Below are 229,744 nucleotides of genomic sequence, written 5' to 3'. Positions count from 1 at the left end.
TGGAAAAAGAATGGCAGAAGCTCAAGCTAGAGAAGAAGCCTGAGCAGCAGCAAGCAAACTAAGAAATCAATGACAAATCGGAAGAAAAGCAGGATTTTTCTTCCGATATTTGATTTCTTTCTGTTTCGCTTTTCCTTATAATGAAAAGGTCAGAAGATAAAGGGATGGTATGAATGAAGCGATTAATTGGTCTAATTTGTATACTCGTAGGTGTCTTTTTAATGATTGGGATGCTTTTCAAAAACGAAAATCTCTTTCATTTGAGTTTCTCCCGTGAAAAACCAGTCACAACGGCTTCAGCAAAAAAAGATGAAATTGATCAATTAGATATTTCTCTTTCTGGATTTCGCGTGAAGGTACAGCCTGAAAATCGTTCCGATATTTCCGTGATGGTCGTAGGTGGAAAAGGGAAAATGTATGCGGAACAAACAGGTAGTACATTTAACGTCCGTGCTGAAAATAAAGGATTCTTGTTTTTCACTTCATTTGAAAAAGGAGAACTCTTAGTTAAAATCCCAACAGATTATCATAAAAATGTGAAGATTACGGGTGGAAGCGGGGTCAGTGAGATCGACGGCGAAGGGAAGCTTTCTCTTGAAGATGTGATCCTCAAATCAACAAGCGGAAACCTTAATGCTGAGAATTTCTCAGCAAACAATGTAGAAATCAAAGCGACATCTGGCAGACTCTCTGCGTCTCACATTGATGCGAAAAATAGCGATATTGGAGCAACCTCAGGCCGTGTCGATATTAAAGATGTCAAAGGCGAAATGCAGCTAGAAATGACGAGTGGTAGATTGACGGCAAGCTTTGATACCATTGAATCACCTGTCTCCTTTCACATGACATCAGGCAGCGCAAAATTTAACCTGCCAGATGAAGGAGATTTTAATGTCCAAGTGAAAAAAACAAGTGGAAGTGTCGACCACACCTATCACTTTGATCAAGCAGATAGTGAAGGACGGGGCTTTACAGGTACGCGGGGAAAAGGGACACATTTAGTCGATATTGAAATGACAAGTGGAAACTTAAAGCTGCGGTAATGAACGAAACAAAGGAAGGAGGCGAGTCAACTGCGTTTTTCAAGGAATCAAATTTTAGGCATCATTGTCGTGATTTTTGGTATTAATCTATTTCTCAAAATTATTGGGATCGGAGCCGATTTGTTTTGGCCTGTGTTTTTTGCGCTTGCGGGTTATTGGCTACACTCAAGATCCAAACGTTGGCTCGGTTCAGTTTCCTATATTTTTGCCGGCTTTCTCTTTTTAAAATTCCTGCTCAATATTACATTTAGCCTCACAGGATATTTATTTGCCGCCTTTTTGATCTATGCCGGCTATCGCTTATTGAAAAACAAACCCGTTTTTGATATCGATAAAAAGGAAGCACCGGAGAACGATAAGCCTTCTCTGAAAGTCAATCTTGAAAAAGAGGGCGAGCAAAAGAAAACAAAGAGCCAGACAAAGCCGCACAAGGAGCATGATTTCTTTATCGGTGAAGTCAGACTGATGAAAAAACCGTTTCAATTAAGTGATTTGACGATTTCTGGTTTTATTGGGGATGTCAAAATCGATTTATCAAAAGCCATTATCGCAGAAGAAGAGAGCACGATCGTGATAAGCGGGCTCATCGGAGATGTGGATATTTTCGTTCCGCAGGATATTGAAGTATGTGTGAGCGCTTCGGCTGCCATTGGTGATATGAAAATTATTGATGAAAAAAGAAGCGGATTCGGCAGTAAAGTGTATGTGATGACCGACAATTATGATGAGAGCAAACGTAAAGTGAAAATCTCCATCTCTTTACTGATCGGAGATGTGGATGTGAGATACTTATGAGGAAACTCCATCTAGGTATCCAGTGGCAATCTATTCGTCTTGGAGTAGGGATCTCGCTTGGTGTTGTCATCATGACGATGCTGCCCATGTTTTTTTATTACCAGCTTGATCCGATGATTCTCCTCTCTACCCGCTGGTTCGGCATCCCGTTTTTTTGTATTTTACTGATCATTAGTCTTGCCATTGGGTTTTCTGCCTCACATGTATTTGGTTATCAGCATAAAAAGCGTCTTGATCAGCTTGTAGAGTCGATTTTAAAGTTTGAAAATGGGAACTTTGCATACAGACTGCCGTCTCTTGGCGACGATGAAATTGGCTTAGCAGCAGACCAATTAAATGAAATGGCAAAACGAGTGGAAGGTCAAGTAGCCTCTTTGCAAAAGCTCTCGAATGAACGGGCTGAATGGCAGGTGCAAATGAAAAAATCGGTCGTCTCAGAAGAACGTCAGCGTCTAGCACGAGAACTGCATGATGCGGTCAGCCAGCAGTTGTTTGCGATTTCAATGATGACCTCTGCAATTCTTGAGGGTATGAAGGAAAAGGATGAAAAGATTTTAAAGCAGATGCGTCTAGTCGAACGAATGGCTGGCGATGCACAGAATGAAATGCGAGCGCTTTTGCTACATCTCAGACCGATCACCCTTGAAGGAAAAGACTTGAAAAAAGGCTTGATTGAACTCCTAAATGAGTTTCAAGCAAAGCAGCCGATTGATATCGATTGGGAAATAGAAGATGATGTTCCGCTGTCAAAAGGGGTAGAGGATCACCTCTTCCGAATCGTACAGGAAGCCCTGTCAAATGTGTTCAGGCATGCAAAGGCGACAAAGGTGACAGTGCGTCTGCTTATTCGAAATCGGCAGGTGCAGCTGAAGATTATCGACAATGGCATCGGCTTTCAAACAGATCATGTGAAGACGGCCTCCTACGGACTGGAATCCATTCGTGAAAGAACAAGTGAAGTAGGCGGTGTCGCAGAGATTATGTCATTTGAAGGAAAAGGAACACAAATTGATGTGAAGGTTCCCATTTTTGATGAAGGAAAAGGAGAGAACGTTCGATGATTCGAGTGCTTTTAATCGACGATCACGAAATGGTGAGAATGGGGCTTGCTGCTTTTTTAGAGGCACAAGCTGATATTGAAGTCATTGGTGAAGCGTCAGATGGACAAAAAGGTGTAGAGCTAGCAGTTGAATTACGGCCAGATGTCATATTAATGGATCTTGTCATGGAAGGCATGGATGGCATCGAAGCAACGAAAAGAATTTGTCAGGAAATTGAAGATGCTCGAATTATCGTTCTGACGAGCTTTATTGATGATGATAAAGTTTATCCAGTGATTGAGGCCGGTGCTTTAAGTTATTTATTAAAAACATCCAAGGCAGGAGAAATTGCAGATGCCATTCGGTCTGCAAGTATCGGCGAACCAAGACTAGAATCTAAAGTAGCTGGAAAGGTGATGAATAAACTTCGTCATTCCTCAAATGGATCAATCCTTCATGATGCATTAACAGCGCGGGAAATGGAAATCTTGAAGCTGATTGCCGATGGGAAATCGAATAAGGTCATCGCTGAGGAACTATTTATTACAATTAAAACAGTGAAGACCCATATTACGAACATTCTTTCTAAACTCGATGTAGAAGACCGGACGCAAGCGGCTGTGTATGCGCATCGTCATAAGCTGATTCAATAAAATAAAAAAACAGCTTTCAAAAGAAAGCTGCTAGAACATGCGTAAATTTAGTCCTTCTGTCCTGTGATTGAACGTTCGGATAGTTGATGGAGCTCAGGAACTGGAAAAGCCTCCTGCTCCTGGGCCGATTTGTCTTCTAGGGCTTTCTTCATCTCGGATAATAGCTTTACGCTCTCCTTTGCCAATGCTGCCTTTTTCTCTTGCAAACCAATGATCTGTGAAAGTCCGACGAATATACCGCCTCCAATCAGAAGGAGCGCAGGGGTTTGTCCATAATAAATCACGATCAAAAATGTGCTCGAAAAGCTGTCGGCTTCAATGAAGAAATCTTCTTTTGATTGCATGAATACAACGACTAACAGGAGTATTCCTAGAATCAAAAATAGAATGCCGGCCGAAAGTAAAGCTCGTTTCATGATTGACACCCTTTTTTTCTTACCATTTTAACATACTCTATAAGGATTGTGTTGCGCCCTTAGTCCCGAAGTCACGGATTTTCACTTTTGCTTTGTAATGAATATCTGATTCACTAAAAATTTCATCCCAATGTTTTGCTTCTTTTCGAAAATCCTTCGGGTAGGCAATACTCGCCTTTTGATAGAACCCGCAAATATCTGCTTTGATCTCATGCTGTAATTCCCCAATGAAATCTTTCACATCACTCTCTAATCGATGTTTGACAACGCCTTCGATTTCTCGGAGATATTTTTCATTAAAAGCATTTTCACATTCATTCCAATCTTCAGACAATCGCCCATCAAGCGTCACTGACACATCAAATTGGTATCTTCCACTGGATGATTTATGGGTTTTGATATGATGCTTCATTTTGAAAATCTCAAAAGAATAGATGCTGTGATCATATTTAAATTCAATGACGCCGCCTTTTCCGTCGCCAGTTAACAAATTGTATGACTGAACCGCTAACGGAGAGATATTGGTGAGAAATCGTCTATTCTTAATAATAGAGGCGCCGTCGAGTATCAATTTTCCTTGATCGACGCTAACTTTCGGAACAGCAAAGGATACATTGTTCTGCATGGCTGAAGAAATATCTCCTAATGAGACCGTTTTGAACATACGAATGGTCGATTTTCTATTCTCTGAAAGATCGTATAAGGTCGAAGAGGCCGGCTGTCCGTCATCATTGATTTTGAGTATGTCTCCAGGTTTCTCAGGTGTGATAAAGACGAGGCTACCTCTTCGCGTTTCGTTGTCTCGAATGAATTGATTAATGACGAGATCGAAATGATTCTCATTGATGAGTTCCTCAGAAAATAAATACACCCTGAGCTGCTGTGCGAAAATGCGGTGGCTTTTCAGTGCCGTAGTGCGAAATATTTGATGTACAGAATCTCCGTTTGTTTCAATGATTTTCGTAGGGTCTTTGACGCTTGCTTCCTGATCAATCTTTTGCGGAACAAGGACTTGCATAGACAGCTTTAATTTATGTCCTTGATCTCCTTTATCTACTGCAAACCCAATTGCCATGTTGAGCTCCTCGATATTTGTGCTATCCCAGCAACCACTTAACAAAACCAGCGTCAAAAGAGCACAAGCTGCCTTCTTTTTCATACTGTTTTCCGCCTCCTTTTGAAAAAAACGATAAAAAATAAGAGAAACGGGAGAATACCGAACAGCAGGAAAAAGAGATTGTTCACATAGGTTAAATAATCTCGCACTGTATCCACATCCTTTGGGAAAATAGCTGCAAAGTAAATCACAATTCCCATTAAAGCGAGGACGACCTTTTTAGGAAACTTCGTTAGTTTAGATACACCGATTGCAGCAAAAAATGTATACCCGACAAAGCTTGTATACAGCTGAACGAGCCAAACGATCAGCAAAAAGGAGTCAATTCGTTCAATAAAAACCCCTTGAATATCAAAGGCTTGAAACAAGGCAATGGTTGGCCAAGTCAAAGTCGCCGTTTCTTTGACAGTCAACGCACCAACCACAAGAATATAAGTGAAAATATAGATAATCGCAGGAATCAAAAAGCCGACGGTTCCATAAGCAAAGGTGTGTTTTTGCGTGTTCATATAAGCAGGCATAAACAGCATCATTTCAATGCCGACAAACGATATGGCTGATGCATTAAAGGAATTGAAGACAGGGGAGAATCCCTCTCCTAAAACGGGTCGAAGGTTATCTAACTTAAATTCTTGCAAGCTAAGTCCGTAAGCGACAAATAAGATGATGAGCGTCACAATCAGAATAAAAGGAAAAAGCCTCGCTAAATCACCAATCCCGCCAATCACAAGATAAAAACCAACCACAATAAAACTGATCATTGTCACCGCTACAGGTGTGTTTTGAAGCAGAAAGAATTTCACCATTTCCGACATCGCTCGAACTTCATAGCTGGCTACTCCTAGAAAATAAATAATAATGAGGAGGTTGGCAAGCGCACCAATCCACTTTCCAAGGCCCTCATTCGTATAATCGTAATATGAGGAGAAGGGGACTTTTTTCATCATGAGGACATTCGCAAAAATAAACACAATGTAAATGACACTCATGAGTAAGAGTGCAATCCAGCCGTCAGGTGTAGCCGCAGCCTGAGCCATTGAACGTGGTAGAATCATCATACTCGCACCTAGTGTTGTATTCGCAATAATGGCACTTGCCTGATAGCTTGATATCGACTCTTTATGATTGACCATCTCGTTCTCCTTTCTGTTGATTTTTTAAGGGCAATCGAATAATGGAATTGTCTTCGTTTTTATAGCTGAACACAAAATCTGGTGAGAAATACGGTGTGCCAAAACTTTTTTGCCGCGTGAGATGAGTAAGGAGGACGAGCATAAACAGCGCAATCCCGTATAAACCAAAGGTCGCCGCAGCAAACATGGACACAAAACGAAGCACACGAAAGGACATGCCCATCCCATATTGAGGAACAGTAAAGGATGCAAGTGCAATGACACTCACGATAATCACCATAATCGAGCTGACAATATGTGCCTGAACGGCAGCCTGTCCAATAACAACGCCGCCAACAAGTCCGATCGTCTGTCCAAGTGGATTTGGCAGCCTTAAGCCAGCTTCCCGCAGCAGTTCAATCGTTATTTCCATGATGAGAGCTTCGACAATGGGTGAAAATGGGACATTTTCCCTTGTGCTCGAGATTGTAATCGCCAAAGTGGTTGGCAAAAGACCTTGATGGAATGACACAAGTGCAATATAAATGGCTGATAAAAATAACGTCAGAAAGATTGAGGTAAACCGCAGCATACGAATGAGTGAGGCAGCGATCCACCTTTCATAATAATCATCAGGTGATTGCATAATTGTCGCGAGCGAAGCAGGTACAACGAGCACAAAAGGTGAATGATCGACAAAGATGGCAACCCGGCCATTATTTAAAGCAGACGCCACTTTATCTGGCCTTTCTGTATTTTGAATTTGTGGAAAAGGAGAGTATACATTATCTTCAATGAGCTCCTCAAGAACACCAGAGTCCTGTATATCATCAATGGTTACTTGCTTGAGCCGCTTTTTGACTTCCTTTAAAACAGGTACTTGTACGATACCGTCGATATACATGATGGTGACTTGGGTGTATTTCTGTAGACCAATCTTCATATCGACGGTTTTGACATCAGGATTTTTCAAGCGCTGTCTTACAAGCGCTAAATTCGTATTTAAATCTTCAATAAAGCCAATTTTGGGTCCTCTTACGACTGTTTCAGAGGTAGCATCCCCTAAACTGCGTTTCTTCGTTCCATTTGTTTCTAATATATAAGCATGCTTAAATCCGTTAATTAGCACTACGCAATGACCTTCAAAAATTGCATCAACCAATTCTTCAGAGGTCTTGACCGAACGAGTGGTCATCATGGATAAATTAGATTCGAGCTTCTCTTTCGTCAGAGACGTATGATCTTGGAGAAGCAGCTTTAAAAAGGTTTGAATCTCCATCTTTTTGTTCATTTCTTTTATGTATAAATAGTAAACAACTTGCCCGTGAGGCAGCGTTTTTTTCTCATGGACCAAATCATCCATTTCCTTTAATTGCGGGAGAATGACGGAGAGATTATCGTATAAGTGCTCTTTCAATGGAGTCTGATTCAAAAGGATCACCCGCCTCAAATAACTTTTTTTTAGCATTACCTGCTTGAAAAAACAATATTCTGTGTTACATTATTTTGTGGTAAAAGAAAGAATGAGGGTTTTGGAGGAAACAAGATGGCACAAATTCGTTTAGCAGGAACAAAAGAGGAGATTGACCGTATTCTACAGTCGTTTGACAAGCATTATGAAGTGACATATACATCAAAAGATTACGGAAAAACGAACCCAAAATACAAATATTCGAAAGATGTCCGCGTTTATATTGAACTAAAATTAAAATAAAGATAAAATTTTAATTGAAAACGCTTAAAGGATTTTGGTTTTTTGTATAGAATAGAGTTGAGTGTATAGAAGCTATGGAGGGATACATAATGACAGAATTTAGAATCGAAAAAGATACAATGGGCGAAATCAAGGTGCCAAAGGACAAGTTCTGGGGTGCACAAACACAACGAAGCAAAGAAAATTTCAAAATCGGTTCTGAGAAAATGCCAAAGGAAGTTGTGAATGCGTTTGCAATTTTGAAACGTAGCACAGCGATTGCCAACGAACGTCTTGGCAACCTTGAGAGCGAAAAAGCAGAAGCAATTGCTACTGTATGTGACGACATCATCAGCGGAAAGTATGACGAGCATTTCCCGCTTGTTGTATGGCAGACAGGTAGTGGAACACAAAGTAACATGAACATGAACGAAGTCGTTGCAAATAGAGCAACTGCTTACTTGAAAGATAAAAATAGTGAGTTCAGTATTCACCCGAATGATGACGTCAACCGCAGCCAAAGCTCAAACGACACATTCCCAACTGCTATGCACGTGGCAGCTGTTTTAGCTGTGTACAAAAAGTTATTACCTGCGATTGATCAATTAAGAGCCACTCTTGATGAGAAAGCAAAAGCCTATCAAGAGATTGTGAAAATCGGTCGTACGCATTTGCAAGACGCAACACCACTGACAGTAGGACAAGAAATTAGCGGCTGGGTGTACATGCTGGACCGTTCAAAAGAAATGATTCTAGAATCAACTGAAAAAATGAGAGAGCTTGCGATTGGCGGAACAGCTGTTGGTACAGGAATTAACGCCCATCCTGAGTTTGGTCAATATGTTGCTGAGGAAATCAGCAAGCTGACAGGTCAAAATTTCAATTCTTCACCAAACAAATTCCATGCGCTAACAAGCCATGATGAAATTACGTATGCACACGGTGCCCTAAAAGCACTTGCAGCTGATTTAATGAAAATTGCCAACGATGTGAGATGGCTAGCAAGTGGTCCTCGCTGCGGTATTGGCGAATTGATCATTCCTGAAAATGAGCCAGGAAGCTCTATTATGCCGGGTAAAGTCAACCCAACTCAAAGTGAAGCTTTAACAATGATTGCAGCACAAATTATGGGGAATGATGCAACGATCGGTTTTGCTGCCAGCCAAGGAAACTTTGAGCTGAACGTATTTAAGCCGGTCATCATCTATAACTTCTTACAATCAGTTGAATTACTTGCTGACGGTATGAATTCATTCCATGACAAGTGTGCAGTTGGAATCGAACCAAACCTAGAAACAATTGAGAAAAACTTGAACAATTCATTGATGCTTGTGACGGCACTTAACCCGCACATCGGATATGAAAATGCAGCGAAAATTGCAAAACTTGCTCATAAAGAAGGTTTAACGTTAAAAGAAGCAGCACTTCAATTAGAGCTGTTAACAGAAGAGCAGTTTGAAGAGTTTGTGAAACCAGAAGAAATGGTGACACCGAAAGCAAAATAAGAAACCAGGGGCGTTTGCCCCTGGTTTTTCCATTGAATGTGATGTGAACAAAAATAAAACCCAAGGAATGCCTTGGGTTTTACAAATGATCCTCTTTCAAAATACGCAAAAGTGATTCAGAGTGGGTCTGAAGAGGTGTGTATAATTTTAATTGATACAGCATGCCTTTCACGATGACTTGTCTAGGTTTCTGTTTGTTTAATTCATTTTCTAAAATGCCGAGTGCTTCAAATAAATCAGGCTCGTCTTTCACTGCATAGTGTGCTTCAGCCTGCTCTCTTAATTCTTTTAGAAGAGATTCTGTCAGCGGGTCGAATGACCTTTCATATATAGGACCAAACCAATTGCTCGCTTGATCTACAGAGATAAGCGGAAGATCATCTCGCTCCATCATACCGCCCATCAAATCATCGATACGGTGAATCATCGTTGCGGCAAGCTCCTCAGCCTCTAGCTGAAAATCATATAAAATCGCAAGCTCGAAATAAACGTGGCTCATGCCCTCAATTGTCAAACAAAGATCAGCGGTATAAGGAATCGCTACATCTCCATATACCTGTTTAATGTTATCAATGTGAAGCTGAACGGTGGCAAGCCGGATTTGTTTTGCGAGCTGCTGCGTTTCTTCATTCATTGGCAGTGCTCGATCGCTTAGCTGCATTTTAATAAAATCCTTTTGCTGCAAAATATTATCGTAGTAGACAGTGAGCTGTTTACGGTAGGCTTCCTTTGGTGTGCCGCCCTCTGTTTGAACCTCATGAATCCGGGTAAATACCTTATCATAATAGTAATGCAAGATTGAAATGAGCAGTGCTTCCTTTGATTTAAAATAAAGATAAAAAGCACCCTTTGACATGTGGCATTCATCCGCAATTTCCTGAACAGACGTTGTATTGTAGCCTTTGCTGGCAAACAATTTCATGCCGGCCTCAATGATCATTTTCTCTTTCTTTTTCAATATGAATGTCATCCTTTCTTACCGAGAGACAAATGTCTTAGGAAACGTGCGCAAAGAGATGTGACTTATCGGTCATAAACGACGAAAGTTTTCAAAAATTAATCAGATTGTAACTTGTTTTTTACAGTGTAATTCTTTATATTATAAAGTAAGGTGACCAACTGGTCAAAATATGTGAAAGGATGATGTTCCATGAGAGAAATCGATGATATGATGAGACGCTTGAAAGCAAAAGGAATTCAAGTAGAAAAAGTCAAAATGCCGAAAGAGACAACCATTGAAAAGAAATGGATGTATCAAGCTGGCAAGAAAATCAAAGCCACATACCGTGATTTCAATGGGTATTCATTCATCTAAAAAAGACTGCGGTCAAAAACCTACAGTCTCTTCTTTGGAACCGTGATCGTATAACATACACCTAGATCATCATTTTCAATAGATATAGACGCTTGATGCATGGAGAGAATTTTTTTGACAATGCTTAATCCGATACCGAATTCACCCTTTTTTCCCTTACTAAAAGGTTCATATAGGTTGGATAGCATATGTTCTTCAATTGGAGGACCGTCATTACGAATGACAATGCGTATTTGATCCTCTTCCTGTTTCATTTGAATGTCAATTTTACTTTTTGCGTAGCGAAGTTGATTTTCTAGTACATTCTCAAATAGTTTGCTCCATTGTTCTGGATCGCCTTCAAGAGCAGCCTCATCATCTAAGTCCACGTTCCACTGCAATTCATTTTTCGACCAACGTATTCGGTCGACCACTTCCAGCATCGTATTACTGAGCAGGAAGGAAGCATGTGCAGGGTGTTGATTTGATAAATAATCAAGCTTTGTTAAGTACAGCAAATCCTTGATTTTCTTCTCAAGCTTTTCCGCTTCACCTTCAATGACTTCCACCGTTTGTTCAAGATCTCCCTTAGGAAAAATACCATCTTTAATCGACTGCGTATAGCCGCGGATGACCATGACAGGTGTCTTTAAGTCATGTGAGATATTTTGCAAAAGAGTCCGTTCTGTTTCATCCTTTTGAATGAGTTTTTGTCTCATTTCTTCAATGGTATGACCAAGCTTTCCGATTTCATCTTGCCGGTCAACGATGACAGGATCGTCCCAGTCCTCTTGTGCAATCCGCTTCACGTGCTTTTCAAACGCAACGATTGGACGGGATAAATAGCGAGCAAGCCAAATCGATGGAATCCAGCTTAATAAAATAACGGTGCTCAAGATAAAGATCAGCTGTTTAAACAGTGTAAAAGACAGGTCGTCTCGATAAGAATCTGGCGCATAAGACAACAGAATATATTGTGTATTGTCTGTTGATACTTTTTTGATGACAAAAAAGATGTGCTGGCCATTCACTTCTTCAGAATAGCGTTTCGTTGCGCTTTTTTGTTTTTTTACAAAGGCTTGGATTTTCTCTATAAAAGCGTGCGGGAAAAATTGCGCCATTTGGTTTAATTCATCTGACGGAATTAGAATGTGCTGCACCGAGCGGTTTTCCGGTGTCGACTTTGGTGAGCCGTCTCGGTTCAACGGGTATTCTGTGAGCACCTGTTGTTCATTTTCGATATTTTTATAAATTTCATTCGTGAAAAAGTTTCGTAACGTATTGGAAAATAGGATGATCAGGACAATCGAGATGGTGAGCAAAATACCAGAGATGACGATCCAAATTTGAAAAGCGAGTGGTTTGTTCTTCATCCTTTTAGCATCCTATAGCCAAATCCATAGATGGTCTCGACCTTTAAGTCGGGCATTTTTTTGCGCAATCGTCTGACAAGGTCATCCACCACACGATCTGTCCCGAAGTAATCGTGTCCCCAAATTTTGACGAGAATATCTTCACGAGAAAAAGCATGTCCTTGATGATGTGTAAATAAAAGCAGCAAGTCAAATTCCTTAGAAGTTAAGTTAATGAGCTGATCTCCTTCATACACCTCTCTTACATCCTCATGAATGACATAGGAGGAGACGGGTGTGACACTTTGCTGCTGCGGAGTATCGCTGTTTTTGTACACAAGCTCAAGCAGCTTTTGTACCCGAATGATCAGCTCGCGCGGAAGAAATGGCTTCGCAATATAATCACTGCTTCCCAGCTCTAACCCAAGGACACGATCGATATCTGCATCGCGTGCTGAAATGAAAATGACCGGTACGTCAGGTGATGCGGCTTTAATTTCTTTAATCAGTGTGTAGCCATCAGTATCAGGCAGCATGATATCTAAAATCCATAGATGCGGCGGCTTGTTCATCGCTTCGCGTGCCGCTTCTCCGGTTAAAAAAGAGGAGACATTCCAATTTTCACTTTCTAAATATTTGGTTAAAAGTTCGTTTAAGTTTTGTTCATCTTCCACTAAATAAATGGTGTACGACAAAGTCTTCCACATCCTCTCAACGTCATTATAACGGGATACAAAGGCGGCATGTCAACAATCACATGCTTTTTTCACAATTTCACATATTCTTCTCATCATTATCCCATAATGTTTGTTTATGATAAGCTCAAGGGAAAAAAGGGCATAGACAAAAGGCAGTTCAATAGGTGCTTTTCACGAATGTGCGCACCTTGCTTTTTTTCTATGAATAAGTATTATATAATTTGACATATTGTCATGTAGTATCTTCAATGATGTTGCCATTAAGAGGACATGAGTCCTATCTACACATATGAATCAAGCAAGTCATGAACATGATGTAAAGGAGTGTAAGCGATGGATTTTCGAAGAGAAGATGAAGAGAAGAAGTTGAATCAACAAGAAGATGTACATCAAGAGAATGAGAAACAAATAGACGAACCTGAAAAAGAAAAGGAACTCGTTTTTCAACCTCTTGAAAACGAAGCTTCTGCCACTCAGGAGAGTGTGACAAACCATTCTCCTCAAATGGGAGATGACCGTGCGTCGAAAAAGGAGAAAAAGCGGAAAGCAGCATGGCTCAGTCCGATCCTTGGAGGAATTATTGGCGGAGGCCTTGTGCTTGGCATTACACCGCTTTTGCCGCAGTCACAGGACACAGCCGCAAATAATCAAACGCAAACAGCGTCAAGTGAACCGGCGACCTCTGAGAATTTCTCAACAAAACAAATCACCAATGCTACGAATGTCTCTGATATGGTAGAAGATTTAGAGCCAACCATTGTGGGTGTCTCAAACTATCAAACTACTCAAAATTCGTTTGGCCTTAGCGGCGATTCAACAGAAGCTGAAGCTGGAACGGGTTCTGGTGTCATCTTTAAAAAAGATGGCAAAAAAGCATACATTATTACGAATAACCACGTAGTCGAGGGTGCCAATAAACTGAAGGTCACACTTTATGACGGAAAAACAAAAGATGCGAAGCTTGTCGGCAGTGACGTGATGACAGATTTAGCTGTTGTAGAAATCAATGGAGATGGCATTGATAAAGTGGCGAGCTTTGGTGATTCTTCTAAACTCCGTGCTGGAGACAAAGTGATCGCAATTGGGAACCCGCTTGGTGCCCAATTCTCTGGTACTGTGACAGAAGGAATTATTAGTGGTCTTGATCGTACAGTTGAAGCGAACACGTCATCTGGTACGGTGGAAATGAATGTACTGCAAACAGATGCAGCGATCAATCCAGGAAACAGCGGTGGACCACTTATCAATACAGATGGTCAAGTCATCGGTATCAACAGCTTGAAAATTAGCGAAAGTGGTGTGGAATCACTCGGCTTTGCGATTCCAAGTAACGATGTCAAACCGATTGTAGATGAGCTGTTGAAAAACGGAAAGGTTGAACGTCCTTACCTTGGCGTACAAATGATTGACCTTGAGCAAGTGCCTGAAACGTATCAAGAAAATACGCTTGGCCTATTTGATAAACAAATCGGCAAAGGGATTTACGTAAAGGATGTATCAAAAGGATCACCTGCACAAAAAGCAGGCTTGAAGTCTGGAGATGTCATCATCAAGTTTAAAGGGAAAAACGTGGCAAATAGCTCTCAGCTAAAAGAAATTTTGTACAAAGAAACAAAAGTTGGCGATAAAACGACAATGACTGTTATTCGTGAAGGGAAAAAAAAGAACTTAGATATTACTCTTGGGCAGTCTGAAACTGAATAAATGAAAAAACAGGTGGACGTTAAAGGTCTACCTGTTTTTTTATGCTTATTTTTTTGAAGAGAGTGTACGTAATATGATTTTTTCCCACATGCTCCAAGGTAAGAGCTGCTTTGCGGTAAATGAAAGTCGCACTCCTTTCCCAATTGGATATCTCAGCTTTTTCAGCCGCTTCTTCTCGGCTAATCGAATCACAAGCTCTGCGACTTCACGCGGGTCCCCGTAGTTTGATTTTTGGGCATTGATATGAGCCATCATCTTTTGATAGAGGTGTATGTATTTTGAGCCTTCTTCTGGTTGTAACATGTGTTCGTTCATAGACGTGTTCCAAATATTCGTTTGGAAAGAGCTTGGTTCGATCAAGGCTGCCTGTATACCGAACGAGGCAAGTTCAATGCGTAAGCTCTCTGTGTAGCCCTCTAAAGCAAACTTGGAGGATACATAAGGAGAAAGTGCGGGCATTCCCATTAATCCGCTGATGCTGCTCATATTGAATATTTTTGCACCATTTGTCATAAACGGAAGGACAGCTTGTGTTACTTCCATGACACCGAAAACATTGACATTAAATTGCTGGCGGAACGTATCAACAGGAACCTCTTCAGCAAAACCGGCATAGGCTGTTCCTGCATTGTTGACAAGCAAGGTAATGGGGGCGGAAGTATGTAGCTTTTTCTGAAATGCTTGAATCGACTGCGTGTCTGTCACATCTAATGCTGCAATATGTATTGCTTCAGATAAAGAGGCTTGCTCGACTTCTTCGGCAAGCTTTTTCGCATTGGCTTCCTGCCTGACACCTGCAATCACTGTATAGCCTTGTTTGGCGAGGCCTATCGTGATGAGCTTGCCAAAGCCGCTATTGGCACCAGTTACAATGGCTGTCCTTTTCATCATCTCGTACCTCCTTTTTGTTTCAATTTACCATAGCCTGATCTTTTATTGAATAACGAAAAGAAGGATGGAGAAGAATAAAAAGCGATGATAAGAAATAGGAGGAAGCACATGATGTGTTGGAAGAAGGCGGGACAAATAGGAGTGCTGCTTTTTATGCTGTCTGGCTGTCAATCGATCGAGCCGCTCCAGCAAACAAAGGAAGCAGAAGCAGAGAGTCTCTCAGCGGTTCAAATGAAGGAACTTCCATTTGAGCATCTCCACCTGCATGTTCAATACGGGCAGAAAAGCGAATTATACGAAGCCACCTATCGTCAGGTAAAAGGCAAAGAAGAAGCACTGATTCGTGATCATATGAACGGTGTCCGCTATGAAGGTGAAGAAGCATTACGCGAGATGAAGATGAAGCTAAATGATATGTCTGTTCCTAGTGCGAAGATCAATGAAACGTATGTAAATGAGCTATTAGCTGCTTTTAATTTAGATGACGATTATCAGCGAATTCAAGTCGATATGAAGCTGGAAGATGGGACCAAACGTACATTCCAAAAGAAGAAGTGAAACGGAACTTTCTCATTTTTTAATTGAAAATGATTTTCAAAATCACTTAAATCTGATACACTAAATTGAGATAAGTGATCTTTTGCGTCTATAAATAGACGATATTTCATACAAAAAATTTGCATGAGAAAAGGAGCGTTTGAGCGGAATGAGTGCCATTTCTACTGAAGGTTTAAGCTTAGGCTACGGAGAAACAATGATCATAGATGAACTAAATGTATCGATCCCTAAGGGTGAAATCACAGTATTTATTGGCAGCAATGGATGCGGTAAATCCACGCTACTTCGCTCTTTGGCCCGTCTCATGAAGCCAATGGGTGGTTCTGTCCTGCTTGAAGGTCATTCCATTGCAAAATTACCAACAAAGGAAGTAGCGAAACAGCTTGCTATTCTTCCGCAAGGACCAGAAGCGCCAGAAGGATTAACCGTGCATCAGCTAGTGAAGCAAGGCAGATATCCTTATCAAAATTGGCTGAAGCAGTGGTCAAAGCAAGACGAGGAAGCAGTGAATCGTGCTTTGAAGTCAACGAAGATGGAAGACCTTGCTGATCGAACGGTCGATTCATTATCAGGTGGACAAAGACAGCGTGCATGGATTGCGATGACGTTAGCGCAGGAGACGGATATCATCTTGTTAGATGAGCCGACGACGTATTTAGACATGACGCATCAAATTGAAATTCTTGACCTTCTGTTTGACTTAAATGAAAAAGAGCAGCGCACGATTGTCATGGTCCTTCATGACCTGAATCTCGCATGTAGATATGCTCATCACCTTGTAGCGATTAAAGACAAGACGATTTATGCAGAAGGAAGACCAGAAACGGTCATTAATTGTGATCTTGTGAAAAATGTCTTTGATATGAACTGCCAAGTGACAACAGATCCTTTATTCGGAACGCCATTATGTATTCCGCATGGCAGAGGACGCTGTATTGTGCAGCAAGCGCAAGCGGAGACATTTCTCGCTGCAAGATAATCGTATGTCAAAAGCCTGACATCTGTTACGTACAGAGTCAGGCTTTTTTCTAAAAAAAGGAGCGGAAGATCAATGGGAAATGAACTAGATGAAAAGCTGGAAGGCTTGCTTGAGAAATATACTGAGCTGCTGCTCGGCGAATCAACAGACGCACTGAAACAAGAGGTGAAACAGTGGATCATCTATTCTCATATTGCAAAAAGTATGCCGCCTCTAGCAAAGCACTTTAATGAAACGTATCCAGAGGCTAAGGATGAAATCAAAGAAATCATTCAGCGGATCAAATTAATGAACGAAGCTCATCGATCCAATCAAGACCGTTAAAAAAACTGCCAGTATAGTGCTGGCAGTTTTTCTTTATGACATCTGTGATGGTCCGTATGGAGATTGATCTGTCAGTGTTTGCTGGAACTTCTGGTGTGCCTGCTGGAGTTTTTGCTCTTCAGCGGCTTCAACAGAATACCAGCCATATCGGAACATGACATCATATAAATGTCTTTGTGTTTTCTGTGTTTCTAGCGCAATTCGCTGAATATCTTGGTAAAGGGATTCATGACTGAATTCGTTGAGCGCTGTGTTGTATCCGCTTGTCATATATTTTTCAGTCGACAAGAGATCTGTGACAAAATCACGATCATTCATGTTTGTTGTCGTGGGAACCGGAGTTTGAGGATTTCCGATTTTTTGTTGGTTTTGTTGTTCCATGTTTTTTCCTCCTATTGCATAAAGCCAGTAGACTGGCCTTGCCCTGAGCTGCCTAAATGCTGAAGAATTTGTGTGTAATGCTGATGGTGCATTTGGCCCACTTGGTTTAATTCTTGTTTCAATGTTTGGTCTTGGCAATGCTCAGCCATAAAGTGAGCCTTTTTCAAAGCGATCAAGTTCCAATTCAGCATATCCTCTAAGTACAAGGAATCCTTTACTGAAATGACTTGCGGGGGCATATTCATTTGCTGATTGTTCAAGGTGTATTCCTCCTTACAATTTTGTTTCCTTACTGATTCTTTTTATATTGCTGATTTTGACTGGTCTTTTTTCCGCCTAGGTCTGCTTCCTGTGATGGACCTGCGTTTCCTTTTACACTTGCAGCACTTACGCCTGCTTTCGATGGATTTTTCTTCAAACGAGACATGTGGACATCACCTCCATTCTTACAATGCCCTCTCCTCTTTAATTCATACGCCGTAAAATAAGGCACATGAGAATGTGTAAAATTTTGAAATCCGCTCTTGAACTGTTTCGGAAAATCTTTTAAGATAAAGAAAGAGGCATTGCTTTTTTTTGCACAAAAAATGAATGACTGTTCATTCAAAATGTTTAGGGGGATATTTATGGGCAAACATATTCGCAAGGCAGCTGTCATTGGTTCAGGTGTCATGGGCTCAGGCATTGCTGCGCATCTAGCCAATATCGGGATACCAGTCACATTGCTAGATATTGTGCCAAACGAACTGACAAAGGAAGAAACGGCAAAAAAGCGAACGCTTGATCACCCTAGTGTTCGGAATAGATTAAGTCAAGAAGCGATGAAAAAATTATTAAAGCAAAAGCCAGCACCTCTTACTTCAGCAAAAAACCTATCATACATCACACCGGGAAATCTCACAGACCACCTTTCCTTATTACATGACGCTGACTGGATTATTGAAGTCGTTACTGAAAAGCTCAGCATCAAAAAGCATGTATTCTCTCTCATCGACGAACACCGCAAAGAAGGCAGTATCGTATCAAGTAATACATCGGGAATTTCGGTTGAAAAAATGGCAGAAGGCCGATCAGAGGATTTTAAACGCCACTTTTTAGGCACACATTTTTTTAACCCAGCTCGTTATTTAAAGCTTTTAGAAATCATTCCTATTCAAGAAACAGATCCAGAAGTACTTCAATTTATGAGAACGTTTGGCGAGGATGTACTTGGGAAAGGCGTCGTTGAAGCGAAAGATACGCCGAATTTTATTGCCAATCGTATTGGTACTTATGGACTCCTTGTTACAGTGCGTGAAATGCTTGAAAACAAATACACCATTGGAGAGGTGGATTCGGTCACAGGACCTCTCATTGGAAGACCGAAAAGTGCGACCTTCCGTACACTTGATGTCGTAGGGCTCGACACGTTTTTCCATGTAGCCCGGAACGTATATGACCAAGTCGAAGGTAAGGAAAAAGATATTTTTCAGCTTCCTGAGTTTATTGAAAGAATGCTTGAAAAAGGATGGATTGGTAGCAAGGCAGGGCAAGGGTTTTATCAAAAAAATGGAAAGGTCATTTTGGAAATTGATCCTGTGACGCTCACATACGGAGAACGAACGAAGCTCAAAGATCCAGGCATTGAGATGGCAAAGCAGCAAAAGGGAACGAAAGCGAAATTGAAAGCGCTTATTTATCAGGATGGGCGTGCAGGCCAATTGCTCTGGAACATGACGGCACCTGTGCTCCTTTATTCAGCTCAGTTAACAGGCGAAATTGCAGATGATATTCAGTCCATCGATAACGCAATGAAATGGGGATTTGGCTGGCAACACGGTCCGTTTGAGCTCTGGGATGCAATTGGTGTGAAAAAAGCAGTCGATCGCATGGAAGCAGAAGGTCACAGCATCCCGCAGTGGGTGCAAGACATGTTGTCAGAAGGACACGACACATTCTATCAAGAGAATGCTGATGGAGAGCGCTCGTTTTATCACAACGGGGCTTATGAACAGGAAAAAGGAAACGAAAAGAATATTTCCTTAGCGAGATTGAAAAAGAAACACGGCGTGATTTTTAAAAATGCTGGTGCGAGCTTGATTGATATCGGTGACGATGTCGCCTTGCTCGAATTTCACTCCAAAAGCAATGCCATTGGACTAGATGTCATTGACATGATCAATCGCGCTGTTGATGAGGTGGAACAGAATTATAGAGGGCTTGTCATCGGAAACCAAGGTAAGAACTTCTGTGTTGGTGCCAACCTTGCGTTGATTTTAATGGAAGCTCAGGACGATAATTTCTTTGAAATTGACTTTGTGATCCGCCGCTTCCAGCAGGCAATGATGAAGGTGAAATATAGCGACCGTCCAGTCGTTGCTGCACCGTTCGGTATGACACTCGGAGGCGGAACAGAGGTTTGTCTGCCGGCCGCAGCTATTCAGGCGTCCAGTGAAGCGTACATGGGTCTTGTCGAAGCGGGAGTTGGGCTGATTCCAGGCGGCGGTGGAAACAAAGAATTATATCTTCGCCATCTGCAAGGGTCAGCTAAGCCGTCAGAGACCGCTATACAAGATGCCACGCTGAAAACATTTGAAACCATTGCAATGGCTAAAGTATCCACTTCGGCAGAGGAAGCGCGGGATATGAACATGCTGCGCGCGAGTGACCGAATCAGTATGAATGGTGATCACCTGATCTATGATGCGAAACAACTTGTGCTCTCTCTTGATGAAGCAGGTTATCGTGCGCCGCTCAAGCAAAAGGTGCCCGTCATGGGAGAAACAGGCTATGCAGCAATGATTTTGGCGGCTGAAAATATGAGATTGTCTGGATACATTTCAGAGCATGACATGACCATTGTTAAAAAATTAGCTCATGTTATTTCCGGCGGAAAACTGCCATTTGGAACAGAGGTAGAGGAGCAATACTTATTAGAGCTTGAAAGAGAAGCATTTTTAAGTCTTGTAGGAGAAGTAAAATCACAAGCACGCATGCAGCACATGCTCGTCAAAGGAAAACCTTTACGTAACTAAGGGGGAGTCAAAATGAGAGAAGCAGTCATTGTCGCTGGCGCAAGAACACCAGTAGGGAAGGCGAAAAAAGGATCGTTAAAACATGTTCGGCCTGATGATATGGGCGCATTGTGTGTAAAAGAAACATTAAAGCGTGCTGGTGATTACGACGGACAGATAGATGATTTGATCATCGGATGTGCGACACCAGAAGCGGAGCAGGGGTTAAATGTGGCTCGGAATATTGGAGCGTTAGCAGGACTTCCGTATACAGTCCCTGCCATCACCATTAACCGCTACTGTTCATCTGGTCTTCAGTCAATCGCTTATGCGGGTGAACGAATCATGCTCGGTCAGGCAGAAACAATCTTAGCCGGTGGAGTCGAATCAATGTCACAAGTACCAATGATGGGTCATTCCATTCGTCCGAATGCTCATTTGGCAGAGCAAGCCCCTGAATACTATATGAGCATGGGCCACACGGCAGAGCAGGTGGCGCAAAAGTATCAGGTCACTCGTCAAGATCAAGACGCCTTTGCGGTAAGAAGTCATCAAAAGGCAGCCAAAGCATTACAGGAAGGGAAATTTACAGATGAAATTGTATCTGTTGATGTAACAGAGCGGCGGGTAGGGGAGCAATTTCAATTAGAAGAACATCAATTCACGTTCTCACAGGATGAAGGCGTAAGAGCGGGGACAACGGAAGAGATTCTATCCACTTTGCGTCCGGCTTTTTCAACAAAAGGCACGGTGACCGCAGGAAACTCTTCACAAACAAGTGACGGCGCTGCGTGTGTGATGATGATGGATCGAGAGAAAGCATCGTCACTTTCCCTTCAGCCGCTCGCCAAATTCAGAGCGTTTGCTGTTGGCGGTGTACCGCCTGAAGTGATGGGGATCGGTCCAATTGAAGCCATTCCACGTGCGCTGAAAATCGCCGGACTTGAGCTGAAGGATATCGGACTGTTTGAATTAAACGAAGCGTTTGCTTCTCAGGCCATTCAAGTCATTCGTCATTTAGGAATTGATGAAGAGAAAGTGAATGTCAATGGCGGGGCAATCGCGCTAGGACATCCGCTCGGCTGTACAGGAACGAAATTGACACTGTCACTCATTCATGAAATGAAACGGCGAAACGAGCAATTTGGCATCGTCACAATGTGTATCGGCGGGGGCATGGGAGCAGCAGGAATTTTTGAATTGATCTAAAGGGGGAAAACAGAATGAAAGCAATGGAAGAGGTAAAAAAGGGTGGAAGCTTCTTAATTGATGAGACGAATTATGAGCATATCTTTACACCAGAGGATTTCACTGATGAGCATCAAATGATTGGAAAGACAACAGAGGATTATATTTTACAAGACGTTGTTCCATATATAGATCAAATTGAAAAGCATGAATTTGAGCATTCTGTCAGGCTTCTCAAAAAGGCTGGAGAGCTTGGGCTGCTAGGAGCTGACGTGCCTGAAGAATTCGGCGGGCTCGGATTAGATAAAATCAGTTCAGCCATTATTACCGAGAAATTCTCCAGAGCAGGGAGCTTCTCACTTTCCTATGGCGCCCATGTCGGCATTGGATCTCTGCCCATCGTACTGTTCGGAAATCAAGCGCAAAAGGAAACATACCTGCCTGGACTCGCTTCTGGAGAAACAATTGCGGCGTACGCCCTAACTGAGCCAGGATCAGGCTCTGACGCTCTTGGAGCAAAGACAACTGCGGTCTTAAATGAAGCCGGAACTCATTATGTGTTGAATGGGGAAAAACAGTGGATCACAAACTCCGCATTTGCCGACGTCTTTGTCGTATATGCGAAGATTGATGGTGAACACTTCTCTGCTTTTATCGTAGAAAAGGATTTTCCTGGTGTCAAAACGGGACCTGAAGAGAAAAAGATGGGTATTAAAGGCTCCTCGACGAGAACGTTAATCCTTGAGGATGCTCAAGTGCCAAAAGAGAATTTACTAGGTGAGGCTGGCAGAGGTCATGTCATTGCCTTTAACATTTTAAATATCGGACGCTACAAGCTGGCTGTCGGGACAGTTGGGGCGTCAAAACGTGTCATTCAATTATCGGCAGAATATGCAAACCAGCGTAAGCAATTCCAAACGCCCATTTCTCGATTTAGCTTAATTGGTGAGAAGGTAGCCAATATGTCGGCAAAGCTCTATGCGATGGAAAGTGCTGTTTACCGCACAGTTGGATTATTTGAACAGCGTATGGGTCTATTAAGTGAAGAAGACCAAAAGGATGGCAAACAAATTGCCCAGTCCATTGCAGAATATGCCATTGAATGCTCTCTTTGTAAAGTGCTTGGCTCTGAAACTTTAGACTATATTGCGGATGAGGGTGTGCAGATTCACGGTGGATATGGATTTATGCAAGAATACGAGGTCGAAAGAGCCTATCGTGACTCCCGGATTAACCGTATTTTTGAAGGAACAAACGAAATCAACCGTCTGCTAGTCCCAGGCACATTTCTGAAGAAAGCGATGAAGGGAGAGCTTCCTCTTCTTCAAAAGGCGCAAACCTTACAGGAAGAGCTCATGATGATGATGCCGGTAGAGCCGGGTGATCAGCCGCTCGATCAAGAAAAATATTTGCTTGCCCATGCGAAAAAGATCGCCTTAATGGTATCTGGAATGGCGGCGATGAAGTATGGAAAAGCGTTAGACAAAGAGCAAGAGATTCTTGTGAACATAGCGGATATCGTCAATGAAATTTTTGCTGCTGAATCGGCGATTCTGCGTACTGAAAAGGCAATCGCTGCATCAGGGCTAGATAAGAATACTCAAAAGCTTGCTTACACACAAATATTCACGCAGGAGGCCTTCTTAAAAATTGAAGCCCATGCAAAAGAATCCTTGATCGCGATGGAAGAAGGAGATGCACTCCGCATGAGTCTGTCAGCTCTTCGCAAACTGACAAGATTCACCCCGATCAATGTCATCGCCAAAAAGCGCGAAGTGGCGAAACGAATCTTTGAAGCAGAGAAATATATCGTATAAGACGGCTGAAATTTGCGGATATCATTCCGCACCTCAGATTGTTGACAAAGGGCTAAAATGATCTTTATTTTAGCCCTTTGTCTTCTTTCCGCACCTTTTTGTAAGCATACATTTAGGTTTTTAAAATATTTTGTGATAAAATGTTGTCACTATTTGCAGGAGGTGAAAATGGTGGCTTTAGATTTTTATGAATACCCATCTTGCGGTACATGTCGAAAAGCAAAAAAATGGCTGGAAGAACACAATAAAGACATCAACAGCATACATATCGTCGAAGAGACGCCTAATAAAGAAACATTAAAAGCCCTTTACGAAAAAAGCGGCTTAGAGTTGAAGAAGTTCTTTAATACAAGTGGACAGAAATACCGAGAGCTACAGCTGAAAGATCAACTTCCTGCAATGTCAGAGGACGAGCAGCTAGAATTACTCGCATCTAATGGAATGCTGATCAAGCGTCCGATTACAACAGACGGTAAACGAGTCACGATTGGATTTAATGAAGATACATTTAAAAGCGTCTGGAAATGATGTAACTTTCATTCAGATTGTGGTATCTTCAATATAGATTGAAAGAAAAGACTGGAGGGGTATTGAATGAGCACACCAAAAGATTTACGTTATTCAGAAGAACATGAATGGGTCAAAGTAGAAGGGGAAAAGGTGCGTATCGGTATTACGCATTTTGCTCAATCTGAGCTAGGCGATATCGTGTTCGTTGAGCTTCCTGAAGTAGGAGACAAAATTACAGCGGACGAGCCTTTCGGAAGTGTAGAATCAGTGAAAACAGTTTCTGAGCTTTACGCACCGATCAACGGTACAATTGTTGAAGTGAACGATGAGCTGGATGACAGCCCTGAATTCGTCAACGACTCTCCATACGAAAAAGCATGGATGATCGTGGTAGAGCCAGCTGATACATCTGAAATTGAGAACTTGATGACTGCTGAGCAATATGAAGAAATGACAAAAGAAGACTAATTCACGTGAAATTGGACACTCTACCTTTATGGGGGGTGTCCAATTTGTCTTTTCAAAAAGAACAGGTGGATATAACAGATCATGTCACTGGACGATTCAAAGAAAGCGGCATGGTGCTGTATCATCAAAATGAAGAGATTGGCACGATGATTAGTGAAAACCAATATGAGTTAAAATCAGGTTATTCCTATGATCAAAATCGTTTTTATCGTCTGACGGATACATTGACCCACGGGACAGAAAAATATGTAGACTGTGATGATGAAAATGGCTGGTGCTAATCACAGATGAGGCTGCAGTGAGCATAAGCTGCAGTCTTTTTAGTGCAAGTGCCCAATCTTTACAACCTTGATGAAAGATTGTAATCTAAGGGAGAACTGAACAACGTCAAAAGGGCCGGGTGATCGTGATGAATGTAGAGGTAGAAAAGGTCATCATAGTAGAAGGTAAAACAGACAAACAAAAGCTAAAAGAAGTCATAAGTGAACCTGTTACCATCATTTGCACCAATGGCACGATCAGTACATCGAAGCTGGATCAGCTCGTAGACGAATTATTGGGGAAAGACGTTTACATATTAGCAGACAGTGACGATGCAGGCGACAAACTGCGGAAGCAATTTCGAAAAGAATTCCCTGAAGCGCTTCATCTTTTTGTCGACAGAACGTACCGTGAAGTGGCCGCTTCACCGTCAGCCCACATTGCATCTATCCTATTAGCTGCAAACATTGATGTTCATTCGAAATATTTATGAGGGTGGACGTATATGAAAGAGATTGAAGAACATGATTTCAAGGAAATAAAGGACGATTTATTTCTTTTATACTTATATACACCGTTTTGCGGGACATGCCAGCTGGCAAAGAAAATGCTCGCTGTCGTAGACACCATGCAGCCGGATGTACCTTTTTACGAAAATAACTTAAACTACTCACCAGGCTTTGCGAAGGCTTTTGAGATCGAAAGCGTTCCTTGCTTTCTACTGTTTAAAAAAGGCGAACTGGTGCAAAAAGGCTATGCCTTTCACTCTGTTCCATATCTTCATGAAATGATTGAAACCGCTAAATAAAGCGGTTTTTTGTCATATTTCAAGCAATTCATCTGAAAATTTGTCGAGTTATTTATAAAGGACAAGGGAATGTTTGTAGAGAAATGTTATGTATAACCAAATGACAGGGAGGTTATACATGTGGAAAAAGTGAAAACCCATGGTAACAAAGGGCAGCGCTTATTGCTAAAACCGCTGCTCTCATCATCATCCTTGAAGATTACATTTGAGGCGGAAACTGACTCTTGTACATTGATTGTGGATGAGCGTGGTGAAGTGAAGAAACTACCTGCAATTGAGTTATCGGATCTTATCTTTTATGGTGAGAGAAAAGAAATACTACAATTATTAGATGGAGATATGTCCTTACAGCAGTTAATTAGCAGGGGACAAGTGAAAGTAAAAGGGTCATTCCGCGCGCTCCTAAGACTAGAGGCGGTGCTCTGGCTGACGAACGGTTTTTTTCGAAAAATGATAACGTAGTCGTTTACTAGGAAATTAGCGATTTACAGCGTTGACATATCTCGGGTAGCATGATATTCTACGTTAGTAAAAACATGAACATCACATAAAACAACATATTTTCTCTTATTAAGAGAGGTGGAGGGACGTGCCCTATGAAACCCGGCAACCGTCAGCATAGCTGAAATTGGTGCCAATTCACTCAAAGCCGCAATGCTTTGAAAGATGAGAGAAAGGCGTATTGAACATAAAAGGCCTTTCTGCTTGCATTGCAGTTAGGTCTTTTTTACTGACCTCAAGCCAGGCGCGGAGCATGGCATCAGGAAGAATAAATAATGTTTGTGATGGCAACCTATAGATTCAGCAAGAAAGCAGGTGAACAGACTGTGATCCATTTACAGAATGTATCAAAAACGTATCATTCAAAAAGCGGAAATGTTGATGCCGTGAAAGACGTCAACTTGGATATTGGTAAAGGTGAAATATTCGGAATTATTGGGTATAGCGGTGCCGGAAAAAGCTCGCTGATTCGCCTATTAAACGGTCTGGAGCTGCCAACAGAAGGAATTGTTGAAGTGGCAGGCAACCGGATCAATGAAGTATCGAATGCGAAACTTCGGAAAGCAAGACAAGAAATCAGCATGATTTTCCAGCACTTTAACCTACTTTGGTCAAGAACAGTGAGACAAAATATTATGTTCCCACTTGAGATCGCAGGTGTACCGACATCGAAACGGAGAGAGCGTGCGAATGAACTGATTAAATTAGTCGGTTTAGAAGGAAAAGAAAATGCGTATCCGTCTCAGCTTAGCGGCGGACAAAAACAGCGTGTGGGGATTGCGAGAGCATTAGCAAATGATCCAAAGGTTCTTCTTTGTGACGAAGCAACGTCAGCGCTTGATCCGCAAACAACGGATTCTATCCTTGATCTTTTAGCAGATATCAATAAACGACTTGGGCTGACGATTGTGCTGATTACACACGAAATGCATGTCATTCGCAAAATTTGTCATCGCGTGGCGGTGATGGAGAATGGACGCATTGTCGAAGAAGGCGAAGTATTACGCGTTTTCAGACAGCCGAAGGAAGAAATGACGAAGCGATTCGTCCAGCAGCTTGCTGAACCAGAGGAAGCGAAAGAAACAATCGAACACGTCTTAGAGCGCGTAAAAGAAGGTCAGGTCGTACGGTTGTCCTTTATTGGTGATTCTGCCGAGCAGCCGCTCATCACTGAAATCATTCGATCCTTCAAGGTCGATGTAAATATCCTTCAAGGGAAGATTTCTCAAACGCAGGAAGGCGCGTTTGGAACACTCTTTATCCATATTAATGGAGAAGAGACTGAGGTAGAAAAAGCCATCGCCTATATCCAAAGCAAACAGGTTGAAATTGAGGTGATGACACATGTTTGAGAAATGGTTTCCGAACGTTGATTTAGAAGTCATTTGGAATGCAACGGGTGAAACGGTTTATATGACACTCATTTCATTGGCGTTTGCCTTTGTGATCGGAATTATTCTTGGACTCCTGCTTTTCCTTACTGGAAAAGGTGGTCTTTGGGAAAATAAACCGATCAATGCTGTCATCGGTGCAGTCGTCAACATTTTCAGATCGATTCCTTTTATCATTTTAATTATTCTTTTATTAGGGTTCACGAAATTCTTAATGCATACAATTCTAGGTCCAAATGCAGCACTGCCTGCCCTTGTCATTGGGTCAGCTCCATTCTATGCACGTCTTGTCGAAATTGCGCTGCGTGAGGTAGACAAAGGAGTCATTGAAGCAGCACGCTCAATGGGAGCGAAAACGTCGACCATCATATTCAAAGTATTGCTGCCAGAATCATTGCCAGCCCTCATTTCAGGTATTACCGTAACAGCGATTGCTTTAATTGGCTCAACTGCGATTGCAGGTGCAATTGGAGCAGGTGGACTTGGTGACCTTGCCTATGTGGAAGGATACCAATCTGGTAATACAGATGTCACACTTTTTGCCACTGTGTTTATTCTCATCATCGTCTTTATTATTCAAATAATCGGTGATTTGATTACAAATAAAATTGATAAACGATAAGGGAGGATTTATTTATGAAGAAATTGATTTTAAGTGCACTATTTCTAGCATTTGCAGGCATTTTGGCTGCATGCGGTTCATCTAATAACGCAAGTGATAGCAAAACCATTACGGTTGCCGCTTCAAAAACACCACATGCCGAAATTCTTGAAGAAGCAAAACCACTTCTAAAAGAAAAAGGCTACGATCTCAAAGTGAAAGTACTTAGTGATTATAAAATGTACAACAAAGCGTTAGCTGAAAAAGAAGTGGATGCAAACTTTTTCCAACATATCCCTTACTTAAATGAAGAAAATAAATCAAACAAAGATTACGACCTAGTGAGTGCAGGTGCGGTTCACCTTGAGCCATTCGGTATCTACTCTAAGAAATACAAATCAGTAAAAGATATTCCAAACGGTGGCACGATCATCATGACAAACAACGTAGCTGAGCAAGGACGTATGCTTGCCCTGCTTCAACATGCTGGTGTCATCAAACTCGATCCAAAGGTTGATACAATCAACGCTACTGTAAAGAACATCAAAGAAAATCCAAAGAACCTAAAGTTCAAAAAAATCGCTCCTGAACTAACAGCGAAAGCTTATGAAAACAGTGAAGGCGATGCTGTGTTTATCAACGTTAACTATGCGATCCAAAATAAATTGAATCCGAAAAACGATTCAATCGAACTTGAGCAAACAAAGAACAACCCATATGCAAACATTGTGGCGGTTCGCAAAGGTGAAGAAAAATCAGATAAGATCAAGACTTTAATGGAAGTTCTTCACTCTGATAAAATCAAAGAATTCATCGATAAAAAATATGACGGTGCTGTACTACCGGTATCTGAATAACGATGTGTTAACCTCGCTTTCGTCAAAGCGAGGTTTCAGCGTGTAGACAAACCCTCGCATTCGGTGTCAGTCCTGCGTGCTGGTGCTCACGAATGTCGGATTCGCTCCGCTCCAGTACTCGTCCTTCCTACACTGCAAAGGTTTTCTATCACGCTGAAAGGAAGACAAAGGTCTAAAATTAAGTTCATTTTAGACCTTTGTCAACAATCTGTAACCTCGCTTTCGTCAAAGCGAGGTTTTTTGTGTATTTTTTCAAATCTCGCTCATAATAAAAATGTACAAATGACCTGAAGGGATGGAATAGAAAATGAATGAACAGCATATGAGCGGATCCATGCAGCAGTCACTGACTGATTATAAAACGGCAATGGGTGAATTTCAGAAGAAAATGCCGGTGTTTGGGAAGAAATTCAATGAATTCACGGAGCAATGTTTTCAGAGCGATTCATTGACGCAAAAGGAAAAACAAATGATTGCCCTTGGCATCAGTATTCATGCACAGGATGAATACTGCATGATTTATCATACAAAGGGAGCGCTCGACCAAGGCGCAACAGAAGAAAATTTGCTAGAGGTTGTCAGCGTAGCAGCGGCATTTGGCGGCGGGGCAGCACTGAGCCAAGGGATTACTGTCGTTCAGCAATGTATTGACGAATTTGGAGGACAGACGCATTAAGGGAAGGATAAGATGGTATTTATCCATCTCAGGGAGTTGAGTCGTTCTCAGCCGATGGTGTGAGAAAATATGCCAGCATAGCGCACTATATCCCTTTTGAGTGAAGCCGCATGACTTTGATACAATGAAGCTACACTCAAAGAAGGGAATGGTTTATTATTTGTTCGGACCATAGTACACTGGGATTGGATTATACCGCCGAGATGGAAAAGGCCATGCATAAGGCTCATGGCATGAGCTATGCAGAGTACGAAAGAGACCATGACTTACGGATGAAAGTGGAATATAAACGAGAGCAGTCCTATCGAGATGAGAAAAGGCAGCTCGCAAAAATGAATATACAAGGCTATTAAATAGCTAAGGGACGGGGAGAACAGTTTCCCGTCCTTTCTTTATGAAAACAGTCTTTTCGACATAAATCCTTTTATCTACCGGCTTTTTTTGTTAGAATTTTGAGAGCATCCTCTCACGCTTATCGTGAATGTGTTGTATTCACTTTTAATTTGTTATAAAATTAGAATGAGAATAAATTGAGAATAATGATTATTTTGGAGGTATCGATATATGACTGCTTCGACATTAACAATTAAGGACTTGCACGTTGAGATTGAAGGGAAAGAAATCTTAAAGGGTGTAAACCTCGAGATAAAAGGTGGAGAATTCCACGCAGTAATGGGGCCAAATGGTACAGGTAAATCAACTTTATCTGCTGCCATTATGGGTCACCCTAAATATGAAGTAACAAAAGGCAGCATTTTGCTTGATGGCGAAGATGTACTTGAAATGGAAGTAGATGAGCGCGCTCAAGCAGGTCTTTTCCTTGCGATGCAATACCCATCTGAAATTAGTGGTGTGACAAATGCGGACTTCCTTCGTTCTGCTATTAACGCTCGCAGAGAAGAAGGCGATGAAATTTCTCTCATGAAATTCATTCGCAAAATGGACGAAAACATGGAGTTCCTTGAAATGGACCCTGACATGGCGCAACGCTACCTAAACGAAGGTTTCTCAGGCGGGGAGAAAAAACGCAATGAAATCCTTCAATTAATGATGATTGAACCAAAAATTGCGATCCTTGACGAAATCGATTCTGGTCTTGATATCGATGCGTTGAAAGTGGTTTCTAAAGGAATTAACAGAATGCGCGGCGAAAGCTTCGGCTGCTTAATGATCACTCACTATCAGCGTCTACTGAACTACATCACACCAGATCACGTTCATGTCATGATGCAAGGACGTATCGTGAAATCTGGCGGACCAGAGCTTGCACAACGTCTAGAAGCAGAAGGCTATGACTGGATTAAAAAAGAGTTAGGAATTGAAGACGAAACTGTTGGTCAAGAAGCGTAAGCGTTAGGAGGATTATTGATGACATTAGAAACGAAATTATCAGTAGATCAAGATTATGTCAAAAGCTTCTCCGAGAAGCATCAGGAACCGGCATGGATGAGTTCCCTTCGCTTACAGGCTCTTGAAAAAGCAGAAGACCTTCCAATGCCAAAGCCTGACAAAACGAATATTTCTAAATGGAATTTAACCAATTTCAAACAGCATACAGTCGAAAGTGCACCATTTGGATCATTAGAAGAGCTTCCTGAAGAAGTGAAATCTCTTATTGATTTAGAGGACACGGATAAGACAGTTTACATTCAGCGTGATCAAACGCCAGCATACTTGTCTCTTTCAACAGAAGCGAAAGACAAAGGCGTGATCTTCACTGATCTTCATACAGCGCTTCGTGAACATGGCGATCTAGTGAAGAAATACTTCATGACTGATGCAGTGAAAGTAGATGAGCATAAACTAACAGCTTTACATGCTGCTTTAGTGAATGGTGGAGCTTTCCTCTATGTACCGAAAAATGTAGAACTTGAAGCGCCAATTCAAGCCGTCTACCTACATGAAAACGACGACACGACTTTGTTCAACCATGTCATCGTTGTAGCAGACGATCATAGTGCAGTGACTTATGTAGAAAACTACATCAGTACAGTAAAACCTGAAGAAGCCATCTTTAATATCGTGTCCGAAGTGTTCACGGGTGCTAATGCTCGCGTCACTTACGGTGCAGTAGATAACCTTTCAGAAGGTGTCACAGTTTATGTGAATAGACGCGGTATGGCAAGTGGCCGTGACAGTAAAATCGAATGGGCGCTTGGCTTAATGAATGATGGAGACGTCGTGTCTGAAAACATCACAAAGCTTATGGGCGACGGGACATTCGGTGATACAAAATCAGTTGTTGTCGGCCGCGGGAATCAAACGGAAAACTTTACAACAAGCATCATCCACTTCGGGAAAAACTCTGAAGGGTATATCTTGAAGCATGGTGTCATGAAGGATCAAGCATCCTCTATCTTTAACGGAATCGGTAAAATCGAGCATGGCGCAACGAAGTCAAATGCTGAGCAGGAATCACGTGTTCTCATGCTGAGTGAGAAAGCACGCGGTGACGCAAACCCAATTCTATTAATTGATGAAGATGACGTAACAGCAGGGCATGCTGCTTCTGTTGGACGTGTCGATCCAATTCAACTGTATTACCTTATGAGCCGTGGGATTTCCAAAGAAGATGCAGAAAGACTTGTGATTTATGGCTTCTTAAATCCAGTCGTCAAAGAACTGCCGATTGAAGGAGTTAAAAAGCAGCTTGTTTCTGTGATTGAAAGGAAAGTAAAATAATGAATATCAAAGACGTTCGTGAGCAATTTCCAATCCTTCATCAGCAAGTGAACGGACATGATTTGGTGTATTTGGACAGTGCAGCGACTTCTCAAAAACCAAGAGTGGTCATTGATGCAATGAATGAGTATTACCGGTCTTACAACTCGAACGTCCACAGGGGTGTTCATACCCTTGGCACAAGAGCAACGGACGCATACGAGGGTGCGAGAGAGAAAGTTCGTGCATTCATCCGTGCTTCATCTGTCCAGGAGATTATTTTTACGAGAGGTACAACAACTGCACTAAACACAGTGGCGATCAGCTATGCTAGAGCAAACCTCAAAGAAGGCGATGAGATTGTCATTACGCACATGGAGCACCATGCGAATATCATCCCTTGGCAGCAAGCAGCAAAAGCAACTGGCGCCACATTGAAATACATTCCGTTACAGGAAGACGGCACGCTATCGCTTGAAGATGTGAAGCAAACGATCACACATCAAACGAAAATCGTCGCTGTCACACATGTTTCAAACGTATTAGGAACCATCAACCCGATTAAAGACATCGCAAAAATTGCCCACGATCACGGTGCTATTCTCGTTGTCGATGGTGCGCAGAGCACCCCGCACATGCAAATTGATGTTCAGGATCTAGATTGTGACTTTTTCGCATTCTCTGGGCATAAAATGTGTGGACCGACTGGCATCGGTGTACTTTACGGGAAGAAGGACCTTTTGAATAATATGGAGCCTGCTGAGTTTGGCGGTGAAATGATCGACTTTGTGGATCTGTATGATTCTACTTGGAAAGAGCTTCCGTGGAAATTTGAAGCGGGTACACCGATTATTGCCGGAGCAGTTGGACTCGGAAAAGCGATTGATTTCTTAAATGACATTGGTATGGAGGAAGTCAGCCGTTACGAGCATCAGCTTGCCACTTATGCGCTTGAACGCTTTAAGGAGCTTGATGGTGCGACTGTTTATGGACCGCAGCACCGAGCTGGGCTTGTGACGTTTAATTTAGATGATGTCCATCCGCATGATGCGTCTACTGTTCTGGATACGGAAGGTGTCGCCATTCGTGCAGGACACCATTGTGCACAGCCGCTCATGAAATGGCTTGGTGTATCAGCGACTGCAAGAGCAAGCTTCTATCTGTATAATACAGAAGAAGAGATTGACAAACTGATTGCAGCGCTCCGTAAGACAAAGGAGTATTTTACGAATGTCTTTTAATGTAAACTTAGACACACTGTACAGACAAGTGATTATGGATCATTATAAAAATCCGAGAAACAAAGGTGTGTTAAACGACAGCATTGTCGTCGATATGAACAACCCAACGTGTGGTGACCGCATTCGTCTCACGATGAAAATCGAAGACGAAAAAGTCACCGATGCGAAATTTGAAGGAGAAGGATGCTCGATTTCGATGGCATCTGCCTCTATGATGACGCAGGCGATTAAAGGGAAAGATATTGAAACAGCTTTGAAAATGTCTCAGATTTTCTCCGATATGATGCTAGGAAAAGAATACGACGATTCCATTGATCTTGGTGACATTGAGGCGCTGCAAGGAGTGGCAAAATTCCCTGCCCGCATTAAATGTGCAACATTATCATGGAAGGCGCTTGAAAAAGGCGCATCTGCCGAAGATAACGGCAAATCATAAGATTGGAGTGAAAATGGATGGCTAAAAAAATGCCAGATGTTGGTGAATATAAATACGGCTTTTCTGATAAAGACGTTTCCATTTTCCGTTCAGAGCGCGGACTAACAAAAGAGATCGTTGAAGAAATTTCTCGTATGAAAGAAGAGCCCGAGTGGATGCTCGACTTCCGTTTGAAATCTCTTGAGCACTTTTACAACATGCCGATGCCACAATGGGGCGGAGATTTAAATGCATTAAACTTTGATGAAATTACGTACTACGTAAAGCCATCAGAGCGTTCTGAGCGTTCTTGGGATGAAGTACCAGAAGAAATCAAACAAACCTTTGATAAGCTTGGGATCCCAGAAGCAGAGCAAAAGTACTTAGCAGGTGTATCTGCTCAGTATGAATCTGAAGTTGTGTATCATAACATGAAGCAAGACCTTGAAGATCTAGGCATTGTGTTTAAAGATACAGACAGCGCATTAAAAGAAAACGAAGACATCTTCCGTGAGCACTGGGCAAAAGTCATTCCTCCGACTGACAACAAATTTGCTGCGCTTAACTCGGCTGTATGGTCTGGTGGTTCATTTATCTACGTACCAAAAGGGGTAAAAGTAGATACTCCACTTCAAGCATACTTCCGTATCAACTCTGAGAACATGGGTCAGTTCGAGCGTACACTGATCATTGTTGATGAAGGCGCACATGTGCATTACGTAGAAGGCTGTACAGCACCAGTTTACACAACAAACTCACTTCACAGTGCGGTTGTTGAAATCATCGTGAAAAAAGGCGGCTACTGCCGTTATACAACGATTCAAAACTGGGCAAACAACGTCTTCAACCTTGTGACGAAACGTACAGTATGTGAAGAAAATGCAACGATGGAATGGATTGATGGAAACATCGGTTCTAAGCTGACAATGAAATACCCAGCCGTCATCCTAAAAGGTGAAGGCGCACGTGGTATGACATTAAGTATTGCCCTAGCAGGTAAAGGTCAGCACCAAGATGCAGGTGCAAAAATGATTCACCTTGCACCAAACACATCTTCAACGATCGTATCGAAATCGATTTCCAAACAAGGTGGTAAAGTCACATACCGCGGAATCGTTCACTTCGGACGTAAAGCAGAGGGTGCACGCTCAAACATCGAGTGTGACACACTCATCATGGATAACAAATCAACATCTGATACGATCCCTTACAATGAAATCTTAAACGACAACATTTCATTAGAGCACGAAGCGAAGGTATCAAAAGTATCAGAAGAGCAGCTATTCTACTTGATGAGCCGCGGAATTTCTGAAGAAGAAGCAACAGAAATGATCGTCATGGGCTTCATCGAGCCATTCACAAAAGAACTACCAATGGAATACGCCGTTGAAATGAACCGTTTGATTAAGTTCGAGATGGAAGGTTCAATCGGCTAATAATAAAAGACCAAAAACGTGATATCAAACGTTTTTGGTCTTTTTGTTTTTGAAAAAATACAACTTACATCCCGCTAGGTGAGTAAAACGCATCTAAGGCTTTAGACAAATCGTCAGCTGCAGATGTCAAGATCGTTTCTTCTTCTAAAATCGCTGTTCCTTGTGCTCGGACAATATGAAATTGTTGAAAGCCCATCAAGTTTTGGAATATTTCTTTTAGGTAGTAATGTGAAAATTCCAGAGGTGTGTATCGATCGTGATTTGTGAAAATTGAGCCGCTTGCTTGAAGCAAAAGTACACGATAATCATCAGTCATCAGACCAACTGAACCACTTTCTGTATATTTAAACGTTTCTCTAGCAATAAAAATATTATCTATATAATCTTTCATACGTGACGTCACATTAAAATTATGAACAGGTGATACAATCACGATTCGATGATGTGCTTTGAATTGAGCCAATAAAGTAGAAGAAGCAGCAGCGATTTTTTCTTCGGTAGCTGTTAATGTTTGTTCAGATGCTTGCTTATCCCAAATACGTAGCAGCTGGTCTTTTTCGATACGAGGAATTTCAGTTTCATGTAAATGTAAAATTGTCGGTTCTTCATGAGGGAATCTTTCTTTAAACTGTTCTAAAAACAATGTTTGCAGTTTGTTTGAATAACTTTCTTGATGAGTGAAATCAGGGTGCGCGTTAATGATTAATGTTTGCATATACATGCTCCTTTTCTTTTGATAAACTGAGTATAAAACATAAAGGTGACAAAACATGTCACCTTTTTTCAGAAGGAAAATCAAATGAAAAAATCTGAACGATTAAACCAAGAGCTTATTTTTTTAAGTGATAAGTACTCATTTCAATTAAAGGATTTAGAAACCGAATTTGGCATTTCGAAACGTACGGCTTTGCGAGATATGGAAGAGCTAGAGTCCATGGGTTTAGCTTTTTATGTTCAACCTGGCAGACATGGAGGATATCGACTGGTGAATCAATCTCCATTAGTTCCTATTTATTTCAATACCGATGAAGTCCAAGCTATTTTTTTCGCTCTTAAAGCTCTAGATCTAGTGTCAGCCACACCATTTAAAAAGTCCTACTCACAAATTCGGCAAAAGCTGTATGCCACAATGTCTGATGAGAGAAAACAAACGATTACGGAGACTTTGGAAGTGATTCATTACTATAATGTCGCACCAGTTAGTGAACAAAATCATTTGGAATTGATTTTACAGGCGATGATGGAAGATCAAATCGTGAAGATGACGTACACTCAATATGAAAATAAAAGGATCAGGCTGCAATTTCTTGAGTTATTTTATCGAAATGGGATTTGGTTCACCAAAGCATATGATGTTCAAAATAAAAAGTGGGGCATCTATAGATGTGACTTTATGAAGGACTTGATCATTGAAGAAGAAGGCAGTGACACCTTTACAAAGGAAGAATTAAAAGCAATGCAGGTGGAGTACGAAAAAACTTATCATGATATCTCATTTAAATGTCGATTAACGGAACAAGGAAAAGAAAAGTTCTTGAAGAATCATTATCCAAATATGAGATTGGAGATCTTTGATGATACTCCTTATATTATGGGAGGTTATAACGAAGAAGAATTATCGTATATGACTCATTATTTGATCACATTTGGGAAACATGTGAAAATTGAATACCCAGATGAATTAAAAGAGAGTTATTTGACACAATTGCAAGAAATGATGGATCAGTATTGAAAGAGAACGGATTGTCTCTGAATCACAAAAAACTCTTCATATTAAAAAAGGCGAATTGTAGCCATTCGCCTTTTTTCTTTACTTCGCCGCATGAAATGTATTTGTTTTCGATTGGTCAGTGACCTTCCCATACGTCAACTGACGCCAAATAAATTCCATCGGTCCATACTTAAACCGTTTTAACCAAAACGTACTGAAAAGCACAAGGAAGACATACACGCCAATAGCCATGAAGAACGTACCAGCCGGCTGAAGATGATCGACAAGCCCCGCTCCATACTTTAGAAATAGCAGAGTTCCAATGATCGAGTGAAGCAAATAACAGGTCAGGGACATCCGTCCGACTTTTGTAAAGACCATCAAAGCACCTCGCAGCTGTGGAACGTGCAGAAACAGCATCGCAAGTGTACTCATATAAAACATACTGCCAGTTAGTCCTCCGTTTTGTTCCAGAGCAGTGGCAATGTTCACCCAGAGTGTATTTTCAAAAGGATTGACCGCTGCTATGATCGTACTGCTTTGAGTAATGAGAAAAGCAATTGTACAGATGATCCAAATGCGATTCCAAATCGCTTTTTTCGCCTCCATGTGTTTGAAAAACGACATTCGATCACCAATCTATGCTAAATAAGTCCGACTGTTGTGGCTGATTAATTCAAAATCAGCAAAGTCCGGTTTGCCTGATGATCCTGAACTGACGATATTGAGCAGCATCGTGAAAAAGGGCATGAGCAATTGAACCACAAAGAGTGCGATCAACTAGTTTAGGCTTCATCAAGCCATTCACAAAAGAACTGCCAATGGAATATACCGTCGTTGATTAAGTTCGAGAAGAAAGGCGTTATTTTATGGTTAAAGCACTATTGAAAAAGATGAACTATTATAGTTCGCCTTATCTCTACTAGTAAAAGAATATAATTTTAATGTAAAATTATTGTTTATCATGTAAAATAAAACTAGTCAGGGAGAAATTCATATGCTTAAAGGACTGGTTTTATATTTTTTCATCAGTCTGGGTCATATAATAACCATTTATGAGGGGACTTTTCATTATGCATGCGAGTATAGCATCTTACATATTTAATAAACAAACAGGCGATATGGAAATGAGAATTAAATGTGATACAACAAGTAACAGCATGACTTTGTTGTGGCAGAAAAGACAAAGTAGTAGAAATCTGAACTTGTACGGTGGGGTGTATTTTCAAAGTGCTATAAACAATGGAATTGCAGAATTTAAAATGAACGTAAATGAAATACTAGACATCTCTACTTTGAATGATAAAGAAATTATTTGGGACTGTTTTTATGTAAATGGAAATGAAAAAGTGGGTATAAGTTTTCCAGAGGTTAATTCTTCATTTGAATATCATTTTTTCGAAAAAAGCCATTTATATAAAATAATACCATTTGTAACAAGAGGTGCTAAAACTCTGGCCTTATTTATGAAAACTGCAGAAATTCAAAGTAGTATTAGTTTTTTAGAAATTCAAAATAATAGAATTAATGGAATCTTAGAAATAGAATCAAATGAAATAGATATTCAACATTTACAAGCATATTTATGCTTACGTAAAAGAAATCATAACTCTTTGACAGAATATACACAAGAAGTCTCTACAAAGCTTATTTATAAAGAAAATAAATATCAAATTAAGGGCGAATTTAAAGAATTTTTTAATAATTTATCAAACCATACATTATGGGATATATTTGTTAAGTTAGAAAATTCCAATAATTCAGTTTATGTGTCAACAATTTGCGAACAAAGCAGTCATATAAAAGTAGATTTTAATGATTTCTTTTATTCTATAAATGTTTTATCAACTCTTTCTCACAATAGAGTGACATTAAGAATTAGCCAAAAAGAAATGGTTTCCTTGGTAGATTCTGTTTTAGAGAGTCAAGATCATTTTTATATTAAGGGGAAATTACCTAAATTAGGAAGTGGGATGACGTACAGTTTAGTTAGTAAACTCCGTGGGGAGGTAGCGGACAGCTTCGAATACTTCAATGAAAATGAAAAGGCAATATCAACGACTGATAATTTAACTTTTGATATTAAAGTTTCAATAGCTGAATTGATTTCAAATTTTAAAGACAGAGATATATGGGATTTGTTTATTAGATATAGACAAGATAATGAGTTATTTTATGATATACCTTTATCATCTAATAATAACCAAAAGCTAAGTTCATCTAATAAAAGAGTTACTTTATTTGTGAATGGTTCACAATCTTATTCAATTTGGGTAAATGTTGATAGAGCGCCGGGAGATAATTTAACAAACGTTGCGGTATTAGGTACTTGTTATAGTCGAAACGCTTTTAATACATCAGATTATTTTAACCCATACTATAAAAAGCTATATAAATGTTCTTATACTCAGTTTCATTCAAATATTATGAGTTTAGTATCTGACCCAGTGGAGTTCAATGAAAGTGAATTCCTTGATTGTGGATTAAAACCTTCTGATATTAAATATATCAGATCAGATTTTGAAAAGGATTTTTTTGAAAATTTAATAGAAAGTAAAGCTGAGTATTTAATAATAGATTTTTATGTTGATGCTTGTAGAGAGGTTATTCAAATTAAGGAGAATGCAAATATCACATTGAATTATTTACTCCCTCGGACGAAATACTTTAAACAAATTAAAAATAAGCATGTAATTTCTCATACAAATAATGAGGAGTATTTTGATTTATGGAAAGAAAATATTAAATTATTTGTAGAAAGACTTCTAGGTATAATGCCTGCAAATAAAATAATTTTGAATAGAGGTCGTCTAACAACAAAATATCTAGATTCAAACAATAAAATCAATTATTTTCCCGATCAAGATATTATAAAAAGGAATAATATATTATGGGATAGAATGGAGCATTATTTACTAAATTTAATACCAAAAATAAAAATAATTGATATGCGTGATACGTCTTTTGTTGGTCATTATAATCATCCATTCGGCAAAAGTTATGCACACTATGAAAGTGGGTATTACAAAGAATTTTTGTCAAAGCTAAATGAGATAGTCTTAATGGATAAAAAATAAACGATTATAACAAAGCAATATTTATCTTTAATATCAACATCAAACAATATTGAAATTTACAACAAAAAACCGATTTCCCTAGGAATGATCGGTTTTTTTCATGAAGTTATTACGTAATAGATTTTGACGTTTTTACTTTATTTTCTTTAGGAATTTGGTTTACCTTCCCATACGTCAGCTGACGCCAAATAAATTCCATCGGTCCATACTTAAACCGTTTTAACCAAAACGTACTGAAAAGCACAAGAAAGACATACACGCCAATAGCCGTGAAGAAAGTACCAGCCGGCTGAAGATGATCGACAAGCCCCGCTCCATATTTAAGAAATAGCAGAGTTCCAATGATCGAGTGAAGCAAATAACAGGTCAGGGACATCCGTCCGACTTTTGTAAAGACCATCAAAGCACCTCGTAGCTGAGGAACGTGTAGAAATAGCATCGCAAGTGTACTCATATAAAACATACTGCCAGTTAGTCCTCCGTTTTGTTCCAGAGCAGTGGCAATGCTCACCCAGAGTGTATTTTCAAAAGGATTGATTGCTACAATGATCGTACTGCTTTGAGTGATGAGAAAAGCGATTGTACAGATGAGCCAAATGCGATTCCAAATCGCTTTTTTCGCCTCCATGTGTTTGAAAAACGCCATTTTCACAAAATACACACCAAGTAAAAACATGAAGAACATAGAATAGACAGTAGAAAAAGAACTTGAAGCCATCGTTATCATATCTGTCCACCGATCACCAATCGATGCTAAATAAGTCAGACTGTTGTGGCTGATTAATTCAAAATCAGCAAAGTCCGGCTTGCCTGATGATCCTGAACTGACGGTATTGAGCAGCATCGTGAAAAAGGGCGTGAGCAATTGAATCACAAAGAGTGCGATCAACCAGTATCCGATGGTTTTGGCTGTGCGTTTGTAAAAGAAAAGCAATAAAAAGCCAGCGACTGCATAATACGCTAAAATATCACCAATCCAAACAAAAGTTAAATGCAGAAGACCAAATCCTAAGAGAATGGTTAATCTGCGGGCAAACAGCTTGTTCGGACTGTCCACCTTCTGAGCAGCTCGATCCATAAAAATCATAAAACCAACGCCGAATAGGAAGGAGAACAACGTAATGAATTTCCCTGAGGCGAACCAATTCACCAAGTTGTGAAAGACATCATTTGCTCCCATATCAAACCCTTTCGCCGAATCCACAATCAAAAAGTAATTCACCAAAATAATACCCATTAAGGCAAATCCCCGTACGATGTCTAAGAAATGAACCCGATCTTTCAAACTCATTGCGTGTGCTACTTTGTTTGCATTCATATCCATGCTCCTTTTCTTGTTATGATAAAAGTCATTCGGATCAATCCATCGATCCTTACAATGAATCAATATACGTCCCAATTCTTAACAATTTATGAAGATCCAATTCTTTGAAAATAAATGTGACAAATTGATGGAGAACGGTCAATTTCATAAACTGTTAAGATTTATACTGTATCTTTTCACATAGCTAGATGATATATAGTAAAGACATAAAAGAAAGTACATCACGTATCATGAGGTGAGAGAGACATGACACATCGAATATTAGTCGTAGAAGATGATCAGGATATTGGAGACCTTTTGCAAGAATCCCTTACACGTGCTGGATATGAGGTGCTGAGAGCGATGAATGGCGAGCAAGCATTGAAGTTTGTGGACGATTCGCTCGATTTGGTGATTTTGGATGTGATGATGCCGGGGCTATCAGGCATCGAAACGTGCCAGCAGATGAGAGCCTCTTCAAATGTCCCAATTCTATTTCTAACAGCCAAATCAAGTACATTCGATAAAACCGAAGGTTTACTTGCCGGCGGGGATGATTATATGACAAAACCTTTTTCACAAGAGGAGTTTCATGCTAGAGTGATTGCACAATTACGCAGGTACACCGTCTATCAGGAAAAGAAGGAACAGGAAGAAACTTTTCTTGTTGGGGGCAAGCTAAGGGTGAGCGAAGAATTTAATGAAGTGTGGAAAGGAAATCAACAAATCAAGCTGTCTGATTTAGAATATCGTATGTTGAAGCTGCTGATGAGCAGGCGAAACAAAATCTTTTCAGCCCAAAATATTTATGAGAGCGTGTGGGGACAGCCTTATTTCTATTGTTCCAACAATACGGTGATGGTGCATATTCGAAAGTTGCGTGCCAAAATTGAGGATGATCCGGCACGTCCTATCTATATCAAAACCGAATGGGGAAGAGGATACCGATTTGGCACATCGTAAATATACGCTAGCTAAAAAGCTGGCATTGCTGATTTTGGCGGCTGCCATTGTGAGCGGTCTTGTTTTTATGACGCTGCAAAAGATCACCAATGAGCTCATTGACGGATACTTGAGTTCGGACGAGTATTATGAGGAGGAGTCAGCTAAATATATTCAAAAATTCAGTCGTTATGTGTCTGAGAATAAGCTGTCTTCAACAGATCGACAAGCGTTTGGTGAGTGGGTGAAAAAAGAGAATTACATTAATTTGACCATCTTCAAGGATGAAGTGCTACAATATGACTCCATCTATTCGGCTGCGGATGAATCGGCGTACGGAAAAGAAAAGGTGACCCAGTACGCCGAGCATCATTCTTATCCGGTTCAGTTTAGCGACGGTGAAGGTCGGGTCATGGTGGATGGTTTCTATTCGTCTCGTTACCACGATCTTGCCTTTACACTCGAGCTGCTCGGAGCAACGCTTATTTTTCTCCTCATTGTTCTTATCGGTATTCGCAAAAGTTTACGCTACTTGCAAACGATTCATCAAGACATTCATATTCTTGAAGGCGGCGAGCTGGACTATGAGATGACAGTGAAAGGGCATGACGAATTAGCGATGATTGCCAAAAGTATTGAGGACCTTCGTAAAGCTTTTTTGGACAAGCTTCAAGCGATCGATGAGCTGCAAGAAGAGAGCCGCAGCTTGGTTACTGAAATGTCACACGATATGAGAACACCGCTGACGTCGCTAATGATGAATTTGGAGTTTGCGAAAAAAGAGGAGGCTGGAGCGGATACCCGTAAAGATCAATATATAGCAAGTGCTTATGAAAAAGCACTGCAATTGAAAAATCTATCTGATAACCTGTTCGCCTATTTTCTACTTGATAAAGAACATGAACCTGAGCTTGAGACAGTTGCAGTCAAAGAGGTTATTTACGATCTCTTATCAGATCAGGTGGCGATTTTGCAGCAAGAGACATTTAAGGTTCATCTTTTAGGAGAGCTGCCAGACAGCTATATCAACGTGAATGTCGAGGAGCTTGGCAGAGTGTTTGATAATCTGATGTCGAACATACTGAAATACGCTGACCCGAAAAAGGACATCAATCTCACATTTTTATCCGACCAAGAAATCTTTGAGATCCATATCAGCAATGCGATAAACGAGACAAATGACACGCAGGAAAGCACTGGACTTGGTGAACGAAGCATAAAACGAATGATGTCCCGTATGCACGGGCAGTTTGAAAGGATGGAAAAGAACGGCGTTTACTACATTGTGCTGCGTTTCTGGCACATTAAAATATAGGTGACAAATGAATAACATGGAATGGAGAGACAATCTAATGAAACGATTCAACAACTTCCAAAAGGTACCCGATCTCTTGCAAGGTCTTCTGAATATTTGTCTATTCTTTCTGGCCATTGCTTTAAGTGTCCTCTTAATTAGTGAGACTTGGTATATTGTCCAATTCGTCTACAAGAATGTTGTCAACAAAGGAGAAAGCTATTATGAAATGCTTGGTGAGCTGCTGATCTTCTTTATGTACTTTGAGTTTATTGCCTTAATTATTAAGTACTTTAAATCAAACTTTCATTTTCCACTTCGCTATTTTATTTATATTGGCATCACAGCCGTCATCCGTTTGATTATCATCGATCATAAAGAGGCTGTATCGACCTTCTGGTGGGCGCTGACCATTTTAGCCATGACCGTTGCCCTATTTATCGCTAGTAAACGACATGCGGTTCAGGAGCATGAAGAAGTGAAGTGAGGGAAGAAGACGAGCGATAACCGTTCGTCTTTTTTCGTGTCTGGACATTGACGAGATGAACACTCAGTCGTTATCTGTCTATTAATGAACGGTTAGGGTCAGAATGACAATTGATTGACATGCATCTAAAAAGTAGAATATGAGTAACAGTAAACAAACAGTTGTTCATTAATGAATAACTGTTTGTTATGGTGAATGATCAGTTGGATAAAAAGGTTTTTTCCTGATGTACATCTTCATATGGTATGCTTTAGAAGCCTTATCTTTCCATCGACATTGGTCATCATGATTCTATGAACAGGGGTCGATCATATGCGAAGCATTCAAAGTTTTTTAGTAGAAAAGCTGCTTGTTTTGACGAAAAAGAAACTCAATGTAAATGATTATCTAGAAGAAAGAAAAAGGGCAAATGAATTACCTTATGAATTGCCTGAAAAAATTAAGAATAAGTACAAAATCACTAAAAATCACTCGTTTCCAGTCGATACGTATATGTTGAAATCAAATGTCCAGCCGGATGACCATCAGGTGTTGTTTATACACGGTGGGGGCTATATTGAACAGCCTTTGACTTGGCATTGGCGTTTTTTAGATCGATTAACGAAGCAATTAAATAGTACGGTGTATGTGCCGGTTTATCCAAAAGCACCGAACTATCAGTATATGGATGCGATCGAGAGTGTCCTTCCTGTGTACCAAGCTCTTTTAGAGAAAGGAACACCTGAAAATATCGTCATCATGGGTGATTCTGCTGGTGGAGGTTTATCGTTAGCTTTTGCTCAATACTTGGCAAAAAAGGGCTTGCCGCAGCCAGGGAATATTATTCTTTTATCACCATGGCTAGATGTTACATTAAGCAACCCAGATATCGCTGCTATGGTTCCAAAAGAACCAATGCTCAATCTAGCCTTATTAATTGAAGCAGGAAAAAGATATGCTGGTGACATGGATGAAACACACCACTTAGTCAGTCCAATCTACGGGGAGATCAAAGCACTGGGACGAATTTCTGTTTTTATAGGCACTCACGAACTCTTCCTTCCAGATGCCCGTAAATTCAAAGAGATAGCAGATAAGCAGGGGGTTCCAATAAACTATATAGAATATCCTAAAATGAATCATGTGTTTCCTGTTTTCCCTATACCAGAAGCAAAAAAAGCGTTAAACCAAATTGTTGCGATTATTGAAAGTAATACCTTCCCTTTGAAAGAATGCAATGAATAAGATATAGGAATGAGGATGACTAGCGCAGCTGGCCATTCTTGTTTCTGTTTGAAGGAGCGAAAAAATTGACAGACACCAAGACCGAACCATTCTCATTTACAAGTATGCAGCAGGCAGCCCCTGTACATATTCCAGAAAGACAATTCATTTCATCACATGATGGTACAAGCCTTGCGTATTATCCATTTTTATCAGAAAAGAAGACGCAGGCCAATGTCATCTTGATTCATGGCGGTGGTGCTCATAGTTTAGCTGGTTACGAGCATATCGCCTATACGCTTCAGCATGATTTTCAAGTGAATACGTTTTTAATCGATTTAAGAGGTCACGGCCATTCAGATGGAAAAAAGGGCGATACACCTTGTGTCACAGATGTGTGGCAAGATATTTCGCAGTTTGTGGATACGGTCAAACAGCAGCATCAAGGAGCTGTTTATCTTTGCGGGCATTCTTCTGGAGCGGGATTACTGCTAAACTACTTATCTTGGCCGAAAAAAAGAGAGGTAGACGGTTACTTTTTTATTGCACCTGAATTTGGTTATCAATCAGACACTGCAAGGCCTGATCAAATTCCTTTTGCGAGCGTTCAAGTATGGAAATTCGTTTTGTCTGCCATGACAAAAGGAAGGCTGATGGGTCATTCTGAAGCCGTACGTTTTCATTATCCAGCATTGGTAGTTGAGCAAGACCCGCTTTTATTGACAGCCATCACCGTCAATCTATCCCTTGCCTTAACACCGTCCGCACCTAAAAAGAAATTTGCTGGGATTGATCAGCCCTATGCGATGTTAGTAGGCAGCGAGGATGAGCTGTATGATATAGAAAAAATTTCTGCCTATCATGAACTGCCACATGAAGAGATCAAGCAACAATCAGTCTATGAAGTGCTGGATGGACATACCCATTTGTCGGTGTTACTCGAAGCGGGAAAACAGATTGGGGATACCATCCAAATGTGGAGTCGTTCTATTTAGTATGAACAACTAGTCAACTCTCTCCCTTTTTCTTAAAATTTTACATTGACACCATCCTTTTCTATGATAAAATCATAGTGTGATAATGAGAATCGTTATCAAATGATATGACTACATATAGAATGGATAGGTGAGGTACATGTTCAAAAAATCTTTTTGGTCGCTATTAGTTGTGCTCTCCATCGTTTTACTTGCAGCTTGTGGCAGCAATAGCAGTGACGGCAAGTCAGGTAATAAAGAGAAAACAAGGACTGTTGAAAGCGCTATCGGTTCAACTGACAATATTAAGGATAAACCAAAGCGTATTGTGACGCTGTACCAAGGAGCAACCGATGCAGCAGTCGCGATGGGCATTAAACCAGTGGGTGTTGTTGAATCATGGCTGGAAGCACCTACGTATAAATATTTAAGAGATGACTTAAAGGATGTCAAAATTGTTGGGCAAGAAACACAGCCAAACTTAGAGGAAATTGAAAAACTGAACCCAGATTTGATCATTGCATCAAAAATCCGCCACGAGCAAATTTTTGATCAGCTGAAAGAAATCGCTCCAACGGTTGCAACAGAAACCGTATTCACATTTAAAGATACAGTGAAATTAATGGGTGATGCTTTAAATCAGCAAGACAAATCAAAAGAATTGCTAACGAAGTGGGATGACCGTGTCGCTGACTTCAAAGAAAAAGCGAAAAAAGATATCAAAAACTGGCCAATGAGTGTGTCTGTGGTGAACTTCCGTGCAGATCATGCTAGAATCTATCAAACTGGATTCGCAGGGTCCATTTTAACAGAGCTAGGCTTTGAAGGACCTAAGAATGTCAAAGATAAAAAGCAAGACATCATAACACTGACAGACAAAGAAAGCATTCCGCAAATGGATGCAGATGTGATCTATTACTTCATGGATGATCAGGATAAAGCGGTTGAAAAGGCTTATAAAGAGTGGACGAGTCATCCTTTATGGAAGCAGCTTGACGCAGTGAAAGCGAAACAAGTGCATAAAGTGGATGAAATCACTTGGAACATGGGTGGCGGTATTATCGCTGCAAACATGATGCTTGATGATATTTATGATCGTCTCGGAATTGATAAATAAGGATAACAGAGGAGAAAATGTGAAAAACCATTTTCTCCTTTTTCCATAACAGATTGAAAGCGGGAATCAGATGAGAAGTTTATTAAAAAAAGATTCGAGCAAGGCGCTGCTTTTTGCTGGATTCGTCGTATTGATGTTGGTCTTTTTTATGCTCAGCATTTCTCTTGGGCAAACCTCGATTTCCCTCAAAGCCACCATCCATGCGTTTCTTCATTTTGATGAATCGGATCCAAACAGAGTCATTGTCATGACATCCAGATTATCAAGAGCTTTAATTGCAACGGTTGTTGGATCAAGTCTAGCCATCTCAGGTGCATTGATGCAGGCATTAACGAGAAATCCGCTTGCAGCGCCAGATTTGTTAGGAATTAATGCAGGTGGACTATTTTTTATCGTCATTTCAATTGTCTTCTTTTCAACAGAGTCATTAACAGGCTATATGTGGACAGCCTTTTTAGGTGCGGCAATTGCAGGGATGCTTGTTTTTCTTTTGGGCTCCATTGGAAGAGATGGATTGACACCGGTCAAAATTGTCCTTGCAGGTGCGGCGATATCTGCACTGTTTGCGTCTTTTACACAAGGTCTTTTGATTGTAAATGAACAATCAATTCAAAGCATTCTGTTCTGGATGGCGGGTTCAGTGTCTGGTAGAAGCATTGATATGCTGCTCCCTGTTTTGCCTTATATTTTAGGTGCGACAGTTGTGGCGCTGCTTCTTGGACGCTCCATCAATGTCCTTTTGTCAGGAGATGATATTGCGAAGGGACTTGGTCAGCGTACGCTGATGCTGAAAATCACGATGGGAGTTCTCGTCGTCTTTTTAGCGGGTGGCTCCGTCGCTGTCGCAGGATCGATTGGATTTGTTGGTTTTCTAGTGCCGCATATTGTGAAAAAGCTTGTCGGACCTGACCACCGCTGGGTACTGCCGTATTGTGCCGTAGTGGGGGCGTCTCTTTTACTTGTCGCAGACCTTGCGGCTCGTTTTTTGATCATGCCGCAGGAAGTACCGATTGGTGTCATGACGGCGGTAGCAGGAGCGCCTCTATTTGTTTATCTCGTGCGCAAGGGGTTGAAGACAGGTGGCTAAAACATATACAGTGCGTTCAAAGGGCGGGCGCATTTCATTTCAATTTTCAAAGCGGACGTTTTTGATTTTACTTTTATTGACGGCCATTGCTTTTGGATTATTTATTCTCAGTCTCTGTATGGGTAGCCGGTTTATTTCGCCTATGGATGTGCTTCTTCATTTAATCGGTCAAGGAGAGGGAAATACCTTTGTGCTCAATACACTGAGAATTCCAAGAACATTGCTGGCTGTCTTAGTGGGGGCCGCGCTTGCGGTATCAGGGCTTATTTTGCAAGGATTAATCCGCAATCCGCTTGCATCGCCTGACATCATTGGGATTACGAGTGGTGCTTCGTTCGGTGCGATTATGTTTATTGTTTTTTGGATGGGCACTGTACCTATTGCGTATCAATCCTTATGGGCGATTGCAGGAGCTTTTGCTGTCTCGTGTCTGATTTATTTGCTTTCATGGAAAAAAGGGGTGAAGCCGATCACACTTGTCCTCATGGGCATCGGGATTTCTGCCATCATGAAGGCGTGTGTGACGTTTACTCTAGTTCTTAGTGATACGATGACGACGACAAAATCATATATTTGGCTGACAGGCAGTTTATATGGTTCTACGATGAAGGACGTCATGTCGATGCTTCCTTGGATCATGATCATTTTACCGATTGTCATGGTGTTATCAAGAACGATGAATGTGAAGGAGCTTGGGGATGATCTTGCAACAGGGCTTGGGGTGAAAGTGCAGGCAAAAAGGCTATTCTTTCTACTGATGAGTGTGACATTGGCAGGGATTGCCGTTGCCTTTGCTGGCGGTATTGAATTTGTTGGACTGATGGCGCCGCATGTTGCACGGATGATCATCGGCCGTTCCTTCATTGCGCTGGTCCCGGCATCTGCGCTTGTTGGGAGTATTCTCGTGATGCTCGCAGATTTAGTCGCTAGAACGGCTTTTCTACCATTAGATGTACCAGCAGGTGTATTCACAGCTGCAATTGGGGCACCGTTCTTTATTTATTTGTTATACCAGCAGAGAAATCGATAAACAAAAGATGGAGGTTTTGATATGAGGCCAGAGTGGGTGGAGAGAGAATTACTTGATTTCGGCGTACACATCACAAATGGACCAATGATATCTGATCGCACACTTGCTGCGCTTTTTTCAGAAGCATCTGTCCTGCGTTTATTAGAAGCTGAAAAAGAAGCGATGCATGCACCCAATCTTGCGGTAGCAGCTTCTATGTTTTCAAAGCGGTATGCCTATTTAGCCGTCAGTTCCTCTTTATATTTGATGACGCTGTATGACGGTGTCTATCAGTTTTCACCAGCAGCATGTGCATTTAGAGAGGATCGGAAAATTGAAATTGATGAGTCATTGTGTTCGTTTGTTCCATTAGAAGGAGATCGGAATGAATGGAGAGAGCAGGTTGTACATGCGCTGTTTACGGAGTGTGTTACACCTCTTTTAGATGTACTGAAGCGCACGTCAAGGCTCCCATATACCATTTTATGGGGAAATATAGCAGTTCGTATCAATTCTCTTTATCGCAGCATGATGCGGGAGGCTGAAGATCCTGCGGTGAAGCAGCGCGTGCGAGAGGACTATCTGTATCTGAAGCAAGCAGCGGGTGATGTATTCGGAGCAAAACAAAATCCATTTCATCACAGCTTAAACTTAGATGACAGTTTACTAGAAACATCCAATCGAAAGACTTGCTGTATGTATTATAAGCTCGAGAAAAAATCGGAGAGTCTCGATTATTGTCTTGTGTGTCCGCTTGATAAAAAGAAAGGCACTGCCTGTTGGGACTGACCCCCGTTTTTGAGACAGGAATCAAAACACCTTTATACAGCCAATTGCCGATAGTTTATCGGTGATTGGTTGTTTAGTTTCGTTTGAATACGAATGTTGTTATAATAATAAATGTATTCTTTGACAGTGCGTTCTACGATGGTGGTCGTAGTACGATCAATCCTGTTAAGATAGAACGTTTCAGACTTTAGTGAGGAATGAAACGATTCGATGGAGGCATTATCAGCGGGCGTCCCTTTACGGGACATGCTCATGGTAATGCCTTTTATATGAACAGCTTTTTGATACTCGTAAGATGTATACACAGAACCTTGATCGCTATGTAACACGCAATTCTCAGGCAGTGCTGGGAGCTGATTAAGTGTGTTTAAGATAAAGTCTGTGTCCTGCTTATCACCAATCGTAAAAGCAATCACTTCTCCATTATATAAATCCAATATACTGGAAAGGTACAATTGTTTCTGTCCATAAGGCAAATACGTGATGTCCGTTACTAATTTTTCAAGAGGGCGATCAGACTGAAAATTCCGATCCAGTATATTACCGGCTACGGCATAAGGCTGCCCATTCTTCTTACGCTTTTTCATTTTAACCCGGCATTGCCACTGGTTTTTCTGCATGATACGTTGAACAGTTTTATGGTTAATACGCATTCTCATTTTTAGTATGGCTGTGATTTTCCGATAACCATATCGATATTTGTGCTTTCGGCACAACGTGCCGACCTGTTTCTCTAGTTGTCTTTTAGAATGAGTCTGAGTCAAATCCTTTTTCCATCTATAATACGAAGTACGTAAGATACCTAAATGGACACAGATGTCCTGTACCGTCATCGTTTTGCACAATTCTTCTACGAGTTTGATTGACGTTTCCTTATCAACTTCCTTTCCAATTCGTTGTACTTTTTTAAAACTTCATTCTGTTGACTCAAATAGCGATTTTCTGCCTGTAGTCTCTCTAATTCAGAAGAGTACTCGGGACCCTTTCCATAGGTATATTGTTTTCCAACAGGTTGTTCGAACCTGTGTGTATCCCCAGCTTTATGCCATCTCACCCATGTCTGAACCTGCGTCTTATTCTTGATATTCAATTTCTGCATGATCTCTTTCATAGGTACGCCTGCCAACCTCATTTCCACAGCCTTCTGTTTGACTTCAACCGGATAACTCACTCTTGTCCCCATAGAAAAAACACCTCCATGTTTTATTTCGGATCACAACGATCCTTTTTCAAACTTGAAGGTGTTTTTTATTTGTCTCATCTTATGGGGTCAGTTCCTGTTCATAGCAGTGCCTTTTTTTTATTCCCAAATCTCACTTGCCCATTCTGGATGATCGATAAAGGGATTGCGGTTGTTCTGATATGTTTGATAAATGATCTCGTTGCGGTTCCGTTCGATTTGATCGACAGGGTCTTGTTTGTGCCACTTGAGAAGTACAGACATTTTACCGTGAAGAGGGGCGCTGCCATTATTCACTTTGTCGTTTAATTCTAAATCAGGAAAGCGGTCCTCACCTTCGTATCTCACCGCCATATAAAAGAGCATTCTTGCCACATCCCCTTTCACCCGGCTATGAGGTTCGAATGAATCGCTATCGTAGAAATTGCCTGGTGCTCCCTTGTATTCATTTCCGCCCATATCAAAATCTAAATTTCCACGAGTGCTATTCGTTTGTACGTCTGTTGCCCGCAGATGATGGAGGTCTGTACCTGGGCCTTGGCTTGTCCCAAAATTTCCGTGTGACTTAGCCCACACATGCTCCCGGTTCCACTGGCCGACATTACCGCCATTTGATTGCTTTGAGCGAGAGACACCGCTATAGAGTAAGAGCACGTTGTTTGGATTTTTTGGATCTTCATCCGTTTTCTTTAAGGCATCCCAAACCTGGCTGTAGGATAGCTGCTTATGATCATCAATAATATCGTGTAAAGCTTTCTTGAGAGCGGGTCCTGATTTGCCATTAGCAGATTGATAATAGGAATCGATTTGACTTGAAGCGGTAGTTTTCGCTTGCTGTGCAGATGTTTCGTTTTGAAGCTGTAACGGGGAAAATGAGATCGTTTGGCTCGGTTCATTCAGAGTCAAGCTTTGAGCATTCGCAGCTTGCGGTAGCGGAGCGGCTAACGTACCGAATATCATGATACCGGCAGCCACAGTTCCAAATAAGGTTCTCTTCATTCGATTTCCTCCTTGATAGGGAATGTATTCTCTTTATTTCTATCATATTGTCAGAAAGAAATAAATGGATTTATCGTAAATTTTATGTAATGAATTCGTAGGAAAAGAGATTGCTATTTTATCAGCATTACGGTATAAGTGGGCATATAGGATGACAGCAAGGGAAAGGATGGATAACGTGAAAGAACTGCAAATACCTTCAAGAACAATTATGACACCAGGACCTGTTGAAGTAGATCCAAGGGTGCTCCGTGTAATGAGTACGCCTATTCTCGGTCAATTTGATCCAGCATTTACACAGATCATGAATGAGACGATGACCTTATTGCGATCCCTTTTCCAAACAGAAAATGAATGGGCTTTTCCGATTGACGGCACATCTCGTTCAGGGCTAGAAGCTGTGCTTGCCAGTGTCATTGAGCCGGGTGATTCGATGCTTGTGCCTGTCTTTGGCCGGTTCGGTCATCTTCTCATTGAAATAGGACAGCGTTATGGGGCTGATGTACATACAATGGAATGTGAATGGGGAACGGTTTTTGACCCTAGTGATATCATTCAGGAAATGAAACAGGTGAGACCTAAAATCGTTGCGATGGTCCATGGTGAAACATCCACAGGACGATTGCAGCCGCTTGAGCAAATTGGTGAAGCGTGCCGAGAACTGGATGCGTTGTTCATAGTAGACGCTGTAGCAACCATTGGCGGGGCCGAGGTGAAAGTGGACGAATGGAAGATTGATGCAGCCATTGGCGGTACGCAGAAGTGCTTGTCGGTTCCATCAGGTATGTCTCCTATCACGTATAATGACCGGGTGGCAGCAGTCGTTGAATCGAGAAAGAAAGTGGAAAAGGGAATTGCAACACAGGATGAATTGCAGGAGCAAATGGATATTTCTCCAATCAAAAGCAATTACTTTGACCTTAGCCAGCTTCAGGATTATTGGAGCCCTAGGCGATTAAATCACCATACAGAAGCGACAACAATGCTCTATGCACTTCGTGAAGGGGTTCGTGTTGTGCTGGAAGAAGGTCTGTCTGAGCGTTTCAAAAGGCATGCATATCACGAGAAAGCCTTGATGAAAGGTCTTGAAGCGATGGGACTTGAATTGTTCGGTGATCCACGTTGTAAAATGCCAGTTGTGACATGTATTGAGATTCCAAGTGATATAGATGGAGAAGCGGTACGTTTCGATCTGCTTAAGCATTTTGGCATTGAAATTGCCAGCTCCTTTGGACCGCTAGCCGGACGTATATGGAGAATTGGCACAATGGGCTATAGCTGCCGAAAAGAAAATGTGCTCTTTGTGTTAGCAGGGCTAGAAGCAATTCTAATCAAACACGGTGCATCCATCCATTGCGGCGCAGGGCTTCAGGCGGCTCTTTCTATCTATGAACAAGGTGAATAATGTCATAAGAATACTCGCTATTTGCGGGTATTTTTTTATTTGGAAAAGAAAACTAAATTTTGAAAAACTAGACTTATAGATAGTGATATCGCTATACTGAAGAAGTTCTGATCATTTTTGTCATCATTTTCATTTATTTAGCAGAAAGAGGTTTTTTGATATGAAGAAAATGGGCAGATTATATATTTTAATGCTCAATATTTTTATTGCCATGCTTGGCTTTGGCCTTATTGTCCCTGTCATGCCAAGTTACATTGAAGCTTTTGGCGCAACAGGAAAAACACTCGGTTTTCTTGTCGCTGCAACAGGTCTCACGCAATTTGCTTTATCACCGGTCGCAGGCGCACTGACCGATCGATTTGGACGTAGAAAATTGATCATTGCTGGGATCGCAGGCTTTACAATTGCCCAGTTTATTTTTGCATTTGCTGATCAGCTTTGGATGCTGTTTGTGTCTCGGTTTTTAGGCGGTGCTGCCGGAGCTTTACTCATGCCAGCCATGTTTGCATACATCGCTGATATCACAAGTGAGAAGGATCGAGGGAAAGGAATGGGGCTATTTAGTGCTGCGATGACGTTAGGCTTTGTCATTGGACCTGGCGTAGGCGGCTATTTGGTGGAGTATGGGATTGCTTTTCCTTTTCTCATCGCAGGTTCCTTTGCCGCTCTTTCTACCCTATTGTCCATCCTGTTCTTACCTGAAACATTAACAAAGGAAAAGCAGGAAGAGGCGCGGCTAAACAAAGACATTCATTTCAACCCGTTTGTACAAATGATGCAAGTTTTAAAGACATCCTACGGTTTTTTGTTTATATTGGCGTTTGTCCTCAATTTTGGCATCATTCACTTTGAATCGATTTTCGGCTTATATGTAGACCAAAAACATGGATTTACACCGAAAGATATTGCGTTTGTGATTACGGTTGCGGGCCTTGCTGGCGTGCTTGTCCAAGGTGCGTTGGTGAATGCCTGTGTGAAACGATTTGGTGAAATGTCCGTCGTACGTTATGCACTGCTAGGTGCGGCTTTGATGCTCATCGTCTGCCGGGTTGCGCCATCCTTTTGGCTGATTTTCGCAGGCTCTATTTTATTTTTGTCGGCGACATCATTTGTTCGTCCAGCCCTCAACACATTGCTGTCGAAAATGGCAGGTAATCAGCAAGGAGTAGCAGGCGGTCTCAATACATCTTTTATGAGCCTTGCCAATATTGTTGGACCGAGTCTTGCGGGGATTTTATTTGATGTGAATATCGAGTTTCCTTTTATGTTCGGTACATTCGTGCTGTGCATAAGCTTCATTGCATCCATCCTGTGGGGGAAAAAAGTCCAGCAGCGTTCTGTGATTTCCTAAAATTCAATTATCAAAAAACCGATCAGCACAGATGGATCGGTTTTTTGATGGTCATGCCCTTTTATATGTCACGACAGGTGATTTTTCTTTATGAAGCGCACGAATCATGGCATCATCTACATGCAAATGCTCTTTCACTAATTGATGAGGAGTTAAGGCCATCCACTGATTCAATGAAATATCTGCAAAGCGATCACTTTTAAACATTTCTAAAAACCAAAGGCTCGTTTGACCGGTATTTTGGATGTAATGTCCCATACCAAAGGGAACATATCCGACATCACCTGCTCTGTAATTAAAGGTGCGGGCAGTGCCCCCGGCTCCAAAGACCGTCATTTTGGCTGTACCGGTTAAATAGTATTGCCACTCATCATTATTAGGGTGCCAGTGCATTTCTCTCATGCCGCCAGGCTTTACTTCAACAAGCGCAGCTGCAATGGTTTTTGAAACAGGGAAGTTTCGTGAATCGACAATACGGACAGTTCCCCCAGAGGTCGTCAGCGGTTTTTGGCGAAGCAGCTGGTACGTAAATGGCGGCTCAATGCTTCCGTATGGATCAGATACCGTTTGGCTTTCTAATGATGCTGGCGGAGAGCCTTGAAACATGTAGCGCTGTTTATTCGGAATATGGTCAAACAGCTTCTCAGGAACGCCAAAATTTTCGGAGAGAATGTGTTTCGGTGTATGGGCAAACCAGTCTGTGATGGTGAACGTATCAAATTCAGAAAAAGCACCATCATCAAAGACTAAAAGAAATTCACACCCGTCCTCAAGTCCTTGAATGGAGTGCGGAATACCTGGGGGGAAATACCATAAATCTCCTTCTGCTACATCAGCGATCATATTTCGCCCTTCTGCATCTACAGAGGTGATGCGGGCTTTCCCTAAAATCATATACGCCCATTCAGCCTGCTTGTGCCAATGAAGCTCTCGCACTCCGCCCCGAGTCAGCCGCATGTTGACACCTGCAATCGTTGTGGAAACAGGTAGCTCTCGCTTCGTAATTTCTCTTGACCAGCCGCCATGATTCAAATGCATATGTGTATCGGAATATGAAAATTTTAAGTTGGGAATGGTTCCGGCATCTGTTTTAGGTGGAACAAGCATATCCGGATTCTCGATATCTCGAAGGACGTCCCGTGGGCCTAGATCGGTTGCACCTGCACCATCCTCTCGAATTGGCTGCGGGATGTGACGCAGCTCATCATCCATTGATTATCCCTCCTTTTGTATCACATTTCTCCTCCAAACTATATGAAGCTTCGGGTGAAAACATTCAATCAGGATGGGGGGAAAGAATCATTTGAATACGTAATGCTAAACGCAGCCTTAATGTGACTTCAGGGTCTTTTAAGCAGATTCGAAGCAACTCTTCACACTTTTCTAATCGATAAATGACCGTGTTGCGATGAATAGACAAACGTTTCGCTGTTTCTGAAATGTGGCAATGCGTTTCTAAATAGACAGATATGGTGTGGAGGAGGTTTTGACCAGCTTCATATAACGGGTGAAGGTGCATCTGGTGAAACGTGACTAAATCCTTTCTTGGAATAAGCTTTAATAAATCTGGCACATCCTTTGCTTGGTAGAACTGAATATATTCGGACTGTGCCGAGAGATGCCCGGCTTGAAGCGCTTCTAATGCTTCACTGTAGCCCTCAGACAGATGGGTGATGCGACAACTAGTCAAGCTCGCGCCAAAGGAAATGGTGTGATTCACTTGTATGCTAACGAGTATCTGCATTTGTTTCAAAAAAGAAAGGAGTTTTTCACTCATCTCTGACCAATTGCCCGTCTCTTCCATTAAGACAATGACCATATCCCCTTTGACGAATAAAAAGGAAGGGAAAGTAGAGTGTGGAAGTGCGCTGTCGAGCAGATCAACGACTTGTTCTATCATCAGTTGCTGCTCTAAAAAATGAGTGTTCTCATGATACGGATCAAGCTGACAGATCATACATAGATAGCTGCTATCTACATTTAATCCAAACGACTTCGCAATGTGTGCATCGTCTTGCTGAGAAGACGATGCACCCTCTATCCATCTGCGAAACCCTTCGTTTCTGGCAAGCTTGGCCGTTTGCTGGGCAGTATATTGCCTCATTCGCGCAATCGAAATATCGTGTATTGCTTGTCCAATGATGACTTGCAGTGTTTCATCAAGCGGAAGAATGAACGATGGGATGACCACATACTCATATGTTTGTTCGTTTAGATCGATCGAAAAAACAGAAAAGGTTTGCTTCGTATCTATTATCGAAAAATAATGGGGTGTCCTGCTTTGGAAAAAGGGGAGAATGCGAATCCAATCAGGGCTCGTGATGATGATGTGCGAGTTGTAGAGAAGACGCCCATGCTGGTTACACAAATAGACAGGCTTGTGAATCCTTTCAGCGATTTTTTGCAATGCTTCAAATTGGTTATCGTCTATGTTCATACCCACTAAGTCTCCTTTATTGAAAACTATAGCTCTTGGTGAAGATGAATCAATAAATGGACAATCACTGTTCATTTCTCTGATATATAGTATGTTATCAGCTCACATCATTTTAGATAGAATGTTGTCAATTAATATGACAAACAAACAGAACTCATGATAAAATCACGCACCATCAGTCATCTTCATTCAGAATTATCGGCAAATATGATATGTTGTAGACAGAAGAATTTCTTTTAGAAAGATGGGTATGACAAGAGAAAAAGGCTTTCATGTGAGGAAGCCGTCTATACATGAAAGTGGCAAGAGGTGAGAAACATGATTTATATCGGATTAACTGGCTGGGGTGACCATGACAGTCTTTATCCGCCGAAAATCGGCAGCGCGCAAAAGCTGTTTCACTATTCGTCTACGTTTCCCATTGTGGAGCTGGATGCCAGCTTTTATGCCGTTCAGCCTGAACGTAATCATGAAAAGTGGATCAAGGATACGCCAAATACCTTTCAATTTGTTGTAAAGGCATATCAAGGGATGACCGGTCATCAGAGAGGCGAAATTCCGTTTGCTTCAAAGGAAGAGATGTTTGACGCATTTATTCTTTCATTGACTCCGCTGATTCGTGAAGGGAAACTAGCCATGGTTCTGTTTCAATTTCCACCATGGTTTGATTGCAAAAAAGAGCACGTCCTCTATTTAAGATGGTGTAAAGAGAAGATGGGTGACATTCCATGTGCCCTCGAATTCCGTAACCGCACATGGTTCTCAGAGGAATTTTATGAGCAGACCTTGTCCTTTATGGAAAAAGAAGGATGGATTCATTCTGTCTGTGATGAGCCGCAAGTAGGAGAAGGCTCCATTCCGCCCGTCATACAAGCTACGCACCGTGATAAAACATTGGTTCGTTTTCACGGGAGAAATAAACAGGGCTGGCTTCACCCAGCAGATCATGAGAATTGGCGAGAAGTGCGATATTTATATTTATATAATGAAGCTGAATTAAAAGAGTGGAAAAAGAATCTCGACATTCTGCATCAGCAATCAAAAGATGTCTATGTCGTGTTTAATAATAACTCCGGCGGAGATGCAGCGGCGAATGGTCAGCAGATGATTGATTTGCTGGATATTACGTATTCGAGCCTTTCTCCGAAGCAGTTAGATTTATTTAGTTAAATGAGAGCTGCGGCTTTCAACCTGAATGAGACGGTTCAGTGACAACTTGAGGGAGAGATCAACATGCTGCAGAAGCTATGGATATATCATACAAACGACTTGCACAGCCACTTTGAGAACTGGCCAAAAATCGCAGCTTATATTGAAGAAAAGCGTCAAGTTCACGATCAGATGCTCTTGTTTGATATTGGTGACCATATGGACAGGGTGAACCTTGTGTCAGAAGCTGATTATGGAAAGGTAAACGTCAAGCTTCTCAATCAACTTGGCTATGACGGAGTCACGATTGGGAATAATGAAGGCATTACGCTGCCTCATGATCAGCTCGATCAATTGTACGAGCATGCACAATTTCCAGTGATCCTGTCTAATTTATTTGAGAAAGGCAAAAGGCCATCGTGGGCAAAGCCTTATCATATGATCCAAATGGAAAATGGACTGAAAATATGTCTCTTAGGTGTGACCATTGCGTATACACCTGTCTATGAAAAGCTAGGCTGGGAGATTACAGATCCGTTTGACAGCATACGGGACATGTTGCAGGAAGTGAAGGGACAAGCGGATGTCATTGTGCTCTTATCCCATCTAGGTATCATCCATGATCGGGAGGTTGCCCGTGATTTTCCTGACATCGATATGATTCTAGGTTCACATACGCATCACTTGTTAGAACAGGGTGAAATGGACAATGGAGTGCTGCTTGCATGCGCTGAAAAGTATGGGCATTATATTGGCTGTGTCGAGCTGACCATTGATACAGCAAGCAAAGAGTTAATCGAGAAAAAAGCAACGGTGCAGTCAGTGGATCAGCTGATCAGTGAATCAGATGAAGCGATCACTACCTTACAACAAGCAGAGAGAAGAGCGAAAGCCCTCATGCAGGAAAAAGTAACAGAGATTGAGTCAAGATTAGAAACGAAGTGGTTTGATGCATCTCCGCTTCCGCAGCTCTTAACAGATGCCATTAAAGATTGGTGCGGAGCAGATATTAGCATGATGAATGCAGGAATGGTGCTGGATTCATTAGAAGCAGGAATTGTGACAAGAGAAGAAGTCCACCGAATCTGCCCACATCCCATTAACCCTATTCGTGTGACGCTTACCGGTCAACAGCTCATCGAAACCGTTCGGCGTGCATGTGAAGAAAAAATGGAACAGCTGCGCATCAAGGGCTTTGGCTTTAGAGGGGAACTGATGGGGAAAATGCTGTATAGCGGCCTCACTTATACAGTAGAAGAAGGCGAAACCAAACGGGTGAAGGATGTTTTTGTGCATGATCAATTGATCAATAAAGATGCTTCCTATACAATTGGCACAGTCGATATGTATACATTAGGCTCTCTATTTCCTCATATTCGTGACCATGAACACATTGAATATTTCATGCCGGAATTTTTACGTGATGTCCTTACTTGGCGTCTGAAGGAAGCCACATGAAATCCGCTTTAGCCTAACAACACTCGCCCTCTTGTCACATAGATTGTGATGAGAGGAGTGAAGGGATTTGGTGAATTTAACACCTATTAATATTGATGGACATTCCTTTACAGCCGTCACCGTCAAACTGCCGAAGACGAATTTTATGGCAGTGACAAATGAACATGGGTATATTATGTGCGGTGCACTGGATGTCGGGCTCTTAAATGAAAAGCTTGCAGATAGAGGCATTATCGCAGGGAGAGCAGTTGGTGTGAGAACGATAGAGCAATTGCTTGATGCCCCTTTAGAATCTGTGACATACGCTGCAGAAGCATTAGGCATTACAGCTGGAACCATTGGAAGAGACGCCTTGTTAAAAATGGTGAAATAAAATGGAGAGATGATTCCTATCCCCCCGCCTGTCTGCATACACTTGTAATGGAGAAGGGGGGATTTTTTATTGAGAATGAACCGCCGCTATCGCCCCTATAAAAAGGGCCCTTTGCCATTTCGATACGTCATGCTGCTTGCGATCTTATTCTTTGTGCTCTCAACCGTCATCAGTCTATTTTTTATTAACCGTTCCATTAAACCAACCCTTATTCATATTGCTGAACTAGAAACAGAGCGTATCGCCAATCATCTGATTCAATATTCCGTCCAAGACTTTGCAGAAGATCAGGAGAATATGAAGGATATGGTGGTCATGAATACAAGTGAGAACGGAAAAGTAACGACCATCGATTTTAATGCGCAAGCAACATCGAAAGCAATGGCTGACCTGTCACGTCATCTTCAAAAAAATTTAGAGGACATTGAAAAGGGGAACTTTCAAAAAGAGGCAAAAGAAGCATTAAAGGATCAAACAGATGGACATGACGGCATTATATATAACATTCCGCTTGGGCAAGCATCCGGAAATGCACTTATCGCTAATCTAGGACCAAAAGTGCCTGTCCGCTTCAGTGTCATTGGTGACCCGCATACGGACGTTGAAAAAAACATTAAGCCTTATGGTATCAATAATGCCTTGATTGATATTAGTGTTCTAATCGAGGTCAAGGTGAGGGTCATCATCCCGTTTGCATCTGAAACAATCGTGGTCAAAAATTCAGTTCCCGTCTCTATTCAAGCCGTTCAAGGAGACGTACCAGATTATTACAATGGGAGCGGAACGAACTCAGGCGCTCCACCGATTGTTCTCCCAGAGAAAAAGGAGAAGAAAGAATAACAGCCCAAGAAATGATTGGGCTGTTTTCTATTTGCGTTTCCGCTCAGCTCTCTCCCATGCCCTTAAATGAGGGTACGGATCAAAAGACCATTCAGTTCTGCCGTTGTCTTTATACATCCCATAGTGAAGATGCGGCGGAAATTTTCCTGCTGTGCCTGGGGGGCCATAACCGGAGCTACCGACAGATCCAATGACCTGTCCAGGTTCAACAATTTGACCTGTTTTGAGTCCTTTTGCAAAGCCATTTAAATGAGCGAAGTAATGATAATGGTTATGAATATCTCGAATACCAATCCGCCAGCCGCCAAAGCGGTTCCAGCCTTTCATTTCAATCACACCATACGATGTCGCACGAACGGGAAGTCCATAATGGGCAAATAAATCTGTACCCTCATGAATTCTTCTGCCTCCAAATCCTCTTGCATCTCCCCATGTACTCCGGTAGCTGTAGTCAGCTCCAACTGGAAGAGGGAAAGCGTGCTTTCCGAGGTCAAGATGACCATAGTGCTGATATAGCTTCATAAAAGATGAAATGATTCCAACGGTTTGATCTCGTCCATAATAGTCCCATAAAGCAATTTTTAATTGATCAATGCTGTTCCCGTAATGAAGCAAGTATTGAGCAAACGTGAATAATACATCCTCATCATCATCGCTGCTTGCTTTTCCATCGCCGTTTCCATCAAGTCCAATTCCATCAAACACTTTAATGCTTAAAGGAGAGGTATCCTGCTTATTCGGGTTTTCAGGACCGATCCACATTTCCCGGGGAATGTAGATGCCAATGACGCCTTTTTGTTTCGGTAAATCTCTTCTGCTTTTTCGAATATTGTGCTCATACTGATCAACCGCAGCAAGTACATACCATGGAACTTGTGTCGTGATGGCGACTTTTTCGTATAGTGCCATTCGCTGCTTTAGTACATCTGGCTGCTTGCCTTCCCCTTGTGCATGAACAGGTAAAGGAAGCATTGAAAGAGCGATTATGATGGCTAAAACCACTTTCACAAACGTCCATCTCCTTTCATTAAGCATCGTCTTCTACCGTTTAGTGTGGTTAGATCACCCTATTTCATAAGAAGAAAATGTTAGTAATTTTCTTCTGATTTTTTTAGGAGGCTTTTGGGTATTTTTGCAGCTCATTCCCTTGTTGTTCAATCTGTACTATGTTAAAGTGTCTAAAGAAAAGGCTTTAGGCCGAAGATTCAATTTTTTGCAGCTTCTTAGCTGCATCCATCGTATATAGCAGGAAGATTTTTGTAGATGCACCTTTAACGAATTCATATGGAGATGATGGAATTGGCAAAGAAGGAAGAGCACGTAAGAAAACCGGACTGGCTTAAAATTAAGCTGAATACGAATGAAAACTATACCGGTTTGAAAAAAATGATGCGGGAAAACAACCTGAATACCGTTTGTGAGGAAGCAAAATGTCCGAATATTCACGAATGCTGGGCAGTGAGAAGAACCGCAACATTTATGATTCTTGGATCTGTTTGTACGCGCGCATGCCGTTTCTGTGCGGTGAAAACTGGACTTCCAACTGAGCTTGACCTGCAAGAGCCAGAACGTGTGGCAGATTCAGTCGCGTTAATGAACTTAAAACATGCTGTGATAACAGCGGTTGCAAGGGATGACCAAAAGGATGGCGGAGCAGGTGTGTTTGCTGAAACTGTTCGTGCCATTAGAAGAAAAAGCCCATTTACGACAATTGAAGTTCTCCCTTCAGATATGGGCGGCAATTACGATAACTTGAAGACGTTAATGGACACACGTCCTGACATTTTAAATCACAATATTGAAACCGTTCGTAGATTAACGCCAAGGGTTCGTGCGCGTGCTACATATGATCGTTCATTAGAATTCTTGCGCCGTGCAAAAGAAATGCAGCCTGACATTCCAACGAAATCAAGCATTATGATTGGACTCGGTGAAACGAAGGAAGAAATCATTGAAGTGATGGATGATCTTCTTGCTAACAACGTCGATATTATGGCGATTGGTCAGTATTTACAGCCTTCGAAAAAACATCTAAAAGTGCAAAAATACTATCATCCGGATGAGTTTGCAGAGCTGAAAGAAATTGCGATGGCAAAAGGCTTTAGCCATTGTGAAGCGGGACCGCTTGTGCGCTCTTCCTACCATGCAGATGAACAAGTAAACGAAGCGTCTAAAAAGCGTCAGGCGCAAGCATAACAAAGAAAACGCCAGAGATCTCTGGCGTTTTTTCTCGTATTAATTTTGGCCGTAAGGGGCGTTTCTTCTCATGGTACGGTCGGAATTCGTCATCCCGTTTGCATCTTCTTTCGTAGAAATATCTCCACCTTGAGGGGAATATTTCATTTGTTGAATGGTTTTCGTTAAGATTTGATCAAAATCACGTGAATTGGTTTGAAGACGTGAAAAATTGGCAATGGATTGAAAGTGCTCTGGATTATCAGAGACGTATACATGATAATAACGAGGGAGAACAGAAACCGCCGTTTTCTTTACTTGATCGGCAGATTCATCCCGGTTTTTGTTTCCTGTTCGATACACAATCAGTGTATCCTCATCTGTCACAAGTGTGGCTGCATCTTTGATGTTTGGCAGTTGCACAGTTAAACTTGTAATGACATGGGCAAGATGCTCGCGATTTAAAGCAGGTGTTCTTTCTTTCTGATCCGTTACTTGCTGGCGCTGATAACGAACATACCCTGCTCTGTTTGTGTCTGCTTCTGGCATGTTGGAATTATTTCCTTCATGACGATCCGACAGTCGGATGGTTTTACTTGAAGAATCTTCATCCACTTGCCGGTTCATACCTGATTGAAAGCCGCACCCGCCTAAAAGCATGCTGAGGAGAATCGCGGCTGTCAGTTGTTTCTTCATAAATGTGACCTCCTTTTTTCTTTAGCTTCGGCTAAATCGGAAAAAACATGCTTTAGCAATTGATGGAGTTCTTCCAATGAATTATCATTAAAGATGGATCGTTTAAAAAGAGGTGAGAAGATGATCGTCATTCAGAATGCTACTTTTGATCTTGTAAGAGACATTAAAGACGGTTTTGATGAAGAAGCGTTTAAAGCAAGGTACTCAGATATCTTAAATAAGTATGATTATATTGTGGGGGACTGGGGCTACAATCAGCTGAGATTGAAGGGGTTCTTTGATGACCAAAACCAAAAGGCCACATTTGATACAAAAATCAGCACACTCGATGAATACATTTATGAATACTGTAATTTTGGCTGTGCCTATTTTGTCTTAAAACGAATCAGAAAATAACGCAAAGGGGAGCGTCATGATGTATTTCGTAGACAGAAAAAAAATTGAAGAGACATTACGTTTTTTCGAGGAGCAATATGAGTTGATGCAGAGCCATCAAACATGGACAAGTCCACTAGAGAAAAAAGCGCTGGAACGAATTGTTCATTTGCTCGTCGAATGTATTCTTGATACGGGAAATGACATGATTGATGGCTTTATTATGCGTGATCCAGGAAGCTATGATGACATCATGGATATTCTTGTTGATGAAAAGGTTGTACCCGAAGAGGAAGGCAGTCAGCTGAAAAAGCTTGTCTCGTGCCGCAAAACACTTGTACAGCAATACCAAGAAGTGGATCATCACGACTTGCTGCAGGTGATTAGCGAGGTTGAGCATGCGCTACAGGTTTTCCCAAACCGCATCCGTACCTACTTAGAGCAGGAGCTTGGCCCAGTATCAGCGTTTAAATAATCCATTGGAGTTGTGAGCATCATGAAATACAAAGGCTACTTAATTGATTTAGACGGAACAATGTATAAAGGAACAGAAAAGATCGAGGAAGCAGGTCAATTTGTTCAAAAGTTAAACGAACTAAATATTCCCTACTTGTTTGTCACGAATAACTCGTCACGCACGCCAAAGCAGGTAGCGGAAAAACTGGTTTCATTCGATATCCCAGCAACTGAAGAACAAGTCTTTACAACAAGTATGGCAACAGCCAATTATATTGCTGAACAAAAGAAAGACGCGTCTGTTTACGTCATCGGTGAAGAAGGAATCAAGCAGGCCATTGAAGAAAAAGGGCTGACATTTGGTCAGGAGGATGCTGATTTCGTTGTGGTTGGAATTGATCGATGCATGACATATGAAAAATTCGCAGTAGGTGCGATTGCTATCCGTCAAGGCGCACAATTTGTCTCAACAAATGGAGACATTGCCATTCCAACAGAAAGAGGGCTTCTGCCAGGTAACGGCTCATTAACATCTGTATTGACCGTCACCACGACAGTCCAGCCAACATTTATCGGAAAGCCAGAATCCATCATCATGGAACAAGCCATGCGGGTGCTCGGGACCGATGTGTCTGAGACGCTCATGGTGGGTGATAACTATGATACGGATATTATGGCAGGAATGAATGCAGGAATGGACACATTGCTTGTTCATACAGGCGTGACAACAAAAGAGCTGCTTCAGAACTATGATAAACAGCCAACCTATGTCATTGATTCATTATCTGAGTGGATTGAACGATTATCATAAAAAAAGAGGACAAGCGTTACGCGCGCGTCCTCTTTTTTGCTTTATTCCACATTTCTCACACTATGTGCCAACCTGCTTGATGCTGCTGCCGCAATGGCGCCGACAATGTCATCTAAAAAGGTGTGGCATTCTCCTGTGGATTTATCGTTGAGTCTCCCGAGAATTCCTGGTTTTTCTTTATCGATATATCCGTAATTCGTAAAGCCGATCGAACCATAAATATTAACGATAGCAAACGATAAAATTTCATCAACACCGTACAGGCTTTCGTCTGTTTCTAGAATAGACTGAAGCGGCTCGGTCAGTTTTTTTTGCTCGGCTAGTACGTCTAGTTCAATGCCTGTTAATATCGCATTTTGGACTTCTCGTTTTGCGATGACACGCTCCACATTGTGGATGCATTCTGTCATGTCTAAGCCAGGATGATATTTTTCCTGTAAAAAGTAGACAAGGTCTGCTATATCTTGAATGGATACGCCTCGTTCTTGTAAACGGCGTCTTGCTGTTTTTTCTACTTCGTTCATCTCGTGATGATGCGGCATATATTCCTCACCCAATCCTCGTAATTTGTCCACAACGTGTAGAAAGCTTCGGATAGTAAATAGTATTCATAAATCCCTCAACCTGCGACTACGATATGATAAGAGATTGATCTTATGAACGCAGGTGAAAACATGAAAGAAACCATTTATCACACATTTGGTATTGATGTGCGTCAACTTATGCCATACGGCAGTTATCAGAGCTTTCAAACGTCGGAGGCTCTCTTTATCATTGTTCCTGTGTCTCATTTGCGAGAAGAAGAACTCACAGAGCTGTTTCATATCAGTCAGTATTTACTGAATGCCGGAGACCCATACGTCGCTGTGTTTGAATTAACAAATGAAGAGAAACCCACCTTTACTCATGGAAAGGAGCTGTATGCTTTATTAAAGGCAGCCCCGCCGATATCAAGCCGCTCGTTTCAACAGGCGTCAGAGCTGGCGACCTTTCATGTCAGGGGAAGAGGATTTCCATATGAGGTGTCTGAAACAAAACGTGTGGGAGCTTGGAAGGAATTATGGGCAAAACGGTTAGATCAGCTTGAAGGTTTTTGGATGCAGCAAATGCACCAAAAACCACTAGAACGGTTTGAAAAAAAATTCATCGAATCCTTTCCGTACTATCTTGGATTAACAGAAAACGCCATTCAATATTTAGTGGATACTGAGCTGGATGATGAACCGAAAGAATGTGACTCAGGCACTGTCTGCCACCAGCGTTTTTCGCGGAGAACATGGCCGCTTGAGCAGCCGCTGCGTTTACCTGTAGATTGGGTCTTTGATCATCCAACTCGGGATATCGCCGAATACTTAAGAGAAACCTTTGTCCAGCATAAGGAAGATTTAATTGAAGAGGGCTTTTCCTTTCTTCAGCAATATGAGCAGGTGACACCACTATCTTCTTTTTCTAAGCGTTTGTTATACAGTCGCTTGTTGTTTCCGCTTCATTATTTTGAAATTGTGGAAGGTTACTATATGTCGGGAGAAACTGAAAAATCATATTATGAAGAACGGCTAGATTACGTCTTAAATGATGCGAATCGCTATGAATACTTTCTAAAGGTCTTTCAAGAAATGAGCGCCATGCGAAGCGGCGGGAGCCTTATTCCACCTGTTGGCTGGATCACAGGTCCACTGATTTGAAGTTTTCGTGAACAGATGAAACGTCTCTTTTCTCTTGAGGCGTTTTTCGTTATGCTTAAAGAAATTAATCAAAGGAGTGTTCTTCTTGACGAAACCTTATGTCTATATCACAAGAAAGCTGGATGAAGCATCACTTACACCACTAAAAGAAGTCGCTCATATCGAGATGTGGCCGAGCGAGGATGAGCCATGTCCACGGGAAGAATTAGAGAAACAAGCAGCGAAAGCGGATGCGCTTCTCACCATGCTGTCAGATCAAGTAGATGAAGCCCTTTTATCAAAGGCTCCACATGTTAAGGTGATCGCAAACCTTGCTGTGGGTTATGACAATATTGATGTTGAAGCGGCTAAAAAGCAAAATATCACCATTTGTCATACGCCTGATGTACTAACAGAATCCACGGCTGATTTAGCCTTTGCCCTTCTGATGGCTTCAGCGAGACGGATTGTCGAGGCGAGTGATTGGGTGAAGGACGGAAATTGGACAGGCTGGGGACCGCTTCTTCTTGCAGGAGCTGATGTTCACCACAAAACCCTCGGAATTGTCGGCATGGGCAGCATCGGAACAGCGCTTGCCAAGCGGGCAGCAGGCTTTGACATGAAGGTGCTGTATCATAACCGGTCAAGAAAGCCGGAGGCAGAAGCGCAGCTCGGCGTGACCTATGCGGCTTTTGAGGACTTGCTCACGCAGTCTGATTTCATCGTCTGCCTGACGCCGTTAACCCCGGAAACGAAAGACATGTTTAATGAAAAGGCATTTGATCTGATGAAGAACTCTGCTTATTTTATAAACGTATCAAGAGGACAAACTGTGGATGAGGATGCTTTATATGAGGCAGTTACGACAGGAAAAATTGCCGGCGCTGGTCTGGATGTATTTAGGGAGGAGCCTGTCAGCCCATCTCATCCGTTAACAACATTACCTAACGTTACGGTTCTCCCTCATATTGGAAGTGCGAGTGTCGAAACGAGAAAAACGATGATGCGTTTATGTGCAGATAATATTGCGCTTGTCCTACAAGGTCAGCAAGCCAAAACTCCGGTTCGCTCATCATATCAGGCTCCCTGAGTTTCGGGAGCTTTTCTGACAAAAATATTTTGAAAATATAGAATCTTGATATAAATAGCTGTTAAGCGGTTTCATTCTAACAATCTCTTATTTTATTACCTTGTCAAAACGAGGATACCCCTTTATAATGTGTGTACATTGAATGTCTGTGTTAGGTTAACAAATGTCCTTTTAGAGAGGACATTTACGGAGAAAGGTGGAATTTCAGGTGAAGGCAATTCGAGTTGGACTATTAGGATTAGGAACAGTGGGAAGTGGTGTCGTCAAGATTATCCAAGATCATCAGGATAAATTAATGCACCAAATCGGCTGTCCGGTATTAATACAAAAAGTGCTTGTGAGCAATCCCGATAAAAAGAGAGATGTGGATGTGGCAAGAGAGGTCTTCACAACTGAAGTATACGATGTGATTAGAGATCCAGAAGTCGACGTCATTATTGAAGTGATGGGCGGCATTGAAGAGACAAAACAATATTTAATAGATGCATTAAATGAGAAAAAGCATGTCATTACCGCCAATAAAGATTTAATGGCACTTTATGGAACAGAGCTTTTACATGTGGCGAAAGAAAATGGCTGTGATCTTTATTATGAAGCAAGTGTTGCCGGAGGAATTCCGATTCTGCGTACTTTGGAGGAAGGATTAGCCTCTGACCGAATTACGAAGATGATGGGAATTGTGAACGGCACAACGAATTTTATTTTAACAAAAATGAACGTCGATAAAAGCGCATATGAAGATGTCTTAAAAGAAGCACAGGATCTTGGCTTTGCAGAATCAGATCCAACAGCTGATGTAGAAGGACTAGATGCAGCAAGGAAAATGGCGATTCTTGCAAGACTCGGATTTTCCATGAATGTGGAATTAGAGGATGTAAAGGTGAGAGGCATCTCTGACGTTTCTGATGAAGATATTAATTTCAGTAAACGATTCGGCTACACAATGAAGCTAATCGGAATTGCCCAGCGAGACGGAGAAAAAGTAGAAGTCAGTGTCCAGCCCACTTTACTTCCTGATCACCATCCGCTTTCATCGGTCAACAATGAATTCAATGCGGTGTATGTCTATGGAAGTGCTGTGGGAGAAACGATGTTTTATGGACCTGGAGCTGGAAGTCTGCCAACGGCAACCGCTGTTGTATCAGACTTAGTCGCAGTCATGAAAAACATGCGCCTTGGCGTGAACGGAAGTGGATTTATTGCACCGCAGTTTGAGAAAAAGATCAAATCACCATCGGAAGTATTTGCTCAGCAATTTTTAAGAATTCATGTGAGAGATCAAGTTGGAGCATTTTCCCGCATTACATCTATTTTTTCTGAAAGAGGTATCAGCTTTGAAAAGATCCTTCAGCTTCCTGTGAAAGGGCATGATGAGCTGGCTGAAATTGTGATTATTACGCACCGGACCTCAGAAGAAGATTTCTCAAATATCCTGCAAAAATTAAACGATCTCGACGTGGTGGTTCAAGTGAAGAGCACGTACCGAGTAGAAGGGAACGGTTTAAGCTGATGAAGTGGAATGGACTTATTGAAGAATTTCAAGAATTCTTACCAGTAAACGAATCAACACCAAAACTAACATTAAATGAAGGGAATACACCGCTGATCCACCTCTCCAAGCTTTCGGAAAAGCTAGGGATTGAGCTTCATGTGAAAACAGAAGGCGTCAATCCAACAGGCTCTTTTAAGGATCGCGGGATGGTCATGGCTGTTGCAAAGGCAAAAGAAGAGGGCAATGATACGGTCATGTGTGCTTCGACAGGGAATACTTCTGCAGCGGCAGCCGCTTATGCAGCCCGTGCTGATATGAAATGTATCGTCATCATTCCAGACGGAAAAATTGCCTTCGGTAAGCTCGCGCAGGCGGTGATGTATGGAGCAGAGATCATTGCGATTGACGGAAACTTTGATGATGCACTGAAAATCGTTCGCAGCATCTGTGAAAAATCGCCGATTGCCCTTGTGAACTCTGTCAATCCATACCGAATTGAAGGACAAAAGACGGCGGCATTTGAAATCTGTGAGCAGCTAGGCTCGGCTCCTGACGTACTGGCGATTCCTGTTGGAAATGCAGGGAATATCACTGCCTACTGGAAAGGCTTCAAGGAATATCATGAGAAAAAAGGAACGGGACTGCCTGTTATGCGCGGCTTTGAAGCAGAAGGCGCAGCAGCGATCGTACGAAACGAAGTGATTGAACAGCCAGAAACAGTGGCAACTGCCATCCGTATCGGAAATCCTGCAAGCTGGAAACAAGCTGTGGCAGCGGCAGATGAATCAAACGGAAAGATTGATGAAGTGACAGACGAAGAAATTCTTCATGCATATCAATTGATTGCTCGTGAAGAAGGCGTGTTTGCAGAGCCAGGCTCATGTGCGTCTATCGCAGGTGTTCTAAAGCAAGTGAAATCCGGAGAGATCAAGCGAGGCAGTAAAGTTGTGGCGGTATTAACAGGCAATGGATTGAAAGATCCAAATACAGCCATTGATATTTCACAAATCAAACCGGTTACACTCGATGCAGATGAAGATCAAATTCTTGAACACTTGGAAAAGGCTCGCGCGTATGAGTAAAGCCTCCATGCTTTTTTCAATCACAGTACCGGGAAGCACTGCCAATTTAGGACCAGGCTTTGATTCAGTTGGAATGGCGCTCAGCCGTTATTTAAAGCTATCGGTCTTTGACCATGATAGTTGGCTGTTTGAAGCAGAATCAGATGTCGTGTCTGGGATTCCACCCGGCACCGACAACCTCATTTATCAAACAGCCAAAAAGGTCGCAGATCACTTTGGAAAAACACTCCCGCCTGTTTATGTCAAAGTGTGGAGTGATATTCCATTGGCACGGGGGCTGGGCAGCAGTGCGGCTGCCATTGTGGCAGCCATTGAGCTAGCCAACCAGCTTCTCGAATTAAATATGACGGATGATCAAAAGCTCTTTTTTGCAAGTGAGGTAGAAGGTCATCCAGATAATGCGGGTGCTTCTTTATTTGGCGGTTTACTGATTGGTCTTCATGAAGAAGACAAGACACATGCCGTCAAAGTGAAACATGTGGATATAGATGTTGTTGTCGTGATTCCTTTTTATGAAGTGCTGACAAAGGATGCCCGTGATGTCCTGCCGGAGGATTTTTCCTATAAACATGCTGTTAGTGCGAGTGCTGTGAGCAATGTGCTTGTTGCCGCCTTAATGACGCAAAACTGGCCGCTTGTTGGAGAAATGATGAATAAGGATTTATTTCATCAGCCTTATCGTACAATGCTCGTTCCAGAGCTGGCGAAGGTAGAGCATGTCGCTTCGCTAAAAGGAGCGTATGGAACGGCATTAAGCGGTGCTGGTCCGACAATCTTAACCTTAATTGAAAAAGGGAAGGGAGAAGGGCTGAAAAAGCAGCTTGCCCAAAACTTCCCACATTGCGAAGTAGATCTGTTGACGGTACCAGTAGAAGGTGTTGTCGTGGAGCATGATCCTGTCAATCAAGTAAAGAACGTGCTATAAAATGCACGTTCTCAGCGTGTAGACAAACCTTCGCATTCGGTGTCAGATCTGTGCTTCGGTGCTCACGAATGTTCAATTCGCTCCGCTCCGATGCTCGTCCTTCCTAGACTGCAAAGGTTTTCTATCACGCTGAAAAGAAGACAAAGGGCTAAAATCAAGATCATTTTAGCCCTTTGTCAACAATCTGAGAACGTGCTGTAAAAATGCACGTTCTTTTTTTATTTTTGTTTTTATAAAATGAAGCAGGGATTATTATTTAGAGGATCGAACTATTTTTTATGCATAAAAGGAGGAGATACATTCATGAAGAAATTGATGACAGCAGAAGATTTAACGAAAATTGTTTCTGTTTCTCATCCGGTTTATTCACCAGATGGAAAAAAGGCGGTTTTTACAAAGGTCACGGTGAATGACAAAAAGGACGATTACAACATCCATTTATGGGTTCGAGATGAAGAGACAGAGGAGCTGTCACAATGGACATTTGAGGAAGGAAAGCATTATCAGCCGGTGTGGTCAAAAGACAGCAGACAGCTCGCGTTTATTTTGCAAAAGCCAAAGGAAGCTCCTCAGCTTGCACTGATTCAGTGCGAGGGAGGCGGTGTACGCACCTTAACGGCGATTCCTTACGGGGTATCTCATCCTGTCTTTTCACTAGATGGAGCTCTCATTTATGCGGCTGTGTCACTGAAACCATCAGAATCTGTTCATGATGAAAAGAAGGAAGAGCGGGATGAGTTCGCTCCTGCGGTATATGATGATTTGACCTATAAAGCAGATGGCAGAGGCTTTTTAGATGGGCGTTTTACGCAGATTATTCTAGTAAATGTTCATTCAGGAGAGATCGAGGCAGTTACGAGCGGACAGCATCATCATGTGAATCACACGCTCTCTCCATGCGGGAAATGGCTTGCCTATATTCAATCAAATCCTCAAAAACCTTACATAAGTGACGTGTGCCTCCGATCATTAGAGGACGGTACGACAAAGAAAATCACACAATCATCAGGCGCTTATTCTACCGTATCTTTTGCTCCTAATGGAGAGAGCCTCGTGTATATCGGACATGAGCGCGAATTTCAAAATGCTACTTTCCCAGCATTATGGCTGTATGATCTGAAGGAGGGAAATGTCGTTCAGTTGTCAGAAATGCTCGATATGTATGTGGGCAACTGTATGGCAGGGGATAGCTTTATGGGAGAAGCCAATCAGCTTCCGCAGTGGACAAAGGATAGCCAGGGGTTTTATGCGCTTGTTTCCGATCAAGGCAGTACAGGGATTTATTATTTCTCCGTTGAAGGCTTAGCCTATCCTGTTCGATTAGAGGCAGAACATATCACAAACTTCAGCCTTCATCCGGATGAATCCAAATTGCTGCTGAGCCGGCTGTCACCCGTTTCTCCAAGTGAGCTGTATGAGATGACATTAGGAGAGGCGGATCTAATGCAAATCACGTTCGAGCATGATGAATTCCTCAAGGAGCATGTCCTATCGGTACCAGAGCCATTTTCGTTTCAGTCTAAAGAAGGTGTCGAGGTGCATGGCTGGTTTATGAAGCCTTCCGAGATGGAAGAGGGGAAGACTTATCCACTTATTTTAGAAATTCATGGCGGACCGCATGCCATGTATGGTTATACGTATTTTCATGAATTTCAAATGCTCGCTGCTGAAGGCTATGCCATCGTGTATATCAATCCTCATGGCAGTCATGGATATGGACAAATGTTTACCAACCGTGTGAGAGGGAGCTATGGTGGCGTTGATTATGAGGATGTCATGCAGGCTGTTGATCATGTGCTGAAAGCCTATGATTTCCTTGATGAAACAAGACTTGGGGTGACAGGCGGCAGCTATGGCGGTTTTATGACCAACTGGATTGTCGGACAGACTGACCGTTTTCGCGCAGCCGTCACACAGCGGTCCATTTCAAACTGGATTAGCTTTTATGGCATCAGTGATATCGGTTATTACTTTACAAGGTGGCAGATCGAAGGCGATATCTATGATTCAGCCGATAAGCTATGGGATCGTTCACCGCTAAAGTATGTGAAACAAGTAAATACGCCGCTTCTTATCCTGCACAGTGACGAAGACTATCGCTGCCCAGTCGATCAAGCAGAACAGCTATTTGTAGCACTGAAGGAGCTTGGGAAAGACACAAGGCTCGTCAAATTCCCGAAGGCATCTCATGATTTATCGAGAAGTGGCCACCCAGGGCAGCGTATTCAAAGACTGACCTTTATCAAGGATTGGTTTAGAGAGAAGTTAAAATAAAAAAAACGACCCAAATTCGGGTCGTTTTTATCTCATATATGAATTAGAAAACCTGTTCAACTTCTACAACGCCAGGCACTTCTTCTAATAATGCACGCTCAATACCGGCTTTCAATGTAATGGTTGAACTTGGGCAGCTGCCGCATGCACCAAGAAGACGTAATTTCACAATGCCATCTTCAATGTCTACAAGCTCACAGTCTCCGCCATCACGTAATAGAAATGGACGAAGTTTGTCCAGTACTTCCTGTACTTGGTCTTTCATTTCGACTTCAGTCATTGGATATAATCGCTCCTTTCACAACATATCACCATTATATTCATCTGGACGATAAAAATCTATTGATTGGTTTCAAAGTTTCCTTCTCATTATAGCACAATCTCATCTTGAAACAAAAAGTGATTTTGACTTTTTTTATACAGAAAATTCAGCTAAAATAAAGAAAGAATAGGGGGCTTGCCAAATGAATCAAACCGTCGATCTTTATGTATATGGAAGAGATGTAATTTGCGCTAGCTGCGTGAATCTGCCTTCTTCAAAAGACACATTTGAGTGGTTAGAAGCAGCGTTAAAACGAAAATATCCGAATCAGCCGTTTCGCATCACATATATTGATATTGAGCACCCACCAGAAAACGAACACCAAAAGGAATTGTCTGAACGAATTCTTGATGATGAATCCTTTTATCCGCTTGTCTTAGTGGAAGATCAAATTGTTGGAGAAGGTAATCCAAAATTAAAAGACATTTATCAAGAAATGGAGAAATACGGTTACACGGAGAGCAGTGATTAAACTGTTCTTTTTTTGAGAAAATAAACAGAACAAACGTTCCTTTTTGGGTTGAAAAAGAACGTTTGTTCGATTATAATGAAATGAAAGGAGCGTGAGCATCATGAATTATTTACTGAAACAATCTCTTCAACAGCAAATACCAATTGAGATGATTTATATGAAGAAAAACGGAGAGTGCACGAAGCGAAAAATCATTGTCCAACGTCAAACGGACCAGCTCATCCAAGCGTATTGTTTATCGAAAAAGACGATGAGAACGTTTCGTAAAGACTGCATCCTTGCCCTTGCTCCGATCAAATTGACCCGTTCATCGGCACATGCCGTTTCATAAAAAAAAGCTCCCTCGACGAGAAGGAGCTTTGAGATCAAATTCACATGATGTTAGCCATTGTGATGCTTATACATCCAAAGAAGTCCGGATTTTAGTAGTCTAGGTACACGACCAACAAGTGGACGATCTGCTACTAAGCCAAAGCCAGCTTTTTTCCCTAAAGATCCTAAGACACCTTTTAGCTTAAACTGAGGATAAGCCTCAGGAAGCGGCTCGTTTTTCCAGCGTTTTTGCAGAGATTGGACAATTTGTTCTGCCTGCGCCTCGGCAAGCTGGGCACTTGGAGCATGCGGAAGACTTGCGCAATCACCCACAACATAGACGTGCTCATCTCCAGGGAGATTGTGATGAGGTGTTAATACGACGCGGCCTTGTGCGTCCTTTTCAACATCCATCTCTCGTATCACTTTACTTGGCTGAATACCTGCTGTCCATACGATGACCTCTGCTTCAATGGCATCATCATGGTTATAAACAACACCTTCTTCAACCTTCGTAATATTCGCACAGTTAATGATCTTTACGTCATTTTCTTCAAACCACTTTTGCACATATAAACTTAATCTTTTTGGGAAGCTTGATAGAATCAGCTCTCCACGGTCGAAAAGAATAATGTTTAAATCAGCACGGCTCTCTCTTAATTCACTGGCTAGCTCTACCCCGCTAAGTCCAGCACCGACGATACCAACCGTTGCACCTGCACTCAAATTGTTTAATTTGTTGTACGTATGTCTTGACTGATCAATGGTTTGAATGCTGTATGTATGCTCTTTCGCACCAGGGACATTATGATACTTGTCCTCACAGCCGAGTCCAATCACCGTGTCGTCATAAGGAATGGGTTCACGGTCGCTAAATAAGATTTGTTTGTTTTCAATATCAATTTTTTCTACTTCCCCATATTGAATATCCAGCTTCGGATGCTCTGGAAATGATACTCGAATGTGGTGATCAGAGATCGTTCCAGCAGCGAGTGCATAATATTCTGTTTTTAAACAGTGGTAAGGATTTCGATCAATTAATGTGATAGTAACATCATCAGGTAATTGATTTGGCAATAAGCGGTGGAGAACCCGCATATTCCCGTAACCTCCGCCGATCAAGACTAAATTTTTCATGACGATTCTCCTTTTCCCCGTAGACATTGAAAAACACTTATACTAAAAAACTTTAAGTTAAAATACCAAATAAAATTATATCGAATTTACTGTGAAACCACAATAATTGTTTCAAAATAACCTACATATTCATTAGTTAGTCCTAAATAGTAAAACATTTTACGAGGAATAGGCGTAACGATACAGGTGAAGCTCATGTTTTGACTAATAGAAGGAATTTCGGTAGGATGGTAAAGCAATGTGAGGTGAAGCAAAGTGTTCCCACTGATCGAATTTTGTGTAAGTAATCTTGCGCAAGGGTCTCAAGAAGCAAAAGAGAAGCTTGATAAAGACCCAAACCTAGACGTTATGGAATACGGCTGTTTAAGCTACTGCGGCAAATGTATGGACTCCCCATTTGCACTCGTGAATGGAGAATTTGTTTCCGGAGAAAATGCAGAGCAGCTAGTCGAGCGTATTTATGCTTTTATAGAGGAAAATGAGATGTTTTAAATGCACCACATGGGTCATGAGGTGCATTTTTTTCATATTTTTGGTTTCCATTTTTAAGGAGAATGAATAGAAAGCGCATCCAATATGTTATGCTAATAAAATATCACCAAAATGAAGCATCACACGAGAGAAAATGAGGCATATGCATAATAAAAGCCCCTTGCCATGGCAGCAAAGAGCTTTTATGTATGAAAAACGGGGGATGATAAGATTGTCTCCTGAATCGACTCCTTTTATACTATAAAGAAACAACATTTTTGGAGGAAGCTCATGACATCATTTCAATTCACGAAAATGCACGGATTAGGAAATAATTATATATACGTCAATCAGATGAAGGAACAGCTTCCAGAAGAGCAGCTATCAGAGATAGCAATCCAGGTTTCTTCTGTTTACACAGGAATCGGTTCAGACGGAATGATCCTTATTTGCTCATCAGATGTTGCACCTGTGAAAATGCGCATTTTCAACAATGATGGATCAGAGGGGAAAAACTGCGGCAACGGTCTGCGCTGCGTCGCAAAATATGTGTATGAGCATCAAATCGTTACAGACACAACGTTCCAGATTGAGACATTGTCAGGACTCGTTGAAGCGACCGTTCATGTGCAGGATGACCACGTTCATTTAGTAACAGTAGATATGGGGAAGCCTCGTTTTGAAAAAGAAGCGATGCCGATGCTTGGTGAACCAGCAAGCACAACGATTAATGAATCGCTTGATTTTGGCACGACGACCTTAAATGGAACGGCTATTTCAATGGGTAATCCTCACATCGTGTTTTATTTAGAGGACATTGAAAAGGCACCGCTGGATACAATTGGGCCAATCATCGAAAAACACGATATGTTCCCAGAAGGCGTCAATGTGGAATTTGTAGAAGTGGTGAGTGAAACAGAGCTGCATTTTCGCGTGTGGGAAAGAGGATCTGGCATTACTCAAGCCTGCGGAACGGGTGCTTGTGCGGCTGCCGTATCCACGATTATGAATGGACAGGCGAAAAAGGAAACAGACATGACGGTTCACTTAGCAGGCGGAGATCTCATCATTCGCTGGAAAGACAATGAGCATGTGCTGATGACAGGACCTGCTGAAACGATTTGTGACGGCACATTTTATCTGTAAACCATTTATTTGAGAAAAGGCACCATCACGTTTATAATTGAAAAGAAACATCCAGTCAAAAGGAGGGATGATCATGAGTACACCAGTAACCATTACAGAAGCTGCTGCACTGCAGATTAAAGATATGATGAAAGAACATGAAGAAGAAAATGCGTTTCTGCGAGTAGGCGTAAAAGGCGGCGGATGCAGCGGTCTTTCATACGGCATGGGCTTTGACCATGAAGTTTCAGAGAAAGACACGCAGTTCGAACAGCAAGGCATTCAGGTCCTTGTCGACTCCGAAAGCCTTGATATCATGAATGGAACCATCATTGATTTCAAACAATCACTAATGGGCGGCGGTTTCACCATTGACAACCCGAACGCAATTGCTTCATGCGGATGCGGTTCTTCTTTCAGAACAGCGACGAATACCGGTACGCCGGAAGAGTGTTAACAACTGATCGTGAATGAAGATAAGCCTTCTTGTTCGTTTGTTTTTTGTAAACAACACGATTGAGGAGGCTTTTTTGATGAAGAAAGCCATAAAAAAAGACACTCATGCAGTGTCTCTTTCTCATATTGCTTCTTCTATTTTCAACAGCTCTTTATCCAAGACATCCACAAGCTCCTGAGTGCTAAACATATAGATCACCACTTCTTTATTGCCATCTTCCACATGAACTTCAATCACCATTTTAATCTTTGCTGGTTTTTCATGGTACACCACTTCAAAAGTGCCCATTTTTTTCGTTTCATTGTTTTGATTCATTTTTTGAACTTTGGAGAGTATCTGTTTGATTTCTTGAACACTCAAACCAGAATCTAAAATTGAAGTGGACACACGCTTTAAAAAAGGTTCTAGTTGATCAATATCCATATTCAATCCTGCTGCGAACTGCGCATAATGTTTGTTATAGTCTTTTGCAAACAGTTCAACTGAGCCACCAATCATCAGTAACAAGATCAAACTGATTATGAAACGTTTTAGCATCTTTCCACCTATCCTTCATTAAGATCTTCTTCCTTTCCTATATCGGTTGATCAGATGAAACCTTCATTCTCACTTCAACTATTTATAAATCGCTCAAATTTGTTACAGCTTGCTCTCACAACTGGCTATTTCCACCCGAAAAGAGTATCATGAGAACCAAACATAAACTGTAGGTAGAAAAGAGGTTGCTGAGGTTTGAGTGAACAAATCAATTGCAGGAACTGTCATGAACTGATTCCGTATCGATCCAAAACGTGTCCAGCTTGCGGGATTGAGAAGCCGCTTCCGAAAAAGGAACGTGTGAAGGATCGGGTGATTTTGGTTGTGGCAGGGATTGTTGTGGTGCTACTTGCTGCAATGGTACTTGGAATGGCGAATGCCTATATTGGGGTTTTTAAATAGACGAAAAAGGAGTTCCGTTTGTGGGAACTCCTTTTTTTGCTTTCGCTTATTTGTTTTCAAATAAGCTTGTGGAATGAAGAGGCTGTACACGGGCTTTCGGGTCCATGTAGGCTTTCGCATTGTTGACAGCCGTTGGTGCTTCACCAAATCCGCTGGCAATCAATTTGACTTTTCCTTCATACGTACAGATGTCTCCTGCCGCATAGAAGCCTTCAATATTTGTTTCCATTGTGGATTTCACGACGATCGAGTTCTTTTCGATTTCAAGGCCCCATTGTTTAATTGGTCCAAGGGAGGAAACAAAGCCGAAGTTGACGATCACGTCATCTACATCAAGCACTTGTTTTTTGTCGCCTTTGACTTCTTCTAGCACAATCTGTTCAATGCGGTCTTCACCAATAAGCTCCGTTGGGACAAATGGCGTCACGACATTGACTTTCGAGTTGTGAAGGTTTTCTACACTGTGCTCATGTGCGCGGAATTTATCTCGGCGGTGAATAATGGAAACCTCTTTTGCGATAGGTTCAAGCATCAGCGCCCAGTCCACTGCAGAGTCTCCGCCGCCAAGAACGGCCACACGTCTCCCGGCAAATTGGTTCAAATCATTAATGAAGTAATGCAGGTTGCTTCCTTCAAATGATTCTGCTGCATCTAGCTCAAGCTTTCTCGGTTGGAATGCACCGTTACCAGCTGTGATGATGATCGTTTTAGAATAATGAATCTCTTGATTTGTTACAAGTTTAAAGATCCCATCTGCCTGCTTTTCAACCGTTTCAACTGCTTGTTCTAAGCAAATGGTTTGATCAAATTTATCCATTTGTTCCTTTAAGTTATCAACTAATTCTTGTGCGCGGATTTTTGGAAAACCAGCCACATCATAAATGTATTTTTCAGGGTAAAGAGCGGATAATTGACCGCCGAGCTGAGGAAGGCTTTCAATGATTTTCACACTTGCCTGTCTCATGCCACCGTAAAACGCAGTAAACAATCCTACTGGGCCGCCCCCGATAACGGTAATGTCATATACCTTAGAATCTTCTTGCATTCCTTTAATCCTCCCAAATGAAAATTGTTATCACTATATCATATCATACCACATATCGTCGTTTGACTTGTTTTGAAAAACTTGTCGTTTTTTGATGCCGTAGCTTTGAAAAAGAGGAAAAAGTGAGAAAGACCGTTTAACATAAGGATTTTCAGTTTAAAGCCTTGAAAATTGGATCAGAACTCGCTATTATTGTTAAGGGAACTAAATATTAATTTTTTATGAATTTTTGTCGGATACGGTCAAATGCTTTCGTTTTATGTAGGTGAAAGTTCAGATTTTCACATACTTATTTTTTGTTTAAATTTCATAAAATGCCGGAAATCGGTTGAGAATAACGATATGTAATTCTTTATCCGTTTTACAGCAAATTTAAAAAAGGTGGATGTGATTCCAGTGAATAAACCGAAAATCGTTGTATTAGGTGCAGGTTATGGCGGATTAATGACTGTAACAAGATTAACAAAACAGCTTGGCACAAATGATGCGGACATTACTCTTGTGAACAAGCATAATTATCATTACGAAACAACATGGTTACATGAAGCAAGTGCAGGTACGCTTCATCATGACCGCTGTCGTTACCAAATCAAAGATGTGATTAACAGTTCCCGTGTCAACTTTGTACAAGCAACAGTTGAAAGCATTAATAAGGAAGAGAAGAAAGTTGTGACATCAGATGGCGAACTTTCTTACGACTACCTTGTTGTTGCGCTTGGTGCTGTTCCTGAAACATTTGGTATTGCAGGACTGAAAGAGTATGCATTCTCAATCTCTAACATCAACTCTGCTCGTCAGCTTCGTGAGCACATTGAACTTCAATTTGCGACGTATAATACGGAAGCTGAAAAACGTACAGAGCGCTTGACAATCGTTGTCGGCGGTGCGGGCTTCACAGGTATTGAGTTCCTTGGTGAGCTTGGAAACCGTGTGCCTGAGCTTTGCAAAGAGTATGATATTGATCAAAAAGACGTACGTATCATCTGTGTAGAAGCTGCACCAACAGCTCTTCCAGGATTCGATCCTGAATTGATCGACTATGCAATGAACTACCTTCAAGGTAAAGGTGTTGAGTTCAAAATTGGTACAGCGATCAAAGAATGTACGCCTGAAGGCATCATTGTTGGAAAAGACGATGATACTGAAGAAATCAAAGCTGAAACTGTTGTTTGGGCTGCTGGTGTACGCGGTAACCCAATCGTTGAAGAAGCTGGATTTGAAAACATGCGCGGCCGCGTAAAAGTTTCTCCAGACCTTCGTGTACCAGAAAATGATGATGTATTCATCATCGGTGACTGTTCATTGATCATCAATGAAGAAATCAACCGTCCATACCCACCAACTGCACAAATCGCAATGCAGCAAGGTGAAACAGTAGCGAAAAACCTTGGAGCACTAGTGAAAGGTGGATCTCTTGAAAACTTTAAGCCAGACATCAAAGGAACAGTTGCTTCTCTTGGTGAACATGACGCTGTAGGTGTTGCGTTTGGTAAGAAACTTCAAGGAACAAAAGCTTCAGCCATGAAGAAAATCATCGACAACCGTTCTTTATTCATGGTTGGCGGACCAGGACTTGTTCTGAAAAAAGGAAAATTCAAGTTCTTCTAAACCGATATAGACAAAAACGTGTATCCTCGTGATGCACGTTTTTTTTTGACAGATTTTCTTACTTGGTGATCGGGAATAAAGTATGGTATGATGAATTATCAGAAAATTTAGATAAGGGAGTGAGCAATATGAACGCACATACAAAAGAAAAAAAGTCCACCTGTCAATATTGTTCGGGGAAAGGATATTTTCAGCTATTGCTCGGCGGATCTGAAACATGTGAGGAATGTAAAGGGACAGGGAAGAAGCTTTAATCTAACTGCTTTTTCCATTGATTGACTTCATCTCTATTTCCAAGTTAAACTAATGATGGGATATTTGGGGGTGGAGATGAAGTGATCAGTTTACCAGTCGTTATTATTTCCGTTATTTTATTTTTCGTGTTATTCTTCGGCATTGGCTTTTTGCTCAATATGCTGCTGAGAATGTCATGGATAATGGCTATTTTATATCCAATTGTATGCCTTTTCATTATCAACAATCAAAAGATGATCGCTTATGTGAGAGAACCGGGCATCGCTTTTTCAGGTATAGGAGACCGCATAGTCTCTCTCGCTGCGGCTGATATTATTATCTTGTTAAGCGGTCTGATTGGTGCAATTGTATCAGGTGTTGTCATTAATGCACTTCGAAAAAGAGGATATCAAATGTTTTAACTCACTTGTAGATAGGCAAGTGGGTTTTTTTTGTTTCTCCTTTGTATAGTTTCCATTTTGTTTGGAAACAAATAGATGGGTAGAGGAGTGACAAATAAAGATGAAAACATGGATGAAACGATTGTTCATGACAGCCCTTTTTATGCTTGCTCTTTTGACAAGCTTTACGGGCATATCTGGAGTTGAAGCAAGTGATGTAGCTGGCTGGGTGAAAGAGGCGGATCCTGGCAAGCAAGTATCTTCTTTTTTCCAACAGCAAAAAAGAGAAACGATGGCACTCAAAAGTGATGAGTTGCGGGCTAATTCTCTCGAAGAAGCGTTTAATTGGAATGATTACCCGAAGCAAAAGGTTGTTGCCACAGGTTATACAGCAGGTGTGGAATCAACAGGTAAAACGAAAGAACACCATGCATATGGCATTACATATTCAGGCGTCAAAGTAAAACGTGATTTATATTCAACTGTGGCGGCGGACCCATCCGTCTTTCCAATTGGAACGGTGCTCTTTATCCCAAACTATGGCTACGGAGTGGTCGCAGATACGGGAAAAGCCATTAAAGGTCATAAGCTTGATTTATACTATGAAACCGTAGATGATGTGTATAGAGAATGGGGCAAAAAAGTGCTCGATGTGTATGTCATCAAGAAGGGCGAAGGAACGTTAACGGAAAAAGACTTGAACGAGCTGAATGAAGCAAAATCAATGCAAGTATTCCGTCAGCAGTTTCAAGCCAATAAAGAATAAAAAAAGCTTTGGACAAGTTTTAGGTCCAAAGCTTTTTTCGCTTCTACATGAAGTAATAGTCTAAGATGAGTGTCAGTAAGATCCCTGTTAAGCCGCCAAAGAAGACTTCAATCGGCTTATGACCAAGAAGCTCTTTCAATTTCTTTTGCTTTTCTTTTTCTTCCGCACTCGGGAAATTCTTTGCTTCAGAAACAAATCGGTTAAAATCTGTTACGAGCTTGTTCAGTACAGTCGCCTGTTCTCCTGCCTGTCTGCGTACACCTGTTGCATCGAACATGGTAATAATCGCAAAGATGGCGGAAATCGCAAAGATCGATGTATTGAGCCCGTGCTCTAAAGCCACTGCTGTTGAGAGTGCTGTTACGGCTGCGGAGTGTGAACTTGGCATTCCGCCTGTGCTTGTAATGAGCGACCAATCTAGTCGTCTAGAAATGATAAATTGAATCGGTACTTTTACAAATTGAGCAAAAAAGATGGCTGCAAGACTGGCAAGCAGCGGAAAATTCGTCAGTACGCTCATGAACAAGAAACATCCTCTCTGTAAGAAAAAATATCGTGCAAAATGATGGACTGTGTATCCTAGTATGATGAAAAAATGATAGCAGATTCAAAAGCTGCCAAGTCCATGTTCAATTATAACATTAAAGAAAGTAGATGTGGAACGAGGAGACGCGGACGGGCTGTCCAAGTTTTCATCGCTTTTTCATGATGCCCTTCCGCGTGTGAAAATATAAATGTTCATCAAGTAAAGACAGACTGGCAATGATCGTATAGACCCGCAAATTTTGATATAATAGAAGTTCCAATGTGAAAAATGGAGTTCATTGAAGGAGCGTGTGATAAATATGTTTTTCTCGACAAATGAATTGCAACATAAAGATACACTGGCGATCGGACTTTTTCAAAAGAGCCAATTATCAGGAAAAGCAAAAGAAATGGATGAATTACTTGAAGGACGAATCACTGAATTATTAAAAGAAGGCGATATTTCATCTAAACGAAATCAGCTTTCGAAGTTTTTCCCATCCCCTGAAACAGGCATCAAACGCATTTATTTTGTCGGCCTTGGGAAGGAATCAGATTACACGTTTGAAGAGGCAAAAGAAGGTTTTGCACATTTATTTAGAAAGCTTCATCAAGATAAAAAGCAAGCGGTTTCGGTTTTACTGGATACGTTTATTGGAAAGGATTTGCCTGCCCAAGATGCAGCCCATGCCCTTTCTGAAAGCTGCCTTTTAGCTACATATGAATTACAAGATTTTAAACATAAAACAAATGAACCGGATCGCTTTATTGAGTTTGTTTATGCAATGACGGATCATGATACGACTGAAATTCAGGCAAGTCTGAAAGTGGGCGAGGTCTACGGACAGTCCGTCAATTCGGCTCGTACCCTCGTGAACATGCCGCCGAATATGCTCACATCCTCTGATCTGGCTTCGTACGCGGCAGAGCTTGCATATAAATACGAATTTGAAATTGAAATTTTAGATAAAGAACAAATGGAAGAGCTCGGAATGGGCGGGATTCTAGCTGTCAATAGAGGCTCAACAGAACCACCAAAGCTCATCGTTCTGAAATATCAAGGCAAGGAAGAATGGACGGACGTGATTGGGCTTGTCGGTAAAGGCATCACATATGATACCGGTGGCTATTCATTAAAGCCAAGAGCCAGTATGATTGGGATGAAAACTGATATGGGCGGCTCAGCGTCTGTTTTAGGTGCCATGGAAATCATCGGTGAACTGCGCCCAGAGCAAAATGTCATTGCTGTCATTGCTTCAACCGATAATATGATCTCAGCTGATGCCATGAAACCGGATGACGTCATTGTGTCGCTTAGCGGTAAAACAATCGAGGTACTGAATACGGATGCAGAGGGTCGTCTTGTTTTAGCAGATGGGGTGACATATGCGAAACAGCACGGTGCCTCTGTTCTTATAGACGTGGCGACATTAACCGGCGGAGTCATTGTGGCACTTGGAAATGAGACAACAGGCGTCATGACGAATAACGATGAACTGTATGCCCAGTTTAAAGAGGCATCAGAAGAATGCGGAGAAATGATTTGGCAGCTGCCAATCACCGAAAAAGATAAAAAGCGCGTACGAAACAGCAAAATGGCGGATCTTAATAACTCACCAGGCCGTGATGGACATGCGATCATGGGAGGAGCATTCATTGGTGAATTCGCTGAGAATACGCCTTGGGTTCACTTGGATATTGCAGGAACAGCCACAACAGAAAAGCCTTCATGCTTTGGGCCAACAGGTGCGACAGGTGTGATGGTACGGTCACTTGCCACCTTTGTGGAAAGATTTGAAGGTAAGAAATAAAGGATGAGGCTCTGCCAACTGGCGGGGCCTTTTTTATGTAGGCCATACGCCATTTGACGAAGAAAATTTTCTATGGTAACATACGTTGGTACTTTAATTATCTACTACATTAGTAAACTAAAGGATTTCGGGGGTTTCATCATGAATGCAGTTGTGATAGCGGTTCTTTTAATGTTGATATTAAGCTTGCTGCGGGTCAATGTGGTTATTGCCCTAGCACTTGGTGCTTTAGCTGGCGGACTTGCAGGTGGATTAGGCCTTGGAGGAACAGTTGAAGCCTTTACGGATGGTCTCGGAGGAAATGCGACAGTGGCGATTAGTTATGCGCTATTAGGGGCATTTGCTGCGGCGCTGACGAAAACAGGTCTTCCAGACGCCATGGTTGAAGGGGCAGTGAAGCTTCTAGGAAAAGAAGGCGACTCAAGAAGAAAAACATTATCAAAAGTACTGATCATTCTTGTGATTTTGATCGTATCTTGTTTTTCACAAAACGTCGTTCCAGTTCACATTGCCTTTATTCCAGTCTTAATTCCGCCATTATTAAAAGTGTTTAACGAGCTTCAAATTGACCGCAGACTGCTAGCGTGTGTCATGACCTTCGGACTCACTGCACCATATATTTTACTTCCAGTCGGTTTTGGACAGATTTTCCACGGAATGCTTCGTGATAACATGAAAGAGGCAGGATTAACTGTACAATTATCAGATGTTCCACTAGCCATGCTTATTCCTGTAGGGGGCATGATGCTCGGACTTCTTATTTCACTTTTCGTGTATCGGAAACCAAGGGTATATGAGGATCGAGATATCACGGACGTAGAAAAATCAGCTTATACGAAAAAGAGTTTATTGCTTGCAGTGCTGGCTATCCTTGTTTCACTTATTGTCCAGCTTTATTTATCTCAAAGCCTTGGTGTGGAAGGTATGATCTTCGGTGCACTGGCAGGCCTTCTTGTTCTGTTTGCCACAGGCATGATGAAACGAGATGAAGCGGATGCGCTAATTACTTCCGGTATGAATATGATGGCATTTATCGGCTTTGTCATGCTTGTAGCGGCTGGGTTTGCCAACGTATTGACGAAAACAGGAGATATTGAACAACTAGTGAAAGCATCTTCTCAGTTCATTGGAAACAATCAAAGCGTAGCGGCCATTTTAATGCTATTAGTTGGTTTACTTGTGACAATGGGGATCGGTTCATCCTTTGCGACGATTCCAATCATTACAACCATTTTTGTTCCGTTATGTATGCACCTAGGATTTAGCCCACTAGCTACCATTGCTATTATTGGTTCAGCTGCGGCTGTTGGGGATGCAGGTTCACCTGCAAGTGACAGTACGCTTGGACCGACATCTGGATTGAATATGGATGGACAGCATCACCACATTTGGGGTACTTGTGTTCCAACCTTCGTATTTTATAATGTTCCGCTTGTCCTATTCGGCTGGCTTGCGGCAATTATTCTTTAACATGAAAGCTTGTAGAGAAAACGTTGTTTTTTCTATAAGCTTTTTTGTGTGATGTTTTTTCATTTATTTACTTTGTGAAGATTGAAAATAATTAGGACTAAAGTATGAATGAAATGAATCTTTCTTTCTCTTTCTTACGTATATATGCTGATAAAAATGAAAAGGGGAAGATGCGAGATGTCATTTTTTAAAAAGCTAGCGGCAAGTGCTGGGATTGGTGCAGCGAAAGTAGATACCATTTTGGAGAAAAACGCCTATTATCCAGGACAAGATGTAAGGGGAACCGTCCATGTAAAGGGCGGGAAAATCTCTCAGGACATTCGCTATATCAATGTCAAGATTCAAACACAGTATGTGATTGTAAAAGATGATGAAGAGCATAGAAAATATGTGAATATCTTTACTTTACGGGTGACGGATTTTTTTACCATCCAGCCTGAAGAAAAACATGAATTTCCGTTTTCATTTATTCTTCCTATCGATACCCCGATGACGATCGGAAAAGTAGAAATTGCAGTAATGACAGACCTTGATATCCAAGGCGGAATTGATAAATCAGACTATGACCGCATTTTCGTTGAAGCACATCCTTGGGTGAGAAATGTACTGGAGGCCACTAGAAATCTTGGCTTCCACCTGAACGAAGCAGACTGTGAGCAAGCCCCTTACTTCCAGCGCCGCCTGCCATTCGTCCAAGAATTCGAGTTCATTCCGACATCAGATGTCTATCGTTATATGCTTGATGAATTAGAGTTGATTTTTCTAATAGATGAAGGCGGCTTAGACATTGTGTTTGAAGTCGACCGCAGAGCAAGAGGCCTCAGAGGGTGGCTTGAGGAGATGTATAACGATGGAGAACAGCTGGTACGCTACCGTTTCAGTCCAGCAGATCTTGAAGATATAGAAGTGCTTGAAGGGATGCTAGAAGGAATCATCGATCAATACGCAGAGTAATGATGAAAAAAGAGCCTAATGCATCAGGCTCTTTTTTTCTATGATCAATGTCTGCCCTTATGATGCAGCTTGTTGTTTTCGAAAGGACGTGGCTTTTGAAACAGAGCGATAAATTTTAGGTGCCAGCATCGCAAGTAATATCGTCAATGCGTAATCTTTCACCATAAACCAGATCATAAAGAACCACGTGGTTTGATAAGAAATCGGAGCATTCAGCCACACATTTAATGCGAAGTACGTATAAGTCGTTCCGATCAGATACATGACGGTCGTACCAGCAATAGCTGCAAGTAAAAAGCGGGCAAAGCCAGGATTTCTTCTTTTTTCTAAGATGAATCCAGCTAGCCAGGCAGCAGGAATATACGATAAGACAAAACCACCGCTTTTGCCTAAAATCACCCCAAAGCCTGCTGAGAACTGTGCGAATACAGGAGCGCCAGCAATTCCAACCAAGGCATACACAATCATCGCTAATGCGCCAAGCCGTCTGCCAAGCAAAAGACCAGCAAGTACGCAAAAAAAAGGCTGCATCGTAAGTGGAATTCCGCCGACCTGTAAAAACGGTACAATGGATGTGATATTCGCTCCAATCGCCATGAGTGCAGCAAACATTCCGACTAATACAAAATCAGCGGTTCTTGTTTTCTGTTGCATGATGTTTCCCCCTGTCTTATCTGTACAAATAGATTAAGGGGATGAGGGTTATTTGTCAACCTGTTTTTTATATTAGTTAACAATAAAACCCGCCCATCAAAAGGGCGGGTCTGTATTAAGCTTCTGTCATAGAAGACGCATCAATCGCTTGATGAACAGGCACATAATCATAGCCAAGATCACGTGCGACTGCTTCATATGTGATATGTCCGTTCATGACATTCACACCTTCTGCAATGGCTTTGTTTTCTTGAATAGCTTTTGCAGCGCCTTTATGAGCAATTTGCAGCGCATATGGAACGGTGACATTTGTTAAAGCAACAGTCGATGTCCGTGGAACGGCTCCAGGCATATTGGCGACAGCATAATGTAAAATACCGTGTTTTTCATAAGTAGGCTGATCATGTGTTGTGATATGATCGATTGTTTCGACAATGCCGCCTTGGTCAATGGCTACGTCTACGATGACGGAACCAGGCTTCATTTGTTTGACCATTTCTTCCGTCACAAGCGTTGGTGCTTTGGCACCTGGGATCAATACAGCACAAATGAGAAGGTCTGCCTCGCTGACTGAATCGGCGATGTTGACAGGGTTAGACATTAACGTTTTCATTTGATGACCAAATTGATCGTCCAGCTGACGTAAGCGTTCTGCGTTTACGTCAATCAGAGTGACATCTGCGCCAAGTCCAATCGCCATTTTTGCTGCGTTTGTTCCAACAACACCGCCGCCTATAATCGTGACCTTTCCTCTTGATACCCCTGGTACGCCTGCGAGCAAGATGCCTTTACCGCCTTTTGGCTTTTCTAAAAATTGTGCACCGATTTGAGCGGCCATTCTACCTGCCACCTCAGACATAGGTGTTAAGAGAGGGAGTGATTTTCCGTCCGTTACTGTTTCATAAGCAATAGCTGTGACGCCTTTTTGTTTTAAAGCTTCAGCCAAGGAGGGCTCTGCCGCAAGATGCAGGTACGTAAATAAGATGAGTCCTTCTCTGAAATATGAATATTCCTCAGGTAATGGTTCTTTTACCTTCATGATCATATCAGAAGACGCCCAAACATCTTTCGCTTGATCAAGAATTTCTGCACCAACAGATACATAATCGTCATCAGTGAATCCGCTTCCAAAACCAGCGTTTGTTTCAATCAAAATCTGATGTCCAGCTGAAAGTAATTGAGAAGCTGCTCCTGGTGTTAATGCCACTCGGTTTTCATTGTTCTTAATCTCTTTCGGAATGCCGATGATCATGTTTATTCCTCCCATGCTTATCTATTCATATTGTATGTCTAGTGTATCCTGAATGTTTAAAAAATGCTTCGGTTGAAATAAAAAATAAAAAAACGCCTCTTTGTGAAATTTCACAAATGGACGTTTTTTAGCTTCATATCAAGGTATATGGTCATTTTCTCATTCATGTTTTTTAAATCGATTTCTGCAATGTCTGTAATACGTTTTAATCTGTAATTCAATGTATTGATGTGGATGTTTAATTGCTTTGCCGCAATATTGGCATTGCTATCACAGTCAATAAACCGTTCAAGGGTTTCAACTAGGTTGGAATGATGCCTCAGGTCGTAATCTTCCAGCTTTGATAAAGAGTAACTGGAGTAAGATGAGCCCCTTCGTTTTTCAGCGAGGACATCTAAATATTGATAAATACCGAGTTCAGAAAAACTGTGCAAACGTTCGGTTTCAACAGGGAATCGCTCCTTTGTTTTTAATACAGCGAGTGCTTCTTTATAAGATGGCTGAATATGAGAGATGTTATCGTAAATTCCACCAATCGCTGCTTGAACGTGATGGATATGATAACGGTCAGACAGTTGCTGCAGCATGCCGCTTGTGAATTGTTTAATGTCCTGCAGCGGGTGCTCTGTTTTTGGTGAGACAAGAATAATGAATTCGTGAAAATCAACAGTCGTTAACAACACTTGGACTTGCTGCGTTGTTTCAAGTAAATAAGATAGCTTTTTTTCTGTGTCATCTGTGAGTTCGTCACGAAGCCGGAAGATGATGATGGCATACGTGTCTGGACATCTGATGCCGAGTCTTAAAAATAGGTCGAGCATCTCATCTTTTTCATGAATATGACCAGTGAGCATCTTCCAAAAAAGTTCCTGATTGCGTTCCTCTGTTTTCGATTTGCGAATTTGTAAGTTAAGTAATTTGTTTTTTACAGCATGTGCTGCCATCTTCAGAAGGTCCATGTCTTCTTCTGAAAAAGGTTGTGTGGATTCAATTGCCCAGATAAAACCGAGTACTTCTTTGTCCTTCCAGATTGAAATGGCAACCCTGCTAGATAAACCCACCTCTGCAATTTGAGGGACACGAAGCGGTTCGTCTGTTTTAAGAAGTGTAGGAATGATGCCGTCCTTCCAAAGCCGATTAATGACTTTTTCCGGTACACGGCGGGAGATAATGGTTGAAGTTCTGGCGGGATCCGTAAAATCATTATGTGTACTATAGGCCAACAATCGATGATGCGTATCTTCTATAGTAATAGGGCAATTGAGCACATCACTAATTTGGTCTGCCACATCCTCTAAACGATCAAGACTATACTTAAATGGATCTGTCTTTTTTTTCATAAAAACCCCTGCTTTTTCGAATATTTCACGTACTTACATTATGAAGAGAAAGCGGTACGTAAATCAATAACAAAATGCCAGAAATTAAAAAAAGAGATCGCTATGAGAAGCGAGCGCATCATGCTGAAAGAAGGCGAAAAAGAAATAGTACAATAATAACGTAGTAATAAATCAATAGGCGGAAAGATTCAGTGATGTGTGTCTACTCTTATTAAGAATATATGACCAAAAAAATGTTAAATACTAGATAAAAAGCGAAAATACAGTAATTCTATAGACTCATTTTGTAAAATAAAAACAGATTTGTTTGACTGTGTATCATTTCTGTTTTTATAATAATAACGTCAAAAAATAAGTGGATTAGCCCATTATATGGCGGCTATGCACGGGAGGTAATGAGGAATATGTCAGGAATTATTCGCGTAACCCCAGAAGAACTAAGAGCGACCGCTAAGCAATATGGTGTTGAAAGTCAAGAAGTGTTAAACCAAGTTGATCGTCTAAATAGAATGATCTCAGATTTAAAAGGTATGTGGGAAGGTGCTTCTAGTGAAGCGTTTGCTGATCAATACGAGCAGTTAAAGCCTTCATTCATCAAAATGTCTGATCTATTAACAGATGTCAGCAATCAGCTTGATCAAACGGCAAATACACTTGAAAGCACTGACCAAGACATCGCCAGCCAAATCCGCGGCTAATCAAAGGGAATTCCTTTCTAAGTGTGAAAAGCAGAAAAAGCGCCGAGTCTGTCAATGGATGCCGGCGCTCTTTCTATTTTGTGAGGTGGAAATTTGTGTATATCGATATTACCATCGACTTAAAAAATTATGATGGCAGTGTGTTTGATTTGAGACTATCAAATTATTTACATATTAAACAAGTCATCCATATCGCCTGGCAGGCAAAACAAATCTCACTTCCTAAGCGAGAAGGCGGCTGGGTGCGAGTAGTCAATAAGAAAGCTGTGTTTTCAGGCGAATATAAGCTGTCAGACTGTGGAATCACCACAGGAGACAGGCTGGAAATACTATGAAAGGACTTTTGTAAATGGCAGATAAAAAGAGTTCCTATTTAGAAGAACAATTAGAAGCAGTGATGAAAAAAAAGGGCGGCACCTACAGCTTCATTTTTCAAAGAGAGACCATTAAACTCTTAGACGGTTTAGAAGCGGCACCGATCAAAGACATCAACCCTTCATTTAAAAAAGAGATTCAATTAACTGAAGATGAGGTTATTATTTCTATTCAACCGCCTCCTGCCTATCAGGAATTTCGTTTCATCCATGCGAAGGATGAAAAAAGCAAATGGATTTTTTCATACCAGCTTGTCGATGCAGTGTGCAAACACGACGTGAAGCGGCTGCATCCTATTGTTTCTCCTGAAAACATTGTTTTTCATCAAGGCTTAGCTCCTGCATTTTTGCATTACGGCGTCAAAGAAAGCATCCCGCCATATGAAACGGATGAGCAACGTTTACTAAAAGAAGTCAAAGCCGTCATTCTTCGAGTGGTGGACCATGAATATCAGTTTCAAGAATATGTGGCTTACAGCGAAACGCTGAAACTATCTGAATTGGCAAAAGAAATCAGCGAAACGCAGTCTCTGGAAGAATTGTCTGCCCTCATTCAGCAAAAGATCGAAGCGATTGAAACGAAAGAGAAAACGTTATTAACCATTCCGAAAAAGAAATGGAAGATCGAACGATATATCGGACTAGGTCTGCTTGTCCTATTAATTCCTGCATTGGTGTACACCATTTATACCTTCTTTTTTGCGATGCCGAAACAAGAAGCGTATGTGGAGGCAAACAAATATTATCTCAACAAACAGTACAGCCAAGTGGTGGATACGTTAGAAAAATATTCAGCCAATCAAATGCCGGTTTCCCTTCAATATGAACTGGCCATTTCGTATGTACAAACAAATCAAGGCAATCTGTTACTCGATCAACATAAAAAAGAAATCACAGATACATACACATTGCAGACTGATCCGCAATATTTTCTTTTCTGGATTCATATTGGACAAGGCAATAGCAAGGAAGCACTTGATATTGCACGTGTCCTTGGAGACGACCGGTACATATTTACGGCACTCGTCGCCTATCGCAATGACATTCAAAACGATGACAGTCTTTCTGCAGAAGAAAAACAAAAACAGCTAGATCCAATTATTAAGGAAATGGCGAAATATGAAGAAAAAGAAACAACGGAGACAAGCACCAATGACTCCTCAGGCGCAAGCCAAACAGATGAAGCTGCTGAACAAAAAGAGCAGTCAAAAGCTGATCAAGAGAAAAAAGAGAAAGAATCTGAAGTGAAAAAGAAAACCTCTCAGACGAAAAAAGATGAGAAAAAATAATTCTTTCGATACAACTGACAGTTGGTGCTGTCCTATGAGGAGGTGGAGCGTTTGAGTCTTCTTTGGGTTTTTTATGAGGAGGATTATCAAACCGTCCGTTTAGACGAGCAGTTCAATCGAGAAGCTGTGATTGGACCTGAAATAGAGCATACGGTGACAATCCCTTCACTTTCGTTTGATGAAGGAGTCATCCGTTTAACTCCCGATGAACCGAATGATGGCTTTTCCATTTATCAGGGTGAAGAGAAGAAAGGCACATTGCTTCCACATGAACCATATAAGCTTGGACCACTGACCCTTATTTTAATGGAAGCACATCATGATCAACACATTTATTACCTAGGAAATAGAGTCGAGCTGTCTTTTTCACGTGAGAAAAAAGATGAGATCGATGTGTGGAAAGAACAAGCGCATCCTATGTTTCAAGATGCGAACCAGTTTACTTTAGAGAAAATCGAAGGAACTTGGTATGTCATGCCTCAGGACGAAACGATTTATGTGAACGGGAAAAAAATTCACGGGCCAGAGCGAATTGATGCCGGGGATGAGTTGTTCTGGAACTTTCTAACGGTGACATTGAAAGATGATGATTTATTGCAGGTGACTGCATATGAACCCTTTCAAACACGTTTGGAAAAAACAGGAGCACCAAGCACAGAAACAAAACAAAAATATCCTTTATATAGACGAACACCCCGTTTAATTTATGATCTGCCAGATGATCGGGTTTCCTTTAGCTTTCCTTCGCAGGAGAGTGAAAATAACAGCAGAGGGCTTTGGCTTGTTGTCCTCCCGCCACTTGTGATGCTTCTTGTGATGGGAATTGTTGCGCTTGTCCAGCCGCGCGGAATCTTTATTGTCGTGTCGATGGCAATGTTTATCATGACATTAATCACATCGTCTGTTCAATACTTTAAAGAGAAATCACAACGCAAAAGACGGGAAGAGAAACGGCAGAGAGTCTATTCTCTTTACTTAGAAAATAAACGAAAAGAGCTGCAAGAGCTCTACGACCGCCAGCAATATATTTTGACATATCATTATCCGTCATTTGAACAAATGAAGTATTTAACGTCAGAAATTAGCGGCCGAATTTGGGAAAAAACACTTGTGAGTGATGATTTCTTGCAGTTGCGTCTTGGGACGGGTGCAGTCCCGTCAAGCTATGAACTATCGATGAGCGGCGGTGACATGGCCAATCGAGACATTGATGATTTAATGGAACAAACGCAGCACATGCAACAGGTTTATCGTGAAGTGAAGGATGTACCCATCACATTTGGTCTTGCCGATGGCCCAACTGGATTGATTGGAAAGCCAGCCATTGTAAAAAAGGAGCTTCATCAACTTGTCGGACAGCTTGCTTTCTCGCACAGCTATCATGATTTAAGATTTGTGTTTATTTTTCATGAGCAAGAGTATGAGAATTGGGAATGGATGAAATGGCTTCCGCATTTCCAGCTACCTCATACATACGGCAAAGGGTTTATTTACAACGAACAAACACGTGATCAGCTGTTGTCCTCGATTTATGAAATTTTACGTGAGCGTGATTTAGAAGAAGAAAAAGAGAAGAAGATCTTTACGCCTCACTTTGTGTTTATCGTGACAAATCATGAGCTCATTGCTGAACATGTGATTTTAGAGTATTTAGAAGGCAGCCGAACGGACCTTGGCATCTCCATTATTTTTGCTGCTGAAACAAAGGAAAGCTTAGCTGAAAATATCTCGACGCTTGTCCGTTATATTAACGAAGAAGAAGGAGATATTCTCATTCAGCACAAAAAAGCCGTCCGAATTCCATTTCAGCTTGATACACATGAGCGCATGGACAATGAGCTGTTTGCCAGAACGCTGAGAACATTAGATCATCAAGTTGGCATGACCAATTCGATTCCTGAAACGGTCTCTTTCCTTGATCTATTTCATGCCAAACAGGTAGAAGAGATCGGCATTCGTGATAAATGGCTCACATCAGAAACGGCCAAATCACTATCTGTACCAATCGGTTATAAAGGGAAAAATGACATTGTGGATCTGAACCTGCACGAAAAAGCACATGGCCCGCATGGTCTGTTGGCGGGAACAACAGGATCGGGGAAAAGTGAATTTTTACAGACGTACATTTTATCGCTCGCTGTACACTTTCATCCGCATGAAGTCGCTTTCCTATTGATTGACTATAAAGGAGGCGGAATGGCGCAGCCGTTCCGAAATATTCCTCATTTACTTGGCACGATCACCAATATTGAAGGCAGTAAGAACTTTAGTGAAAGGGCGCTTGCCTCAATTAAAAGTGAGTTGAAGAAAAGACAACGCTTGTTTGATCAATATCATGTGAATCACATCAATGATTATACGAAGCTCTATAAGGAGAAAAAGGCTGAACAGGCAATGCCTCATTTATTCTTAATCTCTGATGAGTTCGCCGAATTAAAAAGTGAAGAGCCCGACTTTATTAGAGAGCTTGTCAGTGCGGCACGTATCGGCCGAAGCCTCGGGGTTCATCTCATTTTGGCTACCCAAAAACCAGGCGGGGTCATCGATGATCAGATTTGGAGTAACTCCCGCTTTAAGGTCGCACTCAAAGTACAAGATGCGTCAGACAGTAAGGAGATATTGAAAAATAGTGATGCGGCGTCCATTACCGTGACAGGACGCGGCTACTTACAAGTAGGAAACAATGAAATTTATGAATTGTTCCAATCAGCTTGGAGCGGTGCGCCGTATATGGAAGATGGCTACGGATCAGAAGATGATATTGCCATTGTGACAGATACTGGGCTTATTCCGCTTTCAGGAGTTAGTACCGAACCGGCTGTCAAAAAAGAGACAGTGTCGGAGATTTCTGCTGTTGTAGATGAAATTGAACGTATGCAGCAGGAGCTTGGGATTGAGAAGCTCCCAAGTCCATGGCTTCCACCGCTCGAAGAACGGATTCCAAAATCACGTTATGCGTCGAGTGAAGAGCATGTCTTCCATTTTGCGCTTGTCGATGAGCCAGATCAGCAGAGCCAGCATCCACTTTCTTATCAAATGATGGAAGATGGGAACATTGGGATCTTTGGTTCCTCTGGCTACGGAAAATCACTTGCTGCAACAACACTCCTCATGAGCTTTGCGGAGAGATATTCACCAGAAGAATGGCATGCTTATATTTATGACTTCGGAAACGGAACATTGCTTCCATTAGCCAAGCTGCCACACACAGCAGATTATTTCTTAATGGATCAAATGAGAAAGATTCAAAAGTCGATGACGCGTCTGCGGGAAGAGGTTGAATACCGCAAGCGGTTATTCAGGCAGCAAGAAATGAGTCATATCAAAATGTACAACGCTTTAAATGAGAAAAAGCTCCCATTCATTTTCATCGTGATCGATAACTTTGACATAGTCAAAGACGAAATGCATGAACTTGAATCAGAATTTATCCAACTGAGCCGTGATGGACAATCATTAGGAATTTACTTCTTGATTACAGCAACTCGGGTAAACGCAGTCCGTCAATCTCTTATGAACAACTTGAAAACAAAGGTCGTCCATTACTTAATGGATCAAGGAGAGGCGTACTCGATTATTGGCAGACCGAAATTTAGCTTAGAGCCGATTCCAGGGCGAGTCATTATCAACAAAGAAGAGCTTTACTTTGCACAAATGTTCCTGCCAGTTGAAGGAGAGAACGATCTCGAGCTGTTTGAGCATTTGAAACAAGAGATCCAGCTTCTTCATGATCGCTTTGCATCAGCTGAAAAACCAAAACCTGTACCAATGCTTCCTGATAAACTAACCATTTGGGAGCTAGAGAGTCGGTTAGAAGAACAAAAACAGCCGTATGACATTCCAGTCGGACTAGATGAAGAATCTGTTGCACCTGTTTACTTTGACTTGAAGAAGAATAAACATTGCCTCATCATCGGTCAAACGCAGCGAGGAAAAACAAATGTGACAAAACTGATGCTTGATCAGCTATTAGCAGCAAAACCTGAGAAGCTAGCCGTCTTTGATTCGATCGATCGGGGTCTCTCTCATTACGCAAAAGAAGAGAACATTGATTACCTTGAAACAAAGGATGATATCACCGAATGGGCAGAGGAAATAGACCGTTTATTCAAGGGACGTGAAGAGGTGTACGTCGAAGCTGTGCGCCGTGGAGAGACTGATCAGTTGTCGTTTTCTCAAATTGTGCTTGTGATTGATGGCATTACACGTTTTCAGCAGACGATCGATCCGCGTCTTCAAGACCAATTGGCTGATTTCATGAAGTCATATGCACATCTAGGCTTTAGCCTGATCGCATCAGGGAATCATACCGAATTTAGCAAAGGCTATGATGCACTCACAAACGAAATCAAACAAGTTCGTCATGCCATGTTACTCATGAAAAAATCAGAACAAAACATCATACCGCTTCCGTATGCAAGACAAGAACCAGATATTCAGCCAGGTTTCGGATATTTGGTTGAAAACGGGAAAGAGAAGAAAATCCAAGTTCCTTTATGTGCGGTAGAAAGGAAGAGTGTTCAATGACAGAGCAGCAAAAAAGCTCCATCAAAATCATATCGACGATGATATTGATTCTGGTTCTGCCGGTTTTATTTTTCCACCTCATTGGAGATGATCCGGCAAAACAGAAAAAGAATGCCACACGTAATATTGCTGTGGTCAATGAGGATATGGGGGCGAGCGAAAGTGAAAACACCGCTCGTTTCGGACAAGATGTCGTCGCTGCCTTATCAGAGCGTCCAGATTATACATGGACTGTAGTGAACCGGAGTGCGGCGGAAAATGGATTGAAAAGCAGAAAGTATGACGCTGTCCTCTATATTCCGTCTGATTTCTCTAAAAATGTGCTGAGCTATGATAAAGACCATCCTGAGAAGGCATCCATTCAATTTTCCATTCAAGATCAGCTCAATTCAGTCAATAAAGAGAAAGTGCAAAGAGAGCTGGAAAATGCGCAGAAGAAAATGAATGAACAGATGTCGACGTTATATTGGAGTTTTGTATCACAGGAAATCGGCAATGTTAGAGAAGAGTTTGAGCATATTGTCGGCAAAGAAGTTGAATTCCAAAACACGATGTATAACTTCTATAAGCCGAACTCAAACAAACTATCAGATGCGGTTCAGCAACAGAAGAAACAAATAGAAGAATTAAAAAATGCAATGACCGACTCGCAGAAGCAATATAAAGACGGTCTGAGTACGACAGAAGAAGCAAAGAACCAGTTAAAGGATTTTGTAAAAGTAGTCGATCAATACCAGCAGTATCAAGACAAACAAAAGGACCTCTTGATCAAAGCGCAATCGACAAACCAAAAACAAATTCAGCAGGGGCTCAAACAGCTCGCTGATATTCAAAACCAAAATGCCCGCAGCTTCAGTGATCAAATGGGTGGACTCAAAACAGATATCAACGGAGTACAAAGTCAGTTAAACACAACGGACAGCGCCATTCAAACTGTTCAAAAGTCGAGAGAAGACGCTATTCCTAAGCAATCAACGGGATTAACGGAACTTGTAAAGACGTCTCAGGAAGAACTGATTAAAAAGTATGAAGACCGTTACTTAGAAGACTATCGAAATAAAATATCAGCCTTGCAGACAAAGCTATTGGCAAAAAGGCAAGAGTTGATGGACGAGCCTGAGCCTCCAGTTGATTCTGAAGATGACGGGCAATCAGATCAAGATAATGAAACCCCTGAAGAGATTGGAATTAACCTAGATGAAGAAACAAATGAGCTCTCGCAAATTTCAATAGAAATGAACGACCTTGCAGATCAATTAGTAGAACAGGAGACACCGCCTTCTTCTGAAGATGGGGAAGTAGGAGAAAATGATGAAAATCCTGCTCAGCCAGATACCGGCAGCAAGAATTCATCGCAGGATGACCTAAAAGCACTCTCAACTCGCTTAGATGAAGTGAAAAAGAAAATTCAAGAGAAAGCTTCCGCTCATAATGATGAATTAAAAGACAAAGTGAGTCAAATGAGTAAAGAGCTCGAGAAGCTTACGAAAAAAGTAGAAAAGCTTGAAAAGATGTTCCTATGGTTACAAGATCGATATAATGTGATTCCAAATGAAATCAAAAGCCAGGAATCCACTATTTTAAGCAAAGTAAAAGAGCTGAAACGCAGAAACTCACCGATTGGTGGAGCATTTAATGACAATCTTTTTGAGAAAAAATTCGAAACAAAATCAACAAGAACTAAAAAATTAATGGAGTATTCCAATCAACTCTCTCAGCTAGAGCTGATGATCGCAAACGTCTATCAACCATCTAATAACTCTTCTTTATATGACACAAAAGAAGAGAATATCCAGTCCATCCTCTCCATCAAAAAAGAGGAAACGGAAAACTGGGATACGCTCAAAAAACAAATGCTGACGTCAAACGATGATGTGTCTACTTTTATTGATGAGATGCAGAAGTTTTCAGATGGCTATGCAGAATACATTTCGACTCAGCAGGCAAGCATGGAACAGGAATTAAACACAATTTCTGAAAGTGCGGACAATGTTGCGGAGCAAATGGCTGATCAAGGAGATGCAGTGTATACAGCGGACCTTGCAGGCAGTTCAATTGTTGTCAGTGCGCAGGATTCAATTGGTCAAGAAGTGCTTCGACTTTCTGAAAATATGAGTTCGTTAACCGACCGCCAAAAAGGAGTGGCAGATTATACGAATAACATTGAAGAGAGTGTGACAACGGTCCAAGAAAAAGCGGATACGCTGAATGAAAACTGGAGCAAGAATGTTCATTCCACGAAACTTGTTCAGCAAGATTTGAAAGGTATTTTAGGAAACACATTAAGTGATCAAGGCAACAGCAACTATGTGTATAATCACTTAGCCAATCCGCTGAAAATCAGTGGTGATGTACCAGAAGAAAAAACGCAGACTGTACCCCCAGTGGTCATTTTGATCATTGTGATGATCAGTAGTTTGTTAATAGGCTTTTTCAGCTCGTATTATGCGGCCGCTCCGATGCTGGTGAAAGGTGCACTGTTTGGCATCTTAAATCTATTAGTCGGGCTCATGATCAGCTTATTTGGACTAAACATTTACAAGCTTGCAGATGATCAAGCGATTCAGTGGTCCATTTTCACGATTTTACTATTAGTGGCTTGTTCCGCCTTTATTCGCACGGCGTTCCTATTCGGCTCTATTGCCGGATGGATGGCAGCAACGGCGCTTATTTTCTTCTTTGTCGCACCATTAATTGATTTGGTGATGCCGAATTTCCATTTCACCAACCCAGTGACAGACGTGTACTTGTCCATCCAATATGGAAATGGAGATCACTTTGGAATGGGTGTGATAGGATTAATGATTTTAACTGTCCTCTTCATGGTCATCCCGTTTGTGACAAAGCTATGGAAAGATAAAACGGAGGAACGTGATGTGACTCATGAGGCTTAATCTGTTCGTGAAAGGGATGGCACTTGGTGTCATGTCCCTTTTTCTCCTCATTCCTGCTGCTTTCGCTGCTGGTGAAGATACGGATACAAACGTCAAGCCGAATGAATATCAAGAAAAAAAACTTGATATTAACTCAAGTATATTGAGGGATCAAACGAAATACGAACAAAGCAAAAAGACATCAACAGTTAAAACAGACATTCATTTTGCTGAACCGCCTAAAACTCCGGGAGGGTCTCTTTCACCGCAGCTTTTCAGTGATCTAAAAGAGAACCCGCCCAAAACATCAGCTCACATGATGGAAGAGATGAATATCTCTTTTCGTGATGCCGCAGTATCGACACCTTCTGGCGAAGATCAAGAGAAGCAGTCATCTGCACTGCTTCCGATCATCTTTGGTTTCTTCATCGTCTTTGGTATCGTTGTGATGTTTATTCTGATTCCAAAGGTCAATGTGAAGGCTGAAAAGAAATAGCCTGTCTCTTTAAAGGAGGCAGGCTTTTCTTTATGCAGATTGCTTGAAGTCGTACCGTTTCACTACGTAAAATAAGGTTATCAAGGGAGGAGATTGTCATTCGAATTTCAATCGTTACAGGCGGATCAAAAGGATTTGGTCTAGCACTTGTGAACCGGCTGCTTGCGCGCGGAGATCATGTGTACACAGCAGCAAGAAGTGCATCACCGATTTCTCATCCGAAACTTACACATACACAGGTCGATCTGACAGATGAGAAAGCAGCAGCCCAATGGCTTCAAGATTGTCTCGTGCCGCAAACACTGGCAGCAGCTGATGACATCTTATTTGTCAATAATGCAGGCATGGTGACCCCAATCAAGCGTGTGGGGCAAGGCGGACAGGATATGCTTCATCAGCATTATACGTTGAATCTTGTGATTCCTGTTTTGCTGAGTCATGTATTTGTTCAGCAGACTCAATCATTTAATGGAAAGAAAATGATCGTTCACCTTTCTTCTGGAGCGGCGAAAAATCCTTATAAAGGCTGGAGTGCGTATTGCAGCTCAAAGGCAGGGCTTGATATGTTTATGAGGACTTTGCATGAGGAGCAGAAGGACGAGGCATATCCAATTAACACGTTTTCATTTTCCCCAGGCACGATTGATACAGATATGCAGGGAGAGATTCGAAAATCATCAAAACAGGACTTCGAACAGATTGACCGTTTTCAGCAATTATATGAAACAGGCACACTAAAGAGTCCAGATGAAGTCGCATGTATTTTGCTTGATCTTTTAGCGGATGATCCAGCTGGCGGCGTCGTATATGATGCACGTGAGTATGGAAAAAAGCAGTCATAACGACTGCTTTTTTCCGTCTTGTACAAGCAAAACCGGCTGATTTGACATAAGCTAATCTTGAGACTCATAGAAAATATAACAGAACATTTGAGTTTCTTTTCAGAATATGTTAGGATGCTAAAAATATAGATAAGGAGGGGTTTCCATGAGAAAGGTTACATTAATGGATGTTTACACCCATCCAGTTGCTCAAAAATATTTAAATCGTTCAGGAAAAGCCCATGCGATTGCTTGTGCTTATCACGCATTCAAGCTGGCGATGAAGGCTGGAATTAATCCAGATCTGGCTGTGAAAGCAGCGCTCCTACATGACATTGGCCATTATGAATGGTATACAGCCGGCGGAGAATGGGATTACGAGACATATAGACGAAATGATATTCATGCCATTAAAGGTGCAGAGCGGGCACATAAACTACTCATACGGCTCGGCGAGGAACCAAAAGCAGCCAAGGATATTGCTCTTGCCATTCTGCTTCATACAGACTCATATTTGCCAGAGGGTGACCTTCATAAGGACACACTCCAACAAATTGTGAAGAAAGCAGATGAAATGGATGAAGAGCCAGGCGGGCACCATCATTACAGACAAATAGATGAATCACTCGCAATGAAAAAAATTGCCGATTTGGATCAGAAAGTGCAGCAGGCACTTCAGCCCATGAAACGCTCTGTTTAATATGGAATGTCACCATGAATCGTTCCGTGCTGATCGACATACATTGTGCGAATAACGGTACGGTTAAACGCAGATGTCCCTGACGTAGTGAGTCCAGTGTATTGTACCGTGACGGAATAGGCACCTTCTTTTTTCAATTGAATAGCTGATGAACTACTTGTTTTCACTGGATGATCCTTTTGTGCGTCTTTAAAGTAATTGGTTTCCACTGACTTGCTTAACCGTTTAATCAGACCGCTTGAATGGGTCGATGCACCCCCTGACTTCGAAGCAGCTTCTTTAATTTCTTCATTTAATGGTGAATCAAAAGATACAAGCAGCAAATAAGGAGCCATTTTTCCAGAGTTCGATTGAATCGTCCATTTTCCAGGAACGGGTTTATTGATTTTCACATGGTGTGAATATGCGCCTTCATATGGGAAAGAAGCTTCCGATGTCTTAAGATTTGTTAAGACGTCTCCATTTGGGGCTATGATTTCGGGCTGCGTCTCCTGCCTTTCATTTAACCACTGGATCGATAAGCCATTCGTTCCTTCCTCTACATAGAACACTTCTGTTTTATCCTTTTCACTTTCTCCACCTTTCACATAAACATCTGTATTGAGCTCAGCAGAGACGGGCTCTTGTTCCTCTTTATGTTTATTTTCAGCGCTCGAGGCATTTGCCAGCAACTGATGCTGGAACACAGGAAACATACTTGTGCCGTTTTTGATTGAATAGTGATCCCATTTTCCAGTTAAGATATTGTTTGCATATGATAATTTTGTGCTGTTTACCGTGACGGCACCATCATTTGTACCAAAGCTCTTTAAATACATGCCGCCTAAATACAGCGCACCGCCAAATGTACCCCATTCTGAACCAGAGTAGGTGACATATTTATTGGGGAACGCCTCTAGCTGATCGGTTTCACTTCGAAAAGCTGCCATCAGACCAGTTTGCAAAGAATAAAGCGCTTCGCTTTTTTGTCCAAGAATTTGCGCGAGCCAGCCCCCACCCTTGCTATATGCTAGATCCGCAAGCGGTGTCCCGTTATGAGGAGAGCCAAGCGTAATGACCTTTTCCACATAGGGATGGGCTTTGAAATACACCAAGGCGGACTGTGTATCGATCCCTCCTTTACTATGACCAATCACAATGAGTTTTCTACCAAATGCGTCATAGATTTCTTTGAGCTTTTCCGCTAATAGTTTGCCGTTCTTTTTCATGTCCTGATCTGGGTGCAAATCTATGAATGCGCTTTCGTATCCATTCTGAACAGCCTGCTTTGCCATATCGTTTCGATTGGACCAAGTGGAGGAGGAGCTGTTAATACCATGAACAAAAACAAGTGGTGGTTTTGACCCGTCTTTTTGAATGGGCTCTTCTCCTTTATACCACTTTCCTGGCGTCCCTGGGGGATCTCCAATTGTCCCTGCATACACATAACTTGCAGAGGATAGAAAGAGCATGACAGCAACAATACAAATGAGTTTTTTCAAGACAATTCACCTCTTCAAATGATTTAAATTGTTGGCAGCACCAATCTATTATACTTCTAAAAAATGTAAAAACGTACCAATTGTTAAAATATGGTATTAATGTTGTGTGGTTGCCATGAGTGACATTCACATGGGTTCATGCATACGCTGTGGGTAAATACACAAGTAAAGGGGCGGGTAGTATGGCACAACAAGGAAGTCCGCAGCTTGTTTCATTAGTTGATCCATATGTTTATCAAACATTGCAGAAAGTGGTCGGTATGAGATTAATTGTGCAAACAGTGAAAGATACGGTCCGTGGGAAATTGAAGGAAGTCATGCCGGATCATATTGTGATAGAAGCGGGGGCAAAATCAGTTTTTTATGTGCGGATCCAGCAAATCGTGTCGGTGATGCCTGATCACAGTGAAAGAGTGTAACAAGCAGACGCATAGGTGTCTGCTTTTTTTCATGCTTATAGAATGTATATCTGGGGAAAGTGCATGATATACCAATTGTTCTTTTTTTTTCAAAAAATGAGGTTCTAAAAACAAGAAGCAGTTGACAGAAGGTGGGTTGAATAGTAGTTTTTTAATAAGATCAATACGTAACAGGAGGAGCATCTTTGTTAAAATCTAAAGTTCATTTTTGGACATTCCAAATATTACTTGTTTTACTCATTGTGTATGTATCAACAAAGGTTTCGTTTTTATTTCAGCCGATTATTTTATTTGCATCAACGCTGTTTGTCCCCATCTTGCTGGCGGGTATTCTGTTTTTCATCTTTAATCCAATTGTTCGATTTTTGTCCAAGAAAATCCCTAGAACTCTCGCTATCCTGATCATTTATCTCCTGTTCATTGGACTCATCACGTTTATCGTCAATGCTGCTGGGCCGGTGATTATTTCGCAGGTCGGTGGACTTGTCAAAAGCTTCCCTGGTTATGTAACGGACATGCAGAAATTTATCAATGACTTTTCGCATTCTAAAACATTTACTTGGATGATGAGCCAAGATTATGTGTCTGTCTCAAAATTTGAACAGACGGTCGTTTCGACATTAAAGGCATTACCGGAAAACATTGCTTCAAGTATGTCTGCGGTGTTTGGTGTGATTGCGAATATTGCCTTAGCCGTCATCACCGTTCCATTTATTTTATTTTATATGCTGAAAGACGGGCATAAGTTTCCAGACAAGCTCGTTCAGTTTTTACCAATGCCTTACCGCAAGGAAGGGCTGAAAATCTTCAAAGAATTAAACGACACGCTCGCAGCTTACATACAGGGGCAGATTATTGTCTGTTTGTTTGTTGGAGTCGCTTGTTTTATTGGATACTTATTAATTGGTGTGAAATATGCGCTTATTCTCGGTATTATCATTGCGGTGACAAATGTGATTCCATACCTTGGACCATATCTTGGCGCGGCACCTGCTGTACTGATTGCCTTTCTTGATTCGCCTGGAAAAGCAGTAGTGACAGTGATTGTCATTCTTGTTGTGCAGCAAATTGACGGAAATGTCATTTCTCCATTGATCATTGGAAAACGTCTGAACACACATCCTTTGACCATTATCCTGTTATTAATTGGGGCAGGAAGCTTTGGCGGCATCCTTGGCATGATTTTTGCAGTGCCTGTCTATGCGCTGCTCAAAGCGATCACCCTGAATATTGTCAGATTGGTTCAGCTGCGTCAGCGCTCTCGCAAAGAGCAGCACTTAAACGTCTAGGGCAGATGCACAACGCTCCCCTTTTTGCATAAGATGATTGTCATAAGCAGATAGGGGGAGATTCTGATGCCTGCAATCGTTGGACCTATTCATATCGAGTCATTAGGAGGCAATGGTGCAGCTACTTTCGGTGATGTACTGGCCATTGCCCCATTAGCTGTAGACCACTCGACTGGCGGGGCAGGAGCCTTTAATTCAGGTGATTATATGTCTCTTACAAGTGATCCGAATGCGACGATGCTTTGGGATTTCACATTGTTTGGCCAGCCTCAATCATTTAATGCATAGAAAGACAGCTGATGCTCACATATCAGCTGTCTTTTTTTATTTGAGATACACGTATTATTGAGCTAGGCATATGATGTGGATAGAAAAGGTGGTGGAGCAATGCCAGCGATTGTTGGACCTATTCATATAGATCGTGTGTACGGAAATGGGGCGGCACATTTCGGTGATGTTTTTGCCATTTCGCCAAAAAGTGTAGATCACTCCGCCGGTGGTTCAGGTACCTATAATGCAGGGGACCTCGTCCAATTTTTTAGCAGTCCAAACGTCACATTTGTTTGGGATTCAAATCTTATTAGTCAGCAGAAGAGTTTCAATGCGTAGCCATCTTTGAAAGGGAATTCCTTTTCTGAAGCTGTCTTTTTTTATGGTACAATGGATATGGAAGTAAGAAGGAAAAAGAGGTGTGAACAGAGCCAAATGAAAATTAGAAAAGCACACATCACAAGCGGACAACCAAAGACCTACAATGTATATTTACATGAAAATAAAAAAGAATATAAAACGCTTGTTGCCGTACCTGATATTGAATGGAGTATCTCCATTGCGTACGAGGATGAAAAAGAGCAGCTAATCCATACGCTCGAGCATTCCTTAATGGAAAGAGCAGAAACAGACGAAGCCCGTGAACTTGCACTAAAGATTGTGCACTGGGTCACAGAAATGTAAATATAAAACCAGGAGTGAAAACAGCGATGAAAGAAGAATCCGTAGACTTTTATTTGCAGCAAGGGATATTTGGACATGCTGAAACAAAACCCGATGAACGAAGAATGTTTCTCGGTTCATTAAGAGAACGAGCGCTTCTTGCCCTGACAAAGGGACAGGTATCACGAAATAAACCGTATCAAGAGGTCGAACAAGTATTAAAGGCCAACCGCCAGTCCACTGTTCTTTTAAATGGTGAGTTGTCCTATGCTTCTTATTCTCAGTATGTGAAAATGGCTAATGCCGCGGGATGTTCCTTTAAAGTGGTGAATCATCATGAGGCACATTCTCCTTTTGGTCTTGTGATAGAGCTGCCGAATGCGGTCAATCAAGAGCACATCTATATAGAAGATGAGCTGTTTCAAAAGGCTTTTTCTCAAGAATCTGTTGAATAGGTTTCCCTAGTGAAATGAATAAGCTATAATGAGTCAAAAGAGCATATGGGAGAGATGCGGATGGGCAAAGCATTGATTTGTTTTGATTATACAGTTGATTTTGTTGCAGACGATGGAAAATTGACATGCGGAAAGCCTGGACAGGCGATTGAGCCTAAGATCACAGAGATCACTTCTTCGTTTATTGATGAAGGGCACTTTGTCGTCTTTGCAGTCGATCATCATGAGGAGCAAGACCCTTATCATCCAGAGACAAAGTTATTTCCGCCCCATAATATTCGCGGGACGAAGGGAATTGAACTTTATGGCAAACTAAGTTCACTATTTCACACGTCAAAGCATTTAAAACATGTCTACTATATGGAAAAAACAAGATACTCTGCTTTTGCAGGCACTCAATTAGAAATGAAACTGCGCGAGCGTGGCATCACTGAACTTCATTTAGCCGGCGTATGTACCGATATTTGTGTACTTCATACTGCTGTTGATGCGTACAATAAAGGCTTCGAACTTGTGATTCACGAGAATGCTGTAGCGAGTTTTAATGAAGCGGGGCACGAGTGGGCACTTTCTCACTTTGAGCAGTCGCTTGGTGCGAAAGTGGTTAAGTAAGGGAAGGAGAATGGAAGTTGGAGCATCGGTTTATTGACGACAGTTTATCACTACATACAGACCTTTATCAAATTAACATGGCAGAAACGTATTGGAGAGACGGCATTCATGAGAAGAAGGCAGTTTTTGAACTCTTCTTCAGAAAGCTTCCATTTGACAATGGCTTCGCTGTATTTGCTGGTTTAGAGAAAGCGATTGAATATTTATCGGATTTCTCCTTCACCGAAAGTGATCTAGCGTATTTAAAAGACGAACTCGGTTATAAAAGCGATTTCATTGATTATTTAAGCGGGTTATCCTTTACAGGCTCCCTTCATTCTATGCGAGAAGGCGAAATTGTTTTTGCCAATGAGCCAATTATGCGCATTGAGGCAACGCTTGTCGAAGCCCAGCTAATTGAAACCGCCTTGTTAAATATTGTAAACTTCCAGACGCTGATAGCGACAAAGGCAGCTCGGATTAAAGGAATCATTGAAGACGAGACAGCACTAGAATTTGGGACAAGACGTGCACATGAAATGGATGCTGCAATGTGGGGAGCAAGAGCGGCACTTATCGGCGGCTTTCAGGCGACAAGTAATGTTCGTGCTGGGAAGCGCTTCAACATCCCAGTGTCAGGAACACATGCTCACGCACTTGTGCAAGCATATCGCGATGAATATACGGCATTTAAAAAATATGCTGAAACCCATACAGACTGTGTCTTTTTAGTCGATACGTATGATACCGTGAGATCCGGTATTCCGAATGCCATTAAGGTAGCGAAAGAATTCGGAGACAAGATCAACTTTATTGGTGTCAGACTAGATAGTGGTGACCTTGCCTACTTGTCTAAAAAAGCTAGAACGATGCTGGATGAAGCTGGATTCCATGACGCAAAAATCATTGCATCAAGTGATCTTGATGAACATACCATCATGAATTTAAAAGCACAGGGTGCCAAAATTGATGTGTGGGGTGTTGGGACAAAACTGATCACAGCATTTGATCAGCCAGCTCTCGGTGCAGTGTATAAGCTTGTGTCGATTGAAGAGAATGGTCAGATGAATGACACCATCAAAATTTCATCCAACCCAGAGAAAGTGACAACACCAGGACGTAAACGTGTGTACCGCATTATCAATCAATTGAATCATCACTCAGAGGGTGACTACATTGCGCTCGAAGACGAAGATGTTCATAGTGAGGATAAGCTAAAAATGTTCCACCCAGTGCATACATTTATCAGCAAGTTTGTCACAAACTTTGTGGCGAAGGATCTACATGTCCCGATTTTCGAACAAGGAAAACTTGTATATGACAATCCGGATATTCAAACGATTCAAGCCTATGTGCAGGACAGCCTCGGACTTTTCTGGGAGGAATATAAACGAATCAGCAAACCAGAAGAATATCCAGTCGATTTGAGTCAAAAATGCTGGGATAACAAGATGCAGTTTATTCATGACGTGAAAAATAAAATTAAACTAGAGCTTTATGAAAGCTAACGTTGAAGAAAGGAGATCATCAAGTCAGGTGATCTCTTTTTTTTATTTTTTGACCGATTCAAAATGAACCATAAGCACAATCATTTGGTATACTGAAAGCACATCTTGTTTGTCATGGCATAAAGGAGGATTGGAGCAGTTGAGGGTGTTTGTTGCGAGACAGCCTATTTTTAACAGAAAAGAACAAGTCGTATCATACGAGCTGCTTTATAGAGATAGTGAAACCAATACATATAGCGCTGAAGATGGTGACCAAGCGACAACGGACCTCATTATTAACAGTTTTTTAAATATCGGCATCGAAACATTGACAGAAGGCAAAAGATGCTACATTAATTTCACCGAAAGCTTACTTTCGTCTGATCTGCTCACCTATTTTGATCCGCATCAGCTTGTGATCGAGATATTAGAAAATGTCCCGATTACCCCAGCACTTATTATGAGATGTAAGGAATTAAAAAAATGGGGATATACGATTGCACTTGATGACTTTTTTCTAAGCGGATCACATTTCAGTGACAAGTTGCTTGAGGAACTCCTCTATTGCATTGATATTTTAAAAATCGACTTTCTAAAGACCACATCGGAAGAACGTAGAAAAATTCTACACACCTATAAAAAATATCGACTTCGTTTCCTTGCAGAAAAGGTGGAAACGCGAAGAGAATATGAAGAAGCGCTAGAAGCCGGCTTCCATTTGTTTCAAGGGTATTTCTTTAGTGAGCCGCATGTGATATCAGGACGAGCATTATCGACCAGCTTCCATGCGTATCACCAGCTATTAAATGAGCTGAGCAAGGAACAACCGAATATCCAGGTCGTTACCCATTTTATTGAAAGTGACCTTTCGCTATCATACCAATTATTAAAAATGCTCAATTCAGGCGGCATGAGACGCCTATATCAAATCAAAAGTATCCGGCAGGCGATTATTCTGCTTGGTTTTAATGAAATTAGGCGTTGGATCTTTATTCTTTCATTTAAAGAATTGAATGTTCAAGCCAATTCAAGTCAAAAAGAAATTATTAAAATGTCCTTCATTCGGGCGAAAACATGTGAACTGATTGCGAGTCGTACCGAACGAGAGCACCCAGCCTCTTATATGCTGACAGGTATGTTTTCTCTCATTGATACACTTGTCAGGGCAGATATTACAGAACTTGTAAAAGAGCTGCCACTTTCTGATGAAGTGGGCGAGGCACTGCTTGGTTATGAAAATGATTATTCATTTGTGCTAGATGTCGCCAAACGGATTGAACGAAATGAATGGGATCATGAGATGTTAGATGGGAATCTCCCGAAACAAGAAGCCTACGGATGTTATATAGAAGCCATTGAATGGTGTCATAAAATGTTTGAATCGTAAAAGCCGCCCACGCTGAGAGCGGCTTTTTTTGTTATGCCCACTGTAAAAGAAGAAAAAGTCTGCTAGAGGCAAGAGACAAGTAGATCCGAATGCCTTCTGGACTAAAGCGGATGTCGATCCCACTTTTCACACCGATTTGTTTCAGCATTCTGATGACACTTGTCGAATCAGAGCGCTCAGCAGCCTCCATTATCCGTTGTGCAAACGAAAGGGAGCTGGAAATCTGCTGTGTAATAAGTGAAGCATCAGCAACAAGTCGGGCGGATTCCTTTGCGGCTCGCTGAAATGAGTGGGCATCTACTGGAGGAAAAGTCATAGGTGTGCGCGAATGTGCACGGCTCATTGCGGGACCCTGCAAAGCAGGATAAGGAACATAGTAAAACACTTCGTCACCTCTTCTCTCATTGACGTGAAATTGGACGGATATCTGTTCTAAATGTATGTAGAAAATCAGAATAAAGAATCAAAATGATCTTTCTATCTGTATAAATCCAACATAAAAATAGGTACTTTTGCGGTCAATTTCGGTGAATGTCGTCAAAAAATTGCGGTGTCCACAATAGGGTCTGTCGTCTGACCTATAAGACTCAAAACCGAGGTTACAGGAGGGATCGTATGTTCTGTTGTGAGAGAAGCGTGACGAATGATGCCTATTCTTGTCGCAAAAATGACGCAGTTCCTTTGAAATTGAGATAAAAGTATGATTTGAAAAGTCAGAAAATGATGAAAAAAGACCTATTGAATTTTGCGGTATCACGCACACATTTTGTGCATACTTTTCGGTGAAAAAATACTCAATTACATTTACACTGTTATTAACAGATCAAATACTTATGACCCAATCACCATACACAAATACATTGATCTTCCAAAAAAGGAGAGTGGAATCGATGGAAAAGTATGAAATCGAAGAACTTAAACAATTATTATGGAAACTTGAAAACGAAATTAGAGAAACAACGGCTTCTCTTCATAACATTAACAAAAGCATTGATCAGTACGACAAATATGAATATGTGAAAATTTCTTAAAGACTTGATCATCATCAAGTCTTTTTTTTATCCAAATACATACAAAAAAAGGATATATTATTATATAATTGTTAAATAGTGATGTCAGTGGACATTTGCTCATGTCTTTTTAGTAAAATAAAAGGCGGAAGGGTGAGGGACAAGACCGAGTATGCTAAACTATCTAGAGAATACAAAAATCAAGCAGAATATGTCTGATTTTATTCAACATGCAGTCAGGCAGAAGGATTTACAAAAGCTGCTTCTAGAATTTACTGATATAAAGAATGAATTTCCCTTTGGGCAATTAGCTTACAAGCATTATGAGGCATTTGGCGGGCAAGACAAGCAAGCGATTACACAATTGGCAGCAGGGATTGAACTTCTCATCTTATCAGCCGATATATTAGATGATATTGAAGATCAGGATAAAGATTCGTATCCTTGGATGAGGTGTCAGAGCGGAGTTGCGATGAATGCGGCAAATGTTCTTTTTGCATTGAGCTTTGGAGTCTTTTCGAAGCTTGATCATGCAACGGAGCTTATAAACAGTGTATATTCCTATTCCATTCAGTCAATGCAAGGACAGCATTTGGATATGACAGTGGAGCCGGAAAATGAGCAGGATTGTTTAAATATCATGAGATTAAAGGCAGGATCACTGTTTGTGTTACCCTGTATGTTAGGGGTTATCTTGGCAACAGGTTCTTTTGAAAAGAAGGTAGAAGAATATGCTTATTACCTAGGAATGGCGGAACAGCTTGAAAATGACTATCTAGGTCTTTTTAATAAAGATAATATTGACTTTAAAAGAATGCAAACATTACCGCTAGTTTATTTGAAAAATGAGTTTAATCCATCTAGTTCAGACTTGCTCAGTTATTTTCAATCAAAGGATAAGAGCGTCGGCTCTGAAGAATTAAAGGATAAATTAAAGAAATCAGGTGCTCAACAATATGTATTTATTATGAGAAACCTTCTCAGAAATAAGTGTAAAGAAGCGTTCAAGAAACTACATTTAGAGGCTTCAAAAAAGAAAAAACTGATACTCTTTTTAATTGGAGATGGAGAAGATGAAAATTCAGGAATTGGTTAGTTATTTAGTGGAGAATCCTTCAACATTAAATCAAATCGTTAATGGGAACGCATCATTGCTTCACGTTGATCAAGAAACTGCAAGTATAATTGTTGACGGATTCCAGAAAGAAGACGTTATTAAAGCAATCATATGGTCAACTGCTTGAGTAGATAAATATTATGAGAAAGTTATATTCTAAGTTAACAGTTATATTAGTAATCCTTAGCTTCATCTATGTGATTTACATCTCTTATATCAACGTATTTAATATTTTTGTTGGAGCAGCTGTTAAAGAAAATAGTCATGGTCAACTTGAGGTAGTGGATGTCGATAATTTTACAGATAGCTATCTAGCTGGAGTTAGGAAAGGCGATATCATACTTGAAGTAAATGGGAATAAAAAACCAGTTGAAGAAGTTAAAAGAGGTTTTTTAGCTAATGTTAAAAGTTTAGTCGTTGATAGACATGGTGATAAAATTGATTTAGAGAATGTAAGGTTATTGAGTCAAGCGAATCTGTTTATTTATCTAATACCAGTCATTCTTTATTCCATCTGTCTATTTTGTATATTTATGATTTTAAAAATGAATAAAGTAAACCAAAAAAAATCAGCTTATATTTTAGCTTTATTTCTTTTGGCGGTGTCTATAGGTTATGTAAGTTCTGGTGGTTCTGGAAAAGGAGAGGCTATCAGTCGTATTCTTGTAATCGTTACAATGAATAGTGTACCTCCACTATATATGCACTTTATGTATCAATATTTAAAAGAATTAGGAACAGAAATTATTCGTCGTCGAGTTCTTTTTTATTTGTATCTAGTTCCAGTTACTAACGTTTTATTAGTTTTATTCTATAAAAATAAAGCAGGACCAGTAGATCTATTAGCATATGTCAATTTACTTTCATTTTTTGTTCTGGCTTTCCTTTCGATTATTATCACTATAAGGGCTGCTAAAAAATTGAAAGACAATGAAGTCAGCAATGTACTTCGAGCATTTGCACTCATTTTAATCTCATCATTCAGTCCATTCATGCTATTTTTTATCATTCCTTATTTTTTTGGTATATATTTTATTTCACCTTATGTTGTTGCATCGTTTGTTCTTTTAATTCCTTTTTTCCTAGTCTATCAATTTATGTCAAATAAGCTGTATAATGTTGATTTCTTTATGGGGAGGATTAAATACTACGGTTTTTTAGCGATTACACCAACAATACTAGTGGTTGTTGTTTTTGATTTTCTTCAAAAACCGAATGCAAATTTCTATACAGTGAAATTTACAATCATCACGTACATTCTTATGCTCACCGTTTTCTACTTTAAAGAAATTATCGATTTCCGCTTTCGTTTGAAGCGTTTTTCAGAGAAGCATAATTATCAGGATAGTGTATTTAAATTTACACAGCTCATTCGTGAGGCGTCATCACTGCATCAAGTATTGTATCATTTAAAATACACCATCTTAGAAGTACTTGTTGTGAACAAAGCCTTTGTGCTTGAAGTGAAGGCAGATGGACAAATTGTTGAAATTGATGAATCAATAGAAGAAAGCCAGCTATGGAAAGATTATGTGGATCAATTTCAAGATATTTTAGGTGAAGTTGGTAAAATCATCGCGCTTGATAAAGGGTTTATGATGAAAATTGGTGAGCGGGGCGGTCACTCTTTTGTGATTTGCTGTTTATCTAATTTACGGACACCTAAGCTGACCCGAGATGAAATCTCATGGCTAAAAACATTGGCGTTTTACACAAGTGTCAGTTTAGAAAACGTCGTCAAGATCGAAGAACTGATGGAGCATCTTGAGGATTTGAAGCAGCGTGAAGCGAACCCTGCTTGGTTGAAAAAAGTGATGTTTGCGATGGAAGAAAAACAGCGCTCCGATTTAGCGAGGGATCTTCATGATTCCGTGTTGCAGGATTTGATATCGCTAAAAAGACAGTCAGAGATGTTTTTAACGAATTTCCAAAACGATCAATGTCCAACCTCTATTGAACAATCGCTTATTTCTTGGAATGAACAAATGTCTAAAGTGATTCAAACGACGAGAGAAACATGTCATGAACTTCGGCCACAGCTGCTGTACGATTTAGGTTTAGTGAAGGCGATATCGAAGCTGACTTCTCAAATTCAGGAGGAAGCACCATTTCATATTCGGCTGAATACGACACGCTTTGATAAGGAGCTGGACATTGATATTGACTCCCAGCTTAATATTTATCGGATTGTTCAGGAGCTGTTATCCAATGCCTTGAAACATTCTCAAGCCAGCCAAGTGCTCGTGATGCTGATTTGTATTAAAGATCAGGTTGTTCTTCACTATGAGGATGATGGAGTTGGTTTTGATGCAAGGCACCTTGATCAGCACACGATGAGCATGGGTCTCTCTGGAATCAGAGAACGAGTCAAGGCGTTAAATGGGAAGCTTCACATTCATACAGCACCAGAAAAAGGGCTGAAGGTGAAAATTGAAATGGAATTGTAACGTTTTATTAAGGAATAAGACTTGGCATCTGCCAAGTCTTTTATATAAAATGGAAGTGAGTGATTTAAAGGGAGGAAGACATGAAGAAGATATTGGTCATTGATGATCATCCGGCTGTCATGGAAGGGACAAAAAGCATTTTAGAATCAGATCAGCAGCTATCAGTCGATTGTTTAAGTCCTGATGCAGAAGCCGCCTTTTTAAAGACGCATGACTTTTCCATCTATGATGTGATTTTGATGGATTTAAATCTCGGGGATATCAATGGAATGGACATTGCGAAACAAATTCTAGAAACCAACCAACAAGTGAAAATCATCATTTATACAGGGTATGAAGTTGATGATTATTTTGAAGAGGCCATTCGGGCTGGATTGCACGGTGCAATTAGTAAAACAGAGACAAAAGACAAAATTATTGAATACATACACCGCACATTGCAAGGAGAAGTTGTCATTCAGCTATCCTATTTAAAGAAATTAATTTCACAGCAGCAAGAAAAGCCAGAACAGGCGCAGGAGACCGATCACGAGTTGTTAACAGAGCGAGAGTGTCTCATCCTGAGAGAAGTGGAAAAAGGATACACGAACCAAGAGATTGCCGACGTGCTGCATTTGAGCAAACGCTCGATTGAATACAGCTTGACGTCCATCTTTAATAAGCTGAATGTTGGCTCTCGAACCGAAGCGGTGTTAATTGCAAAATCTGAAAGTGTGCTGTAAACGTGTGAAGGGAGAGAACCCTGATGAAAATGAGTGGATCAAATACACTGCTTGAGGCACTGGGGATTGAGATTGTAGAGTGTAATGAGTCTAGGTGCGTAGCGACAATGCCAGTCGACCACAGAACAAAACAGCCTTTTGGACTGCTGCACGGAGGGGCATCTGCTGCTCTAGCAGAAACAGTGGCAAGCATGGGGGCTGCGGCTCATTTAGACTTAACTCAGCAAGTTTGCTCAGGGATTGAAATCAATGCCAATCATTTAAAATCTGTACGTGATGGAGTAGTGACAGCGACGGCTGTTCCTGTACATGTAGGGCGCCGTACAATGGTATTTCAAATTGATATTAAAGATGATCGAGACCGGCACATCTGTACGTCAAGATGCACACTTGCTGTCATTGATCGCATATAAAAAAGCTCCCGGTGCAGCGGAAGCTTTTTTTAGTTGGATTCATTCATAAAAAGAAGCTCCTCACATGTGAGGAGCTTCTTTCGTTTTATAAGTACGAGTCTTCTTTTCGTTTAATCACGAAGTTACGAAAACCGCCATAATCATCTTGTACACTTCGTTTGTCCATCTTGACTCCAGTATTGTAGGCGGCTCTTCCAATCAAGTGTGCACCGACCGGAGCTGTTAAAAAGATAAAGACAATCCCAAGTAGAATCTTCGCAGAAATAATGCCTGCAAGAAACCATTCGTGAAAGAACACCCCAACTAATATGAGGACAACACCAAGTGTCGATGCTTTGGATGCAGCATGCATCCGTGTATAAACATCCGGCAGGCGAAGAACACCAATGGCTGAAATAAGACAAAGGATGGCGCCAAGCAGAATGAAGAAAATGACTATAGCTTTAGCGATGACGATCATTTTCAATCACTTCCCCTTTCTCAAGGAATTTGGAAAAAGCGACAGTGCCGATAAATGCAAGGATACCGAGCAGTAAAATAATTTCAAAGAACGTTGTCGTTTTCAGCAAAATGGAAACGATGGCTGTCATTCCAATTAAATTGATTCCTATCGCATCAAGTGCACTTACACGGTCAGGGATAGAGGGACCTTTGATCACTCGTATAACAAACAGAAGGGTGGATAGGGCAAGAATACCAAGTGAAATTTGTAAGATGATCTCCATTACTTACCACTCACCTCCTGAATCGCTTTTTCAAATGAAACCCGAATATCATGAATGGCTTTTTCTGCATCTTCAATATCCATTGCATGAATGTATAAAATCGACCGATCATCAGAAATATCTATGACTAGCGTACCTGGTGTCAATGTAATCATGTTAGAAAGGATGCTAATTTCCCAATCCGTTTTCAAGTCCGTACGAAAAGCGAAAATACCGGGCTTAATGGTGAGCTTTGGAGACAATACAGTCTTTAATACACTTAAATTGGCAAGAAGCAACTCCCGAATAAATATCAAGACGAGCTTAAAAATTGCATAAAGGGCATAGCCGTAAAAACGCTGAGGGAAAAATCGCCGAAGCATAAAAATGGCGACCATCCCTAGTATAAAGCCTGATACAAAGTCTGCTGCTCTGTATGTATCATTCATAAACATCCAGGTAAAGGCGAGGAGAGCGTTTAATAATATTTGAAAGGCCATGTTCATCTACTCCTTCAGCACAGCTTGAATATATTTTTCTGGTGTTGAGAGCATTTCCGCAGCTTGATTAATATAAGGGGAAATGAATTCTGTCCCTAACCCAATGGCAAGTGACAAGATCACAAGCATTACGCCAGGGTACACCATTCCTTTAATCGACGGTTTCCTTCTTCTCGTATCTTGTTCCTCGCCCCAAAATGCGAGCGTGAAAATCCTCATAATGGAATAAAGGACAAGAAGGCTGGACAGTAAGACAAGGATCGAAAAGGTCATGTAACCAGCAGAAAAGCCGCCTTCTACAATCTTTAACTTTCCAACAAACCCACTCAGAGGTGGGATACCTGCTAGAGATAAAGCCGATATGAAAAACATCCACCCTAGTAAGGGCTGAGATTGAATCAGTCCGCCCATCTTTTTCAAGTGATTTGTGCCAGCATATACAAATAGTGCACCTGCCAGCATAAATAAAGCGCCTTTGATCACCATGTCATGAATGAGATAGTAAATGGCCCCTTGGAGTGAGGCGGGTGTATTGGCTGCAATCCCAAACAAAATGACCCCAACGGCTGTGACAATGTTATAGATCACTATCTTTTGTACATCGGAATAGGCGAGTGAGCCTATCACACCAAATATCACCGTCAGTGCAGCTAGCCACACCATAAGTGTATGGGTGAACCCTGTATCGTGTATAAAAATTAATGTAAAGACTCTGGCAATCGCATATAAGCCAACCTTTGTGAGCAAAGCACCAAATAGAGCGGAAATCGCCGCTGGCGGTGCATGATATGATCCTGGCAGCCAGAAATAAAGCGGGAAGATTCCAGCTTTTAAGCCAAATACAATCATGAACAGAATGGAAATAACAGTGATTAATCCTGTTTGCCCTGATTCAGCAATCTTTACACTTAAATCAGCCATATTCAGTGTACCAGTGACTGCATATAAACAAGCGACACCGACGATAAATAAAGCCGATGAGATGATATTAAATACAATGTATTTGAGCGATTCTCGAAGCTGCGGTTTTGATCCACCCAGCACAATGAGCATGTATGATGCCATTAGCAGCAATTCAAAGAATACAAACAGGTTGAAAATATCGCCTGTTAAGAAGGCACCACTTACGCCAGCTAACAAAAATTGCACGCCAGAGTAATAGAACAGCCGCTCCTTTTCCTTCCCAATCGTTTGAAAGGAGAAAAGAACTGTCACTAGACCGACGACGGAAGCGGTCAGTACAAGGAGCGCAGCGAATTGATCGGCTACAAGGGCAATCCCAAATGGTGCTTTCCAACCTCCTAAATAGAGGGTTTGAATCCCGCTAGTAAAGATGGTTTGGACTAAATACACATTGCAGACAATGGCTGAGAGTGAAGCAAACACACTAAAGCCTCTTGAGAGCATGATGTTCTTATTCATAAAGATCAATAGTGTAGCAGCTAATAATGGTATTAAAATTGGCAGGATCACGAGATTATTCATGCTGATCATTTCCTCTCATTTGATCCATGTCATCTGTTCGCAGCTCTTGGAAGGCACGGAAGGCCATGACAAGTAAAAAGGATGTCACACCAAAAGCAATGACAATGGCTGTTAAAATTAATGCTTGTGGTAATGGGTCTACATAGGATGTGAGCCCCTTAGTTAAAATGGGTGGAGCTCCTTTTTTTAAGCCACCCATTGTTAAAAGAAGCAAATGGACGCCGTGACTTAAAACAGCAGTGCCGACGATGACCCGCAGTAGGCTTTTTGAAAGCATCAAATAGGTCGCCGTCATAAAAATAATACCGACGATAATAGACATTAGAAATTCCATTATTCCTTCTCTCCAATCGTTTGAATAATGGTCATGGTGACACCGACAACAACCAGATAGACACCGATATCAAACAGTACGGCTGTCGCCAGTTCTGTCTTTCCTAAAAACGGCAGTTGGAAATAACCAAATGCATGGGATAGAAAAGGTGCACCGAATAGAAATGATCCCATACCTGTCAGGATTGCGATGAGAAGCCCAGTCCCGGCAACATAGATAAAGTTGAACGGCAGAATGCGTCTAACTGTCTTCAGATCGTAGGCTAAGAGCAGAAGGACGACAGCACTGGCACTCATTAATCCGCCAATAAATCCTCCGCCTGGATTATTATGTCCCGCAAGAAACAGGTGAAGGGAGAAGAGCAGGATGATGAATGCAGTGATTTTGGTTGTGACTTGTAAAAGCATATCATTCGTATCAATTTTTCTCATCGGCGCACTCCTCTCTTCCGTTTTCCTTGTGTCTTTAATAATCCATAAATACCGAGTGCCGCAATCGCCAGCACGGTAATTTCAAACATTGTATCAAAGCCCCTGAAATCAACAAGGATGACATTGACAATATTGTTTCCGCCTGCAAGCTTGTAGCTGTTTTCAATAAAGTAAGACGCAATCGTATCAAGTGACTGATTGCTTGTGGAAGCGAAAGCAAGGCATGTCACAATGACGCCAACACCTACTGATATGATGAGATTGGTCATTTTAAATTTCCTCGTTTTTTGCTTCATGCTCAGTTGTGGCAAGTGGTAGAAGCAAAGTAAAAACAGTGCAACAGAAATTGTTTCAATAATTAACTGGGTGAGGGCAAGATCAGGTGCCCTGAAAATAACAAAAAATAGTGACAGTGTGTAACCCATGACACCTAATCCGATAATGGCTGTTAAGCGAGAACGAGCAAACACAGTCGTGAGGGTTGCTGCTATCATCACTAATGATAGAATGACCTCATACGTGCCGATTGGAGCAGCATTCTCCATATTAAATGAAAAGGCATTCTGATAAAACATCACGCCCCCAAGCACGATAATCATGAACCCAAACACATAGACAAGGTAATCACGAAGGAAACCAGTCATATAGCTGCTTGTTAGACGATAGGAGCCTTTTTCTAAGCCTATGAGTGAACGGTCATATAAGGAGTTAAATGACCATTTTTTCTTGAATATATTATATATCGGACGCCATTTTGACAACGTCAAATATCCAATAATTCCTAAAGCGACAACACCCATTGTCATATAGAGCTCTGGCTGAAAACCGTGCCATGCTTCAATTTTGACAACAAACCGTTTTCCTGGATCAATCGCATCTGGAATAATGGCTGCAATTGCAGGTTCAATGACAGAATAAGCTAGAATATTTGGGAAGAAGAAAAAGGTGACCACAAGTGCAGCAAGGATAATTGGCGGGATGAGCATACCAATCGGTGCTTCATGCGGCTTTTTCTCTAATTGATCTAACTGAAGATTGCCTCTAAATGTTTTAAAGAGAAGCATCATACTGTAAATGAACGTAAAGACACTAGCGAGCCAAGCAATTGCTGGAAAAATAGTGCCCCATGTCGAAATATCTGTAAAGCTGATTTCAGAAATGCGTATCATACTTGTGAAAAACAGCTCTTTACTTAAGAAACCATTAAATGGCGGGAGACCAGCCATTGAAAATGTACCGATTAACGTAATCGTAAAGGTAATCGGCATAATGGTCATTAAACCGCCTAACTTCCGAATGTCCCGAGTGCCGGTTTCGTGATCAATGATACCAGCCGCCATAAAGAGACTGCCTTTAAACGTGGCATGATTAATTAAATGGAAAATCGCAGCGAGAACGGCCGCGCCGAAATAGGCGGGGTCATTTTCATGGATTGCAGCTGCTCCAACACCAAGCATAAGCATAATCATCCCGAGCTGACTAACGGTAGAAAAGGCGAGGATGGCTTTTAAATCGTTTTGACGAACAGCGTGGAATGATCCCCAAAATAACGTCACAAGTCCAACGATGGATATGGTCCAAAACCAAACCTCTGATATAGCAAAGATGGGACTAAAGCGGGCTACAAGGTAGATACCGGCTTTTACCATTGTGGCAGAATGTAAATAACTGCTCACAGGGGTAGGTGCTTCCATTGCATCAGGCAGCCAGATATAAAATGGGAACTGCGCTGATTTTGTAAAGGCACCTAGTAAGATCAGGATCATGGCAGGGATAAAGTAAGGTGATGCCATAATGAGCTGAAGCTGATTAACTGCTTCACGAATACTAAATGAATCAGTAATCAGATAGAGGAGGATAAAACCACCGAGCATAGCCAATCCGCCAAAAACGGTAATCAGCAGTGATTTTGTCGCTCCATAACGTGAGCGATCCCGTTTATACCAATATCCAATAAGTAGAAAAGAAGAGATACTTGTCAGCTCCCAAAACAAGTAAAGAACCACCATATTGTCAGATAGAACGACACCGAGCATAGCGGTCATAAACATTAACAAATACGTATAAAAAGAGCCGAGTTGTTCTTTTTCCTTCGATAAGTAGAAAATACTGTACAAGACGACAAGTGCACCAATACCTGTAATCAATAGCGCAAATAACAAACTAAGACCGTCTACATACACAGTGAAATTCATCCCTAGAGAAGGAATCCACTCTACCTGTGAAAATAACGTTCGTCCATTTGATGTCATCGTCATCATTTGGACAAAATAGCTAAATAATAAAATAGGCAAGATAAGAACAAACCACCCTGTATGTATACGCTTTACGTATTTAAAAAGAAAAGGCACAACAAACGCAAGCAAAAAAGGCGATAGGATGGCGAAGTGAATAAGCTGCAAGAAAATAAACCTCCTTCAATCAATATAAATTCACGTTCTAAAGAACTGGTAAATAAAATTATAGCGTAAATACAGACATAGTGCATTGGTTTGAACTGAATTACAGCAAACTGTATTTGTTTTGAGTTCTTTTGACCACAAAAAATATTTTATCAAAAATTAAACTCAATGTATATTGTTTTGTATTTCGTACATGCTTTTCTTAAAGGAGCTGATTACATGAAACTAAAAGCGGGCATCAGCTTAAGCATATTCTGCACGATTTTAGGAGGAGCATTCTTCATAGAACGAAATGATCAAAAAAGGTGGCAGGCGGAAAGTGAATGGCCGTTGTTTTCAGAACATCTTCTCTATATGACCTATCAAGAAGCACGACAATATCCATTTCAGCCAAGAGAATATATACGCGTAGTTTCTGCTGAAGAATAAATCCTTATAGGAGAAAAGAAATATAAAAAAAGCATGTGCCCATAATAGAGCCCATGCTTTTTATTGTTTGATTAAGTAAACATTCTAAGTAAGATTGTTGCACAGATCACAGTTGCTGCTCCGCCAAGACGTGTAGAAACTTGTGCGAAAGGCATAAGACCCATTCTTCCAGAAGCTGAAAGGATCGCAACGTCACCAGTACCGCCAAGTCCACTGTGACAGCCTGTCACAATCGCAGATTCTACTGGGTACATGTTCATCAATTTCCCAACGAAGTAACCAGAACCTACCATTCCAAGAACGACAGCGATACATACACAAACGAATGGAATAGAAATCACTGTTGCTACATCATCAAGTGGAATGTATAGAATCCCTAGACCGACCATAAGCGGCCATGTAAAGCTTCTTGATACAAACTTGTAAAACTGCTGTGAGCCATCTTGCAAATGCTGAGGCATCACGTTTAAGTATTTGATTAAAGCGGCAAGGACAATCATTAAGATTGGACCTGGAATATGAACAAAGCTTTCTAATAAACCACCAAAAATGAACGTTGTACAAGCAACGAGTACACCAGCACCCATTAACCCAAAATCAACTTTTGGATCCATATCAGGCTGTTCAAAAATTTCATTTGCTTCTTTAGATTTGACAAGACGACCATTCCCGTTTAGTTCAGGACGTTTTTCACCAAGCTTCTTCATTGCGCCAGCACAGATAATGGCAATGACGTTCCCAATGACGGCAGCAGGAATTAATTGAGAAATTAATGACTCTGCTGATACACCAAGAATTTGTGAATAAGCAATAGATAATGGCAAAATCCCTTCTCCAACACCACCAGCGATAATTGGAACAATAATAAAGAAGAACGAATGATGCGGTGTGTAACCAACTAAAAGACCAACAAGAATTCCGGCAGTCACAGCTGCAATTGTTCCTGCAACAAGAGGAACAAACATACGAATAAGGCCTTGTACTAAAACAGTACGTTGCATCCCAAGAATACTACCTACGACAAGAGCAGAAATATAGAAGTAAAGGAAGTTCGACGTTTTCATAAGAGACGTAACCGCTTCCAACGAGTTCGGATTCAGAACATGAAAAAAGACCAGGAACGATGGTACGAATAAAGAAAGAATCGCCGGTCCACCAATATCTTTTAATATCGGAATACGTTGTCCTATATCTCCAAGGAAAATCCCCAAAATCATAATAACAGCGAAACCACCAAGCATATTTGCTGGAATTTTATTAAAATAAGCGGCAGTTAAAATAATCGCTGCAAGTACTAAATACACAGGTAAGTCAATAACACCAATTTTCCAAGACATGATCTTACGGAAAACGCTTTTATTATTGTCAGAATCGTCTGTAATCGATTTCAATTGTTGTGTATTAGCCACATAAACACCCCCAAATGCTATTTGTCTCAATTGTAGAAGATTCTGTGACACTCATCTATTTATTAAACTAAATTAAGTGTAATAAAAGTAAAATAAACAGGAGTTTTTATGTTTTTATCATACAAAAATCCCCTGAAGGTAGTTTATCCTTCAGGGGATTGATCATACATCGTAATTATCGTTTTCCTTTTAAATAAGGTGTCCCAAGTGCTTTCGGTGCATCTGCCCTTCCAATGAAGCCAGTAAGTGCTAAGATGGTCAGCACATATGGTGCAATGAGCATATACACGTTCGGTATATCTTGGAATAGCGGTAGGAGAGAGCCAATAATACTTAAACTTTGAGCAAATCCAAAGAATAAAGCAGCGCCCATTGCGCCGAATGGGTGCCATTTACCGAAGACAAGTGCGGCTAGTGCGATAAATCCTTGTCCAGTAATGGTCGCATGTGAGAAATCAAGTGCGATCGTTGACGCATAAACAGCTCCGCCAAGCCCACCAAACAGTCCACTAATAAAGACGCCGATATAGCGCATCCGGTACACTTTGATTCCCATTGTATCAGCAGCCATTGGATGTTCTCCAACTGCACGAAGACGAAGACCAAATGGCATTTTAAATAAAACAAACCAAGCAACAACCGCAAGCGCTAAAGCGAGTATGGACGTATAATAAACATCTTTAAAGAAAATATCGCCAATAATCGGAATGTCACTTAAAAGGGGAATATCACCTTTATAGAAAGGCTCTGTAATTTTATCTGTTTGAGCTTTCCCATAAATGAGTTTTACGACAAACAGCGTAGCGCCAAGTGCCAGCATGTTAATCGCAACACCACTGACCGTTTGATCTGCACGGAATGTAATGGTCGCAACTGCATGAATCAAAGAGAACAATCCGCCAATTGCCATTCCGACGAGGAGCCCAAGCCACGGGGTCAAGGCACCAAACGTATCAGCAAAAAACAAGTTAAAGATAATACTGGAAAATGCTCCGACGACCATCAAACCTTCAAGACCGATATTCACAACACCTGATCTTTCTGAAAAGACGCCTCCAAGAGCGGTTAAAATAAGTGGTGCAGCATAGACAAGTGTTGCCGGGACGATGATTTCAAGAATTTGCAGAAATCCCACTTATTTTTCCCCCTTTTTCTTCATTTGGTTCATCACAAGACGAATAATATAGCTTGAGGCGACGAAAAGAATAATGATCGCAATGACAATATCAACGACCTCAGTCGGTACGCCAGATTCAAGCGGCATATTTAAAGCACCGACTTTCAATCCACCAAGCAGCAGTGCCGCAAGAACAACACCAACAGCAGTGTTTCCACCTAATAAAGCGACAGCGATTCCGTCAAATCCTACACCGGTAAACGAGCCTTTAATTGAAGCATATTCAAATGTACCAAGACCTTCCATAGCGCCTGCAAGACCTGCAAAAGCACCTGAAATGAGCATCGCATAAATGATATTGCGGCGAACGTTCATACCGGCATAATGGGATGCCTGCTGGTTCATTCCAACAGCCCGCAATTCAAAGCCTTTAGAGGTTTTTTGAATAATGACCCACATCACGACCGCAGCGATAATGGCGACAAAAATACCATTATGCATCCGGGAGAAATCGGTGATTTGTTCAAAGAAACCAGAGCGAAGTGAGGCAGTGGCATCGATTTTTTCTGTTTTATCTTTATTATTCGTTAAGACATTTGAGATCAAATAGTTTGTCACATGAAGGGCAATGTAGTTCATCATGATCGTGACAATCACTTCATGAACATAAAAACGAGCCTTTAAAAACCCGGGAATAAAGCTCCATAATGCACCAGCAGCAGCTGCGGTGATAAGTGCAAGCGGCAGATGGATGTACATAGGTGCATGGACAGTTGTACCGATCCATACAGCAGCTACCCAGCCAATGAGCATTTGACCTTCTACACCGATATTAAAGAGACCTGTCCGAAATGCAAAAGCAACAGCAAGTCCTGATAAAATGTAAGGTGTCACTTGTCTGATGGTTTCTCCCATATAATAGGTTTCACCGAAGACGCCATTCCAAAGGGCGCCATAGCCTTCGATGACACTATAACCGCTTGCCAGCATAATAATGGCCCCAACAAAAAGACCAAGTACGATGGCTATAAGCGGAATGAGCAGATTTGTTAAGCGATTAGACATTTGCTTCTTTCCCCACTTCCTGTTGCGTACTTCCAGCCATTAATAGACCAAGTTCTTGCTCTGTTGTTTCTTTTGGATCAACGATGGCAATAATGCTGCCTTCAAAAATAACTGCAATTTTATCACTGACATTGATAATTTCATCAAGCTCAAATGAGATGAGCAGGACGGCTTTGCCTGTGTCTCTTTGCTCAATGAGGCGCTTATGGACAAATTCAATCGCACCAACATCAAGTCCACGTGTCGGCTGAGCGGCAATTAATAAATCAGGATTGCGGTCAACTTCACGGCCAATAATGGCTTTTTGCTGATTCCCGCCTGATAGGGCGCGCGCCTCTGTATATTCACTCGGTGTTCTGACATCATACTCGGCAATGATCCGCTTTGCCTTTTGGTAAATATTTTTCATATTCATCAAACCGAATTTTGAGTATGGACGCTGATAATACGTTTGTAAGGAAATATTTTCTCCTATTGAAAAATCAAGCACTAGTCCGTGTTTATGACGGTCTTGAGGAATATGTCCAATTCCAGATTCGGTCACCTTACGAGGCGGAAGATTTTGAATGGCTTTCCCGTTTAGCATGATCGTGCCAGATTCTGATTTTTTTAGACCAGTAATCGCCTCAATTAATTCAGATTGACCATTGCCATCGACTCCAGCGATACCGACTATTTCTCCAGCCTTTACTGAGAGATTGAGATGTTTCACCGCTTCAATACCTCGCGCGTCTTTTACCGTAAGATCTTGAATGTGAAGTACTTCCTCAGCAGGAGCGGCTTCTTTTTTGTCTGTCTTAAATGAAACTTCACGACCGACCATGAGGCTTGCAAGCTCATCTTTGTTTGTGCTTTCGACATCAAGTGTGCGAATGCCTTGGCCTTTTCGAATAATGGTGACGCGGTGACAGGCATCCATAATTTCTTTCAGTTTATGCGTAATTAAAATAATGGATTTGCCTTCATTGATTAAGTTTTTCATAATTTGTATGAGTTCTTTAATTTCTTGAGGTGTTAAGACGGCTGTTGGTTCGTCGAAGATCAAAATATCAGCGCCGCGATAAAGTGTTTTTAAAATTTCTGCACGCTGCTGCATACCAACTGAGATGTCAGATACTTTTGCGGCAGGGTCTATTTTTAAGCCATAGCGGTCAGAAAGCTCTTGTACTTGCTGTATGGCTTGTTCTTTGTCGATCTTTCCAAATTTCTTGGGCTCTTTTCCTAAAATGATGTTTTCAGCGACGGTGAAGGTATCGACAAGCATAAAGTGTTGATGCACCATACCGATGCCTAAATCACTTGCATCATTCGGGCTAGAGATGGTCACAGGTTTTCCATGAACCTTGATTTCACCTTTTTCAGGCTGGTAAAGACCGAAAAGCACGTTCATGAGCGTTGATTTTCCAGCGCCGTTTTCACCAAGCAGCGCATGAATTTCGCCCTTTTTTAGCTGCAGCGTAATGTTGTCGTTTGCTACAATGCCAGGGAATTCTTTGCGTATATTCAACATTTCAATGACATAATCCACAGGTTTAACCGCTCCTTTTTTAGGGTGCTGATGAAGATAAAAACTAGCAAAAGAAAAGCTGCAAAACGAGGCTGCAGCTTTTCTTTTACCACCTTTTACGAATAAAGAGGAGGTAAAGGAGAAACAAGGGGATAAGACGCGCTTATCCCGATGCTCAAATTAAGCTTTAAAATCTTTTAGTTCATCACGTGTTGCAGGGATTTTAATTTCACCCTTGATGATTTTTTGTTTCCATTCTTCCACTTTCTTTAATACATCTTTACTAAGGTTTTCCTGAGATGGAGAAATGTCAAGAGCGCCTTCTTTCAGACCGTATGTGATCACTTCGCCGCCAGGGAACTTACCATCTTTTGCTTTCGTTGTTAAGTCTTGTACCGCTGTGTCGACTTTCTTCACCATAGAAGTAAGCGTGACACTTTGTTTTGTTCCAGGTACTTTTCCTTCGTCATACTGGTCTTTATCTACACCGATGACCCAAACTTTACGGTTAGGATCCGCTTTTTTCAGGTTTTTCGCTTCTGTGAAGACACCAGTTCCAGTGCCGCCAGCTGCATGATAGATGATGTCAACGCCAGATTTGTACATGCTTTCAGCTGTTGCTTTCCCGATGTCTGCTTTATCGAATGCACCTGCATATTTCACTTCTACTTTTGCTTTCGGGTTAGCTGCTTCAACGCCTGCACGGAAACCGACTTCGAATTTTCTGACTAATTCAGAATCTACACCGCCAACAAAACCAATTTTGTTTGATTTTGTAGAAAGAGCAGCCGCAACACCCACAAGGAATGATCCTTCGTTTTCGTTGAATACAATGCTAGCTACGTTGTCTTTTTTCACGACTGCATCAACGATAGCAAAGTGGTTTTTCTTACGTTGGTCTGCAATTTCAGATATAGCATCTTCCATTAAGAAACCAATTCCGTAAATCAAATCGAATTTCTCACGAGCAAGAGTGTTTAAGTTTGTTGTATAGTCAGCGTCTGATTTAGATTGTAAGTAATCAAAGCCGTTTTTACCTTTTTTAAGATTGTTGTCTTTTCCAAATGCTTGTAAACCTTCCCAAGCTGATTGGTTAAACGATTTGTCATCGACACCACCGACATCAGTTACCATTGCAACAGTGAATTGATCTTTATCTTTTTTGTTTTCACCGCTGTTTGAGCCAGAGTTGCCGCATGCTCCAAGGATGGTTCCTGCTGCTACGACTAAGGACAATGCTAGTCCAATTTTGCGCTTCTTCAAAACATAACCCCCTATAAAATTTAAAAGTTTCAGAAAAGTCTCGCGAAAAAAGACCGATCTACCTCTTCTCACCCGTCTGAATAGGGTATTTTATCCTGCTTTCAACTGAAATTGATAGATGGCAGGAGAGAAGATGTAAGACATCAGACTTATATCTCGTTGAACTAATCAATCATAATTTATCATTTCCAATCGAATAAATAAATAGAAATTTGTTTTATTTTAAAAAAAATGTTAAAAGGCGAAATTCGATGTCTTTTTATGCGCTGAAATATGATATAATGCCGCTTTTGTGATGTGCTCTACTACAGTGGAACCGTTGATATCAAGGGGTTTGTCACATCGTGTTCCATAAAAAAACATCTGGCCTCTGTACAAGGTCAGATGTGTCAAATTATAGATATTGCTGAATTAAATTCATATTTGTTGTACTGAGTTTATATTGGAAAACAGGACGTCCAATGGTCCCGTATGCCATTTCAACATCAACTACTTCGATGTCCTCAAGGAATTTCAAGTATTTTCTAATGGAGACTTGAGAGATTTCTGTATGATTCGCTAGGTCTTCGGTCGTGAAAGCCTGATGACCGAATGACTGAATACTTGTCCAGATGAGTTTGAGTGTGCTTTTGGTCAGGCCTTTTGGCAGAAGGACTTTTTCCGTCTCTGCTTTTTTATGAAAGAGCTTCGCATCTAAATCATTTTGCGAGATGCTGTTCATCGTTTGGTACAAGGCGTGTTTCCGTTTATATTCTGAGAGTGCCGATTGGAAACGTTCAAACTCAAATGGCTTGATTAAATAATCAACGGCTCCGTTTCGCATCGTTTGTTGGACCACGTCGACTTCATTTGCAGCTGAAATGACAATAACATCAACCGAATGATTTTGCTTGCGAATTTCTGATAATAATGCCAGTCCATTTTGTCCAGGCATATAAATATCGAGTAATACGAGGTGAATGGCTTCTGTTTTTAACATATCCAGTGCCTGCTGAAAAGAGGTGGCGATTCCCTTTAATTCAAAGCCCTCGATTTGGGTCAAGTAGCGTTTGTTCAGCTCCCCAACCATTGGGTCGTCTTCTACTATTAACACATTAATCATGTGAATCCTCCTTTTGTTTATACGGAATGCGGAGACTAAAGGTCGTTCCTTCTCCTTTTTCACTCGTGACAATTAGATGTCCATTCAATTTTTTGATGCTTTGGTCAACGAAGTAGAGACCGAATCCTCTGTCTTGTCCTTTCGTTGAAAAGCCTTGATCGAACATGATGTCTTGTTCTTCTTTTGTGAGACCAACACCCGTGTCTGTAATCTCAATATGAAGCTGCTCCTGAACGTATCGGAATGAGATCGAGATGTTTTTTGTCTCAGTTTGAGAAACCGCATCGAGTGCGTTATTTAACAGGTTGCCAATGACGGTAATGAGATCATGCGTCACTGCTGGGTCCTCTGAATTTGGGACTTGTGTGCTGCATATGACTTCTAAGGTCGCGCCTTGTTCCCTGATATAACTTTGTTTTCCTAGTAAAAATCCTGCTAAAACAGAGTTTTTCACATGGTTGATGATCTCATTTGTTTCCGTCTGCTGATAGATTGCAATATCTTTGATATAAGTGCCAAGGTCATCGTAGTTTTTGAGTTGTACCAATCCTAAAATGACATGAAGCTTGTTCATAAATTCATGCGACTGGGCACGGAGGGCGTTTGCATACATTTTGACTCCGCTTAGCTGCTCAGCCAAGTGTTTGACTTCTGTTTTGTCACGGAAGGTGGCGATTGCCCCGACAATTTCACCTTTTACCGTAATCGGAACTTCGTTAAAGACGAGCTCCAGTCCGTTCATTCTCACGTCGCGGTCAAGCAGCGGCTTGCGTGTATCAATGACTTGCTTTAAGCCGCTTGAAGGGAGGAGAGCCTGAACATCTTGTTCTCTAGGATCAACCATAATGCCCATATTATGAAAGAGTCGTTTCGCTTCAGCATTGGCGAGCTTGATTTTACCGTGCTGATCGACGGCAAGAATCCCTTCTTTTGTTGATTCTAGCATGGCGCTTCGTTCTTTTAATAATGTAGCAATCTCATCTGGCTCTAGTCCAAACATGATTTTCTTCACTTTTCTTGCCACAATGAGTGCTCCGATGATTCCAGAAAGAAGACTGAGCGATGTGACGAAGTAGAGTGGAAGTAAGCTTTGATGAATGATCAAGTCAATTTCCTTTAACGTAATCCCTACTGCCACAGCCCCGAGCTGCTTTCCATCTTGATCATAAACCGGGACAAAAGCACGCATAGATCTGCCAAGTGTTCCAGAAGCCGTACCAATATGTTCTTTACCCTGTAATGCTGGCTCTTCATCACCGCCAGCAAACCGCTTCCCGATCTTCTGCGGATTTGGATGGGTTTTGCGAATTCCATTCATATCCATTACGACTACGAATTCGGTTTTGGTGATTCGCTGAACACTTGTTGTATATTGACGCAGTGCTGAATACGATTGGTTTTCTTTTAATGATTTAGCTGTGATCGGAGCCTCTGCGACCATCTTGGCAGTGGAGAGGGCGATGTCACGTTCCTGCTGATGAATGTTCTTCGCTGTTTCTGACCAGATCGTAAAGAAAGTGATACAAAGAGAGATCAGGACAACAATACAAACAAAAATCGTCAGCCGTGTTTGCAATCTTAAAGTTTTTTTCACGAGTATACCCCTAACGCACGATTTTTTTCGTAATAGTAATACTTTAACGGGAAAATGTAAGTTTGTGAAGGAATGTACGTGCAAAATCACAAATTTGATTTTGCTGTCAGTTTACTTTGAAAGCATCTTGTCAATCTGTTTTAAGTGAGCCATAATAAATGTGAGCTTATGAGAAAGGATCTATTTATGAAAAATACATATTTGACTGGATATTTTCCGCTGATTTCGATTTTACTATTCAGCTCTGCTTTTTCGATTTTCACAGTAGGGATTACGACTGATTTCTTGAATCAAGCAGGTATTTTAAAAGGGATGATGGAATTCTTCTCGGAACAGGGCATCAGACTTGCTCTTTTTGCTGCTTTTGCACTTGTTTATTTTATGATTTTATCTGCCTTGAAACTGATTGCAGATACGGTATTAGAGCTGGCACTACTCTTTTTCGCGAAAGATCCTGAAGGGGAGAACTTAAAGAAAATTCGGATTGCATCCGTTGTTTATTTATTTGCTGGCTTACTTGCATTTCTACTGACGCAGCAGCTGATTCTGCTTGTCGGACTATTTGTCTTAGCAGGTCTTGTCTATTTTATCTGGGTTGTGGTTCGCATTTATCAATCGCTTTCCATGCTGAATTTAATTGGTTTTATGATGTTTATTTTGCTGTTTTGGGCCACGTTTTTAATTGGCATTTTGTACTTATTTATTAAGCTTTATAACAGTGTTATGGCAAGTCTGCCTTCATAAACAGACAAAGAAAGCATCCTCCACGATCGGAGGATGCTTTTTTTTTATGATAGGAACCGTTTTTGTATATCGGGTGTTGGCATCATACAAGATGTTTTTTGACCGAACCATTTGTAGCGATTTTTCGCTATCCGCTCATAAAACCAATCGCGGATAGGGCGCGGAATGGCAAGGAATAAATAACTCCATCTGTAGATCCCTTTTAACTGCCGCATGGCTTTTAAGATGCCTGTCGACTTCGTATAAAGGGTGCCATTTTCAATATAAATAAATGAATTGAATTCATCTAGAGGCAAACCGTTTTCTTTTAAAATGCGCTGTCCTGTCTCTGATTGTAATGAAGCAAACATCATTCGCTCATTTGGATCACGTTTAATCACAAACTGAACAGCGCCGCTGCACACGTTGCAGACACCATCAAATAAAATTAAATGGGGTGGATGTGTTGAATGCATGGCAATCAAACCTCCTGTTTATCTGGCGTATTGCATCGTATTTTTCCAAATACGTAAGTGCGGACTTGAGCTGTAAATAGATTCAACCGTTCCTCTATCTCTTCCAACCCATACACCCATTGTATATTGATCTGTTAGTCCGACAAACCAAATGTCTTTGTAGTCATTGGATGTCCCTGTTTTACCACCGATGTAAGGGGCACTGAAATTCGCTTTTTTCCCTGTCCCGCTTTTTACAACAGAGGCAAGCAATTTACGCATAGTCTCATTTGTCCGCTGAGAATACACTTGCTTCGGTGATTCTTTCCACTTGTAAAGGGTCTTACCATTTAAGTCTGTTACCTTTGTGATTGAATGACTTTGCGTGTAAGCTCCTTGATTACCAAAGACGGTATATGCGTCTGTTATTTCTAGCGGCGAGAAGCCCTTCGTAAATCCACCAAGTGCAGAAGGAAGGCGATAATCATCCGCGACGATATGTTCGAATGAGAATTTCTCTAAGTAGCTAAAGCCTTTTTTGACACCAACTGTATCCAGCATTCGGATCGCAGGAGTATTGTAAGAGTTCTTAAAGGCTGTTTCAAGTGTGACGGTTCCGTATGTTTTGTGACTATAGTTCTGCGGACAGTATCCGCTGCTGCAAAACTTGCCGGCACTGATTTTGCTTGAAGCTGTTGCACCGGTTTGGTCGATATAAGGACCATAGTCTAAAAGCGGCTTAATCGCAGAACCAGGCTGTCTTTGTGCTTGATAGGCGTAGTTGAAATCAAATTTTTTATAGTTCTTTCCGCCAGCAAGTGCGACTATTTGATGCGTTTCATGATTAATGACCGCTGATCCGCCTTCTACACCTTGGTAAGGTAATTGCGCATTAAGCTGATAGACGGCTCGTTGCTGTAAGGAAGGATCAAGTGCCGTATAAATTTTGACACCATCTTGAAGCAGGGCACTAACCTTTTCAGATAATTCTTTTTGAATGGCTTTTTTTGCACCATCTGTTTTCGCTTTCTTCAAGCGTTTTGTAAAGCCTTCCTGATCTGACACAAGATCGGTAAATTCCTCATTGGCATATGTCACATAGTCAGGGTAAAGGTTTTTCTTTTCACTTACGGACAGGCTGATTTTTTGTTTGACGGCTTTTTTGTATTGCTTTTTGGTGATCACACCGTCTTTCTCTAAAATACCAAGTAGTCGTTCTTGGCGCTTCTTTGTGTGTTTGAATTGCTTCAATGGATCATACAGTGTTGGGTTGTTTGGAATCGCAGAGATAAATGCCATCTGTGCAAGCGTTAAAGAACTAAGCGGCTTATCAAAATAGTAATTAGCCGCAGAACCGACACCGTAAACACCATTACTGAAATAAATCGTATTTAAATAGCTTTCGAGTATTTCATCTTTCGAGAATTTCCGCTCTAATTCGTAGGAATAGAGCAGCTCTGTAAACTTTCGGGTGAACGAACGTTCATGGCTTAAATATAAATTACGAGATAATTGCTGTGTGATCGTACTTGCGCCTTGACTGATGCCATGGTTTTTCACATTTGAAGCAAGGGCACGCACAACCCCCATAAAGTCAATGCCTTTATGGTCATAAAAGTTCCGATCCTCTGAGCGGAGGAACAGCTCCTTCACATGATCAGGGATTTTATCATACGTGACGAATACGCGGTTCTCATCGTTTGATACGATCTCGGAGATGAGAGAACCATCCCGATCATACATATAACTGTTTTGGGAAAAATCTATCTTTTCCAGCTTGATTTTTTGATCAAGCACTTCGTTCACAGGCTTCACACTTGCAGCTTCTTCCTTTGATAGATAAAAAGTCAGAGCAAACAATGGAATGAGGGCAGCAAGTAATAACCAACCAATTATTGCACGAAACATGAGGTCACTCACTTTCTTCAATTTTCTAGCCATATCGTACCATTCTTTTGCGAATACGAGAAGGTTATTTTTAGAAAAGAATGGGCTTGAAGTCTAGTGAATAAGGCTTCTACACAAGAAAAAAGAGTATCTGAAGTTGGTTCAGACACTCCTTTCTTTTGCCTTCGACTGTGAGCGAACCGCCCATAAAAATAATGCTCCAAACAGAAAAATTCCGGCGGTGACATAAAAGACAGCTGGAATTCCGTAATGACTCGCGACAATGCCACCAATCACCGGACCGACAACATTCCCAAGAAAACGGAAGCTAACATTGTATCCGAGCACTTCCCCTTGCATAGAGGCAGGCGCTTTGATCCGAATATACGCCGTTGTACATGGGATAATCCCGCCGAGTGCCATCCCGTATAGAAAACGGAAAAGGACTAACATCGCATAGGAATCCGCCATTGCTTGCGGGATGAATAAAATAGAGGAGAGGATCAGAAGGGCGAGCAGCACCTTGTCATGACCAATTCGATCTCCGAGATCTCCCCACTTTCGTGTAAAGAGCAAATTGCCAAGTCCAGTTGCAGAGAACGCAAGACCCGCATAAAATGCGAGATTAACAGGGCCGTGTAAATCATGAATGTATAAAGCCAAAAGAGGCTGAATGCTAAAGTTCCCTACTTGTGTAATAAACGTTAAGAGCATCGTAACGACTAGCAAAGGCTGTTTGAAAATATGAACGAGTACTTCCTTCCGTGAATAAGAAACGCGCTTCGCTTCTTTTGAACGGATGGGCTGTTCTTTCACTCCGAAAATAATCACAATGGCTGACGCATAAATGACAGCCGCTGTGAGGAAAAACGTATAAATAAATCCGACGCTGTCTGCCATGAATCCGCCCATTAATGGGCCAAACAATCCTCCGGCAACATTACTCATCTGCATCGTACCAAGGGTTTTACCCGCAGTTGCCTTTTTCGTCTGTGCAGAGATGAGTGCCATTGAAGTCGAGATAAAGCCTGTGACAAGCCCCATAAAGAGCCTCAGGGCGAATAGTTGATAAACAGTTTGCACAAGCCCCATTAATAGAATACTTGTCGCTATTCCAATCCCGTTAATAAGCAAAATCTTTTTATAGCCATGCCGGTCTCCAATTCGTCCCCAAATCGGAGAAATTAGAAAGGCCGTTAAAAACGTGACGCCAAAGACATAACCGCTCCATCTCTGGACAAATTCATTTGAATAACTGCTATCAAGAGATTCTATGTAAAGTGATAAAAAAGGGACGATCATTGTAATGCTGGCAGATACAAAAAAGTTCACAAACCACATGATGTACAAGTTTTTCTTCCTGTTTGTGATAGAGACCACCTTCTTTAAATATTTCGTGTTCCTTAATAATTATAAAGGAAAATAACCAATCTTTCATCTGATGGATAGGTTGGGCATAGTGAATCTGCATTATTTTCAAGAAAATGAAGTGATTTCAAGGTCCGTCTTAATATAATGGTATGAGAATGAAAAACTGACGAAAAAGTGAGGTGAGAATGGTGGAACAGAAGACGGTGCTTGTGGTCGATTTTGAATTTACGATGCCTGATGGAAAGTATCATCCGCAAAATTTTTTTCCTGAAATTATTGAAGCTGGAGTAGTGAAAGCGGCAAGTGAAACGATCATAGACACGTTCTCTAGCTACGTCAAACCAAAAAAGTTCCCGAAGCTGACGAAGCGATGTAAATCGTTTCTCGGTATTACGCAGCAGGATGTAGAGAGCGGAATTTCCTTTGAGGCGTTTATCGAGAAGCTTGTGTCGCTTGATGGGGGAGAGGACTGTGAGATTATTACATGGGGCAATATGGACATGAAAGTGCTGAAGCAAAACTGTATGCTCAATCATATTGGCTTTCCATTTAAGGGCAAGCTGAGGGACCTTGCCTTTGAATATAAGACCTTTTTTGGTGATCGCACACTGACGGGGCTTCGCAAGGCGGCAAAGGAATACGGCAGCGAAGGAGCTGGTAAGCATCATAAAGCACTTGATGATGCCATGACGACTTATCAGCTGTTTACCCTTTTTGAAAAAGACAGATCCTATGTGGAAAATCCGCAAACAACCAAAATTGGTGAGCTGATCGATTTCTCTCACTTTTTTGATTCGGCTGATTAGCGGGCGTCTTCTGGAAAATAATCTTTTTCGAGAGAAGATAGGCATGCCCTTGATTTTTCTGCCCATTTTGAATCATCTGCATGAAGCGCTTGTTTTAATTTTTCTACAGCTTCTTTTAGTGATACTTGATAATCTGGTATATCGCCATCATAAGGCTTCACCATATGATGAGGGATATTCGTCTGTTCACGATAGGCCAAAGCCCGTCTTTCTTGGAAAAAAGGCACGTCTGCTTCTTTTGGGTGATGCAGGTCGCCTTGAGTGGGATGTGTCAGAACGGCTTTCACTTGAACGAGATAGGCCGATGGTTTTACTGCTGTCACTTCCCCAACGTAAACACCTGTTTTATAAAATCCTTTCACAACTTGTCCAATTTGAATGTCTGTCATGTGAAATTCCTCCATTTCCTTCTCGCAGGAAGGTATTTCATTTCTTTTAGCCAATATAGTGAAGTAAACGAGCAAAAGGGGGGAATGGCGAATGCTGTCGTTCATCGCACTCTTTCTACTGTATTTTCCTGAAGATAAAAGGGAGTACATCCCAGCGGCAATCACCACGGTGATTTTCTTTATGGCTGCATTTATTTGCTTTCGTCTGATCGTTCGTGCGTCTAAGAAGCAGGAGCGAATAGATGAAAAAAAGACAAAAAAAATGGATTGATCATTTTCTTCTTGTATCTTCAGGAAACTTCACGGTAACGGTTGTACCAGACTGCAGCGAGCTTTTGAAACGAATGGTCCCATGATGATTTTCAATGATAGAAAATGTCACGGTCAGTCCAAGTCCTGTCCCTTTATTTTTTAAGGTGTAATAGGGTTCGCCAAGCTTTTTCATTTGGCTTTCTGTCATTCCTACACCGTTATCCACAAAATAAATGCATATTTTATGATTTTCTTTTGAAGCAAAAAGTTCAATTTTCCCTTCGTGTTCTGGGGCTGCTTCAATCGCATTTTTGATTAAATTAATCATGACTTGTTTGATCTTCGTTTCATCACCTTGAATGTATAAGTCTGGTTCAATGGATTGATGAATCGTGACCGATTTGAAATTCGCATAGGATGTCATCAGTGATGCACATTCCTCGAGTAATTTAGATAGGTTGAGAGATTCAATTTGATAATAATTTTGTTTCGCAATGTCAAGATAACTCGTAATAATATCCTGCGCTCTGTCTAACTCTGACAAAACGAGATTTTTATAATCTTTATTGGCAGCCGGCTCTTTTGTATTTTCACTAGAAAAGAGCAATTGAATAAAGCCTCTCACCACTGTCAGTGGATTGCGTACTTCATGGGCAACGCTTGCAGCGAGTTCACTTACAATGGTCAGCTTTTCTGATTGGACGAGCTGTGTTCTCATTTGCGCATTTTCTTTGACGAATTCAATGGAATAGATACTTAGCACGAGAAAGAATATGTAGTAAAGAGTTGAGAAAAACAACTCAAGTAACTTCTGCTGCATGATAAAGGCCGGGCTGTATTCCATTAAGCTGACCGCAAATAGTCCAATGTAAATAAAGAATCCTTTGGATAAACCGATAAGCACTCCATACATCAGCTTTTTCAGCTTCGAATATTGACGCCATTTCCGGTAAAACAGAAATGGGATGAAAAAGTAAATTGGTACGACAATGAGTCCAACCCATAAAAAAGAGCCATACATCACGAATTTGACCATGGAACTTATCAAGATAGCAACGATCCCAGCTGTGTAACCTCCGTATAAAATGGCAAGTACAAGAGGGATAGATTGAAGGCCAGTCTGCAAGTCTAAAATCGAACCAACTGGATACATAATACATAGTGCTGAAGAGATGGATGCGAATACTGTGACGAGCAGTTTATTCGTTTTTGGGAAATGAGCAGGGGTCCGGCTTAGCCATAGTGCATGATATAAAAAAATTGGAAATAGAATAAAAGATACATGGAGCAGAAAATCCTTGAACATTTCCATTTAAATGCTCTCCTCGTAAATAATTGTAATTCCTCTCATTATATCATTTCATGTACAAAGTAGATATGATAAAAGGAGGGTTTTTTTCTTTAAAAAGAACACCCGTGAGGATGTTCTTTCGATCATATAAGTCTTATTCAGATGATGGCGTAAACGCTTGATGAAGGCGTTTCAATCCTTCTTTGACTGTTGAAGCAGGGCAGCCGAGATTCATCCGAATAAAGCCATCTCCCTCGAGTCCATACACGTGACCAAGCTCTAGGATCACTTTGCCCTTTTTGAGCAAATTGCGTTTCAATTCCGCTTGACTGAATTGATAATCCCGAATGTCCATCCATAATAAATAAGAAGCATCTGGTTTCATATAACGCATGTTTGGAAGATGTTCGTCAATATAGTCCATTGCCATTTTCATATTGTTTTCGAGATAAAGAACAAGTGCATCCAGCCACTCATCCCCATGGCGGTATGCTGCTTCCATCGCAGGAATCGCAAATGCATTCAGTTTAGCCAGTCCGTTTCTTTGCATTTCATTGTTAAAAAGGGTTCTTTTTTCTTCATCGGAAATAATAATGGCTGATGCTTGGAGGCCAGCTAAATTAAATGTTTTACTTGGTGCAATGCATGTCACTGTGATATGTGCTATGTCATCAGAAAGACTAGCAAATGGCACATGCGGCTTTCCGTATAGCATTAAATCAGAATGAATCTCATCTGAAACGACTGTAACACCGTGCTTGATACAGAGGTTTCCTACTCGCTTTAATTCTTCTTTAGACCATGCTCTTCCGGACGGATTATGCGGATGACAGAGGAACATGAGCTTCGCTTCTGGTCTGCTTAATTTTTTCTCTAAATCATCAAAATCCATGACATAGCGGTTGTTTTCTATTTTTAAAGGATTGGTTGAGACTGTTCGTCCATTTCGTTCAATCATTTGATAAAAAGGTGTATACACAGGGGACTGTATGACGACTTCGTCACTTGGTTCTGTATAGGCTTGGACTGCAAAACTAAGTGCAGTGACAATTCCAGGTGTGAAGGTGACGGCTTCTGTCTGGATCGACCATCCGTGCCTTCTTTTGAGCCATTCAGCTACTGCCTGCTGCGTATCCTGATCTTGAAAAGCATAGCCAAATACACCGTGATCCAATCGCTTTTTTAATGCATCAAGGACGACCTGCGGCGCTTTAAAATCCATATCTGCTACCCACATTGGCAGCGCATCTGTTGTAAGGAATAAAGACTCTGCTTGATCCCATTTCACTGATTTTGAACCTTTACGTATGATCTGTTCGTCGAAATTCATGAAACCCACCTCTAGCCGTTTTTCAACCATTGTTGGTTGTGCTAAAATAAACATCACAAAATTTATTATAAGCGGTGATACCGATGAAAGATAGTCAAGCTGTAGAAGAGATGATTCAACTTATTAAGGCATGGGACCCTTTTCAATATGGGGAGGACTTTTATGAAACGGAGCCTGCTGACGTCATCAGTGCATTATACGACGCAGAAGACTCTTTATCTTTAGCAAAAGCCATTCAAGCCATTTATCATCACTCATTTGAGCAGCTCCTGCCACTCGAGAGCTGTCAACATATAGCGAATCAGCTTTTCGTCATACGAGACAGCAGCTCCTGCACACGCTAAGACAGACTGAAATGTCCAATTTGATCAGACACAAAGACCGGATTTTCCTCAGGGATGAGGTGCCCGGTTTTTTTTAATGCGTGAAAGGTTGAATGCGGCAGATCCTTGTGCAGTCTTTCGCCAATTTGAATAGGAACGATCCGGTCTTCCTCCCCCCAAATCAGCAGGACAGGTGTCTCCATTTTCTTTAACACATCCGACGCTAAATCGCCTTCCCTGTGCCGAATCAAACGAAAAATACCTCTGAAAATTTGGTCATCTGAAAAAGGCTTTAAATATCCGTCCACCATCTCTTGATCAATAATCGAATGATCATGCACAACAGCGGTTAAATTTTTCATAATACCTTGCTTGAACAACTTTCTTTTTAAATAGAGATAAAAATAAGGAATATATGTGCTGTAAACAAGCGACTTTTTGGACTTATTCATATACCCTGAACTGCATAAAAGAACGGCTTTTTCAAATAGGTCGGGACGCTCAGATGCAGCATATAAAGCAATTTGTCCCCCCATGGAATGCCCCACGAGGATCGCATGCTGAATCTGCAAATAACTAGCTAGTTCAATGATGATCTTTGCCATGTTGCGATAGCTGTAAATAAACGTATTCGACTTCTCGGACTGTCCAAATGGCGGCAGATCGATTGCGATTAAATTGAAGTCTTGTTTCAAAAGCGGGATGAGCTTTCGGTAGCTGAAGGTAGAAGAGAAAAGACCATGAATTAAGATCAATGTTTTCTTCCCCTGATTTGGATAGTGCTCGTAATAGATGTCTAAACCGAATTTACTTTTCATATAAGCTGGCTGAACAATGTCCACAATCATCACTCCGATACTTGATACTCTCTCTGTTAGGTGACTGTATTGTACCCTAAAAAGTGGATTTTAAGCTATGGTTAGCATCTTTTCCCTGCTTAGCATAATGGGAAAAACGTGCTATAATGTTCAGAAGATTTTTTAAAACTAGCTTTTTACAATCTGAGGTGTGAAATCAAATGAAACTAACAGAAAAAGAAACTGAAATATTAGAGATTTTAGATGAAAACAGCCGTGCCGATTTAAATACCATTGCAAAAATGGCAGGCGTGACAACAGAAGAAGCAGAAGCGATTATTCAAAAACTTGAAGATCAAAAAGTCATTATTGATTATTCAACCATGATTGATTGGCGTAAAGTAGATGGTCACGAAGGCGTCACAGCAATGATTGATGTCAAAGTGACACCCAAAAGAGGCGTCGGATTTGATGAAATTGCTGAACGTATTTATCGCTTTCAGGAAGTGGAGTCTGTCTATCTCATGTCAGGCGTTTATGATCTATCTGTTGTGATCCGCGGAAGATCTATGTCTGATATTGCCCGCTTTGTGTCTGAAAAATTATCGACACTTGATTCCGTTGTTTCAACAACTACCCACTTTATTTTGAAAAGATATAAACATGATGGGAAAGTGTTTGAAACAGGAGACGATGACAAAAGAATCGTGGTGTCACCTTAAATGAAAAAGTCTTATTTATCTGAAACGGTACAAAGCATTCAGCCGTCAGGTATTCGGAAATTCTTTGATTTGGCAGCCACAATGGAAGGGGTTATTTCCCTTGGTGTCGGCGAGCCAGATTTCGTGACAGCTTGGAATGTCAGAGAAGCCAGTATTATGTCATTAGAACAAGGACTTACCTCTTATACGGCGAACGCAGGCTTGTTATCTTTGCGAAAAGAATTGAGCGACTATTTATATAAGCGGTTTCACATTGATTACAGTCCTGAAGAAGAACTGATTATCACAGTTGGCGGAAGTCAGGCACTTGATTTGGCATTTCGTGCGATTTTAAACAGCGGCGATGAAGTGATCATTCCAGAGCCTTGTTTCGTAGCATATGGGGCCCTTACGACACTTGCAGGCGGAGTTCCTGTCTATTTAAGTACCTCTGCTGAAAAAGATTTCAAAGCAGACTCTGCGGATCTTCGCACGAATCTGACGCCGAAGACAAAAGCGATTCTGCTTTGCTCACCATCAAATCCAACTGGCTCTGTTTATTCAAAGGAAGAGCTTGAAGATATTGCTCAATTTGCAAAAGAGCATGACCTTCTCGTTATCACAGATGAGATTTACGCAGAGCTGACGTACGATGAAGCTTTTACAAGCGTTGCGGCCATTCAAGATATGAAAGAAAGAACGATCCTGATTTCAGGCTTTTCTAAAGGGTTTGCTATGACAGGCTGGCGCTTAGGATATGTGGCAGCACCACCTGTACTACGCGATGCCATGCTGAAAATACACCAATATTCTATGATGTGTGCGCCTGCTATGGCACAATATGCAGCAGAAGAAGCGTTAAAAAATGGGCTAGAAGATGTAGAAAAAATGAAGAAAAGCTACAGAAGGCGTCGGAATTTGTTTGTCGGCTCTTTGAATGAACTGGGGCTCGCATGTCACCAGCCAAACGGCGCATTTTACGCTTTCCCGTCCATTAAAAGCACGGGCATGACGTCAGAACAATTTGCTGAGGAGCTGCTCCTAAGTGAAAAAGTAGCCGTTGTCCCTGGTAATGTCTTCGGACCGAGTGGTGAAGGTCATATTCGTTGTTCATATGCTTCGTCTCTAGACCATCTTCAGGAATCCCTTTCAAGAATTCAGCGCTTTTTGCAAGAACGACAAGTGAAAGCAGAAGCACCTGTCATTATTAAATAAAAAAAGGCATCAATCCATTTGGACTCATGCCTCTCAAATTAGGGGGGAATACTAGAAAGCATTCTTGTTTTCAGGTATTCCCCCTTTTGAACGGATCTAAACCCAATTAAAAAATATTTTGCGTAAAAGACCGTTCTGTGATATAGTTTTTAATTGCGTATAAACGAATATTAAAACATTTATTTAGGAGTTGTTATCATGGCGACAAAGTTTGAAGTAGGCAGTGTTTACACTGGTAAAGTAACAGGATTACAAGCGTATGGTGCGTTTGTTGCATTAGATGAAGAAACTCAAGGACTTGTGCATATTTCTGAAGTAACACATGGCTTTGTAAAAGACATCAACGAGCACCTTTCAATTGGTGACGAAGTACAAGTAAAAGTTCTTTCTGTTGATGAAAATGCAGGTAAAATCAGCCTTTCTATCCGTGCGACACAAGATGCACCAGAAAGAAAAGAAAGCAAGCCAAAGAAACAAAGACCACAGCAAGTGAAAGAAGAAGCTGCTGCACCACAAGGTTTCAATACACTTAAAGATAAACTTGAAGAGTGGATTGAGCAATCTAACCGTAAAGATCTGATCAAGAAATAAAAAAAGCACCGCTTCAAACGGTGCCTTAGGCTGCCTCGTATAGGCGGCCTTTTTTTATGTCTTTTTGTTTAGCGAACCTCTGGATTCGGCTCGTCGCGGCGAACAGCTTCTTCGCTTGGCTTGAACAACAGACCAAGGTTAACAAGACCTGCAATTCCAACAAGACCATAAATAATACGTGATAATGCAGAGCCTTGTCCGCCAAAGATCGCTGCTACTAAGTCAAATTGAAAAAAGCCGATTAGTCCCCAGTTAATAGCACCGATAATCGTGAGCACGAGGGCAATACGCTGAATAGCACTCATCGTGATTCCTCCTTTCGCTACAGCATCAATACATTTATATTTTGCAGATTTTTAGCCAAACTATGCGTAAGAAAATGGATTAAAGCAAATTACTTTACTTTTGGAATGATTGAGGCGCATAATGTAGCGCGAGGAGGAGATCAAATGGATCGATTTACTTATTGGAACCCAACGAAATTAATGTTTGGAAAGGGAGAAGTTTCAGCCCTTTCAGATGAACTTAAACACTACGGAAAAAACGTATTACTTGTATATGGTGGAGGCAGTATTAAACGAAACGGCCTTTATGACCAAGTTGTCAGCATTCTAAAAGAATCAGGAGCTACAATCACTGAACTTGCTGGTGTTGAGCCAAACCCGCGCTTAACAACGGTAAGAAAAGGGGTTGAGCTTTGCAAGGAGAACAACGTTGACTTTATTTTGGCAGTTGGCGGCGGAAGTGTCATTGATGCTACGAAAGCAATCGCAGCCGGAGCGAAGTACGATGGAGATGCTTGGGATATCGTGACGCGTAAACATGTCCCAATGGAAGCCATTCCGTTCGGTACGGTGTTAACACTTGCTGCAACAGGTTCTGAAATGAACTCTGGGTCAGTGATCACAAACTGGGAAACAAATGAGAAATATGGCTGGGGAAGTCCAGCAGTTTTCCCTAAATTCTCAATTCTTGATCCAGTGAACACTTTCACAGTGCCAAAAAACCATACGATTTATGGCATGGTTGATATGATGTCTCACGTGTTCGAACAATATTTCCATCACACAGAAAATACACCTTACCAAGACCGTATGTGTGAAGGGCTTCTTCGTACAGTCATCGAAACAGCACCGAAGCTGATTGGCGATCTAGAGAACTATGAGCTACGTGAAACGATCTTATTCACTGGAACCATTGCGCTCAATGGTATGCTGTCAATGGGAGCACGTGGTGACTGGGCATCTCACAACATCGAGCATGCGGTATCTGCTGTTTATGATATTCCTCATGCAGGCGGACTTGCGATCTTGTTCCCGAACTGGATGAAGCATGTCATTCAGGAAAACCCAGGCCGCTTTAAACAATTAGCGGTACGCGTATTCGATGTGGACCCTGCGGGCAAAACAGACGAAGAAGTGGGCTTAGAAGGAATCGACAAATTGTCGGCTTTCTGGACAAGTCTTGGCGCACCGAACCGTTTAGCGGACTATGATATCAACGATGAGAAAATTGATTTAATCGCAGATCGTGCAATGGCACGCGGTGAATTTGGTCAATTTAAAAAGCTAAACAAAGAAGATGTTCTAGCTATTTTGAATGCTTCTTTATAATTAAACAATGAAAAGATAATTGCTTTCGAGCAGTTATCTTTTTTGAGTTCGACGTGTACATATGTTAAAGTAGTCTTTCATGTTTTTTGGATATATACGCTGTAAGGAGATGTATCAACAGATGGAAAATTTTATTTACTATAATCCAACGAAATTAATGTTTGGAAAAGGACAACTAGAACGACTGAAAAGCGAACTCGCTCGTTATGGAAAACGAGTGTTACTTGTATATGGTGGCGGCAGCATTAAGAAAAATGGTCTATATGATAATGTGATTCGCGCATTAAATGAAGCAGAAGCTGAAGTATTTGAACTGTCAGGAGTTGAACCAAATCCGCGCCTCACTACGGTGAAAAAAGGAATCGACATCTGCCAAAATGAAAATATTGATTTCTTATTAGCTGTTGGCGGCGGCAGTGTGATTGACTGTACAAAAGCGATTGCAGCCGGTGCAGAATACGATGGAGATGTGTGGGACATTATCTCAAAGAAAACAACCGCTCAAAAGGCATTGCCGTTTGGCACAGTGCTGACACTTGCTGCAACTGGTTCAGAAATGAATCCAGACTCTGTCATCACAAACTGGGAAACAAATGAAAAATATGTGTGGGGCAGTTCCGTCACTCATCCTGCTTTTTCAATTTTAGACCCTGAGCACACGTATTCAGTGCCAGAAAACCAGACGGTGTACGGCATGGTCGATATGATGAGCCACGTTTTCGAGCAATACTTCCATAAGGTCAAAAACACGCCTTTACAGGATCGGATGTGTTTTGCTGTTCTTCAAACAGTCATTGAGACAGCACCAAAACTACTGGAAGACTTACAAAACTATGAGCACCGTGAAACGATCCTTTACGCAGGAACGATTGCTTTAAATGGTACGCTGCAAATGGGTTACTTTGGCGACTGGGCTTCCCATACGATTGAGCATGCAGTATCGGCTGTCTATGACATTCCGCATGCAGGCGGTCTTGCGATTCTCTTCCCAAACTGGATGCGTCATACACTCGATCACAATGTGGAACGCTTTAAAAATCTTATGCTGAACATGTTTGACATCGAGACAGAAGGAAAATCTGATCGTGATATCGCATTAGAAGGAATCGACAAGCTGTCAGCCTTCTGGACAAGCCTCGGTGCACCAAGTCGTCTAGCGGATTATGACATTGGGGAAGATCAGCTGGACAAAATTGCCGACATTGCGGCGAAAGAAATGGAATACGGTGGTTTTGGTAACTTTATGAAACTTGGCCGTGATGACATTCTTTCTATTTTGAAAGCTTCTTTATAATCCTTTGTGCCGTTTCTCTCTATAGAGAAACGGCTTTTTGCTATGGGAGTGACGATCACTTGATTTCAATAGCTAGTTCCGCTAAAGTGAAAGGGACAGAACTAACGTAATGGAGGGCTTACAAGCGATGACACATATTCAATTTGACTACTCAAAAGCGTTACCTTTCTTTCAAGAGCATGAGCTTACATATTTAAAAGATTTTGTGAAGGTGGCCCATCATAATATTCATGAACAAACGGGTACAGGCAGTGATTATTTAGGCTGGGTGGACTTACCGAAGCAATATGATCGCGAAGAATTTGCCCGCATTAAAAAAAGTGCAGATAAAATTAAATCAGACTCTGATGTCTTGCTTGTTGTCGGAATCGGCGGTTCATATCTCGGCGCACGTGCGGCGATTGAATTTTTGAACCACTCTTTCTATAACACGCTGCCAAAAGGCAAACGCAAGACTCCGCAAATCATCTTTATTGGAAACAACATCAGTTCTTCTTATTTAACAGATGTGATGGATCTATTAGAAGATGCAGATTTCTCTATTAACGTCATTTCAAAATCTGGTACAACAACAGAGCCAGCGATTGCGTTCCGTATCTTTAAAAAGCTCCTTATTGAAAAATACGGTGCTGAAGAAGCGAAAAAACGTATTTATGCAACAACTGACAAAGCACGCGGTGCATTGAAAACATTAGCAACAGAAGAAGGCTACGAATCATTTATCATCCCTGATGATGTAGGTGGACGCTATTCAGTCTTAACAGCAGTAGGTCTATTACCAATCGCTGTGAGCGGTGCTGACATTGATCAGATGATGGAGGGTGCGGCAAAAGCAAGCGAAGACTTCGCTTCATCTGAGCTTTCTGAAAATGCGGCATACCAATATGCTGTTGTTCGTAATGTCCTTTACAATAAAGGCAGAACGATTGAAATGCTGATTAACTATGAGCCTGGACTACAATACTTTGCTGAATGGTGGAAACAATTATTCGGTGAAAGTGAAGGGAAAGATGAAAAAGGAATTTATCCTTCCTCTGCGAACTTCTCAACAGATCTTCATTCACTTGGTCAATATGTCCAAGAAGGAAGAAGAGACTTGTTTGAAACAATCGTGAATGTAGACAAGCCTCGTCATGAACTTGTCATTGAAGCAGAAGAACAAGACCTTGATGGCTTGAACTATCTAGCAGGAAAAACGGTTGATTTCGTTAATAAAAAAGCATTTGAAGGAACGATGCTTGCTCATACAGATGGAAAAGTACCGAATCTGATCGTCACAATTCCTGAGATGGATGCTTATACTTTCGGATATCTCGTTTACTTCTTTGAGAAAGCATGCGCGATGTCTGGATATCTACTAGGCGTCAATCCATTTGACCAACCTGGCGTAGAAGCTTATAAAGTGAATATGTTTGCTTTATTAGGAAAACCAGGCTTCGAAGAGAAAAAAGCCGAGCTTGAAAGCCGTCTGAAACAATCGTAAGAATAATTGAGGCACACCTTGTTAAAAGGTGTGCCTTTTTTATTTTCTCACGGTTCCTGTGCAAGCCTCCTCATGTTCTGTACATAGAATAATGAGTAGAGGAGGGTGAAACATGAGAACGAATCATATTTATATTCACGATATTTCTGGCCAGGCAATCGTCAACTTTGGCAATGTCGGACGCATTTGTCCTATGAGTGCTACGAAGGAAACAGCAGGTTCCGGCAGTGCGAATGAGACAAATCAATCATCCAATCAAAGCTTATTGGATGCTACTTTTTCAAACAATGTACAAATCACAAAAGGTAGATGTATGAATTCCTCTCTTTAACGAAACCTATTAGACAAAAAGGAGGGTTTCGTATGATTCATGTACCATCCAGGCTGCCTGGTGAAAGCTTCTCACTTTACCATTTAGAAGAGACGATGAAGCCGCTCGGTTATGTGATTAATGGTAACTGGGATTACGATCATGGATACTTTGATTATAAAATTGATAATCGTGATGGCTATACTTTTCTCAGAGTTCCTTTTACAGCTGAAAAAGGCCAGCTCGATCAGCCAGGCGTTGTGGTGAAACTGGGAGATCCATTTCTCTTAAAGCATGTCTATCAAGATAAGTTAGATGATCATGCGATGGTTGGAAATGTTGGCGCATCCTTTAACCAATTCCAAGAACCAAAAGAGAAAGATGGAGATGTATCAAAAGCTTATACTGAAATTGGCTTTTCACTCGTCAAGGAATTAGAAGACGCACTGCTTTAAAGGCTGATCAGTTCTTCCTCAGGATGAAGCTCATAATCAAAGGGAGGATTCAACATGGGTCCTTCTTTTTTTTGTATACCGACAACGATCACATGATGCTCTAAAAAGTGATGGAGCGCTGTTAAGAATGTTTCACCGGTCAATGAAGCTGGAACTGGTATGATGGTGACCTGTTTATGCAAGGTCATATGACGTTTTTTCTGTAACGCTTTGAACTGTTCCTTTAAAAGGAGATGGTCACTAGTTTAATCTTGCTTGGAATATTTCCTTTATATGTTGATATGACAAGGTTTATTGATGATGATAAGGCTTTAATTTAAAGTCCAGTTTTGTTGCGTGGGGACGAATTGGGGACGAATTATCGAATTTGTAATAAGTTTGTTATAGCATCCGCCACCAGATCGTCTGCTCCTTCATCCGAATGTGTATACGTTTCAAGAGTTGTTTTAACATTTGTATGACCTAAGCGCTTTGAGACAGATTTAATATTAAACCCAGGTATTTTTCCGACTTGGTTTATTAACATAGTAGCATGAGTATGACGCATATCATGAAACCGAATTTTCTTAATATCGTGCCTTTTTACAAATCGACTCCACCATGTATTTAAAGAAGTAGGATGAAGTGGTTTACCACGGTCACCACCAAACAGTAAAAGCTTATTTTTATCTTCAGGGCAACCTTCCCACAGCTCACCTAACTTCAATCTGTTCTTCTTTACTTCTCTTAATAAGATCGCTGCTTCTTTCATCACTTCTTCTGGTATTGAGATAGTTCTATATGATTTAGATTTAGGCTCTTTAAAGCGGTGTCCATACTTTTTAGTATATTGTAGGCTCTCATCAATTCGTACTTTATTCGTTTCGAATGAGAGGTCACTTTCATCAATTGCAAGTAGTTCACCGCGTCTAAAGCCACCAGTAAAAGCAAATTTGATAGCTACTCGGTGGAATAACGATGCTTTTTCATCCAAAAGTTTAAAAAGGTCTGTGATCTCTTCTTCAGTGTAGATGTCATACTCTTTATATGTTATTTTTGGTGGCTTTACATTTGCTACAGGATTTTCATTAATCAGCCGCCAATCAGCTGCCTTGCCAAAAATATCTCGTAAAATCTTATAACGAGCATGGATGCTAGAACTTGAAGCATCTGGATTTTGTTTAGTGTAATCATCCAAAAAATTAAGAATATGAATTGGTTGAACCTTCTCAATCTCCATTTCCCCAAAATATTCAAGAATTCCTGTGTTAATTATAGAGTTGTAAGTTTCAAGAGTTACCTCATCTAATGATTTAACTCCATACTTTTCAAACCAATCAGTGAGAAACAATTTAAAGGTTCTTTTTCCAGAGTTTATATAAGCACCTTCTTCATACTCCCTTTTGAATTTATACCATTCTCCTTCTAGGTATGTGTTTAGCTTTCTTTTTGACTTTAGTATTTTAGGGTCTTCAATTTTTATTAGTTTGTATTCTTTTTTTCTATTTCCTTTTGTTCCTACTTCTAAAACAAGACGGAATGATTTTTCTCCTCTTTTCTCAATACTAGGCATAGTCTACAAGCTCCTTACTTAATTTCTCTCGAATTTACATTCAAAGGCAATTTTCACTAAGTTCATTTCAAATCTTATCTATCACCCAATTGAGAATTTTTTTTGCTTCTTCTCTCGTTATATTGCCTGCTTGGCTAGTCAATAATGTCACTGGGTCTTTTAAAAGATCATTAATATAGTCTGCTTCAGCACCTTTGGCAAGATAATCTATAGATACATCTAATAAAGTGCTGAGTTTAATCAGAGTAGCTATATCAGGTTCGGATTTCCCAATTTCATATTTTCCATAACCTTGAGATGTAATATCTAAAAAATTCGCCATATCACTTTGGGTATATTGTTTTTTTATTCGGGCCATTCTCAATCTGTCACCAAATGACATCATAAAGAACGTCTCACCACCTTAATATATGTATATAATCGGAATCACTTCTTCTCATTACTAGCCATTTACTACATTTTTCATCTGTGAGAATTTTTTTTGGTAGTAAAGATTTAAACGATGTTTTGCGAATTCTGGAGTTACCTTAAATATTCTAGAAAGTTGAAAAATAGCACTCTTAGGATCAGAGGATATGTCTATTCGTCTTAACATAAAAGTTGGCATACAAAAATGATATGCAAAATAATTTGCTTGTTTCTCCTGAAACATGTTCCATAATGTTTTGGTTAAATGAAAATTTGTATATGTACTAGATAGCCTAACAATATGGCAGAGTTCATGAGCAAAATCTTGCCATTGTTCTTCTTTTGTTAAGTTCTTATTTAGAAAGATACTATATAATTTATTAATCTCTACATAATGACTTTTGTCGTTAACATAATAAATCCAAATATCAAGACTATTAGCAATCCTATATCGATCCATTTGTGCAGGTTCAGTAATACCTATATTGATAAGGAATGACTCAATCCAATCTTCTAAATGACTATTTATGTACTTCAAAACACTTGTCTCCTTTCAAAGAATTACAACTCAACTGCGTTTGTTGGAAACGTATGTTCTGTTTTGAGCTGAAAAGAAAAGCCCAAAAAATGGGCGAATTATTGAGTTTTAAAAAAAAGTTTTCCTGTTGTAGAAATACTTTTATAAGCTATTAAAAATTCATCGTCTTTTTTTACTTGATTCACAATATAACCCTCAAGTGAACCTCCATTATATACTTCCCCTTTAAATTCTTTTGGCACAACAGTACCAATTTCCTCTGAATAAGGAGAACCATCACTACTAAAAAAGTCAAAGTTAAGAACTGGACTGAATAATAGAGGTTCATCATCTGTTTCAGAATCTGTCATCTTCACTTTGGCTTTCACAAGTGCCCATTCAAATCCTTTTTTAGGTTTTGAAACTGTACTATTTCTTTTATATAACTTTTCATATGCTTTATCTCCTCGGATAACCTCTTCAATATTCATTTTTAATTCAGCGGTGTATTCGTTATCTGGAGTGTTTATATAATCATTAAAATATAATGGTTCTTTAAGAGGCATAGGAGCTGTTCTTGTTCCATCCGCTTCTTTTTTCTTTTCTTTCTTTGGTGCTGAATCCCTAGACTCCTGTTTTTCTCTCTTTTCGTCTACATTAGAACCTTGTGAATTACAAGCTGTTAAAACAATTGCTAATAAAACATTAAGTAAGATAAAGATAATTCTTTTCAATGTAATGACCCCTTTTATTGAAATACATGTATCAAATATTAATTAAAGAGCCCTGCATTAATCACCGTCGAAGTTTTTTTGTGTATCTCCTGGTTTTCGACCTTCCTGAAGTCTTAGTGCTCTTTCAATTCTTTCGATTCTCTTTTCTATATCTGTATCACCATCACTAGCAGCTGTGGTAGCTTGTCCACTTTTAAGTAATTGTTCAGCTTTATGGCTATAATATTTACCTGTTAATAAGTAATCAATAGAAACATTAAAAAATTCAGCGAATTTTACCAGAGTAGCATAATCTGGCTCTCTGTTGTTTCGTTCATACATACTAATGGTACTTTCGGCAAGACCAAAAACACTACCCAATTTTTCTTGGGAGAGTTTTTTGTTCTTCCTTAAAATACGCAAACGATCTCCAAATTTCATATTCATCACCTAAAAGAAATAATATCACGTTTCGTGCATTTTAATATAAAGGTACAACAACACGATATGTAAAGGAGGTATTCAAGTTGAATAAAAAGCTCATTGGCGAAAAATTGTTACTCCTCAGAAATAAGAGGCCTAGAGCAATTATAGCTACTGCTATCGGCATTAGTGAGAGTGCTTTGGCTATGTATGAATCAGGAAACAGGACTCCAAGAGATGAAATAAAAATCAAGATTGCTGCCTTTTATAACAAAACAGTACAAGAAATTTTTTTTGATTAATAACTTCACGAATCGTCTATTTTTAATTAGGAGGTAGACAGAATGCAAAGAACAGTTTTAACACCATCTGAAGCAGCTAAGTTCTTAGGAATTCATAAGGAAACGGTTTATATCATGTGTAGAAAAAAACGTCTCCCTCACTTTCGAGTAGGAAAGAAAATTTACTTTCGGATTGATTCCCTGAATGAGTGGATCAACAAGCAAATCAATGAAAGTGTTCAACCACAGGAAGCAGAAGAAGCATAATCACTTCATAGCTTACAGCATCTTCTATTTATTGCCTGTTCCAAATTGGAACATGTTCTAGATAGGAACATTGAAGCTATAAAGATATTCATAATTACTCCTGAAAGGAGAAACAAAAATGTATAACCCATATGATTTTTACATTACACCGAAAGAATTTGCAGAAGCAGAGGCAAACGGAATATGTAAGAAAACACTCATTTGGCGAATACGCCGGCAAGGTTGGAGTAAACAGCGAGCATTAACCGAGCGGGTTCAGTTTCAAGACAGAGAAAGAGGCAGAGTGGAATGGAGTAAATGGGGTAAGATTGCTGAGAAAAATGGCGTTTCGAGATCCATCTTTACTGGAAGGCTGAGGTTAGGAGGGGATAGCGATAAGGCAGCAAATACACCAAAGATAGATCCACACGAACAGGCGAAGAGATTGAGTGATTTTTCTCCAAGAACCAAGCGTCGTAAATTCTCGGAAGATCTTGTCAAGTTAGCTGAATCAAATGGTATTAGTTACAGCAACTTGCAACAACGAGTGAGTATTAGTGGTTGGGACCCATATACCGCAGCAACCACACCAGTGATGTCTCCGGGAGAAGTGCGGAAAAAGGGACGTGAAGCTTTCCGGCAAAAATATGGGTCAAAACCGAATGCTGTTTTCTTCACGAAAAAGAAAGTTGAAAGAGAAGCCTAATCTCTTTAAAGAGTGAAAGGGGGTGGGGAGGTTGTGAAGTTGGGTGTGGTGCTTCGTAAAGCGCGATTGCAGGCAGGTATTTCCCAAGAGAAGTTAGCGGAAATGCTTAGCCGATCTCGTAGCTGCATATCGAAGATCGAAAATGATCAGAAGGTACTTGATGTACCTACATATGTACGGTGGATGGAAGCCACGAACGCTAAAGAAGCAATGATTGCAACATTATGCGGCATTGATCCACTGGCAGTCACACAGCAAATTACAGCCATTATGGCTTTGTTTGGAGGATGAAGATGAAGAAACGAAATGCAATTTTCAAAAGCATTGATAACGACGGAATAACAAGAGAAATGATTTGCATCGAGGTTTTACAAGAAAATTTAATGGATGCATTAAAAAACAAAAATACAGCACATGCACTAGAGATTCACAAAGACATTGAAAAATCAATAAAGCAAATTCAGCAATATGAAAAACAATCAACGGTGCAATTGTTGATGGCAGCCGCTAAAATCACGCCGGTTGAATATCCAAAAACACTAAAAAACAAAATGAAAGGATTGATTTAAATGAAATACATGTTCACTGCAAGCAAATTGATGAAGGGTAAGGAAGTTAAGGAGATTTGTAAGTTACGTGATGACGAGGCTGTGAAGATCTCTAATTTTCAAACTGAAACCCGTTTAAAGTCTCAACTAGGATTAGGACAAAGAAAAAAGCAGCAAGCTCCTACACTCACTGCTTAAATCGAATATCAGATCGAATTTATTATATCGCTCTTTAAAGAGTACGACAAGTTTTATTCTTGTCGTCCGGCTTGCGGATGGACAATGCACACCCCCATCCCCTCAAATCATGCACCATCCGCAGTCGGACGATGCGAATAAGCATCAATAAATCATAGGAGGACGAACACTATGTTTTTTGATAAAGCGGTTATTCAACCATTTAGTGATCACACTGGCGATCAAGTCAGACTATCTAAAGTTAATGGCTCCATTCTCATGGATGATAAGGGAAGGCCACATTTCTATTCTCCTAATCAAGAGGCGTTTGAGAAGTTTAAAAAGCTCAAAGCCGATGCGATCAGAAGAAAGGTAGGGATAACAGTATGAACATTGAACATCCAATGATTACACAGATAAATGCTACTGGATATCCAAAAGGAATTGCAGTGGTTGATGTTGTTGGAACTGACTACTTCGGGGATGAGATCTACTCTAATGATGAATACGTCATTGATGAGAATGTTGGGGAAATGATTCTCGTTGATAACTTGGAACGCTATCTGAAGGAACAACTCGATTTTACCTTTGTGAATGCAAAATAAAAAGGTTCACTCCCACAAGTGAACCTTCCCCAAAAATTACAGAATAAAGTGTCAACCCCTATTATAGCAGGTTGGCACTGTAAATCAATGGAGGCTTATTCATGACCAAAAATATCAGGTTGGCAGAACTCCATCTATCAAACTTCAAGGGTGTAAAATCATTCACCCTTGAAACAGGTGGAGAAAGTGCAAAGGTCTATGGTGATAACGCTACAGGCAAAACAACGTTATTTGATGCTTTCATGTGGCTGCTCTTTGATAAAGATAGTCAAAACAAAAAAGACTTTGAGATCAAGACGCTCTCAAAAGATAACAAAGCGGTAAGCGGCGTTGATCATGAGGTATCGGCTGTACTCTTAATCGACGGAAAGTCTGTCGAATTGAAAAAGGTCTATTCAGAGAAATGGACCAAGAAACGGGGATCAGCAAAGCAAGTCTTTTCTGGCCATACCACCAATTATCATGTGAATGGTGTACCAGTTAAGAAAAAAGAGTTTGCTGAGAAGGTCAATGAGATTATCTCTGAGGATATTTTCAAACTGATAACTTCTCCTTCTTATTTCAATGAACAAATGAAGTGGCAGGATCGTTTGGCCGTACTCATGGAGATCGGCGGAGCTGTGACTGATGAGGACGTTATTAAGCAGGACAGTTCATTATCAAAACTTCAATCGATCCTAGATGAAAGAAGTCTTGATGAACAAAAGAGCATACTTGCTGAAAAACGTAAAAAGATCACTAAACTTATGGAGCAATATCCGGTCAGGATCGATGAAATCAACCGCTCTATTGATGATGTCAGTGATCTTGACCATGAACAACTGAAAGAAGAGCTAAAAGCTCTCGAGTCATCACTTATGGCATTGGAAGATAATGTCCGTTCTATCAAAGCAGATGAAGGAGCAGATAGAAAGAAGCGTGTGCTTCAGCTCGAAGGCGATCTGCAACAAATTATGAATGAGTATGACTCAGAAAGATTTCAGGTAGTGAATGAGAAAAAAGAAGCCTACTACAAAGCGAAAAACGATCTTTCTCAAATCCAGAATGATCTCAGTAATTTGATCACGAAGAAAGAGCACTTAACACCTTTTCTATCTCAAATAGATAAAGAGCGCTTTGAGTTACGAGAAGAATGGTCTAAAAAGTACGAAGAATCGTTTGATGATCATCAAAAAGATTGTCCAACATGTGGACAGGCATTGCCAGAAGAAAAAATTCAAGCTGCTATTGAGAAATTCAATTTACAAAAAAGTGAATCCCTAGAGCGCATAGTCGATAAGGGAAAGCAATTAGGAATTGAATATGACAATAAGCAAAATGAGCTGTATGAAGTTGATGAGCAAATTCAAAAGTTGAATTTGGAAGAGAAATTTAAGGCTTCAAATTTAGAAAAACTGAAAGAAAATATGGAACAAGCTGAAACGTCCATTGCTCCGCTTTCCGATAATCCAATGTATCTAGCAAAGGTAGAGGAGCTTGAAAAGATCAATAACGAGATCCAGTCTGGTGAGCAGGAGACAAGTGGAACTGTTCAAGCCATTAATGAACAGATCAAGGGAAAACAGCAGGAAATGACCTTGATCCGCAATGATCTTTCTCGCATCGATCAAGCTCAAAAAGCCCTCAACCGAGTTGAGGAGCTAAAAGATGAAGAACGGAAAATGGCTGATGAATATAACGAGGTAGAACAGCAGTCATTCCTGATTGAAGAGTTCATCAGAACTAAGATGAACCTTATGGAAGAACGGATAAACAGCAAATTCAAGTATGCTCGCTTTAAATTGTTTGAAGAGCAAGTGAATGGTGGATTAACTGAGACCTGCGAAACGCTGTATGAAGGTGTGCCTTACTCCAAAGGCCTAAACAATGCGGCGCGTATTAATGTCGGTTTAGACATCATTAATACGTTAAATGAGCATTATGGTATTTCTGCGCCGATCTTCGTTGATAACGCTGAGGCAGTCACTGAATTAATAGAAACAGATTCACAACTTATTAGTTTGGTTGTTTCCAAGAAAGACAAGCAGCTGCGAGTTGTGAATCAAGATGACGTTACAGGAGGATACAGATGAGTAATCAGAATCAATTGGCACATGCACAAAAAAATATTACAGATGATGTGAACAATAGTCTAAGCAGGTTAAAAGATGAAGGATTGGTTCTTCCATCAAACTATAATGCGAGCAATGCATTAAAGAGTGCTTTTTTTAAGCTTCAAGAACTGAAAGATAAAGATGGAAGACCTGCATTAGAAAGTTGCTCTCGTGAATCTATTGCTAATTCATTATTGGATATGGTTGTACAAGGTTTAAGCCCTGCAAAAACACAATGTTACTTCATTCCGTACGGGAAGCAATTACAACTAAATCGTTCATATTTTGGTACACAAGCAGTCTTGAAACGCTTAACTAATGTTAAGGACATATGGGCAAACGTGATCTTTGAAGGCGACGTATTTGATTATGAGATTGATGGAGGTCGTGAAAAATTAATCAAGCATGAAACGAAGTTTGAGAACAGAGACAAACCGATCATCGGGGCTTATGCAGTAGTGAAGACCATTGATGACATAGAGCTGCTAACCATCATGACAAGAAAAGAAATTGAAACTTCCTGGAGCCAAGCGAAAACAAAAGCGGTTCAGAATAAGTTTCCACAGGAAATGGCCAAAAGAACCGTTATCAATCGCGCGGCGAAGAATTTTATAAACACAAGCGATGACAGCGATCTGCTTGTCCAAGCCATCAATAATTCAACTGAAAATGAGTATGATCATGAACGGGTGGATGTTACACCGGATGAAGTGAAAAAAGAAATTAGTGAGAATGCTAATTCAGAAATTATTGATGTTGGTTTCAAGGAACCAGAAGAAGATCCAGAACAGCACCAAGAAACACCTGAAATAAAGCAACGTGAAAAACCTGAGCCACAATCATCAAATGGACATGATGAAAAGCCTTCTGCATTGAATGAGGAACCACCATTTTGATTGAAATAAACGCTGTCTCATCAAGTAGTAAGGGGAATTGCTATCGGGTGACTGATGGTAAAACCCCGCTCCTTTTGGAGTGTGGTATCACCTTTAAGGAGATGCAACGTGCTTTTGATTTCAATATGAGCTTCTCTGGTTGCCTCATCACTCACGAGCATGGTGATCACTGTAGGGCATTGAAAGATGTATTGAGAGCCGGAATTGATTGTTATATGTCTGCTGGGACGGCAAAAGCTCTTGGAGTAGAAAATCATCACAGAATCAATCTTGTAAAAGCTAGACAGGCGTTTAGGATTGGCACGTGGCTTATTATGCCCTTTGATGTTCAACACGACGTATCAGAGCCATATGGCTTCCTATTGGCTAATGAGGATGGAGACAAGCTCCTCTTTGCCACTGACACCTATTACATCAAATACAAGTTCCCTGGACTCACGCACATCATGGTTGAGTGCAATTACTCTGAATCGATCTTGGGTGCAAATATTGAGAATGGGAGCATTCACAAAAGCATGCGTAATCGCCTCATACAGTCGCATTTCAGCCTTGAGAATGTTAAGACATTCCTAGCTGCAAATGACTTGTCAAAAGTGCAGGAAATATGGTTGTTGCACCTATCTGACACAAACAGTGATGAGCGGTTGTTTAAAGAAGAAATAGCAAAACAAACAGGAAAGGTTGTCTATGTTCCGAAATGAGCGAGCTTTTTAAAACAGCTTATCCCTATTGTTTTATTACGATGGCTAGATCAGTAGCTCCAGACATGCGGAAAAAGGTATTGGCCATGTACATAAGCACTTATATGGCTAAGTATGAACCGCATCTTGAAGTCGTGAAAATTGAAGGTAAATACGCTGTTTGTAGACTCAAATAGTTTAATTGGGAAGGAGGAAGTCATTTGCGAGGATGGATTAAATTACATCGGAAGTTAAGAGGTAACCCAGTATTCAATAACCCTAATTTACTGAGACTTTGGCTCATCTGTCTTACTGAGGCGAGCCATAATTCAAGACAACAAATGATAGGTAATCAGGTAGTGGAAATAGAGGCAGGTCAATTTGTAACTGGTCGCTTTGATTTGTTTGACATGTTCAATGATGGTTTGACTAAATCCGATAAAGCAAAATCAGAAAGAACGGTTTATAGGTGGTTAGAAAAATTAGAGGAAATGAATTTTTTGTCCATCAAAAAGACCACCAAATATTCTCTCGTAACCATTAATAAATGGGCGCTTTACCAACAGGACAACAAGTCGATTGACCATTCTAGTGACCATCAAATGTCCAACGAATGTCCATCAAATGACCATCAAATGTCCACAAACAAGAATTTAAAGAATTTAAGAATTAAAGAATATAAAGAAGAGGAAGAAGAGAGAGCGCCAGTAGGAAATGATTCTCCTTTCCAACAAATCGAAGATAAATACTTGTCTCGAAAAGGTGGATTGATGATAACACCTGCTGATGCACAGGCCATCGAAAGAGTTATTCATGAAAAAATACCCCTTGAAGACATATTGGTGTGGATCGACGAGATATTCGATCAATACCGACCACGACATAGAGCGGATGGCATTAAATCGTTTTCTTACCTAGAGAAAGGCATTCTTGATCGATGGCATGCCAAAAACAATCAACCTAGCAACATATCTGAATTTAAACCAAAGAGACAACAAGACAACTTATCAGTATTAGAGGCTTATGCAAAAGAAAATGGCATTAAATTTGGAGGATGATTAGCATGACAAAGGACCAAGCAATGTCTATCCTAACAAGGATTGCAGCTGCCTATCCTAGATTTGAACTCTCTACAGACGCGATCGGAAAAGAAAGAATCAGGCTTTGGATAGAGTATTTAACGGCACTGCCATATGAACCTGTTTTAAAAAAGATTGATCAGCATATTGCTGAAAAACGTTTCCCTCCTGCTATTGCGGAGATACAAGTACACCAACAAGAGAAAAACGAGTTTCTGGAGAAGCAGAAAGAGTGGGAAAAGAATGCAAAATTTGCGAAACGTAGAGGCTGAACAGTTTTTGCTCGGCTGTATCATCCTTGAAGGCGATCTAATCAAGGAAACAGCCTTAGAGTCTAAACATTTTGCTGAAGAGCGTCACAAGCAAATTTTCGCCGCAATGAGGGATGTGGACAGGCTAGGTAAACCTGTTGAATTGGCCAATGTCGCTGCATCTATGGGAGGCACTTTGAATGAAGTTGGTGGATTTGAATATTTAACTAACCTAGCAAGTGCTGTTCCATCTACTCATTCATTTGAAACCTATGAAACATTAATTTACGAGGCTTTTAGACTGAGAGATGTGCAAAGTGCAGCTTTAGCATTTGCCAGTTCCCCTACTGATGAGGGCATCACTGAGCTTTATCAAAAAACCATTGAAGCTCAAGAGGTTGGTGTAAAAGAGACTCGCACGAAAATGGATGTTCTAACAGAAATATTTATGAGCATGGAAGAAGATCATGGTGATCTGACGGGAGTCAACACGGGTCTTGCGGATCTTAATGCCATGACAGGCGGTTGGCAAAAGAGTGATTTGATTATTGTGGCTGCTCGTCCATCGATGGGTAAAACAGCATTCGCTCTTAACCTTGGCTATAATAACGCGCTAAATGGCGGAGTAACGGACGTATTTTCGCTAGAAATGTCTGATACACAATTAACACACCGAATGTTAAGCAGCATAGGGAGTATTGAAGGCACGAAGTGGAGGAATCCAAAGAGATATTTCAGCGAGGATGATTATGATAGAGCCAACAAAGCTATGGGTGAATACGAAAAATTAGACATTTATATTCATGATCACCCCACTCAAACCGTCGCAGACATTCGCTCTAAAATCCGTAAGACAAAGAAAGATCATCCTGATCAAGATCATTTAGTCATCATTGATTATCTTCAGCTTATCACGCCGATTGGTAAAGCTGAGAGCAAAAATCATGAGGTTGGTGAGATCACGAGAGAACTTAAAAATATGGCTAGAAGTTTCAACGTTCCGATCATCTTGTTATCACAGCTTTCACGCGGTGTAGAAGCGCGAAATGATAAACGACCTATGATGTCTGATTTGCGAGATTCAGGAAGCATTGAGCAAGATGCTGATATTGTGACCTTCCTTTATCGGGATGATTACTACAACAAACAAAGCGAAGCTAAAAACATTGTTGAAATCATTTTTGCAAAACAGCGGAATGGATCAACAGGAACAATAAACGCTGCCTTTGTGAAAGAGTACGGGAAGTTTATAAATCTATCGCGGCAAATGGAAGCCGCAATGTGAAATGAGGAATGGATATGTCAATCGATAGCAATCAGCGTAAACAGTTCCTTCTCAATGAACTGAAGCGCATTGGATATAAACCGAATGAAATTAAAAGTCTCGCTGATAAATCTCTCTATGACCTCGAAATGCTAGTCATTACAGCCAAATTTGAGCAAGGAAAAGATATTGAGACTTTCAACGCCAGAATGAAGATTGAGGAGGAAGCAGAGTGATTAAATTACAAATCAAAGACAGCACTACGGGTAAAGAAGTGAATTTTGAAGCAGATAATTACACCGCTTTAGAATTCGGTCAGTTGATCACTAAACTAGACATGTACATGCATAGAGGTTCTTTTAATCCAAACGAAAGACAAAGGGCTTCAGCAGTTGCCCCATCATCAGTTAACAGAGCGATAGAACCAACTCATACTGACAAAGCGATCAATCACAGCAAGCCATTTCATCAAGATCAATCTATGTCTAAGTCAAAAGATGAGAAGAAAGATACTCCTGATCCCTCAAAATCAACAGAACTAAAGCGAACGAGACCAAGATCAACTGCTCTTTTGAATAATGAACGAACTTTAAGTGCGAGCATTGGAGATCGCGTGAAATGTAAGACTAAATTTCAATGTCCTGAGTGTGGATTGAAACAGGATAAACAGGTTTTTAAGGGCTTTAGATTTACCGCATGTGACAGCTGCGAAACGAAGGTGAAAATTATGCCTGCTGATATGAAAAATGGTTGGGATCATGAAGATGAAGAAGGCTACTTGTACCATGCGAAAAGTCGTTATGTTCAAGGAGATGAAAAACTATGAAAATAACATTCACCATTTACGCAGAGCCGGTTGCACAGGGAAGACCGCGGGCTACGAGTGTAAATGGCATGACAAGGCTGTATGATCCGAAAAAATCAAGAGACTTTAAGTCTTATGTGAAGCTGGCTGCGAGCGATCACCGACCTGATCAACTCCTGACGGGTCCTCTTGAATTGAAGGTGAAAGTCTATAAATCATTATTGAAAAGCTTCAGCAAGAAAAAGGCCGCAGAAGCTGAAAGAGGCGAGCTGAGACCAGCCAAAAAGCCTGATGTAGATAATTACATCAAAGGAATAAAAGACGGATTAAATAAAGTCATTTGGCAGGATGATAGTCAAATTGTTGATCTGCATGTAAGCAAGTTTTACAGCAGCACACCAAGAATTGAAGTCGAAGTATCTACTCTTACACCAACCCACGAGGAGGAAAAGTTATGTCAACAAACATTAATCTAAATTCTTTTGCAGAAGGTGCATTGAAAGAACAATTCAACATTGAACTCCAACGTATTTTAGAAAACATTGCTGATCCAAATACAGATCCAAAAGCAAAAAGAAAGCTTACTATCCAAGTAGCACTTTATGGAGACGAAAGCCGAGATGTTGTCTTTACAAACGTAGTAGCAAAATCTCAACTTGCTCCAGGAAGAGAAGTAGAAGCGAAATTATTCATGGACACCGACTTGCAGGGTAATGTATCGGGAGCTGAACTCAAATCTGGGATTCTAGGACAAACATACATTGATGATTCGGGTGATATAGCAGAACATGATGGTCAAAAAATCATCAATTACCAACAAAAGAAATCAAATTAATTATTAAAAATAAGAATTGGAGGAATGAAAAATGATTAAAGAAGCACTGCAATATATTACAGGATTGGCTAATACAAAGATTTGGAAAGTTGAGGATGTAGTTTATTCAACTGAAACATTATCAAGAATTAAGGAACCTATACCAAATACAATTCATGTACATTCTTTGTCTGGTTTAGTGGAATATCTACAGTCTAATTTTGATGCGCCAGGGCAGCTAATGGTACATGTTGAATCTCCAACATCAATAACTGTGTATTCTCAATTAAACCGAGATGCAGAAAGAAAGATTTTTATTAAAGCTGAAGCGATGATACCTTCATTCAGGTTTGATAGTTTCTATGATCCTGAAACATTTAACATCAAACTTCAATCAGTTTTTGTACAGAATGAGGACAGGGACATCATGCTGAAAGTTGTTGGAAATATCAAAGAGGAAGCGGTGCAAACAATAGGTGATGACGGTGTATCTCAACAAGTTGTCGCAAAAGCTGGTCCCGCTTCAGTAGCAAATGTACAAGTACCTAACCCAGTAGTTTTGGCTCCATTTAGAACATTTGTTGAAGTGAAACAGCCAGAATCAAATTTTGTTTTTCGTATGCAGAGCGGTCCTGCTTGCGCCCTTTTTGAAGCAGATGGTGGTGCGTGGAAACTAAAAGCTATGGAATCTATTAGAAAATACTTAGTACAAACGCTGCAAGAAGAGATTAATAAGAAGAAAATCAAAGTAATTGCGTAATGGCACGCAAACGCTCAAAACGGTGGTTCTTGCTTTATCGCAAAGAGGATGGACAGCGCGTCCACCTCTATGAACCACTTAAACAATATGAACTGCTCAGTCGGATCAGGAAAGGATGGAGGATTGTCAGATGATTAATAAAATCAAATTCTTCTTTAAACATAAACACTTCTTTTGTTTCAAATGTAGAAATATAGTTTCAGTCGAGCGAGGCTATGAGTTGGAATTTTGCACACGGGTTTTCAACGGTCCAATTTGCACTAAATGCGGAAGGAGCTTCAGGAAATGAGTAAGATCGTCAAAGGCGATTGGGTGGAAGCTTTGGTAGAGGATAACCGCAGAATATTTCATATATCCGGTTATGTTTTGGTAGTTTCTGAAGATGAAATTTTATTACGATTCCTTAGTGGTAATTCCTTGGTTGTTCCAAAGTCTTGGGTTCAAAAATTGGATGTAAAGCTCACTGAAGGAGATTTAAAGGTTCTGATTGACTTGTCCTTAGATTTAAAGGATAAACACCTGTTTAAAATGTTTGTGCGCGATTTGAAAGCTATACAGGGCAAATAAAAAATAAAAAAAGAACCGAAGCACAAGGCCCCAGCTCTAATAAAACCCGACAATTCATTATAACATGGGAGGCCTTGTGCGCATGAATAATCCTTACAAACATATAGACTCTAACATCTCAATTGATCAGCTTTTTGAAAAAGGAGAAGTGAGAGTCATTATCCTAGATGGCCATTCCGATGAAGTGTTCTTGGTGGAAGCACCTATTTACGGTAAAACGGAAATCACTACCCGTGACGGCCAATTCACAAATTTAAATTACTCGAGTTCACACAAAATAAAATAGCAGGAGATTCCTCCTGCAGGGAGGCAGTCAAAATGAAAGAAATCTGGTATTCAAAATCTCCAGATGCTGAATTTTGTATCGTCAATACAGCGAGCGGATACGTTGCCTATTGGCGTTCTACTCTATTAGCAAACGGGAAATGGAGAGAGTATGACACGTATCCTACCTATCAAGCAGCACGCCGTAATATCGGTCGAGTCGGTTGCGCCGGAAGTATGAAAAAGGTCAAGCGGCTGCCATGGGAAAGCGTGGCATGAGCTTGAAGAATATGTCTCACTGATGAGTTTACACCGCTAGAAAAGGGAGTAGAATAGTTTCTCTTTCCTCTAGGTGCCGCTCATTATTATGTATCAAAGTTTAATCGTCCTGGCTCACACTATGGAGCATTTGAAGCCAGGCATTTTTTAATAAAGCAAAAAGAACAACATCAGGGACAGCTGACACTGTTCTGATGGAGTCTAAACATTTAGTCATAATCATTTTGAATTCACTAAAAATACTTCTGTTGGGAATGAATTGAATTTATATGGTAAGTATAGTAGTAATAATAAACAAGTGAGGTTTTAAATGTATAGAACTAATAAATTATCCTTAGTGCAAGTCACTGTATTATGCAGTTCTACGATGATAGGTTCAGGAATCTTAATTATTCCCCATAGTTCAGCTAGTTCAGGTTACCCTGATGGCTGGATTACAATATTAATACAGGGAGTCTTTTTTGCTTTTATCGCTTTCTTATTTGGATGGATTTCTGAGATGCAAGTACCCCATACAGTTTATGAATTAAATATCAAAGGTGCAGGGAAGATATTAGGAACTACATTTAATTGTTATTTTATCGCCTACTTACTTGCCATTGTAGGCTTTGAAGTGAGGATTCTAGGTGAAGTCGTACAGTTTTTCCTGTTACAAGATACTCCGATGTTTATAATCATCATTATTTTTTTATTAGTTGCAATTTATCATCTTAAAAGTGGAATAATGCCTGTTATTAAATTAATCATGTATATTTATCCTTTGACAATATGTATTTATATTGGTTTGATGATTTTTAGTTTCAGTATTTTTGACTTCCAGAACTTACAACCGATTATGGAAGGTGGTCTTACTGATTTTAAGCTTTTTACTCACACAAATATTCAATTCACAGGTTTCGAGGTGGTTTTATTTATACTACCTTTGGTTTATAAAGAAAAGCTTTCTGGAGCAAAATGGGCTGCCGCTATAGGAGTTTGTATTACCACTTTAATATATTCACTTACACTTTTTGTGGTTATGGGTTCTATGACAGTAGGTGAAACAAAATCTCTTGCATGGCCTACAGTTTCGCTTATACAAACTTTAGAGATTGAAGGCGTATTCATTGAAAGGCTTGATATTTTCTTATTAGTATTATGGACTTGTCAGCAATTTATTTGCATGCTTGGATTTTTCCAATTTGCTATTAGGGGATGTAATAATTTATTTAAGTCTCCTGAATTAAAAAAATTATTGTGGATCCTTTTTTTGACTACATTTGCGCTATCTCTATTCCCAAAAGATATTGATGAAGTAATATATTTTTCAACTATACTTGGATATGCAATGTTTGTGTCATTAGGTATACCTTTTATATCTGTTTTATTGTTAAAAATAAAAAGAAAAATGAAATAGGAGTAAACACTTTTCGATCTGATTGAAAAAGAATTAATTAAAATTTCATTGGTAAATAGAACAGTTCAAATAATAAAGAATGCCTCGAATTGACCTGTTATATGTCTTTCATTGTTTATAGGAGGTTGAGGAAATGGGAGCTGAACAATTATCCTTACTGCCAGAGATCGATGAGAAACACGTCCGGAATGCTCTGATCAAGGAGCTGAAGGTCTATAGGGCACTGAAGGTTCTTGAAGAAAACAGAAAGGAACAGGAGGCAAACGGTGCAACAGGGCTTTTTCCTTCTCTCAGGAACCAGGAAGTTTTAAATGAACTGAAGGTCCGGCAAATAGAAAGAGCGCTAGAAAACAGCCTGGATGAAATTGAGCAAGACATCATCCGTATGAAATACCTGACATCACGTGTGGTGAAGGATTTGGAGGTGTGTGAAGAACTGGGTCTGAAGAAAGACCGGTATTACAAATTGAAGAAGCAAGCGACGTTTAATCTTTCAACAGCACTCGGAATCATATGAGTGCTGTTTTTTGTATCTTTATTCCTATTTAATGGCAAGTTTCGTGTTGGTAAAATTGACCTTGTCAATGAATAGGAGGGAGTGAATTCTTCTGGGGAAGATACTTGATGCAAAAGCACTTACAAGTGCAATGGACGCAAGGACAAAACACTATCGGGAACTCCGCGAACAAATGGTTGATTTGAAAAAAGCATTACAAGGTGTTGCCAACCTCGGTGATGACTTCACTGGGAAAGGTGCCGATAACATTAAAAGTTTCTACAAAGAGCTCGCCGGAAATGTGGACATGTTTATCAGTTTCATTGATAAGCAAATAGCCTTTCATGAGGGTGTGTCCGGTACGCTTGATGATACGAGCTTTGGCGGTGACACCTTTGTAGAAGAACACTTTTTAGACAATGCAGTACATATGGGTACCAAAAATGCCAAAAGTATTGTGAAGGATCAAAAAAATGCGCTCAAAACCATTTTTGAAGATATTGATGACCTTATTTCTCTAGAGGTATTTGATAGCCAAACCTTTGATGAAAAAATAGAAGATGCGGAAGATGAACGAAAAAAGACGGTCAAAGATCTAAGCGAGCTTGATCAAAATTTAAAAGATGAATATGCTTTGTCAGAGACCGAGCAGCAAGCTACAATGGCATTGTACGCAGAAATGATGAATGCCACGAATGACGGGAAATCCATTTCACCTATTAATTTTGATAAAAAAGCATTTCAAGATAGTGAAATTTACAAGGCAAAAAGCGATATTGAGAAGCAAACTGCTGAATATCTTAAAATCAAAAAAGAACAAGAAGAAGCCCGCGAGATCGCAAAGGAACAAGAAGCGCTCGCCAACCGTCCTTGGTATGAAAAAGCCCTTGATTATGGGGGAAACATTGTCAATGAGCTAACCGGTGTGAATGATGCAAAAAGAGCCGCAACAGGCATTGATCCAATCACAGGCGAGGAACTCACGGCAGGTCAACGAGTCGCTGCAGGTGGCATGGCAGCAGCCGGCTACATCCCGATTGTCGGCTGGGCAGGACGTATTTTCAAAGGCGGAAAAGCCGTCTATAAAACGACTCAAGCCACGTCAGCCGCAGTCAGGGCAGTGGACATTTACAAGACGTCACAAAAATCCTTTGACGCCCTGAAAACATCACAAAAAGGATTATATGGCCTCACCGCGACTAACGGCTTCAGCGAAGCGATTACAGGTCGAGATATGTTTGGGAATAAGATCTCGAAAGAACAGCAGGAAGCAAGTATGAATGCGGCGCTTGCAATGTTTTTACCGTTTGGTATGAAAGGACCTATAAAGAAAACTCCAGGAGTTATACAAAAGTTAAATAAACAAATTAGTGAAAGCTATGATGAAATAAAGAGATTCAGGGAAAAAGCGGGATTAAAACCTTATGCTATTGATTCTGGTGATACGGTAGCGGCAGTAAAAGTTAACGACAGGACATTTTTTGGAGTGAATTCTACTATCACTAAGGAGTCACAACAAGCAACAAGAGAGCTAAGACAAAAGTGGTTAAAAGAAGTACAATGGGTTCCACCTAAAAAGAGTTCCCCTAAACATTTAGGCCATGCTCAGTCATTGACACATGCGGAATCTCATTCATTAATTAGAGCTTTTGAAAAGGAAGGTCAATTACCGCAAAAAGTAACTATGTTTGTAGATAGGAAGACTTGCAATATTTGTAGAGGGGAAATGCCAGCCTTGCTAAAAAGGTTGGGGGTTGATGAATTAGAAGTTTATAGTGGTGGATTAGAAAAGCCTTTAGTTATCAAAGCAACTAAATAAGGAGGAAATTTCGTGATTGTATATAATGGACCAGTTGAAGAACCAGTTGAAAACCCAGGAGAAGAATTTATTAAAAATATTTTCTTTGAAAAAGAAGCGGATTATTGGAAACAAGGAAGTGGAGATTCTTGTTTTGAGATAGAGGGAGAAGATGAATGGCTTATTTTCTTTTATGATGAGCCATATGGATTCTTTATCATGAGACATCCAGATTATTTAGTTCCTTTGAAAAAGGATGTTGAAATAGAAACAATAGAGCATTTGGTTGGTGGAGAACCAATGAAAGTACCATCATGCAGTTATTTAAGTCGAGAAGAAGCATATAGAATTGTTCAACACTTTTTAAGTACAAAAACTATGCCTGATTTTGTTGATTGGGTTGATTTATATGACATCGATTTTGAACATGATTTTTAAAAATAGAGTGTCCATGTTTATGGGCACTTTTTTTATTTGCATTGCCGAGAAAAAGCCGATAAAAAACCGACAAAAAGGGGGATAAAAAGGGGACCTTTTTTCCTAAGTGGATCATCGTATGATAGAGACAAGCAAAACGAACGTGAATATTTTGTCCAGAAGGAAGAACCTGCGGACGCTGATCATTGAGCACTTTAAGTGCCTTGATTGGTGTCCGCTTTTTTTATTGGGAGACACGCCTTTCCCTTATCAATGGCGTATCTGGATACGGAACAAAGGTGTTGAGGAATGTGGCCATACGAGAGGGACATTCTGAGCCTGGATAGCAGCTGGTCTGCGGCAGCCGTATCGAGGACAGTTTTTCATTTTATTTGATGATTGACTGTACTTGGCATCCTCTCGGAGTGTAGTCATCATTGCAAAATCTAATTAAGCGAATAGCGTAAGGTGGTGCTTATTCGGCAAGGAGAGTATGAGCATGAAGATCAGGGATTCTGTTTCTAAAGAGACATTAAAGCAATTTAAAAGCATTGCTCCTGGTTCTAATAGTAAGAAGAGAGGTGCTGATCCGATAACGACGCGCGATTGGGAAGAAATAATGGGCACGAGACGCGAAACGTACCAACGACAAGGCGGCCGTATCCGGAGAAAATAACATGGTTAATAAGTGGATTTTTCCATTTTTAATGATACTTGTGGAGGACAATCTGACTATTTTTTCATATGCTGTGATGAAAGTCAAAACTGTTGAAAGGGTGTTGATATGAGCCGCAACAGAATGGACGATTTTTTCTTTTGTTCACGTAGGAGAAAGCATTGTAATTGTAAGGACGAAACAATTGTTTCACCAACACGTCATATCGTCAAAAAAACAACTAGTGAGAATACAATCAGACGAATTCATCCAACTCATATTACAAATGTGAATAAACACATCAAAAAAATTGAGAATTTTTATCCAGTGACAGAATCGTATGAGAATGAGTGCTGTGTTGAAGAGTACGATTGTGGATGTGACTTGAAAAATCCTTGTTGTCGTCGTGTGAATAGATAAAATCGAATCTTACTTTTATATTGAGCGTCCCTCTGGGGCGTTTTTGTTATGGGAATAGTCATCTTTTTGGGTGTATGGCTGCAGGTGCTTTGGTGAGGGATAGGAGCGCAAAAATATAAAAAGGGAGATGATGAGCATGGCATCAAAATTTGGTGTATCTGCTAATCCAAAAAAAGCGAATCACATTTTAGGAAAGGACAAGGTTGTAGTTGTTGCGGTTCAGAATCACAATGATTACCTTTGTGGGCCAAACCTTATTCCTCAACGAAAAGTTGCGGGGAAATGGGTTACGATCAAAACGAATTCACCTAACCCGCTGAACCCAGCAGAGAAACAGTACGATGAATTCGACATCAAGGAATCACTAGGTAACAAAAAAGGCACTTATCGCTTTAAAGTTGATGTGGAACGTTACGACAAAAAGGGCAATCATGTTGCAACTGTCGGTACATTCTACACAAACGAATTTTACATCAAGTAAGCAGCTGATGCCGCCTCCTGGGCGGCATCATTTGTTTTTATAGGAGGAAACAGCGATGAATATCAAAACAATCCCCGTACATAAAATTAACCCATCACCATATAACCCCCGCATCGATCTGCAACCAGGAGATCCTGAATACGATTCTCTGAAAAACTCAATTAAAAAATTTGGATACATTGATCCCTTAGTGTGGAATGAGCGAACAGGTCACCTTGTAGGAGGTCATCAACGTTTCAAAGTATTGATGGAGGACAATCCAAGTGAAATTCTGGTATCAGTGGTTTCTTTAAATGACCAGGATGAAAAGGCCCTAAACGTAGCATTAAACAAAATCAGTGGACATTGGGATGAAAACAAACTTGAAAAACTTCTAACAGAGCTAAAGGATAACAATCTTGATCTAGAAACTATTGGATTTACTGAAGAAGAATATGAAGATCTATTAGACAGTGTTTCTATTGAAAATGAAATCGTGATTGTTGAGGAAGATAGTGGATGAGAGCGTAATAGGCGGTTGTCTCTAGTTCAGTAACTGCCTTCAAACCTTTTGAACGAAACAAGCTGTAGATAATGATTAGAACGGAAGGAAAGAATTATTTATAAAAAAATTCAACTTGAATGTTAAAAATATCCCAATTGGGCCGATATATTCATTGTCACGGTAAGAATTAAGTCTAGTAAATGGCAAGTTTATTTCTTTTATATTGAAATATAAGGTTTTATGGTCATAAACTGAACTGTGATGAAAGGTAGTAAAGTTAGAGAGTCGAAAGACCTTCTGCGTTACTATATATTCTTATGAATTGAAAAATTCTTAGGGGAGAACTGTTCAAATGGATTTGGACAGATTAGCTCAAAAAAATTACATGGAGGTAATAGGAAATGAGAATTAACCACAATATCGCAGCACTTAACACATTGAACCGTTTGTCTGCAAACAACGGTGCGAGCCAAAAGAACATGGAGAAACTTTCTTCTGGTCTTAAAATCAACCGTGCAGGAGATGACGCAGCAGGTCTAGCGATCTCTGAAAAAATGCGTGGACAAATCCGCGGATTAGAAATGGCTTCTAAAAACGCACAAGACGGCATCTCTCTTATCCAAACAGCTGAGGGTGCATTGACTGAAACTCACTCAATCCTTCAACGTGTACGTGAACTAGTCGTACAAGCTGGAAATACTGGCACACAACAAGGAGAAGACTTAGCTGCAATTAAAGATGAGATCACAGCGCTTGTTGAAGAGGTCGATGGTATTTCTAATCGTACAGAGTTTAACGGAAAAAAATTATTAAATGGTACGTTTAATGGAGTAGGTACACCTGGCACACCTGCAGATCCAGTTGCTGGAACACCAGAAATTCCAGCAACTGATGGCGATGCTTTAGTATTCCAAATTGGTGCAAATGCTACACAACAAATTAAGGTAAACATTCAAGATATGAGCGCTGCTGCTTTAGGCGTTACAGACAACAATGGTGCAGTTGAGACAGGTAAGTCTGTTAAAGACATCGATGTATCTAAATTTGAAACAATTGCATCTGAAGAAGATGGTGGATTTGATGATCAATTAGCAATCGTTGATGGAGCTATTAAACAAGTTTCTGCACAACGTGCTAAACTTGGTGCAGTCCAAAACCGTCTAGAGCACACAATCAACAACCTTGGTGCTTCTTCTGAAAACTTAACGGCTGCTGAATCTCGTATTCGTGACGTTGACATGGCAAAAGAAATGAGTGAGTTCACGAAGAACAACATTCTTTCTCAAGCGTCTCAAGCGATGCTTGCACAAGCGAACCAACAACCACAAAACGTGCTTCAATTGTTACGTTAATAACTTATCTCAAACACCCCTATTTAAGGGTTCTCAGCTTGTAGACAAAGTCTACAAGCTTTTTTATATAAAAAAATTATCTTGTGAGGAAAATTGCTCGATCTAGCATCTCTTGATGGTCAAAGCAGAAAGCATCAAATTGACTACTGTGGAAGACTTGAAGAAGCTCATTGAATTAGAAATGTACCTGCTGAAAAATGATGAAATTTGAAAACAAACTCAAACTTAATTCAGCAGTTCGGAGGTGGGTGATATGTAATGGGTAGACCGCGTGATCCGAGAAGAGATGAAGCTTTCCGTCTTTGGAAAGAGAGTGGTGGAGCCCGCTTACTCAAAGACATTGCAGATGAGTTGGGTGTGACAAGTAGCACCGTCCGTAAATGGAAAGCGAACGATAAATGGGATGATAATTTCAAAGGGAGCGCTCCTAAATCGAAAGGGAGCGCTCCTAAACGTACTGGCGCTCCGAAAGGGAGTAAAAACGCCAGAGGTAATAAAGGGGGGAAAGCGCCACCTGGTAATCAAAATGCTAAAGGCAATAGGGGTGGCGCAGCTCCAAAAGGCAACAAGAATTCATTCAAGACCGGTGAATATGAAACGATCATGTTTGAGTATATGGATGAAAAGGAGCAGAAGCTTTTTACTGAAGTTGATACTGATCCTCTGTACCAAATTGATCTATCAATACGATTATTGAGCGTGCGTGAAACAAGAATGATGCGCTTAATTACTAAATATGAGAATGGATTGACTGATAAGCAGCGGACAGTCTTGCAGCAAATGCGGAAGATGAAAGACGTTGTACAGGCTCCAGATAAAAATGGTCTGATTAAAGCTGTTCCGATAACTAATGAACGTCTAGCAGTGGTCCAGATTGAGGAGACAGACTCACCGCTGCTGGAGAAGATATTGAGCATAGAAGATGCTCTGACACGTGTGACCGCACAACGTGATAAAGCCATTAGGCAGAAAGTCGACATAATGAAAACTATGTCTGAATATGAATTGAGGCTACGTGGCCTTGATCTTGCAAACCGAACGAGAGAAGCAGAGCTTGAGCGGATCACCGCTCGACCTGTTGATGACTCTGTACAGATTACAATTAAGAGAGCAAAGAAAAAAGGTGATGGCTGATGCATCTGATGGAAAAAGAGGTCAATCCACACTTTGAGGACTTTCTTTTTGACTGGAACCAGAAGTTTCAGTTCTTGGTGGGTGGTTACGGTTCATCTAAGAGCTATCACATCGCACTGAAACTCATCTTAAAGCTGCTGGATGAAAAGAGAACAGCCCTTGTGATTCGTGAAGTCTATGACACACACAGGGATTCAACCTTTTCGCTGTTTGAAGAGATCGTGAATGATCTTGGACTCGATCATGTCATTCAATGCCGGACATCACCGCTCATGCTTAAATTCCATAACGGGAGCCGGATCATCTTCAAAGGTCTGGACAAGCCTGCCAAGCTCAAATCGATCAACAACATCTCAATCATATGGATTGAGGAATGTTCCGAGGTTAAGTACGAGGGATTTAAGGAGCTGCTTGGTCGTTTGCGTCATCCAACGTTACAGCTGCACATGATCCTATCGACGAACCCTGTCGGCCAGGATAACTGGACGTACAGACATTTCTTTAAGGACGATCAAAACAACCGATTTATCCTGGATGACGAGACTTTATACAAAGAACGCACCATCACTATCAACGATACGTACTATCACCACTCGACGGCAGAAGATAACCTATTTCTACCTGTGAGCTATATCAAGCAGCTAGACGAACTAAAAGAATACGATCCAGACCTTTATCGCATAGCCCGAAAAGGTCATTTTGGCATTAACGGAATTCGTGTTCTACCTCAATTCGAGGTGCAGCCACATGAAGATGTCATGCTGGCCATTTCAAATATCAATCGCCCTTTGCTTAGATCGGGCATGGACTTTGGTTTCGTAGAGTCATATAACGCTTTGATTCGACTGGCTGTCGATCACGAGAAGAAATATCTATACATCTATTGGGAGTATTATCAAAAGGGCACAACCGATGATGAAACTGTACAAGAGCTCATCGAATTTGCCAAAACAAAAGAGCTGATCAAAGCGGATGCAGCTGAACCGAAAACCATCGCATACTTCAGGAAGATGGGATACAACATGGTGGCTGCACGTAAGTTTCAGGGATCACGCTTGCAGTACACAAAGAAGATAAAAAGGTTCAAGAAAATCATATGTTCCGATTCATGTAAAAACACGATCTATGAGCTGCAGCCGCTCACGTACAAGACAGACAAGAACGGTAACATCATAGAAGACGAGTTTAAGATTGATCCTCATACCTTATCGGCCATCTGGTATGCGTTAGATGATTATGAGGTTACCGATCTGAAAGAGAAACCAAAAGAGAGGACACGCCCGAACAGAGAAAGGAGGTCACGCTGATGAAAACGGTCAGAGCAACAGTAATGAAGGCCAATGTGTCTGAAACCACTAAGCAGATTTATGAGGATGGATTTAATTACAAGGCTGATGATGTGATCGAGCCGCCATACAATATCAAAGAGCTCAAACAAATGGCCGAGTATTCTACCATTCTTCAGCAATGTATTGATGCGTACAAAACGAATATTTTAGGCTTTGGCTTGGGAGTTGAATACACTTTCGACTTTAATGCTGAGAATGCACCAGAGGAAAAGAAAAAGGCAGCTGAGAAAGAATGGACAAAACTCGAAGAGTTCGCAAGATATATGAACTATGATGAATCAGCTGAAGTGGTCCTTGGTTATGTGATAGAAGACCGAGAGAAAACAGGTAATGGATTTGTCGAAGTGCTTCGAGAAGGTACAGGGAAGCCTGCAGGTATTGAATATCTTGATGCACAATATATTCGTGTTTGTAAGTTAAGCGATTCCGTTGAGATCGACTTTAAATATACAGATCATGGTGAAGTTAAGACCATGAAAAGAATGAAGCGGTTCAGAAAGTATGTTCAGAAAATCAACACTAAAAAGGTTTTCTTCAAGGAGTACGGCGATCCAAGAACAATGAATGCTGCTACGGGAGAATACAGCGAAGACACCCCTTCTAATCTTGTAGCAAGCGAAGTCATTCACTTCAAGATAGGCAGCGGTACATATGGTGTTCCTCGTTGGATTGGTAACATCGTCAATATGTATGGAGCGCGCAAAGCTGAAGAACTGAACTATCTGTACTTTAAACAAGGGCGGCATGTGCCAGCTGCAATTACTGTAGAGAATGGAATGCTTTCTGAATCGTCATATGAGCAGCTGCAGGAATACATGAACGGCATCGAGGGATCAGACAATGCACATAAGTTTCTTTTGCTTGAAGTCGAAGGGATTCCTAAAAAGGATGAACTATCGAACGATGAAGAGCCGGCGAATGTAAAGGTAGATATAAAATCACTGGCCGAGATTCTTCAGGAGGATGCACTCTTTTTGGAATACGATGAGAAGACGAGAAACAAGATACGTTCCTCATTCCGTCTGCCGCCAATCTACACAGGCGAATCACAGGATTATAACAAGGCCACAGCTGACACCGCTCGAAAAACGACAGAAGAACAGGTATTCCAGCCGGAGAGAATGATCATCACTGGCAAGCTCAACACACTCTTTCTTCCTGATCTCGATCTCTGGCATGTGCAACTCATATTAAATGGTCCAGACTTTCGTGATCCGCTTGAAATTGCGAAGGTTCTTACACCTTTTATTCAAGCAGGAGCGGTTTCACCAAACGATCTGCGTGATCTAGCTGGTCGTATTCTTGGTAAGACACTTGAAGAATGGCCAGAGGAAGAATATCACCGACCAATTGAGGCGAAGCCAAAGGCATCAACTAGCTTGCTTGATACGGTGTTTCAGAAGTCAGCAGATTCTCAGAATGAACTGGTATCAATCCTCAAAGACCTTAGGGATGAACTAGAGGAGATCCGCAAATGAGCAAGATCGATCAGCTGATAAAAAACATCAATACCTTTGTGCAAAAAGCGGAATCGGATGAGGTCGAGGAACTCAAAGCTGCGGTGGCTGATTTCCCTGAACTGGAGGATATCCCTTCTTTGGTGGAGGATTATGAGAAAACCATCGCTAGATTGTTCAGATTGCAACGCAGGACGTTTTTAAATGCTCTGAATGGTTTTATATCCAAGGATGATTCAGAGACGTTAGAATCAATTCTAGCGTTTTTTAATAATGATCTATTCACTTCAGATGAATTTGCGGAGCTGTTCGGAAAAGAAACTGCTGTTTTTCTAACACTGACCGTCACGCAGCTGGCTGAGAAGATCATGCATTCCATCGATGCTGATATTCCATTCAAGGTTTTATCTGAAAGAACCGAAGAGTGGATTGAATCATGGTCGCAAGAGTTGGCGCAGCTGATGCAGCTGAATACTCATACAGCCATAGAGCAAACGCTGAAAGAGGGAATAAAAGAAGGCCGCTCTATCCAAGAGATTGAATTGGAGCTGAAAGACCTTCCCGAATTCAGCCGTAAGCGCGCACGTGTGACAGCTGTAACAGAGGTTTTGACTGCTTCTTCTGTTGCTCAACATGAATCCTATGTCCAATCCCCGGCAGTAACGGGGAAGCAGTGGAAGCATAGCGGTGGAAAAAAGAATCAGTCGAGAGAAAGTCACGTACAGCTAGACGGCACTATCATCCCTCTCGATGAAGAATTCGAGATACCAGGCAGCGGAGAGCGATGTATGTTTCCGAGAGATACACAACTCACGCCAAAAGAGCGGGTTAACTGTCATTGTGCGGTTGGTCCTGTGGTTGATCCTGTTATTCTCGGCTTATCAGCTGAGGAAAAAGAAGAGATCAGAGAGAAACAGACGTTCAAATAGCGTTTTTTGTTATAATAGTATATAGGAGGAAATTAAAGAAAGGAGGGAACGCAATGTCAGAGTGTCAAAATGAATGTGGGAAACTGGTTGATCCTGAAACAGACGGTTTACTATGCGAAGAGTGTTACAACGATGCATTTAACAGTTTTAAGTAGAGAAAGATATCAGACCTTCAGTTGAAGGTCTTTTTCTTTTGAAAGGAGGTGAATGAATTGCCACGCGAATTGATAAATGCAAAAATCACACACGTTTCATACGTGGACAAGGCTGCTAATCAAAAGCAGTTCTTTTTTATGAAGTCAGAAAAAGAAAATGACTTTGAAAAACAAATCAAAGTCATTGCCAAAGCTGATGATGCACAGCGTCTTGTGTACGGTATTGTATACGAACCAAACGTAGCGGATGCACATGGGGATTACATGACACCGGCAGAAATTGAGAAAGCCGCTCATGGGTTCCTGAAGGATGCACGTGAGATCGACAAGCAGCATGATTTTCAAGGCGGTGTCGGGGAAGTCGTTGAATCGTACATTGCTCCGTCTGACTTTGAAATGGGCGATGAAGTTATCAAGAAAGGATCTTGGGTGCTTGTGACAAAGGCCTCCCAAGAGATTTGGAATCAAATTCAAAAAGGCCACATTACAGGCTATTCAATGGCCGGAACAGCGGATATAGGAAAACAAGAGGATCACAAGCCAGCTTCTGAAGAGAAGGGGCTTTTTTCTTTGCTCAAAAACTTCTTTCTTAAAGGAGAAGTAAAGAACAGATACGACAAAGGCCGCATGCGTCGTGAGTTTTGGGCGGCACAAGATGCGCTGAATTCCGTTTTGTATAAATGGGATTCTTACGAGGATGATGGTTTAGAAACTGATCCTGAAAAAGTAAGAGCAGCACTGGAAGACTTTGTGGAAATCACACAAGAGATTTTGCTTACTGATGACTTAGCGGGTATCCAAACTGACCCACCTGAAGCTGTCGCAAAAGCAGGTAAAAAGTTTTCAGCAGCTAACCTGAATGAACTAAAAAATGCAAGAGCCGCTATCGACAACCTGTTGAGTCAAGCTCAAGCGGAAGAGAAGGAGGAAGAAGAAGTGAACAAAGAAGATCTGCAAAAGATGCTAGAGGAAACAATTGCACCGGTTGTAAAGCGTCTGGATGACCTTGAAAAAGGAGAAGGCGAGAAGCAACCTGATCCGCAAGAAAAACAAATTGATGAAGAGGTCGCAAAAGAAATGGCCGCAGCTGTAGAAAAGGCATTGGCTCCAGTTGTTGAACGAGTCGAAGCACTGGAAAAAGCACGTCCGCAAGGTAATGGTGTAGGAGATCAACAACAACAAGACTTACAAAAATCTGTATTTGATGGCTTGCTTTAAGCCGAGAAAAGGAGGAACTAACGTGAGAAATAAAGATGTAATTAACAAAGCGGAAGTGACGCTTGGTACATTAAAGACAGGCGGTCTCATGAATCCGACGCAAGCATCTACATTTATTCGTATGGTGCAAAACACACCAACCCTGTTGCAAGATGCACGTGTCATTCCAATGGAAAGCGATTCGCAAAAGATTGAAAAAATCGGTTTTGGTCAACGTATCTTGCGTGCAGGAGAAGAAGGCAAAGCGCTTGATGCAAAAGACCGTGTTGCGCCAACAACAAGCACTGTTCAGCTAACTGCAAAAGAAGTCATCGCTGAAGTGAATCTCACATATGATACGTTGGAGAACAACATTGAGGGTGACAATTTACAAAACACGATCATGCAGATGTTGGCGGAACGAGCAGCAATTGATATTGAAGAGTTAATCCTTAATGGTAATACAGCGTCGTCTGATACTTACCTTGCTCAGCTAGATGGTATCCGCAAACAAGCGGAATCCCATATCGTAGATGTAGCTGGTGAACCACTTACACGCCAAGTGTTTAAACAGGGATACAAAGCTGTTCCATCTAAATATTTGCGTATTCCACAAGAATTCCGCTTCTATACGTCCCCAGGGCAAGAAGTTGAATGGAAAGACAAAGTAGCGGATCGTCAAACGAATCTAGGGGATGCGGCTGTACAAGGTGGGCTTTCTTCTGCATTTGGTGTGCCGGTCAAAGGAATTGCAAACATGCAGCCATATGAAATGGGAGAGGACGGCACAGATGTTTCGGACATCTTATTGACTCATCCAAAAAACATCATCTTGGGCTTCTCTCGCAATATTCGTATCGAGGTTGATAAGGACATCCGTAGACGTAAATTCATCATTGTGTTGACTGCGAAGCTCGACAGCAAATTCGAGGAAGAGGATGCTGTTGCTAAGATCATCAAGGTCAAGGAGTGATCAACATGTATTCAGCGGTTTTGATCAAGGGAAAGACATACGCTGTGATGGGGCATGTCTTTCTTGTTAACCAAGTTAAGGATATTGAGAAAAAAGTTTATCAATATCTCGATGGCAATGAGTTTTTCATTTGTAAAGAAGTGAAAGCTCCTGTTGATGATATAATGAAAGAGGAAGAAGAACCGGCACAAGAAGCAAAAATCTACTCTGAAACTGAATTGAAGGGCATGAACAAAACTGAACAAGAAGCCATTATTATTGATCTTGGCGGCGATCCGTCTCAGCTCAAAGATAAGAGTGAAAGAATTGCCTTCATCCTCGATCATCAACAGCAACAAGAAAAAGCAGGAGAGTAAGGCTGATGCTGATCTCTCCTGAAGAAGTTAGGGCGTATACCGTATTCGAGAGCGTAAAAAACCGCTCAGATGAATTATTGGAAAGTGACATCATTGAGGCTGAAGCTGAGGTATTTAAGATCGTAGGTCATGATTTCACAAGTGAAAAATATCAGCCGCTTCCTGAAAAAGCAAGAATCGCATTGATTAAAATGGCGCAGTTCTTTGCGCTGATCAACGGAGATGAATCAATCATCAAAGGGTACAAGTCAGAAAAGATTGGCGACTACTCTTATACACTGGCAGATGGTAACGCCATATCAAAACCAGATGTGTATAACCTGTTGATAGATTTCATTGAGCCAATTGATCCACCGGAAGATCCGGCAAGTGTAAGAATGAGGTTGAGATCGTTATGAGCTATCAATCATTGCTAACGGATCGATGCGATATTTTCCACTTAAAGAATGAGCAGCTGTCAAAAGATCGCTATGGAATACCTGTTCAAGATGCGCAGCCTGTCTTTTCATATCCTGATGAGCCTGATCAAGTTGATCAAGCATGTTACTTCACAGAGAGAAATCAAAACATCACACAGCAGGAGCCAAACGCAACCATTCATCAATCGTACCTTGTTCATTTTCCTATTACCGCCGATGTCCGCCTGAACGATAAAGTGGTATGGGAAGGTGTGACATTGAAACTCCAAAAGCCCAGACGGATCAAAAACCATCATATTGAGGTGGTAGCGATGAGGAGTGAAAGCCTATGAGGATTGATGGTCTTGATCAGTTCATAGAGGATTTGAATGCAGCTGTTAATGGCGGCTTGCAAGCTGAATATGAAGAATGGTTGGAAGCGATGGGTTATGAGTTCCTAGACATCGTTCAAGATGAAGTTATCCGTACAAAAACAGTGGATGCTCGGCGTTTGCTTAACTCATTCCAAAAGGGAGACCAAGAAAACGTCTTTTCAATGAGCAGTGGCGGTCTCACCCTAGATGTAGGGACCAACTTAGAATACGCATCGTACACAAACGATGGTCACTTTACCATTGATCCCTCCAAGAATCAGGACAGACGTTGGGTTCCTGGCAGATGGGTTGGTGATCGTTTTGAATATGACCCAAATGCCGAAACAGGGATGCTCTTGAAATTTCAATGGGTTGAGGGCAGCGGCTATTGGGATAATGCATTATCCATCTTTGAACAGATGTTTGAACAATCATTGGACCGCAAGCTGCAGCAATGGATTGATCAACAATTTGGGCGGTGATGGAATGAATCAAGAAGTCGGCTCCATCATGCATTATTGTTACAAGCAGTTTCCGGTGAAAGTATATGAAAAAGAGATTCCTGAACAGTTTCAGGTCCCTTCAATGTACTTTCCAGCAGCATGGACAAACACAAAAAACGATACTGTTACAACGTTCCTCAAAACATACACGCTGCATATTAAAGTGTTTCACAAGGATTCGGGGCAGGCTCATGATGCGGCAGAAACCATCGTTGATGCCTTATCAGCGGATCGGAATATCATTCAGATGGTCAGTGAAGAAGGTGAACCACTTGATGATTATGTCCGCATTAAGAGGGCTGAAACAAGGATTGCTGATCAAGGTGTGGCAACGATCATCCTCTCATGGGATAGTGCCTATTGGTACAACCGAGACGCGCAGCCAAGCCTTGATGACATAAATTTTTCAGATGGGGTGATAAAAAGTGGCCAAGAATAAAAATGAATCACAGGTGAAAGAAGAGAAAGCCGCTCCGGTTCTTCCTAAAGAAGCAGCATTTTCATTTGAAGCCTTGAAAGAGCACAGCAAGGAAGTATTTGGCGTAAAGCCTGAAATCCTTGAAGGTGCTCTTTTTTATATCAAAGATCAACCAATTACAAAAACAGAAGCAAAGAAGCAGATTGATGCTTTTTTGTCTAAGGAGGTTTAAGCATGAATGGAGGTACTTTTACACCAGGCACAGAAAAGAAACGCCCTGGTATCTACTTCAATTTCAAAACCACAGCACAGCAGCGTATCACGTTAGGTGATCGCGGCACCGTTGCACTCCCAATCACAATGAGTTGGGGAGAGCCTAAGACGTTCATCTCTATCTCTGGCATGGAGGACTTAAATAAAAAAGTCGGATTAAACATCGATGACAAATCACTGCTTCTTTTCCGAGAAGCGAAGAAAAAAGCACAAACAGTCTTGCTTTATCGCCTGAATGAAGGCGAACCTGCAAAGGCTCAGATCAGCGAGAATTTCAATGTGCTTGCCAATTATGGCGGACAGAAAGGTAATGAGGTCACGATCCAAGTCACTGAAAACGTATTGGATAGCTCCAAGCGTGATGTGGTGACTTACGTTGGTACAGACATTGTTGATAAGCAGGTTGTCACTGATGTCAAAGAGCTGAAGCAAAACAAATATGTTTCGTTCTCTGGTGAAGGTGAAGTGACAATCACCGCTGGCGTAACACTAAGCGGTGGGAAAAACGGCGTGCCAAGTGTCGCAGACTATACAGCTTTTTTAGAAGAAGCTGAAACAGAATACTTTGACGTAATAGCGCTGCCTAATAACACTAGCGAGCAGTTAAAAGCGACATTTGTGGCTTTCATTAAGCGGTTGCGTGATGATCAAGGGCGTAAGGTGCAAGGCGTTGTGGCTAACTACGCAGCTGATCATGAAGGAATTATCAATGTCACAAGCGGTGTCGTGCTAGAAGATGGCACAGAGATCACCCCAGCCAAAGCAACTGCATGGGTTGCCGGTGCATCTGCAGGCGCAAACTTCAATCAGTCATTAACCTTTGTGGAATATGAAGGGGCTGTGGATACGTTAGAACGCCTTGATAATGATCAAGTGGAATACCGCTTATCACAAGGCGAATTCTTGTTTACGTTTGATGCGCGTGATCGCACAGTAAGCGTTGAGAAGGACATCAACTCTCTGACAAGTTATACAACCGAGAAAAACAAGACATTCGGTAAAAACAAGATCATTCGTGTGCTCGATGCGATCAACAATGATCTCACACGTGAATTGAAGGATCTGATTAAGTTACGCAAAGCAAATGGCAATGACATTCCGGCATCTGATGATGGGTTGCAGCTGGTGAAAACACTCATCACGCAATATCTCACGCAACTCCAAGATGGAAGCGGCATTACAGGCTTTGATTCTGAAACAGATATCGTAATTGCTCTTAATGAAGATCGTGACGGTTTCTTGATTGATCTAGCTGTTCAACCTGTTGATGCAGCTGAAAAATTCTATTTCAATGTAGAGGTGAAATAAGATGGCTTTTAAAGCGCAGAATACCATTTCAGGTAAGGAAGGACGTCTTTTCCTCGATGGCGAGGAAATGGCGTTCATCAAAACGTTTGAGGCAAACGTGGAGAAGAATAAATCAGAAGTTAACGTTATGGGCCGTCGTATGACAGGGCACAAGACAACCGGTGCAAATGGTACTGGCACAGCGACTTTCTATAAGGTTACATCACGTTTCGTTCAGTTGATGTTAAATTACGTGAAGAAGGGACAAGATCCGTACTTTACGATTCAAGCTGTACTGGATGACAAATCATCCGGCCGAGGCACAGAGCGTGTCACATTGTTTGATGTGAACTTCGATTCTGCAAAGATCGCGGGGCTTGATGTGGATTCAGAAGCGCTAGAAGAAGAGGTTCCTTTCACGTTTGAGGACTTTGATCTTCCTGAAAAGCTGAAGGATAGTTTTTAATTCGTATTTGATTTATTAACAGTAGAATTATATACTTAAATATATAATTATTTGTTGCGGTTGGTATATCTAACTTGCAACTGGCGTAGAATAAAAAGAAGCCAGGATGCGCAAACATCCTGGCAATGTACAATGAGGCCCTTTAAGAGGGCTGGCTTATCTCTAGATGCTTTTGAAGGATAGACTTACCCTTTTACTTTTGTAGAGGTCAAGGGAGGTCTATTTTTTCTTTTTAAATAGTGTCAACAATCCCACGACTAAAGTCAAAATGCTTAGGGTATAAATCCCAAAAGCAATCATTAAACTAATCGCTTCATAAGTTGACATAAGCATCACCCCCTTTCTATATGGGGATGAGCCAGACCGCCCTTGTAAGCCGTTCATATGTACGATTTATATTATACATGAAAAGATTGGAAAGCACATTCAAAAAATGGATGTGCTTTTTTGTATTCAAAAAAACAAATCAAAGGGAGTTTTTAAACATGAGCGAAAAACAAACAAACAACGTATATGATCTTTCATTCTTTATGCCAGGACAAACAACAGAAGCGGAAGAGGTCAAATCCATTATCTCAAAACGTTTCGTTGATAAAGAAGGTAAAGTGATTCCATTCGTATTCAAAGCGATCACAACAGAGCGTATCGATGAACTAGAGAAAGAAAACACGACTTTCAAAAATGTTAAAGGTCGTGGACGTGTGAAAGACTTGGATTCTCAACGCTTCTATGCACGTATTGCGGTTGAATCAACCATTTACCCTGATTTCAAATCAAAAGAACTGCGTGAGGCATATGGCACCCAAGATCCAGTCGAAGTGGCAAAGCGTGTCCTATCTGTCGGCGGTGAATATGCGAACTGGTTAAACAAAGCCATTGAGGTCAACGGTTTTGAAGATGAAATTGAAGATTTAGAAGAAGCAGCAAAAAACTAATAAAGGACGGGAATAAAGAGGCTGTGTATCTGTATTACTGCATGCATGAGCTTCATTACTCCCCGTCTGAACTCTTAGAGGTCTATGAAGCGCCAAGGCAATTCAAAGCATTCCTATTTGGACTTATCAGGCACAAACTAGAGGTTCTTGAAAAAGAAGCAAAGAAAGGGGGATAAGACATGGCTCATTTGACTGCTCGGTTTGATTTACAAGACCGGATCACGCGTAAATTGCGTTTGATTAGAGGAGATATGGAACGACTTGATAGATTGCGCCGTAGATCAGAGCGGCCAATCACATTGAGAGTAAGAGACAATGCCACGATTGCATTAAGACGTGTGCAGCGGTTTGTTTTGCGTGATCTTGCTCGAACTTATCAGCTGACGATTGAAGTAAATGATCTGGCCACAAAAGCACTACGAAAGTTCAATGGCTTCTTACAACGCAAGATGCCGCGTACTCATAGTGTGCTGATGCGCATTAAAGATCAGGCAACACCAGGTCTTGTTCGGTTGCGTCGTTACATCGATCGGAAGTTTGGCAAAGTAGAACGGTTTGCCATAACGGTCCATGATCGTGCAACCGCAGGGATCAGACGTATTGCTTCATATGCAGCGCGTCAGCTTGGCCGGGGATACAGCTATACCATTAGAGCCGTTGATATGGTTCGACGAACAGTCAGCCGTATAGCGTCTTATACACGGAACACGTTAGGGACTGAATACAGGGTGGCGATCAATGCGATCGACCGTTTCACCGCTCCAGTACGTGGAGCTGTCTCATTTGCAAATACCCATTTGGGACGGACTTACACAACCACAATCAAGGTCCTTGACCTAATCACAAAGCCATTGAGAGGGATCGTGTCTGCTGTCACCAGTACACTTGGTTTGCTTGGAGTCGGTGCCGGTGCAACAGGCGGTATTGTTGTACCGCTCAAAATGGTTGCAGATCGTCAGAACATGACCACGGCTTTTGAAACTCTCTTAGGCAGCAGAGGGAAAGCAGATGCACGTCTGGACGAGCTGACAGCTTTTGCTGGTCAAACGCCATTTACTCGTGATGAGATTTTCGAGTCATCTCGCGTCCTCCAAGTATTTACGGGCAATGCCCTTTCTACGACTGAAGGAATGAAGCTAGTCGGGGATGTTGCTGCAGGTGTTCAACGACCGTTTTCCGAAGTTGCGCTATGGATGGGGCGTTTATATGACGGCATTAAATCGGGGCGTCCTATCGGTGACGCAACGGCTGCTCTTCAAGAAATGGGGGCGATCTCTGGTGATGCCAGGGGTAAGCTCGAAAAACTTGCAAAGAGCGGCAAGGACATAAATAAAACTTGGCCAGAAGTAACAAAAGAGTTTGGCAAATACAATGACATGATGATCAAAATGTCCGATAACTTGGCCAACTTATTCCTCGGTGTCAAATCATTCATTAATAACAGCATTCTTATGCCTTGGGGTAAAGGACTTGCAGCTGCGTTCCAACCCGCTCTCGAAGCGTTCAGAACATGGCGTGGAGAATATTCCTTCGTGCTGACCGATCTATCAAACAAAGCTGAAAAGGCGGGTAAGAAATTTGCTAACAGCTTCCTTGATCCGACAAAGAGTGTTTTCGGATTTATTGGTGATCAGTTCAAAATCTTGTTTCCTGGTGAGAAGTTAACCAAAAAACAGACACAGGAACTGAAGGTCAAGTTTAAGGACAACCCTAAGCTGAAGAAACATTTTGAACAGCTAGAAAAATACAGGAAAATGGACTTTGAAACTCGGTGGAAGCTCGTCCTTGATAATACGAAAGATGTTTTTGGCCAATGGTGGGAAAAGACAGGAAAGCCTGGTCTTTTCAAAATGGCCGAGAATGTCGGGAAGACTTACGGTGGCATCATAAACGGTGTGATCAACGGTCTACTTGGTATTGATGACAAATCATCCGAGGACAGTTTCACTGATGCAGGAGCCAAAGCAGGGCGTATTTTCATTGAATCCTTTTTAGAAGCTCTTGATCCAGCGCAATTAGGTATTCGTATCACCAAGAAGATCGGTGAGATCAACTTGAATGCTCTCACAGGAGAAGGCTCAATTGCTGGTGCTTTGATTGCCAATGCATTTGCGCTCGCATTCCTTGGAAAAGTGGCCACGTTATTAAAGCCGCTTAAATCCATTCTTTCAGGAGCATTTGCACTCTTCAAATGGGGCAAAGGTTTAAACGGAGGATTAGGACCAGGAACAAGCGGCGGTATAATTGGCGGAATTGGAGGAACAAGACCACCAAGGAACCCAAGACCACCTGAATATCGTCAACCTTGGATCAATAGAGGTGAGCCAGTAAGACCAACCACACCAAACCAAGGGCGTGGCGGTGGTGGATTATTGGGGAGTATCGGTAAAGGTGCAAAGAGCATCGGAAAACGTATTCCTATTCTCGGCACTCTTATTGCAGCCACCGAATTAATCGGCATGAACAATGACAACAAAGGTGAAAAGATCGGTGGGTTTGCTGGTAATCTGGGCGGTGGTATCGGTGGAGCTGCACTTGGTACATTGATCGCGCCTGGAATTGGAACAGCGATCGGTGGAGTATTAGGCAGCATCTTTGGTGGCGATCTCGGTAACTGGATTGGCAAAATGTTTGATGACGGGACCATCAAGAAGAAATGGGATGAGCTTGTCAAAGGTGCAGAGAATGCAGTCCAATGGATTAAAGAAACATGGAGCACTTTTTCCGGTTGGTTTAATGATAATGTTTTAAACCCTATTACGACATTCTTCAGTGATACATGGAACTGGATCACAGAGAAATGGGGTCAGCTTTCTTCATGGTTCAATAATAACGTGTGGCTGCCGATTTATAACTTTGCAGTACCGATCATCAACTTTGTAGTTGGTGTTTTTGTTGTGGGATGGGAATTGATTAGTGCCATCTGGGGAGCAGCATCAACTTGGTTCAATGAAAATGTATGGGAGCCATTTGGTCAATATGCAGTAGAGGCCGTCGGAGTGATATGGAACAAACTTGATGATACATGGAATTGGATTCAGGAGACTTGGAGTGCATTTTCTGCTTGGTTTAATGAAAACGTATGGGAGCCATTTAAACTATACGCACTTCCAGCGATCATGATTGTGTGGGTGTTGTTTAAAAATACGTGGAATTGGATTCAGGAGACTTGGGTAACCCTATCAACTTGGTTTGATGAAAACGTCTGGCAGCCATTTAAAACATATGCTTTGCCAGCCATCATGTTTATCTGGAACCAATTTAACAGTACCTGGAACCGGATTAAAACATCATGGGTGGTGCTTGCCGGTTGGTTTGATGAGTACGTATGGCAGCCATACAAAAAGTATGCAGAGCCAGCAATCTCCTTTGTGTCAACAAAATTCGATGAAGCATGGAGAACGATCAAGGGTATCTGGAAAGTTGCGAGTTCATGGTTTGAAAAATATGTGTTTTCCCCGTTGCAAGACTTTGCAACAACTTTAAAAAAGACATGGGATGGCATCTTTGGCGTTATAGGAAAAGTAGTCGGTAAAATTAAAGAAGTTAGTGGGAAGGTTGTTGATTTCTTTATTGGAAAAGGTGAAGAAAAAACAGGTGTCAAACAAATTCCTATTCCAGATAACAACGCCACCGGTGGATATATTACAAAGCCAACAATTTCGTGGATCGGAGAAGCAGGAAAAGAGTTTGTCATCCCAACTGAAAACAACAAAGGCAGAGGAAAAATGCTTCTTGCTCAGGCTGCATCACACCTCGGAATGTCGGTAGTGCCAAACGGCGCTTCACCTACTTCCCAAGCTGGTTCATCTTCTCCTATGAGACCGGCTGCAGCTGCATCAGTTTCCACTTCTACAAGTGGATCGGTATCAATTGGTGAGACCGGCAACGCTTCTAAATACGGGGAACAGTTTAGCACTGAATTTGAAAAAGGATTAAATAGCAAAGTCGTTTCACTTGAACAGTGGAAACAAGCTAATATCAAACAACCATTTACTCAAATTCAGGCATCAACACCGCTCTACGGAGCACAAACTGTCACTGGATTTGCCTCAGGTCAAAACATGACACCAACTGGCACAGGTCAGTTCTTAGATCAAAATGTAAGACAACCTTTCTTATCCGCTCGTCAAGAGTCTCCTACATGGGGAGCTGGACTGGTTGACGCATTTAACAGCGGCATGCGTTCCAAAGGAAGCGAAGTGACACAAGCAGCCAAGGACATGGCCAAGAAAGTGGAGCAAGCCTTCCGCGAAGAGCTAGACATTCATTCCCCTTCACGCGTCATGATGAGTCTTGGAAAATTTGCATCGATCGGTGTCGTCAAAGGACTCGATTCAGTTGATGTGAAAAAGTTTGCTGAAAATCAGGCTGGTTCATTAATCGGTGCATTCAGTGGTATGGGGGCTTCAGGTCTTAGTGTTCAGCAATGGCTCATGGCTGCTCTAATGGCAACTGGCACATCGATGAGCTGGCTACCTGGTTTGATGACCATCGCGCAGCATGAATCAAATGGAAATCCGAGAGCAATCAACTTATGGGATTCCAACGCCAAAAAGGGAACACCGTCTAAAGGTTTAATGCAAACCATTGGACCGACGTTTAATTCTAATAAAGGCAAAGGCATGAATGACATCTGGAACCCAATTCATAATGCCGTAGCAGCAATTAACTACATTAAGGGCAGATATGGGACAGTCTTTAACACGCCTGGATTAAGAAGTATGAGAAACGGTGGACCATATAAGGGGTATGCAAACGGTGGTCTAATCACGCAAGAGCAGGTTGCTAGAATCGGTGAAGGAAACAAGCGTGAATGGATTATTCCTGAAGAACGAGGCATACGTGGCCGTTACTTGTTGGCGCAAGCTGCACAGGCTTTAGGAATGGACGTATACGATCCGGCCAACTCTGCATCATCTGAACTTTCACAAGGGCAGGTGCAAACAGTAACAGCTGGCACAACGAATGCACCGTCTGCTTCTGGTGGATCAAAACAAGTCATTATCAATTTTAACGGTGATCAGCACTTCCATAATGGACAAGATGAAGATTCACTTGTTGATAAGATCAAACGATCAATAGCTGAAGAACTAGAAGTAGAAATCAACACAGGAACGAAGGGAGTCGTGATCGATGGCTAAATCAAAATATCAATTGTGGATTTCGCAAGGGAAGGACAAACTACGATTCCCTGTTCTTCCTGAAAAACTTGAACTGAACAATAACGTACAAAATGAATCTATTAAAGTATCTAAATTTGGCGAGCTCACATTCTTGGATGTACCAGGGGCTCGCCAAATTTCATTTACAGCCTTTTTTCCGAAGAAGTATACACCGATCGCTGAATATAAAAGCATTCCATCACCAGAGAATGCGATAGCGAAAATAGAACGAATGATGCGTTCAAAGAAGCCTGTACGCTTTATCGTTACTGGAACCAAAATCAATATGCAATGCAGCATAGAGAGTTTTAACCATAGCGAAGGTACTTATGATATTGGTGATCGAGAATTCACGCTGCAGCTGAAAGAATACAAAACCGCATCACCTAGAAAAATTAAACGGAAAGCCAAAAAGAGCAGCAAAAAACGAAGCTCAAAAGGCGCACCAAAAGTGTACACTGTTAAAAAGGGCGATACCTTGTGGGATATTTCTGGTCGTTTCTATGGTGATAGCACAAAGTGGCGCCGCATTTGGAATGCGAATAAAGCCGCGATGATCAAACGAAGTAGACGCAATATTAGACAACCAGGGCATTGGATTTTCCCTGGTCAAAAATTAAAAATACCACAATAGGGGGGCTGACATTGATTGAGCTTTTTGCCATCAGAAGCGGCACCATGTATGAGCTTGTGACAGAGAGTGTGACACTTCGGGGGCAAAGGTATCAGGCCCCCCGCTCAATACAAGCAACGATCGTGACAAAACAAGGAAGTCAAAAGTATTACAGCATCAAAGAGGGTGACACGGTTCTTTTCAAGTGGAAAAGAAAAGAACTCTTTCGAGGAACGGTGTTTGCAAGAACACCCAAAGATGAAAAGCTCACTTTTACTGCTTATGACATGCTTCAGTATCTGGTGAAGAACCAGGATGTATATGTCTTTGCAAATAAGAGAGCTGATCAGATAATGAAGCGGCTTGGTCAAGATTTTCAGATCCCGATGACCTCCATCGCCAATACCGGTCATGTCATAAAATCACTTGTATTCAAAAACGATACAAGCCTATATGACATCATCTTGCAGGCTCTAAGGGAAACAAAGAAACAAACAGGACGTAACTATCAAATCTATTCTGCTAAAGGCAAGATGGGGCTGAGAGCATGGCCTGATCCGTCGGAAGTTTGGGTCATTGAATCAGGCGTGAATCTTATTGATTATCAGTACAGCACCTCGATTGAGGAAACGGCCACACGTGTGAAGGTGAGAGCAACACACGTGGAAAAAATTAAGGTGCTGAAGAAGGAAAAAAAGAAATCTAAGACTACTGACAAAGATAAAGAAAAAGATAAGAAAACGACCAAACCTACCAAACCAACAAAGCCAAAGAAGCCAAAGATGGTCACGCAAAAGAAAGAAATTGAAATGCTGGCTGTGGCGAATGATAGTGCTGCAAGAAGAAAATATGGCATCCTGCAGCACGTTGAAAGAGTGTCGGGGGAGATCAACCAAGCACAGCTGCAAAAGAGGGCTGATGTTCGGCTCTCACAGAAAAAGGGCGTAAAAAAAGAGCTGAAAAGCATTCAAGCTCTAGGTATTCCTGGATTACAAAGTGGTATGCCAGTACGCATCATCATTCCGGATATCGGCATCAAGAAAACGTATTGGATCGATCAAGACAGCCATGAATTTAAAGGAACCAAACACACCATGACGATCGATGTCGTTGAAAAGAACACAATTCCAACGGGGAATCAGTCATGAAACTAAGCGATGCAATCAAGCGATTGGCCGTCGATGCTGTGGATGCACAATCACCAACTGACTTGATACTTGGTGATGTGGTGTCTGTTTCCCCTCTTAGTGTTCGACTCAATGAGAATGATAAACTCATCATTCCTGAAGAACTTCTTATCTGGCCAGCCCGCTTAGATGAGGGGGAAGATGATGAGCTAGAAGAAGGCGATAGTGTCATGGTCCTTGCGATGACAGGCGGCCAAACGTTTTACATCTTAGATAAAGTAGTAGGAGGTGGTTCATAATGGCTCTTTCACCTGAAGAAGAAATTGAGGATTTGGACGAGGATGCAGAGGATATTATTGAACCTTCGACCACCTACCGCATCGACTTTGAAACTGGCCGTCTAACCAATGAAAAGATTAATGGTCTCGATGCCATTCGCCAATTTGTCTATATGGCTTTGCGAACGGAACGATATTCGCATGCTGTTTATAGCCATGACGTAGGATGCGAAGTGCAGGAAGCTGTGTCTGATGAAGAATCAACGGACGAATACAAAGAGATGGAAATCCCGCGGCTCATTGAAGAGGCTCTTTTGGTGGATGAAAGAATCGAAAGTGTGCAAGATTTTGAGATCAATAAAGAAGGGGCAACCTTTAAAGTGCTCTTTAACGTGGTGACGGATGAAGGGACCTTGGAGATCGAGGAGGTGATCGGAGATGTTTGAGGAACAATCGTATGAAGCCATCATGGAACGCATGTTGGAACGTATACCCGATGATATTGATAAACGTGAAAACAGCGTGATATGGAATGCGTTGGCTCCTGCAGCTGCGGAACTTGCTCAATCTTATATATGGCTAGATCAGGTATTCGATCTTGTCTTTGCGGATACAGCGCAGGGAGAATTTTTAGATAGACGAGTTGCTGAAGTGGGGATCACTCGTAAAGCGGCCACAAGTGCTGTATGGTCCGTTGAAGTCTCGCCCGAAGGTATTAGAATACCAACGGGATCAAGGTTCTATATCGACAATATGTACTTTCAATATCAATCTGACGGCACGCTGAAATGTGAAACATCAGGTTCTATAGGAAACGGTAATTTTGCAGAACTGCCGCTTCTATCACTTGATAACATACCAGGGCTGGAGTCTGTCATATTTGAAGAATTGAAGATACCAGGGCAAGAGGAAGAAGACGATGAAGCACTGTATGAACGTTACTTGATGAGGGCAAGGCGGGAGGCTGTCAGTGCCAACAAAGCTCATTATAAAAAGTGGGCTGAGGAAGTAGAAGGAGTTGGCAGGGCAAAGGTGTTCCCGCTTTGGAATGGGGAAGGCACAGTGAAAGTTGTCATCACAGATGGGAATTTTGACGTTGCGACGGATCTGCTTGTCAATAAGGTACAAGAGTACATTGATCCGGTTCCCGGTGAAGGGGAAGGTCAAGCACCAATCGGGGCTACTGCCACCATCGAGAGTGCTAAGTGGAAAGATGTTGAGGTGTCCGTATCGGTGGAGCTTAAAATGGACTATTCACTTGAAGATGCTCAACAAGAAATTGAAGAGAAGATCAAGGCTCTCCTAAAATCACTTGCTTTCGAGGAGAACGTGATAAGAATGTCAGCGATTAATGACATTTTATATCATGCGGATAGTGTCTCTGATTATGCGGATGTCTTGATAAACGGCGAAGCCAAAAACTTGCCCCTCCAAGACATTGAAATCCCGCGTCTAGGGCAGGTGAACGTCATTGAGCAAGCTTGATGAAATGAAGTCTTATCTCCCTGCCTATCTAACGGAGATCACTGAATTTGATGAATTAATGAAATCAGAGGCTCCAGAGATGGAAAGGCTAGATGATTCTATTTTTGATATGACTGATCAACTGTTTCCGCTCACTGCCACGTGGGGGCTGAATCGATGGGAAAGAATGTTGAAGGTGCAGCGTGAATCAGGTGATTCTATTGAGCTGCGCAGGGCACGTATTTTGAATCTCATGTCAAATATTCCACCGATCACATACGCATCTTTAGAAAGGGCTGTGAATCGCTTTCTAAAGAATCCTAGTGCGGTGGTTCGTCTAACGACAGATCGTTATCATTTCTCTTTACGGGTGAATCTGGATGATCTGCAAAACACAAGATACATCGTTGAAACATTGGAAAATCTCAAACCAGCTCATTTGGCTTACAAATTCACAAGCGTTCATCATACGGATGTTCATGAAATCAAAGATTATCGTAACCGGCTCACACTGCGTAGCAGAGTGGGTTTTTTTGATCACATCCCGATTCTGCTGAATGGAGAGTTTTTACTGAATGGCACTTTTTATTTGAGCGGATCGCGCAATTCTACTGACATTCCTGTTCGGTTTAGGCAGTCTTTAAAATTGGCCATGAAGCTCAAAAAAGAAATGAAAGTTTCTGGCCGTACAAGATATGTCATGGTAGGAGCCAAACACGAAACGGATCAACAAGCTGCTCTTACGCTTCGATCACGCTTCAATCATGTTAGGAAAGAAAAAAAGAAAATGACATTCCGCATGGCTGCTCATGTATCAAATGAGCAAAGCGGAAGTGTAATCATTAAGCAGAAATATTGGACGCTTGATGGATCAGTACCGCTCGACGGTTCAAAATATCTAGCTGCCACGTCCAAACAAATAGATTTATAAAGGAGGATCATAATGACTGATCAATTAACCGTTACAACGCTTTATGCTCGCCAACAAATGGCGAAGGCTAGAGCAGAAGGAACGAAGCTCACAAAAGTCGTTAAAATGGCTTTTGGGAATGGTGGAACTAAGGACGGAAAGCCAATCTCCCTTGATGGAACAGAACAAGAATTAAAGAGTGAGCTTGTTCAAAAAGAAATTGATTCGTTTACTTTCATGGAACCAGCAAAAATCCGCTACACCTGCACCATCGCTGAAGGAGAGCTTGCAGGGGAAGTCATCAACGAACTAGCCCTTGTCGACGAAGACGGCAAATTCACCGCCATCCGCACCATGACAGACAAGCAAAAAGATGGTGACATTGAATTCATCTTTGAGATTGATGACATCTATTAAGAAAGGAGCGATCATTGATGGACATTAAATCTCCTAAAGTGTTTGAAACAAGCGACAAAGCTCATGCGGATCTGTTCAATGACATGGTTAAAGTGTTGCTTGAAAATGATTCTGGACTGTTAGGTCAGATCAATGGCCATATTGACGATACCAAGCCGCATGCATCTGAAGCGGAGAAGAAGAAATGGAATGAATCGCAGTTATATAAGATCACAGCTGATGACGGAAAACAGTTAATTGCGGTTCCAACTGATGGAAGAATATTTGATGCGATTAAAGACAAAGGAACTTGTACATTTTATGCTCCATCGGGTGTAGAAGATTCTCCAGCACCTAACAAAGCTGCGTTACGAGGGATTCAAACTGTTGGTCAAAACAACATCGGAACCGGTTTTGCGATAGACACATCAGGTAATGCCTATTACTTCTACTATAATTCTAGCCATATATCTATCACTTGGACGCAGCTTCCAACAACAACTGAAAAAGATAAATGGAATAATGGTCAATTATTTAGATTGACTCAAAACAATGGTAAGCCTATTTATAAAGGGACAAGTGAGACTACAGATTACAACGAGATAACAGATACCGGTTTTTATCTTATCTATAACAAGGGAGTAAACGGGCCTCCATCAACAAATGCATCCTTTATGATTGTAATCAGCTATACGAGTACCCTAATACAAGCCACATATAGCACGGATGGAAAGAAATCTCATTACAGAATCAGAAAAGCCAATTCCGCATGGACTGAATGGACACGAGTTTTGACCGAGGAAGATAAAATACCTCAGAGCGAAATAGACAAATGGAATAACGGGCAGCTTTATAAACTCACACCAGACGATGGTAAAGTGAAAAGGCTGCCGAACGGTACTGATATATTCAAATTACCGACAGGTCCATATATGGGAGCTCAACTTCTTAATGTGCCTGTACAAAATGATGGGAGTTTTTATTACGTTGATGTTTTTGAAACAGGGTATGAACAAAATGGTGTCATATATAAACGAATTATCGCAACAAGATCATTTGATAACATCACTTGGATTGGCACATTCCACGCTCAAGGTTTCAGAGGGTGGGAGAGGGTTATAACCAGCGGAGATGCAAAACTCGACTGGAAGTTCCCCACGATCAGGAACGGGTGGAAAACTTATAAATCTGAGGTCAATAATGATTATCGGGTAAGAGTTGCAAAAGATGCCATGGGAACTGTTTATGTTAGGGGAGCAATTGCTGGAGGAACATTAGGTGATGCACCTGCCTTTACATTACCAGAAGGATGTGAACCACCTTTTCCTCACTATAATCTTGGAGTCGCATCAAGTACCGGTGGTTTTAAAGGGCCTCAATATAGTAGACAATATGTCGCACCTGATGGACGTTTCTGCATACAAGACACCACGAGTAATAAAGACTTCATCGTAGTAAATTGCATGTTTAAGGCAAAGGAGTGAACCGTATGAAACCTATATATGCATTTGATAAAAACAACAAGTATATACCTGGTGTGGATAAAGAAATACCCGATGACGCTGAAATTCCAGAGGGGTTTACGGATGTACAACCTCAAGAAGGGTTATATATAGCGGAATATGATCCCGTAAGCAAAACTTGGAGCGAATCAGCAACCCAAGAATACATTGATAGCTTACAAACAGAACAACCGCCGTATGATATTGATTTACTAAAACAGCAAAATGCGGTGTTAACTAAACAATTGAGTCAGCTTTCAAAAGAAGCAGCTGCAGCTAAATTGCGTGAGGCACAAATGGCAAAACAATTGGCTCAACTTATGACTGAGATTCAGGAGTTGAAGGGTGGTGGAAAATCATGATATATCCAACAGTTGCGGATATAAAGCAGTTTTGGGATTGGCAGTGTTACGGTCCGGAAGACATTGCCTTTTATGTAGAAATCGGTTGGATTAACAAAGAAGACTATCAAGAAATAACGGGAGAACAGTACGAAGCCTAGAGGGGCTTTTTATTTTGCCTTCTTTAAGGGGGTGGACAAAGTGAGGGAGTAGGTGAGTATGGTGGAAATGGATTTGGCTCAATATTTGATGACACAAGGACCCTTTGCGGTTCTTTTTTGTTGGGTTTTGTTTTACGTATTAAACACAACAAAGGAACGAGAAAACAAGCTCAATGAACAAATCGAAGCGCAAAATGAAGTGTTAGCAAAGTTTAGTGAGAAGTATGATGTGGTGATCGACAAGCTCGATAAAATCGAGCGGAATTTAAAATAATAGGAGGAAACATTTATGAAAAACTTCGACAAAGGCACGGTGATCCGCACGGTGCTTCTTTTTATTGCGCTTATCAACCAAACGTTAATTCTATTTGGCAAGCCAATCTTGCCGATCAGTGAGGATCAAGTCACTTCGTTGGCTGAGACATTGTATCTTGCTTTTTCAATGATCTTTACAATCGTAACAACCCTTGTCGCATGGTTTAAAAACAACTATGTGACTGACAAAGGTAAGCAACAAAAAGAAATTTTAAAAGAAAAAGGATTAACGAAGTAAGGAGCTGCCATGAGGTGGCTCTTTTTAATACACCAAAAGGAGACGATGAACGTGGTAAAAATCATTAAAGATCTTATTCCAAAGAGTAACCGCAACAGACCAGGCAACTATATGAAGCCTTTATATATTACGGTTCATAACACAGCTAACACTGACCAAGGAGCAAATGCCTTGCGTCATGTTAATTATGTGAAAAATCCTAATACAGCAACAAGCTGGCACTATACAGTGGATGATAAAGTTATCTATCAACATCTGCCGTTAAATGAAAACGGCTGGCATGCAGGGGATGGCCGAGGAACCGGAAACATGAAGTCAATTGGAATTGAAATTTGTGAAAACGCAGACGGTAATTTTGAAAAAGCGGTTGAAAATGCTCAATGGCTCATTCGTCAGCTGATGACAGAGCAAGGCATTCCATTGGCAAACGTTGTATCACATAAAAGATGGAGTGGCAAAAATTGTCCGCGAAAGCTGCTTAATCGCTGGGACAGCTTCAAAGCGGGGATTGCAACCGCTCATACAGGTAAAAAGGCAACAGCAAAGCCTGTGAAAGCGACACCTGTCAAAAATACTTCATCCAAAAAAACAGCTTCCAAGCCTGCTAAAAAGTCATTTAACTTACCATCTGGCATCATTAAAGTGACCAAGCCTTTGACAAAGGGAGCGGGAGTAAAAGCATTACAGGAGGCGCTGGCTGCTGTCTATTTCTATCCTGAAAAGGGAGCTAAAAACAACGGGATTGACGGCTATTATGGACCCAAAACTGTGAATGCGGTCAAGCGGTTCCAGCTCATGCACGGTCTTATTGCTGACGGCATCTATGGTCCAAAGACTAAAGCAGCTCTTCAAAAAGCATTGAAATAAGTAAATAAAAAAAGACCTCACTTTATGGGGTCAGTCCCCTATATTGGAGGTCTTTTTTATCCCACAAGGATTAGAGGGAATTAATCTTTAATATTTTACCGAATCTCCAAGTGGTAATAACTCAAATTTATAAATAAACACTTTTCCAATTCACTTACATATAGTATGCAGACCACATGTTTACACTTTTGATGACTTAACTTCATTTGGAAAAGAACCTTCTCCTATGGGGAGGTCTTTTCTTTTTTGTGTCTTTGTCTTATTTTTCTTGTGGTTGGGAATCATTCATTTAATTCCCAACTATCCCTACTCTGAAAACTAATAAAGGTCTAAGTAAATAGTGACTGACTCCTAAATCCTTAGCCTTTTTATTCATTTATGCTAAGGAATGTTCCAAACTTAGATGATTTACATAGTATGAACTTGAGGTGATCTTATGAAAAGATGTAGACATTGTGGAAAATCATGTCCATCTAATAAAAGAGGAAGTTGGTATGACTCGCATGAAGATTACGGTTGGGAGTGTGATAGCTGTAAGAGAGTAAGGAAAAATCCATGTTGTGGAAAGGATCCTTGTGTGTGTGTTATTCAAGGTCGACCAGGCAGGAGAGGTCCAGCAGGTCCAGCGGGTCCAGCAGGTGCGGCAGGCCCAGCAGGCGCAACGGGAGCGACGGGTGTAGGTTTAACAGGAATTGTAGCATTTGATCCAGCATCAGCACCAAGTTATCGAGTAGGTCAAGTGGTGACGTCCAATGGTAGCACATATCTAGTGAATACGGCGTCTCCAACAGGAACGCCAGGAACATCACCAGATTACACGTTGATAGCGGGTGCGGGTGTAACAGGAGCGACTGGCGCCACAGGCACTGGCGCAACCGGTTCAAGTGGAGCCACTGGTCCAACAGGAGCGACAGGTGTAGGTTTAACAGGAATTGTACCATTTGATCCAACAACAGCACCTGGTTATCGAGTAGGTCAAGTGGTGACGTCAAATGGTAGTACGTATATCGTGAATACGGCGTCTCCAACAGGCACGCCGGGCACGTCACCAGATTACACGTTGATAGCGGGTGCGGGCGCAACCGGAGCCACCGGTTCAAGTGGAGCGACTGGTTCAAGCGGACCAACAGGTCCAACAGGAGCGACAGGTGTAGGTTTAACAGGAATTGTAGCGTTTGATCCAGCAGCAGCAGCAGGTTATCCAGTAGGTCGAGCGGTGACGTCTAATGGAAGCACATATCTAGTGAATACGGCGCCTCCAACAGGCACGCCAGGAACATCACCAGATTATACATTGATAGCGGGTGCGGGTGCAACCGGAGCAACAGGAACAGGAGCAACCGGCGCAACTGGAGATACAGGCGCAACCGGAGCCACCGGCGCAATTGGAGATACAGGCGCAACCGGAGCGACAGGAGTCACAGGAGCGACAGGAGTCACGGGAGTCACCGGAGCAACCGGCGCAACTGGAGATACAGGCGCAACCGGAGTCACGGGAGCCACAGGAGCAACAGGAGATACAGGCGCCACTGGAGCAACCGGAGCCACAGGAGATACGGGTCCAACGGGAGCAACCGGAGTCACGGGAGCCACAGGAGCAACAGGAGATACAGGCGCCACTGGAGCCACAGGAGCAACCGGAGCCACAGGAGCAACGGGAGCAACCGGAGCCACAGGAGCAACCGGCGCAACGGGAGCAACCGGAGCCACAGGTCCAACAGGCGCGACTGGAGCACTTTCAACAGCTATTGGTTCCACTAGCTCAGAGGTTACACAAACAGTTGCTAACGGTGCTCCTTTCTCATTAGCTGGAAATCAGTTTCTTGACAACGTGACTTTTACTGCTCCAGATACTTTTACTGTACAACAAAGTGGTAATTATTATATATCTGCACAAGTTACTGCAACTGCTGGGCAAGCAGGCCCAATTAGTATAGGTGTTTCAACTAATGGTGGTCCGGCTACCCCAGGTACTGCAAATGGTAGAGTCAACGGAACTTCTACAGGTGAACAAGTATCGGCTATAGGTTATACAGGCGTCGTACCCGCAGGAACGACGTACAGGCTAATCAATAATAGTGGGCAAACAATTACAACAGATCAATTAAGATTTACCATTACCAAAATCAGTAATTAAATTTCTGGAAATCTTAATAGATTCATCGGAGAAACAATATGACCCTAAATTATACCTAGTGAAACTGGGAAAGATTTAGGGTCAGAATGGTTTACACAAATTACTTTACAATATTGATTTATTTAATAAATTAGGTTCTTCAGTTAATGTTGAAATGTAAGGATCAGGATTGTAACAATAGAAGTGTGTTTGATTAGTCCACTAAAGTTCTTTATTGAGGTCTTCTAAGGGTATTAGTTGTTTTAAAGAATTTATTGAGTAGGATACTATGGTATTGGTTATCAATTGCTCTTACGGTGATTACAGTAGCAGGAGTGTACAGTATCTCGACTGATCAAAACACGACATTGATACAAAAAATCGATCGAAACACGACTATGATCGAACGTTATACAACTTCAGAAAACGTATAGGTAAAATTAAAACAGACCCTGCATGGTCTGTTTTTTTATGGGGACGGATTGGGGACGAATTAGGGACGAACAAAAATTGGCGACCTCGTTCTACGCTTTTCTAAACCATTAACACAATAAGCGAAACCTTATTAGAACAGGTTATTCCATACTAACGTTTTCTACGACTTTTTATGTCATCCTCCTTTAAAAGAAAATGCTCGACCATTAAATGATTGACTGCATCAGAGGTATGAATGACTTGATTGGCGCCAGCACGCTCGGCATTTTTCACATATCGATCTGTTAAGATTTCAATTAAACAGTAGAGCGAGGGATTTAATCCTTTTGCTGCAAGTAATGTTAAAACACTCTGCATATCAGCTGTCACTTCATTCTCGTGCTGATCTGCGGTAATCATCAGTGCATCTGCACCTGAAATATTGGCTTTGCGAAGTGTGCCATCCTCGGTGCCGTGTCCTTTAATAAAATGAACATTCTCTAGAAGAGGTCCTTCCTTCAAGGAGTCATCAATCAGCACAATCGGCATAGCTGGGTCAATCATTTGAAATGACTGAAGCAGTTTGTTCGTTTTCTCATTCCAGCCGATAATGATGAGATGTCCCTTCCCCTTAAAAGCAACCTTTCCTTCTACATAATGGTGCTGCTTGCTGAACACAGCGGCGGCAAGCGTAGCAAAATAAGCTGTGACAAAGCTTGCGCCGATAAAAATTAGAGCCATACCCGCGACTTGTCCTGGCATGGTTTGCGGCACAAAATCACCATAGCCCACTGTAGATACTGTAATGACTGCCCACCAGATTCCATCAAAGATTGTATGATACTGCTTCGGTTCGAGAAAAACGATTAATTGTCCGAAAAAAAGAAGTAAGAAACAAATGATGACGACAATTCGAAGATAAAGTGGCCACCTTAGCCAAGCGATAAAGATACGGTTTGATTTCATCGGACTCTTCCTTTCAGGAGACTGCTATTGTCAGTATGCCCGATTGAGGAACATTTTTTCATCTTCGTCATGTAGTTCCCATATCTTAAAATAAGAGAGAAGAAGGAGGGAATGCGAATGTCGTTCGTTCAAAAGACCGTACTTCTTTTTATCGGTGCTCATTTTTTATCATCAGCGGTGATCTTACTTGTGTTTGACTTAAATGCGGTGAATCATTTTATGAATGATTTTTCATGGCTGCACTTTTTTCAAGATTTATACGGAACGGTCACCTTTTATACAGCATGCTTAGGTGTATTCTTCTTTTTCATTGGCACGGTGATCCCACTTAAAAAGACCTAGTGCTTTTTTCTGTACACCTTACATAAAAGTCATTAAAATTGTAAATAAATATATAAAATAAAAAGGAAGCTGATGAGCATGCTGTTTTTTTATTTTTTAACTTTTGCCGCATTGGGATTATCATTTTGGGCACAATTTAAAGTAAAGAATAATTTTGAAAAGTATTCAAAGGTTGAAGCATCTAGTATGAAAACAGGTGCGGAAACCGCTCGACATATTTTAGATCGCAACGGGTTATACGACGTGCCTGTTGAACCGGTAAGAGGAACTTTGACTGATCATTACGACCCGACGCAGCGTGTGGTTCGCTTATCTGAACCTGTGTACTACGGCCATTCCATTTCGGCCATTTCAGTCGCATCACACGAGGTTGGACATGCCTTGCAGCATCAGGAGTCCTATGGTGCGCTTGTCTTGAGACATAAGATCTTTCCTGTCGTGAACTTTGCATCTGGTGTTGCCCCGCTTCTTTTCCTTGGTGGAATCTTACTTGGCAGCCTTAACTTAATCGGGCTTGGGATCATTTTGTTCTCAGCGGCTGTGTTCTTTCAGCTTGTGACATTGCCTGTCGAGTTTAATGCAAGTTCTCGTGCGAAAGATATCATTGTTTCAGAAGGAATCATTAGAAGCAGTGAAGAAAGAGGCGTGAACAAGGTGTTAAATGCGGCAGCTCTTACGTACGTCGCAGCTGCCCTTGTCTCCTTGTTTGAATTGCTCCGTTTTGTAATGATCTTCCTAAATGGCCGTAATGATTAATTGATGCCAGAGGAGGTGAGCCCTTACCGTTGTTAGGTAAGGGTTTTTTTGTATATTTTAAACGTATTTTTAGTCATATTACTCATTGCTGCGACAGCGTTTTTTGTTGTCACTGAATTTGCGATTGTGAAAATTAGAGGCTCTAAAATCAATCAGCTGATTGAAAGCGGTGATAAGAGAGCCATTCACGTACAAAAGCTCATATCAAATCTCGACGAATATTTATCTGCGTGTCAGCTCGGCATTACCATCACGGCTTTAGGCTTAGGGTGGCTGGGCGAGCCGACGGTCGAGCATTTTCTGCATCCGCTGTTTGAGGAGTTGGGGCTTCATTCCGCATTAACCGACATCCTATCGTTTATCATCGCATTTGTGATCATTACGTTTTTACATGTCGTTGTGGGAGAACTAGCGCCTAAAACGATTGCCATTCAAAAGGCAGAAGCAGTCAGCCTTGTGACAGCAAAGCCACTCATCTTTTTCTATAGAGTCATGTACCCGTTTATTAAAGCATTAAATGGGGCGGCACGAGGCATTGTGAAATTATTCGGTTTTCATTCTGTTAAAGAACATGAAGTGGCGATCAGTGAGGAAGAATTGCGCCTTATTTTATCTGAAAGCTATGAGAAGGGCGAGATTAACCAATCTGAGTACAAGTATGTGAATAAAATTTTTGAATTTGATAACCGAGTGGCGAGAGAGATTATGATCCCTCGTACAGAAATTTCAGCGATAGAGATTGAACAGACACTTGATGATGTGACGCATTATATGCTAAACGAAAGATACACACGTTACCCCGTCATAAAAGAAGATAAAGATCATGTGATTGGTGTCATCAATAGCAAAGATGTGTTTAAGGCGAGTTTCCTCAATCAAGATGTGACGATTGAAGACTTAATGCGTCCAGTCATTCGGGTGATTGAAAGTACACCTGTTCAAGAATTGCTCATTTTGATGCAAAAGGAACGAATTCATATGTCCGTGCTCGTAGACGAATATGGAGGAACAGCCGGGCTTGTCACAGTAGAGGACATCTTAGAGGAAATCGTGGGCGAAATTCGTGATGAATATGATCAGGATGAAACACCTCATATCGTCAAAAAAGGTGACTTCCACTATGTCATGGATGGAAAAGCCTTGATTGATGAAGTAAATGATTTATTGGATTTAGCGATAGATAATGATGATGTTGATACAATTGCTGGCTGGATGATGACACATAAATTTGATATTGAAATTGGCGATACGATTGAAGCAGAAGGCTGTGAATTTACCATCATAGATGCGGAAGACCATCATATTCGGACCATTGAAATCAAAAAGATCCACTTTTCCTAAAAACCTCGTAACTCTTGACGAGGTTTTTTTACTTGGTAAACTTTAGTTAAGATAATGCCGTCTACTTATCAACAGTGATTGACTTCACATAAAAAGGGTATGGTTTATAGAAATGAAAAAAGGAGCCGCTCATATGAAGAAAATCAATATTCAAACAAATAGACGCGATGAGATGATCGACGTGACCAGCGAGGTCCATCAATATGTCAAGGAAACAGGTAGTCAAAACGGAAGCGTCATCGTTTACTGTCCCCATACGACAGCAGGGATAACCATTAATGAAAATGCGGACCCAGATGTGAAACGAGATATGCTTCGGAGGCTTGACGAAGTCTTTCCATGGGAACATCCGAAGGACCGCCATATGGAAGGAAATACAGCCGCCCATATGAAAGCTAGCTATATGGGTGCCTCGCAGCATGTTCTCATCCATCATGGTGATCTTGTCCTTGGCACATGGCAGGGAATTTATTTCTGTGAATTTGACGGGCCGAGACATCGCCATTTTTATATACAGGTGTCATCAAACGAGTAAGAGGTGGGGGAAATAAATGGGGGATATCACGAAATTACTGCAAATCAAATATGGGATCATCCAAGCACCAATGGCAGGAGGTGCCGTGACACCGCAGCTGGTAGCCGCTGTTTCTCAATGCGGGGGACTTGGCAGTTTGGCAAGTGGATATGTGCAGCCTGACCATTTGAGGCAGAAGATCAAACAAGTCAAACAGCTGACCACTCGCCAGTTCCAGGTCAATGTATTTGTACCAGAGTCGATTTCTGAAGTCAAAAAAGAGGATGTTGCATTCTGGGAGAAGAAACTGCCAGCAAGACCATCAGCTGATAGCCTGCCGAGTGAAAAGGAATTGTGGCATGATTTTGAACAGAAAATCAACATTCTATTGGAAGAAGACGTACCGATTGTGTCCTTTACCTTCTCTTGTCCAAATGAAAAAACGATACATCGCTTAAAACAAAAGGGGATCTTTTTAATCGGAACCGCCACAACAAAAGAGGAAGCACTGCTTTTAGAGGAAAAAGGGATGGATGCCATTGTTCTGCAAGGAAGTGAAGCAGGAGGTCACCGAGGCACCTTTTTACCTGCAAAAGGAGATGCTCTTGTGGGATTATTTAGCCTGTTCTCTGACGTTAAGCCGATCTGTCATGTACCATTGATCGCCGCAGGCGGGATTACAGATCGAGCAGGTGTGGAAGCCGCTCTAGCGCTTGGAGCAGATGCGGTTCAAGTTGGCACACGATTTTTAGCCAGTCAGGAAAGTGCTGCGGCAGACGTATATAAAAAGGCAATTTTACATGCAGAAAGCAGTGAAACAAAGATCACGAGGCTTTTTTCAGGGAAAAGAGCAAGAGGTATAGTGAATCAGTGGATGGAGCAAGAAAGACAAAATGAAGATAGGGTTCTTCCTTATCCGGTTCAGCATGTATGGACGACACCAATGCGAAAAGCAGCCGCTGCGGCGGGAAATCCTGATCTAATGGCCCTTTGGGCAGGACAGGGCGTTGGCCGTATTCACTCGATTTTAACCGTTGAGGAGATCATGCAAGAACTGACGCACATATAAAATCATGTTGGGTGGTGTGAAAGGGTGGACATTTTAAGACATTCATACCGAAAAAAAGGACAAATTGAATTTTGGTTTGATGAATTTCCGCACTCTCCTGCCGTCCTTACGCCCATTCGTCATTACTACTTTGTTCGTTATGTAAAATGGAGCCGGCACGATCCGCCGGTCACAAGAAAAGATTTAGAAAAAATGGAGATCCTTGCGAACACGATGCTTGGTACACTACAAGATTATCGTAAGCGCAAGGCATACAAAAGCCCCTTGTCATAACCACTAGACAAGAGGCTTTTTTTAGCTGCCAAACATTTGCCTGAGATAAATCACATCCATCCGGGTGGTCTGTGGCAATAGATAAGCAGATTGAACAGCACCTGGCCGCCTTCTCTTATTCAATTTATCAATAATTTCTGCCGCTGTTAAAATCCCAAGTCCATGTCCGTAATATTGATCTTCTCCTAAGTAAATCACATTTTCCCCGCGCCACTGTGACTGCTGATAGCTAAACTCTGGATTCTCGAAATATAAACAATCCCCATAGATAAATTCATTCCCGCGCTCTGTATAAATCGACAATGTATCATAATGCCAGTCATACAAGGTGAGACTGCGAAGCCTTCGGTTAAACTTCTCGTCTCCTACCGTTTGCAAGACGCCCATATAAAAGACGATGACAATGGCGGTGGCACATTCAAATGCATATTGTGAGCCATTTTCAAAAATGTCTTTAATGCCCCTAGATGGTTCGACTTGATAGCGCAGCTCTAATGCTCCTGCTTCAGATACGCGCCAAAAGGCGTCATTTGCACGAGACCTTTGAAAGATAGCAAATGAAGCACCACTTTTATTCAAGTCTCTTGCAGCATTCATAATGTTCGATCTCAATGTCACTTCAAATAACAAATCAGATGCTTGCCTGTAGCGGAACGTATCATTTGAGGCTTGTAACTGCATCAGAATGATCCGCTTTTGTCCTTCTAGCTGAAATGAAGCCAGTTGTTCATTTGTCACTGGCTGTCCTGAAAGGATAATCATATGAAAAGCGCCCCCTTTTGTATTAGCGTATGCAAGGTGCTTGGGCAAGGAATCAATTTGTGGAAATAAACAAAAAGGCATCCTTTTTATTTGAAAAACATGAAAATAATATGAACCTGTCCGATATATAACATATCGTTTAAAAGGAGGAAAAACATGAAAAATGCACTAAAATGGTTGAAAAAACCATCGATTTCTAAGAGACTGATTATTTCATTCACTCTCGTTCTTGTCTTGCCAATTATTACACTCAGTACGATTTCATATCAGATTGCCAAAGAAGAATTAGATCATGAAATCATGTACGGAGCAAATGCAAGAGTCAATGAACTGAATGACATGATTGAGCAAAAGCTTGTGAATAAGGAAAATGCAGTCAAACTGTTTACTGAAACATCTTCTGCTGCAGACTTTAAGAAAAACAATCAGGATGAACTGTATGAGCATTTCGAGATATACAGTAAAATCAATGATGAAGATGTGGTTGGGTTTTATGCAGCGAGTAAAAAGCGTGATTTCATTCAGTTTCCTAAAGTAGACATGCCAAAAGGCTATGATCCAACAACGCGCGATTGGTATCAACTAGCTATGCAGGATGACAGTGGTAAGCCAGTCGTTACCAATCCATACATCTCTGCTACAACAAACGGCATGGTTGTCACGATTGCCCAGCGTCTGAAGGATGGATCGGGAGCGATCGGAATTGACATTGATGTGCAAGACATTGTCGATAAAATCAAAGACATTAAAATTGGACGAGAAGGATATCCAATTATTGCAAATAGAAACAAGCAAATTGTAGCCCATCCAGAAGAAAAATCAGGATCTAAGGTCACTGAAAATATTTCATCTATCCTTTACAGCGGAAAAGAAGGAACGTCAACTTATGAGAATAAAGGAGAACAAAAACGTCTCGTTTTTGTGACAAATGATTTAACAGGTTGGAAAATTGCTGGAACGATGTTTGTATCAGAAACAGAAGAAGCAGCACAGCCAGTTTGGAATTCTGCCATTATTCTTTTAATTTCTTCTTTTATCCTTGGCGGTATTGCGATCTTCTTTATCGTTCGCTCCATTACAATTGGACTTCGAAAGCTTGTTGATTTCTCAGAAAAGGTGAGCGAAGGTGATTTAACCGAAACCCTTGAAACCAAATCGAAGGATGAAATTGGAGATCTCACAAGAAGCTTTAGCAAAATGAGTGAATCCCTTCGTGACGTCATTCGAGCAGTACAGCAATCTGTTGACAATGTGGCTTCCGCTTCCGAGGAGCTGACGGCTAGTGCCAGCCAAACAAGTCAAGCAACCGAGCATATCACAATGTCGATTGAACAATTTTCAAATGGAAATGACGCACAAAACGAGAAAGTCGAATCTAGTACGAATCAGCTTGTGGCAATGAATGAAGGATTACAAGGCATGTCACAAACGTCATCAGAAGTGGCTTCTGTCTCACTTCAATCGACAGAGGCAGCTGGTCAAGGCGGCCGAATTGTTGAAAGCACAGCGAGCCAAATGAAACATATAGATACATCTGTACAAGAAGCAGAACAAGTCATGAAGCAATTAGAATTTAAGTCTAAAGATATTACAAGCATTTTAAACGTCATTAACGGCATTGCAGATCAAACGAATCTTCTTGCGTTAAATGCAGCGATCGAAGCAGCAAGAGCAGGAGAATCAGGACGCGGCTTCTCTGTCGTGGCAGAAGAAGTGAGAAAACTAGCTGTTCAATCGGCAGACTCAGCGAAAGAAATAGAAAAGCTCATTCAAGAAATTGTGTTAGAAATTGCTAAATCTCAAGATATGTTCAAAACGGTCAATCGAGAAGTACATGCAGGACTTGGTATGACAGAGGAAGCAAAAGAAAGCTTCCAGAACATATATGAGGCGGCAGAAGGAATGTCGAAAAAACTGACGCAATTAAACGATACAGCCATTGATCTATCGAGCGGTTCGAAGCTAGTCTCACAAGCTATGCAGGAGATGCGCCAAGTCTCTAGAGAAAGTGCGGCAAACATTCAAGACATTGCGGCTTCTGCTGAAGAGCAATTGGCCTCTATGGAAGAAATTTCATCTTCTTCCGTGACACTTGCTAACATGGCAGAGGAACTAAAAGAGCTCACAAGTCAATTCAAAATTGATTAAAAATGATGAAAAAATACCCAGAATTGTTTGGGTATTTTTTTTATGTTTAAACAGCATGTCTAGCCTGTAAAATTAAACCTTTCATCCGATAATAACTTTAGAGAAGTAAAGGGGGAAAGAGAAAATGGGAAAAATGATCCAATGGTTAAAAAAACCATCCATTTCAAAAAAATTAATCATGGCTTTTTTGGTAGTCCTTATCCTGCCAACCACTGCACTGACAATTAGTGCATTTTTTACATCAAAGACAGAGCTAGACAAACAGATTATGGGCAGTGCAATGAGTCAAGTCAATGCATTTGATACTTTAATCAATGAGAATATAGGAAATAAAGCAGATGCTGTGGCTCTGTTTACAGATTCACTCAAAGCGTCTAATCTCCAAGAAAAAAATAGAAGTGCGACCATTAAAGAATTGCAGCAATTTGGAAAAATTAATGAAAAAGATGTTTCCGCTATCTATGCAGGCTCCGAAAAAGGATTGTTTATGCAATATCCTGTTCAAAAGATGCCTGATGGCTACGATCCAAGAGAGCGCCCATGGTATCAAGAAGCGCTCAAGGCAGAAAACGGCAAACAAGTCATCACAAAACCATATGTAGCAGCTTCTACAGGCAAGGTGGTCATCACCATTACTCAAAAAATGAAAGATGGCTCAGGTGTTATTGGACTTGATATGGAAATTGACACCCTGATTCAAAAGTTAAAAGAAATCAAAATTGGGCAAAAAGGCTATGCCTTCATCATGGAGAAAGATAAAACAGTTTTAGCAGATCCGACCGAAAAGGCAGGAAGTCAGGTCAATGAGAATCTAGCCAAAATTATTTATCAAAACAAAGAAGGAAGCGGCAGCTACACACTCAAAGACATAGATAAAAAGGTTGCGTATGTGACCAACGAATTAACTGGCTGGAAAATTGGTGGAACGATGCTCGTATCAGAAGTAGAAGATGCAGCAAAGCCCGTGTTCCATACAGCCCTTATTGTGTTCAGTGTGACGCTTATCGTAGCAGGTACCCTCATCTTCTTTATCGTCCGCTCTATATCTAAAAGATTATCCAACCTTGCCCGCTTCTCGAAAAAAGTCAGCGAAGGTGATTTGCGCGATAAGCTTCAGATCCAATCAGATGACGAAATTGGCCAAGTTGGGAAAGGCTTTAATACAATGATTGACTCATTAAGAACCCTCATTGGTGCCGTCCAAACCTCAGTCGAAAATGTCGCTTCTTCCTCAGAAGAACTGACCGCTAGCGCAGGGCAAACAAGTAAAGCAACAGAGCATATAACACTAGCCATTGAACAATTCTCAAATGGAAATGAAAGTCAAAATGACAAAGTCGAATCTAGCTCAGAAGAGTTAGATGAAATGAACCGTGGCCTTCAGCACATGAATGAGTCGGCTGAATCCATTACTGCTTCATCGATCAAATCAACAGATATCGCAGGGGAAGGCGGACAGCTTGTCGAAAAAACAGCTTCTCAAATGAATGTCATTGATCAGTCCGTGAAAAAAGCAGAGAACGTCATCAGCGCTCTTGAAAGTAAATCAAAAGACATTACACAAATTCTAGGTGTCATCAATGGAATTGCCGACCAAACGAATCTACTTGCGCTAAATGCAGCAATTGAGGCAGCAAGAGCTGGGGAATCCGGCAGAGGCTTCTCCGTTGTAGCAGAAGAAGTAAGAAAACTAGCTGTTCAATCAGCCAATTCGGCGAAAGAAATCGAGAATTTGATTAAAGAAATCGTTCAAGACATCGATGTATCACAGGAAGTATTCACTGCGGTGAATCGAGAAGTTCAATCAGGCTTAAGCTTCACTGAACAAACAAGAGTCAGCTTCCACAATATTTTCGAAACGACAAAAGAAATTTCTGACAAGCTTCAAACAATGAATCAAACAGTTGTTCAGCTTTCAAATGGCTCTGCACATGTGTCAGAGGCTGTCCGTGAGATTGCAGACGTCTCACGTGAAAGCTCCGCAAACATTCAAGACATTGCGGCTTCAGCGGAAGAACAGCTCGCATCTATGGAAGAAATCAGCTCCTCCTCTGCTACACTTTCATCAATGGCAGAAGAATTGCGTGATTTAATCAGCAAATTTAAAGTCGAATAGACAGAATAAAAAAGAGCCCTTCAGCTAAAGGGCTCTTTTTCCATTGAGTAAATCAAAAGAATTAGGTAAATCTACTTATTTTGATTAGATTTTGAACATTAAGCCTTGAAAAATAATTCATATTACCTAAGAATAGAAGGGAAAGACCACAAATCATAATTCAAAAGGAGTAGAGTCATGAAAAAAATCAACTTTTTTAAGCACTTTACAATGTCGAAGAAATTAATTACTGCATTCTTAGCGATTCTCCTAGTGCCAATTCTCGTATTGGCAGCATTTTCTTATGAAGTGGCATCCAAATCTCTCAATGATGAGATTATGTCTAGTGCTGCAAATGGTGTTCAGCAATTAAACGAACTGATTAATAAAGATGTACAGCCTAAAATTGATATCGTTTCTTATTTGTCCAAATCAGTGAAAAAGAGCGAATTGACTTCTAAAAACAAGGATTTACTTAAGGTCAAATTAGAGCAATTATCGGAAACCGACGAAGAGATTGTGGAAGTATTCATTGCAGATCAAAATGGTAAACTAACCAAATATTCCGAGATTCATAAAGATAGTGCCGCGAGTGCAAAAAACGAACCTTGGTTTCAACAATCGATGGGAGATAAGAAACTCATCATTTCAGACCCTTTTGTCGACAAGTCATCTGATGACCTGCTCATCACAATATCAGAACAGTTAGCAGATGGATCTGGTGTGATTGGGATCAACATGCGCTTGAACACGATCATAAAAGATGCAAACAGCATCAAGATTGGTAAAGAAGGGTATGCGTTTGTTGCGACTCCTGATCAGCATTATATTGCCCATAAAACAGACAAGCCTGGGGAGAAATTGACAGGTGATTTCATCACGAAGTTGTATGATAAAAAACAAGGCAGCTTCAAATATGAATACAATGGACAGCCTAAGCAAATGTTTTTTGACACAAATGAATCAACAGGTTGGAAGCTGGCTGGAACGATGTATGTTGGCGAAATTCAAGAAGCTGCACAGCCAGTACTCGACTTAACAATGATCATACTGGCAGTTGCGATTGCCATAGGCGGAATCGCGATTTATTTTATTATTAAATCAATCCGAAAGCCACTGATAGCGCTCTCTGAATCGGCTGAGAAAATCAGTCAGGGTGATCTGACCCAGCATATTGAAGTTCGTACGCACGATGAAATCGGAAAGCTTGCGCAAAGCTTTAACGACATGTCAGCAAAGCTGAAACAAGTCATACAAGCTGTCCAAAATTCCATTGAAAATGTGGCCGCCTCTTCTGAAGAGTTAACAGCCAGTGCGGGACAGACCGCTCAAGCCACTGAGCATATCACATCATCTATTGAACAGTTCTCAAACAGCAATGAACATCAAAATGATATGATCGAAAAAAGCTCAGTCCAGTTGAACGAAATGGATCGCAGTTTGTCCCATATGGTCAATACGACCTCTCATATGATGGAATCGTCGATTGATTCAAGCAAAACGGCTCAGGCTGGTGGAGAACTTGTTCAAAAAACAGCAGGGCAAATGCAAACCATCGAGCAGGCAGTAAAAGAAGCAGAGCTTGTGATTCAAGGCTTAGAGCAGAAATCAAAGGATATAACGAACATTCTGGGGGTCATTAACGGCATTGCCGACCAGACCAATCTCCTAGCTTTAAATGCTGCGATAGAAGCCGCACGAGCAGGAGAAGCAGGTAGAGGTTTCTCTGTTGTTGCAGAAGAAGTTCGTAAGCTGGCAGAGCAATCAGGAAGCTCATCAAAGGAAATTGAAAGCCTGACGAACGAGATTGTAGAGGAAATTGAAAAATCTCAGAACATGTTTAAACAAGTAGCGGGTGAAGTACAATCTGGATTAAATATTACAGATGAAACGAAAATTAGCTTTGAGAAAATCACCGATAAAACATCAGAAATGACAGAACAAATGAAACAAATGAACGGAACGGCCAAAGAACTCTCGCATGGCTCAAATGATATTTCACATGCGGTGAATCAAATCAAAGAGCTTTCAAGAGAAAGCTCCGCAGGCTTCCAAGATATCGCAGCATCTGCAGAAGAACAGCTGGCATCTATGGAAGAAATCAGTTCCTCCTCTGCTACGTTATCTCAGATGGCAGAAGAGCTAAGAGAGCTCATTAAACAATTTAAAATATAAGAGTATAGGGAAGCACCTGACGTTTTGGCGTCAGGTGTTTTTTCCGTTCAATACATATAATTTGGGTATTTTGGTCTTATTTAGACTTTAATAAGTTAAAAAAGTAAACAACCTAGTAGTACTTCCGATATATATACTATCTTACTAAAAGGAGTTTTCTTTTTTATGAAATTCATACAGTATTTCAGAAAGCCATCTATTTCAAAAAAGCTCGTACTCTCTTTCTTATTTATTCTTTTATGTCCAATCATTGTGTTGGCATTCTCTTCATATCATACGGCGAGTACTTCTTTAAATGATCAAATCATGCAAAGTGCAAAGGAAAATGTCGAACAGCTAGACAAAAATATTACGAAGGTTGTGAAAGTGAAAACAGACGCAGCCGATTTCTTTAGCAAATGGATCACGGAGAAAAAGCTTAAGCAAAAAGGCACGACAGATATTCAAGGGCGCTTTGAGCAGTTCATGAGTATGAATGATGACACAGAAGGTATTTTTGTCGCTTCAAGTGATGGCAAAGTGTTTTCGAGATATCCTAACAAAAAAATGCCTGCTGACTATGTCGCAACGGAGCGGGATTGGTATAAAGACGGCTGGGCGAAAAATGGAGAGCTGTCTGTTTCAGCACCCTATCCAACAGCTTCTACAGGTACGCTTGTCGTCACCATCTCTAAAAAGTTAGAGGACGGATCAGGAGTCATTGCAATGAACCTAGACATTGCGAATCTAGTAAAAGAATCAAATAGCATAAACATTGGGAAACAAGGCTATGCCTTTATCGGAAGTCCAGATCGCACCTTTGTGGCCCATCCTACGAAAAAAGCTGGAACAAAATTATCTGGTGAATGGCTAGAAAAGCTTTATTCACAAGATGAAGGTTCTATGAGTTATATGTTTGAAGGAAAAGAAAAGCAAATGGAATTCACCACAAACAAAGCGACGGGCTGGAAAATTGTCGGTACGATGTTTGTGACAGAAGTGGAAGAAGCTGCACAGCCAGTCTTTAACATGGCCGCTATCATTTTAGCTGGCGCGCTCATCATTGGTGGGATTCTAATCTTCTTGATTATCCGTTCCATTACAAAACCACTTTCTATACTTGTTTCTTCTTCAAAGAAGATCAGTGAGGGAGATTTAACAGAAAAAATTGATGTCCAGTCAAAAGATGAGATTGGACAGCTAGGCACAAGCTTTAATGAGATGAGTGAGTCATTAAGAGATGTCATCCAAGCAGTACAAACATCTGTAGAAAATGTGGCTTCTTCATCTGAAGAACTGACGGCAAGCGCAGGTCAAACGACAAAAGCAACCGAACATATTACATCATCTATTGAAACTTTCTCAAACGGCAACGAAAATCAAAGCGAAATGGTGGAGCAAAGTGCGGCTCATTTAAAACAAATGAATGAAGGACTGAACGAAGTCGCAGAAACATCTGATGTCATCACAGCGTCATCGATTCAATCAAGAACAGTCGCCGAATCAGGTGGACAGCTTGTGGAGCAAACCGTTGGCCAAATGAAGACGATCGACCATTCAGTGAAAGAAGCTGAAGGGGTAATCAACGGACTAGAGCATAAATCAAAAGACATCACAAACATCCTAGGCGTAATTAACGGCATTGCGGATCAAACGAATTTACTTGCACTCAATGCAGCCATTGAAGCAGCACGTGCAGGTGAGTCAGGCAGAGGCTTCTCTGTTGTTGCAGAGGAAGTGCGTAAACTTGCAGTTCAATCATCAGATTCAGCAAAAGAGATTGAAAAGCTTGTGAAAGAAATCGTATCTGAAATCGAAACATCTCAAAATATGTTCAAATCAGTAAATGAAGAAGTGAAGAATGGTCTTTCCATTACAGATCAAACGAAAGAAAGCTTTTCACAAATTAATCAGCAAACAGCGGAGATCGCTACAAGAATTAATGACATGAATACAACAGTACGCGAGCTTTCAAAAGGATCTGAGCAAATTTCAAAAGCAGTGAATGAAATTGAAGATGTATCACGAGAAAGTTCAGCAAGCATCCAAGATATCGCTGCATCTGCTGAAGAGCAGCTTGCCTCTATGGAAGAGATTAGTTCTTCTTCTACGACTCTTTCCCAAATGGCGGAAGAATTACGTGATTTAATTAAAAAGTTCAAGATCAACGAATAAGATCAAGTGGTTCTCCTCAAGGGGAACCGCTTTTCTTTTTAAGCAATCATCTCGTACAATAGAGGAAATCGAAAGAATAGGAGAGATGTTATGCGTTTATCAGATAAGAAGGTCATTGCGCTAGTCAGTGATGATTTTGAAGATTTAGAGCTATGGTATCCGGTTCTGCGCTTAAGAGAAGAAGGGGCAACTGTGCACCTTGTAGGAGAAAAAGCAAATCATGAGTACATCGGGAAGTATGGTGTGCCGGCTGTATCTGATAAGGATTTTTATTCCATTCGAGCAGATGAATATGATGCCGTGCTTGTCCCAGGAGGTTGGGCGCCAGATAAACTGCGCCGTTATCCAGAAGTGTTAAATATCGTTCGTTCATTTGATGAAAAGGCGAAACCAATCGGGCAGATTTGCCATGCTGGCTGGGTGCTGATTTCAGCAGGAATCCTGCAAGGCAAAAAGGTGACAAGCACACCTGGTATTAAAGATGATATGACAAATGCTGGAGCGGACTGGTTTGATGAAGCAGTCGTCACAGATGGTCACATCATCTCGAGCAGACGTCCGCCAGATCTCCCTCCATATGTGAAAGCATTTGCGGATGTGTTAGCGGCAACATAATCAATGGACTCAAAATAAAAAAACAAAGGGCGAACTTGCACATCATGTTCACCCTTTGTTCATCATTTCATGTCCCATTCATTTTATCTATCGGCAGGAAACCTCACGCCCATTTGTTTTCTCGCCTCATCCATGACAGACATGGTTTGAACAGATAAGGCAAATGTATTGACCGGAGACTGACTCATTCCTTGCTGAATACACTCAATAAAATGACAGATTTCATAATACATCGCTGGCTGATCATCTTTGAGAGAGATATCGGTATGGTGTCCTTGCCGATCATGGATCGTGATATGCGAAGGACGGTGGAATTGATCAATCACCATCGTCGCATCCACTCCTTGAATTTCCGCAGATAGATGAGACGTTGAAATTTTAGAATGAAATAGGAGTGCTTGATGCCCTTCATATTGCATAAGAACAGAGCCGCTCCCATCTACACCAGAAGAAAGCTTGTAGCCTCTGGCGGTGATTTGATTCGGCAGACCAAATAAATAGATCACTGGGTAGACGAGATACACACCGATATCCATTAAAGAGCCATTGGATAATTCAGGCTTAAAAGCGTTTGGAATCTCGCCATTTCGATAGGCATCGTATCTTGAAGAATATTTACAGTAATGAGCAACCACTTGCCGAATGGGTCCGAGCTGATCAAGATGCTGTTTGATTTGAAGGAAGTTGGGCAGAAATGTCGTTTTCATCGCTTCCATCAAACACACTTGATGTTTTTTTGCTGTAGCAATCATCTCTTCCACTTCTTTTCGGTGTGAGGCAAATGGTTTTTCGCATAAAACATGCTTTTGATGCTCCATCATCAACATAGCCTGCTCCTTATGAAGGGCATTTGGACTCGCAATATACACAGCATCAAACGCATCACTTTCTGCCATTTCATGTAAGTTCGTAAAAACTGTACCAATACCGTATTTTTCGGCAAATGCCCCGCCCTTTTCAGCGGACCGTGAATAGACGGCTGTACATGTAAAATCAGCTACTTCTTCACCGGCCTGTAAGAATCGATCGGTAATCCAGTTCGTTCCGATAACAGCAAATCGAATCATGTCGTTCCCTCCTTCTACTTTTCTCTGATTATACATCCTTTGAAAGCGTTTGTATGAAAGAACATTCTTTTTATTGAAAAGCGGATGAAACCTTTATATAGGCTGATGCGTCTTACATAAAGGATATAAATGTACGAAAAGTGGGTAGTTTCTTCCTTCATTCGGGTAATACTCTGATAGAAGGGAGAGGAGGAAACGACCATGAAGCGCGTCCTACATATAGGAAGTACATACGTCTTTGCGCTTTTATTCATAGGAGCTGGTATTTTTCATGTCATAGAGCCGAGCGGCTTTGCTCGTATGATGCCAGGCTGGCCATTTCCATATGTAATGATCTATGCGACGGCATGTCTAGAATGGCTACTGGCTATCTTGCTCCTTTTGCCCAATGTCAGGATCGTAGCAGCAAAAACCATTGCTGTCTATCTTGTCCTCATTTTCCCTGCAAACTTATTTGCTGCACGAGAGGGAATTCCATTTCCAGGTCAAGAAAGCACAGATCAGTCTTTGCTATGGATAAGACTGATAGGACAGCCAATTCTGATTATATGGGTGATGTCCATTGCAAAATGGGAAAAAAAGCTGAAACAATGATCACCAAATCATGATCAGGTAGTGTACAATTTATTCATAAAATAGCCCGAGTTTGGAGGAACGATATGAATTCTATGCAAATGTGGAGCAGTCGATTTAGAAAATTTTTTCTTGATAACAAGTTTGTTCTCTTTTTACTCGTCCTGCTATTAATCGGATTGAATATCCTTGTTTTCATGAAAACATCCTTTATTTTCACACCGCTCATTGTACTCGTCAAAACCATTGCCTTACCGATTATTTTAACGGGGGTCGTGTATTATTTATTAAACCCGATTGTCAATTTGTTAGAGAGGTTTAGAGTGAAACGGATCTTTTCGATTTTGCTTTTATATATTGTCATTATTGGCATGATTACAGTAACGATTGTGTCTATTATTCCGTTTTTACAAGCGCAAATGATGAGTCTGTTTCATAACCTACCGAAATATGTTGATACGGTAGAAGATCAGATTAGACAACTAACGGGAAGCAACTTCATTACTCAAGCGCAAAAAAACATGAATTTTAACGTCTCTGAATTGGTAAGCAAAGCGTCAAGTCAAGCGACGAAAATTTTGGAAAGTACCTTTACAGGAGTGGGGACATTCTTAGGGGCGCTCACTGAAATCATCATCTCGATCGTGACCGTTCCGTTCATTCTGTTCTATTTATTAAAAGACGGTAAAAAATTACCTGACTATTTCCTAAAATTTATTCCGAATAAGTTTAGAGAACATACACATATCGTGCTTCACGAAATGAACCATCGCCTGAGCTCTTATATTCTTGGACAGATCATTGTCAGCTTCTGTATTGGTGTGCTTCTTTTAATCGGTTATCTGATTATTGGACTTGACTATGCGTTACTACTGGCCATCATTGCGGCATGTACAAGTGTAGTACCTTACCTTGGTCCGACGATTGCGATTACACCAGCAATTGTCATTGCACTTGTGACATCACCAGTGATGCTTTTAAAACTGATCATTATCTGGACAGTGGTACAGCTCATTGAAGGGAAATTTATTTCACCTCAGGTCATGGGGAAAAACCTTCATATCCACCCGATCACGATCATCTTTGTTCTCTTAACAGCAGGTAAATTATTTAGCGTAGTCGGCATCATTGTTGCGATTCCGACATATGCCGTCCTGAAGGTCATCACGACCCACTTGTTTGATTGGTTCAAAATGCGATCCAATTTGTATAAAGAAGAAAAGGTTTAATGTCATAATCTTTTTTTGAAAAAAATATAGTATCATAAAGACGAGCTTTCGATGAAGGAAGCTTGTCTTTATGTGGACATAGATGGTTGACCTGTTCAAAAGATCAGAATTGAAAGGAAAGAAAATCATGAATCTATGGGATTTATTCGTGGCACTGGTTTTAGGAATTGTCGAAGGATTAACAGAGTATGCACCTGTCTCATCTACAGGTCACATGATCATTGTCGATGATCTATGGTTAAAATCAAAGGAAATCATTACGCCAGAGGCGGCAAACACATTTAAAGTCGTGATTCAGTTAGGATCTATTTTAGCTGTCATGATTGTGTTCAAGGATCGGATTTTGAACTTGTTAGGCTTAAAGAAAAATATCACCGAAGAACAAAAGCGCAGCGGGCATAAGCTGACCATTGCTCAAATCGCAGTAGGACTCGTTCCAGCCGTCATTTTAGGATTCTTATTTGAAGACTATATTGATAAATACTTGTTTGACGTGAGAACAGTTGCTGTCGGCTTGATTTTAGGCGCAGTGCTGATGCTTGTCGCTGACTGGATCAATAAACGTAAATCAGAAACAAGCTCTGTCGATAACATGACGTACAAACAGGCGCTTTATATCGGACTGTTTCAATGTTTGGCGTTATGGCCAGGCTTCTCTCGCTCAGGTTCGACGATCGCAGGTGGTGTTATTCTTGGTTTGAATCACCGTGCGGCAGCTGACTTTACATTTATCATGGCGATGCCGATTATGGCAGGCGCAAGCTTCTTAACACTTGTGAAAAATGCCGAATATTTAACAACAGACATGCTGCCATTCTTTATCGTCGGCTTTGTGAGTGCATTTGTTGTGGCTCTCTTCGTTGTTCGATTCTTCCTAAAATTGATCAATAAAATCAAGCTGGTGCCTTTTGCAATATACCGAATTATCCTAGGTGTGATTTTATTTATCCTATTCATGTAATACTGGAAACTACTCTTATTAAAGAGTAGTTTTTTGTTGTTTCAACTCTTTTAAACAGTAAAATAACCCTCTTAATTGGTAGAAAAAGAAGTTTTTTCATAAAATAGTGTTTGAGAGACAGGAGAAGGGGTAGTACATAAACATACCAATTAAAGGAGGAGTTAGAAATAATGAGAAAAACAAGCAAATTTTTTGTTAGTTCTGTGATTGCTACGTCAATGGTTGCTGCCCCTCTATCTCTTACGACTTTTGGTCAAACGGCTGAAGCTGCAACGACAACAGGTGTCGATGGAAGTGTCTCGATTGATCCAGTAGCCATTGCTGATAAAATTGAACAAGCAGTAAAATCATCTCAAAATCGTGATGGATTCGTAAAAAATGCGGCGTACAGCGCCTTCTATGAAGCAGGTCAAAACTATAACGTCGTTGTCCAAAACTTAAGCCAAGATCATGACTTTAGCGGACTGAACAATGTGGTTTACTATGATAGTGTTGAATATGATGGTATTACGTTTGGTATTTGGGTATTTGAAGATGGGACGTTCGTCAATAATGGTGACGGCGGCTATATTAACTGGACATTTGTTGGCAGCTTTGACCGTGAGGAAGGAAGCGGCACTGTCGATTTCCATAAAAGATTCTAATTGTCTTCTTTTCAGCGTGATAGAAAACCTTTGCAGTCTAGGAAGGACGAGCATCGGAGCGGAGCGTTCGTGAGCACCGAAGCGCAGATCTGACAACGAATGCGAGGGTTTGTCTACACGCTGAGTCTGCCGATTCACCGGCAGACTTTTTTTATAATGCACATTCTTCTATGTCAAAACCTAAATCTTCAATGATGTGATGATCCGTTTGAACCTGCTGACCTTTTGTTGTTAAATAATCACCTACGAAAATGGAATTTGCGGCATAAAGGGCAAACGGCTGAAGCGTCCGTAAATTGAATTCTCTGCCTCCAGATACTCGAATTTCCTTGGTTGGATTGACAAACCTCATAAGTGCCAACACTTTCAATGCTTTGATTGGATGTGTTCGTTCTTGATGCTCAAGTGGTGTTCCTTCAATTGCATGAAGAAAGTTGACTGGAATGGAATCCGCATCAATGGCTCTGAGCGCAAAAGCCATTTCAACAATTTGCTGGTTGGTTTCACCCATTCCAATAATAACCCCTGAGCAGGGTGACATGCCAGACTGCTTGACCTTCTTAAGGGTCGACAAGCGGTCATGATATGTATGAGTTGTCGTAATGTGAGGATGATGATCTTGATGTGTATTGATATTGTGATTGTACCGATGAACCCCTGCTTCCTTCAGCCGCTTCGCTTTGTCTTCATTTAATAACCCAAGACATGCACACACCTTCAATGGCATGGTCTCCGTGATCTCTTTTACTGCTGCCGTCACCTCATCTAATTCTCTATGAGAAGGTGCTCTCCCGCTCGCAACAATACAATAAGTCCCCGCTTTTCTCTTCAGCGCCTCACGCGCGCCAGCCACAATCGTTTTTTGATCAAGCATTGTATATCGTTCAACCGGTGCGTTTGAAATGATCGACTGTGAACAATAACCGCAGTTTTCAGGACAATAACCACTTTTTGCGTTAAAAATCATATTTAATTTCACCTTATTTTGAAAAAAATGAAATCGTACTTGATAGGCTGCATGCATGATCGATAATAATTCTCTATCGTCCGCTTCAAGAATATCTAGCCCTTCTTGCAGCGTGATTCGTTCATTTTTCAGCGCTTTCTCTGTTATCGCTTCCCAAGACAAAGTGATTGGTTTCCCCATCATAAGCTCCTCTCATTATGTTAACTTATTTTTATTAAAAGTTAACATAAAGGGTGGTCGTTGGCAAGCATTGGATAAATGAAGTCTAACAATACACGTAGACATACAAAAAGGCGATGATCATGAAGTCTAACAATACACGTAGACATACAAAAAGGCGATGATCATGAAGTCATCGCCTTTTTATATGTAAAGTCATGTAGCTTATCGAACAGTAATATAGTTAATCACAAGCTCGCCTAGTGAATTATAGTAAGAAACTGTGACAGATCCGCGTTGTACGGCACGAATCCAAGTGAAGTTCGGAGCTGTTTGATCTAATTGAATGGCATATGTTGCGCCCGACACAGAAATTTGGCTTGCTGGAAGAGAGACGGCGATTGAGGAACCTACAGTAAGCGTGCGGTTCACTCTAATCACTTTATTCATAATAGGAGCTTTTGCTATGACTGGTTCTTTTGGCTGTGCAGCTGCATGAGCACCTTCAGTTTGGAAGAACGTAAGAGCACCTAAAGCAGCTAAAGACAATGTACAAGCTTTCATTAATTTTTTCATCGGTAACACTCCTTTTTTAGTATATACATATATTAATAATAATAGTATTATATGTCAATTAAAATATGTGAAAAAAAGAGTATTTATGGTGAAAATTGTCACATATTATTCATGAGTCTTCTCTTTTTTAGGGGAAAAAGAGGCATAAAAAAAGCTGGGTGCATCCCAGCAATGTCAAGCTTTATGAAGAGAGATATCAATCGTCGTCTCGCTGTTTTGGCTGACGACCTTTTTGTTTCTCTTTTTCTTTAATGTAGTGAATAAAATCGATGGTTTGTCTTCGTGCTTCTTCGGAAAAATCGGAGGCAGCCTTAAACGCAATTTGCAAATCAGGATCGTCTGCAAGATCGACATCAGTTCCGCCTTTGTCCTTACCTGTGAGAAGATAGTCCGTTGAGACCCCGTATAACTCGGCGATTTTCACAATCATTTCACCATCGGGCTTTCTCAAGCCATATTCCCAATTTGCATAAGTGGACATTGCCTTTAAGCCGAGTTTTTTAGCAACCGTTGACTTGCTCCATCCATGCTTCTCTCTTAATTCAGTTAAAATCTTTCCAGTCAAATTATCCATTGGAAACACCTTTTTTCATGTTATGAGTAAATTTTATCATGAATTACACGGAAAAGATAAATAATTACACAAAAAGAATAAAAAATGATTGACTTACTCGTTTCGTGTATATTATCATAATGAATATAACTTACACATATTGAGTAAGAGGTGGAAAGATGAAACTTGAAAATTTACGAGAAGAACGCATTTTACAAGGAAAAACACAAACCTATATGGCGAAAAAGTTAGGGTATAAGTACACAAGTGGCTATGCAAATATAGAAATGGGCAGAACGAAGCCTAGCTTAGAAATAGCAAAGCATATTGCAGATTTGCTAAATAGGGGTGTTCAAGAGCTTTTTTTTGATCAAAAGTTACACAAAATGAGTAATTCTTTATCTTTGAAAAAGGGAGACAAACAAAATGAACATCGATCATCCAATGGTAGCGCAGATGAATGACTTTGGATATCCAAAAAGCTACTGGTCATATGACATGACACGTTACGGATATCAAACAGAGATTGAGGAGAGCCTGGAGGGATTTGAAGAAGATGAAACATCAGATGACGTTTGATGCCAGAAAGGAAGCGCAGCTTTGTTTAGTCCAAGCTGGCGGCTGGATCACCTTTCATCATCAGAAACCGGTGTTTGTTTTTTCCACAGCAGAAGACAAGCTAACATACATGACCCTATTGGCGGAAAAGGTCGCTGAAGTAACAAAGGAGGAATCAAGACGACATGAAACGATGGAAGAAAATCATGACAATCCTCAAATGCTTGCTCAAAGCGAATAAAAACGAACAAGATATCCGTCAGTGGGAAAAGGATGACGGGAGATCATAATATGGTCATCCATTTCATCATTGAGACAGAGGTATTGTTAACAAAAGATAGATTGATAAAAAGAATACGGGCAGCAGCAAAAGCACAATGCCCACATAAAATAAAAGACGCACTATCACTCGAGATTCGTTTATTTGACGACATGCCGCTTGACATAGCTGACTGTCAAATCAAGCGTACATACGCAGAAAAAGGTTTGATACGCCCAGTGAACGTCAGCATCTTTCAGCCACGACTACATCATATTCAACAAGCACTTCATGCTATTGCAGATAGGGCCCATCTACAAATTGTCGATTTAAGAGTTTCCCAGTTTTATAGTATGCGTCCAAGAATTGAAATCATTTTAAATACGATAGGTGATGGAACGAAGACCCTCACCAATTAAGGAGACAAGCATATGAACGAGCCAAAACAATTATTCATTCAAGAAAACCAGACGTTTGTCGGCGAGATGGAAACAGGAAAAATTCAAGTCATCGTGTTAGATGGGAATGTAGGAACGGCTTATCAGATAGATGTGCCTGAACATGGAAAAACCATTATACAAACGGCAAAAGGTCATTTTGCAAGAGTAGATCACGAGATTGGTTTTAAAATCAGCTAGATCATTGAACAGATCACAACATCATACGTCCAAGACGGAAAGCCTGCGGACACTGATCAAGACCCTATGAAAAGGGATTGATTGGTGTCCGTTTTTTATTTTCTTAAAAAAGGGAGAGAGCCAACATGCAAGATTTACTTATCGAATACAAACGTGCATTAAAGGATGCGAGAAAAAGATATGAACCATTTAGAGAAAAAGAAGACAAACAGCTGTCAGATCAAGAGAAGCATGATAAAAAAATTATCGCTAGTATGGTCAGCGATCTTGAATACGTCGTAGAATGGCTTCAAATTGGGAGGCAGCCAGGTGCACGAAGAGGATTAGACAGACGTTCAGTCTATCAGCGTACCATCCTGGCGAATCCAGAAGTGTTAGAGGCTTTATCACATGAATATACAATTATCCAAGAAAATGAAAGAGAATTCAGTGAACGAGACAAGAAACGAATTGACGAAGCCCTGTCTGTTTTAACGGATCGAGAAAAGGACGTATTCTTCATGCATACAACACAAGGATTATCGTTTAGCGAGATAGCGGTCATGCTGGATGTGAAAAAAGGAACTGTCCAAAAACATATGGAGAGAGCTCGGACCAAGATGTCCAAAAAAGTACAAGAACGCCTATTCGAAGCAGCTGAATAGGCGTTTTTTCTTTTACAAAATAAATGCATCAGCACTTGTCTTACAGTTGCCACCTATAGTTAGAAAGACCAAACGGATGTTTGCTAGCCCTACACAAATGATTTCTTCACAGGAAATCGTTCGAATTAAAAGGAGGCGGCAGGTGAATGTAAATGAAAGATAAACGGATAGGAGCCAAGCAAGATTATATGAAAGGGATGACGTACCAGCAAATTGCTGATCATTACAATGTCTCAATCCATACCGTGAAATCATGGAAAAGACGATACGGATGGCAAAGGCAAAAAGGTTCATCAAAGCAGGCACACTCGATCTTCAATCAGTTTTTTTCAGATGAAACGATTGAAATCATGGAGAAAATGGGCGGGCGTACATCGCTTGATTTAATCTGGGATCAAATTCAAATTCAATATGCTGCCATTATTCGGGCGCAGCGCATTATGTATGTGTCCGATCAAGATGACATGATCAAAGAGCTGAAAAAGGCGGCATACATGCCTCCTTCATTAGAAGAAACAGTAGAAGGCATTCAACCAGAGCAAGAAATGAGCACAGAAGAATATTCGTTTCAATTTTCATGGGATCGGCATGCTACCTTTTTAAATGCCCAATCCCGTGCGATGGGAGAGCTCAGGCGACTCATTAAACAGTTTGAAGAGCTCGCACATGCGAAGGATGAACGAAGATTAAGGCTAAAGCAAATTGAACTGACCATCGAAAAAACAAAAAAAGCAGTGCGCGAAGAAAAAGAGGAAGATCTTCACATCATGATCAAGCGAAAAGAGGATCACTCATGACGAAGTTGATTGAAAAAGAAGTCAATCCTCACTTTGAACACTTTCTATTCGATTGGAATCAGAAGTTTCAATTTTTAGTAGGCGGCTACGGCTCCTCGAAAAGCTATCACATTGCGTTAAAACTTATTTTAAAGTTACTGGAAGAAAAGCGGACAGCACTTGTCATTCGAGAAGTATATGATACGCACCGCGAATCAACCTTTTCTCTCTTACAAGAGATCGTCAGCGATCTTGGCATCGATCATGTGGTGAAGTGCCGCAGTTCGCCGCTTGCCTTGACGTTTCGAAATGGCAGCAGCATCTTATTCAAAGGACTGGACAAGCCTGAGAAATTAAAATCAATCAACAACATCTCGATTATTTGGATTGAGGAGTGTTCAGAGGTTTCTTATGAAGGCTTTAAAGAGCTGCTGGGAAGGCTGAGGCATCCGTCCTTACCGCTTTATATGATGTTATCAACCAATCCTGTTGGTCAAGATAATTGGACGTACAGACATTTCTTTCGAGATGAACAGCTGAAGCGATTTGTCCTAGATGACGAAACCTTATACAAAAAACGCACCGTTGTGATCAAAGATACGTACTATCATCACTCCACAGCGGAAGATAACCTATTTCTCCCTAAAAGCTATGTGAAGCAGCTGGATGAACTGAAGGAATACGATCCAGACCTCTATCGAATTGCGAGGAAGGGCTATTTCGGCATCAATGGAACAAAGGTTTTTCCTCAATTCGAGGTAAGAAATCATGCTGATGTATTAGAAGCCATTCAACAGATGGATCGTCCGCTAAAACGAGCAGGCATGGATTTTGGATTTGTTGAATCATACAATGCGCTCATTCGATTAGCAGTCGATCATGAAAAAAAGTACTTATATATTTACTGGGAATATTACGACCGCGGGAAAACAGATGATGAAACAGCCGTTGACTTAAAAGAGTTCATTGAATCAAAGGAACTCATCAAAGCCGATGCAGCCGAACCTAAAACCATTCACTATTTCCGGCAGCTTGGATTTCAAATGGTGGCAGCACATAAGTTCCAAGGTTCGCGTTTGCAATATACGAAAAAGATCAAACGGTTTAAGAAAATCATTTGCTCTGATGCTTGTCCGCACACAATCTATGAACTTCAATCACTGACCTATAAGGCAGATAAGGATGGACGTTTAGAGGAAGATGCATTTCAAATCGATCCGCATACATTATCAGCCATCTGGTATGCGCTGGATGATTATGAAGTGACGGATTTGAAACAGACTGCCTCAGAGCGTGTCCGTCCAAACAGAGAGAGGAGGTCCATACAATGAAACAATTGAAAGCAACGATTATGAAGGCAAACATGTCTGATCATACAAAACAAATGTATGCAGATGAATTTTCCTATGAAAAAGATGACATTGTGCCCCCGCCTTACAACATCAATGAATTAAAAAGCATGGCAGAATATTCAACCATTCTTCAGCAATGTATTGATGCGTACAAAACGAATATTTTAGGCTTTGGATTTGGAGTGGAATACGCCTTTGACTTTAATGCAGAAGGTGTAAAACCGACAAAAAAGAAAGCTGCAGAAAAAGAATGGACAAGACTTGAAGAATTTACGAAATACATGAACTATGATGAGTCCGCTGATGTGATTCTTGGCTATGTCCTCGAAGACCGAGAGAAAACGGGAAATGGTTTTTTAGAGGTGCTGAGAGATGGACAAGGAAAGCCAGCAGGAATCGAGTATTTAGATGCGCTCCATATCCGCATTTGCAAGCTTAGTGAGCCAGTCGATGTTGAATTCAGTTTCACAGAAAATGGCGAATTGAAGACAATGAATCGAAAGAAACGATTCCGCAAATATGTGCAGGTGATCAACGAAAAGAAAGTCTTCTTTAAGGAGTATGGTGATCCGCGCATTTTGAACTGTGAAACAGGCAAATACGATGACACCACACCAGAGCCGCTTCGTGCAACAGAAGTGATTCATTTTAAAATTGGCAGCGGTACGTATGGGATCCCCCGCTGGATTGGCAACATCGTCAATATGTACGGAGCACGCAAGGCAGAGGAATTGAACTATCTTTATTTTAAACAAGGGCGGCATGTACCAGGTGCCATCATTGTCGAAAATGGGATGCTGTCAGAATCCTCTTATCAGCAGCTTCAAGATTATATGGACGATATTGAAGGATCTGATCATGCACATAAATTTCTATTGCTTGAAGTTGAAGGTCTCCCGACAGAAAAAGGGTTGACGGGAGAAGAAGATGTCTCAAATGTCAAAGTAAACTTCAAATCTCTAGCCGAGATCCTGCAAGAAGATGCGCTCTTTTTAGAATACGATGAAAAAACAAGAAACAAAATCCGCTCGGCGTTTCGCCTTCCGCCAATTTACACAGGTGAGTCTCAAGACTATAACAAAGCGACAGCAGATACCGCGCGTAAAACAACAGAAGAGCAAGTATTTCAGCCGGAACGACATCTCATCACAGGAAAACTCAATACGCTTTTCCTACCGGATCTTGATATGTGGCATGTCCGTTTTCTATTAAATGGTCCTGATTTTAGAGACCCATTAGAGATTGCCAAGGTACTGACGCCATTTATTCAAGCGGGGGCAGTGTCACCTAACGATTTGCGCGATCTAGCAGGAAGAATTCTCGGAAAAACGTTAGAGGAATGGCCTGAGGAACTGTATCACCGACCTTTAGAAAACCGCATGAAATCAGCTGAAGAAAAGCCTCAATCAGAGCCGGACCAGCTAACGAAATAAACAAAAGCTGTTGCGCTTTTTTGAAAGGGGGTGAACATATGCCAAGAGAACTAAAAAACGCTAAAATTACGCATGTTTCCTACGTGGACAAAGCAGCGAACAAGAAGAAATTCTTTTTGATGAAAGCAAAGAAAAAGCGGCCCGACTTTCAAAAAGAGGTCAGTGTCCTGACAAAGGCAGAAGATGCTCATCGCCTCGTGTACGGTGTCGTGTATGAGCCGAATACGCCTGATGCACATCAAGACTTTATGACAGCGAAGGAAATTGAAAGAGCAGCGCACGGCTTTATGAAGGATGCCCGTCATATTGACAAGCAGCATGATTTTCAGGATGGTGTCGGCGAAGTGGTTGAATCATATATTGCCCCAGCTGACGTTGAAGTGGGCGGGGAGCTCATTCGAAAAGGATCTTGGGTGCTTGTGACAAAGGCCTCCCAAGAGATTTGGGATCAAATTCAAAAAGGCCACATTACAGGCTATTCAATGGCCGGAACGGCGGACATCGTCGCGATAGAAGAACAAGATCAGCTTCTATCCCAAGACACAAATGAG

General features: G+C 41.1%; 254 protein-coding genes, 9 pseudogenes and 1 riboswitch (2 of these 264 running past the window's edge). Of the genes and pseudogenes, 197 read left to right on the top strand and 66 right to left on the bottom strand.

Translation table 11 applies throughout. From position 1 onward, the window contains the following. The 5 genes from liaH to liaR all read left to right on the top strand — a co-directional run. Positions 1 to 62, top strand: partial view of a stress responsive protein LiaH gene (liaH, locus tag NKR21_RS16910; protein WP_144457118.1) — the 3' end only. 604 nt of this gene lie to the left of the window's left edge; the window shows 62 of its 666 coding nt (coding positions 605–666); its start codon lies off the left edge, out of view; the stop codon is at positions 60 to 62. Between the two features lie 111 nt (positions 63 to 173). Beyond that, entirely contained in the window at positions 174 to 1,043 is an 870-nt protein-coding gene (liaG, locus tag NKR21_RS16905) for a LiaG family protein (RefSeq protein ID WP_012011216.1), read from the top strand. A gap of 30 nt (positions 1,044 to 1,073) precedes the next feature. Then, positions 1,074 to 1,838 carry a cell wall-active antibiotics response protein LiaF gene (liaF, locus tag NKR21_RS16900; RefSeq protein ID WP_041815917.1) on the top strand — a complete coding sequence of 255 codons (765 nt, stop codon included), beginning with the start codon at positions 1,074 to 1,076 and terminating at the stop codon, positions 1,836 to 1,838. Beyond that, the gene (liaS, locus tag NKR21_RS16895; protein ID WP_012011214.1) at positions 1,835 to 2,899 is read left to right on the top strand and encodes a two-component system sensor histidine kinase LiaS; all 1,065 of its coding nucleotides are present in this window, start codon (positions 1,835 to 1,837) and stop codon (positions 2,897 to 2,899) included. Before liaF ends, liaS begins: the two co-directional genes overlap by 4 nt. Then, entirely contained in the window at positions 2,896 to 3,531 is a 636-nt protein-coding gene (liaR, locus tag NKR21_RS16890; protein ID WP_003213157.1) for a two-component system response regulator LiaR, read from the top strand. The genes liaS and liaR overlap by 4 nt, the downstream gene beginning before the upstream one ends. Positions 3,532 to 3,578: 47 nt before the next feature. Here liaR and NKR21_RS16885 read toward each other — a convergent pair whose 3' ends face one another. The 4 genes from NKR21_RS16885 to NKR21_RS16870 are packed head-to-tail and all read right to left on the bottom strand — an operon-like array spanning position 3,579 to position 7,608. Beyond that, positions 3,579 to 3,947, bottom strand: a complete 369-nt coding sequence (locus NKR21_RS16885; RefSeq protein WP_144457120.1) for a hypothetical protein — start codon at positions 3,945 to 3,947, stop codon at positions 3,579 to 3,581. Between the two features lie 37 nt (positions 3,948 to 3,984). Beyond that, positions 3,985 to 5,106 (bottom strand): Ger(x)C family spore germination protein, encoded by a 1,122-nt coding sequence (locus NKR21_RS16880; protein WP_144457122.1) that lies wholly within the window; start codon positions 5,104 to 5,106, stop codon positions 3,985 to 3,987. Then, positions 5,103 to 6,197, bottom strand: coding sequence for a GerAB/ArcD/ProY family transporter (locus NKR21_RS16875; RefSeq protein ID WP_144457124.1), 1,095 nt, complete (start codon positions 6,195 to 6,197; stop codon positions 5,103 to 5,105). The genes NKR21_RS16880 and NKR21_RS16875 overlap by 4 nt, the downstream gene beginning before the upstream one ends. Further along, entirely contained in the window at positions 6,184 to 7,608 is a 1,425-nt protein-coding gene (locus NKR21_RS16870; RefSeq protein ID WP_012011210.1) for a spore germination protein, read from the bottom strand. Before NKR21_RS16870 ends, NKR21_RS16875 begins: the two co-directional genes overlap by 14 nt. Positions 7,609 to 7,722: 114 nt before the next feature. Here NKR21_RS16870 and NKR21_RS16865 point away from each other — a divergent pair, with 114 nt between their 5' ends. Both NKR21_RS16865 and fumC read left to right on the top strand, forming a co-directional pair. After that, positions 7,723 to 7,890, top strand: a complete 168-nt coding sequence (locus NKR21_RS16865) for a YvzF family protein (RefSeq protein WP_003213147.1) — start codon at positions 7,723 to 7,725, stop codon at positions 7,888 to 7,890. Positions 7,891 to 7,979: 89 nt separating this feature from the next. Next, complete coding sequence (gene fumC, locus NKR21_RS16860; protein ID WP_012011209.1) at positions 7,980 to 9,374, top strand: class II fumarate hydratase; 1,395 nt, start codon at positions 7,980 to 7,982, stop codon at positions 9,372 to 9,374. A gap of 79 nt (positions 9,375 to 9,453) precedes the next feature. Here the strand turns inward: fumC and NKR21_RS16855 are convergent, their stop codons facing one another. Continuing rightward, positions 9,454 to 10,332 (bottom strand): TetR/AcrR family transcriptional regulator, encoded by an 879-nt coding sequence (locus NKR21_RS16855; protein WP_144457126.1) that lies wholly within the window; start codon positions 10,330 to 10,332, stop codon positions 9,454 to 9,456. Between the two features lie 192 nt (positions 10,333 to 10,524). Here NKR21_RS16855 and spxO point away from each other — a divergent pair, with 192 nt between their 5' ends. Next, positions 10,525 to 10,689 (top strand): anti-adapter protein SpxO, encoded by a 165-nt coding sequence (gene spxO / locus NKR21_RS16850; RefSeq protein WP_012011207.1) that lies wholly within the window; start codon positions 10,525 to 10,527, stop codon positions 10,687 to 10,689. Positions 10,690 to 10,709: 20 nt separating this feature from the next. Here the strand turns inward: spxO and NKR21_RS16845 are convergent, their stop codons facing one another. Next, complete coding sequence (locus tag NKR21_RS16845) at positions 10,710 to 12,041, bottom strand: sensor histidine kinase (RefSeq protein WP_144457128.1); 1,332 nt, start codon at positions 12,039 to 12,041, stop codon at positions 10,710 to 10,712. After that, positions 12,038 to 12,715 carry a response regulator transcription factor gene (locus NKR21_RS16840; protein ID WP_003212732.1) on the bottom strand — a complete coding sequence of 226 codons (678 nt, stop codon included), beginning with the start codon at positions 12,713 to 12,715 and terminating at the stop codon, positions 12,038 to 12,040. Before NKR21_RS16840 ends, NKR21_RS16845 begins: the two co-directional genes overlap by 4 nt. Positions 12,716 to 13,051: 336 nt before the next feature. Here NKR21_RS16840 and NKR21_RS16835 point away from each other — a divergent pair, with 336 nt between their 5' ends. Further along, positions 13,052 to 14,422 carry a S1C family serine protease gene (locus NKR21_RS16835; RefSeq protein WP_144457130.1) on the top strand — a complete coding sequence of 457 codons (1,371 nt, stop codon included), beginning with the start codon at positions 13,052 to 13,054 and terminating at the stop codon, positions 14,420 to 14,422. A gap of 45 nt (positions 14,423 to 14,467) precedes the next feature. Here the strand turns inward: NKR21_RS16835 and NKR21_RS16830 are convergent, their stop codons facing one another. Beyond that, entirely contained in the window at positions 14,468 to 15,313 is an 846-nt protein-coding gene (locus NKR21_RS16830; protein WP_253602547.1) for an oxidoreductase, read from the bottom strand. 111 nt (positions 15,314 to 15,424) lie between these two features. Between NKR21_RS16830 and NKR21_RS16825 the strand changes: the two genes are divergently transcribed. The 3 genes from NKR21_RS16825 to NKR21_RS16815 all read left to right on the top strand — a co-directional run bounded on the left by NKR21_RS16825 (position 15,425) and on the right by NKR21_RS16815 (position 17,174). Continuing rightward, positions 15,425 to 15,871 (top strand): YusW family protein, encoded by a 447-nt coding sequence (locus NKR21_RS16825; RefSeq protein WP_012011202.1) that lies wholly within the window; start codon positions 15,425 to 15,427, stop codon positions 15,869 to 15,871. A gap of 148 nt (positions 15,872 to 16,019) precedes the next feature. Then, on the top strand, positions 16,020 to 16,850 hold the full coding sequence (locus NKR21_RS16820) for an ABC transporter ATP-binding protein (RefSeq protein ID WP_003213584.1): 831 nt from the start codon (positions 16,020 to 16,022) through the stop codon (positions 16,848 to 16,850). 72 nt (positions 16,851 to 16,922) lie between these two features. After that, complete coding sequence (locus NKR21_RS16815; RefSeq protein ID WP_144457133.1) at positions 16,923 to 17,174, top strand: YusU family protein; 252 nt, start codon at positions 16,923 to 16,925, stop codon at positions 17,172 to 17,174. A 33-nt stretch (positions 17,175 to 17,207) separates the two neighbouring features. Here the strand turns inward: NKR21_RS16815 and NKR21_RS16810 are convergent, their stop codons facing one another. From NKR21_RS16810 to NKR21_RS16800, 3 genes are read right to left on the bottom strand one after another with little or no spacing between them, the layout of a single operon-like run. Continuing rightward, entirely contained in the window at positions 17,208 to 17,555 is a 348-nt protein-coding gene (locus NKR21_RS16810) for a spore coat protein (protein WP_012011198.1), read from the bottom strand. Positions 17,556 to 17,566: 11 nt separating this feature from the next. Beyond that, positions 17,567 to 17,800, bottom strand: coding sequence for a hypothetical protein (locus NKR21_RS16805; protein ID WP_253602591.1), 234 nt, complete (start codon positions 17,798 to 17,800; stop codon positions 17,567 to 17,569). Positions 17,801 to 17,844: 44 nt separating this feature from the next. Continuing rightward, positions 17,845 to 17,982: a YuzL family protein gene (locus tag NKR21_RS16800; protein WP_003212904.1), complete on the bottom strand. Its 138-nt coding sequence runs from the start codon at positions 17,980 to 17,982 to the stop codon at positions 17,845 to 17,847. 199 nt (positions 17,983 to 18,181) lie between these two features. On the opposite strand from NKR21_RS16800, the gene NKR21_RS16795 reads away from it, so the two are divergent. From NKR21_RS16795 to sufB, 19 genes are all read left to right on the top strand, one after another. Continuing rightward, entirely contained in the window at positions 18,182 to 20,569 is a 2,388-nt protein-coding gene (locus NKR21_RS16795) for a 3-hydroxyacyl-CoA dehydrogenase/enoyl-CoA hydratase family protein (RefSeq protein WP_144457137.1), read from the top strand. A 12-nt stretch (positions 20,570 to 20,581) separates the two neighbouring features. Beyond that, positions 20,582 to 21,757, top strand: coding sequence for an acetyl-CoA C-acetyltransferase (locus NKR21_RS16790; RefSeq protein WP_012011196.1), 1,176 nt, complete (start codon positions 20,582 to 20,584; stop codon positions 21,755 to 21,757). Between the two features lie 14 nt (positions 21,758 to 21,771). Continuing rightward, positions 21,772 to 23,553, top strand: a complete 1,782-nt coding sequence (locus NKR21_RS16785) for an acyl-CoA dehydrogenase family protein (RefSeq protein ID WP_144457139.1) — start codon at positions 21,772 to 21,774, stop codon at positions 23,551 to 23,553. A 171-nt stretch (positions 23,554 to 23,724) separates the two neighbouring features. Then, positions 23,725 to 24,081: an arsenate reductase family protein gene (locus tag NKR21_RS16780; protein WP_144457141.1), complete on the top strand. Its 357-nt coding sequence runs from the start codon at positions 23,725 to 23,727 to the stop codon at positions 24,079 to 24,081. 66 nt (positions 24,082 to 24,147) lie between these two features. Next, entirely contained in the window at positions 24,148 to 24,531 is a 384-nt protein-coding gene (gcvH, locus tag NKR21_RS16775) for a glycine cleavage system protein GcvH (RefSeq protein WP_012011193.1), read from the top strand. 44 nt (positions 24,532 to 24,575) lie between these two features. Further along, complete coding sequence (locus NKR21_RS16770; protein ID WP_034659913.1) at positions 24,576 to 24,812, top strand: YusG family protein; 237 nt, start codon at positions 24,576 to 24,578, stop codon at positions 24,810 to 24,812. 128 nt (positions 24,813 to 24,940) lie between these two features. Then, positions 24,941 to 25,285, top strand: coding sequence for a toprim domain-containing protein (locus tag NKR21_RS16765; RefSeq protein ID WP_034660691.1), 345 nt, complete (start codon positions 24,941 to 24,943; stop codon positions 25,283 to 25,285). 12 nt (positions 25,286 to 25,297) lie between these two features. After that, a complete protein-coding gene (locus NKR21_RS16760) occupies positions 25,298 to 25,600 on the top strand; it encodes a thioredoxin family protein (protein ID WP_012011190.1) in 303 nt (100 codons plus the stop codon). Positions 25,601 to 25,720: 120 nt separating this feature from the next. Continuing rightward, positions 25,721 to 26,062 carry an SCP2 sterol-binding domain-containing protein gene (locus tag NKR21_RS16755; protein ID WP_012011189.1) on the top strand — a complete coding sequence of 114 codons (342 nt, stop codon included), beginning with the start codon at positions 25,721 to 25,723 and terminating at the stop codon, positions 26,060 to 26,062. A gap of 102 nt (positions 26,063 to 26,164) precedes the next feature. Then, positions 26,165 to 26,273: riboswitch (SAM riboswitch) on the top strand. A 154-nt stretch (positions 26,274 to 26,427) separates the two neighbouring features. Then, on the top strand, positions 26,428 to 27,453 hold the full coding sequence (locus tag NKR21_RS16750; protein WP_012011187.1) for a methionine ABC transporter ATP-binding protein: 1,026 nt from the start codon (positions 26,428 to 26,430) through the stop codon (positions 27,451 to 27,453). Next, entirely contained in the window at positions 27,446 to 28,114 is a 669-nt protein-coding gene (locus NKR21_RS16745) for a methionine ABC transporter permease (RefSeq protein WP_012011186.1), read from the top strand. Before NKR21_RS16750 ends, NKR21_RS16745 begins: the two co-directional genes overlap by 8 nt. 14 nt (positions 28,115 to 28,128) lie before the next feature. Further along, positions 28,129 to 28,950, top strand: coding sequence for a methionine ABC transporter substrate-binding lipoprotein MetQ (gene metQ, locus NKR21_RS16740; RefSeq protein ID WP_012011185.1), 822 nt, complete (start codon positions 28,129 to 28,131; stop codon positions 28,948 to 28,950). Positions 28,951 to 29,257: 307 nt separating this feature from the next. Beyond that, positions 29,258 to 29,626, top strand: coding sequence for a carboxymuconolactone decarboxylase family protein (locus NKR21_RS16735; RefSeq protein ID WP_003212803.1), 369 nt, complete (start codon positions 29,258 to 29,260; stop codon positions 29,624 to 29,626). Positions 29,627 to 29,841: 215 nt separating this feature from the next. Further along, complete coding sequence (locus tag NKR21_RS16730) at positions 29,842 to 29,979, top strand: YuzK family famiily protein (protein WP_162835676.1); 138 nt, start codon at positions 29,842 to 29,844, stop codon at positions 29,977 to 29,979. Between the two features lie 211 nt (positions 29,980 to 30,190). Further along, positions 30,191 to 30,976 carry a Fe-S cluster assembly ATPase SufC gene (gene sufC / locus NKR21_RS16725; RefSeq protein WP_003213654.1) on the top strand — a complete coding sequence of 262 codons (786 nt, stop codon included), beginning with the start codon at positions 30,191 to 30,193 and terminating at the stop codon, positions 30,974 to 30,976. 18 nt (positions 30,977 to 30,994) lie between these two features. Continuing rightward, positions 30,995 to 32,308 (top strand): Fe-S cluster assembly protein SufD, encoded by a 1,314-nt coding sequence (sufD, locus tag NKR21_RS16720; RefSeq protein WP_144457143.1) that lies wholly within the window; start codon positions 30,995 to 30,997, stop codon positions 32,306 to 32,308. After that, a complete protein-coding gene (locus tag NKR21_RS16715; protein WP_012011182.1) occupies positions 32,308 to 33,528 on the top strand; it encodes a cysteine desulfurase in 1,221 nt (406 codons plus the stop codon). The genes sufD and NKR21_RS16715 overlap by 1 nt, the downstream gene beginning before the upstream one ends. After that, positions 33,518 to 33,964 (top strand): Fe-S cluster assembly sulfur transfer protein SufU, encoded by a 447-nt coding sequence (gene sufU, locus NKR21_RS16710; RefSeq protein WP_012011181.1) that lies wholly within the window; start codon positions 33,518 to 33,520, stop codon positions 33,962 to 33,964. Before NKR21_RS16715 ends, sufU begins: the two co-directional genes overlap by 11 nt. Positions 33,965 to 33,981: 17 nt before the next feature. Beyond that, positions 33,982 to 35,379 (top strand): Fe-S cluster assembly protein SufB, encoded by a 1,398-nt coding sequence (gene sufB / locus NKR21_RS16705; RefSeq protein ID WP_088001775.1) that lies wholly within the window; start codon positions 33,982 to 33,984, stop codon positions 35,377 to 35,379. A gap of 64 nt (positions 35,380 to 35,443) precedes the next feature. Here the strand turns inward: sufB and NKR21_RS16700 are convergent, their stop codons facing one another. Then, a complete protein-coding gene (locus NKR21_RS16700) occupies positions 35,444 to 36,094 on the bottom strand; it encodes an FMN-dependent NADH-azoreductase (protein WP_012011180.1) in 651 nt (216 codons plus the stop codon). A gap of 84 nt (positions 36,095 to 36,178) precedes the next feature. Between NKR21_RS16700 and NKR21_RS16695 the strand changes: the two genes are divergently transcribed. Beyond that, positions 36,179 to 37,111, top strand: a complete 933-nt coding sequence (locus tag NKR21_RS16695) for a helix-turn-helix transcriptional regulator (protein ID WP_012011179.1) — start codon at positions 36,179 to 36,181, stop codon at positions 37,109 to 37,111. Between the two features lie 78 nt (positions 37,112 to 37,189). On the opposite strand, the pseudogene NKR21_RS16690 reads toward NKR21_RS16695, so the two are convergent. Then, positions 37,190 to 37,870: pseudogene (locus NKR21_RS16690) on the bottom strand (DUF418 domain-containing protein); the annotation flags it as partial. Between the two features lie 293 nt (positions 37,871 to 38,163). On the opposite strand from NKR21_RS16690, the gene NKR21_RS16685 reads away from it, so the two are divergent. Beyond that, the gene (locus tag NKR21_RS16685; RefSeq protein WP_012011178.1) at positions 38,164 to 40,167 is read left to right on the top strand and encodes a DUF6270 domain-containing protein; all 2,004 of its coding nucleotides are present in this window, start codon (positions 38,164 to 38,166) and stop codon (positions 40,165 to 40,167) included. 109 nt (positions 40,168 to 40,276) lie between these two features. On the opposite strand, the gene NKR21_RS16680 is transcribed toward NKR21_RS16685, so the two are convergent. After that, positions 40,277 to 41,485 carry a DUF418 domain-containing protein gene (locus NKR21_RS16680; RefSeq protein ID WP_144457145.1) on the bottom strand — a complete coding sequence of 403 codons (1,209 nt, stop codon included), beginning with the start codon at positions 41,483 to 41,485 and terminating at the stop codon, positions 40,277 to 40,279. A 252-nt stretch (positions 41,486 to 41,737) separates the two neighbouring features. On the opposite strand from NKR21_RS16680, the gene NKR21_RS16675 reads away from it, so the two are divergent. From NKR21_RS16675 to NKR21_RS16635, 9 genes are all read left to right on the top strand, one after another. After that, positions 41,738 to 42,433: a response regulator transcription factor gene (locus NKR21_RS16675; protein ID WP_088001764.1), complete on the top strand. Its 696-nt coding sequence runs from the start codon at positions 41,738 to 41,740 to the stop codon at positions 42,431 to 42,433. Continuing rightward, positions 42,420 to 43,727 (top strand): HAMP domain-containing sensor histidine kinase, encoded by a 1,308-nt coding sequence (locus NKR21_RS16670; protein WP_144457147.1) that lies wholly within the window; start codon positions 42,420 to 42,422, stop codon positions 43,725 to 43,727. Before NKR21_RS16675 ends, NKR21_RS16670 begins: the two co-directional genes overlap by 14 nt. A gap of 37 nt (positions 43,728 to 43,764) precedes the next feature. After that, positions 43,765 to 44,193: a phosphate-starvation-inducible protein PsiE gene (gene psiE, locus NKR21_RS16665; RefSeq protein ID WP_012011173.1), complete on the top strand. Its 429-nt coding sequence runs from the start codon at positions 43,765 to 43,767 to the stop codon at positions 44,191 to 44,193. A gap of 312 nt (positions 44,194 to 44,505) precedes the next feature. Beyond that, on the top strand, positions 44,506 to 45,417 hold the full coding sequence (locus NKR21_RS16660; protein ID WP_144457149.1) for an alpha/beta hydrolase: 912 nt from the start codon (positions 44,506 to 44,508) through the stop codon (positions 45,415 to 45,417). Between the two features lie 65 nt (positions 45,418 to 45,482). Further along, the gene (locus NKR21_RS16655; RefSeq protein WP_253602546.1) at positions 45,483 to 46,391 is read left to right on the top strand and encodes an alpha/beta hydrolase; all 909 of its coding nucleotides are present in this window, start codon (positions 45,483 to 45,485) and stop codon (positions 46,389 to 46,391) included. 139 nt (positions 46,392 to 46,530) lie between these two features. Next, positions 46,531 to 47,487, top strand: a complete 957-nt coding sequence (locus tag NKR21_RS16650; RefSeq protein ID WP_144457151.1) for an ABC transporter substrate-binding protein — start codon at positions 46,531 to 46,533, stop codon at positions 47,485 to 47,487. Between the two features lie 70 nt (positions 47,488 to 47,557). Then, a complete protein-coding gene (locus tag NKR21_RS16645; RefSeq protein WP_144457153.1) occupies positions 47,558 to 48,574 on the top strand; it encodes a FecCD family ABC transporter permease in 1,017 nt (338 codons plus the stop codon). Continuing rightward, positions 48,567 to 49,604, top strand: coding sequence for a FecCD family ABC transporter permease (locus NKR21_RS16640; RefSeq protein ID WP_144457155.1), 1,038 nt, complete (start codon positions 48,567 to 48,569; stop codon positions 49,602 to 49,604). The genes NKR21_RS16645 and NKR21_RS16640 overlap by 8 nt, the downstream gene beginning before the upstream one ends. 21 nt (positions 49,605 to 49,625) lie before the next feature. Further along, a complete protein-coding gene (locus NKR21_RS16635; RefSeq protein ID WP_144457157.1) occupies positions 49,626 to 50,372 on the top strand; it encodes an IucA/IucC family C-terminal-domain containing protein in 747 nt (248 codons plus the stop codon). 32 nt (positions 50,373 to 50,404) lie between these two features. On the opposite strand, the gene NKR21_RS16630 is transcribed toward NKR21_RS16635, so the two are convergent. Together NKR21_RS16630 and NKR21_RS16625 are read right to left on the bottom strand one after the other, a co-directional pair. Further along, a protein-coding gene (locus NKR21_RS16630; protein WP_119124387.1) for an IS3 family transposase occupies positions 50,405 to 51,555 on the bottom strand; the annotation gives its coding sequence in 2 pieces (ribosomal slippage) (positions 50,405 to 51,282 and positions 51,282 to 51,555; 1,152 coding nt in all). A gap of 117 nt (positions 51,556 to 51,672) precedes the next feature. Next, positions 51,673 to 52,551 (bottom strand): endonuclease I family protein, encoded by an 879-nt coding sequence (locus tag NKR21_RS16625; protein WP_144456418.1) that lies wholly within the window; start codon positions 52,549 to 52,551, stop codon positions 51,673 to 51,675. 169 nt (positions 52,552 to 52,720) lie between these two features. Between NKR21_RS16625 and NKR21_RS16620 the strand changes: the two genes are divergently transcribed. Then, entirely contained in the window at positions 52,721 to 53,956 is a 1,236-nt protein-coding gene (locus NKR21_RS16620; RefSeq protein WP_144456416.1) for a pyridoxal-phosphate-dependent aminotransferase family protein, read from the top strand. A 157-nt stretch (positions 53,957 to 54,113) separates the two neighbouring features. After that, a pseudogene (locus NKR21_RS16615) lies at positions 54,114 to 55,307 on the top strand (MFS transporter); the annotation flags it as partial. Positions 55,308 to 55,358: 51 nt separating this feature from the next. Here NKR21_RS16615 and NKR21_RS16610 read toward each other — a convergent pair. Both NKR21_RS16610 and NKR21_RS16605 read right to left on the bottom strand, forming a co-directional pair. Then, positions 55,359 to 56,519 (bottom strand): oxalate decarboxylase family bicupin, encoded by a 1,161-nt coding sequence (locus NKR21_RS16610; protein ID WP_144456412.1) that lies wholly within the window; start codon positions 56,517 to 56,519, stop codon positions 55,359 to 55,361. A gap of 64 nt (positions 56,520 to 56,583) precedes the next feature. Next, positions 56,584 to 57,744, bottom strand: coding sequence for a PucR family transcriptional regulator (locus NKR21_RS16605; protein ID WP_144456410.1), 1,161 nt, complete (start codon positions 57,742 to 57,744; stop codon positions 56,584 to 56,586). Between the two features lie 318 nt (positions 57,745 to 58,062). Here NKR21_RS16605 and NKR21_RS16600 point away from each other — a divergent pair, with 318 nt between their 5' ends. The 4 genes from NKR21_RS16600 (at position 58,063) to yunB (ending at position 61,564) form a co-directional block, all read left to right on the top strand. After that, on the top strand, positions 58,063 to 58,914 hold the full coding sequence (locus tag NKR21_RS16600; protein ID WP_144456408.1) for a DUF72 domain-containing protein: 852 nt from the start codon (positions 58,063 to 58,065) through the stop codon (positions 58,912 to 58,914). Between the two features lie 63 nt (positions 58,915 to 58,977). After that, on the top strand, positions 58,978 to 60,351 hold the full coding sequence (locus NKR21_RS16595) for a bifunctional metallophosphatase/5'-nucleotidase (RefSeq protein ID WP_144456406.1): 1,374 nt from the start codon (positions 58,978 to 58,980) through the stop codon (positions 60,349 to 60,351). A 67-nt stretch (positions 60,352 to 60,418) separates the two neighbouring features. After that, on the top strand, positions 60,419 to 60,724 hold the full coding sequence (locus NKR21_RS16590; protein ID WP_144456404.1) for a YunC family protein: 306 nt from the start codon (positions 60,419 to 60,421) through the stop codon (positions 60,722 to 60,724). 69 nt (positions 60,725 to 60,793) lie between these two features. Next, a complete protein-coding gene (yunB, locus tag NKR21_RS16585) occupies positions 60,794 to 61,564 on the top strand; it encodes a sporulation protein YunB (RefSeq protein WP_088001745.1) in 771 nt (256 codons plus the stop codon). A gap of 27 nt (positions 61,565 to 61,591) precedes the next feature. Here yunB and NKR21_RS16580 read toward each other — a convergent pair whose 3' ends face one another. Then, positions 61,592 to 62,536 carry a M23 family metallopeptidase gene (locus NKR21_RS16580; protein WP_240389071.1) on the bottom strand — a complete coding sequence of 315 codons (945 nt, stop codon included), beginning with the start codon at positions 62,534 to 62,536 and terminating at the stop codon, positions 61,592 to 61,594. A gap of 327 nt (positions 62,537 to 62,863) precedes the next feature. Here NKR21_RS16580 and lipA point away from each other — a divergent pair, with 327 nt between their 5' ends. Further along, the gene (gene lipA / locus NKR21_RS16575) at positions 62,864 to 63,760 is read left to right on the top strand and encodes a lipoyl synthase (protein WP_012011155.1); all 897 of its coding nucleotides are present in this window, start codon (positions 62,864 to 62,866) and stop codon (positions 63,758 to 63,760) included. A 39-nt stretch (positions 63,761 to 63,799) separates the two neighbouring features. Here the strand turns inward: lipA and NKR21_RS16570 are convergent, their stop codons facing one another. Then, entirely contained in the window at positions 63,800 to 64,435 is a 636-nt protein-coding gene (locus tag NKR21_RS16570; protein ID WP_144456402.1) for a YhcN/YlaJ family sporulation lipoprotein, read from the bottom strand. A gap of 120 nt (positions 64,436 to 64,555) precedes the next feature. On the opposite strand from NKR21_RS16570, the gene NKR21_RS16565 reads away from it, so the two are divergent. Genes NKR21_RS16565 through NKR21_RS16555 form a run of 3 tightly spaced genes read left to right on the top strand, consistent with a single transcriptional unit; the run spans position 64,556 to position 66,077 of the window. Then, positions 64,556 to 64,831 (top strand): YutD family protein, encoded by a 276-nt coding sequence (locus NKR21_RS16565; protein WP_003213192.1) that lies wholly within the window; start codon positions 64,556 to 64,558, stop codon positions 64,829 to 64,831. Positions 64,832 to 64,850: 19 nt separating this feature from the next. After that, entirely contained in the window at positions 64,851 to 65,285 is a 435-nt protein-coding gene (locus NKR21_RS16560; protein WP_088001739.1) for a DUF86 domain-containing protein, read from the top strand. Positions 65,286 to 65,303: 18 nt separating this feature from the next. Then, complete coding sequence (locus NKR21_RS16555) at positions 65,304 to 66,077, top strand: TIGR01457 family HAD-type hydrolase (RefSeq protein WP_144456432.1); 774 nt, start codon at positions 65,304 to 65,306, stop codon at positions 66,075 to 66,077. A 41-nt stretch (positions 66,078 to 66,118) separates the two neighbouring features. Here the strand turns inward: NKR21_RS16555 and NKR21_RS16550 are convergent, their stop codons facing one another. Next, positions 66,119 to 66,619 carry a phosphatidylglycerophosphatase A family protein gene (locus NKR21_RS16550; RefSeq protein WP_088001737.1) on the bottom strand — a complete coding sequence of 167 codons (501 nt, stop codon included), beginning with the start codon at positions 66,617 to 66,619 and terminating at the stop codon, positions 66,119 to 66,121. Positions 66,620 to 66,733: 114 nt separating this feature from the next. Between NKR21_RS16550 and yutH the strand changes: the two genes are divergently transcribed. The 6 genes from yutH to NKR21_RS16520 all read left to right on the top strand — a co-directional run bounded on the left by yutH (position 66,734) and on the right by NKR21_RS16520 (position 74,604). Then, entirely contained in the window at positions 66,734 to 67,762 is a 1,029-nt protein-coding gene (yutH, locus tag NKR21_RS16545) for a spore coat putative kinase YutH (RefSeq protein ID WP_119125316.1), read from the top strand. A gap of 85 nt (positions 67,763 to 67,847) precedes the next feature. Then, entirely contained in the window at positions 67,848 to 68,831 is a 984-nt protein-coding gene (locus tag NKR21_RS16540; protein ID WP_144456400.1) for a 2-hydroxyacid dehydrogenase, read from the top strand. Positions 68,832 to 69,039: 208 nt separating this feature from the next. Then, positions 69,040 to 70,341, top strand: coding sequence for a homoserine dehydrogenase (locus NKR21_RS16535; protein WP_012011148.1), 1,302 nt, complete (start codon positions 69,040 to 69,042; stop codon positions 70,339 to 70,341). Beyond that, on the top strand, positions 70,341 to 71,405 hold the full coding sequence (thrC, locus tag NKR21_RS16530) for a threonine synthase (protein ID WP_144456398.1): 1,065 nt from the start codon (positions 70,341 to 70,343) through the stop codon (positions 71,403 to 71,405). The genes NKR21_RS16535 and thrC overlap by 1 nt, the downstream gene beginning before the upstream one ends. Then, positions 71,398 to 72,330, top strand: coding sequence for a homoserine kinase (gene thrB / locus NKR21_RS16525; RefSeq protein WP_144456396.1), 933 nt, complete (start codon positions 71,398 to 71,400; stop codon positions 72,328 to 72,330). Before thrC ends, thrB begins: the two co-directional genes overlap by 8 nt. 303 nt (positions 72,331 to 72,633) lie before the next feature. Further along, the gene (locus tag NKR21_RS16520; RefSeq protein WP_144456394.1) at positions 72,634 to 74,604 is read left to right on the top strand and encodes an alpha/beta hydrolase family protein; all 1,971 of its coding nucleotides are present in this window, start codon (positions 72,634 to 72,636) and stop codon (positions 74,602 to 74,604) included. A 43-nt stretch (positions 74,605 to 74,647) separates the two neighbouring features. Here the strand turns inward: NKR21_RS16520 and NKR21_RS16515 are convergent. Beyond that, positions 74,648 to 74,947: pseudogene (locus NKR21_RS16515) on the bottom strand (NifU family protein). 121 nt (positions 74,948 to 75,068) lie between these two features. On the opposite strand from NKR21_RS16515, the gene NKR21_RS16510 reads away from it, so the two are divergent. Beyond that, positions 75,069 to 75,398 carry a YuzD family protein gene (locus NKR21_RS16510; RefSeq protein ID WP_144456392.1) on the top strand — a complete coding sequence of 110 codons (330 nt, stop codon included), beginning with the start codon at positions 75,069 to 75,071 and terminating at the stop codon, positions 75,396 to 75,398. A gap of 100 nt (positions 75,399 to 75,498) precedes the next feature. Beyond that, complete coding sequence (locus NKR21_RS16505; RefSeq protein WP_012011143.1) at positions 75,499 to 75,729, top strand: hypothetical protein; 231 nt, start codon at positions 75,499 to 75,501, stop codon at positions 75,727 to 75,729. 50 nt (positions 75,730 to 75,779) lie between these two features. Here the strand turns inward: NKR21_RS16505 and NKR21_RS16500 are convergent, their stop codons facing one another. Next, entirely contained in the window at positions 75,780 to 76,847 is a 1,068-nt protein-coding gene (locus NKR21_RS16500) for an NAD(P)/FAD-dependent oxidoreductase (RefSeq protein ID WP_012011142.1), read from the bottom strand. 255 nt (positions 76,848 to 77,102) lie between these two features. Between NKR21_RS16500 and NKR21_RS16495 the strand changes: the two genes are divergently transcribed. The 3 genes from NKR21_RS16495 to erpA all read left to right on the top strand — a co-directional run bounded on the left by NKR21_RS16495 (position 77,103) and on the right by erpA (position 78,900). Then, positions 77,103 to 77,339: a YuzB family protein gene (locus NKR21_RS16495; protein ID WP_003213414.1), complete on the top strand. Its 237-nt coding sequence runs from the start codon at positions 77,103 to 77,105 to the stop codon at positions 77,337 to 77,339. 270 nt (positions 77,340 to 77,609) lie between these two features. Next, positions 77,610 to 78,464, top strand: coding sequence for a diaminopimelate epimerase (dapF, locus tag NKR21_RS16490; RefSeq protein ID WP_144456390.1), 855 nt, complete (start codon positions 77,610 to 77,612; stop codon positions 78,462 to 78,464). A gap of 73 nt (positions 78,465 to 78,537) precedes the next feature. Beyond that, positions 78,538 to 78,900, top strand: coding sequence for an iron-sulfur cluster insertion protein ErpA (gene erpA / locus NKR21_RS16485; protein WP_012011138.1), 363 nt, complete (start codon positions 78,538 to 78,540; stop codon positions 78,898 to 78,900). 120 nt (positions 78,901 to 79,020) lie between these two features. Here the strand turns inward: erpA and NKR21_RS16480 are convergent, their stop codons facing one another. Next, positions 79,021 to 79,437 (bottom strand): hypothetical protein, encoded by a 417-nt coding sequence (locus NKR21_RS16480; RefSeq protein ID WP_012011137.1) that lies wholly within the window; start codon positions 79,435 to 79,437, stop codon positions 79,021 to 79,023. Between the two features lie 195 nt (positions 79,438 to 79,632). On the opposite strand from NKR21_RS16480, the gene NKR21_RS16475 reads away from it, so the two are divergent. Continuing rightward, positions 79,633 to 79,839 (top strand): hypothetical protein, encoded by a 207-nt coding sequence (locus NKR21_RS16475; RefSeq protein ID WP_012011136.1) that lies wholly within the window; start codon positions 79,633 to 79,635, stop codon positions 79,837 to 79,839. A gap of 46 nt (positions 79,840 to 79,885) precedes the next feature. Here NKR21_RS16475 and yumC read toward each other — a convergent pair whose 3' ends face one another. Next, on the bottom strand, positions 79,886 to 80,884 hold the full coding sequence (yumC, locus tag NKR21_RS16470) for a ferredoxin--NADP reductase 2 (protein WP_012011135.1): 999 nt from the start codon (positions 80,882 to 80,884) through the stop codon (positions 79,886 to 79,888). 390 nt (positions 80,885 to 81,274) lie between these two features. Between yumC and NKR21_RS16465 the strand changes: the two genes are divergently transcribed. The 4 genes from NKR21_RS16465 to NKR21_RS16450 all read left to right on the top strand — a co-directional run bounded on the left by NKR21_RS16465 (position 81,275) and on the right by NKR21_RS16450 (position 83,893). Continuing rightward, positions 81,275 to 82,492 (top strand): NAD(P)/FAD-dependent oxidoreductase, encoded by a 1,218-nt coding sequence (locus tag NKR21_RS16465; protein ID WP_186299639.1) that lies wholly within the window; start codon positions 81,275 to 81,277, stop codon positions 82,490 to 82,492. A gap of 128 nt (positions 82,493 to 82,620) precedes the next feature. Then, entirely contained in the window at positions 82,621 to 82,746 is a 126-nt protein-coding gene (locus NKR21_RS16460) for a YuiA family protein (RefSeq protein ID WP_157957789.1), read from the top strand. Positions 82,747 to 82,827: 81 nt separating this feature from the next. Beyond that, positions 82,828 to 83,148 carry a YuiB family protein gene (locus NKR21_RS16455; RefSeq protein WP_088000833.1) on the top strand — a complete coding sequence of 107 codons (321 nt, stop codon included), beginning with the start codon at positions 82,828 to 82,830 and terminating at the stop codon, positions 83,146 to 83,148. A 100-nt stretch (positions 83,149 to 83,248) separates the two neighbouring features. After that, on the top strand, positions 83,249 to 83,893 hold the full coding sequence (locus NKR21_RS16450; RefSeq protein WP_144456386.1) for a 3D domain-containing protein: 645 nt from the start codon (positions 83,249 to 83,251) through the stop codon (positions 83,891 to 83,893). A 43-nt stretch (positions 83,894 to 83,936) separates the two neighbouring features. Here NKR21_RS16450 and NKR21_RS16445 read toward each other — a convergent pair whose 3' ends face one another. Then, positions 83,937 to 84,413, bottom strand: a complete 477-nt coding sequence (locus NKR21_RS16445) for a divergent PAP2 family protein (RefSeq protein WP_003212726.1) — start codon at positions 84,411 to 84,413, stop codon at positions 83,937 to 83,939. Positions 84,414 to 84,738: 325 nt separating this feature from the next. Here NKR21_RS16445 and NKR21_RS16440 point away from each other — a divergent pair, with 325 nt between their 5' ends. The 3 genes from NKR21_RS16440 (at position 84,739) to NKR21_RS16430 (ending at position 88,653) form a co-directional block, all read left to right on the top strand. Continuing rightward, complete coding sequence (locus NKR21_RS16440; protein ID WP_144456384.1) at positions 84,739 to 86,229, top strand: leucyl aminopeptidase; 1,491 nt, start codon at positions 84,739 to 84,741, stop codon at positions 86,227 to 86,229. A gap of 141 nt (positions 86,230 to 86,370) precedes the next feature. After that, on the top strand, positions 86,371 to 87,699 hold the full coding sequence (locus NKR21_RS16435) for a Na+/H+ antiporter family protein (protein ID WP_012011128.1): 1,329 nt from the start codon (positions 86,371 to 86,373) through the stop codon (positions 87,697 to 87,699). A 177-nt stretch (positions 87,700 to 87,876) separates the two neighbouring features. Further along, positions 87,877 to 88,653 (top strand): sporulation protein, encoded by a 777-nt coding sequence (locus NKR21_RS16430; protein ID WP_144456382.1) that lies wholly within the window; start codon positions 87,877 to 87,879, stop codon positions 88,651 to 88,653. 57 nt (positions 88,654 to 88,710) lie between these two features. Here the strand turns inward: NKR21_RS16430 and NKR21_RS16425 are convergent, their stop codons facing one another. The 3 genes from NKR21_RS16425 to NKR21_RS16415 all read right to left on the bottom strand — a co-directional run bounded on the left by NKR21_RS16425 (position 88,711) and on the right by NKR21_RS16415 (position 91,899). Then, entirely contained in the window at positions 88,711 to 89,307 is a 597-nt protein-coding gene (locus NKR21_RS16425; protein WP_012011126.1) for a biotin transporter BioY, read from the bottom strand. 115 nt (positions 89,308 to 89,422) lie between these two features. Beyond that, positions 89,423 to 90,559, bottom strand: a complete 1,137-nt coding sequence (gene ald / locus NKR21_RS16420) for an alanine dehydrogenase (RefSeq protein WP_044140831.1) — start codon at positions 90,557 to 90,559, stop codon at positions 89,423 to 89,425. A gap of 110 nt (positions 90,560 to 90,669) precedes the next feature. Then, complete coding sequence (locus NKR21_RS16415) at positions 90,670 to 91,899, bottom strand: sporulation transcriptional activator AdeR (RefSeq protein ID WP_012011124.1); 1,230 nt, start codon at positions 91,897 to 91,899, stop codon at positions 90,670 to 90,672. A gap of 404 nt (positions 91,900 to 92,303) precedes the next feature. On the opposite strand from NKR21_RS16415, the gene NKR21_RS16410 reads away from it, so the two are divergent. The 8 genes from NKR21_RS16410 to NKR21_RS16375 all read left to right on the top strand — a co-directional run bounded on the left by NKR21_RS16410 (position 92,304) and on the right by NKR21_RS16375 (position 103,677). Beyond that, positions 92,304 to 92,597 (top strand): WXG100 family type VII secretion target, encoded by a 294-nt coding sequence (locus tag NKR21_RS16410; RefSeq protein ID WP_003213769.1) that lies wholly within the window; start codon positions 92,304 to 92,306, stop codon positions 92,595 to 92,597. 95 nt (positions 92,598 to 92,692) lie between these two features. Then, the gene (gene yukD, locus NKR21_RS16405; RefSeq protein WP_003213579.1) at positions 92,693 to 92,932 is read left to right on the top strand and encodes an ESX secretion system protein YukD; all 240 of its coding nucleotides are present in this window, start codon (positions 92,693 to 92,695) and stop codon (positions 92,930 to 92,932) included. Positions 92,933 to 92,946: 14 nt separating this feature from the next. Continuing rightward, positions 92,947 to 94,260, top strand: coding sequence for a type VII secretion protein EssB (gene essB / locus NKR21_RS16400; RefSeq protein ID WP_144456379.1), 1,314 nt, complete (start codon positions 92,947 to 92,949; stop codon positions 94,258 to 94,260). A gap of 51 nt (positions 94,261 to 94,311) precedes the next feature. Next, positions 94,312 to 98,787, top strand: coding sequence for a type VII secretion protein EssC (gene essC / locus NKR21_RS16395; protein WP_144456377.1), 4,476 nt, complete (start codon positions 94,312 to 94,314; stop codon positions 98,785 to 98,787). Further along, complete coding sequence (gene esaA, locus NKR21_RS16390) at positions 98,784 to 101,681, top strand: type VII secretion protein EsaA (RefSeq protein WP_119125307.1); 2,898 nt, start codon at positions 98,784 to 98,786, stop codon at positions 101,679 to 101,681. Before essC ends, esaA begins: the two co-directional genes overlap by 4 nt. After that, positions 101,671 to 102,156 (top strand): type VII secretion protein EssA, encoded by a 486-nt coding sequence (essA, locus tag NKR21_RS16385; RefSeq protein WP_088000849.1) that lies wholly within the window; start codon positions 101,671 to 101,673, stop codon positions 102,154 to 102,156. Before esaA ends, essA begins: the two co-directional genes overlap by 11 nt. Before the next feature lie 98 nt (positions 102,157 to 102,254). Then, complete coding sequence (locus NKR21_RS16380; protein ID WP_041815895.1) at positions 102,255 to 102,998, top strand: (S)-benzoin forming benzil reductase; 744 nt, start codon at positions 102,255 to 102,257, stop codon at positions 102,996 to 102,998. A 145-nt stretch (positions 102,999 to 103,143) separates the two neighbouring features. Continuing rightward, positions 103,144 to 103,677 carry an HD domain-containing protein gene (locus tag NKR21_RS16375; RefSeq protein WP_003212819.1) on the top strand — a complete coding sequence of 178 codons (534 nt, stop codon included), beginning with the start codon at positions 103,144 to 103,146 and terminating at the stop codon, positions 103,675 to 103,677. On the opposite strand, the gene NKR21_RS16370 is transcribed toward NKR21_RS16375, so the two are convergent. Further along, positions 103,674 to 105,158, bottom strand: a complete 1,485-nt coding sequence (locus NKR21_RS16370) for an esterase/lipase family protein (RefSeq protein ID WP_144456375.1) — start codon at positions 105,156 to 105,158, stop codon at positions 103,674 to 103,676. The genes NKR21_RS16375 and NKR21_RS16370 overlap by 4 nt on opposite strands. A 182-nt stretch (positions 105,159 to 105,340) precedes the next feature. On the opposite strand from NKR21_RS16370, the gene NKR21_RS16365 reads away from it, so the two are divergent. From NKR21_RS16365 to NKR21_RS16325, 9 genes are all read left to right on the top strand, one after another. After that, positions 105,341 to 105,577 (top strand): YuzF family protein, encoded by a 237-nt coding sequence (locus NKR21_RS16365; protein ID WP_003213721.1) that lies wholly within the window; start codon positions 105,341 to 105,343, stop codon positions 105,575 to 105,577. Between the two features lie 185 nt (positions 105,578 to 105,762). Further along, the gene (locus tag NKR21_RS16360) at positions 105,763 to 106,866 is read left to right on the top strand and encodes an AI-2E family transporter (protein ID WP_012011116.1); all 1,104 of its coding nucleotides are present in this window, start codon (positions 105,763 to 105,765) and stop codon (positions 106,864 to 106,866) included. 66 nt (positions 106,867 to 106,932) lie between these two features. Beyond that, on the top strand, positions 106,933 to 107,154 hold the full coding sequence (locus NKR21_RS16355; RefSeq protein ID WP_003213446.1) for a spore germination protein: 222 nt from the start codon (positions 106,933 to 106,935) through the stop codon (positions 107,152 to 107,154). A 99-nt stretch (positions 107,155 to 107,253) separates the two neighbouring features. Beyond that, positions 107,254 to 107,475, top strand: a complete 222-nt coding sequence (locus tag NKR21_RS16350; protein ID WP_012011115.1) for a spore germination protein — start codon at positions 107,254 to 107,256, stop codon at positions 107,473 to 107,475. A gap of 96 nt (positions 107,476 to 107,571) precedes the next feature. Further along, positions 107,572 to 107,820 (top strand): YueH family protein, encoded by a 249-nt coding sequence (locus NKR21_RS16345; RefSeq protein ID WP_041815892.1) that lies wholly within the window; start codon positions 107,572 to 107,574, stop codon positions 107,818 to 107,820. 26 nt (positions 107,821 to 107,846) lie between these two features. After that, positions 107,847 to 108,254 carry a YueI family protein gene (locus NKR21_RS16340; protein WP_012011113.1) on the top strand — a complete coding sequence of 136 codons (408 nt, stop codon included), beginning with the start codon at positions 107,847 to 107,849 and terminating at the stop codon, positions 108,252 to 108,254. Between the two features lie 60 nt (positions 108,255 to 108,314). Beyond that, positions 108,315 to 108,866, top strand: coding sequence for a cysteine hydrolase family protein (locus tag NKR21_RS16335; protein ID WP_144456373.1), 552 nt, complete (start codon positions 108,315 to 108,317; stop codon positions 108,864 to 108,866). Positions 108,867 to 108,883: 17 nt separating this feature from the next. Next, a complete protein-coding gene (locus NKR21_RS16330) occupies positions 108,884 to 110,353 on the top strand; it encodes a nicotinate phosphoribosyltransferase (RefSeq protein ID WP_088000858.1) in 1,470 nt (489 codons plus the stop codon). A 139-nt stretch (positions 110,354 to 110,492) separates the two neighbouring features. Further along, positions 110,493 to 111,719, top strand: coding sequence for an EAL and HDOD domain-containing protein (locus NKR21_RS16325; protein ID WP_012011110.1), 1,227 nt, complete (start codon positions 110,493 to 110,495; stop codon positions 111,717 to 111,719). A 31-nt stretch (positions 111,720 to 111,750) separates the two neighbouring features. Here NKR21_RS16325 and NKR21_RS16320 read toward each other — a convergent pair whose 3' ends face one another. Beyond that, complete coding sequence (locus tag NKR21_RS16320) at positions 111,751 to 112,104, bottom strand: YuzC family spore coat inner layer protein (protein WP_012011109.1); 354 nt, start codon at positions 112,102 to 112,104, stop codon at positions 111,751 to 111,753. A 505-nt stretch (positions 112,105 to 112,609) separates the two neighbouring features. On the opposite strand from NKR21_RS16320, the gene degQ reads away from it, so the two are divergent. The 6 genes from degQ (at position 112,610) to NKR21_RS16290 (ending at position 117,428) form a co-directional block, all read left to right on the top strand. Continuing rightward, the gene (degQ, locus tag NKR21_RS16315; protein ID WP_003213123.1) at positions 112,610 to 112,750 is read left to right on the top strand and encodes a degradation enzyme regulation protein DegQ; all 141 of its coding nucleotides are present in this window, start codon (positions 112,610 to 112,612) and stop codon (positions 112,748 to 112,750) included. A 151-nt stretch (positions 112,751 to 112,901) separates the two neighbouring features. Next, the gene (locus tag NKR21_RS16310; protein ID WP_012011108.1) at positions 112,902 to 113,825 is read left to right on the top strand and encodes a polyprenyl synthetase family protein; all 924 of its coding nucleotides are present in this window, start codon (positions 112,902 to 112,904) and stop codon (positions 113,823 to 113,825) included. After that, entirely contained in the window at positions 113,803 to 113,973 is a 171-nt protein-coding gene (gene comX, locus NKR21_RS16305; protein ID WP_012011107.1) for a competence pheromone ComX, read from the top strand. The genes NKR21_RS16310 and comX overlap by 23 nt, the downstream gene beginning before the upstream one ends. 13 nt (positions 113,974 to 113,986) lie before the next feature. Continuing rightward, positions 113,987 to 116,293, top strand: coding sequence for a sensor histidine kinase (locus tag NKR21_RS16300; RefSeq protein ID WP_012011106.1), 2,307 nt, complete (start codon positions 113,987 to 113,989; stop codon positions 116,291 to 116,293). A gap of 80 nt (positions 116,294 to 116,373) precedes the next feature. Then, positions 116,374 to 117,015: a two-component system response regulator ComA gene (gene comA, locus NKR21_RS16295; protein ID WP_003213500.1), complete on the top strand. Its 642-nt coding sequence runs from the start codon at positions 116,374 to 116,376 to the stop codon at positions 117,013 to 117,015. 23 nt (positions 117,016 to 117,038) lie between these two features. Beyond that, positions 117,039 to 117,428 carry a hotdog fold thioesterase gene (locus tag NKR21_RS16290; RefSeq protein WP_144456371.1) on the top strand — a complete coding sequence of 130 codons (390 nt, stop codon included), beginning with the start codon at positions 117,039 to 117,041 and terminating at the stop codon, positions 117,426 to 117,428. An 85-nt stretch (positions 117,429 to 117,513) separates the two neighbouring features. Here NKR21_RS16290 and mnhG read toward each other — a convergent pair whose 3' ends face one another. Genes mnhG through NKR21_RS16255 form a run of 7 tightly spaced genes read right to left on the bottom strand, consistent with a single transcriptional unit; the run spans position 117,514 to position 123,284 of the window. Continuing rightward, entirely contained in the window at positions 117,514 to 117,888 is a 375-nt protein-coding gene (mnhG, locus tag NKR21_RS16285; RefSeq protein ID WP_003213369.1) for a monovalent cation/H(+) antiporter subunit G, read from the bottom strand. Continuing rightward, a complete protein-coding gene (locus tag NKR21_RS16280) occupies positions 117,872 to 118,153 on the bottom strand; it encodes a Na(+)/H(+) antiporter subunit F1 (protein WP_012011105.1) in 282 nt (93 codons plus the stop codon). The genes mnhG and NKR21_RS16280 overlap by 17 nt, the downstream gene beginning before the upstream one ends. Beyond that, positions 118,153 to 118,632, bottom strand: a complete 480-nt coding sequence (locus NKR21_RS16275) for a Na+/H+ antiporter subunit E (protein WP_144456369.1) — start codon at positions 118,630 to 118,632, stop codon at positions 118,153 to 118,155. Before NKR21_RS16275 ends, NKR21_RS16280 begins: the two co-directional genes overlap by 1 nt. Positions 118,633 to 118,638: 6 nt before the next feature. Further along, positions 118,639 to 120,117 carry a Na+/H+ antiporter subunit D gene (locus tag NKR21_RS16270; protein WP_144456367.1) on the bottom strand — a complete coding sequence of 493 codons (1,479 nt, stop codon included), beginning with the start codon at positions 120,115 to 120,117 and terminating at the stop codon, positions 118,639 to 118,641. Then, positions 120,110 to 120,451: a Na(+)/H(+) antiporter subunit C gene (locus NKR21_RS16265; RefSeq protein WP_012011102.1), complete on the bottom strand. Its 342-nt coding sequence runs from the start codon at positions 120,449 to 120,451 to the stop codon at positions 120,110 to 120,112. Before NKR21_RS16265 ends, NKR21_RS16270 begins: the two co-directional genes overlap by 8 nt. Further along, positions 120,451 to 120,882 (bottom strand): Na(+)/H(+) antiporter subunit B, encoded by a 432-nt coding sequence (locus NKR21_RS16260; protein WP_012011101.1) that lies wholly within the window; start codon positions 120,880 to 120,882, stop codon positions 120,451 to 120,453. Before NKR21_RS16260 ends, NKR21_RS16265 begins: the two co-directional genes overlap by 1 nt. Next, positions 120,879 to 123,284 carry a Na+/H+ antiporter subunit A gene (locus tag NKR21_RS16255; protein WP_144456365.1) on the bottom strand — a complete coding sequence of 802 codons (2,406 nt, stop codon included), beginning with the start codon at positions 123,282 to 123,284 and terminating at the stop codon, positions 120,879 to 120,881. Before NKR21_RS16255 ends, NKR21_RS16260 begins: the two co-directional genes overlap by 4 nt. Positions 123,285 to 123,503: 219 nt before the next feature. On the opposite strand from NKR21_RS16255, the gene NKR21_RS16250 reads away from it, so the two are divergent. Continuing rightward, positions 123,504 to 123,713, top strand: coding sequence for a hypothetical protein (locus NKR21_RS16250; protein WP_012011099.1), 210 nt, complete (start codon positions 123,504 to 123,506; stop codon positions 123,711 to 123,713). A gap of 71 nt (positions 123,714 to 123,784) precedes the next feature. On the opposite strand, the gene NKR21_RS16245 is transcribed toward NKR21_RS16250, so the two are convergent. From NKR21_RS16245 to malK, 7 genes are all read right to left on the bottom strand, one after another. Then, positions 123,785 to 125,122, bottom strand: a complete 1,338-nt coding sequence (locus tag NKR21_RS16245; protein ID WP_003213451.1) for a 2-hydroxycarboxylate transporter family protein — start codon at positions 125,120 to 125,122, stop codon at positions 123,785 to 123,787. Positions 125,123 to 125,297: 175 nt separating this feature from the next. Continuing rightward, entirely contained in the window at positions 125,298 to 126,257 is a 960-nt protein-coding gene (locus NKR21_RS16240) for an ABC transporter permease (protein WP_003213713.1), read from the bottom strand. After that, positions 126,258 to 127,304, bottom strand: coding sequence for an ABC transporter permease (locus NKR21_RS16235; RefSeq protein ID WP_144456363.1), 1,047 nt, complete (start codon positions 127,302 to 127,304; stop codon positions 126,258 to 126,260). Next, the gene (locus tag NKR21_RS16230) at positions 127,297 to 128,832 is read right to left on the bottom strand and encodes an ABC transporter ATP-binding protein (RefSeq protein WP_088000873.1); all 1,536 of its coding nucleotides are present in this window, start codon (positions 128,830 to 128,832) and stop codon (positions 127,297 to 127,299) included. Before NKR21_RS16230 ends, NKR21_RS16235 begins: the two co-directional genes overlap by 8 nt. Positions 128,833 to 128,991: 159 nt before the next feature. Next, positions 128,992 to 130,074: a BMP family lipoprotein gene (locus NKR21_RS16225; RefSeq protein WP_012011097.1), complete on the bottom strand. Its 1,083-nt coding sequence runs from the start codon at positions 130,072 to 130,074 to the stop codon at positions 128,992 to 128,994. A 394-nt stretch (positions 130,075 to 130,468) separates the two neighbouring features. Then, positions 130,469 to 131,176 carry a response regulator gene (locus NKR21_RS16220; protein ID WP_012011095.1) on the bottom strand — a complete coding sequence of 236 codons (708 nt, stop codon included), beginning with the start codon at positions 131,174 to 131,176 and terminating at the stop codon, positions 130,469 to 130,471. After that, positions 131,169 to 132,770 (bottom strand): malate sensor histidine kinase MalK, encoded by a 1,602-nt coding sequence (gene malK / locus NKR21_RS16215; protein WP_144456361.1) that lies wholly within the window; start codon positions 132,768 to 132,770, stop codon positions 131,169 to 131,171. The genes NKR21_RS16220 and malK overlap by 8 nt, the downstream gene beginning before the upstream one ends. Before the next feature lie 186 nt (positions 132,771 to 132,956). Between malK and NKR21_RS16210 the strand changes: the two genes are divergently transcribed. After that, entirely contained in the window at positions 132,957 to 133,514 is a 558-nt protein-coding gene (locus tag NKR21_RS16210) for a YufK family protein (protein WP_012011093.1), read from the top strand. Between the two features lie 44 nt (positions 133,515 to 133,558). Here NKR21_RS16210 and NKR21_RS16205 read toward each other — a convergent pair whose 3' ends face one another. From NKR21_RS16205 to NKR21_RS16195, 3 genes are all read right to left on the bottom strand, one after another. Next, positions 133,559 to 133,969: a thiol-disulfide oxidoreductase DCC family protein gene (locus NKR21_RS16205; RefSeq protein WP_012011092.1), complete on the bottom strand. Its 411-nt coding sequence runs from the start codon at positions 133,967 to 133,969 to the stop codon at positions 133,559 to 133,561. Positions 133,970 to 133,987: 18 nt separating this feature from the next. Further along, the gene (locus tag NKR21_RS16200) at positions 133,988 to 135,889 is read right to left on the bottom strand and encodes a transglycosylase domain-containing protein (protein WP_012011091.1); all 1,902 of its coding nucleotides are present in this window, start codon (positions 135,887 to 135,889) and stop codon (positions 133,988 to 133,990) included. 108 nt (positions 135,890 to 135,997) lie between these two features. After that, positions 135,998 to 137,176, bottom strand: coding sequence for an MFS transporter (locus tag NKR21_RS16195; protein ID WP_222434072.1), 1,179 nt, complete (start codon positions 137,174 to 137,176; stop codon positions 135,998 to 136,000). A gap of 218 nt (positions 137,177 to 137,394) precedes the next feature. Between NKR21_RS16195 and kapD the strand changes: the two genes are divergently transcribed. Continuing rightward, positions 137,395 to 138,012, top strand: coding sequence for a 3'-5' exonuclease KapD (gene kapD / locus NKR21_RS16190; RefSeq protein ID WP_041816319.1), 618 nt, complete (start codon positions 137,395 to 137,397; stop codon positions 138,010 to 138,012). On the opposite strand, the gene kapB is transcribed toward kapD, so the two are convergent. Further along, entirely contained in the window at positions 138,009 to 138,401 is a 393-nt protein-coding gene (gene kapB, locus NKR21_RS16185) for a kinase-associated lipoprotein KapB (protein WP_012011088.1), read from the bottom strand. The genes kapD and kapB overlap by 4 nt on opposite strands. A 91-nt stretch (positions 138,402 to 138,492) precedes the next feature. On the opposite strand from kapB, the gene NKR21_RS16180 reads away from it, so the two are divergent. Then, complete coding sequence (locus NKR21_RS16180; protein WP_003213469.1) at positions 138,493 to 138,672, top strand: hypothetical protein; 180 nt, start codon at positions 138,493 to 138,495, stop codon at positions 138,670 to 138,672. Here the strand turns inward: NKR21_RS16180 and NKR21_RS16175 are convergent, their stop codons facing one another. Together NKR21_RS16175 and NKR21_RS16170 are read right to left on the bottom strand one after the other, a co-directional pair. After that, positions 138,673 to 139,965, bottom strand: coding sequence for an ATP-binding protein (locus tag NKR21_RS16175; protein WP_012011087.1), 1,293 nt, complete (start codon positions 139,963 to 139,965; stop codon positions 138,673 to 138,675). A 133-nt stretch (positions 139,966 to 140,098) separates the two neighbouring features. Continuing rightward, a complete protein-coding gene (locus NKR21_RS16170) occupies positions 140,099 to 141,274 on the bottom strand; it encodes a MalY/PatB family protein (RefSeq protein ID WP_144456359.1) in 1,176 nt (391 codons plus the stop codon). 83 nt (positions 141,275 to 141,357) lie between these two features. On the opposite strand from NKR21_RS16170, the gene NKR21_RS16165 reads away from it, so the two are divergent. Then, positions 141,358 to 141,618 carry a YugE family protein gene (locus tag NKR21_RS16165; RefSeq protein WP_144456357.1) on the top strand — a complete coding sequence of 87 codons (261 nt, stop codon included), beginning with the start codon at positions 141,358 to 141,360 and terminating at the stop codon, positions 141,616 to 141,618. On the opposite strand, the gene NKR21_RS16160 is transcribed toward NKR21_RS16165, so the two are convergent. Next, a complete protein-coding gene (locus tag NKR21_RS16160) occupies positions 141,615 to 142,439 on the bottom strand; it encodes an alpha/beta fold hydrolase (protein ID WP_012011084.1) in 825 nt (274 codons plus the stop codon). The genes NKR21_RS16165 and NKR21_RS16160 overlap by 4 nt on opposite strands. Positions 142,440 to 142,615: 176 nt before the next feature. Here NKR21_RS16160 and NKR21_RS16155 point away from each other — a divergent pair, with 176 nt between their 5' ends. From NKR21_RS16155 to yugI, 3 genes are all read left to right on the top strand, one after another. After that, complete coding sequence (locus tag NKR21_RS16155; RefSeq protein WP_003213765.1) at positions 142,616 to 143,116, top strand: Lrp/AsnC family transcriptional regulator; 501 nt, start codon at positions 142,616 to 142,618, stop codon at positions 143,114 to 143,116. Continuing rightward, the gene (locus NKR21_RS16150) at positions 143,117 to 144,310 is read left to right on the top strand and encodes an aminotransferase (protein ID WP_144456355.1); all 1,194 of its coding nucleotides are present in this window, start codon (positions 143,117 to 143,119) and stop codon (positions 144,308 to 144,310) included. It begins immediately after the preceding gene. Positions 144,311 to 144,508: 198 nt separating this feature from the next. Next, a complete protein-coding gene (yugI, locus tag NKR21_RS16145) occupies positions 144,509 to 144,901 on the top strand; it encodes a S1 domain-containing post-transcriptional regulator GSP13 (protein WP_007500519.1) in 393 nt (130 codons plus the stop codon). A gap of 68 nt (positions 144,902 to 144,969) precedes the next feature. On the opposite strand, the gene NKR21_RS16140 is transcribed toward yugI, so the two are convergent. Beyond that, positions 144,970 to 145,206, bottom strand: a complete 237-nt coding sequence (locus tag NKR21_RS16140) for a DUF378 domain-containing protein (RefSeq protein ID WP_003212952.1) — start codon at positions 145,204 to 145,206, stop codon at positions 144,970 to 144,972. Between the two features lie 144 nt (positions 145,207 to 145,350). Between NKR21_RS16140 and NKR21_RS16135 the strand changes: the two genes are divergently transcribed. From NKR21_RS16135 to NKR21_RS16115, 5 genes are all read left to right on the top strand, one after another. Beyond that, a complete protein-coding gene (locus NKR21_RS16135) occupies positions 145,351 to 146,514 on the top strand; it encodes an iron-containing alcohol dehydrogenase (RefSeq protein WP_012011082.1) in 1,164 nt (387 codons plus the stop codon). Between the two features lie 121 nt (positions 146,515 to 146,635). Beyond that, entirely contained in the window at positions 146,636 to 147,808 is a 1,173-nt protein-coding gene (locus NKR21_RS16130) for an iron-containing alcohol dehydrogenase (protein ID WP_119125299.1), read from the top strand. 127 nt (positions 147,809 to 147,935) lie between these two features. Continuing rightward, complete coding sequence (locus NKR21_RS16125) at positions 147,936 to 149,291, top strand: glucose-6-phosphate isomerase (RefSeq protein WP_012011080.1); 1,356 nt, start codon at positions 147,936 to 147,938, stop codon at positions 149,289 to 149,291. A gap of 112 nt (positions 149,292 to 149,403) precedes the next feature. After that, positions 149,404 to 149,622 carry a spore germination protein gene (locus tag NKR21_RS16120; protein WP_012011079.1) on the top strand — a complete coding sequence of 73 codons (219 nt, stop codon included), beginning with the start codon at positions 149,404 to 149,406 and terminating at the stop codon, positions 149,620 to 149,622. 32 nt (positions 149,623 to 149,654) lie between these two features. Next, the gene (locus tag NKR21_RS16115) at positions 149,655 to 150,056 is read left to right on the top strand and encodes a YugN-like family protein (protein WP_012011078.1); all 402 of its coding nucleotides are present in this window, start codon (positions 149,655 to 149,657) and stop codon (positions 150,054 to 150,056) included. Here the strand turns inward: NKR21_RS16115 and NKR21_RS16110 are convergent. From NKR21_RS16110 to NKR21_RS16085, 6 genes are all read right to left on the bottom strand, one after another. Beyond that, on the bottom strand, positions 150,053 to 150,244 hold the full coding sequence (locus tag NKR21_RS16110; RefSeq protein ID WP_253602545.1) for a hypothetical protein: 192 nt from the start codon (positions 150,242 to 150,244) through the stop codon (positions 150,053 to 150,055). The two genes, NKR21_RS16115 and NKR21_RS16110, sit on opposite strands and share 4 nt — an antisense overlap. 170 nt (positions 150,245 to 150,414) lie before the next feature. After that, positions 150,415 to 151,608 (bottom strand): tyrosine-type recombinase/integrase, encoded by a 1,194-nt coding sequence (locus NKR21_RS16105; RefSeq protein ID WP_144456353.1) that lies wholly within the window; start codon positions 151,606 to 151,608, stop codon positions 150,415 to 150,417. Positions 151,609 to 151,675: 67 nt separating this feature from the next. Continuing rightward, positions 151,676 to 151,990 carry a helix-turn-helix domain-containing protein gene (locus NKR21_RS16100; protein ID WP_144456430.1) on the bottom strand — a complete coding sequence of 105 codons (315 nt, stop codon included), beginning with the start codon at positions 151,988 to 151,990 and terminating at the stop codon, positions 151,676 to 151,678. Between the two features lie 60 nt (positions 151,991 to 152,050). Then, on the bottom strand, positions 152,051 to 152,554 hold the full coding sequence (locus NKR21_RS16095) for an ImmA/IrrE family metallo-endopeptidase (RefSeq protein ID WP_144456351.1): 504 nt from the start codon (positions 152,552 to 152,554) through the stop codon (positions 152,051 to 152,053). A gap of 98 nt (positions 152,555 to 152,652) precedes the next feature. Beyond that, positions 152,653 to 153,267 carry a hypothetical protein gene (locus NKR21_RS16090; protein WP_144456349.1) on the bottom strand — a complete coding sequence of 205 codons (615 nt, stop codon included), beginning with the start codon at positions 153,265 to 153,267 and terminating at the stop codon, positions 152,653 to 152,655. Positions 153,268 to 153,324: 57 nt separating this feature from the next. Beyond that, entirely contained in the window at positions 153,325 to 153,687 is a 363-nt protein-coding gene (locus tag NKR21_RS16085; RefSeq protein ID WP_144456347.1) for a helix-turn-helix domain-containing protein, read from the bottom strand. A gap of 86 nt (positions 153,688 to 153,773) precedes the next feature. Between NKR21_RS16085 and NKR21_RS16080 the strand changes: the two genes are divergently transcribed. The 44 genes from NKR21_RS16080 (at position 153,774) to NKR21_RS15865 (ending at position 184,752) form a co-directional block, all read left to right on the top strand. Continuing rightward, positions 153,774 to 153,971 (top strand): helix-turn-helix transcriptional regulator, encoded by a 198-nt coding sequence (locus NKR21_RS16080; protein WP_144456345.1) that lies wholly within the window; start codon positions 153,774 to 153,776, stop codon positions 153,969 to 153,971. A gap of 42 nt (positions 153,972 to 154,013) precedes the next feature. Further along, positions 154,014 to 154,217 (top strand): helix-turn-helix domain-containing protein, encoded by a 204-nt coding sequence (locus tag NKR21_RS16075; RefSeq protein WP_144456343.1) that lies wholly within the window; start codon positions 154,014 to 154,016, stop codon positions 154,215 to 154,217. Between the two features lie 118 nt (positions 154,218 to 154,335). Further along, the gene (locus tag NKR21_RS16070; protein ID WP_144456341.1) at positions 154,336 to 154,902 is read left to right on the top strand and encodes a hypothetical protein; all 567 of its coding nucleotides are present in this window, start codon (positions 154,336 to 154,338) and stop codon (positions 154,900 to 154,902) included. Between the two features lie 33 nt (positions 154,903 to 154,935). Next, entirely contained in the window at positions 154,936 to 155,193 is a 258-nt protein-coding gene (locus tag NKR21_RS16065) for a helix-turn-helix domain-containing protein (protein ID WP_224558650.1), read from the top strand. Between the two features lie 2 nt (positions 155,194 to 155,195). After that, positions 155,196 to 155,471: a hypothetical protein gene (locus NKR21_RS16060; protein ID WP_144456339.1), complete on the top strand. Its 276-nt coding sequence runs from the start codon at positions 155,196 to 155,198 to the stop codon at positions 155,469 to 155,471. A gap of 348 nt (positions 155,472 to 155,819) precedes the next feature. Continuing rightward, entirely contained in the window at positions 155,820 to 156,017 is a 198-nt protein-coding gene (locus tag NKR21_RS16055) for a hypothetical protein (protein WP_144456337.1), read from the top strand. Beyond that, positions 156,014 to 156,232, top strand: coding sequence for a YqaI family protein (locus NKR21_RS16050; protein WP_144456335.1), 219 nt, complete (start codon positions 156,014 to 156,016; stop codon positions 156,230 to 156,232). Before NKR21_RS16055 ends, NKR21_RS16050 begins: the two co-directional genes overlap by 4 nt. A gap of 101 nt (positions 156,233 to 156,333) precedes the next feature. Beyond that, positions 156,334 to 158,304, top strand: a complete 1,971-nt coding sequence (locus tag NKR21_RS16045) for an AAA family ATPase (protein ID WP_144456333.1) — start codon at positions 156,334 to 156,336, stop codon at positions 158,302 to 158,304. Continuing rightward, entirely contained in the window at positions 158,301 to 159,221 is a 921-nt protein-coding gene (locus NKR21_RS16040) for a recombinase RecT (RefSeq protein WP_144456331.1), read from the top strand. The genes NKR21_RS16045 and NKR21_RS16040 overlap by 4 nt, the downstream gene beginning before the upstream one ends. Beyond that, entirely contained in the window at positions 159,218 to 159,922 is a 705-nt protein-coding gene (locus NKR21_RS16035) for an MBL fold metallo-hydrolase (RefSeq protein WP_144456329.1), read from the top strand. Before NKR21_RS16040 ends, NKR21_RS16035 begins: the two co-directional genes overlap by 4 nt. Positions 159,923 to 160,122: 200 nt before the next feature. Beyond that, positions 160,123 to 160,959 carry a hypothetical protein gene (locus NKR21_RS16030; protein WP_144456327.1) on the top strand — a complete coding sequence of 279 codons (837 nt, stop codon included), beginning with the start codon at positions 160,123 to 160,125 and terminating at the stop codon, positions 160,957 to 160,959. Positions 160,960 to 160,964: 5 nt separating this feature from the next. Next, a complete protein-coding gene (locus tag NKR21_RS16025; RefSeq protein WP_144456325.1) occupies positions 160,965 to 161,252 on the top strand; it encodes a replicative helicase loader/inhibitor in 288 nt (95 codons plus the stop codon). Continuing rightward, entirely contained in the window at positions 161,224 to 162,516 is a 1,293-nt protein-coding gene (gene dnaB, locus NKR21_RS16020) for a replicative DNA helicase (RefSeq protein WP_144456323.1), read from the top strand. The genes NKR21_RS16025 and dnaB overlap by 29 nt, the downstream gene beginning before the upstream one ends. A gap of 14 nt (positions 162,517 to 162,530) precedes the next feature. Next, positions 162,531 to 162,731: a hypothetical protein gene (locus NKR21_RS16015; RefSeq protein WP_144456321.1), complete on the top strand. Its 201-nt coding sequence runs from the start codon at positions 162,531 to 162,533 to the stop codon at positions 162,729 to 162,731. Further along, the gene (locus NKR21_RS16010) at positions 162,728 to 163,321 is read left to right on the top strand and encodes a hypothetical protein (RefSeq protein WP_144456318.1); all 594 of its coding nucleotides are present in this window, start codon (positions 162,728 to 162,730) and stop codon (positions 163,319 to 163,321) included. Before NKR21_RS16015 ends, NKR21_RS16010 begins: the two co-directional genes overlap by 4 nt. Continuing rightward, a complete protein-coding gene (locus tag NKR21_RS16005; RefSeq protein WP_144456316.1) occupies positions 163,318 to 163,776 on the top strand; it encodes a RusA family crossover junction endodeoxyribonuclease in 459 nt (152 codons plus the stop codon). Before NKR21_RS16010 ends, NKR21_RS16005 begins: the two co-directional genes overlap by 4 nt. Then, positions 163,755 to 164,135 (top strand): replication terminator protein, encoded by a 381-nt coding sequence (locus tag NKR21_RS16000; RefSeq protein ID WP_144456314.1) that lies wholly within the window; start codon positions 163,755 to 163,757, stop codon positions 164,133 to 164,135. Before NKR21_RS16005 ends, NKR21_RS16000 begins: the two co-directional genes overlap by 22 nt. A 31-nt stretch (positions 164,136 to 164,166) precedes the next feature. Continuing rightward, entirely contained in the window at positions 164,167 to 164,874 is a 708-nt protein-coding gene (locus tag NKR21_RS15995; protein ID WP_144456312.1) for a hypothetical protein, read from the top strand. Between the two features lie 285 nt (positions 164,875 to 165,159). Beyond that, positions 165,160 to 165,441 carry a hypothetical protein gene (locus NKR21_RS15990; RefSeq protein ID WP_144456310.1) on the top strand — a complete coding sequence of 94 codons (282 nt, stop codon included), beginning with the start codon at positions 165,160 to 165,162 and terminating at the stop codon, positions 165,439 to 165,441. An 82-nt stretch (positions 165,442 to 165,523) separates the two neighbouring features. After that, positions 165,524 to 165,727, top strand: coding sequence for an XtrA/YqaO family protein (locus NKR21_RS15985; RefSeq protein ID WP_144456308.1), 204 nt, complete (start codon positions 165,524 to 165,526; stop codon positions 165,725 to 165,727). A 32-nt stretch (positions 165,728 to 165,759) separates the two neighbouring features. Further along, positions 165,760 to 165,984, top strand: a complete 225-nt coding sequence (locus tag NKR21_RS15980) for a hypothetical protein (protein WP_144456306.1) — start codon at positions 165,760 to 165,762, stop codon at positions 165,982 to 165,984. Positions 165,985 to 166,294: 310 nt separating this feature from the next. Continuing rightward, on the top strand, positions 166,295 to 167,380 hold the full coding sequence (locus tag NKR21_RS15975) for a GerAB/ArcD/ProY family transporter (RefSeq protein WP_144456305.1): 1,086 nt from the start codon (positions 166,295 to 166,297) through the stop codon (positions 167,378 to 167,380). Positions 167,381 to 167,513: 133 nt separating this feature from the next. Next, on the top strand, positions 167,514 to 167,897 hold the full coding sequence (locus NKR21_RS15970) for an ArpU family phage packaging/lysis transcriptional regulator (RefSeq protein WP_144456304.1): 384 nt from the start codon (positions 167,514 to 167,516) through the stop codon (positions 167,895 to 167,897). A gap of 91 nt (positions 167,898 to 167,988) precedes the next feature. Then, complete coding sequence (locus tag NKR21_RS15965) at positions 167,989 to 169,695, top strand: ribonuclease YeeF family protein (protein ID WP_260851765.1); 1,707 nt, start codon at positions 167,989 to 167,991, stop codon at positions 169,693 to 169,695. A 12-nt stretch (positions 169,696 to 169,707) separates the two neighbouring features. After that, positions 169,708 to 170,112 (top strand): hypothetical protein, encoded by a 405-nt coding sequence (locus NKR21_RS15960; RefSeq protein ID WP_144456302.1) that lies wholly within the window; start codon positions 169,708 to 169,710, stop codon positions 170,110 to 170,112. A gap of 478 nt (positions 170,113 to 170,590) precedes the next feature. Then, positions 170,591 to 170,767 carry a hypothetical protein gene (locus NKR21_RS15955; RefSeq protein WP_186299637.1) on the top strand — a complete coding sequence of 59 codons (177 nt, stop codon included), beginning with the start codon at positions 170,591 to 170,593 and terminating at the stop codon, positions 170,765 to 170,767. 108 nt (positions 170,768 to 170,875) lie between these two features. Continuing rightward, a complete protein-coding gene (locus NKR21_RS15950; RefSeq protein WP_144456301.1) occupies positions 170,876 to 171,166 on the top strand; it encodes a spore coat protein in 291 nt (96 codons plus the stop codon). Between the two features lie 136 nt (positions 171,167 to 171,302). Then, positions 171,303 to 171,647: a structural protein gene (locus tag NKR21_RS15945; protein ID WP_144456300.1), complete on the top strand. Its 345-nt coding sequence runs from the start codon at positions 171,303 to 171,305 to the stop codon at positions 171,645 to 171,647. A 55-nt stretch (positions 171,648 to 171,702) separates the two neighbouring features. Then, positions 171,703 to 172,149 carry a ParB N-terminal domain-containing protein gene (locus tag NKR21_RS15940; protein WP_144456299.1) on the top strand — a complete coding sequence of 149 codons (447 nt, stop codon included), beginning with the start codon at positions 171,703 to 171,705 and terminating at the stop codon, positions 172,147 to 172,149. Positions 172,150 to 172,532: 383 nt separating this feature from the next. Then, positions 172,533 to 173,483, top strand: coding sequence for a flagellin Hag (gene hag, locus NKR21_RS15935; RefSeq protein WP_144456298.1), 951 nt, complete (start codon positions 172,533 to 172,535; stop codon positions 173,481 to 173,483). A gap of 258 nt (positions 173,484 to 173,741) precedes the next feature. Next, the gene (gene terS, locus NKR21_RS15930; protein WP_144456296.1) at positions 173,742 to 174,617 is read left to right on the top strand and encodes a phage terminase small subunit; all 876 of its coding nucleotides are present in this window, start codon (positions 173,742 to 173,744) and stop codon (positions 174,615 to 174,617) included. A gap of 8 nt (positions 174,618 to 174,625) precedes the next feature. Continuing rightward, positions 174,626 to 175,924: a PBSX family phage terminase large subunit gene (locus NKR21_RS15925; RefSeq protein ID WP_144456426.1), complete on the top strand. Its 1,299-nt coding sequence runs from the start codon at positions 174,626 to 174,628 to the stop codon at positions 175,922 to 175,924. After that, positions 175,924 to 177,444 (top strand): phage portal protein, encoded by a 1,521-nt coding sequence (locus tag NKR21_RS15920; RefSeq protein ID WP_144456294.1) that lies wholly within the window; start codon positions 175,924 to 175,926, stop codon positions 177,442 to 177,444. The genes NKR21_RS15925 and NKR21_RS15920 overlap by 1 nt, the downstream gene beginning before the upstream one ends. Then, positions 177,441 to 178,352 carry a phage minor head protein gene (locus NKR21_RS15915; protein WP_144456292.1) on the top strand — a complete coding sequence of 304 codons (912 nt, stop codon included), beginning with the start codon at positions 177,441 to 177,443 and terminating at the stop codon, positions 178,350 to 178,352. The genes NKR21_RS15920 and NKR21_RS15915 overlap by 4 nt, the downstream gene beginning before the upstream one ends. Positions 178,353 to 178,564: 212 nt before the next feature. Then, the gene (locus NKR21_RS15910; protein WP_144456290.1) at positions 178,565 to 179,725 is read left to right on the top strand and encodes an XkdF-like putative serine protease domain-containing protein; all 1,161 of its coding nucleotides are present in this window, start codon (positions 178,565 to 178,567) and stop codon (positions 179,723 to 179,725) included. Positions 179,726 to 179,747: 22 nt separating this feature from the next. Next, entirely contained in the window at positions 179,748 to 180,677 is a 930-nt protein-coding gene (locus tag NKR21_RS15905) for a phage major capsid protein (protein WP_144456288.1), read from the top strand. A 5-nt stretch (positions 180,678 to 180,682) separates the two neighbouring features. Further along, the gene (locus NKR21_RS15900) at positions 180,683 to 181,033 is read left to right on the top strand and encodes a YqbF domain-containing protein (protein ID WP_144456286.1); all 351 of its coding nucleotides are present in this window, start codon (positions 180,683 to 180,685) and stop codon (positions 181,031 to 181,033) included. A 5-nt stretch (positions 181,034 to 181,038) separates the two neighbouring features. Next, positions 181,039 to 181,431 (top strand): protein YqbG, encoded by a 393-nt coding sequence (gene yqbG / locus NKR21_RS15895; RefSeq protein ID WP_144456284.1) that lies wholly within the window; start codon positions 181,039 to 181,041, stop codon positions 181,429 to 181,431. After that, a complete protein-coding gene (locus NKR21_RS15890; RefSeq protein WP_144456282.1) occupies positions 181,428 to 181,784 on the top strand; it encodes a DUF3599 family protein in 357 nt (118 codons plus the stop codon). Before yqbG ends, NKR21_RS15890 begins: the two co-directional genes overlap by 4 nt. Beyond that, entirely contained in the window at positions 181,781 to 182,287 is a 507-nt protein-coding gene (locus tag NKR21_RS15885) for an HK97 gp10 family phage protein (RefSeq protein ID WP_144456280.1), read from the top strand. Before NKR21_RS15890 ends, NKR21_RS15885 begins: the two co-directional genes overlap by 4 nt. Positions 182,288 to 182,291: 4 nt before the next feature. Further along, positions 182,292 to 182,747: a phage tail terminator family protein gene (locus NKR21_RS15880; RefSeq protein WP_144456278.1), complete on the top strand. Its 456-nt coding sequence runs from the start codon at positions 182,292 to 182,294 to the stop codon at positions 182,745 to 182,747. A gap of 13 nt (positions 182,748 to 182,760) precedes the next feature. After that, a complete protein-coding gene (locus NKR21_RS15875) occupies positions 182,761 to 182,958 on the top strand; it encodes a YqzN/YkzM domain-containing protein (RefSeq protein WP_144456424.1) in 198 nt (65 codons plus the stop codon). A 2-nt stretch (positions 182,959 to 182,960) separates the two neighbouring features. Next, complete coding sequence (locus tag NKR21_RS15870) at positions 182,961 to 184,307, top strand: phage tail sheath family protein (protein ID WP_144456276.1); 1,347 nt, start codon at positions 182,961 to 182,963, stop codon at positions 184,305 to 184,307. Between the two features lies 1 nt (position 184,308). Beyond that, positions 184,309 to 184,752 carry a phage tail tube protein gene (locus tag NKR21_RS15865; RefSeq protein ID WP_044139480.1) on the top strand — a complete coding sequence of 148 codons (444 nt, stop codon included), beginning with the start codon at positions 184,309 to 184,311 and terminating at the stop codon, positions 184,750 to 184,752. 219 nt (positions 184,753 to 184,971) lie between these two features. On the opposite strand, the gene NKR21_RS15860 is transcribed toward NKR21_RS15865, so the two are convergent. Beyond that, a complete protein-coding gene (locus NKR21_RS15860; protein ID WP_161985311.1) occupies positions 184,972 to 185,079 on the bottom strand; it encodes a putative holin-like toxin in 108 nt (35 codons plus the stop codon). 158 nt (positions 185,080 to 185,237) lie between these two features. Between NKR21_RS15860 and NKR21_RS15855 the strand changes: the two genes are divergently transcribed. The 17 genes and pseudogenes from NKR21_RS15855 to NKR21_RS15780 all read left to right on the top strand — a co-directional run bounded on the left by NKR21_RS15855 (position 185,238) and on the right by NKR21_RS15780 (position 201,201). Then, on the top strand, positions 185,238 to 185,687 hold the full coding sequence (locus NKR21_RS15855; RefSeq protein WP_144456272.1) for a phage tail assembly chaperone: 450 nt from the start codon (positions 185,238 to 185,240) through the stop codon (positions 185,685 to 185,687). 23 nt (positions 185,688 to 185,710) lie between these two features. After that, the gene (locus tag NKR21_RS21430; protein ID WP_391509245.1) at positions 185,711 to 185,863 is read left to right on the top strand and encodes a hypothetical protein; all 153 of its coding nucleotides are present in this window, start codon (positions 185,711 to 185,713) and stop codon (positions 185,861 to 185,863) included. A 3-nt stretch (positions 185,864 to 185,866) separates the two neighbouring features. After that, positions 185,867 to 190,831 carry a transglycosylase SLT domain-containing protein gene (locus NKR21_RS15850; protein WP_144456270.1) on the top strand — a complete coding sequence of 1,655 codons (4,965 nt, stop codon included), beginning with the start codon at positions 185,867 to 185,869 and terminating at the stop codon, positions 190,829 to 190,831. Continuing rightward, positions 190,824 to 191,486 (top strand): LysM peptidoglycan-binding domain-containing protein, encoded by a 663-nt coding sequence (locus NKR21_RS15845; RefSeq protein ID WP_144456268.1) that lies wholly within the window; start codon positions 190,824 to 190,826, stop codon positions 191,484 to 191,486. Before NKR21_RS15850 ends, NKR21_RS15845 begins: the two co-directional genes overlap by 8 nt. 11 nt (positions 191,487 to 191,497) lie before the next feature. Further along, the gene (locus NKR21_RS15840) at positions 191,498 to 192,613 is read left to right on the top strand and encodes an XkdQ/YqbQ family protein (RefSeq protein ID WP_144456266.1); all 1,116 of its coding nucleotides are present in this window, start codon (positions 191,498 to 191,500) and stop codon (positions 192,611 to 192,613) included. Continuing rightward, positions 192,610 to 192,891: a DUF2577 family protein gene (locus tag NKR21_RS15835; protein ID WP_144456264.1), complete on the top strand. Its 282-nt coding sequence runs from the start codon at positions 192,610 to 192,612 to the stop codon at positions 192,889 to 192,891. Before NKR21_RS15840 ends, NKR21_RS15835 begins: the two co-directional genes overlap by 4 nt. Continuing rightward, complete coding sequence (locus tag NKR21_RS15830; RefSeq protein ID WP_144456262.1) at positions 192,891 to 193,316, top strand: DUF2634 domain-containing protein; 426 nt, start codon at positions 192,891 to 192,893, stop codon at positions 193,314 to 193,316. The genes NKR21_RS15835 and NKR21_RS15830 overlap by 1 nt, the downstream gene beginning before the upstream one ends. Then, the gene (locus NKR21_RS15825) at positions 193,309 to 194,355 is read left to right on the top strand and encodes a baseplate J/gp47 family protein (RefSeq protein WP_144456260.1); all 1,047 of its coding nucleotides are present in this window, start codon (positions 193,309 to 193,311) and stop codon (positions 194,353 to 194,355) included. The genes NKR21_RS15830 and NKR21_RS15825 overlap by 8 nt, the downstream gene beginning before the upstream one ends. Beyond that, a pseudogene (locus NKR21_RS21425) lies at positions 194,342 to 194,782 on the top strand (YmfQ family protein); the annotation flags it as partial. The gene NKR21_RS15825 and the pseudogene NKR21_RS21425, both read left to right, overlap by 14 nt. A 495-nt stretch (positions 194,783 to 195,277) precedes the next feature. Further along, positions 195,278 to 195,661 (top strand): phage tail-collar fiber domain-containing protein, encoded by a 384-nt coding sequence (locus tag NKR21_RS15815; protein WP_144456256.1) that lies wholly within the window; start codon positions 195,278 to 195,280, stop codon positions 195,659 to 195,661. Between the two features lie 17 nt (positions 195,662 to 195,678). After that, positions 195,679 to 197,124 (top strand): pyocin knob domain-containing protein, encoded by a 1,446-nt coding sequence (locus tag NKR21_RS15810; protein WP_253602542.1) that lies wholly within the window; start codon positions 195,679 to 195,681, stop codon positions 197,122 to 197,124. 5 nt (positions 197,125 to 197,129) lie between these two features. Next, positions 197,130 to 197,504: a hypothetical protein gene (locus NKR21_RS15805; protein ID WP_144456254.1), complete on the top strand. Its 375-nt coding sequence runs from the start codon at positions 197,130 to 197,132 to the stop codon at positions 197,502 to 197,504. Beyond that, the gene (locus NKR21_RS15800) at positions 197,501 to 197,644 is read left to right on the top strand and encodes an XkdX family protein (RefSeq protein ID WP_186299636.1); all 144 of its coding nucleotides are present in this window, start codon (positions 197,501 to 197,503) and stop codon (positions 197,642 to 197,644) included. Before NKR21_RS15805 ends, NKR21_RS15800 begins: the two co-directional genes overlap by 4 nt. A 61-nt stretch (positions 197,645 to 197,705) precedes the next feature. Then, on the top strand, positions 197,706 to 197,918 hold the full coding sequence (locus tag NKR21_RS15795) for a BhlA/UviB family holin-like peptide (RefSeq protein ID WP_025092921.1): 213 nt from the start codon (positions 197,706 to 197,708) through the stop codon (positions 197,916 to 197,918). A 15-nt stretch (positions 197,919 to 197,933) separates the two neighbouring features. Further along, positions 197,934 to 198,197 carry a phage holin gene (locus tag NKR21_RS15790; RefSeq protein ID WP_144456252.1) on the top strand — a complete coding sequence of 88 codons (264 nt, stop codon included), beginning with the start codon at positions 197,934 to 197,936 and terminating at the stop codon, positions 198,195 to 198,197. 51 nt (positions 198,198 to 198,248) lie between these two features. After that, positions 198,249 to 199,064 (top strand): peptidoglycan recognition protein family protein, encoded by an 816-nt coding sequence (locus NKR21_RS15785; RefSeq protein WP_144456250.1) that lies wholly within the window; start codon positions 198,249 to 198,251, stop codon positions 199,062 to 199,064. A gap of 577 nt (positions 199,065 to 199,641) precedes the next feature. Further along, positions 199,642 to 201,201 carry a collagen-like protein gene (locus NKR21_RS15780; protein ID WP_222117051.1) on the top strand — a complete coding sequence of 520 codons (1,560 nt, stop codon included), beginning with the start codon at positions 199,642 to 199,644 and terminating at the stop codon, positions 201,199 to 201,201. A gap of 597 nt (positions 201,202 to 201,798) precedes the next feature. Here the strand turns inward: NKR21_RS15780 and NKR21_RS15775 are convergent. After that, positions 201,799 to 202,560 (bottom strand): annotated as a pseudogene (locus NKR21_RS15775) (ion channel); the annotation flags it as partial. Positions 202,561 to 202,677: 117 nt separating this feature from the next. Here NKR21_RS15775 and NKR21_RS15770 point away from each other — a divergent pair. The 6 genes from NKR21_RS15770 (at position 202,678) to NKR21_RS15745 (ending at position 206,855) form a co-directional block, all read left to right on the top strand. Continuing rightward, entirely contained in the window at positions 202,678 to 202,902 is a 225-nt protein-coding gene (locus NKR21_RS15770) for a YuzI family membrane protein (protein ID WP_012011076.1), read from the top strand. An 81-nt stretch (positions 202,903 to 202,983) separates the two neighbouring features. Continuing rightward, the gene (locus tag NKR21_RS15765; RefSeq protein ID WP_041816317.1) at positions 202,984 to 203,658 is read left to right on the top strand and encodes a zinc metallopeptidase; all 675 of its coding nucleotides are present in this window, start codon (positions 202,984 to 202,986) and stop codon (positions 203,656 to 203,658) included. 48 nt (positions 203,659 to 203,706) lie between these two features. Then, positions 203,707 to 204,999: a hemolysin family protein gene (locus NKR21_RS15760; RefSeq protein WP_012011074.1), complete on the top strand. Its 1,293-nt coding sequence runs from the start codon at positions 203,707 to 203,709 to the stop codon at positions 204,997 to 204,999. 133 nt (positions 205,000 to 205,132) lie between these two features. Beyond that, on the top strand, positions 205,133 to 205,534 hold the full coding sequence (locus NKR21_RS15755) for a secondary thiamine-phosphate synthase enzyme YjbQ (protein ID WP_012011073.1): 402 nt from the start codon (positions 205,133 to 205,135) through the stop codon (positions 205,532 to 205,534). A 16-nt stretch (positions 205,535 to 205,550) separates the two neighbouring features. Then, positions 205,551 to 206,582 carry an NAD(P)H-dependent flavin oxidoreductase gene (locus NKR21_RS15750; protein ID WP_144456246.1) on the top strand — a complete coding sequence of 344 codons (1,032 nt, stop codon included), beginning with the start codon at positions 205,551 to 205,553 and terminating at the stop codon, positions 206,580 to 206,582. Positions 206,583 to 206,606: 24 nt separating this feature from the next. After that, positions 206,607 to 206,855 (top strand): hypothetical protein, encoded by a 249-nt coding sequence (locus NKR21_RS15745; RefSeq protein WP_012011071.1) that lies wholly within the window; start codon positions 206,607 to 206,609, stop codon positions 206,853 to 206,855. A 21-nt stretch (positions 206,856 to 206,876) separates the two neighbouring features. On the opposite strand, the gene NKR21_RS15740 is transcribed toward NKR21_RS15745, so the two are convergent. Next, complete coding sequence (locus NKR21_RS15740; protein WP_144456244.1) at positions 206,877 to 207,617, bottom strand: protein-glutamine gamma-glutamyltransferase; 741 nt, start codon at positions 207,615 to 207,617, stop codon at positions 206,877 to 206,879. A 156-nt stretch (positions 207,618 to 207,773) separates the two neighbouring features. On the opposite strand from NKR21_RS15740, the pseudogene NKR21_RS21420 reads away from it, so the two are divergent. From NKR21_RS21420 to NKR21_RS15715, 9 genes and pseudogenes are all read left to right on the top strand, one after another. Next, positions 207,774 to 208,823: pseudogene (locus tag NKR21_RS21420) on the top strand (cache domain-containing protein); the annotation flags it as partial. Then, on the top strand, positions 208,815 to 209,765 hold the full coding sequence (locus NKR21_RS21415; protein ID WP_390801478.1) for a methyl-accepting chemotaxis protein: 951 nt from the start codon (positions 208,815 to 208,817) through the stop codon (positions 209,763 to 209,765). The pseudogene NKR21_RS21420 and the gene NKR21_RS21415, both read left to right, overlap by 9 nt. Positions 209,766 to 209,889: 124 nt before the next feature. Further along, a pseudogene (locus tag NKR21_RS21410) lies at positions 209,890 to 210,936 on the top strand (cache domain-containing protein); the annotation flags it as partial. Continuing rightward, complete coding sequence (locus tag NKR21_RS21405; protein WP_372585417.1) at positions 210,931 to 211,881, top strand: methyl-accepting chemotaxis protein; 951 nt, start codon at positions 210,931 to 210,933, stop codon at positions 211,879 to 211,881. The pseudogene NKR21_RS21410 and the gene NKR21_RS21405, both read left to right, overlap by 6 nt. A 177-nt stretch (positions 211,882 to 212,058) precedes the next feature. After that, positions 212,059 to 213,096 (top strand): annotated as a pseudogene (locus NKR21_RS21400) (HAMP domain-containing protein); the annotation flags it as partial. Then, complete coding sequence (locus NKR21_RS21395) at positions 213,088 to 214,035, top strand: methyl-accepting chemotaxis protein (RefSeq protein ID WP_372585418.1); 948 nt, start codon at positions 213,088 to 213,090, stop codon at positions 214,033 to 214,035. The pseudogene NKR21_RS21400 and the gene NKR21_RS21395, both read left to right, overlap by 9 nt. Before the next feature lie 165 nt (positions 214,036 to 214,200). Then, positions 214,201 to 215,244, top strand: a pseudogene (locus NKR21_RS21390) (HAMP domain-containing protein); the annotation flags it as partial. Then, positions 215,236 to 216,189: a methyl-accepting chemotaxis protein gene (locus NKR21_RS21385; protein WP_391509412.1), complete on the top strand. Its 954-nt coding sequence runs from the start codon at positions 215,236 to 215,238 to the stop codon at positions 216,187 to 216,189. The pseudogene NKR21_RS21390 and the gene NKR21_RS21385, both read left to right, overlap by 9 nt. Positions 216,190 to 216,279: 90 nt before the next feature. Continuing rightward, complete coding sequence (locus NKR21_RS15715) at positions 216,280 to 216,804, top strand: type 1 glutamine amidotransferase domain-containing protein (protein ID WP_144456235.1); 525 nt, start codon at positions 216,280 to 216,282, stop codon at positions 216,802 to 216,804. 83 nt (positions 216,805 to 216,887) lie between these two features. Here NKR21_RS15715 and NKR21_RS15710 read toward each other — a convergent pair whose 3' ends face one another. After that, positions 216,888 to 217,871, bottom strand: a complete 984-nt coding sequence (locus NKR21_RS15710; protein WP_144456233.1) for a Gfo/Idh/MocA family protein — start codon at positions 217,869 to 217,871, stop codon at positions 216,888 to 216,890. A gap of 201 nt (positions 217,872 to 218,072) precedes the next feature. Between NKR21_RS15710 and NKR21_RS15705 the strand changes: the two genes are divergently transcribed. From NKR21_RS15705 to NKR21_RS15690, 4 genes are all read left to right on the top strand, one after another. Continuing rightward, positions 218,073 to 218,465, top strand: coding sequence for a DoxX family protein (locus tag NKR21_RS15705; RefSeq protein ID WP_012011062.1), 393 nt, complete (start codon positions 218,073 to 218,075; stop codon positions 218,463 to 218,465). A gap of 65 nt (positions 218,466 to 218,530) precedes the next feature. Next, entirely contained in the window at positions 218,531 to 219,673 is a 1,143-nt protein-coding gene (locus NKR21_RS15700) for an AI-2E family transporter (RefSeq protein WP_144456231.1), read from the top strand. 127 nt (positions 219,674 to 219,800) lie between these two features. Beyond that, positions 219,801 to 220,634 carry an undecaprenyl-diphosphate phosphatase gene (locus tag NKR21_RS15695; RefSeq protein ID WP_088000908.1) on the top strand — a complete coding sequence of 278 codons (834 nt, stop codon included), beginning with the start codon at positions 219,801 to 219,803 and terminating at the stop codon, positions 220,632 to 220,634. 170 nt (positions 220,635 to 220,804) lie between these two features. Next, positions 220,805 to 221,278 carry a hypothetical protein gene (locus NKR21_RS15690; RefSeq protein WP_003212767.1) on the top strand — a complete coding sequence of 158 codons (474 nt, stop codon included), beginning with the start codon at positions 220,805 to 220,807 and terminating at the stop codon, positions 221,276 to 221,278. A 151-nt stretch (positions 221,279 to 221,429) separates the two neighbouring features. Here NKR21_RS15690 and bioB read toward each other — a convergent pair whose 3' ends face one another. The 3 genes from bioB to NKR21_RS15675 form a co-directional block, all read right to left on the bottom strand. Then, positions 221,430 to 222,425, bottom strand: coding sequence for a biotin synthase BioB (gene bioB, locus NKR21_RS15685; RefSeq protein WP_144456229.1), 996 nt, complete (start codon positions 222,423 to 222,425; stop codon positions 221,430 to 221,432). Positions 222,426 to 222,629: 204 nt separating this feature from the next. Continuing rightward, positions 222,630 to 222,980 carry a hypothetical protein gene (locus NKR21_RS15680; RefSeq protein WP_012011058.1) on the bottom strand — a complete coding sequence of 117 codons (351 nt, stop codon included), beginning with the start codon at positions 222,978 to 222,980 and terminating at the stop codon, positions 222,630 to 222,632. Positions 222,981 to 223,176: 196 nt separating this feature from the next. Then, positions 223,177 to 223,554 (bottom strand): helix-turn-helix domain-containing protein, encoded by a 378-nt coding sequence (locus NKR21_RS15675; RefSeq protein WP_012011057.1) that lies wholly within the window; start codon positions 223,552 to 223,554, stop codon positions 223,177 to 223,179. Between the two features lie 158 nt (positions 223,555 to 223,712). Here NKR21_RS15675 and NKR21_RS15670 point away from each other — a divergent pair, with 158 nt between their 5' ends. The 10 genes from NKR21_RS15670 to NKR21_RS15625 all read left to right on the top strand — a co-directional run. Continuing rightward, complete coding sequence (locus NKR21_RS15670; protein WP_144456227.1) at positions 223,713 to 223,997, top strand: helix-turn-helix transcriptional regulator; 285 nt, start codon at positions 223,713 to 223,715, stop codon at positions 223,995 to 223,997. Further along, complete coding sequence (locus tag NKR21_RS15665) at positions 223,960 to 224,112, top strand: hypothetical protein (RefSeq protein ID WP_162900861.1); 153 nt, start codon at positions 223,960 to 223,962, stop codon at positions 224,110 to 224,112. The genes NKR21_RS15670 and NKR21_RS15665 overlap by 38 nt, the downstream gene beginning before the upstream one ends. Beyond that, positions 224,090 to 224,332, top strand: coding sequence for a hypothetical protein (locus NKR21_RS15660; protein WP_012011055.1), 243 nt, complete (start codon positions 224,090 to 224,092; stop codon positions 224,330 to 224,332). Before NKR21_RS15665 ends, NKR21_RS15660 begins: the two co-directional genes overlap by 23 nt. 50 nt (positions 224,333 to 224,382) lie before the next feature. Further along, a complete protein-coding gene (locus tag NKR21_RS15655) occupies positions 224,383 to 224,769 on the top strand; it encodes a RusA family crossover junction endodeoxyribonuclease (protein WP_012011054.1) in 387 nt (128 codons plus the stop codon). A gap of 12 nt (positions 224,770 to 224,781) precedes the next feature. Then, on the top strand, positions 224,782 to 224,988 hold the full coding sequence (locus NKR21_RS15650) for an XtrA/YqaO family protein (RefSeq protein WP_012011053.1): 207 nt from the start codon (positions 224,782 to 224,784) through the stop codon (positions 224,986 to 224,988). Between the two features lie 125 nt (positions 224,989 to 225,113). Beyond that, entirely contained in the window at positions 225,114 to 225,632 is a 519-nt protein-coding gene (locus tag NKR21_RS15645) for a sigma-70 family RNA polymerase sigma factor (RefSeq protein WP_012011052.1), read from the top strand. 152 nt (positions 225,633 to 225,784) lie between these two features. Next, a complete protein-coding gene (gene terS, locus NKR21_RS15640; RefSeq protein WP_012011051.1) occupies positions 225,785 to 226,429 on the top strand; it encodes a phage terminase small subunit in 645 nt (214 codons plus the stop codon). After that, positions 226,426 to 227,739 carry a PBSX family phage terminase large subunit gene (locus NKR21_RS15635; RefSeq protein ID WP_144456225.1) on the top strand — a complete coding sequence of 438 codons (1,314 nt, stop codon included), beginning with the start codon at positions 226,426 to 226,428 and terminating at the stop codon, positions 227,737 to 227,739. The genes terS (NKR21_RS15640) and NKR21_RS15635 overlap by 4 nt, the downstream gene beginning before the upstream one ends. Beyond that, complete coding sequence (locus NKR21_RS15630; protein WP_144456223.1) at positions 227,736 to 229,193, top strand: phage portal protein; 1,458 nt, start codon at positions 227,736 to 227,738, stop codon at positions 229,191 to 229,193. The genes NKR21_RS15635 and NKR21_RS15630 overlap by 4 nt, the downstream gene beginning before the upstream one ends. A 38-nt stretch (positions 229,194 to 229,231) precedes the next feature. Further along, positions 229,232 to 229,744 carry the beginning of an XkdF-like putative serine protease domain-containing protein gene (locus tag NKR21_RS15625; protein WP_144456221.1) on the top strand. It continues 576 nt past the right edge of the window, so only the first 513 of its 1,089 coding nucleotides appear in the window; the start codon lies at positions 229,232 to 229,234; the stop codon falls past the right edge of the window.

This window comes from Bacillus sp. 1735sda2 (assembly GCF_024159245.1).
Taxonomy (GTDB): domain Bacteria; phylum Bacillota; class Bacilli; order Bacillales; family Bacillaceae; genus Bacillus; species Bacillus pumilus_O.
Note: the sequence above shows the minus strand (reverse complement) of the source record. Positions and strands in the feature narration are given on the sequence as shown.

Excerpts from the sequence above, each read along its gene's own strand:
- NKR21_RS16865 (WP_003213147.1), top strand. The coding sequence starts at position 7,723 with ATGGCACAAATTCGTTTAGCAGGAACAAAAGAGGAGATTGACCGTATT.
- NKR21_RS15920 (WP_144456294.1), top strand. The coding sequence starts at position 175,924 with ATGAAAACGGTCAGAGCAACAGTAATGAAGGCCAATGTGTCTGAAACC.
- NKR21_RS15695 (WP_088000908.1), top strand. The coding sequence starts at position 219,801 with ATGAATCTATGGGATTTATTCGTGGCACTGGTTTTAGGAATTGTCGAA.
- NKR21_RS16580 (WP_240389071.1), bottom strand. The coding sequence starts at position 62,536 with ATGCTTCCTTTACCTGTTCATGCACAAGGGGAAGGCAAGCAGCCAGAT.
- NKR21_RS15790 (WP_144456252.1), top strand. The coding sequence starts at position 197,934 with ATGAAAAACTTCGACAAAGGCACGGTGATCCGCACGGTGCTTCTTTTT.
- NKR21_RS16815 (WP_144457133.1), top strand. The coding sequence starts at position 16,923 with ATGGGAAATGAACTAGATGAAAAGCTGGAAGGCTTGCTTGAGAAATAT.
- metQ (WP_012011185.1), top strand. The coding sequence starts at position 28,129 with ATGAAGAAATTGATTTTAAGTGCACTATTTCTAGCATTTGCAGGCATT.
- NKR21_RS15700 (WP_144456231.1), top strand. The coding sequence starts at position 218,531 with ATGAATTCTATGCAAATGTGGAGCAGTCGATTTAGAAAATTTTTTCTT.
- NKR21_RS16830 (WP_253602547.1), bottom strand. The coding sequence starts at position 15,313 with ATGATGAAAAGGACAGCCATTGTAACTGGTGCCAATAGCGGCTTTGGC.
- NKR21_RS16175 (WP_012011087.1), bottom strand. The coding sequence starts at position 139,965 with ATGGAAATGTTCAAGGATTTTCTGCTCCATGTATCTTTTATTCTATTT.
- NKR21_RS15915 (WP_144456292.1), top strand. The coding sequence starts at position 177,441 with ATGAGCAAGATCGATCAGCTGATAAAAAACATCAATACCTTTGTGCAA.
- NKR21_RS15750 (WP_144456246.1), top strand. The coding sequence starts at position 205,551 with ATGGGGGATATCACGAAATTACTGCAAATCAAATATGGGATCATCCAA.
- NKR21_RS16565 (WP_003213192.1), top strand. The coding sequence starts at position 64,556 with ATGATCGTCATTCAGAATGCTACTTTTGATCTTGTAAGAGACATTAAA.
- NKR21_RS16350 (WP_012011115.1), top strand. The coding sequence starts at position 107,254 with ATGCCAGCGATTGTTGGACCTATTCATATAGATCGTGTGTACGGAAAT.
- NKR21_RS16500 (WP_012011142.1), bottom strand. The coding sequence starts at position 76,847 with ATGAAAAATTTAGTCTTGATCGGCGGAGGTTACGGGAATATGCGGGTT.
- NKR21_RS15770 (WP_012011076.1), top strand. The coding sequence starts at position 202,678 with ATGTCGTTCGTTCAAAAGACCGTACTTCTTTTTATCGGTGCTCATTTT.
- NKR21_RS16070 (WP_144456341.1), top strand. The coding sequence starts at position 154,336 with ATGTATAACCCATATGATTTTTACATTACACCGAAAGAATTTGCAGAA.
- NKR21_RS16650 (WP_144457151.1), top strand. The coding sequence starts at position 46,531 with ATGTTCAAAAAATCTTTTTGGTCGCTATTAGTTGTGCTCTCCATCGTT.
- NKR21_RS16440 (WP_144456384.1), top strand. The coding sequence starts at position 84,739 with ATGTTTTTCTCGACAAATGAATTGCAACATAAAGATACACTGGCGATC.
- NKR21_RS16550 (WP_088001737.1), bottom strand. The coding sequence starts at position 66,619 with ATGCCGCATCATCACGAGATGAACGAAGTAGAAAAAACAGCAAGACGC.
- NKR21_RS16675 (WP_088001764.1), top strand. The coding sequence starts at position 41,738 with ATGACACATCGAATATTAGTCGTAGAAGATGATCAGGATATTGGAGAC.
- NKR21_RS16050 (WP_144456335.1), top strand. The coding sequence starts at position 156,014 with ATGAACATTGAACATCCAATGATTACACAGATAAATGCTACTGGATAT.
- NKR21_RS15660 (WP_012011055.1), top strand. The coding sequence starts at position 224,090 with ATGAAACATCAGATGACGTTTGATGCCAGAAAGGAAGCGCAGCTTTGT.
- NKR21_RS16275 (WP_144456369.1), bottom strand. The coding sequence starts at position 118,632 with ATGGCCTTTCAAATATTATTAAACGCTCTCCTCGCCTTTACCTGGATG.
- gcvH (WP_012011193.1), top strand. The coding sequence starts at position 24,148 with ATGAGCACACCAAAAGATTTACGTTATTCAGAAGAACATGAATGGGTC.
- NKR21_RS16180 (WP_003213469.1), top strand. The coding sequence starts at position 138,493 with ATGCTGTCGTTCATCGCACTCTTTCTACTGTATTTTCCTGAAGATAAA.
- NKR21_RS16250 (WP_012011099.1), top strand. The coding sequence starts at position 123,504 with ATGAAACTAAAAGCGGGCATCAGCTTAAGCATATTCTGCACGATTTTA.
- NKR21_RS15815 (WP_144456256.1), top strand. The coding sequence starts at position 195,278 with ATGACTGATCAATTAACCGTTACAACGCTTTATGCTCGCCAACAAATG.
- NKR21_RS16760 (WP_012011190.1), top strand. The coding sequence starts at position 25,298 with ATGAAAGAGATTGAAGAACATGATTTCAAGGAAATAAAGGACGATTTA.
- NKR21_RS21385 (WP_391509412.1), top strand. The coding sequence starts at position 215,236 with ATGAGTGAGTCATTAAGAGATGTCATCCAAGCAGTACAAACATCTGTA.
- NKR21_RS16340 (WP_012011113.1), top strand. The coding sequence starts at position 107,847 with ATGAAAGAAGAATCCGTAGACTTTTATTTGCAGCAAGGGATATTTGGA.
- kapB (WP_012011088.1), bottom strand. The coding sequence starts at position 138,401 with ATGACAGACATTCAAATTGGACAAGTTGTGAAAGGATTTTATAAAACA.
- NKR21_RS16790 (WP_012011196.1), top strand. The coding sequence starts at position 20,582 with ATGAGAGAAGCAGTCATTGTCGCTGGCGCAAGAACACCAGTAGGGAAG.
- NKR21_RS16765 (WP_034660691.1), top strand. The coding sequence starts at position 24,941 with ATGAATGTAGAGGTAGAAAAGGTCATCATAGTAGAAGGTAAAACAGAC.
- NKR21_RS16075 (WP_144456343.1), top strand. The coding sequence starts at position 154,014 with ATGCAAAGAACAGTTTTAACACCATCTGAAGCAGCTAAGTTCTTAGGA.
- NKR21_RS15950 (WP_144456301.1), top strand. The coding sequence starts at position 170,876 with ATGAGCCGCAACAGAATGGACGATTTTTTCTTTTGTTCACGTAGGAGA.
- comA (WP_003213500.1), top strand. The coding sequence starts at position 116,374 with ATGAAGAAGATATTGGTCATTGATGATCATCCGGCTGTCATGGAAGGG.
- NKR21_RS16335 (WP_144456373.1), top strand. The coding sequence starts at position 108,315 with ATGGGCAAAGCATTGATTTGTTTTGATTATACAGTTGATTTTGTTGCA.
- comX (WP_012011107.1), top strand. The coding sequence starts at position 113,803 with ATGAAAATTCAGGAATTGGTTAGTTATTTAGTGGAGAATCCTTCAACA.
- erpA (WP_012011138.1), top strand. The coding sequence starts at position 78,538 with ATGAGTACACCAGTAACCATTACAGAAGCTGCTGCACTGCAGATTAAA.
- NKR21_RS15945 (WP_144456300.1), top strand. The coding sequence starts at position 171,303 with ATGGCATCAAAATTTGGTGTATCTGCTAATCCAAAAAAAGCGAATCAC.
- NKR21_RS15710 (WP_144456233.1), bottom strand. The coding sequence starts at position 217,871 with ATGATTCGATTTGCTGTTATCGGAACGAACTGGATTACCGATCGATTC.
- NKR21_RS16060 (WP_144456339.1), top strand. The coding sequence starts at position 155,196 with ATGAAGAAACGAAATGCAATTTTCAAAAGCATTGATAACGACGGAATA.
- dapF (WP_144456390.1), top strand. The coding sequence starts at position 77,610 with ATGACATCATTTCAATTCACGAAAATGCACGGATTAGGAAATAATTAT.
- yqbG (WP_144456284.1), top strand. The coding sequence starts at position 181,039 with ATGCTGATCTCTCCTGAAGAAGTTAGGGCGTATACCGTATTCGAGAGC.
- NKR21_RS15975 (WP_144456305.1), top strand. The coding sequence starts at position 166,295 with ATGTATAGAACTAATAAATTATCCTTAGTGCAAGTCACTGTATTATGC.
- NKR21_RS15880 (WP_144456278.1), top strand. The coding sequence starts at position 182,292 with ATGAATCAAGAAGTCGGCTCCATCATGCATTATTGTTACAAGCAGTTT.
- NKR21_RS16270 (WP_144456367.1), bottom strand. The coding sequence starts at position 120,117 with ATGAATAATCTCGTGATCCTGCCAATTTTAATACCATTATTAGCTGCT.
- degQ (WP_003213123.1), top strand. The coding sequence starts at position 112,610 with ATGGAAAAGTATGAAATCGAAGAACTTAAACAATTATTATGGAAACTT.
- bioB (WP_144456229.1), bottom strand. The coding sequence starts at position 222,425 with ATGGGGAAACCAATCACTTTGTCTTGGGAAGCGATAACAGAGAAAGCG.
- NKR21_RS16085 (WP_144456347.1), bottom strand. The coding sequence starts at position 153,687 with ATGAAATTTGGAGATCGTTTGCGTATTTTAAGGAAGAACAAAAAACTC.
- NKR21_RS16195 (WP_222434072.1), bottom strand. The coding sequence starts at position 137,176 with ATGTGGTTTGTGAACTTTTTTGTATCTGCCAGCATTACAATGATCGTC.
- NKR21_RS16415 (WP_012011124.1), bottom strand. The coding sequence starts at position 91,899 with ATGAAAAAAAAGACAGATCCATTTAAGTATAGTCTTGATCGTTTAGAG.
- NKR21_RS15830 (WP_144456262.1), top strand. The coding sequence starts at position 192,891 with ATGGCTCTTTCACCTGAAGAAGAAATTGAGGATTTGGACGAGGATGCA.
- NKR21_RS16875 (WP_144457124.1), bottom strand. The coding sequence starts at position 6,197 with ATGGTCAATCATAAAGAGTCGATATCAAGCTATCAGGCAAGTGCCATT.
- NKR21_RS16885 (WP_144457120.1), bottom strand. The coding sequence starts at position 3,947 with ATGAAACGAGCTTTACTTTCGGCCGGCATTCTATTTTTGATTCTAGGA.
- NKR21_RS15740 (WP_144456244.1), bottom strand. The coding sequence starts at position 207,617 with ATGATTATCCTTTCAGGACAGCCAGTGACAAATGAACAACTGGCTTCA.
- NKR21_RS15810 (WP_253602542.1), top strand. The coding sequence starts at position 195,679 with ATGGACATTAAATCTCCTAAAGTGTTTGAAACAAGCGACAAAGCTCAT.
- NKR21_RS16810 (WP_012011198.1), bottom strand. The coding sequence starts at position 17,555 with ATGGAACAACAAAACCAACAAAAAATCGGAAATCCTCAAACTCCGGTT.
- NKR21_RS15955 (WP_186299637.1), top strand. The coding sequence starts at position 170,591 with ATGAAGATCAGGGATTCTGTTTCTAAAGAGACATTAAAGCAATTTAAA.
- liaS (WP_012011214.1), top strand. The coding sequence starts at position 1,835 with ATGAGGAAACTCCATCTAGGTATCCAGTGGCAATCTATTCGTCTTGGA.
- NKR21_RS21415 (WP_390801478.1), top strand. The coding sequence starts at position 208,815 with ATGAGTGAATCCCTTCGTGACGTCATTCGAGCAGTACAGCAATCTGTT.
- NKR21_RS16100 (WP_144456430.1), bottom strand. The coding sequence starts at position 151,990 with ATGTCATTTGGTGACAGATTGAGAATGGCCCGAATAAAAAAACAATAT.
- NKR21_RS16000 (WP_144456314.1), top strand. The coding sequence starts at position 163,755 with ATGTCAACAAACATTAATCTAAATTCTTTTGCAGAAGGTGCATTGAAA.
- NKR21_RS21395 (WP_372585418.1), top strand. The coding sequence starts at position 213,088 with ATGTCAGCAAAGCTGAAACAAGTCATACAAGCTGTCCAAAATTCCATT.
- NKR21_RS15940 (WP_144456299.1), top strand. The coding sequence starts at position 171,703 with ATGAATATCAAAACAATCCCCGTACATAAAATTAACCCATCACCATAT.
- NKR21_RS16120 (WP_012011079.1), top strand. The coding sequence starts at position 149,404 with ATGAGAACGAATCATATTTATATTCACGATATTTCTGGCCAGGCAATC.
- NKR21_RS16695 (WP_012011179.1), top strand. The coding sequence starts at position 36,179 with ATGAAAAAATCTGAACGATTAAACCAAGAGCTTATTTTTTTAAGTGAT.
- NKR21_RS16025 (WP_144456325.1), top strand. The coding sequence starts at position 160,965 with ATGACAAAGGACCAAGCAATGTCTATCCTAACAAGGATTGCAGCTGCC.
- NKR21_RS16365 (WP_003213721.1), top strand. The coding sequence starts at position 105,341 with ATGGCACAACAAGGAAGTCCGCAGCTTGTTTCATTAGTTGATCCATAT.
- sufU (WP_012011181.1), top strand. The coding sequence starts at position 33,518 with ATGTCTTTTAATGTAAACTTAGACACACTGTACAGACAAGTGATTATG.
- NKR21_RS16300 (WP_012011106.1), top strand. The coding sequence starts at position 113,987 with ATGAGAAAGTTATATTCTAAGTTAACAGTTATATTAGTAATCCTTAGC.
- NKR21_RS16450 (WP_144456386.1), top strand. The coding sequence starts at position 83,249 with ATGAAAACATGGATGAAACGATTGTTCATGACAGCCCTTTTTATGCTT.
- NKR21_RS16260 (WP_012011101.1), bottom strand. The coding sequence starts at position 120,882 with ATGAGAAAAATTGATACGAATGATATGCTTTTACAAGTCACAACCAAA.
- NKR21_RS16605 (WP_144456410.1), bottom strand. The coding sequence starts at position 57,744 with ATGAACATAGACGATAACCAATTTGAAGCATTGCAAAAAATCGCTGAA.
- NKR21_RS16600 (WP_144456408.1), top strand. The coding sequence starts at position 58,063 with ATGATTTATATCGGATTAACTGGCTGGGGTGACCATGACAGTCTTTAT.
- NKR21_RS15845 (WP_144456268.1), top strand. The coding sequence starts at position 190,824 with ATGGCTAAATCAAAATATCAATTGTGGATTTCGCAAGGGAAGGACAAA.
- NKR21_RS15715 (WP_144456235.1), top strand. The coding sequence starts at position 216,280 with ATGCGTTTATCAGATAAGAAGGTCATTGCGCTAGTCAGTGATGATTTT.
- NKR21_RS15985 (WP_144456308.1), top strand. The coding sequence starts at position 165,524 with ATGAATAATCCTTACAAACATATAGACTCTAACATCTCAATTGATCAG.
- NKR21_RS16825 (WP_012011202.1), top strand. The coding sequence starts at position 15,425 with ATGTGTTGGAAGAAGGCGGGACAAATAGGAGTGCTGCTTTTTATGCTG.
- NKR21_RS16800 (WP_003212904.1), bottom strand. The coding sequence starts at position 17,982 with ATGTCTCGTTTGAAGAAAAATCCATCGAAAGCAGGCGTAAGTGCTGCA.
- NKR21_RS16105 (WP_144456353.1), bottom strand. The coding sequence starts at position 151,608 with ATGCCTAGTATTGAGAAAAGAGGAGAAAAATCATTCCGTCTTGTTTTA.
- NKR21_RS16730 (WP_162835676.1), top strand. The coding sequence starts at position 29,842 with ATGCATAAGGCTCATGGCATGAGCTATGCAGAGTACGAAAGAGACCAT.
- NKR21_RS16520 (WP_144456394.1), top strand. The coding sequence starts at position 72,634 with ATGAAGAAATTGATGACAGCAGAAGATTTAACGAAAATTGTTTCTGTT.
- NKR21_RS15670 (WP_144456227.1), top strand. The coding sequence starts at position 223,713 with ATGAAACTTGAAAATTTACGAGAAGAACGCATTTTACAAGGAAAAACA.
- NKR21_RS15635 (WP_144456225.1), top strand. The coding sequence starts at position 226,426 with ATGACGAAGTTGATTGAAAAAGAAGTCAATCCTCACTTTGAACACTTT.
- NKR21_RS15800 (WP_186299636.1), top strand. The coding sequence starts at position 197,501 with ATGATATATCCAACAGTTGCGGATATAAAGCAGTTTTGGGATTGGCAG.
- liaG (WP_012011216.1), top strand. The coding sequence starts at position 174 with ATGAAGCGATTAATTGGTCTAATTTGTATACTCGTAGGTGTCTTTTTA.
- NKR21_RS15980 (WP_144456306.1), top strand. The coding sequence starts at position 165,760 with ATGAAAGAAATCTGGTATTCAAAATCTCCAGATGCTGAATTTTGTATC.
- NKR21_RS16045 (WP_144456333.1), top strand. The coding sequence starts at position 156,334 with ATGACCAAAAATATCAGGTTGGCAGAACTCCATCTATCAAACTTCAAG.
- NKR21_RS15970 (WP_144456304.1), top strand. The coding sequence starts at position 167,514 with ATGGGAGCTGAACAATTATCCTTACTGCCAGAGATCGATGAGAAACAC.
- hag (WP_144456298.1), top strand. The coding sequence starts at position 172,533 with ATGAGAATTAACCACAATATCGCAGCACTTAACACATTGAACCGTTTG.
- NKR21_RS16290 (WP_144456371.1), top strand. The coding sequence starts at position 117,039 with ATGAAAATGAGTGGATCAAATACACTGCTTGAGGCACTGGGGATTGAG.
- fumC (WP_012011209.1), top strand. The coding sequence starts at position 7,980 with ATGACAGAATTTAGAATCGAAAAAGATACAATGGGCGAAATCAAGGTG.
- NKR21_RS16055 (WP_144456337.1), top strand. The coding sequence starts at position 155,820 with ATGTTTTTTGATAAAGCGGTTATTCAACCATTTAGTGATCACACTGGC.
- NKR21_RS16345 (WP_041815892.1), top strand. The coding sequence starts at position 107,572 with ATGAAAATTAGAAAAGCACACATCACAAGCGGACAACCAAAGACCTAC.
- NKR21_RS15850 (WP_144456270.1), top strand. The coding sequence starts at position 185,867 with ATGGCTCATTTGACTGCTCGGTTTGATTTACAAGACCGGATCACGCGT.
- NKR21_RS15650 (WP_012011053.1), top strand. The coding sequence starts at position 224,782 with ATGAACGAGCCAAAACAATTATTCATTCAAGAAAACCAGACGTTTGTC.
- NKR21_RS16015 (WP_144456321.1), top strand. The coding sequence starts at position 162,531 with ATGTCAATCGATAGCAATCAGCGTAAACAGTTCCTTCTCAATGAACTG.
- NKR21_RS16205 (WP_012011092.1), bottom strand. The coding sequence starts at position 133,969 with ATGCATTCAACACATCCACCCCATTTAATTTTATTTGATGGTGTCTGC.
- NKR21_RS16680 (WP_144457145.1), bottom strand. The coding sequence starts at position 41,485 with ATGAATGCAAACAAAGTAGCACACGCAATGAGTTTGAAAGATCGGGTT.
- yutH (WP_119125316.1), top strand. The coding sequence starts at position 66,734 with ATGAACGCAGGTGAAAACATGAAAGAAACCATTTATCACACATTTGGT.
- NKR21_RS16220 (WP_012011095.1), bottom strand. The coding sequence starts at position 131,176 with ATGATTAATGTGTTAATAGTAGAAGACGACCCAATGGTTGGGGAGCTG.
- NKR21_RS16880 (WP_144457122.1), bottom strand. The coding sequence starts at position 5,106 with ATGAAAAAGAAGGCAGCTTGTGCTCTTTTGACGCTGGTTTTGTTAAGT.
- NKR21_RS16265 (WP_012011102.1), bottom strand. The coding sequence starts at position 120,451 with ATGGAATTTCTAATGTCTATTATCGTCGGTATTATTTTTATGACGGCG.
- NKR21_RS15855 (WP_144456272.1), top strand. The coding sequence starts at position 185,238 with ATGAGCGAAAAACAAACAAACAACGTATATGATCTTTCATTCTTTATG.
- NKR21_RS16165 (WP_144456357.1), top strand. The coding sequence starts at position 141,358 with ATGAAAGATAGTCAAGCTGTAGAAGAGATGATTCAACTTATTAAGGCA.
- psiE (WP_012011173.1), top strand. The coding sequence starts at position 43,765 with ATGAAACGATTCAACAACTTCCAAAAGGTACCCGATCTCTTGCAAGGT.
- NKR21_RS15655 (WP_012011054.1), top strand. The coding sequence starts at position 224,383 with ATGGTCATCCATTTCATCATTGAGACAGAGGTATTGTTAACAAAAGAT.
- spxO (WP_012011207.1), top strand. The coding sequence starts at position 10,525 with ATGAGAGAAATCGATGATATGATGAGACGCTTGAAAGCAAAAGGAATT.
- thrB (WP_144456396.1), top strand. The coding sequence starts at position 71,398 with ATGAGTAAAGCCTCCATGCTTTTTTCAATCACAGTACCGGGAAGCACT.
- NKR21_RS15995 (WP_144456312.1), top strand. The coding sequence starts at position 164,167 with ATGATTAAAGAAGCACTGCAATATATTACAGGATTGGCTAATACAAAG.
- NKR21_RS15900 (WP_144456286.1), top strand. The coding sequence starts at position 180,683 with ATGTATTCAGCGGTTTTGATCAAGGGAAAGACATACGCTGTGATGGGG.
- NKR21_RS16480 (WP_012011137.1), bottom strand. The coding sequence starts at position 79,437 with ATGCTAAAACGTTTCATAATCAGTTTGATCTTGTTACTGATGATTGGT.
- NKR21_RS16115 (WP_012011078.1), top strand. The coding sequence starts at position 149,655 with ATGATTCATGTACCATCCAGGCTGCCTGGTGAAAGCTTCTCACTTTAC.
- terS (WP_012011051.1), top strand. The coding sequence starts at position 225,785 with ATGAAAGATAAACGGATAGGAGCCAAGCAAGATTATATGAAAGGGATG.
- NKR21_RS16310 (WP_012011108.1), top strand. The coding sequence starts at position 112,902 with ATGCTAAACTATCTAGAGAATACAAAAATCAAGCAGAATATGTCTGAT.
- NKR21_RS16150 (WP_144456355.1), top strand. The coding sequence starts at position 143,117 with ATGAAAAAGTCTTATTTATCTGAAACGGTACAAAGCATTCAGCCGTCA.
- NKR21_RS15665 (WP_162900861.1), top strand. The coding sequence starts at position 223,960 with ATGAACATCGATCATCCAATGGTAGCGCAGATGAATGACTTTGGATAT.
- NKR21_RS16510 (WP_144456392.1), top strand. The coding sequence starts at position 75,069 with ATGAATCAAACCGTCGATCTTTATGTATATGGAAGAGATGTAATTTGC.
- NKR21_RS15925 (WP_144456426.1), top strand. The coding sequence starts at position 174,626 with ATGGAAAAAGAGGTCAATCCACACTTTGAGGACTTTCTTTTTGACTGG.
- NKR21_RS16745 (WP_012011186.1), top strand. The coding sequence starts at position 27,446 with ATGTTTGAGAAATGGTTTCCGAACGTTGATTTAGAAGTCATTTGGAAT.
- NKR21_RS16570 (WP_144456402.1), bottom strand. The coding sequence starts at position 64,435 with ATGAAGAAACAACTGACAGCCGCGATTCTCCTCAGCATGCTTTTAGGC.
- NKR21_RS15890 (WP_144456282.1), top strand. The coding sequence starts at position 181,428 with ATGAGCTATCAATCATTGCTAACGGATCGATGCGATATTTTCCACTTA.
- NKR21_RS16410 (WP_003213769.1), top strand. The coding sequence starts at position 92,304 with ATGTCAGGAATTATTCGCGTAACCCCAGAAGAACTAAGAGCGACCGCT.
- NKR21_RS16425 (WP_012011126.1), bottom strand. The coding sequence starts at position 89,307 with ATGCAACAGAAAACAAGAACCGCTGATTTTGTATTAGTCGGAATGTTT.
- NKR21_RS16130 (WP_119125299.1), top strand. The coding sequence starts at position 146,636 with ATGGAAAATTTTATTTACTATAATCCAACGAAATTAATGTTTGGAAAA.
- NKR21_RS16595 (WP_144456406.1), top strand. The coding sequence starts at position 58,978 with ATGCTGCAGAAGCTATGGATATATCATACAAACGACTTGCACAGCCAC.
- NKR21_RS16200 (WP_012011091.1), bottom strand. The coding sequence starts at position 135,889 with ATGGCTAGAAAATTGAAGAAAGTGAGTGACCTCATGTTTCGTGCAATA.
- NKR21_RS16610 (WP_144456412.1), bottom strand. The coding sequence starts at position 56,519 with ATGGATGATGAGCTGCGTCACATCCCGCAGCCAATTCGAGAGGATGGT.
- NKR21_RS15825 (WP_144456260.1), top strand. The coding sequence starts at position 193,309 with ATGTTTGAGGAACAATCGTATGAAGCCATCATGGAACGCATGTTGGAA.
- NKR21_RS15705 (WP_012011062.1), top strand. The coding sequence starts at position 218,073 with ATGAAGCGCGTCCTACATATAGGAAGTACATACGTCTTTGCGCTTTTA.
- NKR21_RS16210 (WP_012011093.1), top strand. The coding sequence starts at position 132,957 with ATGAAAAATACATATTTGACTGGATATTTTCCGCTGATTTCGATTTTA.
- NKR21_RS15805 (WP_144456254.1), top strand. The coding sequence starts at position 197,130 with ATGAAACCTATATATGCATTTGATAAAAACAACAAGTATATACCTGGT.
- NKR21_RS16560 (WP_088001739.1), top strand. The coding sequence starts at position 64,851 with ATGTATTTCGTAGACAGAAAAAAAATTGAAGAGACATTACGTTTTTTC.
- NKR21_RS16435 (WP_012011128.1), top strand. The coding sequence starts at position 86,371 with ATGAATGCAGTTGTGATAGCGGTTCTTTTAATGTTGATATTAAGCTTG.
- NKR21_RS16735 (WP_003212803.1), top strand. The coding sequence starts at position 29,258 with ATGAATGAACAGCATATGAGCGGATCCATGCAGCAGTCACTGACTGAT.
- NKR21_RS16040 (WP_144456331.1), top strand. The coding sequence starts at position 158,301 with ATGAGTAATCAGAATCAATTGGCACATGCACAAAAAAATATTACAGAT.
- NKR21_RS16140 (WP_003212952.1), bottom strand. The coding sequence starts at position 145,206 with ATGAGTGCTATTCAGCGTATTGCCCTCGTGCTCACGATTATCGGTGCT.
- NKR21_RS16715 (WP_012011182.1), top strand. The coding sequence starts at position 32,308 with ATGAATATCAAAGACGTTCGTGAGCAATTTCCAATCCTTCATCAGCAA.
- NKR21_RS15860 (WP_161985311.1), bottom strand. The coding sequence starts at position 185,079 with ATGTCAACTTATGAAGCGATTAGTTTAATGATTGCTTTTGGGATTTAT.
- NKR21_RS16445 (WP_003212726.1), bottom strand. The coding sequence starts at position 84,413 with ATGAGCGTACTGACGAATTTTCCGCTGCTTGCCAGTCTTGCAGCCATC.
- esaA (WP_119125307.1), top strand. The coding sequence starts at position 98,784 with ATGACAGAGCAGCAAAAAAGCTCCATCAAAATCATATCGACGATGATA.
- NKR21_RS16355 (WP_003213446.1), top strand. The coding sequence starts at position 106,933 with ATGCCTGCAATCGTTGGACCTATTCATATCGAGTCATTAGGAGGCAAT.
- NKR21_RS16125 (WP_012011080.1), top strand. The coding sequence starts at position 147,936 with ATGACACATATTCAATTTGACTACTCAAAAGCGTTACCTTTCTTTCAA.
- sufB (WP_088001775.1), top strand. The coding sequence starts at position 33,982 with ATGGCTAAAAAAATGCCAGATGTTGGTGAATATAAATACGGCTTTTCT.
- NKR21_RS16635 (WP_144457157.1), top strand. The coding sequence starts at position 49,626 with ATGAGGCCAGAGTGGGTGGAGAGAGAATTACTTGATTTCGGCGTACAC.
- NKR21_RS16280 (WP_012011105.1), bottom strand. The coding sequence starts at position 118,153 with ATGGAGATCATCTTACAAATTTCACTTGGTATTCTTGCCCTATCCACC.
- NKR21_RS16785 (WP_144457139.1), top strand. The coding sequence starts at position 21,772 with ATGAAAGCAATGGAAGAGGTAAAAAAGGGTGGAAGCTTCTTAATTGAT.
- yugI (WP_007500519.1), top strand. The coding sequence starts at position 144,509 with ATGGCGACAAAGTTTGAAGTAGGCAGTGTTTACACTGGTAAAGTAACA.
- sufD (WP_144457143.1), top strand. The coding sequence starts at position 30,995 with ATGACATTAGAAACGAAATTATCAGTAGATCAAGATTATGTCAAAAGC.
- mnhG (WP_003213369.1), bottom strand. The coding sequence starts at position 117,888 with ATGATCGTCATCGCTAAAGCTATAGTCATTTTCTTCATTCTGCTTGGC.
- NKR21_RS15690 (WP_003212767.1), top strand. The coding sequence starts at position 220,805 with ATGAGAAAAACAAGCAAATTTTTTGTTAGTTCTGTGATTGCTACGTCA.
- NKR21_RS16005 (WP_144456316.1), top strand. The coding sequence starts at position 163,318 with ATGAAAATAACATTCACCATTTACGCAGAGCCGGTTGCACAGGGAAGA.
- sufC (WP_003213654.1), top strand. The coding sequence starts at position 30,191 with ATGACTGCTTCGACATTAACAATTAAGGACTTGCACGTTGAGATTGAA.
- NKR21_RS16155 (WP_003213765.1), top strand. The coding sequence starts at position 142,616 with ATGAAACTAACAGAAAAAGAAACTGAAATATTAGAGATTTTAGATGAA.
- NKR21_RS15865 (WP_044139480.1), top strand. The coding sequence starts at position 184,309 with ATGGCTTTTAAAGCGCAGAATACCATTTCAGGTAAGGAAGGACGTCTT.
- NKR21_RS16795 (WP_144457137.1), top strand. The coding sequence starts at position 18,182 with ATGGGCAAACATATTCGCAAGGCAGCTGTCATTGGTTCAGGTGTCATG.
- NKR21_RS16375 (WP_003212819.1), top strand. The coding sequence starts at position 103,144 with ATGAGAAAGGTTACATTAATGGATGTTTACACCCATCCAGTTGCTCAA.
- NKR21_RS16845 (WP_144457128.1), bottom strand. The coding sequence starts at position 12,041 with ATGAAGAACAAACCACTCGCTTTTCAAATTTGGATCGTCATCTCTGGT.
- dnaB (WP_144456323.1), top strand. The coding sequence starts at position 161,224 with ATGCAAAATTTGCGAAACGTAGAGGCTGAACAGTTTTTGCTCGGCTGT.
- NKR21_RS15885 (WP_144456280.1), top strand. The coding sequence starts at position 181,781 with ATGAGGATTGATGGTCTTGATCAGTTCATAGAGGATTTGAATGCAGCT.
- liaR (WP_003213157.1), top strand. The coding sequence starts at position 2,896 with ATGATTCGAGTGCTTTTAATCGACGATCACGAAATGGTGAGAATGGGG.
- NKR21_RS16700 (WP_012011180.1), bottom strand. The coding sequence starts at position 36,094 with ATGCAAACATTAATCATTAACGCGCACCCTGATTTCACTCATCAAGAA.
- essB (WP_144456379.1), top strand. The coding sequence starts at position 92,947 with ATGGCAGATAAAAAGAGTTCCTATTTAGAAGAACAATTAGAAGCAGTG.
- NKR21_RS16625 (WP_144456418.1), bottom strand. The coding sequence starts at position 52,551 with ATGAAGAGAACCTTATTTGGAACTGTGGCTGCCGGTATCATGATATTC.
- NKR21_RS15755 (WP_012011073.1), top strand. The coding sequence starts at position 205,133 with ATGAAGAAAATCAATATTCAAACAAATAGACGCGATGAGATGATCGAC.
- NKR21_RS16685 (WP_012011178.1), top strand. The coding sequence starts at position 38,164 with ATGCATGCGAGTATAGCATCTTACATATTTAATAAACAAACAGGCGAT.
- NKR21_RS16135 (WP_012011082.1), top strand. The coding sequence starts at position 145,351 with ATGGATCGATTTACTTATTGGAACCCAACGAAATTAATGTTTGGAAAG.
- NKR21_RS16645 (WP_144457153.1), top strand. The coding sequence starts at position 47,558 with ATGAGAAGTTTATTAAAAAAAGATTCGAGCAAGGCGCTGCTTTTTGCT.
- NKR21_RS16505 (WP_012011143.1), top strand. The coding sequence starts at position 75,499 with ATGAATTATTTACTGAAACAATCTCTTCAACAGCAAATACCAATTGAG.
- NKR21_RS16235 (WP_144456363.1), bottom strand. The coding sequence starts at position 127,304 with ATGTCTAATCGCTTAACAAATCTGCTCATTCCGCTTATAGCCATCGTA.
- NKR21_RS15675 (WP_012011057.1), bottom strand. The coding sequence starts at position 223,554 with ATGGATAATTTGACTGGAAAGATTTTAACTGAATTAAGAGAGAAGCAT.
- NKR21_RS15645 (WP_012011052.1), top strand. The coding sequence starts at position 225,114 with ATGCAAGATTTACTTATCGAATACAAACGTGCATTAAAGGATGCGAGA.
- ald (WP_044140831.1), bottom strand. The coding sequence starts at position 90,559 with ATGATCATCGGCATTCCGAAAGAGATTAAGAACAATGAAAACCGAGTG.
- NKR21_RS16620 (WP_144456416.1), top strand. The coding sequence starts at position 52,721 with ATGGATAACGTGAAAGAACTGCAAATACCTTCAAGAACAATTATGACA.
- NKR21_RS16430 (WP_144456382.1), top strand. The coding sequence starts at position 87,877 with ATGTCATTTTTTAAAAAGCTAGCGGCAAGTGCTGGGATTGGTGCAGCG.
- thrC (WP_144456398.1), top strand. The coding sequence starts at position 70,341 with ATGAAGTGGAATGGACTTATTGAAGAATTTCAAGAATTCTTACCAGTA.
- NKR21_RS16170 (WP_144456359.1), bottom strand. The coding sequence starts at position 141,274 with ATGAATTTCGACGAACAGATCATACGTAAAGGTTCAAAATCAGTGAAA.
- NKR21_RS15630 (WP_144456223.1), top strand. The coding sequence starts at position 227,736 with ATGAAACAATTGAAAGCAACGATTATGAAGGCAAACATGTCTGATCAT.
- NKR21_RS16835 (WP_144457130.1), top strand. The coding sequence starts at position 13,052 with ATGGATTTTCGAAGAGAAGATGAAGAGAAGAAGTTGAATCAACAAGAA.
- NKR21_RS16660 (WP_144457149.1), top strand. The coding sequence starts at position 44,506 with ATGCGAAGCATTCAAAGTTTTTTAGTAGAAAAGCTGCTTGTTTTGACG.
- NKR21_RS16820 (WP_003213584.1), top strand. The coding sequence starts at position 16,020 with ATGAGTGCCATTTCTACTGAAGGTTTAAGCTTAGGCTACGGAGAAACA.
- NKR21_RS15835 (WP_144456264.1), top strand. The coding sequence starts at position 192,610 with ATGAAACTAAGCGATGCAATCAAGCGATTGGCCGTCGATGCTGTGGAT.
- NKR21_RS16805 (WP_253602591.1), bottom strand. The coding sequence starts at position 17,800 with ATGAATATGCCCCCGCAAGTCATTTCAGTAAAGGATTCCTTGTACTTA.
- NKR21_RS16110 (WP_253602545.1), bottom strand. The coding sequence starts at position 150,244 with ATGACCTTGCATAAACAGGTCACCATCATACCAGTTCCAGCTTCATTG.
- NKR21_RS15680 (WP_012011058.1), bottom strand. The coding sequence starts at position 222,980 with ATGAAAAAATTAATGAAAGCTTGTACATTGTCTTTAGCTGCTTTAGGT.
- NKR21_RS16460 (WP_157957789.1), top strand. The coding sequence starts at position 82,621 with ATGAACGCACATACAAAAGAAAAAAAGTCCACCTGTCAATATTGTTCG.
- yumC (WP_012011135.1), bottom strand. The coding sequence starts at position 80,884 with ATGCAAGAAGATTCTAAGGTATATGACATTACCGTTATCGGGGGCGGC.
- essA (WP_088000849.1), top strand. The coding sequence starts at position 101,671 with ATGAGGCTTAATCTGTTCGTGAAAGGGATGGCACTTGGTGTCATGTCC.
- terS (WP_144456296.1), top strand. The coding sequence starts at position 173,742 with ATGGGTAGACCGCGTGATCCGAGAAGAGATGAAGCTTTCCGTCTTTGG.
- NKR21_RS15990 (WP_144456310.1), top strand. The coding sequence starts at position 165,160 with ATGAGTAAGATCGTCAAAGGCGATTGGGTGGAAGCTTTGGTAGAGGAT.
- NKR21_RS15870 (WP_144456276.1), top strand. The coding sequence starts at position 182,961 with ATGAATGGAGGTACTTTTACACCAGGCACAGAAAAGAAACGCCCTGGT.
- NKR21_RS21405 (WP_372585417.1), top strand. The coding sequence starts at position 210,931 with ATGATTGACTCATTAAGAACCCTCATTGGTGCCGTCCAAACCTCAGTC.